The 230686-nt window shown below is 46.8% G+C and carries 188 protein-coding genes, 1 tRNA gene, 1 other RNA gene and 3 riboswitches (1 of these 193 running past the window's edge); of the genes, 107 read left to right on the top strand and 83 right to left on the bottom strand.

Annotated features, from left to right (window positions below; genetic code table 11):
• Positions 1–15: 15 nt before the first annotated feature.
• The 6 genes from UNH61_RS02805 to UNH61_RS02830 form a co-directional block, all read right to left on the bottom strand.
• The gene (locus tag UNH61_RS02805; RefSeq protein ID WP_326990589.1) at positions 16–792 is read right to left on the bottom strand and encodes an endonuclease/exonuclease/phosphatase family protein; all 777 of its coding nucleotides are present in this window, start codon (positions 790–792) and stop codon (positions 16–18) included.
• A 50-nt stretch (positions 793–842) separates the two neighbouring features.
• Complete coding sequence (locus UNH61_RS02810) at positions 843–1034, bottom strand: hypothetical protein (RefSeq protein ID WP_326990590.1); 192 nt, start codon at positions 1032–1034, stop codon at positions 843–845.
• A gap of 88 nt (positions 1035–1122) precedes the next feature.
• Positions 1123–1875 carry a copper homeostasis protein CutC gene (locus UNH61_RS02815; protein ID WP_326990591.1) on the bottom strand — a complete coding sequence of 251 codons (753 nt, stop codon included), beginning with the start codon at positions 1873–1875 and terminating at the stop codon, positions 1123–1125.
• 51 nt (positions 1876–1926) lie between these two features.
• Positions 1927–2985 (bottom strand): N(4)-(beta-N-acetylglucosaminyl)-L-asparaginase, encoded by a 1059-nt coding sequence (locus tag UNH61_RS02820; protein ID WP_326990592.1) that lies wholly within the window; start codon positions 2983–2985, stop codon positions 1927–1929.
• 36 nt (positions 2986–3021) lie between these two features.
• Positions 3022–3987 (bottom strand): ROK family protein, encoded by a 966-nt coding sequence (locus UNH61_RS02825; RefSeq protein ID WP_326990593.1) that lies wholly within the window; start codon positions 3985–3987, stop codon positions 3022–3024.
• Positions 3959–5878, bottom strand: a complete 1920-nt coding sequence (locus tag UNH61_RS02830) for an MFS transporter (protein WP_326990594.1) — start codon at positions 5876–5878, stop codon at positions 3959–3961. The genes UNH61_RS02825 and UNH61_RS02830 overlap by 29 nt, the downstream gene beginning before the upstream one ends.
• Before the next feature lie 195 nt (positions 5879–6073).
• Here UNH61_RS02830 and UNH61_RS02835 point away from each other — a divergent pair, with 195 nt between their 5' ends.
• Positions 6074–7396 carry a sugar MFS transporter gene (locus UNH61_RS02835; RefSeq protein WP_326990595.1) on the top strand — a complete coding sequence of 441 codons (1323 nt, stop codon included), beginning with the start codon at positions 6074–6076 and terminating at the stop codon, positions 7394–7396.
• Positions 7397–7564: 168 nt separating this feature from the next.
• Positions 7565–8710, top strand: a complete 1146-nt coding sequence (galK, locus tag UNH61_RS02840; protein WP_326990596.1) for a galactokinase — start codon at positions 7565–7567, stop codon at positions 8708–8710.
• A 69-nt stretch (positions 8711–8779) separates the two neighbouring features.
• On the opposite strand, the gene UNH61_RS02845 is transcribed toward galK, so the two are convergent.
• Positions 8780–10174: a Gfo/Idh/MocA family oxidoreductase gene (locus UNH61_RS02845; protein ID WP_326990597.1), complete on the bottom strand. Its 1395-nt coding sequence runs from the start codon at positions 10172–10174 to the stop codon at positions 8780–8782.
• 269 nt (positions 10175–10443) lie between these two features.
• On the opposite strand from UNH61_RS02845, the gene UNH61_RS02850 reads away from it, so the two are divergent.
• The 10 genes from UNH61_RS02850 (at position 10444) to argH (ending at position 22015) form a co-directional block, all read left to right on the top strand.
• The gene (locus tag UNH61_RS02850) at positions 10444–12516 is read left to right on the top strand and encodes an alpha-L-fucosidase (RefSeq protein WP_326990598.1); all 2073 of its coding nucleotides are present in this window, start codon (positions 10444–10446) and stop codon (positions 12514–12516) included.
• A 494-nt stretch (positions 12517–13010) separates the two neighbouring features.
• On the top strand, positions 13011–13790 hold the full coding sequence (locus tag UNH61_RS02855; RefSeq protein ID WP_326990599.1) for a GNAT family N-acetyltransferase: 780 nt from the start codon (positions 13011–13013) through the stop codon (positions 13788–13790).
• A 49-nt stretch (positions 13791–13839) separates the two neighbouring features.
• Positions 13840–15030: an argininosuccinate synthase gene (gene argG, locus UNH61_RS02860; RefSeq protein ID WP_326990600.1), complete on the top strand. Its 1191-nt coding sequence runs from the start codon at positions 13840–13842 to the stop codon at positions 15028–15030.
• Positions 15031–15041: 11 nt separating this feature from the next.
• Positions 15042–16025, top strand: a complete 984-nt coding sequence (argC, locus tag UNH61_RS02865; RefSeq protein ID WP_326990601.1) for an N-acetyl-gamma-glutamyl-phosphate reductase — start codon at positions 15042–15044, stop codon at positions 16023–16025.
• A 33-nt stretch (positions 16026–16058) separates the two neighbouring features.
• A complete protein-coding gene (locus tag UNH61_RS02870; protein WP_326990602.1) occupies positions 16059–17186 on the top strand; it encodes an aminotransferase class III-fold pyridoxal phosphate-dependent enzyme in 1128 nt (375 codons plus the stop codon).
• Between the two features lie 75 nt (positions 17187–17261).
• The gene (locus tag UNH61_RS02875) at positions 17262–18212 is read left to right on the top strand and encodes an acetylornithine carbamoyltransferase (protein WP_326990603.1); all 951 of its coding nucleotides are present in this window, start codon (positions 17262–17264) and stop codon (positions 18210–18212) included.
• Positions 18213–18214: 2 nt separating this feature from the next.
• The gene (gene argB, locus UNH61_RS02880) at positions 18215–19003 is read left to right on the top strand and encodes an acetylglutamate kinase (protein WP_326990604.1); all 789 of its coding nucleotides are present in this window, start codon (positions 18215–18217) and stop codon (positions 19001–19003) included.
• A 3-nt stretch (positions 19004–19006) separates the two neighbouring features.
• Positions 19007–20071, top strand: coding sequence for a M20 family metallo-hydrolase (locus UNH61_RS02885; protein ID WP_326990605.1), 1065 nt, complete (start codon positions 19007–19009; stop codon positions 20069–20071).
• Between the two features lies 1 nt (position 20072).
• Positions 20073–20654, top strand: coding sequence for a GNAT family protein (locus UNH61_RS02890; RefSeq protein WP_326990606.1), 582 nt, complete (start codon positions 20073–20075; stop codon positions 20652–20654).
• Between the two features lie 29 nt (positions 20655–20683).
• Entirely contained in the window at positions 20684–22015 is a 1332-nt protein-coding gene (argH, locus tag UNH61_RS02895; protein ID WP_326990607.1) for an argininosuccinate lyase, read from the top strand.
• Here argH and UNH61_RS02900 read toward each other — a convergent pair.
• Positions 22012–24387, bottom strand: a complete 2376-nt coding sequence (locus tag UNH61_RS02900; protein WP_326990608.1) for a TonB-dependent receptor — start codon at positions 24385–24387, stop codon at positions 22012–22014. The genes argH and UNH61_RS02900 overlap by 4 nt on opposite strands.
• Before the next feature lie 14 nt (positions 24388–24401).
• Positions 24402–24496: riboswitch (TPP riboswitch) on the bottom strand.
• 131 nt (positions 24497–24627) lie between these two features.
• Between UNH61_RS02900 and ssb the strand changes: the two genes are divergently transcribed.
• The 5 genes from ssb (at position 24628) to UNH61_RS02925 (ending at position 27867) form a co-directional block, all read left to right on the top strand.
• Positions 24628–25035 (top strand): single-stranded DNA-binding protein, encoded by a 408-nt coding sequence (ssb, locus tag UNH61_RS02905; protein WP_326990609.1) that lies wholly within the window; start codon positions 24628–24630, stop codon positions 25033–25035.
• Positions 25036–25144: 109 nt separating this feature from the next.
• A tRNA-Met gene (locus UNH61_RS02910) sits at positions 25145–25216 on the top strand.
• Between the two features lie 100 nt (positions 25217–25316).
• The gene (gene era, locus UNH61_RS02915; protein ID WP_326990610.1) at positions 25317–26186 is read left to right on the top strand and encodes a GTPase Era; all 870 of its coding nucleotides are present in this window, start codon (positions 25317–25319) and stop codon (positions 26184–26186) included.
• Positions 26187–26246: 60 nt separating this feature from the next.
• Positions 26247–27560 carry a ribosome biogenesis GTPase Der gene (gene der / locus UNH61_RS02920; RefSeq protein ID WP_326990611.1) on the top strand — a complete coding sequence of 438 codons (1314 nt, stop codon included), beginning with the start codon at positions 26247–26249 and terminating at the stop codon, positions 27558–27560.
• A gap of 91 nt (positions 27561–27651) precedes the next feature.
• Positions 27652–27867 (top strand): hypothetical protein, encoded by a 216-nt coding sequence (locus tag UNH61_RS02925; RefSeq protein ID WP_326990612.1) that lies wholly within the window; start codon positions 27652–27654, stop codon positions 27865–27867.
• A gap of 96 nt (positions 27868–27963) precedes the next feature.
• Here the strand turns inward: UNH61_RS02925 and UNH61_RS02930 are convergent, their stop codons facing one another.
• Both UNH61_RS02930 and topA read right to left on the bottom strand, forming a co-directional pair.
• Positions 27964–28833, bottom strand: a complete 870-nt coding sequence (locus UNH61_RS02930) for a transglutaminase-like domain-containing protein (RefSeq protein ID WP_326990613.1) — start codon at positions 28831–28833, stop codon at positions 27964–27966.
• Between the two features lie 127 nt (positions 28834–28960).
• On the bottom strand, positions 28961–31309 hold the full coding sequence (topA, locus tag UNH61_RS02935; RefSeq protein ID WP_326990614.1) for a type I DNA topoisomerase: 2349 nt from the start codon (positions 31307–31309) through the stop codon (positions 28961–28963).
• Positions 31310–31769: 460 nt separating this feature from the next.
• Here topA and UNH61_RS02940 point away from each other — a divergent pair, with 460 nt between their 5' ends.
• The 4 genes from UNH61_RS02940 to UNH61_RS02955 are packed head-to-tail and all read left to right on the top strand — an operon-like array spanning position 31770 to position 34638.
• A complete protein-coding gene (locus UNH61_RS02940; protein ID WP_326990615.1) occupies positions 31770–32543 on the top strand; it encodes a DUF2520 domain-containing protein in 774 nt (257 codons plus the stop codon).
• 42 nt (positions 32544–32585) lie between these two features.
• Positions 32586–33107, top strand: coding sequence for a 3-deoxy-D-manno-octulosonate 8-phosphate phosphatase (locus tag UNH61_RS02945; RefSeq protein ID WP_326990616.1), 522 nt, complete (start codon positions 32586–32588; stop codon positions 33105–33107).
• A gap of 14 nt (positions 33108–33121) precedes the next feature.
• Positions 33122–34063, top strand: coding sequence for a geranylgeranylglycerol-phosphate geranylgeranyltransferase (locus UNH61_RS02950; RefSeq protein ID WP_326990617.1), 942 nt, complete (start codon positions 33122–33124; stop codon positions 34061–34063).
• A 2-nt stretch (positions 34064–34065) separates the two neighbouring features.
• Positions 34066–34638, top strand: a complete 573-nt coding sequence (locus tag UNH61_RS02955; protein WP_326990618.1) for a Maf family protein — start codon at positions 34066–34068, stop codon at positions 34636–34638.
• Positions 34639–34705: 67 nt separating this feature from the next.
• On the opposite strand, the gene UNH61_RS02960 is transcribed toward UNH61_RS02955, so the two are convergent.
• Both UNH61_RS02960 and UNH61_RS02965 read right to left on the bottom strand, forming a co-directional pair.
• A complete protein-coding gene (locus UNH61_RS02960) occupies positions 34706–35887 on the bottom strand; it encodes a homoserine dehydrogenase (RefSeq protein WP_326990619.1) in 1182 nt (393 codons plus the stop codon).
• Positions 35888–35929: 42 nt separating this feature from the next.
• Positions 35930–37108: a PLP-dependent aspartate aminotransferase family protein gene (locus tag UNH61_RS02965; RefSeq protein ID WP_326990620.1), complete on the bottom strand. Its 1179-nt coding sequence runs from the start codon at positions 37106–37108 to the stop codon at positions 35930–35932.
• 178 nt (positions 37109–37286) lie between these two features.
• Positions 37287–37405, bottom strand: a riboswitch (SAM riboswitch).
• A 127-nt stretch (positions 37406–37532) separates the two neighbouring features.
• Between UNH61_RS02965 and UNH61_RS02970 the strand changes: the two genes are divergently transcribed.
• Positions 37533–38819 carry a DUF2851 family protein gene (locus UNH61_RS02970; RefSeq protein ID WP_326990621.1) on the top strand — a complete coding sequence of 429 codons (1287 nt, stop codon included), beginning with the start codon at positions 37533–37535 and terminating at the stop codon, positions 38817–38819.
• 89 nt (positions 38820–38908) lie between these two features.
• Here UNH61_RS02970 and UNH61_RS02975 read toward each other — a convergent pair whose 3' ends face one another.
• Positions 38909–39316 (bottom strand): OsmC family protein, encoded by a 408-nt coding sequence (locus tag UNH61_RS02975; RefSeq protein ID WP_326990622.1) that lies wholly within the window; start codon positions 39314–39316, stop codon positions 38909–38911.
• Between the two features lie 166 nt (positions 39317–39482).
• On the opposite strand from UNH61_RS02975, the gene UNH61_RS02980 reads away from it, so the two are divergent.
• The 5 genes from UNH61_RS02980 (at position 39483) to UNH61_RS03000 (ending at position 47379) form a co-directional block, all read left to right on the top strand.
• Positions 39483–40307: a hypothetical protein gene (locus UNH61_RS02980; protein WP_326990623.1), complete on the top strand. Its 825-nt coding sequence runs from the start codon at positions 39483–39485 to the stop codon at positions 40305–40307.
• Between the two features lie 80 nt (positions 40308–40387).
• On the top strand, positions 40388–41287 hold the full coding sequence (lipA, locus tag UNH61_RS02985; RefSeq protein ID WP_326990624.1) for a lipoyl synthase: 900 nt from the start codon (positions 40388–40390) through the stop codon (positions 41285–41287).
• Between the two features lie 390 nt (positions 41288–41677).
• Entirely contained in the window at positions 41678–43012 is a 1335-nt protein-coding gene (locus UNH61_RS02990) for a TolC family protein (RefSeq protein WP_326990625.1), read from the top strand.
• Between the two features lie 18 nt (positions 43013–43030).
• Complete coding sequence (locus tag UNH61_RS02995; protein ID WP_326990626.1) at positions 43031–44164, top strand: efflux RND transporter periplasmic adaptor subunit; 1134 nt, start codon at positions 43031–43033, stop codon at positions 44162–44164.
• Positions 44165–44196: 32 nt separating this feature from the next.
• Positions 44197–47379 (top strand): multidrug efflux RND transporter permease subunit, encoded by a 3183-nt coding sequence (locus UNH61_RS03000; protein WP_326990627.1) that lies wholly within the window; start codon positions 44197–44199, stop codon positions 47377–47379.
• Between the two features lie 65 nt (positions 47380–47444).
• Here UNH61_RS03000 and UNH61_RS03005 read toward each other — a convergent pair whose 3' ends face one another.
• Positions 47445–47825, bottom strand: coding sequence for an SdpI family protein (locus tag UNH61_RS03005; protein WP_326990628.1), 381 nt, complete (start codon positions 47823–47825; stop codon positions 47445–47447).
• A 321-nt stretch (positions 47826–48146) separates the two neighbouring features.
• Here UNH61_RS03005 and UNH61_RS03010 point away from each other — a divergent pair, with 321 nt between their 5' ends.
• Positions 48147–50513: an ABC transporter permease gene (locus tag UNH61_RS03010; RefSeq protein ID WP_326990629.1), complete on the top strand. Its 2367-nt coding sequence runs from the start codon at positions 48147–48149 to the stop codon at positions 50511–50513.
• Between the two features lie 68 nt (positions 50514–50581).
• Here the strand turns inward: UNH61_RS03010 and UNH61_RS03015 are convergent, their stop codons facing one another.
• A complete protein-coding gene (locus tag UNH61_RS03015; protein ID WP_326990630.1) occupies positions 50582–53278 on the bottom strand; it encodes an AsmA-like C-terminal region-containing protein in 2697 nt (898 codons plus the stop codon).
• A 111-nt stretch (positions 53279–53389) separates the two neighbouring features.
• On the opposite strand from UNH61_RS03015, the gene UNH61_RS03020 reads away from it, so the two are divergent.
• A complete protein-coding gene (locus tag UNH61_RS03020) occupies positions 53390–53983 on the top strand; it encodes an RNA methyltransferase (protein WP_326990631.1) in 594 nt (197 codons plus the stop codon).
• Positions 53984–54043: 60 nt separating this feature from the next.
• Here the strand turns inward: UNH61_RS03020 and UNH61_RS03025 are convergent, their stop codons facing one another.
• The 5 genes from UNH61_RS03025 to UNH61_RS03045 all read right to left on the bottom strand — a co-directional run bounded on the left by UNH61_RS03025 (position 54044) and on the right by UNH61_RS03045 (position 59309).
• Entirely contained in the window at positions 54044–54409 is a 366-nt protein-coding gene (locus tag UNH61_RS03025) for a cupin domain-containing protein (RefSeq protein ID WP_326990632.1), read from the bottom strand.
• A 10-nt stretch (positions 54410–54419) separates the two neighbouring features.
• The gene (locus tag UNH61_RS03030; protein WP_326990633.1) at positions 54420–54833 is read right to left on the bottom strand and encodes a DoxX family membrane protein; all 414 of its coding nucleotides are present in this window, start codon (positions 54831–54833) and stop codon (positions 54420–54422) included.
• Between the two features lie 114 nt (positions 54834–54947).
• A complete protein-coding gene (locus UNH61_RS03035) occupies positions 54948–55745 on the bottom strand; it encodes an AraC family transcriptional regulator (protein WP_326990634.1) in 798 nt (265 codons plus the stop codon).
• Positions 55746–55852: 107 nt separating this feature from the next.
• On the bottom strand, positions 55853–58231 hold the full coding sequence (locus UNH61_RS03040; protein WP_326990635.1) for a ribonucleoside-diphosphate reductase subunit alpha: 2379 nt from the start codon (positions 58229–58231) through the stop codon (positions 55853–55855).
• Positions 58232–58334: 103 nt separating this feature from the next.
• Positions 58335–59309, bottom strand: a complete 975-nt coding sequence (locus tag UNH61_RS03045) for a ribonucleoside-diphosphate reductase small subunit (RefSeq protein ID WP_326990636.1) — start codon at positions 59307–59309, stop codon at positions 58335–58337.
• Positions 59310–59794: 485 nt separating this feature from the next.
• Between UNH61_RS03045 and UNH61_RS03050 the strand changes: the two genes are divergently transcribed.
• Together UNH61_RS03050 and UNH61_RS03055 are read left to right on the top strand one after the other, a co-directional pair.
• Positions 59795–60466, top strand: coding sequence for an ABC transporter ATP-binding protein (locus tag UNH61_RS03050; RefSeq protein ID WP_326990637.1), 672 nt, complete (start codon positions 59795–59797; stop codon positions 60464–60466).
• On the top strand, positions 60438–61568 hold the full coding sequence (locus UNH61_RS03055) for a hypothetical protein (protein ID WP_326990638.1): 1131 nt from the start codon (positions 60438–60440) through the stop codon (positions 61566–61568). The genes UNH61_RS03050 and UNH61_RS03055 overlap by 29 nt, the downstream gene beginning before the upstream one ends.
• A gap of 9 nt (positions 61569–61577) precedes the next feature.
• Here the strand turns inward: UNH61_RS03055 and UNH61_RS03060 are convergent, their stop codons facing one another.
• Positions 61578–63131, bottom strand: coding sequence for a hypothetical protein (locus UNH61_RS03060; RefSeq protein ID WP_326990639.1), 1554 nt, complete (start codon positions 63129–63131; stop codon positions 61578–61580).
• Between the two features lie 155 nt (positions 63132–63286).
• Here UNH61_RS03060 and leuC point away from each other — a divergent pair, with 155 nt between their 5' ends.
• From leuC to UNH61_RS03090, 6 genes are all read left to right on the top strand, one after another.
• Complete coding sequence (gene leuC, locus UNH61_RS03065; RefSeq protein ID WP_326990640.1) at positions 63287–64696, top strand: 3-isopropylmalate dehydratase large subunit; 1410 nt, start codon at positions 63287–63289, stop codon at positions 64694–64696.
• 38 nt (positions 64697–64734) lie between these two features.
• Positions 64735–65484, top strand: a complete 750-nt coding sequence (locus UNH61_RS03070) for a methyltransferase domain-containing protein (RefSeq protein WP_326990641.1) — start codon at positions 64735–64737, stop codon at positions 65482–65484.
• 15 nt (positions 65485–65499) lie between these two features.
• Positions 65500–66099: a 3-isopropylmalate dehydratase small subunit gene (gene leuD / locus UNH61_RS03075; protein ID WP_326990642.1), complete on the top strand. Its 600-nt coding sequence runs from the start codon at positions 65500–65502 to the stop codon at positions 66097–66099.
• A 55-nt stretch (positions 66100–66154) separates the two neighbouring features.
• Positions 66155–67234: a 3-isopropylmalate dehydrogenase gene (leuB, locus tag UNH61_RS03080; protein WP_326990643.1), complete on the top strand. Its 1080-nt coding sequence runs from the start codon at positions 66155–66157 to the stop codon at positions 67232–67234.
• A 27-nt stretch (positions 67235–67261) separates the two neighbouring features.
• Entirely contained in the window at positions 67262–68767 is a 1506-nt protein-coding gene (locus UNH61_RS03085) for a 2-isopropylmalate synthase (RefSeq protein WP_326990644.1), read from the top strand.
• Positions 68768–68880: 113 nt separating this feature from the next.
• Entirely contained in the window at positions 68881–69267 is a 387-nt protein-coding gene (locus tag UNH61_RS03090) for a hypothetical protein (RefSeq protein WP_326990645.1), read from the top strand.
• 6 nt (positions 69268–69273) lie between these two features.
• Here the strand turns inward: UNH61_RS03090 and UNH61_RS03095 are convergent, their stop codons facing one another.
• On the bottom strand, positions 69274–69954 hold the full coding sequence (locus UNH61_RS03095; RefSeq protein ID WP_326990646.1) for a M15 family metallopeptidase: 681 nt from the start codon (positions 69952–69954) through the stop codon (positions 69274–69276).
• A 148-nt stretch (positions 69955–70102) separates the two neighbouring features.
• On the opposite strand from UNH61_RS03095, the gene UNH61_RS03100 reads away from it, so the two are divergent.
• From UNH61_RS03100 to UNH61_RS03140, 9 genes are all read left to right on the top strand, one after another.
• On the top strand, positions 70103–70885 hold the full coding sequence (locus tag UNH61_RS03100; protein ID WP_326990647.1) for an SDR family oxidoreductase: 783 nt from the start codon (positions 70103–70105) through the stop codon (positions 70883–70885).
• A gap of 73 nt (positions 70886–70958) precedes the next feature.
• Entirely contained in the window at positions 70959–71705 is a 747-nt protein-coding gene (locus UNH61_RS03105; RefSeq protein WP_326990648.1) for a hypothetical protein, read from the top strand.
• 20 nt (positions 71706–71725) lie between these two features.
• Positions 71726–72577, top strand: coding sequence for a fumarylacetoacetate hydrolase family protein (locus tag UNH61_RS03110; RefSeq protein ID WP_326990649.1), 852 nt, complete (start codon positions 71726–71728; stop codon positions 72575–72577).
• A gap of 6 nt (positions 72578–72583) precedes the next feature.
• The gene (locus UNH61_RS03115) at positions 72584–72913 is read left to right on the top strand and encodes an L-rhamnose mutarotase (RefSeq protein ID WP_326990650.1); all 330 of its coding nucleotides are present in this window, start codon (positions 72584–72586) and stop codon (positions 72911–72913) included.
• A 51-nt stretch (positions 72914–72964) separates the two neighbouring features.
• Positions 72965–73792: an amidohydrolase family protein gene (locus UNH61_RS03120; RefSeq protein ID WP_326990651.1), complete on the top strand. Its 828-nt coding sequence runs from the start codon at positions 72965–72967 to the stop codon at positions 73790–73792.
• Positions 73793–73813: 21 nt separating this feature from the next.
• Entirely contained in the window at positions 73814–74596 is a 783-nt protein-coding gene (locus UNH61_RS03125) for an SDR family oxidoreductase (RefSeq protein ID WP_326990652.1), read from the top strand.
• A gap of 49 nt (positions 74597–74645) precedes the next feature.
• Positions 74646–75950, top strand: coding sequence for an L-fucose:H+ symporter permease (gene fucP / locus UNH61_RS03130; RefSeq protein ID WP_326990653.1), 1305 nt, complete (start codon positions 74646–74648; stop codon positions 75948–75950).
• Between the two features lie 70 nt (positions 75951–76020).
• Entirely contained in the window at positions 76021–76773 is a 753-nt protein-coding gene (locus UNH61_RS03135; protein ID WP_326990654.1) for an MbnP family protein, read from the top strand.
• A gap of 3 nt (positions 76774–76776) precedes the next feature.
• On the top strand, positions 76777–77835 hold the full coding sequence (locus UNH61_RS03140; protein ID WP_326990655.1) for a cytochrome c peroxidase: 1059 nt from the start codon (positions 76777–76779) through the stop codon (positions 77833–77835).
• Positions 77836–77863: 28 nt separating this feature from the next.
• On the opposite strand, the gene UNH61_RS03145 is transcribed toward UNH61_RS03140, so the two are convergent.
• The 4 genes from UNH61_RS03145 to UNH61_RS03160 all read right to left on the bottom strand — a co-directional run bounded on the left by UNH61_RS03145 (position 77864) and on the right by UNH61_RS03160 (position 85226).
• Positions 77864–78427 (bottom strand): DNA-3-methyladenine glycosylase I, encoded by a 564-nt coding sequence (locus tag UNH61_RS03145; RefSeq protein ID WP_326990656.1) that lies wholly within the window; start codon positions 78425–78427, stop codon positions 77864–77866.
• Positions 78406–80610 (bottom strand): DUF4954 family protein, encoded by a 2205-nt coding sequence (locus UNH61_RS03150; RefSeq protein ID WP_326990657.1) that lies wholly within the window; start codon positions 80608–80610, stop codon positions 78406–78408. The genes UNH61_RS03145 and UNH61_RS03150 overlap by 22 nt, the downstream gene beginning before the upstream one ends.
• Before the next feature lie 144 nt (positions 80611–80754).
• Positions 80755–82590, bottom strand: coding sequence for a glutamine--fructose-6-phosphate transaminase (isomerizing) (glmS, locus tag UNH61_RS03155; RefSeq protein WP_326990658.1), 1836 nt, complete (start codon positions 82588–82590; stop codon positions 80755–80757).
• 263 nt (positions 82591–82853) lie between these two features.
• Positions 82854–85226, bottom strand: a complete 2373-nt coding sequence (locus UNH61_RS03160) for a prolyl oligopeptidase family serine peptidase (RefSeq protein ID WP_326990659.1) — start codon at positions 85224–85226, stop codon at positions 82854–82856.
• Positions 85227–85330: 104 nt separating this feature from the next.
• Between UNH61_RS03160 and UNH61_RS03165 the strand changes: the two genes are divergently transcribed.
• Positions 85331–85903, top strand: a complete 573-nt coding sequence (locus UNH61_RS03165; RefSeq protein WP_326990660.1) for a histidine phosphatase family protein — start codon at positions 85331–85333, stop codon at positions 85901–85903.
• Between the two features lie 89 nt (positions 85904–85992).
• Here UNH61_RS03165 and mgtE read toward each other — a convergent pair whose 3' ends face one another.
• Positions 85993–87369, bottom strand: coding sequence for a magnesium transporter (mgtE, locus tag UNH61_RS03170; RefSeq protein WP_326990661.1), 1377 nt, complete (start codon positions 87367–87369; stop codon positions 85993–85995).
• 59 nt (positions 87370–87428) lie between these two features.
• Complete coding sequence (locus tag UNH61_RS03175) at positions 87429–88307, bottom strand: bestrophin family ion channel (protein ID WP_326990662.1); 879 nt, start codon at positions 88305–88307, stop codon at positions 87429–87431.
• A 126-nt stretch (positions 88308–88433) separates the two neighbouring features.
• Here UNH61_RS03175 and UNH61_RS03180 point away from each other — a divergent pair, with 126 nt between their 5' ends.
• The 6 genes from UNH61_RS03180 to hutG all read left to right on the top strand — a co-directional run bounded on the left by UNH61_RS03180 (position 88434) and on the right by hutG (position 95068).
• Positions 88434–88823, top strand: coding sequence for an SET domain-containing protein (locus UNH61_RS03180; RefSeq protein ID WP_326990663.1), 390 nt, complete (start codon positions 88434–88436; stop codon positions 88821–88823).
• A 181-nt stretch (positions 88824–89004) separates the two neighbouring features.
• On the top strand, positions 89005–89481 hold the full coding sequence (locus tag UNH61_RS03185; protein ID WP_326990664.1) for a MarR family transcriptional regulator: 477 nt from the start codon (positions 89005–89007) through the stop codon (positions 89479–89481).
• A gap of 45 nt (positions 89482–89526) precedes the next feature.
• A complete protein-coding gene (hutH, locus tag UNH61_RS03190; RefSeq protein ID WP_326990665.1) occupies positions 89527–91095 on the top strand; it encodes a histidine ammonia-lyase in 1569 nt (522 codons plus the stop codon).
• Complete coding sequence (gene hutU / locus UNH61_RS03195) at positions 91073–92743, top strand: urocanate hydratase (protein ID WP_326990666.1); 1671 nt, start codon at positions 91073–91075, stop codon at positions 92741–92743. The genes hutH and hutU overlap by 23 nt, the downstream gene beginning before the upstream one ends.
• A gap of 100 nt (positions 92744–92843) precedes the next feature.
• Positions 92844–94073, top strand: a complete 1230-nt coding sequence (gene hutI / locus UNH61_RS03200) for an imidazolonepropionase (RefSeq protein ID WP_326990667.1) — start codon at positions 92844–92846, stop codon at positions 94071–94073.
• Positions 94067–95068, top strand: coding sequence for a formimidoylglutamase (hutG, locus tag UNH61_RS03205; protein ID WP_326990668.1), 1002 nt, complete (start codon positions 94067–94069; stop codon positions 95066–95068). The genes hutI and hutG overlap by 7 nt, the downstream gene beginning before the upstream one ends.
• A gap of 11 nt (positions 95069–95079) precedes the next feature.
• Here the strand turns inward: hutG and UNH61_RS03210 are convergent, their stop codons facing one another.
• On the bottom strand, positions 95080–95910 hold the full coding sequence (locus tag UNH61_RS03210) for a CHAD domain-containing protein (RefSeq protein ID WP_326990669.1): 831 nt from the start codon (positions 95908–95910) through the stop codon (positions 95080–95082).
• A gap of 81 nt (positions 95911–95991) precedes the next feature.
• On the opposite strand from UNH61_RS03210, the gene UNH61_RS03215 reads away from it, so the two are divergent.
• On the top strand, positions 95992–96579 hold the full coding sequence (locus tag UNH61_RS03215) for a hypothetical protein (RefSeq protein WP_326990670.1): 588 nt from the start codon (positions 95992–95994) through the stop codon (positions 96577–96579).
• A gap of 91 nt (positions 96580–96670) precedes the next feature.
• On the opposite strand, the gene purU is transcribed toward UNH61_RS03215, so the two are convergent.
• Positions 96671–97540: a formyltetrahydrofolate deformylase gene (purU, locus tag UNH61_RS03220; RefSeq protein ID WP_326990671.1), complete on the bottom strand. Its 870-nt coding sequence runs from the start codon at positions 97538–97540 to the stop codon at positions 96671–96673.
• A gap of 12 nt (positions 97541–97552) precedes the next feature.
• A complete protein-coding gene (locus UNH61_RS03225; RefSeq protein WP_326990672.1) occupies positions 97553–99055 on the bottom strand; it encodes a hypothetical protein in 1503 nt (500 codons plus the stop codon).
• Positions 99056–99362: 307 nt separating this feature from the next.
• On the opposite strand from UNH61_RS03225, the gene UNH61_RS03230 reads away from it, so the two are divergent.
• Together UNH61_RS03230 and UNH61_RS03235 are read left to right on the top strand one after the other, a co-directional pair.
• Positions 99363–99833 carry a metallophosphoesterase family protein gene (locus tag UNH61_RS03230; RefSeq protein ID WP_326990673.1) on the top strand — a complete coding sequence of 157 codons (471 nt, stop codon included), beginning with the start codon at positions 99363–99365 and terminating at the stop codon, positions 99831–99833.
• 31 nt (positions 99834–99864) lie between these two features.
• Positions 99865–100920: a DUF4421 domain-containing protein gene (locus UNH61_RS03235; RefSeq protein ID WP_326990674.1), complete on the top strand. Its 1056-nt coding sequence runs from the start codon at positions 99865–99867 to the stop codon at positions 100918–100920.
• Here UNH61_RS03235 and UNH61_RS03240 read toward each other — a convergent pair.
• The 3 genes from UNH61_RS03240 to UNH61_RS03250 all read right to left on the bottom strand — a co-directional run bounded on the left by UNH61_RS03240 (position 100917) and on the right by UNH61_RS03250 (position 104555).
• Positions 100917–101498, bottom strand: coding sequence for a TIGR00730 family Rossman fold protein (locus tag UNH61_RS03240; RefSeq protein WP_326990675.1), 582 nt, complete (start codon positions 101496–101498; stop codon positions 100917–100919). The two genes, UNH61_RS03235 and UNH61_RS03240, sit on opposite strands and share 4 nt — an antisense overlap.
• 13 nt (positions 101499–101511) lie before the next feature.
• Positions 101512–102141, bottom strand: coding sequence for a hypothetical protein (locus UNH61_RS03245; RefSeq protein ID WP_326990676.1), 630 nt, complete (start codon positions 102139–102141; stop codon positions 101512–101514).
• Positions 102142–102281: 140 nt separating this feature from the next.
• Entirely contained in the window at positions 102282–104555 is a 2274-nt protein-coding gene (locus UNH61_RS03250; RefSeq protein WP_326990677.1) for an aconitate hydratase, read from the bottom strand.
• Positions 104556–104823: 268 nt separating this feature from the next.
• On the opposite strand from UNH61_RS03250, the gene UNH61_RS03255 reads away from it, so the two are divergent.
• A complete protein-coding gene (locus tag UNH61_RS03255) occupies positions 104824–105045 on the top strand; it encodes a PspC domain-containing protein (RefSeq protein ID WP_326990678.1) in 222 nt (73 codons plus the stop codon).
• Positions 105046–105129: 84 nt separating this feature from the next.
• Here UNH61_RS03255 and UNH61_RS03260 read toward each other — a convergent pair whose 3' ends face one another.
• Complete coding sequence (locus UNH61_RS03260) at positions 105130–105531, bottom strand: hypothetical protein (RefSeq protein WP_326990679.1); 402 nt, start codon at positions 105529–105531, stop codon at positions 105130–105132.
• A 46-nt stretch (positions 105532–105577) separates the two neighbouring features.
• Positions 105578–106393: a 3-deoxy-8-phosphooctulonate synthase gene (gene kdsA / locus UNH61_RS03265; RefSeq protein WP_326990680.1), complete on the bottom strand. Its 816-nt coding sequence runs from the start codon at positions 106391–106393 to the stop codon at positions 105578–105580.
• 245 nt (positions 106394–106638) lie between these two features.
• Here kdsA and UNH61_RS03270 point away from each other — a divergent pair, with 245 nt between their 5' ends.
• On the top strand, positions 106639–107577 hold the full coding sequence (locus UNH61_RS03270; RefSeq protein WP_326990681.1) for an NAD-dependent epimerase/dehydratase family protein: 939 nt from the start codon (positions 106639–106641) through the stop codon (positions 107575–107577).
• Between the two features lie 91 nt (positions 107578–107668).
• On the opposite strand, the gene UNH61_RS03275 is transcribed toward UNH61_RS03270, so the two are convergent.
• The 9 genes from UNH61_RS03275 to UNH61_RS03315 all read right to left on the bottom strand — a co-directional run bounded on the left by UNH61_RS03275 (position 107669) and on the right by UNH61_RS03315 (position 115353).
• The gene (locus UNH61_RS03275) at positions 107669–108916 is read right to left on the bottom strand and encodes a GTP-binding protein (RefSeq protein WP_326990682.1); all 1248 of its coding nucleotides are present in this window, start codon (positions 108914–108916) and stop codon (positions 107669–107671) included.
• A gap of 85 nt (positions 108917–109001) precedes the next feature.
• The gene (gene cysD / locus UNH61_RS03280) at positions 109002–109910 is read right to left on the bottom strand and encodes a sulfate adenylyltransferase subunit CysD (protein ID WP_326990683.1); all 909 of its coding nucleotides are present in this window, start codon (positions 109908–109910) and stop codon (positions 109002–109004) included.
• Positions 109911–109948: 38 nt separating this feature from the next.
• Entirely contained in the window at positions 109949–110632 is a 684-nt protein-coding gene (locus tag UNH61_RS03285) for a phosphoadenylyl-sulfate reductase (RefSeq protein WP_326990684.1), read from the bottom strand.
• Between the two features lie 236 nt (positions 110633–110868).
• Positions 110869–111285 carry an Rrf2 family transcriptional regulator gene (locus tag UNH61_RS03290; protein WP_326990685.1) on the bottom strand — a complete coding sequence of 139 codons (417 nt, stop codon included), beginning with the start codon at positions 111283–111285 and terminating at the stop codon, positions 110869–110871.
• A gap of 97 nt (positions 111286–111382) precedes the next feature.
• Positions 111383–112105, bottom strand: a complete 723-nt coding sequence (dapB, locus tag UNH61_RS03295; protein WP_326990686.1) for a 4-hydroxy-tetrahydrodipicolinate reductase — start codon at positions 112103–112105, stop codon at positions 111383–111385.
• Positions 112106–112152: 47 nt separating this feature from the next.
• Positions 112153–112878: a DUF5683 domain-containing protein gene (locus UNH61_RS03300; RefSeq protein WP_326990687.1), complete on the bottom strand. Its 726-nt coding sequence runs from the start codon at positions 112876–112878 to the stop codon at positions 112153–112155.
• Between the two features lie 4 nt (positions 112879–112882).
• Positions 112883–113800, bottom strand: coding sequence for a ParB/RepB/Spo0J family partition protein (locus tag UNH61_RS03305; RefSeq protein ID WP_326990688.1), 918 nt, complete (start codon positions 113798–113800; stop codon positions 112883–112885).
• Positions 113797–114606, bottom strand: coding sequence for an AAA family ATPase (locus UNH61_RS03310; RefSeq protein ID WP_326990689.1), 810 nt, complete (start codon positions 114604–114606; stop codon positions 113797–113799). The genes UNH61_RS03305 and UNH61_RS03310 overlap by 4 nt, the downstream gene beginning before the upstream one ends.
• A gap of 66 nt (positions 114607–114672) precedes the next feature.
• Positions 114673–115353: a metal-dependent hydrolase gene (locus UNH61_RS03315; protein WP_326990690.1), complete on the bottom strand. Its 681-nt coding sequence runs from the start codon at positions 115351–115353 to the stop codon at positions 114673–114675.
• 463 nt (positions 115354–115816) lie between these two features.
• Here UNH61_RS03315 and UNH61_RS03320 point away from each other — a divergent pair, with 463 nt between their 5' ends.
• The 4 genes from UNH61_RS03320 to lon all read left to right on the top strand — a co-directional run bounded on the left by UNH61_RS03320 (position 115817) and on the right by lon (position 121491).
• Positions 115817–117082 carry a metallophosphoesterase gene (locus UNH61_RS03320; RefSeq protein ID WP_326990691.1) on the top strand — a complete coding sequence of 422 codons (1266 nt, stop codon included), beginning with the start codon at positions 115817–115819 and terminating at the stop codon, positions 117080–117082.
• 116 nt (positions 117083–117198) lie between these two features.
• Complete coding sequence (locus UNH61_RS03325; RefSeq protein WP_326990692.1) at positions 117199–118107, top strand: hypothetical protein; 909 nt, start codon at positions 117199–117201, stop codon at positions 118105–118107.
• A gap of 113 nt (positions 118108–118220) precedes the next feature.
• Positions 118221–118838, top strand: a complete 618-nt coding sequence (locus UNH61_RS03330) for a porin family protein (protein ID WP_326990693.1) — start codon at positions 118221–118223, stop codon at positions 118836–118838.
• Between the two features lie 250 nt (positions 118839–119088).
• Positions 119089–121491: an endopeptidase La gene (lon, locus tag UNH61_RS03335; RefSeq protein WP_326990694.1), complete on the top strand. Its 2403-nt coding sequence runs from the start codon at positions 119089–119091 to the stop codon at positions 121489–121491.
• 141 nt (positions 121492–121632) lie between these two features.
• Here the strand turns inward: lon and UNH61_RS03340 are convergent, their stop codons facing one another.
• Both UNH61_RS03340 and ahcY read right to left on the bottom strand, forming a co-directional pair.
• Positions 121633–122364, bottom strand: a complete 732-nt coding sequence (locus UNH61_RS03340) for a pyridoxine 5'-phosphate synthase (RefSeq protein ID WP_326990695.1) — start codon at positions 122362–122364, stop codon at positions 121633–121635.
• Positions 122365–122471: 107 nt separating this feature from the next.
• Entirely contained in the window at positions 122472–123800 is a 1329-nt protein-coding gene (gene ahcY, locus UNH61_RS03345; protein ID WP_326990696.1) for an adenosylhomocysteinase, read from the bottom strand.
• Positions 123801–124303: 503 nt separating this feature from the next.
• Here ahcY and UNH61_RS03350 point away from each other — a divergent pair.
• From UNH61_RS03350 to UNH61_RS03400, 11 genes are all read left to right on the top strand, one after another.
• Entirely contained in the window at positions 124304–133582 is a 9279-nt protein-coding gene (locus UNH61_RS03350; protein WP_326990697.1) for a Calx-beta domain-containing protein, read from the top strand.
• Positions 133583–133613: 31 nt separating this feature from the next.
• A complete protein-coding gene (locus UNH61_RS03355) occupies positions 133614–134528 on the top strand; it encodes a type IX secretion system membrane protein PorP/SprF (protein WP_326990698.1) in 915 nt (304 codons plus the stop codon).
• Positions 134529–134549: 21 nt separating this feature from the next.
• Positions 134550–136604 carry an OmpA family protein gene (locus UNH61_RS03360; protein WP_326990699.1) on the top strand — a complete coding sequence of 685 codons (2055 nt, stop codon included), beginning with the start codon at positions 134550–134552 and terminating at the stop codon, positions 136602–136604.
• A 42-nt stretch (positions 136605–136646) separates the two neighbouring features.
• Positions 136647–139130, top strand: a complete 2484-nt coding sequence (locus tag UNH61_RS03365) for a Calx-beta domain-containing protein (RefSeq protein ID WP_326990700.1) — start codon at positions 136647–136649, stop codon at positions 139128–139130.
• Between the two features lie 204 nt (positions 139131–139334).
• A complete protein-coding gene (locus UNH61_RS03370; RefSeq protein WP_326990701.1) occupies positions 139335–140282 on the top strand; it encodes a TlpA disulfide reductase family protein in 948 nt (315 codons plus the stop codon).
• 36 nt (positions 140283–140318) lie between these two features.
• Complete coding sequence (locus tag UNH61_RS03375) at positions 140319–141068, top strand: hypothetical protein (protein WP_326990702.1); 750 nt, start codon at positions 140319–140321, stop codon at positions 141066–141068.
• 5 nt (positions 141069–141073) lie between these two features.
• Complete coding sequence (locus tag UNH61_RS03380; protein ID WP_326990703.1) at positions 141074–143842, top strand: TonB-dependent receptor; 2769 nt, start codon at positions 141074–141076, stop codon at positions 143840–143842.
• 182 nt (positions 143843–144024) lie between these two features.
• Positions 144025–145275: a hypothetical protein gene (locus tag UNH61_RS03385; protein ID WP_326990704.1), complete on the top strand. Its 1251-nt coding sequence runs from the start codon at positions 144025–144027 to the stop codon at positions 145273–145275.
• A gap of 19 nt (positions 145276–145294) precedes the next feature.
• Positions 145295–145726, top strand: a complete 432-nt coding sequence (locus UNH61_RS03390; protein WP_326990705.1) for a Rieske (2Fe-2S) protein — start codon at positions 145295–145297, stop codon at positions 145724–145726.
• A 10-nt stretch (positions 145727–145736) separates the two neighbouring features.
• A complete protein-coding gene (locus tag UNH61_RS03395; RefSeq protein WP_326990706.1) occupies positions 145737–146825 on the top strand; it encodes an imelysin family protein in 1089 nt (362 codons plus the stop codon).
• Between the two features lie 29 nt (positions 146826–146854).
• Entirely contained in the window at positions 146855–148213 is a 1359-nt protein-coding gene (locus UNH61_RS03400; RefSeq protein ID WP_326990707.1) for a di-heme oxidoredictase family protein, read from the top strand.
• 209 nt (positions 148214–148422) lie between these two features.
• Here the strand turns inward: UNH61_RS03400 and UNH61_RS03405 are convergent, their stop codons facing one another.
• The 7 genes from UNH61_RS03405 to rplU form a co-directional block, all read right to left on the bottom strand.
• On the bottom strand, positions 148423–148920 hold the full coding sequence (locus UNH61_RS03405) for a GNAT family N-acetyltransferase (protein WP_326990708.1): 498 nt from the start codon (positions 148918–148920) through the stop codon (positions 148423–148425).
• Complete coding sequence (locus tag UNH61_RS03410) at positions 148917–149558, bottom strand: DsbA family protein (protein WP_326990709.1); 642 nt, start codon at positions 149556–149558, stop codon at positions 148917–148919. The genes UNH61_RS03405 and UNH61_RS03410 overlap by 4 nt, the downstream gene beginning before the upstream one ends.
• A 70-nt stretch (positions 149559–149628) precedes the next feature.
• On the bottom strand, positions 149629–150339 hold the full coding sequence (locus UNH61_RS03415; protein ID WP_326990710.1) for a PrsW family glutamic-type intramembrane protease: 711 nt from the start codon (positions 150337–150339) through the stop codon (positions 149629–149631).
• Positions 150336–152018 (bottom strand): helix-hairpin-helix domain-containing protein, encoded by a 1683-nt coding sequence (locus UNH61_RS03420; protein ID WP_326990711.1) that lies wholly within the window; start codon positions 152016–152018, stop codon positions 150336–150338. The genes UNH61_RS03415 and UNH61_RS03420 overlap by 4 nt, the downstream gene beginning before the upstream one ends.
• A 182-nt stretch (positions 152019–152200) precedes the next feature.
• Positions 152201–152587 (bottom strand): hypothetical protein, encoded by a 387-nt coding sequence (locus UNH61_RS03425; protein WP_326990712.1) that lies wholly within the window; start codon positions 152585–152587, stop codon positions 152201–152203.
• A gap of 64 nt (positions 152588–152651) precedes the next feature.
• The gene (rpmA, locus tag UNH61_RS03430; RefSeq protein ID WP_326990713.1) at positions 152652–152930 is read right to left on the bottom strand and encodes a 50S ribosomal protein L27; all 279 of its coding nucleotides are present in this window, start codon (positions 152928–152930) and stop codon (positions 152652–152654) included.
• A 47-nt stretch (positions 152931–152977) separates the two neighbouring features.
• A complete protein-coding gene (gene rplU, locus UNH61_RS03435) occupies positions 152978–153334 on the bottom strand; it encodes a 50S ribosomal protein L21 (protein ID WP_326990714.1) in 357 nt (118 codons plus the stop codon).
• Between the two features lie 302 nt (positions 153335–153636).
• Here rplU and UNH61_RS03440 point away from each other — a divergent pair, with 302 nt between their 5' ends.
• From UNH61_RS03440 to ssrA, 4 genes are all read left to right on the top strand, one after another.
• Positions 153637–155136, top strand: coding sequence for a GH3 auxin-responsive promoter family protein (locus tag UNH61_RS03440; protein ID WP_326990715.1), 1500 nt, complete (start codon positions 153637–153639; stop codon positions 155134–155136).
• A gap of 92 nt (positions 155137–155228) precedes the next feature.
• Positions 155229–156395, top strand: a complete 1167-nt coding sequence (locus UNH61_RS03445; protein WP_326990716.1) for a 1-deoxy-D-xylulose-5-phosphate reductoisomerase — start codon at positions 155229–155231, stop codon at positions 156393–156395.
• A gap of 84 nt (positions 156396–156479) precedes the next feature.
• Positions 156480–157814, top strand: coding sequence for an RIP metalloprotease RseP (gene rseP, locus UNH61_RS03450; protein ID WP_326990717.1), 1335 nt, complete (start codon positions 156480–156482; stop codon positions 157812–157814).
• 67 nt (positions 157815–157881) lie between these two features.
• Positions 157882–158256: a transfer-messenger RNA gene (gene ssrA, locus UNH61_RS03455) on the top strand.
• Between the two features lie 71 nt (positions 158257–158327).
• Here ssrA and UNH61_RS03460 read toward each other — a convergent pair.
• The 6 genes from UNH61_RS03460 to UNH61_RS03485 all read right to left on the bottom strand — a co-directional run bounded on the left by UNH61_RS03460 (position 158328) and on the right by UNH61_RS03485 (position 163957).
• Positions 158328–159101: a restriction endonuclease gene (locus UNH61_RS03460; protein ID WP_326990718.1), complete on the bottom strand. Its 774-nt coding sequence runs from the start codon at positions 159099–159101 to the stop codon at positions 158328–158330.
• A 59-nt stretch (positions 159102–159160) separates the two neighbouring features.
• Complete coding sequence (locus UNH61_RS03465; RefSeq protein ID WP_326990719.1) at positions 159161–159640, bottom strand: nucleotidyltransferase; 480 nt, start codon at positions 159638–159640, stop codon at positions 159161–159163.
• Complete coding sequence (locus tag UNH61_RS03470) at positions 159637–160065, bottom strand: hypothetical protein (protein WP_326990720.1); 429 nt, start codon at positions 160063–160065, stop codon at positions 159637–159639. The genes UNH61_RS03465 and UNH61_RS03470 overlap by 4 nt, the downstream gene beginning before the upstream one ends.
• Before the next feature lie 275 nt (positions 160066–160340).
• Complete coding sequence (locus UNH61_RS03475) at positions 160341–161321, bottom strand: hypothetical protein (protein ID WP_326990721.1); 981 nt, start codon at positions 161319–161321, stop codon at positions 160341–160343.
• Between the two features lie 371 nt (positions 161322–161692).
• Positions 161693–163132: an ATP-binding protein gene (locus UNH61_RS03480; protein ID WP_326990722.1), complete on the bottom strand. Its 1440-nt coding sequence runs from the start codon at positions 163130–163132 to the stop codon at positions 161693–161695.
• A 168-nt stretch (positions 163133–163300) separates the two neighbouring features.
• Positions 163301–163957, bottom strand: coding sequence for a Crp/Fnr family transcriptional regulator (locus UNH61_RS03485; RefSeq protein ID WP_326990723.1), 657 nt, complete (start codon positions 163955–163957; stop codon positions 163301–163303).
• A 141-nt stretch (positions 163958–164098) separates the two neighbouring features.
• On the opposite strand from UNH61_RS03485, the gene UNH61_RS03490 reads away from it, so the two are divergent.
• From UNH61_RS03490 to UNH61_RS03500, 3 genes are all read left to right on the top strand, one after another.
• Positions 164099–164503 carry a hypothetical protein gene (locus tag UNH61_RS03490; RefSeq protein ID WP_326990724.1) on the top strand — a complete coding sequence of 135 codons (405 nt, stop codon included), beginning with the start codon at positions 164099–164101 and terminating at the stop codon, positions 164501–164503.
• A 197-nt stretch (positions 164504–164700) separates the two neighbouring features.
• Complete coding sequence (locus UNH61_RS03495) at positions 164701–165015, top strand: DUF983 domain-containing protein (protein WP_339070684.1); 315 nt, start codon at positions 164701–164703, stop codon at positions 165013–165015.
• 55 nt (positions 165016–165070) lie between these two features.
• On the top strand, positions 165071–166750 hold the full coding sequence (locus tag UNH61_RS03500; protein ID WP_326990726.1) for a SulP family inorganic anion transporter: 1680 nt from the start codon (positions 165071–165073) through the stop codon (positions 166748–166750).
• 96 nt (positions 166751–166846) lie between these two features.
• On the opposite strand, the gene UNH61_RS03505 is transcribed toward UNH61_RS03500, so the two are convergent.
• Positions 166847–167458, bottom strand: a complete 612-nt coding sequence (locus UNH61_RS03505; RefSeq protein WP_326990727.1) for a methyltransferase domain-containing protein — start codon at positions 167456–167458, stop codon at positions 166847–166849.
• A gap of 128 nt (positions 167459–167586) precedes the next feature.
• On the opposite strand from UNH61_RS03505, the gene UNH61_RS03510 reads away from it, so the two are divergent.
• Positions 167587–168336, top strand: a complete 750-nt coding sequence (locus UNH61_RS03510; RefSeq protein ID WP_326990728.1) for a Crp/Fnr family transcriptional regulator — start codon at positions 167587–167589, stop codon at positions 168334–168336.
• A 16-nt stretch (positions 168337–168352) separates the two neighbouring features.
• Here UNH61_RS03510 and UNH61_RS03515 read toward each other — a convergent pair whose 3' ends face one another.
• The 3 genes from UNH61_RS03515 to UNH61_RS03525 form a co-directional block, all read right to left on the bottom strand.
• On the bottom strand, positions 168353–169084 hold the full coding sequence (locus UNH61_RS03515) for a YoaK family protein (protein ID WP_326990729.1): 732 nt from the start codon (positions 169082–169084) through the stop codon (positions 168353–168355).
• A 148-nt stretch (positions 169085–169232) separates the two neighbouring features.
• Entirely contained in the window at positions 169233–170825 is a 1593-nt protein-coding gene (locus UNH61_RS03520; protein ID WP_326990730.1) for an ABC-F family ATP-binding cassette domain-containing protein, read from the bottom strand.
• Positions 170826–171050: 225 nt separating this feature from the next.
• A complete protein-coding gene (locus UNH61_RS03525) occupies positions 171051–171431 on the bottom strand; it encodes a winged helix-turn-helix transcriptional regulator (protein WP_326990731.1) in 381 nt (126 codons plus the stop codon).
• A gap of 143 nt (positions 171432–171574) precedes the next feature.
• Between UNH61_RS03525 and UNH61_RS03530 the strand changes: the two genes are divergently transcribed.
• Positions 171575–172456: an NAD(P)-binding domain-containing protein gene (locus tag UNH61_RS03530; protein WP_326990732.1), complete on the top strand. Its 882-nt coding sequence runs from the start codon at positions 171575–171577 to the stop codon at positions 172454–172456.
• 53 nt (positions 172457–172509) lie between these two features.
• Here UNH61_RS03530 and nudK read toward each other — a convergent pair whose 3' ends face one another.
• Positions 172510–173088 carry a GDP-mannose pyrophosphatase NudK gene (gene nudK / locus UNH61_RS03535; RefSeq protein WP_326990733.1) on the bottom strand — a complete coding sequence of 193 codons (579 nt, stop codon included), beginning with the start codon at positions 173086–173088 and terminating at the stop codon, positions 172510–172512.
• A 56-nt stretch (positions 173089–173144) separates the two neighbouring features.
• Here nudK and UNH61_RS03540 point away from each other — a divergent pair, with 56 nt between their 5' ends.
• The 5 genes from UNH61_RS03540 (at position 173145) to UNH61_RS03560 (ending at position 181448) form a co-directional block, all read left to right on the top strand.
• Positions 173145–173909 (top strand): DeoR/GlpR family DNA-binding transcription regulator, encoded by a 765-nt coding sequence (locus UNH61_RS03540; protein WP_326990734.1) that lies wholly within the window; start codon positions 173145–173147, stop codon positions 173907–173909.
• A gap of 121 nt (positions 173910–174030) precedes the next feature.
• Complete coding sequence (locus UNH61_RS03545; protein ID WP_326990735.1) at positions 174031–174606, top strand: RNA polymerase sigma-70 factor; 576 nt, start codon at positions 174031–174033, stop codon at positions 174604–174606.
• 70 nt (positions 174607–174676) lie between these two features.
• Positions 174677–175822 (top strand): FecR family protein, encoded by a 1146-nt coding sequence (locus UNH61_RS03550; RefSeq protein WP_326990736.1) that lies wholly within the window; start codon positions 174677–174679, stop codon positions 175820–175822.
• Between the two features lie 191 nt (positions 175823–176013).
• Positions 176014–179679 carry a SusC/RagA family TonB-linked outer membrane protein gene (locus UNH61_RS03555; RefSeq protein WP_326990737.1) on the top strand — a complete coding sequence of 1222 codons (3666 nt, stop codon included), beginning with the start codon at positions 176014–176016 and terminating at the stop codon, positions 179677–179679.
• 17 nt (positions 179680–179696) lie between these two features.
• Positions 179697–181448: a SusD/RagB family nutrient-binding outer membrane lipoprotein gene (locus UNH61_RS03560; RefSeq protein ID WP_326990738.1), complete on the top strand. Its 1752-nt coding sequence runs from the start codon at positions 179697–179699 to the stop codon at positions 181446–181448.
• A 93-nt stretch (positions 181449–181541) separates the two neighbouring features.
• Here the strand turns inward: UNH61_RS03560 and UNH61_RS03565 are convergent, their stop codons facing one another.
• The 3 genes from UNH61_RS03565 to UNH61_RS03575 form a co-directional block, all read right to left on the bottom strand.
• Positions 181542–182345, bottom strand: coding sequence for an IS3 family transposase (locus tag UNH61_RS03565; RefSeq protein WP_326990739.1), 804 nt, complete (start codon positions 182343–182345; stop codon positions 181542–181544).
• Positions 182346–182359: 14 nt separating this feature from the next.
• The gene (locus UNH61_RS03570; protein ID WP_326990557.1) at positions 182360–182914 is read right to left on the bottom strand and encodes a helix-turn-helix domain-containing protein; all 555 of its coding nucleotides are present in this window, start codon (positions 182912–182914) and stop codon (positions 182360–182362) included.
• Between the two features lie 98 nt (positions 182915–183012).
• Positions 183013–184143: a DUF5074 domain-containing protein gene (locus UNH61_RS03575; RefSeq protein WP_326990740.1), complete on the bottom strand. Its 1131-nt coding sequence runs from the start codon at positions 184141–184143 to the stop codon at positions 183013–183015.
• A gap of 175 nt (positions 184144–184318) precedes the next feature.
• A riboswitch (cobalamin riboswitch) is annotated at positions 184319–184515 on the bottom strand.
• Positions 184516–184736: 221 nt separating this feature from the next.
• On the opposite strand from UNH61_RS03575, the gene UNH61_RS03580 reads away from it, so the two are divergent.
• Positions 184737–185156: a hypothetical protein gene (locus tag UNH61_RS03580; protein WP_326990741.1), complete on the top strand. Its 420-nt coding sequence runs from the start codon at positions 184737–184739 to the stop codon at positions 185154–185156.
• 6 nt (positions 185157–185162) lie between these two features.
• On the opposite strand, the gene UNH61_RS03585 is transcribed toward UNH61_RS03580, so the two are convergent.
• Genes UNH61_RS03585 through UNH61_RS03610 form a run of 6 tightly spaced genes read right to left on the bottom strand, consistent with a single transcriptional unit; the run spans position 185163 to position 191605 of the window.
• The gene (locus tag UNH61_RS03585; RefSeq protein WP_326990742.1) at positions 185163–186527 is read right to left on the bottom strand and encodes an aldehyde dehydrogenase family protein; all 1365 of its coding nucleotides are present in this window, start codon (positions 186525–186527) and stop codon (positions 185163–185165) included.
• Positions 186524–187240, bottom strand: a complete 717-nt coding sequence (locus UNH61_RS03590; protein ID WP_326990743.1) for a gamma-glutamyl-gamma-aminobutyrate hydrolase family protein — start codon at positions 187238–187240, stop codon at positions 186524–186526. Before UNH61_RS03590 ends, UNH61_RS03585 begins: the two co-directional genes overlap by 4 nt.
• 2 nt (positions 187241–187242) lie before the next feature.
• Positions 187243–188379: an iron-containing alcohol dehydrogenase gene (locus tag UNH61_RS03595; RefSeq protein ID WP_326990744.1), complete on the bottom strand. Its 1137-nt coding sequence runs from the start codon at positions 188377–188379 to the stop codon at positions 187243–187245.
• 11 nt (positions 188380–188390) lie between these two features.
• Positions 188391–189749 (bottom strand): glutamine synthetase family protein, encoded by a 1359-nt coding sequence (locus UNH61_RS03600; protein ID WP_326990745.1) that lies wholly within the window; start codon positions 189747–189749, stop codon positions 188391–188393.
• Positions 189746–191062 carry an ethanolamine permease gene (gene eat / locus UNH61_RS03605; protein WP_326990746.1) on the bottom strand — a complete coding sequence of 439 codons (1317 nt, stop codon included), beginning with the start codon at positions 191060–191062 and terminating at the stop codon, positions 189746–189748. The genes UNH61_RS03600 and eat overlap by 4 nt, the downstream gene beginning before the upstream one ends.
• 57 nt (positions 191063–191119) lie before the next feature.
• Positions 191120–191605 (bottom strand): molybdopterin-dependent oxidoreductase, encoded by a 486-nt coding sequence (locus UNH61_RS03610; RefSeq protein WP_326990747.1) that lies wholly within the window; start codon positions 191603–191605, stop codon positions 191120–191122.
• Positions 191606–191777: 172 nt separating this feature from the next.
• Between UNH61_RS03610 and zwf the strand changes: the two genes are divergently transcribed.
• Positions 191778–193283, top strand: a complete 1506-nt coding sequence (gene zwf / locus UNH61_RS03615; RefSeq protein ID WP_326990748.1) for a glucose-6-phosphate dehydrogenase — start codon at positions 191778–191780, stop codon at positions 193281–193283.
• Between the two features lie 116 nt (positions 193284–193399).
• Here the strand turns inward: zwf and UNH61_RS03620 are convergent, their stop codons facing one another.
• The 5 genes from UNH61_RS03620 to UNH61_RS03640 all read right to left on the bottom strand — a co-directional run bounded on the left by UNH61_RS03620 (position 193400) and on the right by UNH61_RS03640 (position 201582).
• On the bottom strand, positions 193400–194353 hold the full coding sequence (locus UNH61_RS03620) for an endo-beta-N-acetylglucosaminidase H (protein ID WP_326990749.1): 954 nt from the start codon (positions 194351–194353) through the stop codon (positions 193400–193402).
• 166 nt (positions 194354–194519) lie between these two features.
• Positions 194520–196166 carry a SusD/RagB family nutrient-binding outer membrane lipoprotein gene (locus UNH61_RS03625; protein WP_326990750.1) on the bottom strand — a complete coding sequence of 549 codons (1647 nt, stop codon included), beginning with the start codon at positions 196164–196166 and terminating at the stop codon, positions 194520–194522.
• Between the two features lie 24 nt (positions 196167–196190).
• The gene (locus UNH61_RS03630) at positions 196191–199475 is read right to left on the bottom strand and encodes a SusC/RagA family TonB-linked outer membrane protein (protein ID WP_326990751.1); all 3285 of its coding nucleotides are present in this window, start codon (positions 199473–199475) and stop codon (positions 196191–196193) included.
• 240 nt (positions 199476–199715) lie between these two features.
• Complete coding sequence (locus tag UNH61_RS03635; RefSeq protein ID WP_326990752.1) at positions 199716–200894, bottom strand: FecR family protein; 1179 nt, start codon at positions 200892–200894, stop codon at positions 199716–199718.
• A gap of 88 nt (positions 200895–200982) precedes the next feature.
• Positions 200983–201582 (bottom strand): sigma-70 family RNA polymerase sigma factor, encoded by a 600-nt coding sequence (locus UNH61_RS03640; protein ID WP_326990753.1) that lies wholly within the window; start codon positions 201580–201582, stop codon positions 200983–200985.
• Positions 201583–201724: 142 nt separating this feature from the next.
• On the opposite strand from UNH61_RS03640, the gene UNH61_RS03645 reads away from it, so the two are divergent.
• From UNH61_RS03645 to UNH61_RS03660, 4 genes are all read left to right on the top strand, one after another.
• Positions 201725–202537 carry an ATP-grasp domain-containing protein gene (locus UNH61_RS03645; protein ID WP_326990754.1) on the top strand — a complete coding sequence of 271 codons (813 nt, stop codon included), beginning with the start codon at positions 201725–201727 and terminating at the stop codon, positions 202535–202537.
• A gap of 78 nt (positions 202538–202615) precedes the next feature.
• The gene (locus tag UNH61_RS03650; protein WP_326990755.1) at positions 202616–203116 is read left to right on the top strand and encodes a DUF4240 domain-containing protein; all 501 of its coding nucleotides are present in this window, start codon (positions 202616–202618) and stop codon (positions 203114–203116) included.
• 7 nt (positions 203117–203123) lie between these two features.
• Positions 203124–203636 carry a hypothetical protein gene (locus UNH61_RS03655; protein ID WP_326990756.1) on the top strand — a complete coding sequence of 171 codons (513 nt, stop codon included), beginning with the start codon at positions 203124–203126 and terminating at the stop codon, positions 203634–203636.
• An 86-nt stretch (positions 203637–203722) separates the two neighbouring features.
• Positions 203723–204427, top strand: a complete 705-nt coding sequence (locus tag UNH61_RS03660) for a hypothetical protein (RefSeq protein ID WP_326990757.1) — start codon at positions 203723–203725, stop codon at positions 204425–204427.
• Between the two features lie 2 nt (positions 204428–204429).
• Here the strand turns inward: UNH61_RS03660 and UNH61_RS03665 are convergent, their stop codons facing one another.
• From UNH61_RS03665 to UNH61_RS03680, 4 genes are all read right to left on the bottom strand, one after another.
• Complete coding sequence (locus tag UNH61_RS03665; protein WP_326990758.1) at positions 204430–206364, bottom strand: gamma-glutamyltransferase; 1935 nt, start codon at positions 206362–206364, stop codon at positions 204430–204432.
• 83 nt (positions 206365–206447) lie between these two features.
• On the bottom strand, positions 206448–206948 hold the full coding sequence (locus tag UNH61_RS03670) for a DinB family protein (RefSeq protein WP_326990759.1): 501 nt from the start codon (positions 206946–206948) through the stop codon (positions 206448–206450).
• A 9-nt stretch (positions 206949–206957) separates the two neighbouring features.
• Complete coding sequence (locus UNH61_RS03675; RefSeq protein ID WP_326990760.1) at positions 206958–207368, bottom strand: Dabb family protein; 411 nt, start codon at positions 207366–207368, stop codon at positions 206958–206960.
• 71 nt (positions 207369–207439) lie between these two features.
• Entirely contained in the window at positions 207440–211399 is a 3960-nt protein-coding gene (locus UNH61_RS03680; RefSeq protein ID WP_326990761.1) for a two-component regulator propeller domain-containing protein, read from the bottom strand.
• 186 nt (positions 211400–211585) lie between these two features.
• Between UNH61_RS03680 and UNH61_RS03685 the strand changes: the two genes are divergently transcribed.
• The 14 genes from UNH61_RS03685 to UNH61_RS03750 all read left to right on the top strand — a co-directional run.
• A complete protein-coding gene (locus UNH61_RS03685; RefSeq protein ID WP_326990762.1) occupies positions 211586–214591 on the top strand; it encodes a TonB-dependent receptor in 3006 nt (1001 codons plus the stop codon).
• A gap of 14 nt (positions 214592–214605) precedes the next feature.
• Positions 214606–216081 (top strand): RagB/SusD family nutrient uptake outer membrane protein, encoded by a 1476-nt coding sequence (locus UNH61_RS03690; protein WP_326990763.1) that lies wholly within the window; start codon positions 214606–214608, stop codon positions 216079–216081.
• An 18-nt stretch (positions 216082–216099) separates the two neighbouring features.
• Positions 216100–217536 carry a SusF/SusE family outer membrane protein gene (locus UNH61_RS03695; protein WP_326990764.1) on the top strand — a complete coding sequence of 479 codons (1437 nt, stop codon included), beginning with the start codon at positions 216100–216102 and terminating at the stop codon, positions 217534–217536.
• A gap of 5 nt (positions 217537–217541) precedes the next feature.
• Positions 217542–219299: a glycoside hydrolase family 66 protein gene (locus tag UNH61_RS03700; RefSeq protein ID WP_326990765.1), complete on the top strand. Its 1758-nt coding sequence runs from the start codon at positions 217542–217544 to the stop codon at positions 219297–219299.
• Between the two features lie 6 nt (positions 219300–219305).
• Positions 219306–221999, top strand: a complete 2694-nt coding sequence (locus UNH61_RS03705) for a hypothetical protein (protein ID WP_326990766.1) — start codon at positions 219306–219308, stop codon at positions 221997–221999.
• A 266-nt stretch (positions 222000–222265) separates the two neighbouring features.
• Positions 222266–223639, top strand: a complete 1374-nt coding sequence (locus tag UNH61_RS03710) for an aldehyde dehydrogenase family protein (RefSeq protein WP_326990767.1) — start codon at positions 222266–222268, stop codon at positions 223637–223639.
• Between the two features lie 36 nt (positions 223640–223675).
• The gene (locus tag UNH61_RS03715) at positions 223676–224344 is read left to right on the top strand and encodes a potassium channel family protein (RefSeq protein WP_326990768.1); all 669 of its coding nucleotides are present in this window, start codon (positions 223676–223678) and stop codon (positions 224342–224344) included.
• Positions 224345–224348: 4 nt separating this feature from the next.
• The gene (locus UNH61_RS03720; protein ID WP_326990769.1) at positions 224349–225365 is read left to right on the top strand and encodes a bestrophin family ion channel; all 1017 of its coding nucleotides are present in this window, start codon (positions 224349–224351) and stop codon (positions 225363–225365) included.
• Positions 225366–225381: 16 nt separating this feature from the next.
• Positions 225382–226122, top strand: a complete 741-nt coding sequence (locus tag UNH61_RS03725; protein ID WP_326990770.1) for a hypothetical protein — start codon at positions 225382–225384, stop codon at positions 226120–226122.
• A 152-nt stretch (positions 226123–226274) separates the two neighbouring features.
• Positions 226275–227786, top strand: coding sequence for a histidine kinase (locus tag UNH61_RS03730; protein ID WP_326990771.1), 1512 nt, complete (start codon positions 226275–226277; stop codon positions 227784–227786).
• Positions 227787–227790: 4 nt separating this feature from the next.
• Complete coding sequence (locus UNH61_RS03735) at positions 227791–228975, top strand: DUF4407 domain-containing protein (protein ID WP_326990772.1); 1185 nt, start codon at positions 227791–227793, stop codon at positions 228973–228975.
• Between the two features lie 32 nt (positions 228976–229007).
• The gene (locus tag UNH61_RS03740) at positions 229008–229721 is read left to right on the top strand and encodes a LytTR family DNA-binding domain-containing protein (protein WP_326990773.1); all 714 of its coding nucleotides are present in this window, start codon (positions 229008–229010) and stop codon (positions 229719–229721) included.
• 48 nt (positions 229722–229769) lie between these two features.
• Positions 229770–230360, top strand: a complete 591-nt coding sequence (locus UNH61_RS03745; protein WP_326990774.1) for a TetR/AcrR family transcriptional regulator — start codon at positions 229770–229772, stop codon at positions 230358–230360.
• Between the two features lie 39 nt (positions 230361–230399).
• Positions 230400–230686 carry the beginning of an alpha/beta hydrolase gene (locus UNH61_RS03750; protein WP_326990775.1) on the top strand. The gene runs 595 nt beyond the window's last position, so 287 of the gene's 882 nt are visible here — the first part of the coding sequence; its start codon is at positions 230400–230402; the stop codon falls past the right edge of the window.

Genomic DNA, 230686 nt, shown 5'->3' on the forward strand with positions numbered 1-230686 from the left:
AAATTATTTTAAGAATTAGTGGCTGGCTCCTACCAGTTCTATTTCGCACAACACGGGCCGGTGATCGGACGCCACGGTTTCTTCGATGATCCGGGCGGCGGTAATGCTCCAGCGGTGTTTGGGTGCTACCATGATGTAATCCAGTTTTACTTTAGGAGAATCGGATGGGAAGGTAGGCCCCATCTGACTGGTTGCATCGGTAAAAACTGTTTTCAGGATGCCTACTTCTTTGGAAGCTGGCAGCGCGTTGAAGTCGCCGGCAAGAATAACAGGTGTGGCGGCTGTGCGGAAATATTCGGCAAGGGCATTAGCCTGGTCGATGCGGTCAGTAGCTTTGTGGCCTGCATCGAGGTGCGTGGTGACAAACTGCAGCGTGTCGCCCGGGAATTGTATGGTAACGATGCCTGCGGCCCTGGGCTCATTGCCTTTGGTAGAAGGCAGTGGCAGGGTAGTAGTGTTGCTGATGGGAAAACGGGAAAGAATGCCGGTACCGTAACCACCACCGTCGAAATCCATGGATTTCACGAAATAGGTGTACATGCCGGTAGATGCTGCCAGTTCTTTGAGCTGGTCAGACTGGCCGGTACGGGAGGTAACGCTGTCTACTTCCTGTAGTGCTACCAGATCCGGATTGGTGGCCAGTATCACGTTGGCAATTCCCTGGAGGTCGAGCACCTGTTTCATGTTTTCCCCATGATGGATGTTGTAAGTAAGGATCTTTACTTTTTGCGCCTGTGCTAAAAGTGAAAAGCCTGTAGTACATACAACAGCAATAAGCAGCATTTTTTTCATAGCATCGTGTATTTAGGGATTTGAATACGGGAATCCCGGTTCAAAATCAGTTAAATGCTTCTTTCACGGGTCTGCCGGTCCAAACCTGCGGGGTTTTCAGACCGAAGATCCATGCGAGCGTGGCGGCGGTGAGCACCGAAACCATCCATGCCGATGAGGATCACGTGCTTCACCCCTTTGACCTGTGCCTGCGCAAAGAAACTGCCAAGCAACAAGCCTGTTGCAATGATCAATTTTTTCATTTCGTTGTTCACTTTAGGCGACGGCCTGCTGCCGTCCGCTTATTATATAATTAATGGGTTTCTTACAGGATATGACTATAGCTGGAGGCTAAGATAATAATGTTTTCTCGGCTATTTCACGGATCAGCGCCACTTCTTTTTTCTGCGAAACGGAAATGCCATATTCCGGAACGCCGGGAATGCCTCCCATGCTTACATTGGGATTGCGGTATATCATTTTGCTTTCTTCGTAAGCTTTAGCAGTGGTATGATATTCCATGATGCCGGTTGCTTTGATCAGCTGGGCAATGTTGCCGGATCGTACGCCGGAACCAGCCATGATGGCAATTCTGTCGTTAGCCCTTTCCAGCAGATCTTTCAGCAGCGGAGCTCCTTCCACGGCAGTATTGCGGGAACCGGAAGTAAGGATACGTTCGCAACCGATACTGATGATATCTTCCAATGCTTCAAAAGGATTATCTGTCATATCAAATGCCCGGTGAAAAGTAACGCCCATGGGCCATGCCAGTTCTGTCAGCAGTTTGCAGCGTTGCTTATCTATCCGGCCGTCAGGTGTCAGTATCCCGATCACCACGCCGTTGCAGCCGAGCTGTTTACATCTTTCGATATCTTTTATCATTACCTCAAACTCCAGATCAGTATAGAGGAAATCTCCGCCGCGGGGGCGAATGATAGGGTAGAGATCTATTTTAACTTTGTCTCTCGCTACAGCAATGGTACCATGGGAAGGCGTGGTACCACCTTCCAGCAGGTTGTCGCATAATTCAATCCGGTTGGCTCCTCCATCTTCCGCAGCTATACAGGAAGCAACAGACGCAGCACATATTTCAAGGGTGAACATAAGAAACAGCTTTATGAGAGCTACCAGCAGCTGGCTGCTAGTAGCTGCCAGCTAAAAATAATGTTTTCCGTCTATCAGCACATTGCTGGTATCGCTGGTGCAGGCGGCATAATTGAAGCCTTTCTGCAGGCAATAAGCACCGTGTTCTCCTTTTTTATTCAGGGCAAGGAAGCCTACCTGTATTTCTTTCGCTTTGGAGGGGCTTCTTTTTACGATCCTTTCCACAGCTTCTTTGCAGGCTTTTTCCGGCGGATATCCCTGGCGCATCAGCTCTACTACGAGGTGACTGCCTACTATTTTGATCACTTCTTCGCCTACACCGGTGCTGGTGGCGGCGCCTACTTCATTGTCGACATACAGGCCGGCGCCGATGATAGGCGAATCACCTACACGGCCATGCATCTTAAACGCCATACCGCTGGTAGTGCAGGCGCCGGACAGGTTACCGTCGGCGTCCATGGCCACCATGCCTATGGTATCGTGGTTGTACACATTCCCGGGGAGCATCAGCGGATTGAATGCGGTAGCGCCGTTGGTGGGTGTGTACGATTTGTTTTCAATGTTGATAATTGGCTTGTATTCGGAAGTTTTGAGCCATTCCTTCCAGGCTTTTTCCGATTCCGGTGTAAGGAGGTTCTCTTTCTGGAATCCGTTGGCGAGTGCAAACTGCAGTGCGCCGTCACCTACCAGCATTACATGCGGTGTTTTCTCCATTACCATGCGTGCAACAGAAATAGCATGTGTTACATGTTCCAGGGCACCTACGGATCCGCAGTTGCCATGTTCATCCATGATGCAGGCATCGAGCGTAACACGGCCGTCGCGGTCCGGAAAACCGGCGAAACCAACGGTATGGTTATTGGGATCGGCTTCCGGCACTCTGACACCCGCTTCCACAGCGTCCAGCGCGCGACCGCCCTTTTTCAGAATTTCCCAGGCCGCAGCGTTGGCAGCGCGTCCGAAATCCCATGTAGATACCACAATCGGCTTACCTTTTACAGGTTTGCCTTTTCCCTGGGAGCGTGCAACCGTTCCCGTTACTCCGTCCAAAGAGAAAACAGCGGCACTAAGGGCCGCTGTTTTCAGGAATCTTCTTCTGTTATTAGTCATAAAATAGCTTTTAAGTTAGCTGCCAGCAGCAAGCTGCTAGTCCTTCATCTCCCAGGCCAATGCGCTTGCTCCAAGGATAGCGGCATCGCTTTCTTTCAGTTCGGAGAACAGCAATTTAACTTTATTCTGGAATATGGGGAGCAGGTTCTTTTCCATGTGTTCCCTTACCGGTTTCATGATGAGGTCGCCGGCTTTGGTAAGACCACCGAAGAGGATAATTGCTTCAGGGCTGGAGAACATCACGAAGTTGGCGAGTGCTTCACCGAGTATCTTACCGGTGAACTCGTATACCTCCATTGCCAGCGGATCGCCTTCCATAGCTGCTTCATAGATCAGTTTGGAGTTGATTTCCTCCTTGCTGTGACTACGCATGCTGCTGAGCGTATCCGGGCGGTTGGCCAGGAATTCCAGTGCGGTGTTGGTAACGCCGGTAGCAGAAGCATATGCTTCCAGTGAGCCATGCGCACCGGTACCAGGATGGTAACGGCCTCCGGGAAGTACGATACAGTGACCGAGCTCGCCTGCAAAACCGTCGTGCCCGTATATGAGCTGACCATTAGCAACGATACCGCTGCCTACGCCGGTGCCGAGGGTGATCACAATGAAATCTTTCATCCCTCTGGCGGCGCCGTAGATCAGTTCACCCAATGCCGCCGCATTAGCGTCGTTGGTTAAAACGGTTGGCAAACCGAATTTCTGTTCCAGCAGGCTGGCCAGTGGCACCACCCCTTTCCAGCGCAGATTCGGAGCATATTCGATGTTACCGGTATAGTAGTTGCCGTTAGGCGCCCCTACCCCAATACCTTTAATCTGTTCAATACCACCTACTTCTTCGATCAGTTTCGACATATGTCCGTGAAGCTCATCCAGAAAGCCATTCACGTCTTCATGCTGGTTGGTCAACATCCGACCATCACATAAAATATTACCTCTTCTGTCTACAATACCGAATTTCGTATTAGTGCCTCCGATATCAATGCCCACCGCTAACTGCTGACTCATAATCAATTCCTTGAGATTTTAAAATGTTTTTAACTCTAAATGCGAAGAATGCGAGATAAGCAAAGCACAACGCCGGGATAATGTAAGAGGCGTGAATACCGATGCTTGGAATATCTGCCAGACCACCCTGAACAGGAGGTATAAGTGAACCACCGAGGATCATCATGATCAGGAATGCGGATCCCTGACCAGTGTATTTACCCAGGCCGGCAATAGATAATGCGAAAATACTAGGCCACATCACGGAGCAGTATAAACCGCCGCTGATGAATGCAAAAGTTGCCAGCTGACCGGAAGATAACAATCCGACAATCACAGAACCAATGCCCAGCAAACCGAATATCATAAGGGTTTTGGCTGGTTTATCCTGACCGGCGAAGAAACCGATGATCTGGATAACGATGCAGATGGCGTATGGATATAATTGACTGATATCGTTGCCTTTGATGCTGTTGGCTCCCAGTACAACGCCATAGGCGACGAACGGAACCACCACGCAAAGGATATTACGTACAGACTTGGAAACATTGAATACGCTGATGGCGCCTGTCCATCGGCCAATCATCATACTTCCCCAGAACAGGGATACATATGGATCCAGTTCTGATTCTGCCAAACCTTTAGTGGTTAAGAATCCCGGATGTTTCAGCAATGCGCCGAGGTTGCTGGCGATGGTTACTTCCACACCCACATAAATGAAAATGGCGAGCATACCCAGGATGAGCTGCGGATACTTCATCGCGCCCCAGCCTTCGGCACTGCCTGAAGAAGACATCCTGGCGTTGAAAAGGATACCGATGATACCAACGATACCAGCAATAAAGAGTGGCAGTTCAAATTTCAGTACCAGTCCTGCGAGGATCAGGATAAACATAAATGTAATACCGAGCAGCGACCGTGTAGCCTTTGGCGAAGATTCGAATACTTCAGATGAATCTGCGCTTTCCGGCATTTTTACAAAAGCAAAAATAGCGGCAGCTACCAGGAAGAGCGCAATCAGGAGGAAGTACAGCGTATTAATCTTGCTAATATCTGTACTTACTTCACCACCTTTAATATTACCGAATAGTAACATACTCACGATAATAGGACCGATGGTAGTACCGAAGGAGTTCACACCACCTGCGAGATTCAGGCGGTGAGCGCCTTTTGCAGGATCACCCAGCAGGATGGCAAACGGATTGGCGGCAGTTTGCTGCAGCGAGAAGCCTAGTGCAACAATAAATAACGCCATGAGAATAAGGGCAAAATAACCAAACGTAACTGTTTGTTTAAAATCAGTGTCCAGCACAGTAACTACTTTCCCGATGTCGGCCTTTTTGAAGTTGCCGGTATATTGATGATGTTCATCATCTTTTGTAAAACCGCCGGAAACCAGAGAAACCAGCTGAGGCTCAGCAATGTACTTCTGGGCCGCATCGTTGTTGGCAATCAGGAGTGCGTAAGTATCTGCTTCTTTCTCGCGGCGTATTTTCACCTGCCTGTCGGAAGTCTGCAGCTGTTGCTCTACCTGGAAATTACTGATGTCTTTTACGGTTTCTTTGATCGGAACGATCTTTTCTTTATTCACACATGGAATCATGATGGCAGAACCCAGCACAGAGATCAGCAGGCCATAGATAATACCTTTCCGGTAGCCGATCTTGTTAAGGATATCTACTTTTCTTGCTGCAGAAGCCAGATACAGGATCAGGGATCCGATGAAATAGGCGCTGTAAAAAGAGAAGTCAATCAGCTGTGACTCCAGTTGGGTAAGGTTGAAGTGTGATTTACAGAAAGGGATAAAAATACTGTTGGACGCAGCCAGAAATCCCCAGAAAAAGAAAACCAGAATAAGCACAAAGAACGAAGGATGTGTACTTTGTGCGCTTTGCTTTGATTGCTGAGTCATAAACGTGTTATGTTACTGTGAAATTTTGCCGGATAAATGTATAATTATTTTTTTAAAATTTTTTAAAAAGTAAAATAATTCTTGCAATTTAATGATCCGGTTAAACGATTTAGCAAAAATATTTGCGAAATATACAAGAAATATAGGAGAAGTTTGATTATGTTCGTGTTTAGCAAAAATAATTCTGACAGTATTATGTCCAACCAAACAGTAACAATGAACGTCCCGACCAAACAGGCCGGATATGCGCAATCAATGGCCATTATTGGCATTTTGTTTTTCGTATTCGGTTTTGTTACCTGGCTTAACGGTACGCTGATCCAGTTTTTTCAGATTGTGTGTCAGCTGAACGTATCGCAGGCATTGCTGGTGACGATGGCCTTTTACATGGCCTACTTTTTCCTCTCCATTCCTTCCTCCTTTATTCTGAGCAAAACAGGTTTCAAGAACGGAATGGCTTTAGGACTCCTGATCATAGCCGTTGGCTCGCTGGTATTTATTCCTGCAGCCAACGCGCGCAGTTTCGCTATGTTCCTCACTGGCCTGTTTATACAGGGTGCGGGTTTATCGCTGCTGCAAACAGCTTCCAATCCTTACGCCAGTATCATTGGTCCTAAGGAAAGTGCAGCTAAACGTATCAGTATCCTGGGTATCTGTAACAAGAGTGCTGGTGCGCTGGCGCCGCTGATCCTTAGCTCTATTGTACTGAAAGGTGCAGAACAGCTGGAAAAGGACATCAATGCGGCAGTGGATGTGGCACAGAAGAATGCGCTGCTCGATAGCCTGGCATCCCGCGTAATTGGTCCGTATGTGGCCATCGCTATTGTGCTGGCTATTCTCGCATTTCTGCTGAAACGTTCCACACTTCCTGAAATTGATACAAATACAGAAGATGAAACCACTTCAAAGGCTACCAATGGTAAAACGAGCGTATTCCAGTTTCCTCAGCTGACACTGGGCGTACTCTGCATCTTCGTTTACGTGGGTGTGGAAGTGATGGCCGGCGATGTAATTGGTCAGTATGGAAAGGCACTGGGTATGAGTGTGGATGATACCAAATACTTCACCACCTTCACCCTGATCGCAATGCTGGTCGGTTATGTGATAGGTATTGCAACCATCCCGAAATTGATCACCGGTAAAAAAGGTTTGCAGATATCAGCGGTGCTGGGGGTATTATTTACCATCGCGGCTTATGCCACCTCCGGTTTCTCTTCTGTTACTTTCATTGCTTTGCTCGGCCTTGCGAACGCACTGATGTGGCCTGCTATCTTCCCGATGGCTATTGATGGCCTGGGCCGTTTTACCAAAATCGGTTCTGCCCTCCTCATCATGGGTATCGCCGGTGGTGGGGTGATTCCGCAGATCTACAGCGGTATGTTCGATAAACACAGCATCTTCAACTTCCTGTACAGCGCTAACATCGACTTCAAACATGCATTCCTGTATTGCATGGTACCATGTTACCTCTACATATTGTTTTATTCTATTGTAGGGGACAGACTCGGGAAGAAATAAAAAATTACGAATTAGGAATTACGAATTACGAAATAAGAGCGAAGACCTAAGCGGATAATGGCAAAAACAACATTATCCGCTTAGGTCTTCGCTCTTATTTCGTAATTCGTAATTCCTAATTCGTAATTTTTTTTCTACTTTAGGTGTAAATTTTACGTTTAATAGTTTATGGTACAAAAAACCAGGGAGAAGTTTATCCACTTATTTGAAAAAGAGCCATTAATGGTTGTTTCCCCGGGAAGGATCAATCTGATCGGTGAACATACTGACTACAATGATGGATTTGTACTGCCGGCGGCAGTTGATAAGAAGATTGTATACGCCATAGCACTTAATGGCACAGACCAGTGCAATGCGCATGCTGTTTTTACCAATGAAACGGTTTCATTCGGGCTGGATGATGTAAAGCCAACACCAGGCTGGATCAATTACCTGATGGGCGTGGTTTACCAGCTGCAGCAGCGGGGATTACCCGTGAAAGGTTTCGACTGCGTGGTAGCCGGAGATATACCCGTGGGCGCGGGCATGTCGTCGTCGGCAGCAGTGGAAGGCGGATTGGTAGCCGGACTGGATAAAATATTCGGTTATGGCCTGAGCCGCATGGAGATGGCGCTGATCGGGCAGAAGGCGGAACATACCTTCCCCGGCGTGAAATGCGGTATCATGGATCAGTTTGCGAATCTGCATGGAAAGAAAGATCAGGTAATGCGACTGGATTGCCGCAGTCTGGAGTTTGAATATTTCCCGTTCCGTTTCCCTGACTACAAGATCGTACTGTGTAACTCCATGGTGCATCATTCCCTCGCATCGTCTGAATACAATGTACGTCGCCAGCAATGCGAGGAAGGCGTGAAAGCCATACAGGCGCTGCATCCGGAAGTGAAATCCCTCAGAGACGCTACCATGGCTATGCTCAACGAGGTGAAGGCCAATCTGCCTGCAAAGGTCTACGACCGCTGCGCATACGTGATTGCTGAGATCCAGCGGGTAAAAGACGCTACAGCACTGCTGAAGGAAGGCAACCTGAAAAAGTTCGGTGAGCTGATGTATGCCACCCATGAAGGATTGAGCACGCTGTATGAAGTAAGTTGCCCGGAACTGGATTTCCTGGTATCTCTTGCCCGGAAACGGGAAGAAGTAGCCGGCGCCAGGGTAATGGGAGGCGGCTTCGGTGGCTGTACAATTAATCTGGTAAAAACTGATAAGGTAGATGAATATGTGGAATTTATCAAAGCATCTTACCAGCAACAATATAATAAGATTCCCGAAGTATATGTGACTGTAATAGAGGAGGGCGTATCTTTTCCGGGATAAAAAAATAAGCGGAAACAACAGATAGCTGCTGTTTCCGCTTTATTTCCCAAAAAACTAAAACGCTAATAATTAGTACTGGTCGTCCAGTGCGAAGATCGGCTTCCTGTTCATCCAGCGACCACGGGTGAAGTCGGGGATAAACTGTACACTGCCGCCTTCAGCAACAGAATGTTCACTCAGCGGAGTGATGGCATACCAGGTAGCCATATCGTATACATCCAGCGGATATGGCGCACCACGTTTGATACATTCAAAGAAAGAGTTCAGTACAAACCAGTCCATTCCACCATGTCCGGCGCCTGCTGCATCGTTGGCATATTTCTTCCACAGCGGGTGGTCGTATTTGCCGAAGTAGCTTTCAGGATCCTTGAAATCACCGGTTTTTTCCCATTCGTCGTACTTGCTTTTCTTTTCTACGTAAACAGATTGCTGGTCATCCATCCAGAGCCCGTTGGTACCCTGTACCCGGAAGTTCAGGGAATAGGGGCGTGGAGAGTTGGTATCATGCGACAACATAATCGTTTCTCCGTTGTTGGTTCTGATCAGTGTAGAAACGATATCGCCCAGTTTGAACTCTACTTTGGCATTTGGATGACTTTCACCACCGTTGTCGACAATATATTTATGCAGACCGCGGGATTTGGTAGCCACAGAAGTCAGGGACAGCAGGCGGTTACCGCGGTTGATATTGATCATGTTGTTAATGGGGCCGAGGCCGTGAGAAGGATACAGATCGCCGTTACGGTGTACAGAGTGATTAGTTCTCCATTTCGCTTCGGAAAGGGCTTTGTCGCCGAATTCCACACCACCGCCGTAATACTGCTTGCCATTGTTGAATTTCACTCCGCGCAGATCGTGCTGGTAACCACCCTGCAGATGGATCAGCTCTCCGAACAATCCCTGGCGCACCATATTCAATACCGCCATCACATCTCTGCGATAGCACACGTTTTCCATACCAAAAACAGGAATACCTGTTTCTTCACTCACGTTTACAAATTCCCAGCACTCCTGGATATCAGAAGCGCCACATACTTCCACCGCTGGTGTTTTGCCCGCTTTCATGCAGGCAATGGCCATAATGGAATGCAGTTCCCAGGGAGTAGCAATGATCACCGCATCAATATCATCACGTTTTAGCATGTTGCGGTAATCTTCCGGGCCGTTGGTATATTCGGCTACTTTCCGCTTGCCGCCATAGGCTTTTTCAATCATGGCCTTGGCTTTGGGAACAGTGTAAGCGGTATCCGGATCCGCAAATGCAATTACTTCCGCATCCTCACGGTGAAGACAAAAGTTGAGATGTCCCAGTCCGCGGGCACCCACGCCGATCAGGCCTACCCGTACTTTAGGTTTTTTTTCGTTTGCAAATAGTTTGGCAGAGGAGCCCAGCATAGAAAGACCTATGCCCGCTGCCGCTGTGTTTTTCAGAAAACTTCTGCGATGCAGTGGTTGTTTGTTCATTGTTCAAAGTTTATTCAGCGTAAACTGTTATACATGTATGAAGGCATTAAATTTATAAAATTTGATCAATCTAAACCAACCCAATGCTTAATAATCTTACATTTTTGTGATAAACGGCAAGGAAGAAGAAATATGAAATGCGCAGGAGATTGAAGCGAATAAATAAGGTGAATATTCAATCAAGAATAGTGAAGATGGAATAGCTCCCGTTCAACAACCTGCTATATCTTCGCTTTAACCCGTAATTCGTAATTACAAAATCAAAAATCTTGAAAAGATATAAACTACTACTAGCCGGTTTACTGGGCTTTCATTTCGCTACCGCTCAGGAGATCAAGCCTTACGGGGCGCTGCCATCTAACGCACAGGTGGCGTGGAACGACATGGAATATTACATGTTCATTCACTTCGGTCCTAACACCTTCACCAACAAGGAATGGGGGCATGGTGATGAAGATCCGAAAGTATTCAATCCCACTCATCTGGATGCCCGCCAATGGGCCCGCACGGCGAAACTGGCAGGGATGAAGGGAATTGTGATCACCGCCAAACACCACGATGGTTTCTGTCTCTGGCCCAGTAAGTACAGTACCCATACCGTGAGGGAAAGCGCGTGGAAAGATGGCAAAGGCGACGTGCTGGCGGAACTCTCCGCTGCCTGTAAGGAGTATGGCCTGAAGTTCGGTGTGTATCTTTCTCCGTGGGACAGGAACCATCCGGAATACGGAAAACCCGGTTATAATCAGGTGTTCGCTAATACACTGAACGAAGTACTCTCTGGCTACGGACCGGTATTCGAACAGTGGTTCGATGGCGCCAATGGAGGTAATATCAAGCAGCCGTACGACTGGAACCTGTTTCACAGCGTAGTATATAAGAATCAGCCCAACGCCGTTATCTTCAGTGACGTAGGCCCGGGCTGCCGCTGGGTAGGTAATGAGAACGGTATTGCCGGTACTACCAACTGGAGCACGCTGAACGTCAAAGGCTTCAGTCCCGGAGCCGGCGGCCCGCCACAGAAATCGCTGAACGAAGGCAACGAAGGCGGTGAAAAATGGATCCCGGCGGAATGTGATGTGTCTATACGCCCGGGATGGTTCTACAGCCCTGAAACAAACGATAAGGTGAAATCATTAACTACGCTGCTGGATATCTATTATGGTTCCGTAGGCCGCAATGGTAACCTGATCCTCAACGTGCCGGTAGATCGCGATGGCCTCATTCATCCCAACGATTCTACGCGTCTGATGGAGCTGCGCCGTGTATTGGATGCTACTTTCAAAGATAATCTGGCGAAGAAAGCCGTAGTAACGGCAACGAATACACGAAAGAATAATGCTGCTGTGAAAGTATCGTATCTGACTGATGGTACTAATACCACCTATTGGGCCACAACAGACGATGCCACCACGGCTGCCATCACCCTCACCTACGCAAAGCCGGTTACCTTTAACCGGGTGGTGCTGCAGGAATACATCGCGCTCGGGCAACGGGTGCAGCGTTTCAGCGTAGAGATAAAAGAGAATGGCAACTGGAAAGAAATAGCGAATGAAACCACCATCGGCCACAAACGCATGCTGCGGCTGCCGGACTATACCACCAATGCCGTACGTATCAACATCCTGGAAGCCAAGGCTGCTCCGGTGATCAGCGAGGTGCAGCTGTATAAGGCGCCGGATGTGGTGGCCACACCACGGATTACCCGTGCTGCCGATGGGAAGGTAACCATCAGCTGCGATGGAGCAGATGTGGAAGTGCATTACACCCTCGATGGAACCGAGCCCGGTTTATCATCTCCCGTATACAAAGGTGAAAAGAATACCAGCATTGCCCTTCCGGATGGAGGCGTGGTAAAAGCCAGGGCCTTCCTGCCTAAGGGGAAAACCTCCGGAGCCGTTGCTACAGCTAAATTCGATGTGGCGCCCGGCAGCTGGACAGTTCTCCATACAGATCCGGCAGAAAAAGGCCACGAGGCCGCCAATGCCATCGACGGAAATAACCAGACCATATATATAAGTAGTCGCAATGAAGCCCGGTACCCACATGAGTTCCAGGTAGACCTGGGCAAAACCCTGACACTGAAAGGGTTTACGTATGTGCCGCCGGTGGGAGAAGCCGGAGGCGTGATTTATGGCTACGAGTTTTATGTGAGCACCGACGGTAAAAACTGGGGCCGCCCGGTGGCCAGCGGACAGTTTGCGAACATCAAAAATAACCCTGTACTGCAACAGATTCCCTTCAATAAAGTGAATGCGCGTTACATCAGGTTGGTGGCTACTGCGCCGGCAGACGAAAAGCAGCCCTGGGCCGGTATTGCCGAACTGGGAGTGGTTACCAGGTAATATACTGTAAATGAATTGATTAGCGGAGATGAGCACCAGATAGAAAGGGCGCTCATCTCCGCTTTTTTTAGGAGATTATATGAAGGGAAATATAATATATAACCGGTGCTGACGGTGCTGGCAGAAATGAATCGTCTGCACATTGTTAAAATTCTCGCGCATTCAAAAAAAAATCGACTTTTTAAAAAGATATTGTTATAACTTTGCGGATAATCTAAACTAAAGACAATATTTATAACAATTTAACGCTGAACTGAAGTTGGAAAAAATCGCAACTCATACCAACATCTCCGCATATCATCCCGCTCTTGAGAAGGGGGTATATTCTGTTGGGTTCAATGTCTTTAGATTCCTTTCCCGACGACCTAGAATTTGATAGCGCTTGTTTACATATTATGACCGCTATCGCACCGTGATTCCCCAATCCTCCGGTGACCCATCCAGTAATGGATTTTCAATGTTAGTTTATTGATTCACAATTTCAATTTAAAAAGTTGGAAAATCAACATATCATCGTTAGGGTAGCCACTCCTGACGATATTCACTATTCAAATACCATCACCGACGAGATGGAAGCGTCTGCAAAAGCGCGTGGAACTGGTATTGCCAAACGTTCACCTGCTTATGTGGAGCTGAAAATGCAGGAAGGCAAAGCAGTTATAGCCGTTACCGATAAGGGAGAATGGGTGGGTTTCTGTTACATAGAAGCCTGGGGCCATGAAGAATTTGTGGCGAACTCCGGTTTGATTGTTAACCCTGCATTCCGTGGCCATGGTGTTGCTAAATCGATCAAGAAGAAGATATTCGAGCTTTCCCGGAAGAAGTATCCGGATGCCAAGATCTTTGGCCTGACTACCGGGCTGGCTGTAATGAAGATCAATTCCGAGCTGGGCTACGAGCCGGTTACCTATTCTCAACTGACCAACGACGAAGAGTTCTGGAAAGGCTGCCGCAGTTGTGTGAACTTCGATATCCTTACCAGCAAGGAGCGTAAGAACTGCCTGTGCACGGCCATGTTATACGACCCTGTTGAAAAGCTGAAGGAAGCAGAGGAAAAGGCGATGGCGGAAAAAGCAGCGCAGGAGGCCGAGAAGCAACAGCCACAGATGTCTGTCAATGCCAGCGGACACATGCAGCACAAGAAGCGGCACCGGAGATTTAAAGGAAATATAAAACTCTACGAGCGCTGGTTAAGATTTAAAAGATTTGTTTTGCTGAATAGCAGAAAAGAAGGTGGTGCCACCGGGTCTAAAAAGAAATTTTTCCTGTTCTGACCACAGGATTGTAAACATACTTATCTGAATTTTTAAAAAAGATGTCATAATGAAAAAAGTAGTACTGGGATTTAGCGGAGGGCTGGATACTTCCTATTGCGTTAAATATCTGACGAACGAAAAAGGATATGAAGTGCATTCAGTGATCGTTAACACTGGTGGTTTTTCTGAAGAGGAACTGCAGGAAATTGAAAGACGCGCTTATAACCTGGGCGTTAAGAGTCACAAAACTGTTAATGCAGTACATTCTTATTATGATGGCGTGATCAGGTATCTCATCTTCGGTAATGTGCTGAAGAACAATACCTACCCGCTGAGCGTAAGTGCAGAGCGTATGAGCCAGGCGCTGGCTATCGCTGAATATGTGAAGGAAGTAGGCGCTGATGCGGTAGCACACGGTAGTACCGGTGCAGGTAACGACCAGGTACGGTTTGATATGGTATTCCATATCATGATCCCCGGTGTAGAGATCATCACACCGATCCGTGACCTGAAACTGAGCCGCGAAGAAGAAATCTCCTACCTGAAATCCAAAGGCGTGGATATGAACTTCGAAAAAGCGGTTTACTCTATCAACAAAGGCCTGTGGGGTACTTCAGTTGGCGGTAAGGAAACACTTAGCTCCAACGGTATGTTGCCCGAATCTGCATGGCCTACCCAGCTGACCAAACAGGGAGAAGAACAGCTGAAATTAACTTTCGAAAAAGGCGAGCTCAAAGCAGTGAATGATCAACAATTTCAACACCCTGCTGAAGCGATTCAATACCTGCAAACTGTTGCCGGTCCGTTTGCGATCGGACGCGATATCCACGTGGGAGATACCATCATTGGTATTAAAGGCCGCGTAGGCTTCGAGGCTGCTGCTCCGATGGTGATCATCAAAGCACACCATGCGCTGGAGAAACATGTACTCACCAAATGGCAACTGACCTGGAAAGACCAGCTGTCGCAGTTCTATGGCAACTACATGCACGAAGGTCAGATCATGGACCCTGTGATGCGCGATATTGAAGCTTTCCTCCAGCATACCCAGGAAAATGTAACCGGCGATGTATTTGTAACACTGATGCCTTACCGCTTCCAGGTTACTGGTATCAGCTCACCGTACGATCTGATGAGCAGCAAATTCGGCAAGTACGGAGAAATGAATAATGGCTGGAGCGGAGACGATGTGAGAGGGTTCAGCAAAATATTCGGTAACCAGACAATGATCTGGCATCAGGTTAAAAATTCTATCTAAACAGGCAGGTAATGGCAGACAATAAAAAAATAAGGGCTGGGATCATAGGCGGAGCGGGCTATACAGGCGGTGAAATGATCCGGCTTTTGTTAAACCATCCGGATGTGACGATCTCATTCGTACACAGCCGGAGTAATGCAGGTAACCCGTTGTACGCTGTGCATGCCGACCTGCTGGGTGAAACGGAGCTGTTGTTCACCAGTGAACTGAGCAACGATATAGATGTTATGTTCCTTTGCCTGGGACATGGCGAATCCAGGAAGTTCCTGGAAGCTACGGATGTAGCGCCGCATGTGAAAGTGATTGACCTGAGCCAGGATTTTCGTTTAGGCGAAACCGTTAAAGAACGCACTTTCGTATATGGCTTACCGGAGCTGCAGCGCGATCTCATCAGCAAGGCGCAGAACATCGCCAATCCCGGTTGTTTTGCTACTGCTATTCAGTTAGGATTGCTTCCTTTGGCGAAAGCAGGATTGCTGAAAGAAGTACATACCACGGGTATTACCGGCTCAACCGGAGCAGGACAGAGCCTGCAGGCTACTTCCCATTTTACCTGGAGAGCCAATAATGTTTCTACCTATAAAGTGCTGACACACCAGCATCTGAAAGAAATACGACGAAGTCTGCAGCTGTTGCAGCCAGGCTTTAACGAAGACGTGAACTTTGTACCGGTAAGAGGCGATTTCCCGAGAGGAATCTGGATCACTTCTTACCTGCAATCTGACTTATCGCTGGAAGAGGCTGTGAAGCTGTATAAAGATTATTATGCCGGTCATCCTTTTACACATGTAAGCGACAAACAGATCGACCTGAAACAGGTGGTGAATACCAATAAAGTGCTGATACAACTGGAAAAAACAGGCAGCAAACTGGTGATCCACTCTATTGAAGATAACCTTGTGAAAGGTGCTTCAGGACAGGCGATACAGAATATGAACATCATGTGCGGACTGGATGAAACGGCCGGACTGAAACTGAAGTCCATCGTGTTCTAAGTATTTTTTTCATTTCAAATTTTTTAGTCAGCAATGAAACTGTTCGACGTATATCCCATCAATGATATTATCATAGAAAAAGCCCAGGGTTCTAATGTTTGGGACGATAAGGGCACGCAATACCTTGATCTGTATGGCGGTCATGCTGTGATCTCCATTGGCCACACGCATCCTCATTATGTGAAACGGCTTACCGATCAGCTGCATAAAGTAGGCTTCTATTCCAATTCCGTGAAGATGCCTTTGCAGGAGCAACTGGCTACTATGCTGGGAAAGGTTTCCGGTAAGGAAGACTATCAGTTGTTCCTTTGCAACTCTGGTGCAGAAGCTAATGAAAACGCACTGAAGCTGGCGTCTTTTTATAACGGAAAGAAAACAATCATCGCTTTCAGGAAATCCTTCCACGGAAGGACTTCCTTGGCAGTAGCTGCTACTGATAATCCCAAGATAGTAGCACCGGTGAACGAAACAGATAATGTAGTGTTTCTTCCCTGGGAAGATGAAGCTGCGCTGGAACAGGCTTTCAGGGACCACGAAGTTTCTTCTGTGATCATTGAAGGTATACAGGGTGTTGGCGGTATTAACGTAGCCAGCGAATCTTTCCTGAAGAAGATCCGGAGCCTTTGCGATGCACATAATGCGGTATTTATTGCAGATAGCGTGCAATGTGGTTACGGCAGAAGCGGTAAATTCTATTCCCACGATTTTGCTGGTGTAAATGCAGATATCTATAGCATGGCGAAAGGCATGGGCAACGGGTTCCCGATAGGGGCCATCAGTATTGCTCCCAAGATTCAGCCGGCTTATGGCATGCTGGGCACCACTTTTGGTGGTAATCACCTGGCCTGCGCGGCAGCACTGGCGGTACTGGAAGTGATACAGGAAGAAAAACTGATTGAAAATGCAGCCAGCATCGGAAACTACCTGATTGAACAACTGCGGACATTCGACAAAGTGAAGGAAGTAAGAGGCCGGGGATTGATGATCGGTATTGAACTGCCTGCTGAACTGGCGCATGTGAGAAAAGAACTGCTGTTTACGCATAAGATCTTCACCGGAGAAGCCAAGCCTAATGTAATCAGGTTACTGCCTTCCCTGGCGCTGCAGAAAGCTCATGCAGATCAGTTCCTGGAAGCATTCAGAAAGGAATTAAACAAGTAGCAAGACCAATAACCATATATGGCAGGCAGTGTGCCTTAGCATCTTTCCACTGCCTGTTTAAAGCTTAATAGCGAAATGAAACAATTTATTTCTACAGCAGATGTTCCCAGTGTCCCGCGGTTGGTGGACATTGCGTTGAACTACAAGAAAGATCCTTTCAGGGACAAGGAATTAGGTAAGAACAAAACAGTAGGAATGATATTCCTGAATCCCAGTTTGCGAACACGCCTGAGTACACAGGTAGCAGCTAAAAACCTGGGCATGGAAGCAGTCGTGTTCAATATTGATAAGGAAGGATGGGCGCTGGAAATGAATGATGGTGCTATCATGAATGGTAACACTACAGAACACGTAAAGGAAGCGGCTGCCGTAATGGGACAGTATTTCGATATCCTTGCCATCCGTACCTTCCCGGGGTTGAAGAATAAAGAAGAAGATTATACAGAGAAATATATCAATCAGTTCATTAAATACGCGGGCGTACCGGTGGTAAGCCTGGAAAGCGCCACCCTGCACCCTTTGCAGAGCCTGACAGATGTTATTACCATTAAGGAAAACTGGCAGCAGACCCGTAAACCTAAAGTGGTGATGACCTGGGCGCCGCATGTGAAAGCGTTGCCACAGGCGGTTCCTAACTCGTTTGCACAGTGGATGAACGCCTGGGGAGAAGTGGATTTTGTGATTACGCACCCACAGGGATATGAACTGGATGAGAAATTTTCAGGAAATGCAACCATCGAATATAACCAGGATAAAGCTCTGCAGGACGCTGATTTCGTGTATGTGAAGAACTGGTCGTCTTACCGCGACTATGGCAAGATCACCTGCACAGATCCTTCCTGGATGTTTACCAATCAAAAACTCAACCTGACCAATGCTGCGAAAGTCATGCATTGCCTGCCGGTAAGACGGAATGTGGTAATTGCAGATGAAGTACTGGACGGGCCTCAATCCATCGTTATTCCTGAAGCGGGTAACCGTGTATGGGCAGCACAAGCGGTGTTGAGCGAAATACTGAAAGGATAATTATGATCGACTTATTTATCATTAAAGTAGGCGGAAACGTAATTGATAATCCGGTATTGCTGCAAAGCTTCCTCGGGAAGTTTGCAGCAATACCCGGTAAAAAGATCCTGATACATGGTGGCGGCAAGATTGCCACCCGTATCGGCGATAAACTGGGTATTGAATCGAAGTACGTGGATGGCCGGCGTATCACGGATGCAGATACCATTGACGTAGTGACCATGGTATATGGCGGTCTTGTGAACAAGCAGCTGGTGGCTCAATTGCAGGCAAATGGCTGTAACGCTATCGGGTTAACCGGTGCGGATGCCAACATCATTCCTGCGGTGAAGAGACCGGTAAAGGAGATCGATTATGGTTTTGTGGGAGATGTATATACAGACAAACTGAATACTGCACCACTGCGGGCGTTGCTGGAAGCCGGTACTACACCTGTGTTTGCGCCGCTTACACACGATGGAAAAGGACAGATCCTCAACACCAATGCGGATACGATTGCATCTTCCCTGGCCATTGCACTGTCGGCCTACTACAGCGTGCGGCTGATTTACTGCTTCGAAAAGAAAGGCGTATTACGCGACCCGGCAGATGATAATGCGGTGATTAACCTGATCAACAAGGAAATATATCAGCAGCTGCTGGCAGAAAAGGTATTAACAGAAGGAATATTGCCGAAATTGCAGAATGCATTCAGCGCTATCGATAATGGTGTAAAAGAGGTGCTGATCGGGCATGCGGATGATGTTTTGAGCAATACCACTGCAACAGTGGCAGGCACTTTAATATGCTAACCTATGTGGAACGAAAAATTATATGATGTGGCAGTGGCCTTGCTGAAGCAAATGATTGCCACCCCGTCAATAAGTCGCGAAGAAGACGGCACAGCGAAACTGATCGGTGATTTCCTGGCAGCCATGGATATTCCGCATGAGCGGCATCTCAACAATATCTGGGCATATAACAAACATTTCGACGCTGCCAAACCCAATATACTGCTGAATTCCCACCATGATACGGTAAAGCCTAATCCACAATACACCCGCGATCCTTTCAGTCCGGATGTGGTGGATGGAAAACTTTACGGCCTGGGCAGCAACGACGCAGGCGGCTGTTTGGTAAGCCTGATCGCTACTTTCCTGCATTTCTATCATCGGACTGATCTGAGCTATAATATCATTCTCACTGCCACTGCTGAAGAAGAAATCAGCGGACCGAACGGAGTAGAGAGCATACTGCCGATGTTACCGGCTATTGAGTTTGCCATCGTGGGTGAGCCCACGCAAACACAACTGGCGGTAGCCGAGAAAGGCCTGATGGTGCTGGATTGCATCAGTCATGGTAAAGCCGGCCACGCCGCCCGCGAAGAAGGAGAGAATGCGTTATACAAAGCATTGCCCGATCTGGCCTGGTTCCGCGATTATCGTTTCCCCAAGGTTTCAGATACATTGGGACCGGTAAAGATGAGCGTTACCGTAATTAATACTTCTAATAAAGCGCATAATGTAGTGCCTGCTGACTGCTCATTTGTAGTAGATGTAAGGGCTACTGATCAATACACACTGGAAGAACTGCTGGAGACTATTCAGGCAAATGTGTCGTGCGAAATCAAGCCACGGTCGATCCGCATGCGGCCATCTTTCATTCCGATGAACCATCCGTTTGTGCAGGCTGGCATCAGCATTGGTAAAACCTGCTATGGCTCGCCAACCACGTCTGACCAGGCATTGATTCCGGCTACTTCCGTTAAGATGGGACCTGGTGATTCCGCCCGTTCTCATACTGCAGATGAATTTATCCATCTACATGAAATTAAAGATGGTATCGATAGTTATATTCGCTTACTTGAAATGATACAGTAATATGGATTATCAGCCAGTACTCGAAAATAAACGCGTTTTGCTGGAACCGCTGCAATTAACGCACCTGGAGGTGCTAGCACCTGTTGCATTAATACCTTCCCTTTGGGAAGTGCAACTACAGCAGATCACAACAGTAGCGGACCTGGAGAAATACATCCGCACTGGTTTGGCCGACCGGGAAGCCGGCGTGTCTATCCCATTTGTCATTACCGATAAAAAGGAAAACAAGGTGGCTGGTTCCACCCGTTACATGAATCTGCTAATACCGCACAAGCGTACGGAAATAGGCTCTACGTGGATTGCACCGGAGTTTCAGGGAACAGGACTGAATAAGGCCATGAAATATGCGATGTTGCAATATGCCTTCGAGGTAATGGACGTGAACAGGGTAGAACTGAAAACAGATGCACTCAATACACAGTCGCGCAACGCTATCCTGAGTATTGGTTGTAAGGAAGAAGGTATATTCCGCCGTCATATGATCACCAATTCAGGCAGAGTGAGAGATACCGTGTACTTCAGTATCCTGAAGGAAGAATGGCCGGAGGTGAAGGAACGCATTTTTGGTAAATACGATTTTTAGTTGCCATTCAGGCAGGAAAATATACTATTATGAAATTGTGGCAAAAAGATAAGGTTGCACTGGAAGCGGTAGAGCAATTTACCGTTGGAAAAGACCGTGAAATGGATGCCTACCTGGCGCCTTTTGATGTACTGGGCTCTATGGCGCACATCACTATGCTGCAGCAAATCGGTTTGCTGGAAGCAGCAGAACTGACTGTTTTAAAGCAGGAACTGAAAAATATATACCAGGAGATCCAGGCAGGTACTTTTAAACTGGAAGATGGAGTAGAAGATATCCACTCCCAGGTAGAACTATTGCTGACCCGCCGTTTGGGGGAAGTAGGTAAAAAGATCCATAGCGGCCGTTCCAGGAACGACCAGGTGCTGGTAGATCTGAAACTGTTCCTGCGCCATGAATTGCAGACGCTCACGGAAGAAGTGCTGACACTCTTCCACCTGCTGCAACATAAAAGTGAAGAATACAAACAACACCTGATCCCGGGCTATACACACCTGCAGATTGCCATGCCCTCTTCCTTCGGATTGTGGTTTGGCGCTTATGCAGAGAGCCTGGTCGACGATCTCACCATGCTGCAGGGTGCTTACAAAGTAGTAAATAAAAACCCGCTCGGCTCTGCTGCCGGTTATGGTTCTTCGTTCCCCCTTAACCGTGAGTTAACCACCTCACTGCTGGGATTCGAAACACTGAATTACAATGTTGTATACGCCCAGATGGGCCGCGGTAAAACGGAAAAAATCGTAGCCTTCGCTTTGGCCGGCATTGCTGCCACCATCGCTAAAATGGCCATGGATGCCTGTTTGTTCATGAATCAGAACTTCGGCTTCATCAGCTTCCCTGATGAGTTGACTACCGGCTCCAGCATTATGCCGCATAAAAAGAACCCGGATGTTTGGGAACTGATCCGTTCGCACGGAAACAAACTGCAGGCACTGCCTAACGAAATAGCTATGATGATCACCAACCTGCCATCCGGCTACCATCGTGATCTGCAGCTGCTGAAGGAGAACCTGTTCCCCGCCTTCCAAACACTCAAAGACTGTATTCGGATGAGCCGCCTGATGCTGGAAAATATCCGCATCAAAGAGAATATCCTGGACGACGAAAAATACCAATACCTGTTCAGCGTGGAAGTAGTAAACAACCTCGTATTACAGGGTATGCCTTTCCGTGAGGCCTACAAAAAAGTTGGAATGGATATCGAAAATGGCACCTTCTCACCTGAAAAAGAAGTAAAGCATACGCACGCCGGAAGTATAGGCAACCTCTGCACCTCCCAGATCGCAGAACAGATGGAGCAGGTAGTGAAAGGATTTCCGTTCGAGGCTGTGGATAAGGCGATAGCACAGCTGTTGGATTAAAATCCTACCGTCACTCCTGCAAAGAAATTAATCCCTGCCATAGGATAGTAGTAGCTATCATACGCCACCCGGTTGGATTGGAGATCGTAACTACTGTAAGTGCTTCCGTTGGGAGTATATTTTGCATTGAAAATATTGTTCAGCATAAACTGAATACCCAGTTCGCGGAATAACGTTTGCGGCACTACGTAGTTAATGCGCAGGTTACTCACAAAATAAGGATCCAGACTGGCTTCGGTATTGGAGGTATTATCCATATACTGGCGGCTTACGTATTTGCCGAGCAGATCGATGTTGAGGTTCTTTATTGGTTTCGCAGATAACGTTAACCCACCTACGAAAGAAGGCGAGAAGGAGATATCTGTTTTTTTGAAGGTTTGTGTATGCGCTGTATTGCTGGAATCATATGTAACTGCGCGATAGTCAAGTACTTTGTTGCTGCTCAGGGCCGCGTTGGCAGCAATGCTGAATACGGGCGACAGCTTCACATTACCATTCACCTCGATACCCGCACGATAGCTTTTCGGAATATTGGTGCGCATGTAGGCACCAACATCGTTGAGCATGCCGGTTTGCACGAGCTGATTCTTGTAGTTCATGTAATAAACGTTCGCATCAATAGCTGCGATATTGTTATGCCATGAGTAGCCTGCTTCCACGTCGCGGAGTATCTCCGGCTTAGGCATCGCTGCCCCATAGTTGCTTTCAAAGTCAACGCGGTTGGGCTCTTTATGCGCGATGGCAACAGAGGCAAACACCCGGCTGGATGGATTGATGCTATAGGAAATACCTGCTTTGGGATTGAAGAAATTGTAGTTCACATGCGCGATATAAGCAGGAACAGATTCGAAGCCATCCATGTTGTACATGATGTTGCGGTACTGCATATCTGCAAAGAGGCTGAATGCAGGAGTGAGCTTGTATTCTCCTTTCCAGTAGATATTGAAGTCATTCTTTGCTGCGGGATAAGTGTAGTACTTATAATCTTTATCGATGCCGGTTTGCGCCCAGATGACTTTTCCATAATGATCACCGGTGTAGCGGTTCCAGCCTCCGCCCAGGCTCCAGTTGAATTTGTTGCCGGTACGGTTTACGGAAAAGACCGAGCCGTAGAAGTAATTGTCCAGCCAAAGCTGACGAATCAGGTCGGTACTATCTACCGGCAGCCCGTTGATAATAGGTTTGCTCAACCCATATTGACCGAATTGCTGGGCTGCTTTGTATTGTTCATAGTAGCCGCGGCCGCGGGTGAAATGCAACGCCACGTTGAAGTTCAGATGAGCGTTGACTTCCTGGTTAAGAAACAGCTGGTAGTGATCCTGCTGGTAATTGTCGGTTTCGTTGTTGTATGGCGTGCCGGGTTTTTCTGTGCCGGCTGAGTTGTAAGTGCGGTCAGTTTCCAGGAGTGCTTTAGGCACGCCGTTCCAGGCCTGGTAGGTTTTTTCCTTTCCAGAGAAAACATTCAGCCGTATAGCCGTTTTTGCGGAGATATACGCGGCGGAAGTATAGAAGGAGCGGAGATCGGACGTGGCCCTGTCGATATAGCCGTCGGAGCTGATCTTAGAGAGGCGTGCATCGATGGTAAAGTGATCGCCGATCAGTCCGGAGCCTGCTTTAACCGTATTCTTCCAGCTGTTGAAGGAGCCGTAACTGCTGCTGATCTCGCCGTAGGCCTTTTCCCTGAATTCATTGGTACTGAGATTGAGGGTGGCACCAAATGCGCCGGCGCCATTGGTGGAGGTACCTACGCCGCGTTGCAGCTGTATACTGCTGACAGATGAGGCAAAGTCGGGCATATTCACGAAGAAAGTACCTTGGGATTCAGCATCGTTCACAGGAATACCGTTTACTGTAACATTGATACGGGTGATGTCGGAGCCCCGCACACGTATGCCCGTATAGCCGATACCGGTACCTGCGTCGGAATTGGTTACCACAGCGGGTTGCTGATCCAGCAGTATAGGCAGATCCTGGCCCAGGTTCTCTTTTTTAATATCGGCTGCCGACAGGGTAGTATGCACAAAAGGCGAGTTCTTACCAGCTCGCAGGCTGCTGATCTCCACCGGTTTTACGAAGAGACTGGCTGATTCCAGCACAATATCCTGCAATTGATGGCTGTTAGTAGTCGTTATCGTAACCTCAAAGGATTTGTAGCCGATAAAACTGGCAGTTAAGGTATGGCTTCCTTTTTTAGGGAGATGGATACTGTAATGGCCTTTACCGTCTGTTACGGCCCCTGTCTGATTAATCGTAATGGTAACACCCTCCAGTGGCTGGCCGTCGGTTTTGCTGGTAACAGTACCGGTCAGCAGCGATTGTGCATGTAAAGTGCCTGCTACGGATAGCAGCACTAATAACATTAGCTGTTTCATTTCTACGTATGTATCTTTTGCGTTTTGCTCGTTTCCTAACCAGCATTACCTGGTCCAGGTTCATTGGGTGTGATCTCAGCCTGAAAGTAAGGCACCCCATGTTTGTGTTAACGCAAAGTTAGGACGGTATTTAATAAAAATGCGAATTTATTTTTCAGAGGCCGGAAATTTGCTTAATTTTCATGGATACTTCTCTCAATCATCTGATATAAGTTTTTAACCATTAAATCTTTATTTCTGATGATGAAAATTCAATTCATCGGGCATCTCGGCCGCGATGTTGTTAAGAAAGAAGTCAACGGAGCATCCGTGTTCAACTTTCCGGTAGCTGTTAATGAGCGTTTTAAAAATGCACAGGGAGTGCTGGAAGAAAGAACCACCTGGATGGATTGTTCACTATGGGAAAGAGGCGGTGTAGCGCCTTATCTGGTACAGGGCACCATGGTATATGTAGAGGGCAGTCTGAAAGCGGAAGCCTATGTAAATACCAATACCGGCGTGTTAGCATGTGCCATGAGGGTAAGGGTGTTTGCTTTGCAGTTGCTCAGCCGCAGGGATGACGACAAAAGAAAAGCCACGCTTGCCGAGGTCGCTGTTCCGGAGGCTGAACCCGTACAGGAACAACCTGCTGACGATCTTCCATTTTAAAGTGTATGAAGCATTCCAATATGAAAGCCAACCAGTTATGGTTGGCTTTTTGCTATTTTTTAAAAAAGTTTTGGCGCTAAGTAAAATAGTTATATCTTTGCACCCTCATTGCGAGGTAGAGCAGAGGTAGCTCGTCGGGCTCATAACCCGAAGGTCAGTGGTTCGAATCCGCTCCTCGCTACAAAAAGACGTTGCAAAGGCGTCAGAAAAAAATTAAAGAGCCGAAGAAATTCGGCTTTTTTTATTTCTGTAAGTTTGAGAGAACTGTTTAAAGATCATTCATGCACAAAGCTGGTTTTGTAAATATTTTCGGTAAGCCCAACGCGGGAAAAAGCACGCTGCTCAACGCACTGATCGGTGAGAAGCTGGCCATTATTTCTCCTAAGGTGCAAACCACACGTCATCGCATCACCGGCGTGCTGACTGAGCCCGGATACCAGATCGTTTTCTCCGATACTCCGGGTATCATCGATCCGAAATATAAGCTGCATGAGAAAATGATGGGTGCGGTAAAATCGGCCCTGGAAGATGCTGACGTAGCGTTGCTGATCATGGACGCCAAAGATTCCCTGGAAGAAAACCTGGAATTGTTTGACTCCCTGAAGCTGAAAGTGCCGGTGATCCTTATCTTGAATAAAATGGATAATGTGCAGAAGGATGACATGGCTGCGCTGGTGGAAAAAGTGAAGGCCTGGGGTAAAGCCAAAGCCATTGTTCCGATATCTGCTATGCAGAAAAAAGGAATAAAAGAACTGCTGGCAGAGATTGTAGCCCTATTACCCGAAGCCAATCCCTTCTACCCGGAAGATACACTAACGGATAAGTCTACACGTTTTTTTGTGGCAGAAATGATCCGTGAGAAAATATTCAAATTATACGAGGAAGAGATTCCCTACCACACTACGGTAATTGTTACACAATTCCAGGAAAAGGAAACACTCACCAAAATAAGTGCTGAAATCATCGTAACACGCGATACCCAGAAAGGTATCATACTGGGTGAAAGAGGACAGTCGATCCGCGAACTGGGAACCCAGGCGCGTAAAGAAATAGAGCAATTCATTGAACGTAAAGTATTCCTCGAACTATTCGTTAAGGTGCGCAACAAATGGCGCGATAATGATACGTTCCTGAAGGAATACGGATATTGATTATAGAAATTCCTGGGTGCATTATCCAGGTTAGTACGAAACTATATAATATAATAAGCAATGGCAGGATTTACAGTTGCGATAGTTGGGCGTCCGAACGTTGGCAAGTCGACCTTGTTCAACCGTTTACTGGAACAGCGCAAAGCCATCGTAGACGACCAGAGCGGTGTTACCCGCGACCGCCAGTACGGCATCGCCGACTGGAACGGAAAAACATTCAACGTGATCGATACCGGTGGATTTGTAACCAACAGCGATGATGTGTTTGAACGTGAGATCCGTAAACAGGTGAAAATAGCTGTACAAGAGGCGAACCTGATTATTTTCATGTGTGATGTGACTACCGGGATTACAGACCTGGATGCAGATGTGGCCGATATTCTCCGCCGCACCTCCAAACCCGTTTACCTCGTGGTAAATAAAGTAGATAACGCCCAGCGCCAGCTGGAAGCTACGGAATTTTACAGTCTTGGTTTTGAACATATATATTTCCTCAGCTCCATGACCGGTAGTGGCACAGGGGAGTTGCTGGATGAGATGGTAACGCACATTACTCCGGATATGGGAGACGCCAATGAAGAAAGCGATCTTCCTAAAATAGCCATCATAGGCCAGCCTAATGTGGGAAAATCTTCGCTGCTGAATGCACTGATCGGAGAAGAACGCAATATCGTTTCCGATATTGCAGGAACTACCCGCGATACCATTCACACGCGTTATAATATGTTCCAGAAAGATTTCATGCTCATTGATACTGCCGGTGTCAGGCGTAAAACCAAAGTGCATGAAGACCTGGAATTTTATTCTGTCATCCGTGCCATCAAAGCGCTGGATGAAGCAGATGTAGTGATGTTGCTGCTCGACGCCGAAAAAGGCATCACTGCACAGGATCTCAGCATCTTCAGTCTTGCTGCCCGTAAGGGAAAAGGCGTGGTGATACTGGTCAATAAATGGGACCTGGTGGAAAAAGCCACTAACACAGCAAGAGATTACGAGAAAGAACTGAAACAGCGTCTTGCTCCTTTCTCTGATGTGCCGGTGATCTTTACATCTGTAACGGAAAAGCAGCGTATCTTCAAAGCGGTAGAAACTGCGCTGGAAGTATATGAGAACCGTTTGCGCCGCATTCAGACGTCTACCCTGAATGAGGTGATGCTGAAAGCAATTGAAGCATATCATCCACCGGTAGTGAGAGGTATTCCTATCCGCATCAAGTATGTAACGCAGTTACCAACGCATACACCGGCATTTGCCTTTTTCTGTAATCTGCCGGATGATGTGAAGGCGCCATACCGTAACTACCTGGAGAATCAGCTGCGCACGAAGTTCAATTTCACGGGAGTTCCGATTAAGATCTTCTTCCGTAAAAAGTAAGGGTGGGTGAAATAAGTAGGTAAGATTTTGTATTTAATATATTTTGCATAACTTTGCGCCGGTTTTTAAAAACAAAAAAAACGAACTAAAAATGAAAAAATTATTTGTATTCGCAGTTGCTGCTGGTATGTTCTTCGTTGCTTGTAACGGTGGTAGCAAACCTGCTGCTGACTCTGCTGCAGCTCCTGCTGCTGACACCATGAACGCTGCTCCAGTTGCACCTGCTGCTGATTCTGCTGCTCATGTAGACACTACTGCTGCTGCTGCACCTGCTGCTGATTCAGCTGCTGCAACTAAGGCTAAGTAAGATATTATTTGTATAATATATCTTTCTTGCAAGAAATTAAAAGTCCCATTGCATGTATATGCGATGGGACTTTTGATTTATATCTTCCTATACTTCTTATTCTATAATACTGGCAAGGTTCATCAGTTCATCCTGTTTGTAGGCTTCTTTATCGTCACGGAAACATTTAGCCAGTTCTTCCAACAGGAACTGTATAATGCGTTTGTTAGACTGAGGCCTGAAATAGGAGGGAACGGGCGGCACGGAAACACGTTTAAGATAGGTATCTACATCCTGTTGTGTATAGATCTGCCCCTGAATGGGATCTATGAAAAACAGGATATGATGGTTGCCAGTGTCGGCAGGAGCGTTGAAATCAATAAAGCTGTCGAAATACGCGAGGATAAACTGCCGGGGGATATTCACAGCATACACCGGAAGATCCAGCATGGCACAGAGGCTTTGATAGATGATCCCGTTGGTGATAGGATTTCCTTTCCTTGATTCAATTACCTGGTTAATGAAAAACTGATTCTTACGCTGGTAAGAAACTTCTTCTCCCTTGAGGCCGAAATAATTATACACCATGCTGTTCAGTACATTGATCTGCTCCAGCGGGGTGAGATAATTATTTAATTCGAGCCAGATATTGCGTTTAATACGATCTACTTCAGTGATGATCTGGGATTCAGCCAGGTCGGGGAACTGATATCTGGCTGTCAGGATAGCGCCCTGTAACAGGTGAGGTATATCAGCCTGGGCCCATGTGCGAACAGCAGCCTGCAGGTCCTGGTAATGCACCCTGTGTATCAGCAACTCAATCCTTTCCTGTATGGATTCGTCAATTGTATTCTCCCACAAATTCTCCAGATTGGGGATTATGTCTTTGCCATATAACAGTATCTTACTGGCAACAGTATCAAATACCTCCAGATCCGGATCATCCAACAGGTGGAACAAAGCGTGTATTTCTCTGTTTTCATTCATACCATTATCATGATCATGTGGTAATCTTCAAATGATGTGATCCTGCTGGCAAATTAAATAATCGGCGTATCACTCACACTGCAGTTATTGTCATTGCCCCGATTTTTCATCAGATGTTACCACTGCGTTATTCAGTTTTCTTCTTCCGCGGCGGTGCCTTTTTCTTCGGAGGATTGGCCTTGGCATCTTCTATAATGGCTTTGGCTTCTTCTACCGTGATCTCGGCAGCTGCATCTATTCTTTCTTTTGGTATCTTATAATTCTTCAGTCCTTGTTTAATATAAGGTCCGTATGGGCCTCTTAATACCTGGATCTTTTCCTTTTCAAATATCTTGATCGTACGTTCGTCTTTCGCAGCGCGCTTTTCAGCGATCAGCGGCGCTACTTCGTCCAGCTCCACGGTGTACGGATCCATTTCCTTTTTCAGGGAATAGAACTTTTTGTCGTGTTGCGCATACGGACCAAAACGGCCGATATTCACAATCACATCCTGGTCTTCAAACTGGCCCAGGTTACGGGGCAGTTTAAACAACTCCATCGCTTCTTCCAGCGAGATGGTTTCAATACTTTGTGTAGCTTTCAGCTTGGCGAAGCGTGGTTTTTCTTCATCTTCCACGCTGCCTATCTGGATCATCGGGCCGTAACGTCCCATGCGGGCCACGATAGGTTTGCCGGTGGCGGCATCTGTTCCAAGCGGGCGTTCCCCTTTCACACGTTCCGCATTTTCGAGGGTGTTTTCCACATCTTTATGGAACGGTGAGTAGAACTCTTTCAGCATTTTGGCCCATTGCTTCTTACCATTTGCGATTTCATCGAATTCTTCTTCGATCTTCGCGGTGAAGCCATAGTCCATTACATTATTGAAATACTGGTTCAGAAAATCAGTCACGATCATGCCGAGGTCTGTTGGGAACAGTTTGGCTTTTTCAGCGCCTGTATTTTCAGCGTCCGTTACTTTGTTGATTTGATCTGCCTTGAGCACCAGGATGCGGAACTCTCTTTTCACCCCTTCTTTATCCCTCTTTTCCACATAGTTACGCTTCTGTATGGTGGTGATGGTAGGCGCATAGGTAGATGGGCGGCCGATGCCCAGTTCTTCCAGTTTCTTTACCAGGCTGGCTTCCGTATAACGGGGAGCCGGGCGGGAGAATCTTTCAGTGGCTTTCATTTCCTTCAGGTCCAGTGATTGTTTCACGGCCAGTGGTGGTAATGAGCCTTCCTGTTCTTCTGTTTCGTCTTCCTCGTCGTGGCTTTCCATGTATACTTTCAGGAAGCCATCGAATTTCAGCACTTCTCCGCTGGCAGTCAGCTCTTCGTGGTTGGTGGAAATATCGATTTTAGCGGTGGTTTTCTCCAGTTCCGCATCAGCCATCTGGCTGGCGATGGTACGTTTCCAGATAAGCTCATAGAGTTTACGGGTATCGCTGTCGTCTACCGTGGCATTTTCCATGTAGGTAGGACGGATAGCCTCGTGCGCTTCCTGAGCCGATTCGTTTTTATTCTTGAATTTGCGATGCTGGTAGTATTTGTCACCGAAACTATTGCGGATAGATTTTTCGATGTCTGTGATGGCAGTATCCGACAGGTTTACGGAGTCCGTACGCATGTAGGTGATAAACCCGCTTTCATACAGTTTCTGAGCCAGCAACATGGTTTTGGAAACGCTGTAGCCGAGTTTGCGGCTGGCTTCCTGTTGCAGGGTGGAAGTGGTGAATGGTGCAGCCGGCGATTTCTTGCCCGGCTTAACCTGTATATCCTTTACGGTATAGCCGGCGCCAATACACTGCTGCAGGAATTTTTCAGCATCTTCCGCTGTTTTCAGCTTAGACGGGCCTTCCGCTTTGAATGAAATGTTTTTGCCATTGATATCCTTCCCGGTGAACCAGGCTTCTACCTTAAAGGTGCTGACAGTCTGGAAGGCATTGATTTCTCTTTCACGTTCTACGATCAGGCGTACGGCCACTGACTGCACACGGCCGGCAGACAGGGAATTACGCATGCTCATTTTACGCCAGAGCACCGGCGAAATCTCAAAACCCACAATACGGTCCAGGATACGACGTGCCTGCTGGGCGTTTACCCGGTCCATATCCAGGTACCGCGGATGTTTTATCGCATTCTCAATAGCCGGTTTGGTGATTTCATGGAAAACGATACGCTTGGTAGTTGACGGATCCAGGCGTAATACCTCACATAAATGCCATGAAATGGCTTCCCCTTCACGGTCCTCATCCGTTGCTAACCATACCTCATCGGTATCCTTCGCCAGCTTCTTGAGTTCCTTGACCACCTTCTCCTTGTCGTCCGGAATCACATACTTAGGCTTAAAGTTATTTTCAATGTCTATCCCCATGTCGTCCTTCTCCAGGTCACGGATGTGACCGAAACAGGACTTGACCTCGAAGTCTTTGCCGAGTATTTTTTCTATGGTCTTGGCTTTCGCCGGGGACTCAACTATAACTAAATTTTTTGCCATGTATGCTTCTTTAATATCCTGCTAAATACGCAAAATTCTGTAAAATAATTACTTCAATGAATTCCGCAATAATATAAAATTATAATGATATTGGTCAGACCCCCCAAAATTATGTTGCTATTTACCTTCTTTCCAATCACTATACCTTATTATATATATTACGTACCAGTGCACCGTTTGCAGGCTTCCGGAGACAGATCCCGGACCCGCAGATATTAATCTTTAATTTATATTTAATTCCGGAAATACGTCATACTTCATAGCGGCCTCATGCTAACCCGGTTAAAGATAGTAAATCCCGGCATCCTGTTATATTAACAAAAATATCTATCAGACATGATAAGATAAGGATGGATTGCTTTGTAATAAATGAACACAATGAAATAAAACATTGACCCGTTAAAACACGTATATTAGAAATCGCCGGTTACCGCGGTCTATAATCTTAAAAAAAAATGTAATGGATGTAGTTATCATTGGCACAGGTAATGTTGCTCATTGCTTCGGGCATCTTCTGAAAATTCATGGTCATCAGATTAAACAGGTCATCAGCCGGCAGAAAGAGCACGCCAGGGAGATGGGAGAGATGCTGAATGCGGATTATACGGACGATTTGCAGGATATTCAGATGGACGCAGATATTTACCTGCTGGCAGTAAGCGATGCCGCCATTCCGGATCTGAACGACCAGCTCCGGCTGGGTAAGCGCATTGTGGCGCATACGGCAGGCGCAGTACCGCTGCAGTCTATCTCCCGGATATCTTCCAATACGGGCGTGCTGTATCCGCTGCAATCGATCCGGAAGGAGATGAAAAGCTATCCGCCCATCCCGGTAATGCTGGAAGCCAGCAACGATGAAGTGCTGAGGCGTTTACAGGCACTGGCCCAGAGTATATCCGGCAGCGTAACGATTACCAATTCTGAACAGCGGCTGAAATATCATCTCACCGCCGTGCTTTGTAATAATTTCACGAATCACCTGATCGCCCAGGCTAAAGCCTTCTGCGAAAAGGAGCAATTGGATTTCAGCCTCTTACAACCCATTATAAAAGAAACCTTCGAACGCCTGGAGAAATATCCGCCCGAATCCGTCCAGACCGGCCCCGCCCTGCGCCAGGACGAGACTACGATGAGCCTTCACCGCGCGCTGCTTGCAGATAACGAATATTTGCAGCTGGTGTATCGGGTGGTGTCGGATGCGATTTATCAATTTCATAAAGGAATTGCGAATTAAGAATTACGGACTGCGTAATTCTTAATTCTTTACTTTTGGCCTATGAACATATTGGCCTTATTCAAACCCATCACCACTTTTGTATTAGACGTAGACGGGGTGCTTACAGACGGTACTTTGCAATTATTACCCGGAGGAGAAATGTCGAGGAAGATGAATATCAAAGACGGCTATGCTATGCAACTGGCTGTTAAGAAAGGATACCGGGTGGTGATCATTTCAGGCGGAAAATCAGAAAGCGTGGTGAGCAGGTTACAGGGACTTGGCATAAAAGATATCTACACTGGCGTGCAGGAAAAGCAGGAGAAGCTACAGGATTACGTATTTGAAAACGATCTGCGCTGGGAGGAGATATTGTACATGGGCGACGATATTCCCGATTACAGGCCGATGCAGCTGGTGGGGCTGGCTACCTGCCCTGCAGATGCGGCACCAGAGATAAAAAGCATTTCCCGGTATATTTCGCCATTGGGCGGTGGACAGGGATGCGTAAGGGAAGTAATGGAAAAAGTCTTGAAACTGAACGGACATTGGTTAATAGATGAAGGAATTGCATCGAAATAATAAACGAACGATTTATGAAGCTCTGGGCTGCATTTTTTAAGTTGATCCGGTACCCTAACCTGATATATATAAGTCTTACCCAGTTTTTACTGCAGTATTGTGTTGTTGCACCGGTATTGCGCAGTTCAGGTGACGAGCCTTCGCTGACAATACAACAGTTCATCCTCCTGAACCTGAGTACGGTATTGGTGGCAGCTGCAGGGTATATCATCAATGACTATTTCGATATCAACATCGATATCATCAACAAGCCGGATAAAATGGTGCTCGACAAGATCATCAGCCGTCGCTGGGCGATGGCCTGGCATACCATGCTTAACCTGACTGGTGTTTCGCTGGGATTCATGGTGGCCTGGCAAACCGGCCAGTTCTATCTTGGATTTACGCAGGTGATCTGTTCCCTGTTGTTATGGTTTTATTCTACTTCTTTCAAGCGCCAGGTGCTGATTGGTAACATCGTTATTTCATTGCTGACAGCATTAGCCGTGGTAGTAGTTGGATTTTACGAAAAGCAGATCTATCACAGCTTTGAAGCGATTATGTCGGCTGTTGGAAGAAAGCTGATACAAATTATCGGGGTATATGCATTGTTTGCGTTTGTCATTTCCATGATCAGGGAAGTTGTGAAAGACCTGGAAGATATGATAGGCGACAGCAAAGACGGATGCCGTACGCTGCCCATTGCCTGGGGCGTGCTGGCCGCCAAACGCCTATGTAATGCACTGTTACTGGCACTGGTAGTAATTATTTTATTGGTAGAAATAAGGGTATGGATCCTGGGTTGGTATTTCGCGGTTGTTTACCTGCTATTGTTTGTACAACTGCCAGCCATATACGTTTATTTGTTACTGAAGAAGGCCAGTCTGCCGCCGCACTATCACAAAGTGAGTTCCCTGGTGAAGCTGTTAATGCTCACAGGTATTTTATCCATGATATTTTTTAAAATTTATTTATAGAGATGTATTCGCAAACAGTTATCCTCGCTTCACAGTCGCCGCGAAGAAAGCAGCTGCTGGAGCAGGTGGGTATCCCATTTGAAGTAAAGGTGGTGGAAACGGCTGAAACCTGGCCGGAATCAATGGCTGTGCCGGATATACCCGTGCATATTGCTCGTCAGAAGGCGGTGGCTGTACAGCAGCTGTGTGTTCCGGAGAACATTATCATTGCTGCGGATACCGTAGTGGTATTGGATGATGATATTATAGGCAAACCTAAGGACCGTGAGGATGCTATCCGGATTTTATCGAGGCTTAGCGGTCGTACCCACCAGGTCATAACAGGGGTGGTGATCCGGCAGAATGGAAAGGAGAAGGCATTTTCGAAAACCACCGCTGTGCATTTCAAATCCCTGACGCAGGAACAGATCATGTATTATGTAGATCAGTACAAGCCATTTGATAAGGCGGGTGCATATGCTATACAGGAGTGGATCGGAGCGGTAGGCATTGATGCTATCAACGGATGCTTCTATAACGTAATGGGGCTGCCGGTAAGCATGGTAGTGGAAGCACTGTCGGCTTTCGGAGCGTAGCTTAAAAACGAAACGGTGCAGGGAACTGCACCGTTTCGTTTGTTTGGTTTTTGCTTTATATAATGAGTTATTCCAGTACCAGTACGTTCACGTCTTTATTTTTCAGCCATCCTGCTTCTTTCAGTTTCTGCAGATTGATAACTCCCACCACATAGCGCCATTCAGCTGATTCATATTTTTCGGAGATATTGAAGAACTCGGCCAGATCTACCTGATCGGGTGTTTTGTAGCGCAGGTAAACTTTCAGTTTTACGTCGTTGGTAAAGCTCGGCTGATTATTTTGTTTGATCTTTTTATACTCGTAGCGATAGTTGTATAACAGGGCAGAAATATCAGACAGTACAGCACTACCGGTAGCGGTACCACCGGCGCCTTTACCTACGAAGAACTGCTTGTCGGTGAATGCGCTCTCCAGCAGGATACCGTTGTATTCATTGTATACATCGTAAAGGAGATTGTGTTCCTTCACCAGGTGCGGCAGTACATAAGAGAATACATGACCATTCTGGCGGCGGCATTGCGCAATCAGTTTGATGGTACAGCTCCGTTGTCTGGCAAACTGAATATCGAAATCATTCAGGTGATGAATCCCGAAGTTGAATACTTCTTCCGGTTTTACGAAGGTACCGAATGCGTGGAGGAGGAGGATCACGATCTTGAATTTCGGATCATAGCCTTCTATATCCAGTGAGGGATCAGTTTCGGCGAAGCCCAGGTGTTGTGCCTGTTGCAGGGCAGTTTCGAAGCTGAGGTTTTCTTCGAATATTTTAGTGAGAATATAATTCGTAGAGCCGTTACAGATACCTTCCACAGCGTTGAGCAGATCGTTATCGTAGTATTCCTCCAGGTTGCGGATGATGGGAATACTGGCGCAGCTGGATGCTTCGTAGAGGAATGGCACTTTGTTCTCGGCCTGAAGCTGGTAAAGGGCAGGCAGGTTTTCAGCAATCATACGTTTGCTGGCACTTACTACTGCTTTACCATTGCGCAGCGCCGTGCTTACTATTTCAAAGGCGGCCTCTGTGTCGTTAATCAGCTCCACCACTACATCAATGGTGGGATCTTCAAGAATTTCATTTTTATCAGTAGTGAAATAGCTGCTGTCGATGGGTCTTGACTTGTTAGGATCTTTAATACAGATCTTTTTGATACGTGCATTGATACCTTTGGTTCTGTTCAATACTTCGTACAGTCCTTGTCCTACGACGCCGAATCCGAAAATGCCTAAGTTGATGATCTTATTTTCCATAATTCTTATTTGAGCAGCTATTCCCTTTTGAAAGAAGCTGCTTTATTGTAAAACCGTAATTTGTTTTCCTGCCGGAAGATTAAGTTTATCCAGCGCTTGTTTCAGGTCGTTGATGAGGTCCTCTGCATCTTCGATGCCTATGGATAACCGTATGCAGGAGTCCTGTAGTCCTGTTTTCCGCCGGAATTCTTCCGGTATGTTTTTATGTGTCATAGTGGCCGGATGGGCCAGCATACTTTTCACACCGCCGAAGCTTTCTGCCAGTTTAAACAGTTTGGTAGCGTTGACGATGCGGATGGCATTTTTGATGTTGTCGCTTTTCAGGGAAAAGCTCACCAGTGCGCCGTAGTTCTTTTGTTGTTTACGGGCGATATGATGATTCTTATGTGTGGCGAGGCCCGGGTAGAATACTTTATCTACAGCGGGATGTGCCGCCAGCCAGTTGGCAATTGCACTGGCGTTGCTGCATTGTTTCTCCAGCCGCAGGTAGAGGGTTTCTATACCGCGGATAGTGAGCCAGGCTTCGAACGGACTGAGAATACTACCGGAAATATTCTGGTTATACCTGATCTGATCGGCGAGGCTTTTGCTGTTTACCACTACCAGGCCGGCGATCACATCACAGTGACCGGCGAGGTATTTGGAAGCGCTGTGGATAACAATATCGGCGCCCAGCGGAATAGGTTGTTGCAGCAACGGGGTGCTGAAGGTATTGTCGACCACCAGCAGAATGTTATGTTGTTTGGCAATTTTGCTGATAGATTTTATATCAGAAATACGCAATGTTGGATTAGTAGGGGATTCCAGCCAGATGATCCGGGTATTGGGCGTAATCGAAGTCAATACCTTATCGATGTTACTGGTATCTACAAAGTTCACTTTGATACCGAAGCGTTCGAACATGTGGTTGAATATCTGGAAGATGCCGCCATAGGTATCTTCCACCGCCATGATCTCATCGCCGGTTTTTAACAGCTTCAGTACAGCATCAATGGCGGACATGCCGCTGGCAAACGCAAATCCGGCGAACCCTTCTTCCAGGGTGCAGATCAGGTCTTCCAGCACTTTCCTCGTGGGGTTGTTTGCCCTGGAGAACTCAAAGCCCTTATTGATGCCCGGTGATTCCTGCACAAAGGTGGACGTTTGATAGATAGGCACTGAAATGGCGCCTGTCAGTTCATCTACCGGAATGCTATGAATCAGTTGTGTAGCTGTTTTCATGTATAAATTATTTTTAATGATATGCAATGTCACTAGTTATCTACTGCAACTTTATCATTAAAGATTAACTTAAACAACAACAAATCCATAAAGGGGGTGGAAGAGCAAAAAAAAAGCTCTTCCCGGGTTGGAAGAGCTCTTTCAAAAAATTATATATCAGTGAAGTATTATCTCTGCCAACTTATCTTTCCCTGGTTCGCACCAGGGCAGGAATTAGCACCTTTTTCCGGATCATCTGATCAGGAAAGGTTGCTAAGGCATCGCAGGGCCAAGTCCCTCCGCCTTTCTGGATAAGTGATGTGTAAGAACTGGCGCAAAGTTAATATCAGTTTCAGCAGATTTCCAAATTGTACAGGAAATTTATTTTATCAGGTGATGTTTTATTACCTTTAGATGATATTATTTTTATACCCAACCATATCTTATGTTTGTTAACCCGTTGCTCACGGAAGAGCTGTTCCAGCACATCTGGGCGTGCCGGCTATTCAGGCAGGATCATCTTTTTACGACTTGTGGCCTGCCGGTACGGATCATATATCCCGGATTACATAATCATCATAGTGGTCCTGATTTTTCGGCTGCGAGGATTAGGATAGGCGACGTGCTTTGGTCGGGGCAGGTGGAGTTGCATTTGCGCAGTTCCGACTGGGCCCGGCACCGGCATCAGTACAACCCGCAGTACGGGCGGATTATCCTGCATGTGGTATTTGAGCACGATTGCGACGATGCCCGCGGGCCTGCGGCGCCCTGCCTGGAATTACAGCAGCATATTCCCAAGCTGTTGCTGGATCGTTATCAGCAATTGAAGCGTACAACGCCTTTTGTGCCCTGTGGGTCGCAGGCGGCAACGGTACCGCAACTTACGTGGCTGAGTTGGAAGGAACGTTTGCTGGCGGAGCGCTGGGAGCGGAAGACGGGCATTTTGCGGGCCTGGCTGCAAAGCAGCCGTTATAACTGGGAGGAAGTTTGTTACTGGGCCGTGGCACAGAGCTATGGCACGCCGGTAAACAGCCTTACCTTTCTGCAGCTGGCACAGTCGTTGTCGTTCCGTGCCCTGATGCGCTACCGCTCCGGCATGCTGCAGCTGGAAGCCCTGTTGTTCGGGCAGGCGGGGATGCTGGAAGAAGATTTCAGCGATCCGTATGCACTGCACCTGCGGGAGATCTACCAGCATCTGCGGCATAAACACCGGCTTCGGCCTTTACAGCCCCATCAGTGGCACTGGCTAAGAATGCGGCCTTCTGCATTCCCTACCATCCGTATAGCGGCTTTTGCAGCCTTGTTACAGCAACAGGTACGGTTATTTTCCCGGGTACTGGAAGCTGCAGATGTTGCCGGGCTGGAATCGCTGTTTTTCGTACGCCCGTCGGCGTACTGGCTGCAACATTACCGGTTCGGGCATCTGGTGGAGGCCACGCAGCTTCCGGGGAAACAGGCGGTACACGGTATCCTGATCAATACTATATTGCCTTTACTCTTTTTGTACGGGCAGGAAAGAAATCATCGTTACTACCAGGAGAAGGCGCTGCATCTCCTGCAGCAACTCCCGCCGGAACAAAACAAAATCACCCGGAGCTGGCATCAGCTGGGCGTAGAACAGGAAAGTGCCCTGGAGTCACAGGCGCTGTTACAATTGAAAGAGTACTACTGCGATGAGCGAAAGTGCCTGCAATGCGCGATAGGAGCGAAGATTCTGCAGGCCTGCAGGTAAGCATTAGTAATGAAGAAATAGCAGGAAGAGTTTAGCGATGAGTATTATTGGCTAAGGTCATCTTGCTATTTCTTCATTCTTAATACGGGTTACCAGTTGAAAACCACATCCTGCTTAATCTCAGTATTCAGGCTCTTAGCTACCGGACAGGCAAGGGCAGCTCTTTCCAGGATGGTCCTTTCTTTTTCACCCAGCTGATGGCCGGCAGGAAAGTCGAAAACTACATTTACGCCTGTGATCCTGCGGGGTTCTGTGCCCATAATCTTCTGGATACTTACTTTAGTACCATCAATATTCCAGTTGTTATCTCTTGCCTTAATGCCCATAATGGTGAGCATGCAGGAACCCAGTGCAGTAGCTACCAGATCGGTAGGGGAAAAGCGTTCGCCTTTACCATTGTTATCAACAGGAGCGTCAGTTTCAATCACAGTACCTGACTGGAGATGGGCGGCAGTTGTACGAAGCTCGCCTGTATAGATGATAGATGCTGTTTGCATGATATTATTTTTAATAGTCAAACCGTAAAATTAAATGTATTTTTATAATAACTGATGAATGAGCAACCCCGGTCCTGGCAAACTAAAAAAAAATTAACTACGTTTGTAATATATACATAACAATACCTTTGTTCAAGCGTTTATTTATATATAATAATTGCCCACTGTGAAAAAAATATACTTAATCCTGTTTTTAACAACATTATCCGGTGCCTTGTTTGCGCAGAATACCAGCAACAGTAAGCAGAAAAAGAAAAGTGAAAAGGAACAGCGCAAACTGAAAAGGATTGCTATCTTCCGTGAACAGGAGGAAGGGGAAAATTTGTTCCAGCGCGATTTCTCAGCAGGCGCCCGTCTGAATACGGATGGATGGTCAGGTTTTGTGGAGATGGGTTATAGAAACAGCAGGAAGAAGGTGACCTATTACCAGTTCGAGGTTTCCGAAAAGAAAGACCATAAAGAATATAAGCAGACGAACGGATACGCTTTTGCCCGCCCCTTTATATACGGTAAGCAGAACAATTTCTACCCTGTTAAACTGGGTATAGGCCAGCGTTACCTGATAGGAGGGAAAGCGAATAAAAACGGCGTGGAAGTAGATGCTATTTATTACGGTGGTGTTTCCCTGGGGCTGCTGAAACCGTACTACCTGAATGTGCAGCAGACAGGTAACACTAGTACGGATATAAAATATGATCCTGCTAATCCTGATATCTTTCTTAACAGGGGAAATATCAACAGCGCAGCCGGCTTTGGTAAAGGCTGGGACAACCTGACAGTAGTGCCCGGATTGCATGGTAAGCTGGGAATGCGCTTCGACTGGGCCCATTTCAATGAAGTGGTGAGTGCCCTGGAGGTGGGTATAAACGGAGAATATTATACCAAGAAGATACCTATTATGGTACCGCTTAACGGCTACGACCCCAATAAACAGTTCTTTTTCAATGCTTATGTGAGCATCCAGTTCGGAAAACGCTGGAACAGGAAGTAAAGGCGAACTGGTAGCTTTTAGGAAAGCGCCGGAATAACAGATAAGTATTAACTTTGCTTTTCTAAAGAAAGGAATGAGCGATGCAAGAACTACCCGTAATAGCCGCTGAACCGGCTACCACAAGAGTAAAAAAGCCTGACTGGCTGCGCGTTAAGTTACCTATAGGCGAAAACTACAAACAGGTCAGGAACCTGGTAGATACCCATAAATTACATACGATCTGCGAAAGTGGCAATTGCCCCAACATGGGTGAGTGCTGGGGAGCCGGTACCGCTACTTTCATGATCCTGGGAAATATCTGTACCCGTAGCTGCGGTTTTTGTGCCGTGGCCACCGGTCGGCCGGAAGCGGTGGATTTCGATGAGCCACAGCGTGTAGCTGAAGCTATTTACCTGATGAAGGTAAAGCATGCGGTGATCACTTCTGTAGACAGGGATGAGCTGAAAGATGGCGGTTCCATCATCTGGGCCAATACCATCAAGGCCGTAAGAGCACTGAACCCGGAAACCACCATGGAAACCCTGATCCCGGATTTCCGTGGTATCTGGGAAAACCTGCAACGGATCATTGATGTGGCGCCTGAAATAGTTTCTCATAACCTGGAAACAGTAGAGCGCCTTACCAAACAGGTAAGGATACAGGCCAAATACCATAGAAGCCTCGAAGTAATCCGCCGGCTTAAAGATGGAGGCATGCGTACTAAGAGTGGTATTATGCTGGGCCTCGGTGAAACCAGGGAAGAAGTAGTACAGGCCATGCAGGACCTGTACGATAACGGTTGTGATGTAGTGACCCTGGGTCAGTACCTGCAGCCTACTCCGAAGCATCTCCCCGTGGCACGCTTCGTACATCCCGATGAATTTGCAGAGCTGCGTGAAATAGGATACAACATTGGCCTCGACTACGTAGAGTCGGGTCCGTTAGTAAGATCTTCCTATCACGCCGAAAAACATATTTTCAGCGGTCGAAATAAAGGATGACCGGAAACGATTTTCATCTAAATGTTAAAATCCACCTGAAAGGGTGGATTTTTGTTTTCATAACATTATCTTAGCGCCCGAATTTGTTTTACCTAAACAACATATGTATTGTTGTATACCTACTTCACTGTTCGCTGCTGAATTCAGATGCCTGAAACAATAATCATGGAAACCGTGCGCCAACGTTTCAGCACTCTTCTGAATGGCAACTCTCTACCGACCTACCTGTCTTTGGCCTGCTAACACAGCCTTGACCTGTTTTTGTGGCAATGAACAATGTTATATAGCTATGCCTGTATAACCTATAAAGAATGATAATGACCTGTTGTTTTATGCGCATTATTCTTCTTACGATTGGTATAATGATGAACTGAATGTCAAAAGCCTTTTATGAAAAGAGCATTTTATTTTGTAGCTGTGGTATGCGGGGTAATGAATGCCCCGGGAGTATCTGCACAGCAATCTGTGGATTCCCTTTTAAACAGCGCTTCGTTGCAGGATTGTATCCGGTATGCAATGACACACCAGCCGGTGATCAGGCAATCGCTGATTGATGAAGCCGTTACCGACAGAACAGTGAAAAGTAAGCTGGCCGACTGGTATCCGCAGATCAACCTGGATTATAACCTCCAGCATTACATGGAATTACCTACTTCTATATTTGGTGGCAACCCTACCAAAGTAGGCGTATCTAACACTTCTGCAGCGCAGTTCGGGCTTAACCAGAACATCTTCACCCGCGATTTGCTGCTGGCTTCCAATACGGCAAAGGAAGTACGAAAACAAAGTAAGCAAACCACGCAGAGTAATCAGATCGATCTGGTAGCCAATGTGAGTAAAGCGTACTACGATGTATTGCTGACTACTGAGCAGATTAAAGTATTGAATGAAGATATTGTACGACTGGAGCGTAGCCTGAAAGATGCTAATGCCCAGTATAACAGCGGAGTGGTAGATAAAATAGATGCCAAGCGCGCCGCTATTTCTCTGAACAATGCACGTGCCCAGCAGAAATCAGCGCGGGAGTTGCTCACGGCTAAACAGGCTTATCTGAAGCAATTGATGGGATACCCCACCAGCAGCGGAGATGTACCGCTGGTGCAGGATTCCGCCAGTGTTGCGGCCCAGGTAACCGGGGAAGATACACTGATGACAGCTGATTATAAAAACCGTATTGAATACCAGTTGCTCGAAACTCAGCAACAGCTGCTGCGTGCCAATCTGCAATACAATAAGTGGAGCTTCCTGCCCATTGTATCTGCATTTGTCAACTACTCATTTGCATGGCAGAACGAACAGTTCAGCAAATTGTACAGCACCGATTATCCGAACTCATTGCTGGGTATAAAACTGTCGCTGCCCATTTTCCAGGGAGGTAAGCGTATTCACAACATCAGGATAGCAGAAATGCAGCTGCAGCGCTCACAATGGGATTTCGCTGCCCTGAGAAGCCGGATTAATACACAGTACGTGCAGGCGTTGGCCACCTATAAAAGTAACTTCAACGACTATCTGACGCTAAAGGATAACCTGCAGATGGCAAAGGATGTATATGATATGTTGCAATTACAGTATAAAGAAGGCATCAAAACATACCTGGATGTGCTGATCTCCGAAACAGATCTGCGTGCAGCACAGCTCAACTTCTACAATTCAATGTACCAGGTACTCTCCAGCAAGATAGACCTGCAAAAAGCATTAGGAACCTTAACAGTTAATTATTAAATGGTAACCGGAACGGATATGAAAAAAATGAACAACATTGTCTTAATCAGCGCTGCCAGCATACTGGGCTTCACTGCCTGTAAGGGTCCGGGTAAACAAGGTCCGCCTGTTATGCCCCCTACACCGGTAAACATTACGGAGGCAGGCGTAGCACCGGCCGTTTATTATGATAAATATCCTGCAACGGTAGTGGCGTTGAACCAGGTGGAACTGCGTTCCCAGGTGTCTGGTTTTATCACCGGAATTTTCTTTAAAGAAGGTGAAGTGGTGCAGAAAGGCAAACCCCTGTACGAGATAGACCGTCGTAAATATGAAGCGGCCTATCTGCAGGCGCAGGCAAATGTAGCCAGCGCGAAAGCTTCCTATGAAAGAGCAAAGAAAGACGACGACCGTTACCAGCGTCTGGCCGAGCAGGATGCGGTGGCGCGCCAGATACTGGACAATGCTAAAGCTACCCTCGAAACATCCCGTGGACAGCTGGCTGCAGCGGAAGCCAGTCTCGCTTCTGTACGCACCGATCTGGATTACTCCCTTATCAAAGCGCCGTTTACAGGCCGCATCGGTATCTCCCAGGTAAAACTGGGTGCACAGGTAAGCCCCGGAACCACCCTGCTGAATACCATCTCCAGCGAAGATCCGATAGGAGTGGATTTTGTGATCAATGAAAATGAAATATCCCGCTATGCCGACATGCAGGGGAAAACTAACGGAAACGACCCTACGTTCCGGCTTCAGTTGTCGGATGGTACGGAGTATGTACATACCGGAAAGATCCTGGCGATAGACCGTGGTGTGGATAACCAGACAGCTACCATCCGCGTGCGTATTGAATTCAGCAATCCGAACGATAAACTGAAAGCGGGGATGAGCTGCGTATTACGTGTACTCAATGCACAATCAGGCGAGCGCCTTATTATTCCTTACAAAGCAGTATCTGAGCAGATGGGCGAATACTTCGTATTTGTAGCGAAAGACTCCGTAGCAGCTCAGCAGAAAGTACATCTCGGCCCTAAACTGGGCGATAAGATAGTGATCATGGACGGCATACAGGCCGGCGACAAGGTGATTACTGAAGGCTTCCAGCGCCTGCGCGACGGAGGCAAGATAAAGATAGGAATACCAGCCGCTCCTCAGGGCGCGCCTGCGAAGTAATAGTTTATCAGTAGAATCAACAGCACAAGATCATGATTGCAGATACTTTTATAAAACGACCCGTAACAGCGATAGTAATTTCTATCGTGCTGGTACTGGTGGGAATACTGGCGATGATGAACCTGGCAGTAGGCCAGTATCCGGAGATCTCGCCCCCCACCGTACAGGTAACCGGTACTTATATTGGTGCAGATGCACAAACGGTAGAGCAAACAGTAGCTACGCCGGTGGAAGTGCAGGTGAATGGTACGCCCGGTATGACATATATCAATACCAACAATACCAGCAGCGGTCAGATGAGTATGACGGTGAACTTTGAAGTAGGTACCGACATCAACATCGCTGCGCTGGACGTACAGAACCGCGTAGGTATTGCACAACCTACATTGCCGCAGGAAGTACAGCGTTTAGGCCTTACCGTTAGAAAGCGTAACCCCAGTATCCTCATGCTGGTGGCACTGTACTCACCCAAAGGCACACACGACATTACCTTTCTCGATAACTACACCAACGTATTCGTAAAAGATGCCTTGTTACGTGCGAAAGGTGTGGGAGATATATTCACCCGTGCGGATGATTTCAGTATGCGTATCTGGCTCAAACCGGATAAACTTGCTGAAATGGGCGTAACTGCCGACGATATACGCGCCGCGCTTGCAGAGCAGAATGCCCAGATCACAGCGGGTACCGTGGGTGCGCCCCCTCAGCAAACCGGACAAACTTTTGAATACAACATCTTCACCAAAGGCCGTTTATCCACACCCGAAGAATTCGGCAATGTAGTGGTGAAAACCCGTCCATCTGATGGATCATTGGTATATCTGAAGGATGTAGCCCGCGTGCAGCTTGGCAAATTCAACTACGCCGGTAACAACTATGTAGATGGTAAACGTGCTGCTTACCTGCTGGTGTACCAGGCTCCGGGTAGTAATGCACTGGAAACAGCTGCCAATGTAACAGCTGCCATGGAGGAGCTGAAAAAGCAGTTCCCGAAAGATGTGGAATACGTTGTACCATTCGAATCTGTATCAGTAGTAAAGGTATCGATCGAAGAAGTGGTACACACGCTGGTGGAAGCCCTGATCCTGGTGGTGATAGTGGTGTTCCTCTTCCTGCAAAGCTGGAGGGCCACCCTGATTCCGGTACTGGCTATTCCTGTATCGATCATCGCCACATTCATTTTCTTCATTCCACTTGGGTTCACCATCAATACCCTGACCCTGTTCGGTTTCGTACTGGCCATTGGTATAGTAGTGGATGATGCCATTGTGGTGGTGGAAGCGGTGCAGCATAACATCGACCACGAGAAGATGACACCACGGGATGCCACCGCACAGGCGATGAAAGAAATATCCGGTCCGGTAATTGCCATCGCGCTGATTCTGGCAGCGGTATTTGTGCCGGTAGGTTTTATCCCCGGTATCGTAGGACGCTTGTATCAGCAGTTTGCGATCACCATTGCCATCTCCGTGATGATCTCCGCTTTCGTGGCACTGTCGCTGACGCCGGCCCTGTGTATACTGCTGCTGCGTCCGATGCACCTCGATAAAGACTCCAAAGGACTGAATAAATTCTTCTATAAATTCAACCGTTGGTTCGGACATACCACTTCCCGTTATTCCGTAGGCGTAAAGAAGAGTATCCGCTTTTCACGTTTCGTGATCGTGCTGCTGCTCTGCGTTTTCGTAGGTACCATCATGTTGTTCAAGGGGAAGCCAACAGGCTTCATCCCTACAGAAGATGAAGGCCGTTTGATCATTACGTTCGACCTGCCGGAATCTTCTTCCACTGAGCGTACGGTGGAGGTGATGTCCAGGATGATGAAGGATCTCGACAGTATGCCGGGTATCAATCACTATGCTGCACTTGGCGGATTGAATGCAGTGAACTTTGCCACCAAATCCAACAGTGCCACCATCTTCTGTTCACTGAAGCCCTGGGATGAGCGTAAGCCCGATTCCCTTCAGATCTTTGGTATGGTAGCGGCGGTAACGAAAAAGCTGAGTAAGTACAAAGAAGCAAATGTGGTGGTAATTCCGCCTCCGGCCATTCCGGGTCTGGGGCAAACAGCCGGTTTCTCTTTTGTACTGCAACAGAAAGGTGCAGGCGAGATCAAAGCATTCGAAGGCGTGTTGCAGAACTTCCTCGCAGCCGCCAACAAACGCCCTGAAATCGCAAAGGCATTCTCCTTCTTCACAGCCCGTACGCCTGGCTACCAGCTGGATATAGACCGTGAGAAAGCGAAGAAGATGGGCGTGAAGATCTCTGATATTGCCTCTGCCCTGCAAACTTACATGGGTAGTGCTTATATCAACGACTTCACCATCTACGGCCGTAACTTCCGTGTGGTAACCCAGGCGGATTCTACTTACCGTGGCGATATCAGGAACCTGAACCAGTTGTTTGTTCGTAACAGCACCGGTTCTATGGTGCCATTGAGCGCACTTACTTCGCACCATGTGATAGAAACGGCACCGGTAATTGCACACTATAACCTGTTCCGCTCTGCGGAGGTGAACGGAAACCCGGCGCCGGGTTACAGTAGCGGTGATGCTATCAAAGCATTGCGCGAAGTAGCCGCACAAACGCTGCCGGAAGGCTATGGTTATGAATTTTCCGGCCTGAGCCGTGAGGAAATATTATCAGGTTCCAAGACGGTATACATCTTCGCGCTATCTATCATCTTTGTATTCCTGTTCCTCGCCGCATTATACGAAAGCTGGTCAGTGCCATTCTCCGTGCTGCTGGCAGTACCCATCGGCGCTTTCGGCGCTATCACGGTATTGACCTTCCTGCCTAAGCTGAGCAATAACGTATATGCACAGATTGGTCTGATTACGCTGATCGGTTTGTCGGCCAAGAATGCGATCCTGATCGTAGAATTCGCCAAAGAGCGTGTCGACAGGGGAATGGATCTCATTACTGCTGCCGTGGAAGCCGCTAAGCTGCGTTTACGCCCGATTATCATGACATCCATGGCCTTCCTGCTGGGGATCCTGCCGCTGGTATTTTCTTCCGGCGCTGGTGCAGAGGCGCGTAAAACCATGGGCTGGACTGTATTAGGTGGTATGTTTACCGCTACCTTCCTGGCAATATTCATTGTGCCGGTATTGTACGTGGTAATCACCAGGCTGGCTTATGGTAAAGAGAAACTGCGCAGAATGAAAGAACAATATCAATCCGTACCTGAGCACGATGTGCAGGGACGAGTATAGAAGCAGCCTTTAGTCATAGCGGAGATCACATAACATGCTGGTGTTGTGATCTCCGTTGTATTTTACTAAAGGCTGTTTCTATTTCCCTCTTCATCAAAATGTTTATTCAACTCCCATTCAGTATCTCCCACCAGGTACATGGCTCCGGCTACCACAGCCCCAACGGTGATATACCAGAACCAATCGGTTTGTGCCGGAAAAAGCAGCGCACATGCCGCCCCAACTGCCAGCAATACTATGCCCACCCGTTTGGAAATATGAGCAGCATATTCATTGGCGGCCTTCCACATTTCTATATTTTTGGTAGACAGGAATGTGCGGTAGCCATACCATGATTTCATGCTTTTGGGAGGAAAGCGATGAATGAAGAAGCCCATGATGCAGAATAAAAGACCCACGAATATCGATGCATTACAGTAGGTGGAGTGGAGAAAACGTAATAACATGATTCGGGGATTTGGTTGCTATAAGTTAAAGAAAAAATTACGAATTAGGAATCTATGGTGTCCGGATAAAATAGAGCCCGGATGATCAAAAAAGGAGCCTGAAAGCTCCTTTTTGAGTAAGTTAGCGTTTACCACAATGCTACTTACTTATGAGCAATGTACAGCTATTTCAGGATGAGACAAAGCGCTCCGAAATCGAACACAATTTGTACCAATAACGAACAATTTTAACTTTATACAATTTCTTAATTAATTGGTTATCAAACACAAATAACAGTGGCATTGTGTTAGCTCAAAAAATAGACAATAAATTCGCGGGTCATGTTCAAAAATCATTTCAAAGTTGCGATTCGCAACCTTTTGAAAAACAAAGGGCTTTTTCTGATCAATATCTCAGGACTTGCCCTGGGCATTGCTTGCAGCCTGTTGATCCTGCTGTGGGTACAGAACGAACGCAGTTATGACCGTTTTCACGAACATGCCTCCGAAATTTACAGGGTGATCGCAGATGACCGTGGCCAGAAATATCCTCTTTCCGGCGCACGCCTGGCAGCTGCAATGGAGGCGCAGATTCCTTCCATCCAAACGACTGTCCGATTAAAGCCTAATTCGTCTGCCCTGTTCGAAGCGGGGAACCGGAAATTCGAAGAAAGGGCGGCATATTTTGCTGACCCAACCTTTTTCCGGGTATTTTCTTTTCCTCTTCTTGCGGGCGATACAGCAACGGCGCTCAACCGGCCGGACGGATTACTTTTGACCGAGCGAACGGCAAGGAAATATTTCGGTTCGGTGGATGTGCTTGGGAAGACTCTGCGGATGAACGACAAACAAAATTTCACCGTCTCGGGAGTGTTGCAGGACATACCTGCCAACTCCCATTTGCAATTCGATGTCCTTATGCCAATGCCGGGCCGGGATTCGAACATGATCAAAGGAGAATGGCAGAGTCTCGGTTTTTACACTTATGTGCTGCTGAAAAAAGATGTGCGGCGAACTGCTGCATCGATCGGAAAGATCGACGGATTTATCAACGATATTTATAAGAAGGCTGCACCGGACTTCCTTGCAACGTTTCGTCTCCAGCCATTACTGGATGTGCATTTGCATTCTTCCGACCTTATCCTTGATATGGAGGGCCATGGAAACATGCAATATGTGAATATTTTTACGGTGATCGCAATTTTCATCTTACTGGTGGCCTGTATCAATTTCATAAATCTTGCTACCGCCCGCTCAACCCGAAGAGCGAAGGAAATAGGCCTCCGGAAAGTGATCGGAGCGCTGCGGATGCAATTAGTCTGGCAATTCCTCACGGAATCCATCCTCATTACTTTTTTTGCCATTCTCCTGGCCATTGGGATCGTACTGCTTGTCCTGCCGGTTTCCGACAGTCTTTTCGGAAAGCATCTGAACATTGGATTTGGGTACGGCAGGCTCCTGACCGGACTCGTATGCCTGTTCCTTCTTACAAGCCTGGTTTCGGGCTCCTATCCCGCTCTTTTCCTTTCTTCCTTCAAGCCTGTTAAGGTATTGAAGGGAGGGCCGGTGAAACAAGGGAAGAACAGCATTTTGTTACGCAATATGCTGGTTGTCGTGCAGTTTACAGTTTCCGTTCTACTGATCGTTGCAACGACTATTATTTATAATCAGTTGCATTACATGCGGCACAGGGATCTTGGTTATGACAAGGAAAACCTGGTATATATGCCGCTGAAGGGAGTGTTGAGTCAAAAGATTCCATCCTTGCGCGCTGTGGTGAAGGATAATGGTCAACCCGGTAATTCCACGTTCGTTTCGGAATTACCGATTGAACCTCTTTCGGGCACCGTTGGTGTAGTATGGGACGGCAAGTCGTCAGATGCCTGGCCCATGTTCTCCGCAATAGGAGTGGATGAGAACTTTCTTAATGTTTTTAAGGTTCATCTGCTTTCCGGAAGATGGTTCTCTTCAACATATGGTACCGATTCACTCAATTATGTCATCAATGAAAAGGCCCTGCATCTGATGGGGTTTGATGCAGGGACGGCAATCGGGCAGCCCTTATCGGTATGGGGACATAAGGGGACCATCATCGGTATAGTGAAAGATTTTAACTTCAAGCCCTTGCAACAGCCTATCGAGCCTTTAGTGATGCTCGGCTCGAATACGCGTATAGGCTATTTGGTGACGAGGGCGAAGCCCGGTGCGATTGCGGGAGTCATCGACAACATGAAAAGGTTATGGATGCAATACAATGCCTCCTACGATTTTGAATATGGATTTATTGATCAGGATCTTGCTAAACGATATGATGCCGAACAACGTCTGGAAATGATCTTCAATTTTTCGGCGCTCCTGGCTATTTTCATCTCCTGTCTTGGCCTTATCGGACTCGCCGCTTTCATTGCGGAACAGCGTACAAAGGAAGTGGGTATCCGAAAAGTACTGGGGGCGTCTGTTAGCGGTATCCTTTTCCTGGTGAGTAAGAACTTTTTGTGGTTGGTATTACTTGCTGCTGTCATTGCTACTCCTCTGGCATGGTATGGTATGAATAAATGGTTGGATTCCTATGCTTTCCGGATCAATATTTCCTGGTGGATATTTCCGGCAGCCGGCCTGATCGTTTTATTGATCACGCTTTGTACGATCAGTTTCCACTCGATCAGGACGGCGATGGTCAATCCGGTGAAGAGTCTACGAACGGAATAAAGTCATTTTTGTAAGATGAAATCATTTCTTTCTGGCCATACTTGCCGGGAAAGTAGTGGCTTTTAACTTTAATGTTTCGTAGAATCCACTGCCTTCTTCTTCCCGAACAAACTATTCAGTGTATTCTTCATCGTTTCTCCGGCTTGTTTGCCAACATTCTCCAGTGGTTTACCAGTAGCCGCGGAGTCTTTTTTACCGGCGAGCTGGTTTTTCAGTTCGTTTGTCAGTTGGTTAACGGCGTTGTTTTTAAGTTGGTTCAGACTGTCTTTTACAGTGTGTTTTACCGTATCTATTTTGTTTTTCACCAGCTCTGTGGCTTGTGTTTTCAGGTTATTGGCGCTTTCACGCAGATCTGTTTTCAGGTTAGGTTTCAGGATGTTTCCACCCAGTAATACCTGCAGATGCACACTGTCGCCGATGTTGACCGGGATGCCTTTGGCCTGCGCCTGAGAGGCGAGGTTATTGACGAGGTTGTTACCTGCGCTGCCCATCATGCTGCGGGGCAGGGCCAGTTGCAGCGTGTAATCGAGCGATTGATCGAAGCCGTGAGAGCCTGCAATATCCATGCGTACACCGTTTACGGTTACCTTGAATGGATTTACTTTTACGCGTCCGTTTTCAAAGGCGAAATAGTTCTTGATATCGCGCAGGGATATATCTTTCAACTGAGCGATATTAAGTGAGTTGGCCAGTTGATCTACCGGCGCGAACTCCTTCAGGAAGCCCTGGATGAGGAGGAGATTCCCTTCACCGGTCAGGGTATTCAGTTCGGGCGACATATCCTTACCCAGCTTGCCATGCATGCTCAACTGCGAGGTGATTTTTCCGGAAAGGAATTTACCGATCGGCATCAGCTTTTGTACTGTGTTGAATGTATTGAATGTTTGTTGTACATCCAGGTTCTGCACATTGTAAGTCAGGTTGATGTCGGGATTTATTTTGCTGGCTTTGGTGCTGTAGCTGCCGTTAATTTCCATGGTACCCTGCAGCGCGTTGGCTTTCAGCTGTTGCATGGTAACAGTTTCATCTTTGATGGCCAGGTTACCGGAAACATTGGTAAGATCAGCTTTGGCATAGTGTACCTTGTCTACATTCGCCTGCAGGCCAAGATTCAGGTTAGCAGGTACTGCAAACGGTATGGCGGCAGCCGAGTCTGTCTTCGCTTTTTCAGGTGTTGTACCGGTGTTGCTGGTATTGGTGCCCATCCACTTGTCGAGGTCGATGTTATCAGCTTTAACAGTCATGTGCCCATCCAGCGGCGCATTTTTAAACGTATAGGCGAGCAGGTTATTCACCTCTCCGTTAGCCTGGAAGTTGGTACCGAGATACTGGCCGTTAAGATCTTTTACGGTTACATTCTTTGGATTGAACTGCAGAGCGAGATTATTCACTTTTACGCCGTCGGGATAGTCTTTGCTTTTATAAAGCATGTTGCTCAGCTGTAATGTACCTGCTGCGTAGAATTTATCGTACTGTTGCTTTTCGATGGCACTCATATTACCCTTCGCGCTGATATCGGCATCCAGCAAGCCTGTCAGGTTGGTACCGGATGTCAGTTTCACGAACTGGGTGATCTTCGACAAATCGAGTTTTCCTTTTGCAGCACCATCGAGGTACATATCAGAAACAGGCGTCTTTATCAGCAGTCGCAAATCCAGCGGAGTATTATCCATTTCGAGATGACCGGTGGGGATATCCACCACTGTATGATCGGGTACGCCATCGGGGTTACTGATTTTCATTGCAATCTGGATATTTTTAACTGGTTTCGGCAGATCGGGGTATTGGAAGAAACCATCTTTTACAGAAAGATCCAATCCGAACGAAGGCATCTGTTTGGGAGAGTAATTGCCTTTGACGAATCCGCTGAAAGCAGCGGTGCCACTGGTTTTTATTTTATCGAAATCAGTTTTATACACAGTTGGAACCAGTGAAAGCAGATCCTTGAAATTAGTAGACGGAGCTTTGAAGCCCAGGTCCATTCCGTAGGTAGAATCGTTGATCAGTTTGAAAGATCCCTGTAATGCCAGTTGCAGGTTGTTAAGTACAGCTTTGGCGTCTTTTATCGTATAGGTTTTACTGTTATTATCGATTTGTATGCCGGCATCGAGTTTGGCTTTTACCTGTGAGAGGTAGGGGACCAGGCCATAGCGGAAAGTAATGCCTTCCGCGTTGGTGCTGGTTTGTAACAGGAACTGATCCTGTGTGAAATCACCTTTTCCTTCATGATCCAGGCCGCTGATCTGCAATGCCATATTACCCTGACGATCGTCGTAGCTGATCCAGGCATCCTCAATTTTATATTGTTGCAGGCTGAGTGCAAAGGTGGTTTTACTGGTATCTGCAGGCTTAGCTGCTGCAGTATCCGGTTTCATGATATTCCAGTTAGCTGCGCCATCTTTATTCACTATGGCGTGTATCCGTGGATGTGATAGCGCTATGTTGTAGATGTCTATCTTACCTCCCTTTATAACACTCATCAGGTTAAGGGCCACATCAATCTGTTTTACAGCAATCAGGGTATCAGCTTCAAATGCACCGGTACCAGTTACCTGCAGGTCTTCCAGGCCCACTGCAAGGCGAGGAAAGTGACGAAACAGGCTGATATCCACATCTTTAAAATCAACTTTAGCCAGTAAACGGTTGTTCAGTTCCGTTTTAACCTTTGCCATTATTTTGTCTTTGAAGAAATAGGGTATAGCAAATGCTGCCAGTATCAGTACTAACAAAGCAATGCCCACAAATTTCAGGAGCTTTTTGAGCATACGTTATTATTAATTTTAAAGTGAAGATAAGCATATTGTTTATTACAAGCTAGCGATCCCCCTCAGAACCAACTCTGGACTATTTTGTACTTTTGCCGCAATATTCAGATTATGACACCAGAAAGAAGGGAAAGGCTACTCGCTGTACTGAGCAAGAGACAGGCCAATTTAACGGTTGTGATGGAAGATGTGCAGGATCCCCATAACGTAGCAGCTGTCATGCGTACCTGCGATGCAGTGGGTATACAGGATATTTATATTATTACCACCAAGGCGCCCCGGAAGAAAAAATGGGGTCATCGTAGCAGTAGCAGTGCGGAACGCTGGCTAACGGTACATCAATTCGATAATGTGGCCGAATGTGTAGCGGTGCTGCGTAAGCAATACAACAAGATCCTGACTACACATCTGTCGTCCGATGCCAGAGCTTTATATGATATAGATTTCAGTGGTTCTGTGGCACTTGTGTTTGGTAATGAGCAGGAGGGGGTGAGTGAAGAGATCCGGAACCTGGCAGATGGCAACTTTATTATTCCCCAGATGGGAATTATCCGTTCCCTGAATATTTCTGTGGCCTGTGCTGTGAGTATCTACGAAGCTATGCGGCAGAAAATGAATGCCGGGCATTACGAAAAAACCGGTTTGCCGGAAGCGCAATACAACAGCTTGTTGGAAGAATGGGGATTCCGGGAGGAGGATTTATAACAATTATTTTATCTGCGGGATAATGAGTACCGCAGATAAAATAATCTGTTTCTACATCTTTTATACGTTTAATATTTCTACTTCTTCCGGAATTATAAAAAATAAAGTACAACCCGTTTTTGTTGTAACCGAATGTTTAAAACCTGGCGGCGTGTATAAATAATCACCTGCAGACAAGCTGGCTCCTTCTACTATCACATCTCCACTCAATACATAAATTTGTTCTCCGGCAGGATGATTGTGATAAGGATAAGCCGCCCCAGGTTCAAACCTGAGTAAAATAGTAGTGGACCTGCCCTTTTCGTTGTCATACAAAAGTGAAATCACAGATATACCTTCGTAGTGAATACCTTTTTCAATCAAGGGTTGCCATTGTTTTTCTCCATTTCGAACAATATAATCGTTGATGTTGGTGGATGGTTGCATATATATAATTTTAGTGGTTAAGAATTAAATCGATGCTCCATTTGGAAGCAGGCAGGGTGGCTAGTAAGAAAGCGGCTGCACTAACAGCAAATACCGAATAATCCAGCGGTTCCTTTATTCCAAAAGAATAGCTCATGGCTATAGCAAACAGCAGGGTCAGCACACCAGTACCTGATGCTGCATATTTTGTTTTAAATCCGATGAGCAAAAGAATAGCCAGTGTAATTTCCAGGAGGGTGCTTGCAACGGCAAGTGTGGGGATGATACTTTTAGGTGCGAACGAATTTACCTGCGCCGTATAGTCTAAGAAACTGTTCCATCCGGATGATTTTTTGCCCCACAAGCCCAGGCGGCTGGCCACAGCCGATAAAAAGCCACCCGCCAGTGATAGTCTTAAAAACAGAGATGCGATTTCCTGATTCATTGCCTTGTTTTTTATACTACAAAGATCAGTTTACAGGCTCGCTCAGGGAATAGACAATGTCCGGAAAAGCATGTAATATTTACCTGGCAGTATTCCCGCCTGGTTTATAATACATCAATCGTTGGGTGTGTGCAGCATCTCTTTATACTGCTTGGGAGAAACGTTTGCCTGCTTTTTGAAGAAATTGGAAAAGTAAAACGGATCGTTAAAGCCCAGCCTGTATGCCACTTCTTTTACGGAAAGGTTTTCATACGTAAGCAGCCGCTTGGCCTCGGATGCCACAAGCCCGTATATGACGTTCTGTGCAGTTTTACCGGCATGCAGTTTTGCCAGCTCGTTCAGCTTAGCCTCCGTAGTGCCCAATATACCGGCAAATTGCACCACGGTATAATTTTTTTCAAAGTTGTTGCGTACCGCTTCTAAAAATTTCAGAAACAAAGCATCCGGCTTCCAGATTTCATCGCCCCTTTCCACTTTTGCCCGGTTAATGGCCACCAAAATTAATTCAACACGGCTATGCAGGGATATCAGATACTGATAAGGCTTGTGTATTAATTCTTCGCCAATTAAATGAAGTTGTTCTTCGATAATATTTTTATTAACAGGGATTACTTCATTCATGGCAAAATGACAAAAAAGCCCGTTGTGAAATATCAGCTCAATATCCTTGTCATCTTTACAAAAGAAACTCAGGGTAAACTCCAGCACATCACCTGCTGCTTTGCTGTTTTCAACAATATGGTGTATTTGCCCCGAAGTAATGGTAACCACATCTCCGCTGTTTAGCACGAAAGGCCGGTTATCAATATCCATTGTCAGGCTCCCTGTCTTGCAATATACCAGGACATATTTCATCACACGGCGGGGTTGCAATAATTCGGGCGCATTGCTTATCTTCTTTACCGTGATCATAAATGTAGTGTTATGTTATACCATATAAAGGTACTTATCTCATTATTACAAATAAAAAATCCCTGGCGGTTCCGCCAGGGATTTTTAGTATTATACTTACATAGCCCTTATGCACTGCAGGTAACGCAACCTTCTTCCATTGTACATACCGCGCCCACCACAATTTCTTCTTCCACAACACTATTGCCGCTTTGGCCAACCACTGGCTGGATCTGATGACCGGCTTGTTTTTCCACGGTGAACTGTACCGCCTGGGTAGCAGCCTGCGTACGCAGATAGTACATGCCTGTTTTCAGACCTTTCTTCCAGGCGTAGAAATGCATGGAGGTCAGCTTACCGGTAGTAGGCGTATCTACAAACAGGTTGAGTGATTGTGACTGGCAGATAAATGCACCGCGGTCGGCAGCCATATCTATCAGGTTACGTTGTTTGATCTCCCATACTGTTTTATACAATTCTTTGATATTAGCAGGGATTTCGTTAATGTTCTGGATAGAACCATTATGAGAAATGATCTTTGTTTTCATATCATTATCCCACAGGCCTAGTTCCACCAGATCTTTCAGGAGGTGTTTGTTCACTACCACAAATTCACCACTCAGCACACGGCGGGTGTAGATGTTGGAAGTATATGGTTCAAAGCACTCGTTATTACCGAGGATCTGAGAGGTAGAAGCAGTAGGCATTGGCGCCAGCAGCAGTGAGTTGCGGAGGCCGCCTTCGATGATGGATTGCTTCAGTGTATCCCAATCCCAGCGGGAAGAAGGTGTTACATCCCACATATCGAACTGAAGGATACCTTTGGAAGCAGGAGAGCCCGGGAATGTTTCGTAGGCGCCCTCAGCTTTTGCCAAAGCGTTGGAAGCAGAAAGGCCTGCGAAATAAATGGTTTCAAATATTTCCTTGTTCAGCTGTTTAGCCTCATCGCTTTCGAAAGGGTAACGCATAAGGATAAACGCATCTGCAAGGCCCTGAACGCCCAGTCCAACAGGACGGTGGCGCATATTGCTGCGTCTTGCTTCTTCTACCGGATAGTAGTTATTATCAATGATCTTGTTCAGATTCAGTGTCACCTGGTAGGTGACATCAAATAATTTCTGGTGGTCGAATTTACCATCAATTACAAACCTGGGCAGCGCGAGGGAAGCAAGGTTACATACCGCTACTTCATTTGAATCGGTATACTCGATGATTTCTGTGCAGAGGTTGGAGCTCTTGATAGTACCGAGGTTCTGCTGATTAGATTTGCGGTTGGCAGAATCTTTATACAGCAGGTAAGGGTTACCGGTTTCGATCTGTGCATCGAGGATGGCGAACCAAAGATCCTGCGCCTTCACGGTTTTGCGGGCACGGCCTTCCTGTTCGTACTGGATGAACTTTTGCTCGAACTCTTCACCCCAGCATTCGTGCAGTCCGGGTGCTTCATGCGGACAGAACAGCGACCAGTCGCCGTTTGATTCCACGCGTTTCATGAACAGATCCGGTACCCAGAGTGCATAAAACAGATCGCGTGCGCGCATTTCCTCTTTACCGTGGTTCTTGCGCAGATCCAGGAATTCGAAGATATCGGCATGCCATGGTTCGAGGTAGATGGCAAAAGCGCCTTTGCGTTTGCCACCGCCCTGATCCACATAGCGGGCAGTATCGTTAAATACGCGCAGCATCGGGATGATACCATTGGAAGTACCGTTGGTGCCGCTGATATAAGAACCCGTAGCGCGGATATTGTGGATGCTCAAACCAATACCACCTGCGCTCTGGGAAATTTTCGCTGTTTGTTTCAGGGTATCGTAAATACCTTCGATGCTATCGTCCTGCATGGTGAGCAGGAAGCAGGATGACATCTGCGGTTTAGGTGTACCTGCATTGAACAGCGTTGGTGTAGCGTGTGTAAACCAGCGCTCGCTCATGAGGTTATATGTTTTGATCGCAGATTCAATATCTTCTTTATGGATACCTACAGATACGCGCATGAGCATATGCTGAGGGCGTTCCTGTACTTTACCGTCTGTTTTCAGCAGGTAAGAACGTTCCAGTGTTTTGAAACCGAAATAGTCGAATGCAAAGTCGCGGTCGTAGATAATGCTGGAATCCAGGATCTCAGCATTCTTACGGATGATCTCATACACGTCGTCAGACAGCAGTGCTGCTGACTTACCGGTTTTAGGATCGATATATTCATACAGTTTCTTCATCGTTTTGGAAAACGACTTGATTGTATTTTTATGCAGATTGCTCACTGCGATGCGGGACGCCAGCAGGGCATAATCCGGATGTTTAGTCGTAAGGGAGGCAGCTGTTTCAGCAGCCAGGTTGTCGAGCTCACTGGTAGTTACCCCGTCATATAAGCCCAGGATCACTTTCTTCGCTACATCAATGGCGTCAACATATTCAGTATTGAAGCCGTAGCACAGCTTCTCAATACGGGCAGTGATCTTGTCGAATTTCACTGCTTCTTTTCTTCCATCTCTTTTAATTACGAACATGGATTGGAAAGTTTAATGTTTAGCAGGCGGAACGTTAGCCCCGCCGGCCAAAAGAGGTTAGTAAATAGTATTTGTTCGTCTTTGCAGGTTTAAACCGCTGCGATTAAAAATCTTCTTCCAGGCTGAAAGTCTGGGCTTCTTTTGTGCCGCCCATTACACCCGATTTCTGGTAATCACCCACACGTTTCTCAAAGAAGTTAGTCTTACCCTGGAGTGAGATCATTTCCATGAAGTCAAAGGGATTCGACGCGTTGAATATCTTGCGATAGCCTAATTCGCTGATCCATCTGTCGGCAACAAATTCGATGTATTGCGACATCAGCTCAGCATTCATACCGATCAGGGCAACCGGCAGGGCTTCAGTAATGAATTCTTTTTCATAAGACACGGCATCACGGATGATGGTGTGTACCTGTTCTTCACTCAGTTTGTTTTCCAGCATGCTGTAAAGCAGGCAGGCAAATTCGCAGTGGAGTCCTTCATCGCGACTGATAAGCTCGTTGGAGAAGGTCAGTCCGGGCATGAGGCCTCTTTTCTTCAGCCAGAATATAGAGCAGAAACTGCCACTGAAGAAAATACCTTCTACGGCGGCGAAGGCTACAAGGCGCTCCGCGAAGGTGCCGTTCTCGATCCAGCGCAGGGCCCATTCCGCTTTTTTCTTAACAGCAGGAACTGTATCAATAGCATGGAACAGCCGGTCTTTTTCTACCGGATCTTTAACATAAGTATCAATCAGTAAGGCGTATGTTTCAGAGTGGATATTTTCCATCATGATCTGGAAACCATAAAAACAACGGGCTTCCGGGATCTGAACTTCGCTCATGAAGTTCACGGCCAGATTTTCATTCACAATACCATCGCTGGCCGCAAAGAAGGCGAGTACATGAGAAATAAAATGACGTTCCCCATCATTCAGATTTGCCCAGTCCTTCATATCGCTACTTAAATCTATTTCTTCTGCTGTCCAGAAACTTGCTTCATGCTTCTTGTATTGCTCCCAGATCTTAGGGAATTTGATCGGCAATAACACAAAACGCTCCTTGTTCTCTTTTAAAAGAATTTCATTCTCATTACTCATCGTTAATTATTTTATGGGTACTGTCGAAGGTTTTTGGTTTTTCTGTCCGGGGTTAGCTACTAACCTGTCCTCAACTCTCTCCCCTCAGGTAATAGTATTTCAAAATCTCTTCTGCTTTTTCCAAACGCCCAGGAATACAAACGCTCAGGAATACAAATGTAAGCATCCGGTTAAGCCATACACCTAATAGTTTTCAACAGATGTGGAAAAAGATATCGAACATTATCAGGTTGCAGTGGCGCCGCATGTTTCACGGATTTCCCACTTCAAAGGGAAGGGGAATTATACACGGTAGTACCACCGCCGTATATAAGATGATGTATATATGAAAAACAGGGTTTTTATATGATGATTTTTTCACTACTACGGATAAACAAATGACCCTCAGCAAAAAAATATCTCCCTAAAAAATTTTTGTTAAAAAGAAGGTATTTTGCACATATATATGCGTTAACTTTTTCATATTTACAGCCTTAAATTTTCTTATGCCCGAACCGGTTATTACACTTCAAGCTGTCAGGAAAAATTACCAGGATGTGCCCATCCTGGAGATCGCCCATCTCGAATTACCGGAAGGGATCTACTGGCTGCAGGGCGAGAACGGGGCTGGCAAAACCACCTGTATGAAGGTGATGGCGGGCCTCATCCCGTTTAAAGGAGAAATTATCATACGTGGAAATGTGAACAGCCGACAGGATCCGGTGGCCTTCCGGCGACTGATCAACTACGCGGAAGCTGAACCACTGTTTCCTTCTTTCCTTACCGGACGCGATCTGCTGGAGCTTTATATCAATACAAAAGGAGGAAACCGGGAGGAGATCCTCGATATCTGTGATCAAATGGGTGTGGATATCTATGTGAATAACCCGGTAAGCAGCTACTCCAGCGGCATGCTCAAGAAGCTTTCGCTGATCCTGGCATTCACCGGCAACCCGGCCCTCATTCTGCTCGATGAGCCACTGATCACGATCGACACCCGCGCGCTGACTGTACTGTACAACCTGATCCGCCAGTTCAGCGCCAAAGGCGTGTCTTTCTGCATTACCTCCCACCAGCCGCTGGATGAAGGAGAAATAACAGTAACGGGTACACTCAGGGTGGATCATAAAAATATTACGCTTACTTCTTATGCGTTCAACAACAGCGATACTCAATAAGATATTCACAAGAAGGTTCTATATACAGAATACCGGATTTTTCCTGGTATTGTTCTACCTGCTATTCGGCGTCGTGAACGGGTCTAACCTCATCAGTTACCACCGCTCGCTTATCATGGGGTTCCTGGAAAGCTACAGTTTTCTTTTCCTCGTGTTATTACTGTGGACTTCCTACGCCCTGAAATGTGCAGGCTTTATGTTGAAAACTTTTCAACTGCAGGGCTTTGAGTTTTTATTTTCCACTATGGGCAGCATTCCGAAACGGGAACGGAGAGTGATCTGGTTCCGGCTGCATACCGGTATTTATATGCCGGTACTGGTGTATGCCGCCGTTGCCCTACTGATGGCCATCCTGCATCATTATTATATCCCGGCGGTATTGATTGTACTGGTGAATATCGCTAATTGCATATGGCCGTTGGCGTTATACGAACGGAAGCTGGAACAACCGGATATCATCTTCTTCACAGGCCACCTGCAACGCTGGCTCAACAGGCGCTTCACCAAACCCCCGGTGCTGTATTTCCTGTATGAGCTGTTTACGAATTTCCCCCGCCGGATCGTGAGCATCAAGCTGCTTTCCGCGGCAGTGCTGTGGCTGACTTTCACCATCATGGCGCAGGGCGGTTATTTCGATCTGAGAGGATTGCAGCTGGGCGTGCTCGTATGTGTATTAACGCACCTGCAGCTGATGATACACCACCGCGCTTTTGATGATACCTATCTCAATTTCATGGAAAACCTCCCCATATCCCTGCCGGTACATTATCTGCGGCAATTTGGGGTATACCTGATCCTGTTCCTGCCGGAAATGGTTATCATCACCGTAAATGCCTATACGAAAACATCTTTCCCCGGCCTGATCACCGTTTTCTGCATTGCTTTGTCGCTGTTGCTGCTGTTCCGCTGCCTGCTGTATTTCCCACGGATGAATCCGGAGGTGCATGTGCGTTATACCATGCTTACTTCCTTCATCGTGTTGTTCATGATCCTCGGGCATTACGAATGGCTGGCTATCCTGCTGCTACAGATAGCGGCCGCGGTTATTTTCTTCAGAAAGTACCGCAGCTATGAGCCTTATATAGAAGAAGCAGGCCAGTAAAGACAATAACTAAATACGTTTTTCCTTGTTGATAAACTTCCGGTGAATCACTTCCTGTACCGGGATGCCTTCTATTTTGCTTTCCAGCCAGGATATGATATCGAGATAGAGGAAAGACCTGCGCTCATAAGGATCCTGGGAGATCTGTTCCAGCCTGTCTTTCAGGTCAATGAAGGCGCTGCGGAGTGCCTTGGGGTTGGCATAAATGTACCTGCGCAGAAATTTCATGATCTCTTCCATCACCAATCCAAGATCCTTGTGTTTGGAGATAAAGTGGTAAACCGATTTGATCAGATATTCCACGAGGCTGTAGTTTTCCAGCTCATAATGTGCTATGAGGTGCAGGATCCGGGCGAAACACTGTATATCTGCCCGCAGATTGCCTATTTTCAGGTTAATGATTTTATTGAGATAGGTAATGGCTTTGGAGTTATCCCCACTACCAAAATAAAGACAGGCAATCTTATAATAGAATACCAGCACCCGGTGCTGGTCGATTTTCAGGGTATGCCTGCTGATCTCCGTTTCCAGCTCCGGCACCATTGCCAGCCCTTCTGTAAAGGTTCCTTCCAGGAAGTAGCTGTTAATCTTGGCCGTATACAGGTATACAAATGCAGACGTACGGGTATTTTCATGGAAATTCTCCTGGTTCTCCCTGATGAAATCTTCCAGATCCAGCAACGCTGCTTTGAACTTCTCGAAATTGGAAGTATAAAAATGCGCGGTCAGCAGGTTGTGCTGCGCCTTGATGTACAGATCCATATCCGTCTGCTGCAACGACGGATACATCCGGAACAGGTCCACCCATTTCTGGGTATAGCGATAATACATGACAAAGTCCTGCAGTATATAGTAATACCAGCTGGATGCCTGGTACATATACACCTTCTCATAAAAGCTCATATGTACGTGCTGCAGCGGAGGCAGCTGGCTTTCAAAGAAAGATTTTACCATTTCGGCGTCCCGTTCGTTGCGCGCATGGCCCAGTTTCAGGTAGAGACCATACATACGGAGCGACAGGGTAGAGAGCCTGCTGATATTGGTCAGCTGCTGCTCTATTTCCCTCGATTCACAGCTAAGCACCTCTGCGCGGTTTTCCAGGCTACGGGTGATATGGCGGGACTCGATCAGCTTTTCGAACTCCACAATTTCGTAGGTCAGCATCACCTCTTCCTGCTCCATGGCCGCCACTTTGGCTTTGGCCAGTATTTTCAGGCTCTGGTTGTACAGTCCCTTATTATAAAGTACCCGGGCATGATCCAGTTGCTCCCGGAGGTCGATCAGCGGATCTTTTTGCTTGTATAATTGACGTAAACTCGATAACAGGTGCTTGTACAGGTGTGCTTTTACGTTGGAAAGCTGCTGTTTCTTGATATCCGTGATTTTTTTCAGGATCAGCTCCTCATCATACTCCTTCATTTTGTCGAGTGTGTTGAAAAGCTGGATGAACAGTACATCTTCTTTCGTATTGTTTTTGTTGAACGCCAGCTGAAAATTGCGTTTTTCTGCTTTTGTTAAAGTTTTTATTAATATGAATAAAGCATCACTTTGACTGTTGGGCATCGTTATTAAAATCTTGTAAGTAATTGATAAACAATAACTTGATGTATGTCGAGGGCGTTTAAAGGTCGTAATTAAAGCAAATTTAGCAATATGATGATTAATTAATGACCATTAGATTTGAAGGTATAAAAACAAATTTAAAAGGAAGATACAGGATGGGAAAAACGTTATTTGATAAAATCTGGGACAGTCATGTCGTGGCAAACAAACCGGGTCATCCGGATGCGGTGTATATCAACACCCATTTTATTCACGAAGTGACGAGTCCGCAGGCATTTGACGGTTTGCGCAAGCGTGGCATTCCGGTATTCCGCCCGGGCAAAACCAGGGCAACAGCGGATCACAACGTACCTACCCTACATCAGGATCAGCCCATTAAAGAAGCATTGAGCCGCCACCAGGTGGAAATGCTGACAAAAAACACCAGTGAGTTTGGAGTGGAGTTATATGGACTCGGACACCGTTATCAGGGGATTGTGCACGTGATAGGTCCGGAGTTGGGAATTACCCTGCCGGGAATGACGATTGTATGCGGCGACAGCCACACCAGCACCCATGGTGCTTTTGGGGCGGTAGCCTTTGGCATAGGTACTTCAGAAGTGGAACAGGTGCTGGCCACCCAGTGTATCCTGCAGTATAAGCCTAAAAGAATGAAGATCGAAGTGAATGGCAGGCTGGGCGGAGGTGTATTGTCGAAAGACATTATTCTTTATATCATCTCCAAAATATCCGCCTCCGGGGCTACCGGCTATTTTGTGGAATATACCGGCGATGCTATCCGGAACCTCAGTATGGAAGCGCGTATGACCATTTGTAATATGAGTATTGAGATGGGAGCGCGTGGAGGACTGATTGCACCGGACGAAACCACGTTCGATTATATTAAAGGAAGGGAGTTCGCCCCTCAGGGCGCCGACTGGGACAAAGCCCTCGCTTACTGGCAGACGCTCTACAGCGATGCCGATGCGGCGTTTGATAAAGTGCTCAGCTTTGATGCAGCAGATATAGAACCGCAGATCACCTATGGTACCAACCCTGGTATGGGCATGGGTATCACCGGCCATATTCCGGCATTGGAGCAGCTGGAGGAAAAAGAAAGACCTTCTTTCTCCAAGTCGCTCGAATATATGGATCTGAAACCAGGCGCCGGGCTGCTGGGCAAAAAAGTAGACTACGTATTCATCGGCAGCTGCACTAACTCCCGTATAGAAGACCTGCGTCTGGTGGCTGATTTTGTAAAAGGGAAGCATAAGGCAGATGATGTAGTGGTATGGATTGTTCCGGGGTCCAAGCAGGTGGAAGCCCAGGCGAAAGAAGAAGGTATCGATCAAATATTTGCTGCAGCAGGTTTCCAGCTGCGCGAACCGGGATGTTCAGCATGCCTGGGTATGAACGAAGATAAAGTGCCGGCTGGCATGTATTGCATCTCTACCTCCAACCGCAATTTCGAGGGCCGTCAGGGTCCCAATGCGCGTACTTTCCTGGCAAGCCCGCTGACAGCAGCTGCTGCAGCGATCACCGGAAAAGTAACCGATGTACGGGAATTGTTAGCCGTTGGCCGGTAGTTGGATATAATAAAAGGACATAAAAAATAGTTAGGGTGATGGATCAATGGAATGCAGATTTATATAAAGAAAAGCATGCGTTTGTTTTTGAGTACGGCAACAGTCTTATCGACTGGCTACAGCCCAAAGCCGGTGAAAATATACTGGACCTGGGTTGTGGCACCGGCGAGCTCACCGCACAACTGGCGGAGAGCGGAGCTCAGATCACCGGGATCGATGCCTCTGCAGCCATGATCGAAAGCGCACGCAAACATTTTCCGGGCATTGAATTTGAAATAGCCGATGCCACCACGTTTTCTTTGCCACAACAGTTTGATGGCATCTTCTCCAATGCCACCCTGCACTGGGTAAGAGAAAAGGAAAAGGCCATCGGCCGGATGTACGCACAACTGAAAACAGGCGGAAGGCTGACTATTGAAATGGGAGGGAAAGGCAATGTGCAGCATATTCTTGCCGGTCTGGAAAAAGCCATGGCACAGTATGGATATAGTTATGAGCCATTCTGGTATTTCCCTTCTCCCGCAGAATATTGTACATTATTGGAAAGCGCAGGATTCAGAATAGACAGGGTACATTTCTTTGACCGTCCTTCCAAACTGGCCGACCCGGAAAACGGGATCATCGACTGGCTGGAAATGTTTGGTCCACATTTTTTCAGTACAGTGCCGGCGGCAGATAAAGATGCCATCATCCGCCAGGTGCAGCAGGAGGTGGGGCCTCAGCTTACAAAAAACGGCGTGCTGTATGCAGATTATGTTCGCCTGAGAGTAGCAGCCACCAAAATTTAAACTGTAAAGTTCAACATGAGTAAAATATTTAAACATCTCGTTTCTTCTGCGGTACCTGTACCCATTGAGAACATAGATACAGATCAGATCATTCCGGCGCGCTTCCTGAAAGCAACTACACGGGAAGGCTTCGGGGAAAACCTGTTCCGCGACTGGCGCTTTAATGCAGATAATACACTTAAGGCGGAATTCATTCTGAATAATCCGATTTACGGTGGAGAGGTGCTCGTTGCAGGCAAGAACTTTGGTTGCGGTTCGTCCCGTGAACATGCCGCCTGGGCTATTGCCGACGCCGGGTTTAAAGTAGTAGTCAGCAGTTTTTTTGCAGATATCTTCAAGAACAATGCCCTCAACAACTTTATCCTGCCTGTTCAGGTAAGTGATGCCTTCCTCGATAAGATTTTCAAAGCCATAGAAGCCGATCCGAAAGCCACACTGGAAGTGGATCTGGAAAACCAGTTTATCAGGATCGCCGCCACCGGCGAAAAGGAACATTTCGATATCAATGAGTATAAGAAAACCTGTCTGATGAACGGTTACGATGATATCGACTATTTACTCAGTCTCCGTAAGGATATCGAGCAATACGAAACCACACGTCCATTTAATTTCTGATAAATACTTTCTACTAACTATTAAATAATCAGCAGCTAGCAGCTAAAAGCAAACTATGGGTATCGAGAAGAAAATACTGGTAATTCCCGGCGATGGAATCGGGCAGGAAGTGACGGCATGGGGACAAAAGGTGCTGACATGCATTGCGAAGAACTACCATCATACCTTCACGTTTGAGGAGGGTATTATGGGGCATACCGCAATCGAAGCAACCGGAAACCCGCTGCCGGACGAAACATTGCAGAAGGCAAAAGAATCGGATGCTATCCTGTTCGGTGCAATCGGACACGCGAAGTACGACAATGATCCGACGTTGAAAGTAAGACCGGAGCAAGGTCTCCTGAAGATCAGGAAAGAACTCGGATTGTATGCAAATCTCAGACCCATCAAGCTGTTTGATGAATTACTGGAAGCGTCCAGTATCAAGCCGGAAATCCTGCGTGGCGCGGATATCCTCTTTTTCCGTGAGCTCACCGGGGATGTATATTTCGGCGAAAAGATCAGGACTGCCGACCGTAATACCGCTTCCGACCTGATGATTTATCATCGTTATGAAGTGGAGCGCATTGCGCGCAAGGCTTATGAAGCAGCGCGGACCCGCCGCAAAAGGCTTTGCTCTGTAGACAAAGCCAACGTGCTGGAAGCCAGCCGTCTTTGGAGGGAAGTAGTGCAGGAAGTGGCCAAGGAATACCCGGATGTGGAAACAGAGCATATGTTCATTGACAATGCAGCCATGCAGCTGATCAAGGATCCCAAGCGTTTCGATGTAGTATTGACGGGTAACCTGTTTGGGGATATCCTGACGGATGAAGCTTCCCAGATCGCAGGATCTATGGGCATGCTGGCTTCCGCTTCTGTAGGCGACAGCACTGGTTTCTACGAACCAATACATGGGTCGGCGCATGATATTGCCGGTAAAGGCATCGCCAACCCGCTGGCATCGATCCTCTCAGCGGCGCTGATGCTCGATATCTCCTTCGGCCTGAAAACAGAATCGCAACGGGTGATCAAAGCTGTAGAAGCTACGCTCAGACAGGGGTTCAGAACAATGGATATTGCCAACAAACATACCGTTAACGATTTTATTATGGGCACCGACGCAATGGGCGCCAAAGTATTAGAGAATCTGAATTAATCATTCTATAAAATTATTTACTTTATCATGGATAAAAATCGTGTATACGTCTTTGATACCACCTTACGTGACGGGGAACAGGTTCCCGGCTGTCAGCTGACTACTGTAGAAAAAATTGAAATCGCCAGAAAGCTCGAAGCACTGGGCGTAGATATTATTGAAGCAGGTTTCCCTATCTCCAGTCCGGGCGACTTCCAAAGCGTGGTGGAAATCTCCAAAGCCATCACCGAACCGGTGATTTGTGCCCTGACCCGTGCAAACAACAAAGACATTGATGCTGCGGCGGAAGCGCTGCGTTTTGCGAAGCGCAAGCGTATCCACACCGGCATCGGATCTTCCGATATACATATCAAACATAAGTTCAACAGCACCCGTGAAGAAATATTGGAGCGTGCAGTAGCAGCAGTGAAATACGCCCGCAAATTCGTGGATGATATAGAATTCTACGCAGAAGATGCCGGCCGTGCCGACAATGAATACCTGGCCCGCCTGATAGAAGCTGTGATTGGCGCCGGTGCTACCACTGTGAATATCCCGGATACCAATGGTTATTGCCTGCCCGATCAGTACGGTGCGAAGATCAAATACCTGGTAGACCATGTTTCCAATATCGATAAAGCCATTATCTCTGTTCACTGCCACAACGACCTCGGACTGGCTACTGCCAATACCATTGCTGGTGTTATGAATGGTGCCCGTCAGGTAGAATGTACGATCAATGGTATCGGAGAGCGTGCCGGTAATACATCACTGGAAGAAGTGGCTATGATCCTCAAAACGCATCATGCACTGGGTTATCATACCAATATCAACTCGAAAGGAATTTATGAGCTGAGCAACCTCGTGGAAACCATGATGCATATGCCGGTACAGCCTAACAAGGCGATTGTGGGCCGCAATGCATTTGCACATAGTTCCGGTATCCACCAGGACGGAGTGTTGAAACACAGGGAAAATTACGAGATCCTGAATCCGGAAGATGTGGGTATCAACTCCAATGCTATTATCCTCACCGCCCGCAGCGGTCGTCATGCACTGAAGCACCACCTGCAGCGTCTGGGCTACAACCTGGAAAGGATCAATATCGACGAAGTTTACCAGCGCTTCCTGGTGATGGCCGACAGCAAAAAAGAAATCAACGACGCCGATCTGCTGGAGCTGATGGGCGATGGTGATGCCAAAACTTACGACGATAACGCTATCAAGGTAACCCTGTTACAGGTAGTTTGCGGCGACCCGCTGCGCCCGATGGCGACTGTGAAACTGCGTGTTAACGGCGAAGAGAAAGAAGCCAGTGCAGCCGGCAATGGTCCGGTAAATGCCACCATCAATGCTATCCACGATATTATCAAGGATGATATCCAGCTGGATGAATTCAATATTCAATCCATGCGCGGTGGTAGCGATGATGTGAGCAAGGTAAATATGCGCGTAAAGCATAATGGACAATCCTACTACGGTTTCGGTATTTCCACTGATATCGTGAACGCATCTGTACATGCTTATGTGGATGCGTTGAATAAAATATATTAAAATAGCTGCTGGCCACTGGCTTTTAGCTGCTAACCACCAGTAGCTAAAAGCTGGTTGCTGCCAGTAACTTTTTCCTGCTGATTTGCGTTCTACAGGGGACAAATATATCCCTGATGCGAATCTTTTTACTTCTGCCATTTTTATTCTTAATTGCTGCCTGCCATAAAAGCGATGACTGTAGCAGCTTTAGTGCAGCAGATATTTCGAATGTACGGTTCCTCGGCTCCACTAACGGGCCGGACCGGTCGCAAAACGCCGTATATTTTGATGTGAGTTGTAATTTCCCTACTACTGCCTTCCTGATCAATCAATTTATGATAGCTGTAAATAACGATACCGTTTTTGTCAGGGCCCAGGCAATTATAACCCCCTGTCAGTCTAATTCCAGCGCCATTACTCCACAAAGCAAAACATTTGCGTTCAAGGCACAAACCCCTGGTATTTATTACTTCAAATGGGGAGGTCTTCCGAACAGGACTGATACGGTGTATGTGCCATAATGCTTCTTAGAAATTGTCTATATCCATGAGGGGGTATCTTTTATATTGAGGTAAATAGTAATGCCACCATTCTGTGGAGCTGCCCTTGAAGCCGAATTGCTTCATGGTATCGCGTAGTAGTTTGCGGTTAGCAGCTATCGCAGGGTCGGCGGGTTGATAGTTTTCATGTGCTTTAAAGGTAAAGTCGTCGAAGTCGGTGGGCATGGGCACCGGTTTGTTTGTTTTCAGATCCACCATACTCAGGTCTACTGCTACGCCGCGGTTATGGCCGGATCCTTTCCGGGGATCGGCGGCATACAGGTCGTTCGGCACTATTTTGAACATTGCTTCTGTAATGTGGTAAGGGCGATAGGCATCGTAAATGAGGAGGCCATATCCTTTTTTGCGAAGGGCTTCCTGCACGGCTTTCAGGGCTTTGGCAGCCGGTAGCCGCAGGTAAATGTCCGTTCGTTTATAGAGGCGCTGTTTGGTGAAGTTATTGGTGGTCGCGTATCGTATATCTTTCTTTATACCCGGTATGTAATGTTCCAGGTTTACAAGCAGCTGGCTGCTGTCTTTTTTCACGAGTTGCTGATATTGCCCGGGGTTGGTAATAACTGCCAGTCCATATTGGTTAACCGGTATTTGCTGGGCGGAAACGCCATAGGAAACGGCCCACAGTACAGCTGATAAAATAAAGCGTCTCATATGTCTAAAGTTGCGCAAAATGCCCCGGATTTGTGCGTAATTATTGAATTTTTCCAAAATTAGTCAAGAAAGTATAGAATACAGTCAAAATACAATAGCAATCGCCTTATATTAATAGGTATTTTAGAACCCTTAAATTTTTTAATGTATGGAACTGTTCAGATTAGACAATAAGGTGGCAGTTATCACCGGAGGTGGTAGCGGAATAGGACAGGCAATAGCGAAAACATTTGGCGACCGTGGCGCTCAGGTACATATCCTGGAACTGAACGAAGACGGTGGTAAAGCAACGGTGGAAGAGATCAAGGCTGCGGGTGGGCAGGCAACCGTGCATGCGTGTAATGTGGCCGACCAGGCAGCAGTGATCAAAGTGATGGATGGTATTGTAAAAACAGCCGGTAAACTGGATATCCTGGTGAACTGTGCTGGCATTGCCCATGTGGGTAACCTGGAAAATACTACTGAGCAGGATTTCGACAGGATCTACCAGGTAAATGTAAAAGGCAGCTATAACTGCATGTATGCAGTGATCAAACAAATGAAGGCGCAGGGAGGAGGCGTGATCCTGAACGTAGCATCCATAGCGGCCACGGTAGGTATTCCTGACCGTCTTGCTTACTCTATGAGCAAGGGAGCGGTACTGACCATGACATTATCCGTGGCGAAGGATTACCTCGGCGCCAATATCCGCTGCAACTGTATATCTCCTGCAAGGGTGCATACACCGTTCGTAGATGGATTCCTGGCTAAGAATTATCCCGGCAAAGAAGCAGAAATGTTCGAGAAACTTAGTAAAACACAGCCGATCGGCCGCATGGCTAAGCCGGTGGAAATAGGTAACCTGGCCCTGTATCTCTGCTCTGATGAAGCAGGTTTTATTACGGGTACGGATTATCCTATTGATGGTGGTTTTATCAGGTTGAATAATTAATGACATGAGGGCACGAAGTGCGGGCGATTACCCGTATCTTTCGGATATTCACTCATTAATCTTTAATTATCCCATGCAACATTTTCGAATAGGGCTCATCGTTGCCCTGACCGTTCTGGCCGCCTGTGGTTCAGGGAGCCAGCAGCAGCAGAACGGCAAAGACTCCCTGGTGGCCGTAAAACCTGCCACACCAGCAGGGTCCATCGGAGTAGCGGTATCAGGTCGCGAAAAAGATACCGGAAAAGTGACCATCACTTTCCAGTTAAAAGACCAGAAAAAAGAAAAAACGTTTGAGCAGTCGTTGTTGAAAGATGTGCCTGAATCTGATCTCTACAAGGTGTTGTGGAATGCGCCCAACAGTTGTTATATCGGGATCATGAAAGCCAATCACCAGCCACGTTATTACCACGCTTCGGTGAATGAAAAAAATGATCTGCAAATATTATGGGCTTCCACACCGCCTGCGACTATCTGGCAATATATGGAAAACACCATGGGCCTGGGCCGGGTGTCTGCTGCCGGAAATATTGTAGGGAAATATAAGAAGAACATCCAGTCAGGTAAGATCATTGCCGATTTCATCGCAGAGATACGCCCGCTGACGTCGGCCGACAGCCTCGAATTGTATGTGGAGTTTGGAGGATTGAGGAAAAGTATGTTCATGGCGTTGCCGAAAGATACCAGGGCAACGATCCAGCCCACCGGCAAGGATGATCATGTGTATTTCTCCTTTATAAAAGATAACAAGGCAGAACCCATGATAGATCTTGAAGTAGAAAACGGAAGGCTGCAGATCAAAACATTAAAACAAATTCAATAAAGAACACAAAAAATATTGATATGAAACTGATAAGGTTCGGATTACCGGGCGAAGAAAAACCGGGCGTTGTAACAGATGCAGGGATGTTTGACGTAAGTGCATTCGGAGAAGATTTTGGAGAGAAATTTTTTGAGACAGATGGCCTCGCACGTTTATCTGCCTGGTACACAGCCAATGCTGCTTCCTGTCCGCAGGTACCTGCCGGAACCCGCCTGGGATCTCCTATTCAGCGTCCTTCTAAAATTATCTGCATCGGTCTTAACTATGCCGATCACGCCCGTGAAACCAATGCAGCAATTCCGGTAGAACCTATCGTGTTTTTCAAAAGCACCTCTGCACTCGTTGGTCCGAACGACGATTTAGTGATTCCGCGTAACAGTCAGAAAACAGACTGGGAAGTGGAACTGGTGGTTGTAATCGGCAAGAAAACAACTTATGTGGAAGAAAAAGACGCGCTGGATTATGTAGCCGGTTACTGTTTGCACAACGACTACAGCGAGCGGGCATTCCAGATCGAAAGGGGCGGACAGTGGGTGAAAGGAAAGAGCTGTGACACATTTGCACCGCTGGGTCCCTGGCTGGCTACCAAAGATGAAATCGCCGATGTGAATAATCTTCGTTTATGGCTCACCGTTAATGGCCAGAAAATGCAGGATGGAAATACTTCCAACTTCATTTTCAACGTACCGTTTGTGGTGTCTTACCTGAGCCAGTTCATGACATTGCTCCCGGGCGATGTGATCTCCACTGGTACACCAGCCGGAGTAGGACTGGGCATGAACCCGCAGGTATTCCTGAAACCGGGCGATGTAATTGAACTGGGCATCGATGGCCTGGGTACTTCTAAACAAAAAGCTGTAGCCAGCAAATAAAGGATTATGAAAAGATATTGTCTGGCGCTCGATCTGGTGGATGATCCGCAACTGATCAGCGAATACGAAGCACATCATCGCACCGTATCTGCTGAGATAAAGAAAAGCATTACCGATAGTGGCATTACGGTAATGGATATTTACCGTGCCGGTAACCGCTTGTTTATGATCATGGAAGTAGACGATACTTTTTCATTTGAACGTAAAGCGGCTATGGATGCAGCTAACCCGGCCGTACAGGTTTGGGAAGGGCTGATGTGGAAATACCAGCAGGCATTGCCGGTAGCCAAAGAAGGGGAGAAGTGGATCATGATGGATCAGATCTTCGGATTATAAGATAATGGGATACCGTTGCTGCGGCAGCGGTATCCTTTTTAAAAAATACACATGGTTATTGACGCACACCAACATTTCTGGCAGTATCAGCCGGTACGCGATGCATGGATAGATGAATCCATGCAGGTGATCCGGCGCGACTTTTACCCGGAAGATCTTGCGCCCGTACTGGAGGCAAATGGTGTACATGGCTGCGTGGCAGTGCAGGCAGATCAATCAGCAGAAGAAACAGCTTTCCTGCTGTCGCTCGCTGAGCAGCATAGCTTCATCAGGGGAGTGGTAGGATGGATCGATTTCCGGGCTGATGATATCAGCCGGCAACTGGAGCAGTATGTGGGGCATCCGAAACTGAAAGGATTCCGGCATATTGTACAGGCAGAACCGGATAACCGGTTCCTGTTGGGAAGCAACTTTTGCAGAGGTATTGGGGAGTTGTCGAAACATGGATTTACTTATGATATTCTCGTATATCCGAAACAGTTAGCAGCTGTAGAGGAGTTTGTACAAAAGTTTCCCGATCAGGCACTGATCATTGATCACCTGGCCAAACCACTGATCAAAGCAGGGGAGCTGAACGAATGGGCAGCGCATATGCGTCGTATTGCCCAGGCGCCGCATGTGTATTGCAAGCTGAGTGGCCTGGTAACGGAAGCCGACTGGCAACAATGGGAGCCGGCATATTTTCAGCCTTACCTGGAAGTAGCGCTGGAGGCCTTTGGCCCTGGCCGCCTCGTATACGGATCCGACTGGCCGGTATGCCTGCTGGCCGCTGAATACAACGAAGTCAAAGGATTGATAACAGATTTTATCAGCCATTTATCGATAACAGAACAGGAACAAATAATGGGAGGGAATGCCCGCTCATTCTATCATCTATAAAAAATCAACATCATACAAACTATGGATTTAGGATTACAGGAGAAAGTGATTATTGTTACCGGAGGAGCCAAGGGCATCGGTGAAGCCATTTCAAAACTGGTGGCAGCCGAAGGTGGCATTGCAGTGATTGCAGGCAGAAGTACAGCCGACAACGAAAAAACAGTAAACGAAATTATTGCGGCTGGTGGAAAAGCAATGGCTATAACCGCTGAACTGGGACACGTAGAGGATTGCAGGAAAGTAATTACCGAAACCGTAGCAAAATATGGTAAAATAGACGGATTGGTGAACAATGCCGGCGCCAACGATGGCGTTGGACTGGAAAATGGCAGCCCCGAAAGGTTTATGCAATCACTGCAGCATAACCTGTCGCACTACTACAACCTGGCTCATTTTGCCCTGCCTTACCTGAAAACAACGAAAGGAAATATTGTGAATATCGGCTCCAAAGTGGCTACTACCGGTCAGGGAAACACCAGTGGCTATGCAGCGTCGAAAGGCGCTATCAATGCGCTCACCCGTGAATGGGCTGTGGAAATGCTGCCTTACTCCATCCGTGTGAATACTGTAATTCCCGCTGAAGTATGGACACCACTGTACGAAACATGGATCAATTCACTGCCTAACCCACAGGAGAAACTGGCTTCCATCACTTCGAAAATTCCTTTTGAAAAAAGGATGACCACTTCAGCAGAAATCGCCAATACAACGGTGTTCCTGCTGTCGGCCCGTTCCTCACATACTACAGGGCAAATCCTGTACGTAGACGGTGGTTATACACATCTGGACAGATCCATCAGCTAAGCACTAGTTACTTAATATTCATTTTACCTGAAACATTAATTTCATCGTTATGGCTGGAGGCGCAATAAGCAGTTCTACCTATACCAGTAGTAAGGATACAGGGGCCAAACCAGGTAGCTACCTGTTCCCGTTTATCCTGGTGACCAGTTTGTTTTTTCTCTGGGCACTTATCCACAATCTGAGTCCTGTATTGATTCCGCACCTGAAAAAGGCCTGCCAGCTTACGGATTTGCAATCTTCATTGATTGATTCGGCGGTATTTGCCGCCTATTTCCTGATGGCATTGCCTGCCGGCGCCGTGATGCGCAAGTTTGGGTATAAGACGGGTATCATCTTCGGGTTGTGCCTTTATGCAATAGGGGCTTTCCTGTTTATACCGGCAGCCAACAGCCGGGAATATATTGCGTTCCTCGGAGCGCTGTTTGTGATAGCGAGTGGATTAACATTTTTGGAGACAGCGGCCAACCCGTATGTGACTATACTTGGGGCGCCGGAAACAGCTACCACGCGTCTTAACCTGGCTCAATCATTTAACGGGATCGGAGCCGTGCTGGGCCCCGTACTTGGTGCGAAGTTCATCCTTTCCGGTACTGAGCTCACCAAAGCCCAGATGGACGCGATGTCGCCCGCACAGATGCAGCAATACCTTTCTGCTGAAGCGGGAACCGTGAAAGTGCCTTATATCATCATTGGGTTAGTGGTGTTGTTCATTGCCCTGCTGTTTGTATTCACCAGGATGCCGGATGTGCAGGAAGTGGAAGATAAATCCATCGATACCAGTAAAAGCAACGGTAGTATTTTCAGGCATAAACACCTGATCGCGGCGGTAGTGGCCCAGTTCTTTTACATCGGTGCGCAGGTGGGGGTAAACGCCTTCTTTATCCGGTTCGCCAGGTTTTCAGCAGGTATTCCTGAGAAAGAGGCAGCTAATCTTTTGGGAGCAGTTGCCGGATTAGGCTTTATGATAGGCCGCTTCTTCGGTACCTTCCTGATGAGCAGGGTAAAACCGCAGGTATTGCTGACTATCTACGGCATTATCAATGTGGCATTGATACTGATTGCTATGGTAACGAAAGGCTATGTGGCTATCGGCGCAGTATTGCTGGTGCCCTTCTTTATGTCGATCATGTTCCCGACTATCTTCTCACTCGGTATACGCGGGCTTGGAAAAGATACTAAGTTTGGTTCTTCCCTGCTGATCATGTCTATCGTAGGAGGGGCTGTTTGCCCGCCTTTAATGGGCCTGATCTCCGACGCTTCCAATATTCAGATGGCGTATGTTATTCCGCTGATATGCTTTGCCGTAGTGGTTTGGTTCGGCGCGAAGGGATATAAGCTGGATGCGGCTTCCTGAGGCTGAACACGTTCTTTTAATACTTTTATCCGCAAAATCATTGTAACTTCCTTACACAAATGAGGATACCATGATTTTGCGGATTTTTATTTCCTGTGCCTGCTGGTTCCTGGTTATCAACACCCTCTCTGCCCAGGAGTATGCCGGTAAACCCTTTTCCTCCCTGTTGTTGTCCGTAAAGCACCAGGTTGGGCATCAGCCGTTGGTAAGGAACCAGTTGACCTATACGAATCCTTCGGGAGAAGAGTTTACGATTAGCCGTTTCCGTTATTTCCTCAGCAATTTTTCACTGGAAACTGTCAACGGAACGAGTGTTGCGCTGCCAGCAGCTTATTTTCTGGTAGATGAGGCGGTGCCTGATTCAAAGCGGATCAGGCTCGACAGCATTCCGGAGGGGCAGTACCGGAGTATCCGTTTTCTGCTGGGGGTAGATAGTGCAAGGAACACGAGTGGTGTTCAATCCGGGGCGCTTGCGGTGGAATCAGGCATGTTCTGGACCTGGAACAGTGGTTATATCATGGCGCAGCTGGAGGGACATGCAGCAGCCGCTAAATCGCTGCTGAAAGAGTTTGTATTTCATGTGGGCGGATACCGTCAGAAAGATCAGGTACTCAGATATATCACACTGCAGTTTTCACAGCCGCTGACGATAAGCGCCGGAAAGCAGCCACAGATAAACATGGCAGCAGATGTGGAAAAGTGGTTCCTGCCGGATACCATTAGTTTTAAAGAGGTATCGGTGATCATGGCTCCGGGCATTTATGCAAAAAAGGTTGCCGCAAATTATCAGCATATGTTTTCTATCACCGGTATTGATCATTAATACATGCAATACAAGGCCATATATATTGTAGGTACTTTCTGCCTGTTGCTGTTGCTGGTACAGGCCGGCGCCAGCAAGATAGTGGAGAGAGGCCCTGAGCCGCTTGCGTTACAGCTGCCGCCGCATTTTCCCAAACCAGTGTATGATTTCTCGAAAAATCCGCTTACTAAACAGGGAGTGGAACTGGGGCGGTTTATGTTCTATGATTACCGGTTGTCGAAAGACAGCACCGTATCCTGTGGATTTTGCCATCAGCAGTTTGCTGCATTCGGGCATTTCGATCATCCGCTGGCGCATGGCGTGGAAGGGAACCAGGGCAACCGTTCGGTGCCTGTACTGTTCAACATGATTTGGCAAAGGAGCTTCATGTGGGATGGAGGAGTGAATCACCTGGAGATACAACCACTTACACCATTAACAGATCCCCGTGAAATGGGAATGGACCTGAAAACACTGCTCCGGAATATGCAGGCGGATGCCCGCTACCAGCGCATGTTTAAAGCTGCTTTCGGAACACCCGAAGTCACCAGCGAGCGTATGTTCAAGGCTTTTGCGCAGTTTATAGCCACCATGATATCGGCCGGATCAAAATATGATAGTGTGATGCTGAAGCTGCCGGGGGCCGCTTTTACAGCCGAAGAGGAAGCTGGCTATGCTATATTCAGGGAAAAATGTGCTGCCTGTCATAAAGAACCTTTGTTCACAGACCTGAGTTACAGAAGTAACGGATTACCTTATCTGTCTGCTTTAAATGATATAGGAAGAATGAAAATCACCGGCAATACCGATGATAATTTGCGGTTTAAAGTACCGTCGCTCCGCAATATCCTGAAGAGCTCTCCGTATATGCACGACGGCCGTTTCTTTGATATTTTTCAGGTATTTGATTTCTATGATCACGGCATACAGGTAACTCCTACCACTGATCCGCTGGTGCGAAATGGCATTCGTTTATCAGAAACAGAAAAAAGGAGATTATATTTTTTCCTGAACACTTTAACGGATTATTCTTTTCTGGGCAACAAACAACTTAGTGAGGTGAGAATAGCTGCCAGCTACTAGCGGTTAGCCGCCAGCAGCTATTCTCAGGCTACTTCTTCCAGCATCCTTCCATATGATCATCCACCATGCCGGTAGCCTGCATATAAGCGTAACAGATAGTGGAGCCAACGAACTTAAACCCGCGTTTGAGCAGGTCTTTGCTCATGGCATCGGAGATCGCTGTTTTGGCAGGAACCTGCTTCATATCTTTGTAATGATTAATAATGGGCCTATGCTGTACGAACGACCAGATGTATTGGTCGAACGAACCGAACTCTTTCTGCACAGCGAGAAATGCTTTGGCATTACCTATCGTCGCATTTATCTTCAGGCGATTACGGATAATGCCTTCATTCTGCATTAATGCTTCTATTTTTTTCTCGTCGTACTTCGCAATTTTTTTTGCATCCCAGTTATCGAATGCTTTGCGGTAGTTCTCCCGTTTGGTGAGCACGGTATACCAGCTAAGGCCGGCCTGTGCGCCTTCCAGGCACAGCATTTCAAAGAGATGTTTATCGTCATGATTGGGAGTACCCCATTCATGGTCGTGATAATCCTGATAGAGTTTATCTTTCTCTGACCAGCTACATCTTACTTTTTCTTTAGTTCCCATTCTCTGATAATTTTGTTCACTTTAGTCTTGTAGGCCTCCAGCTCGGTGGCAGTCTGATTGATAAAGCTATTGTTTTCCAGGCTGCCTACCACGATATTCATTTCATTTTCATTCTGGTAGGTCATGCGCCGGAAAGGATTTTTATAATCTTTCTCGCGACTGCGCCTGATCTGGCCGGTGATCCATTCCTGTGTGGCAACGGATTCCTTCATCCAGGCTGCCAGCTGCCCCGCACTCAGACTGCCTGCCTCTTTGATTTCCAGCAAAGCAGCTACAGCGTGTCCCAGCTTATCAGCAGCATAGTTACGGCCTGTTTCTTCATAGGCGGCATGCAGTTGAGGCCATCCATTGATCTTGTTCTTTTTGATCCTGGATTTGAGTTGCTCTACTGTTGCTGCTTTCATCAATTGTCCGCCGATATTATGCCAGGCCTCCCGCTTCGCCGTTTTAACAGCTGTTTGTAATGCGGCGAAAGAGGGCATATCCACTGCCATGATATTTTTAATACCATAAAGTACGATCATTTCCCGGAACAATGGATAGGCCCGGTGAACTTTTAACAATTGCACTTCCCGGGAGCTGTTCTCGAAGCCTTTAACGAGAATGGTCAGCTTAGCTACTTCTTCCGGATGATGCAGTAATAATTCTTTCCCTTTCTTTCGTATATCCTTCTCAGTTAGTTCTTTTTTAACAGTGTTTTCGGGGAGGGCATACCATGCTTTACCAGTAGCTGTTTCCATGATTTCCAGGGTATCGAATAGTTCTTCCACGGAATCAGGCGCCAGGTAATCGTATTCGATCAGCTGTACTTTGTCGGTCCGTTTATCGCGGTCCACATACTTCCAGGAGTTGCGCGCAATAGCATACATGTTATACAGGAACCAGTATCCGGGCATTATTTTCAGGCGGTTGTCGTGTTCATCATTCACAACAAGGCTGAAAGGGATGGGGATATTCAGTTCCGACATATAGTTACCTTTCGAGATCAGCGTGAAGCAGGCGAAACGGGAATTGTGTTTAAGGCTAACGCATAGCCCTGGCCAGAAGCCCCTGCCGGCAATGATCTCCCCATCGGCGCCCCGGGAGTTATGATTGGAGCCAATGGTGGCGCCTGCCGCCATATTGCTTTGCCCCATGATCAGTGCGGCACAAAGGAAGGAGTTGTTATGGTGCTGTTCATGTGCCGGAAATATCAATGAGTTCAATACTTCGCAGCAGGAAATAGTAGCGTTATTGCCAAGATAGGAGTTGATCAGCCGGGCACCGTATTTCAGCTGAGAGTGCGAAGCCATTACAAAGCGTACGGCTTTAACACCGTAGAACACGCGGCAGCCGTAGCCTACAACACCATTCACCAGTTCGCAGCCTTCTCCAATCTGGGAGGAAGCATCTGCACTGCTGTTAATAGTCAGGTTCTTTAGTTTATTTGCCCCTTTCAGGTAGGCATCCGTACCAATGGTTACATCTTTGATCATCTTACAGTTCTTGATCACGGTACGATCACCCACCATGCCATAATAACCACGTCGTTTGTCGAATTGCTTTTCAGTGAAGGATTTAAACTGTTGCTGCAGTTGCTCATCATCCCGGTAGCGGGTCCACAGGTAAGCATCTCCGGGAAGCATGCCATCGAAAGGCATCACGCTTCTGCCACCGTTTTCGTTACACAGCTCCATCCATATGCGGCCACTTTCGTTTTCTCCATCTTTCAAAATCCCATTACCAAATTTGGCATAATCGGTAGTAGCCATCTCATTTACGTTGGCTACCATTACTTCATTGCCGAGTATATAGTGGGAAAGATAATTCACGTTGTGTACTACTACGTTGTCGCCGAAATCGCACGCGCAGATGGTGCTGTTGTACAAGCCTACGGGCATCCGCAGATTATGGAACTCGAGGTAATATGGCTCCAGCTTACCAATGCGCACCATGCCAAAGAAGTGGCAGTGCTGTACCAGTTGCGGATTAAATTCGTTGGATACAAATATGATATTCCAGTCGTCGGAGGTATTGTCGTTACGTACCAGGGCTTCTATCTCATACGCAGTAAGCCTTCTGTACTGATCCTGCCGGCTCCATTGCTCATTCCGCAGATAGTATTCGTCCTTGCCTTTCGGTAACGTGGTTTCAATGAAGTTATACCCCAGTTCGGAGAGGGGGCGTTTTTGGATTTTGTTCATAAGAAGAATTCGTTTTAAGGAATTACGAATTAGGAATTACGAATTACGAATTACGGCATAGCGGGGAGATAGTAAACGCGAATATTATTTTCGCTATTATCTCCGCTTATTTCGTAATTCGTAATTCCTGATTCGTAATTCTTTTTATTCAACGGTTACAGACTTCGCCAGATTCCTGGGTTTATCTACATCCAGACCTTTCAGAACGCCGATATGGTATGCGAGCAGCTGAAGAGGGATCACCGAAATGATAGGAGCAACCAGCTCGTCGGCAGCGGGTACGAATATCACATCGTCTGCCATGGGTGGGATGGTGGTATCTCCTTCGGTGACTACAGCGATCACTTTACCCTTGCGGGCTTTGATCTCCTGTATGTTTGATACAACTTTTTCGTAGTAACTGTCTTTGGTGGCTACTATCACCACTGGCAGGTGCTCATCTACCAGGGCTATAGGACCGTGTTTCATTTCCGCAGCAGGGTATCCTTCTGCATGGATATACGAAATTTCTTTCAGTTTAAGTGCGCCTTCCAGTGCAACCGGGAAGTTATACCCACGGCCGAGGTACAGGAAGTCGCGTGCATCTTTATATTTATCAGCCACCTGTTTGATTTGCTCGTCAAGTTTCAGGGCTATGGCTACTTTTTCCGGTATCTGATCCAGTTCGTCCAGCAGGTGCTGAAAGCGCTGAGGTGCGATAGTGCCTTTATCGGCCGCCAGTTTGAGACCTACGAGGCAAAGTACCGCCAGCTGCGCAGTGAATGCTTTGGTGCTGGCAACGCCGATTTCCGGCCCTGCGTGGGTATAAGCACCTGCATGTGATAAACGTGCAATAGAAGAACCTACCACGTTACAAACGCCGAGTATGATCGCGCCTTTTTCTTTGGCGCTTTCAATGGCTACCAGCGTATCTGCTGTTTCTCCGGATTGAGATACGGCAATGATAACATCGCCTTCACCCACTACCGGGTTGCGATAACGGAATTCCGAAGCATATTCCACTTCTACCGGTATGCGGCATAATTCCTCTATCATGTATTCTGCTACCAGCCCGGCATGCCAGGAGGTACCGCAGGCTACGATGATGATACGTTTGGCATTGCTCAATATATCTGCATACTCGCGCATGCCTCCCATGGTGAGGGTACCTTTCTTCGCATCCAGGCGGCCACGCAAACTATCGAAGATGGTTTGAGGCTGTTCAAATATTTCCTTCAGCATGAAATGGTCATACCCGCCTTTTTCAATGGCAGCCAGCTCCATATCCAGCTTCTGGATGTAAGGTGTTTGCCTTTCGTTGGAGATGTTTTTCAGAATCAGTTCATCTGCCTTGATGATGGCAATTTCATAGTCGTTCACATATACGACCTCTTTTGTATACTCAATAATAGGCGACGCATCAGAAGCAAGGAAATGCTCTCCCTTACCAACGCCAATTACCAGCGGACTTCCCTTGCGGGCGGCGATAAGTGTATCCGGATTGTCTTCGTCTATCAATACAATCACATACGCGCCTACTACCCTTTTTAAAGCAATACGCAGTGCTTCTTCGAGGGAGCACTGGTTTTGTTTTTTAATTTCTTCAATGAAGTGAAGCAACACTTCCGTATCGGTATCACTATGAAAAACGTGTCCCTGATTAATCAGTTCCTGCTTTAACTGTACGTAGTTTTCGATGATGCCATTATGAATCATGGCCAGTTTGCCATCACCGGATAAGTGAGGGTGGGCATTCCGGTCGCATGGCTCCCCATGAGTGGCCCAGCGGGTATGACCAATGGAGATATGACTGTGCATATCCTTCCCGGCCACGAATTCCTCCAAAGCGGCAACTTTGTCTTTTCGCTTGTATACTTTTAAACCACCGTTAATAATGGCTACGCCCGCGCTGTCATATCCGCGGTATTCCAGTCTTTTGAGGCCCTTTAATACTACCGGGTAGGCTTCTCTCTGCCCGATATAAGCAACTATTCCACACATAAGGTTTTTGGATTTGAACTAGGTTTTATCATTGCAATATCGCGTAAAATGTTAAAATCACATCAGGAAATGTGAATATTGTTTAAGTTAAGATATGGTTCGCATGCATGTTATAAGAGTTTAAAGTAAAATGAAAAAGGGAACACGGGGAAGGATTTTGGTAAAAGGTTAAGATTCCTTAACATTTACCCACATCATTCACCGTGTTCCCTTTTGATACTTTTTTATTTAGATCTACTAAATAAAAAAATTTAAAATCATGCTTATTTCTTCAGGAGCGTCCGCTCAAACAGCAAAAGTATTCTTTTATATTCATCCGTCCAGCTACCGGGGGTAGTAAATCCATGATCTTCTACAGGATATACTGCCAGCTCCCAGTTATTCTTTCCTAATTCTATCAGTCGTTGCGACAGTCTTACTATATCCTGGAAATGTACGTTGGTATCCACCATGCCATGGCACATCAGGAGATGTCCTTTCAATCCGTCTGCAAACCAGATGGGCGACGACCGGCGGTAAGCGATACTGTCTGTAAAAGGTTCGTTCAGTATATTGCTCGTATAACCATGATTATAATGCGCCCAGTCAGTCACAGAGCGCAATGCAGCTCCCGATGCAAACACGCCTGGTTTGGTGAACATCGCCATCAGTGTCATAAAGCCACCGTAGCTGCCACCGTAAATTCCGATACGTCCGGCGTCCACCTGCAATTTTTCTGCCAGATATCTTGCAGCGTCCACTTCATCGTCCAGATCTTTGCCTCCCATGTAGCGATAGATGCCTGTACGCCAGTTACGGCCATAGCCTGCGCTGCCACGGTAATCGATATCCATAACGGTAAAGCCTTTATCGGTGAGAAGATTGTGGAACATATACTCCCGGAAATAGCTGCTCCACCATTTATGTGCATTCTGCAGGTAGCCGGCGCCGTGCACAAAGATAACCGCTGCCCCGTTATTTTTTGCAGGATCTGGTGTATAGAGACGGGCATATACCGGCTGCTGGTCCCGGGCCTGGAAAGTGATCACCCTGGGATCACGCCAGGGATATGCCCTGAACTCGTCCGATTGCGCCTGGCTTGTTACCTGAACCGCTTTGGCTCCCGGCGTATTGGGCTGCAGGTACAGCTCCCAGGGTTTATTGGAATAAGAATACCGGAATGCGATCCACTTGCCATCGGGAGATACGCTCACATCATTGGCGCCTTCCATAGTGGTGATCCTTTCGGCCTTGCCACCTTTAACGCCTATACGATAAAATTGCTTTTCTCCGGGATGTACTTCGTTGGTAGTGATGTAGAAATGCTGCTTGTCGGGCGATAGCTGGGCTGTTTGCACTTCATAGTTGCCGCTGGTAAGCTGCTGAACGTTGCCATTATCGGCATGTGCGGTGTATAAGTGGGAATAGCCACTGGCTTCCGATTGGAACCAGCAGGTGTTTTCATCAATCCAGCCGAGGTTGCCACCGCCTTCTGTCCAGCCTATGCCGGGGCCGGCTACCCAGGCTTCATCGCGTTGCCGGTTCAGGGGTTTGAGGGTACCGGTAGCCGCATCCAGGAGCGCGATCCAGCGGTCTTTGTTATCGAGCGACCGGATATCCACGATGGCACGTGTGCCCTGGTCTGTCCAGTACGGACCGTTCACTATCACATCTCTGATATGCGGTGTATCTTTTTTCGTATAATCTTTGACGTAGTCAGGGAGGTCTTTTATACCAGGCAGGTCTGTCGTTTTTATGCGTAGCAGGGTATCCTGTTGGCGGTCGTAGACAAAGCTTTCATAGCTGCCCTGTGGCGCGCCCACTTTATCTCTCGAAACGATATCGGTAGTATATCCGGCAGCCGTAACAAATTCCGGAACAACAGTATTACGTGTATCCGTTGGCGTGGTAAAGAGGGTATAAGTAACAAAGCGGCCATCCGGGCTGATCTGCAGCTCGCGGAGTTGTTTTCCCTGTAGATAAAGAGGGCGGAGCTTTTTCGGGGCATAGGCCTTATTGAAGGCCGTGGCGGCATCTTTACGGTTTTTTTTGTCGCGGATAATATCCAGCAGCTCCAGTTGCTGATTTTTCAGGTATTTCTCTTCCGCATTACCATCCTGGTTGTCTTTCTTTTCTGCAGGCTGAGCGCCGTCTGTGAAGGCTGTCAGCTGGCTGATAAGGCCGGAGGCCCTGTCCCAGGCATAAAGGTCGTTATGTTGACGAAACACCACCTGCCTGCCGTTAAAGCTGAATACAGGCTGCACAGCTGCTGTAGCAGTATTGGTAACCCGGATGGTTTTCCCGGTTTTTATCTCCAGTATATACACATCACCCTGATAGCTATACGTCAGCAGGGATCTGTCGGTATTGTACGTACCATTGGCTCTGGCGCTGATCAGTGCACGGTCTGCCGCAGCAGTTTTCCCCGGAGAGGTATTTTTTACCTGGATGAAGTACAGGGAATCAGACAGCTGTTTATCCGGATTCCAACTGAAGTAGACGGTTTGGTTATCAGTACCCCAGAATACATTATCAGGAGAAGTTCCTATCCATTTGGGGTCGCGCATGATCTTTTCTACCGTCAGCGATCCGCCCTGCTGGGCACTTACACGGATCGCGGAGATAATTATCATAACGGGGAGTACCCATTTTCTCATAGTGGTTCATTATTTTGTTGGGAAATAAATGTAACGGTTTAATCATAAATTGCCGTAACTTTTGGATGGACGTACTGCGGTCATCATTTCACTAAACCCGCTTTATGCGTATACTGCCAATATTATTTTCCCTCCTGGTATTCGCTGCCTGCAAGCAAAGGCGATCTGCCCGGCCTACTACACCGGTAGCGGAAGATACCACGTTTCTGACCGGTACCTTCTATATAGCCTGCCATGGCGAAAGCTATCCCGGGGAAGATTCTTCCCTCACACCTGAAGGGCATAAGCGGGCCGGGGCCCTTTACCGCCTCCTGAAAGACTCCGGTATCAGCAAAATTTACACTACTCCGTATATCCGTTCCATTGAAACGGCCGACAGCTTCCGGATCTATCGTCATCTCGATACCTGCATTTACCAGGCCGATACTGTTGGAGAATCCTTTATTTACCAGCTGTCACGCCGGGAAGACTGGGGCAAACGAATATTCGTGGTAGCACACCGATATACCATTCTTCCCATACTACATAGCCTCCGTGCTGAAATACGAATGACGAATGATGATTTACTCGGCAGCGTAAAAACTGCAAAAGACAGTATCGGGAATATGCTGTTTATTGTGCGGAAAACAAGCGCAGGAACGGAGTTGAAGGAATTAAGAATAGGGAATGTGGAATGAAGAATGAAAGCGGAGATAGTAGCGAATTTGATATTCGCGTTTACTATCTCCGCTTTCATTCTTCATTCCACATTCCCTATTCTTAATTCTTAAAGCAGTATTCCTTTCATGAACGTATACGCCACCGTAAAGTAAATGAGCAAGCCGGTTACGTCTACGAGGGTGGCTACAAAGGGGGCAGAGGAGGTAGCAGGGTCAGCACCGCATTTTTTCAGGACAAGCGGCAGCATAGAACCGGAGAGGGTACCCCATAGTACCACGCCGATGAGGGAAACACCCACTGTAGAGCCAATCAGTACGGTATGTTCGCCGTAGGTATGGAACAGGGTGTTCCACAGGAGAATACGTATGAACCCGATGGAGCCCAGCACACTGCCGAGGAGCAGCCCTGAAAGGATTTCCCGGCGCATTACTCTCCACCAGTCAGTTACTGTGATTTCTCCGAGGGCCATGGCCTGGATGATCAGGGTGGAAGCCTGGGAACCGCTGTTTCCCCCGCTGGATATGATCAATGGTACAAAGAGCGCCAGCACAACCGCTTTGGCAATTTCATCTTCAAAAAATCCCATCGCAGTTGCTGTCAACATTTCCCCGATAAATAAAACAACAAGCCAGCCTACCCTTTTCTTTACCAGTTTGAGGAGCGGCATATCAAGGTAAGGCTCATCGAGGGCTTCGGTACCACCTATTTTCTGGATATCTTCCGTATGTTCTTCATTGGCGATCCACAACATATCGTCGATGGTCACAATGCCAAGCAATACGCCCTGATCGTCTACAACCGGAAGCGCCACCCTGTTTTCCATCCGGAACACCTGTATGGCTTCTTCCTGATCGTCGTTGGCATGGAGCGATACAAAGCGGTCATCCATCAGGGTATGCACCACTGTATCCGGCGATACCAGCAGGAATTCACGGATACGGAAGTCGTCGAGCAAATGTCCTTTTTCGTCAATCACATAGATCACGTCAATGGTTTCACTGTCCTTTCCATGTTCCCGGATATAATTGAGTACTTCCCTTACCGTCCACTCTTCCCGCACTGCGATATAGTCGGGAGTCATGATACGGCCAACGCTGTTCTCTTTATAGCCAAGCAGGGAAAGGGTAATGCGCCTTTCTTCCGGATCAAGCAACTTGATCAGCTCCTTAACGGCTTCGCTGGGAAGCTCTTCCAGGAAGGCCGTACGGTCATCTGCAGGGAGCTCGTTCATCAGCTCAGCGATCTTCGCAGCCGACAGGTTGCGGATCACATCTTCCTGCAAAGGAAAGTCCAGGATACGGAAAGCCGCCGCCGCTCTGCTGATCGACAGGTTATTGAAGATCATACCTGTCTGTTCAGGGTCTTCGTGTATCAACTCCGCGATGTCGGTAATCAGCTGGTCGTCCAGATAAACCGACAGTTCACGGTAATTTCTTTCATCTGTCAGTGTCTGGAATTTTTCCAGTAAAGCTTCGTTTTCCATGTACAATTTGACTCTGTCTGCGAAATTAAGTTAAAATAGCCATGCTGCCGGAACAGCGGTTATAATAATTCTGATACATGCAGGCGGATATTGCTGCAGATATTGTCGAGGGGAAGGTCGTTGGCATCATGGCCGAACGGATCCTCTATTTCCTCTGCAATCAGCTCCAAACTTGCCAGCACAAAGAATATGAATACGATCATCGGGATGATAAGATAACCCAGACTGAACACATATCCAAATGGCATGGACATCACATAAAAGAATATAAATTTTTTAATAAATACACTGTAGGAGAAAGGGATGGGAGTATTGCGGATACGCTCGCAGGCCCCGCACACATCCGTTAACGATTGTAATTCGGTATTGAGAACAATCAGCTGGTCGCCACTGATCTGGCCATTCCTGTACAACTCCATAATTCTGCCGGTTAGCAGGGCGGCTACCTGGTTCGGTACATGCCGGGCCGGATCTACCTGCAGATCATGATGCCCCGGCAAATGCGCCATCTCCTCAGGCAGGAAAGTCTTACGCAGATGACTTTTCAGACCAAACGCAAAATTGGGGATCATCGTTTTGAAAAAATCCCGGCTGGCACTATCTGCTGCCGGCAATATGGCCTGCAGCTTGATGGCCAGGTTACGGCTGCAATTCACCAGGGCGCCCCATTGCCGCCGGCCTTCCCACCAACGGTCGTACGCCGTGTTGGTACGAAATACCAGCAACAGGGATATTACAAAGCCCAGCAGGCCATGCATCAGGGATATCTTACTGATCTCACTCTTCTCCGACAGCTTCCATACCTCCAGCTCCAACCAGGCCACTATCGCTGAATAGATGGAGAGGGCTATAAACATCGGAAATAGCTTTCTTACCGTATCTGCCTTATGGATACGGAAAATGAACGTAAACCAGTCTTTCGGGTTATAATTGATCATACCTGTTGCTTGATGAAAGGCAAAAAAAATATTTTCCGGGCCGCAAACCTAAATTTTTTACGCATGATTTTGATAACTTCTCGGTTTAACTTTACTTTACGTCTTGTTTTATTTTGAATTAGCGCTATGATTAAGTCGTACTTGTATATTGATAAGTCGAAAGGAAGAGGCAGGGGAGTATTCACCAGGGAAAAGATTCCGGCTGGAACTATGATTGAAATATCGCCTGTACTGGTGCTTTCCTACGATGACACTGAGGTCGTTGACAAAACCAAACTCCATAACTATATCTTTCTCTGGGGCGCTAGAGAAACCCGGTCCTGCCTGGCACTGGGCTATTGCTCCATCTATAACCACGATTATGCTCCCAATTGTGTGTATGAGATGGATTTCGACGCCGATACCATGAGCATCATTACCATCCGGGATATTAAGAAAGGAGAAGAACTCTTTATTAACTATAACGGTGAAGTAACTGATACCTCTCCACTTTGGTTTGATATCAGGAAAAAATAACTAAAAATTAATACGCAGCCGCAAAGATAATTTTGCCTGGTCTGCACGTATTTCAGTTTTCTTTCGTAATATTGTATAAGTGCTTATATAATTAGCATAAATGATAATATCAGACTGAACAAGAACAACCGCCACGGCGCTATAATTCTTAATTCTTCCATCCTAATTCTTCATTCTTTCTATGTTCTATCCATCACTCGGCTATCTCATCTTCGGCACCCGCCTGCGCAGACTCAGTGAATATTTCCTGATGGAAGTAAACAAGGTATACGAGCAGGCAGGCATCACTTTCGACGCCAGCTGGTTTCCGGTATTTTACCTGTTATCGAAACACGAGTCCATGCCCATGATCGATATCGCCGGGCAACTGGAGATCTCGCATTCGGCCGTAAGCCAGATGGTAACGAACCTGAAAAAGAAAGGATTGCTGAAAACAGCTCCCTGTAAAGAAGACGGACGCCGTCAGCTGGTAACATTTTCCAAAAAAGGAGAAGAACTGCTGCAACAGGTGCAGCCGGTATGGAAAGCTATTACAACAGCTATGGAACAGCTGGTAGATGAGAATAAACAAAGCCAGCAGATACTGACTGCCATCGCCCAGATTGAACAGTCTGTAGAACAACAGCCGCTGTCAGAAAGGATCAAACGACAATTATAAATCATACACCAAAACTACTAGCCGCTAGTAGCTAAAAGCTAAATCATGAGTGATATTTTTAAGTACGGTATCGACCAGCTCACGGTAGCCACCGCCATCAATATTGCTGCCGGCAGGGTAAAGGGCGTACTCGTGCCCGACGTCGTTACCCGCGTGCAAACAAGCGCCGGATATGTACAGGCCATCGTATCGCATCATACTACTGTTTATGGCGTCAATACAGGGTTTGGACCACTTTGCGATACCAAGATCTCAGAAGCAGATACCCGCGCATTGCAGTATAATATCCTGCAGAGCCATAGTGTAGGAGTAGGAGAGAGTATACCGGAAGAAATTGCCCGCATCATGCTCATCACCAAAGTGCATGCGCTTGCCCAGGGTTATTCCGGAGCCGCATTAGCCACGCTGGAGCGGATTATCTGGCATATCGATCACCGCGTTACGCCACTGGTACCTGAAAAAGGCTCTGTTGGCGCTTCGGGCGACCTCGCTCCTTTATCGCACCTGTTCCTGCCGCTGATAGGGCTGGGCAAGGTATGGTACAAAGGACAGGTAACGGATACCGCTTCCATGATGCAGCAGGAAAGTATACAACCGGTGGTGCTGGGCCCCAAAGAAGGCCTGGCGCTGATCAATGGTACACAGTTCATCCTCGCTTTTGCGGTGAAAGCAGTACAACGATTACACAACGCGCTGGAAGCGGCAGATGTTATCGGAGCGCTATCGCTCGAAGGACTGATGGGTACTTCCAAACCTTTCGATCCGCGCCTGCACGTGATCCGGCCTTTCCCCGGCAATCAGCTGGTAGCACACCGGTTGAAGACGATGCTGGACGATTCCGAAATCATGGCATCGCATGTAGATTGCGGCCGTGTGCAGGATCCCTACTCCCTGCGTTGTATGCCACAGGTACATGGCGCCAGTCGTACAGCCTGGCAGCACCTGCAGGAGCTTACCACCATTGAACTGAATGCAGTAACTGATAACCCTGTTATTTTTAGTTCGGAAGATACCATCAGCGGTGGTAATTTCCACGGCCAGCCCATGGCCCTGCCCCTGGATTACGCCACAGTAGCCGCTGCCGAACTGGGTAACATATCCGACAGACGCTGTTATATGATGATTGAAGGAAGATATGGACTGCCTAAATTACTTATACAGGACGCCGGACTGAATTCTGGTTTCATGATACCTCAATATACTACCGCCGCCCTGGTAACGGAGAATAAAACACTGTGTTTCCCCGCCAGCGCGGATAGTGTGCCCACTTCACTCGGACAGGAAGATCACGTTTCCATGGGATCTATCAGCGGCCGCAAACTGAACCAGGTGATCGGCAACCTGGAATATATTCTCGCTATCGAACTGCTGTATGCTGCGCAGGCAGTGGATTTCAGACGACCGCTGAAATCAGGTCCTGTACTCGAAGCGGTACATCAGTATACCCGGAAGCAGGTGGCCTTTGCAGATAAGGACCGCATCTTTTCGAACGACATTGCCGCCCTGCATAAAATCATCACCGATCAATCACTCGTGCGTGTTGCCAACGAAGCAGCCGCTCAACATCAACTTAACTTAAACGGAATTTACAATGACCAGTTTGGACTTTATTAAAACATTTGCAGCTCACCCGCACTATAAAGCACCTCATGGATCACAGCTGCACGCCAGATCATGGCAAACAGAAGCGCCCCTGCGCATGTTGCTCAACAATCTTGATGCTGCCGTCGCAGAGAACCCGGAAGAGCTGGTGGTATATGGTGGCATCGGACAGGCAGCCCGCAACCGCGAAGCATTGCAGAAGATTATTGAAATATTGCTGACACTGGATGAAGAACATTCTCTGTTGGTACAATCAGGAAAACCGGTAGGTATCGTACGTACGCATCCACAGGCTCCCCGCGTGATGCTGGCCAACAGCAACCTCGTGCCGAAATGGGCTACCTGGGAGCATTTCAATGAACTGCGTTCAAAAGGTCTGATGATGTTCGGACAGATGACTGCCGGCAGCTGGATCTATATCGGTACACAGGGCATCCTGCAGGGAACCTATGAAACCTTTATGGAATGCGGCCGTCAGCATTTCAATGGTAACCTCGCAGGGAAACTGCTGGTGACAGCCGGTATCGGCGGTATGGGCGGAGCCCAGCCACTGGCCGCCACTATGTCCGGCGCCGTGTTCATCGGCGCAGATGTAGATCCGTCACGTATTCAGAAACGACTGGATACCCGGTACATCGACCGTATGACACATTCTTATGAAGAAGCCATACAATGGGCACAAGAAGCGCAGGCTAAAGGGCAGGCCCTGTCTATCGGCCTGGTGAGTGATGCTGGTGATATGTTGGAAAGAATGTTGCAAGACAACATCATCCCCGATATCCTGACCGATCAGACCTCTGCCCATGATCCGCTGAATGGTTATGTGCCCAATGGCCTGACCCTTGCTGCTGCCCTGGATTTGCGCAGGAACAATCCGGAGCAATACCGGGAGCTGTCTCTCAAAAGTATGGCCCGCCATGTTGGCTTTATGTTGCAGATGCAGCAGAAAGGCGCCGTTACTTTCGACTATGGCAATAATCTCCGTGAATTCGCCAAACAGGGCGGAGAGGCCAATGCCTTCAATTTCCCCGGATTCACTCCTGCTTATATACGCCCGCTTTTCTGCGAAGGGAAAGGCCCATTCCGTTGGGTAGCTCTTTCTGGCGACCCGGAAGATATTTATACGACAGATCGTGCGCTGATGGAAGCATTCCCGGAAAACACCCATTTGATTAACTGGCTGAAGCAGGCACAGGAAAGAGTGGCATTCCAGGGCTTACCAGCACGTATTTGCTGGCTGGGACTGGGCGAGCGCGAGAAAGCCGGACTTATTTTCAACGAGCTGGTAAGAACCGGAAAAGTGAAAGCACCAATTGTGATTGGCCGCGATCACCTGGATTGTGGTTCCGTGGCATCTCCGAACCGGGAAACTGAAGCCATGAAAGATGGCTCCGATGCGGTGAGCGACTGGACCCTCCTTAACCTGATGGCTAACACCGGTGGCGGCGCTACCTGGGTATCATTTCATCACGGCGGCGGAGTGGGCATGGGTTACTCGCAACATGCCGGTATGGTAGTACTGGCCGATGGTACTGATCGCGCTGCTGCATGCCTTAGCCGCGTTCTCTTCAACGATCCTGCCCTGGGCATTTTCCGTCATGCCGATGCCGGCTACGAAAAAGCGCAGGAATGGGGCCGGAAGTTTGATATAAGCATCTAATCTTTAGCTTTTAGTCTTTGGCCTTTAGTGACCGAAGCGGATAACCCAAGGCCAAAGACTAAAAACTAACACCTTTTCTCAACTTCTATTCAACCGCATTATGAAAACTTTACATGGTCCTTTTGCACAAATATTGCCGATGACAGATCTGCCCCTGAAGGGCGCCCTGCATGATGAGCAGCTTACTGTGATAGAGAAGGCGGGCGTTGTAGTGGAGAACGGGGAAATTGTGTCGATGGGCGATTACCGCACTTTGCTGCAGCAGTATCCCGATTGTGAGATCGCTTTCCAGGATACGCCACTGGTGCTGCTGCCGGGGTTTATCGATTGTCATACACATATCTGCTATGGAGGTACCCGCAACCGGGATTATGCTATGCGCATTGCGGGCAAAACATACCTGGAAATAGCGCGTGCCGGTGGCGGGATATGGGACTCTGTTACTAAAACACGCGAAGCCGACCTGGTAACGCTTACAGAAAATACGGTTGCGCGGGCTAACCGTCATCTGTTGGAAGGAGTTACCACCATAGAGGTGAAAAGTGGTTACGGGCTTAATCTGGAAGATGAATTGAAAATGCTGCGGGCTATTCAACAAGCAGGTTTGCATACCAGGGCTTCACTGATACCTACCTGTCTGGCAGCGCATATGAAACCGCGCGACTATACCGGTACAGAAGAGGCTTACCTGCAATGGATCTTAGATACGCTGTTACCTGCATTGCAGGAAGAGCAGCTCGGCAACCGGGTGGATATTTTCATTGAGGAAACAGCTTTCTCTGTCCCGGCAGCTACCAGGTTCCTGGAAGCAGCCATGAGACAGGGTTTTGCAGCTACGGTGCATGCCGATCAGTTTACTGCCGGTGGGGCAGAAGTGGCCGTGAAAACAGGCGCTGTTTCCGCGGATCATCTGGAAGCCAGTTCTGATAAGGAGATCGCCTTACTGGCGGAATCTGCTACCGTTGCCGTAGTTTTGCCAGGAGCCTCCCTGGGCCTGGGCATGCAATACGCCCCGGCGCGGAAGTTACTGAATGCGGGGGCTTGCGTTGCCATAGCGAGCGACTGGAACCCGGGATCGGCACCTATGGGTGACCTGCTGATGCAGGCAGCAGTAATGAGTGCTGCAGAGAAGTTATCCACCGCGGAAGTGCTGGCTGCGTTGACAATCAGGGCTGCACCAGCGCTGCAACTGAAAGGTACCGGCAGGCTCACACTAGGATATGCAGCCGACATGCAAGCCTATCCTACCGCCGATTACAGGGATATACTCTACTATCAGGGGAAAATGAAACCTGTTATGGTCTGGAAAAAAGGAGAACCAGTATGCTGAACATGATTACAAAGGAATATTACCGTCAGGCAGATAAACAGGCATGGGGTGGCCGTACAGATGGCACTGAGCCGGATTTGCTCCGATGGCACCAGGTAGTGATGCTAACCGATTTGTTGCAAGGCCCACTGCCTGCACTGCATCCCGGGCAAAAAGGAATTGTGCTGCTCGGATTTGCTTCCGATGAAGGAGTGCGCCGTAATAAAGGCAGAACCGGAGCGGCAGCCGGACCAGCCGCCTTGCGTAAAGCAATGGCCGGTTTTCCTGTTCATTTTGAAGAACAGCTGCTGTTGCTGGATGCAGGCGATATCGTTTGCATGAACGGTCAGCTCGAAAACGCACAGCAACAACTCAGCGAAGCAGTGAAAGTTATACTGGCAGCAGGTTACCTGCCATTACTCCTGGGCGGTGGACACGAAATTACGTATGGGCATGCCCGTGGTATCCGTGAATTTGCACCACAGGCACGTACGGGCTTTGTGAATTTCGATGCGCATTTCGATATACGCATACCCGGAGAAGAAGGTCCCAGCTCAGGCACCGGCTTCTGGCAACTGGCGCAGGATTGCAAGCAATCAGGGCAGCCATTTCATTACCTGGCATTAGGTATCCAGCAAAATGGGAACACCCGGCAGCTCTTTAACATCGCCGGCGAAGAAGGGGCTACCTATGTAAGCGCCGATGCCTTTCATCTGCACGACAAAGACACGCTGTTTGCGGCTGTACAGCATTTCCTCAGCCAGGCTGATCAGATTTATCTGACTACCTGCCTCGATGTATTTGCGGCTGCTTACGCTCCCGGTGTAAGTGCCACGGCATTTAACGGCATTGTGCCATCAGGCCTCTTTCTGCAATGCTACCGTAAAATACTGCAAAGTGGAAAGGTGGCCGGTGTGGATGTGGCAGAGCTCAACCCTTCGCTGGATATAGACAATCGCACTGCCAAACTGGGGGCTGCATTGGTTTTTGAAACGGTGATGGCATATGCCGAATGATTGCTGCTGTATTAAAGAAAAATGTTCTGCAGCTTTCTGACCTGGTCTGCACAAAGCGCCAGCTCTTCTTTCATGTCCTTCTGTAAAAGCGATATCATCTGTTTTACATTGACAGGCAGAGACATTTTGGCTTTTCTTACCTGCGTGGCGGTATTCCTCACAAACAGCAACAACTCGCTGGTGTCGTGCCACTGGCCCAGCAACTCTCCGGCTTTCCTGGCATGATCTGCAAGATGATCGGTATATACGGCCGGCAGCAGTTGATCTAACATGGAAACCTGGTAATACAGGCTTTTTACTTCTTTTCGTACCCCATGCCATACAGTATGGTGGGCTTTACTGGCGGGTAACTGTATGTGCTGATGTTGTTGTTGAAGGTAATCCGATAATGCAGTTGTGGCAGCATCAGGATCAATGTCTTCAATGGCTTTCCTGAATTTTTCAGGTAGGTTTCCTAACTTTTTAAGTGAGCAGTGTTTTAATGTTATCTCCAGCATGTCTTTCGCGGTATCCCTTCTGCTGTGTAATAACAGATGCGCTGCGGAAAAGCGCCAGTCCACTTTTTTCTCATACTGCTGTAGCCGTTTTTCCTGGAGATAAGCATCTCTGGAAGCTCCGCTGATACCCTGTATCAATCGAACTTCATGCAGATGCTTTCCTGCACCGAAAGCGTAGCCGGGAAGTTGTTGAGCCAGCGAAAAAAATGCCCGGAGTTTTTTAACACCTACGCGCAACACATGAACGGCATCTGCATCTGCAGGCGATTGCTGTAGCCTATCATAAGCATCCGCAACAGTGTCGCACTCCTTTCGGAGATAGTGGTATAAAGCCGTTTGCAACATGGTACTTAAAGTTAAAATAAAATTCCCTGGGAATCGCCTTATCAGGATAATTTTGATACATTTGCTTCAAATTGTTATGTTATGCAGATAATCCCCAAAATGGCAACAGCCTTGTTGCTAACGCTATGCAGTATGCCTGCTGTTGCTCAAAAAATCAAACTTGTAGAAGGCGATTTGTCGCCATTGAAAGATCAGAAGGAAATCAATGCTGAATTTACCTACGATCACCTGACGGTGGGAAAAGATAGCGAAGAAGACTACATCCGCAAGAAAACGGCCGAATACAACAACAAAGAAGCCGGTAAAGGCGATACCTGGGCCAAAGCCTGGAAAGCAGACCGGACTGATCGTTACGAGCCAAAATTCGATGAGCTCTTCAACGACAACGGTGATATGAAGGTGGGCAAATATCCCAACGCCAAATACACCCTCATCTTCCACACCACCTACATTGAGCCCGGCTTCAACGTGGGCGTTGCCCGTAAGAACTCCTACATCGATGCGGAAGTTCAGATCGTAGAAACAGCAGACCACAATAAAACCATCGCAAAAGTATCCATCGACAACGCCCCCGGACGTATGATGGGCTTCGATTTCGATACCGGTATGCGCATAATGGAATCGTATGCGGTAGCAGGAAAGAAGCTGGCGAGATTTATAGCGAGATAAGAATTACGAATTACGAAATAACGGGGAGATAGTAAACGCGAAGATCCACTTCGCTACTATCTCCCCGTTATTTCATAATTCATAATTCTCTCTAAAACACAATCGTCTTATTCCCATGCAAAATGACCCTGTTCTCCACATGCGCTTTCACTGCACGGGTAAGCACCTGGCGCTCTATGTCGCGGCCCAGCATTACCAGGTCTTCTACCGTATGACGATGGCTGACCCTGGTTACATCCTGTTCGATGATAGGGCCTTCATCTAGTTCATTGGTAACGTAATGCGCGGTGGCTCCTATCAGTTTTACGCCTCTTGTATAGGCATTCAGATAAGGGCGTGCACCCGCAAAAGCCGGCAGGAATGAGTGGTGTATGTTGATGATACGTTGCGGATAACGTCCTACAAACTGAGGGGAGAGAATTTGCATGTAACGCGCCAGCACGGTGAAATCTATGGCATGTTCTTCCAATAAGTCAATAGCGGCGCGTTCCTGCTGCTCCTTGGTGCCGCTGGTCACAGGCAGATAATGGAATGGTATATCCATAGCGGTACATTCCTTTTCCAGCAGCGGGTGGTTGGATATCACCAATGGAATGTCTACAGGCAATTCCCCGCTTTTCCATCTCCATAACAGTTCCAGTAAACAATGATCATAGGCAGATACCAGAATCGCCATACGTTTACGCTGATCCCCGTACTCAATTTTCCATTCCATCTTCAGCGGTTGTGCTACTTCCCGCTGAAAGTCGGCTTCCAGAGCGGATTTGTTAAGATGATCGAGCTGGAATTCCATACGCATGAAGAATAAACCTTCCCTGGGATCAGTACTGTGCTGGCTGGCATCCAATATATTAGCGCCCAGCCGGTATAGGAATTGGGATACGCCGGCTACAATTCCAGGCCGGTCCGGACAACAAATGAGTAAACAGGCTGTTGTCTGCTGAGTGGTTTGTTTCGACATAGTGATGGTAAATTAAGAAATTATCTTCTCTATTTTCCTTTCCAGCATCCCGAAATACTCCAGCGCATTTTTGAATTTCTCAGTATTGGTGACGGAAACATTATATGTTTCACTCTCATAGCCATCTTCGTCCTGTGCCCTTAACCTGACCATCTGGCCACCATCCGCAGCGGGTTTTATATCAAAATGGTAGAAATCATATTGTTCCTCTTCTTCCTTATAAGGATAGCTTTTAATGATGGTAACTCTGCCGGCCCTGCCATCTTCCGGTTGCCTGAAACTGCACATCAGAGAGCCGATGTATAGCGGATCGCTATCGTCGTCGTAATAGTCGCTGTATTTTTCTTTTACGAGCGGGAGCGACAACATAGCAGTTACTTTTTCAACCGTGATCTTTTCCCGGAACTGCTGCTGATAGTATTCCATCGCAGAAAACTCTTGCTGAAGACTGATCCAGCCTTCCTCTATCAATGTCTTGTAATATTCCGGTGTTTGCTGTACATCAAGTGTATGCCATTCCTTATCCTCACCGGTAAGGGATTTGCAGACTATAGAGCGATGGCGTTTGGATTGATAATCGAAATAAAAGATCATCGCCGCATACTCCTCAAGATGTTGGAAATATACATTGGTGGAAAATGCCTGCTGCTGTGTTACCATTACCCTGGTATACCGCGAACCACGCCAGAACTTAAGCTGCTTCGCTTCTTCCGGCGAACTTCCGAACAGTGCGAAGAGCGGGGAAGTCCGGAATCGTTCCATGTTATTATCAGTCAGGTATTCGCTCTCAAAAATAAAAGGGATCTGCTCCCCGGCAATGGGCGCCGCTTCATCTTTCAGTAGGGGAGCACCTTCTTCAAGCCGCTTCGATATCTCCATGGTGCTCAGCCAGTCTTTGAAACTGTATATTTCTCCGTCTGTTTCTGCTTCATTCAATAAACAAGCGTCGTCAAATATGCTGGCAAGCACTTCCCTTGGATAATCGTCATACTCCTCATCAACGATGAGGAAAGGTATATCTGTTCTTTCCTTGTTAAAAAAACGCTGGTAGTCGAAATGATATTGATCAGTAGCCAGGAATACCTTTATTGTAATATGGCCCCGGACTTTTAAATCACCGTGATTGTAATCGCCCCAAAAGAGGCCATGAACAAGGAGATTACCGGCAACGTAGATTTCCTGCCCACCAGCCATGATGTTATCGGCTTCGAGGTCACCCAGCACAGTAAGACCAATAGCGCCATCAGTTTCATCGTTCATGATATGCTGCGCTTTCAGATTTCCTGTGATCAGTATCATGAAAATATTATCCCGGTGAGTTTCATCGCTAAGCCGGATATGGGTGTTGATGAAGTCGAGCCGGAGATTACCCGTGGCTGTATTGCCCTCATAAAAAGCGACGATATCGTCATTAATTTCTCCCGGCTTGTATTTATCTCTTTGTATTGCCCATGAATCTTCCGGCAACAGGTGTTTGATTTCCGAAAATTTTTTCGTCTGAAAAACTGGTTCCATCATCTATGGTTAATATTAAAAAGAAGAAAATGGATCAATGGGGAGGATCACAAACAATATGCAAATGATGTTTTCCATCATTAACCGGCGGCAAAGTATATAAAAAACAGATGCTGGCAAAGAAAAGAAGGAACGCCCTTGTGAATGCAGCAGAATTTCAGGAAATTCGCAGGAATGTTACGAAACTAAAGGCCTGTTTGGGTGGAGACACAACATTTTACCCTGCCATTGGCGGATACCATGACGATTGTTAAACACAGTAACTGTAAAATTCTAATATAATTTTCGGGTGAAAAAGATAGGATTAATGTCAGATACCCATAGCTATCTGCATCCACAGGTTTTCAGGTATTTTGAGGAAGTGGATGAGGTCTGGCACGCGGGAGATATCGGAAACAGGGAGCTGGCCGATAAAATAGAGGCATTCAAACCCTTCAGGGCAGTTTACGGAAACATCGATGGAGCGGATATCCGTATCCGTTATCCGGAAACGCTCCGTTTCAACCTCGAAGGGGTGGAGGTAATGATGACGCATATTGGCGGGTATCCGGGCAGGTACGCACCCGGGGTGAAAGAGCAACTGAAGCAGTACCGCCCTAAACTCTTTATTTGCGGTCACTCGCATATTCTCAAAGTAATGCCGGATCCGGCATTGCAGCTATTACACATGAACCCGGGAGCCTGCGGGCAACAGGGATGGCATAAAGTTAAAACGCTGTTGCGCTTTCAGCTGGAAAGTGGCAACATTCAGCAACTGGAAGTAATTGAGCTGCCGTAACCATCCCGGGAGCTTATAACCTGCAACGATTATGAACCTGCGAATATTAGTTTGGCTGTGTATCCTGAGTGGAGTAACAATACAAGGGCTGGCTCAGGGCCGGTTCCTGAAGTGGTTGAAGACGGAGAATGATACCAATTATATTGATGAACATACGGAAGATATTACCGCCCGGCTGTATGGCTCCCGTAAATTCACCCGGTACGACATTACCGACAGGAAGCAAAATACGCATATCCTGTATCGGCCTAATACTCCTTTTAATATTGGATTTGGCGCGAATTACCGGTTTATAGGCCTGAATATCGGTTTTAATCTGCCGATGATTAATCAGAAAAATGATAAATACGGTAAAACCAAATACATCGATCTGCAATCGCATGTGTATCTGCGTAAAATAGTGGTTGATTTTTACGGTCAGTATTACAAAGGTTATTACATCGCCAATCCTGCCGGGGTGTTTGGCAAGGAGTACGCTGCTCAAAATCCTTATCCACAGCGGCCGGACCTCCGGAACATCGATTTCGGACTGAATGTGCAGTATATTTTCAACGATAAAAGGTTTTCCTACAGGGCACCTAACCTGCAGAACGAATACCAGAAGAAAAGCGCCGGTTCACTGATTGTTGGCGGCGAAATGTTCCTCGGCAGAATCAAAGGCGACTCTTCACTGATCCCGTACAATATGGCCGACACGCTGTTCCTGCACGATCAGCATTATTACAAAACAGGCATATCTTCCCTGGCGGCTAATATCGGTTACGCTTATACGTTTGTACTGAAGCAACACTTCTTTCTTTCCCTGTCACTGACCGGGGGACTGGGAGGGAACGTGACCAGCCTGTTCATGGAAAACGGAGATATTACCCGTCGGGTGGGATTAACATTCAGCAGTACCATCAGGGCTTCGCTGGGATATAACTCCAGCAGGTATTTTGCAGGCGTGCATTACGTAGGAATGAACACCCGCAGCGGCATGTCGATCCCCCATACTTACCAGACGTTTGGTACCGGCAACCTGCGGGTAAGTGTGGTAAGGAGGTTTGCATTGAAAAAGCCGGTATGGCATTCCAGGCATACTATTTAACTCTGCGCAGGTGTAATCCATTTGGATTTAACAGGCGGCTGGTAACTTTCCATTTGCGCCAGCAGGTCCGTGATATTATCGCTGCACAGTAACATATTTTTATTTTCTTCAGAAAGAAAACCTTTGTCAGTCATGTTTTGCGCCAATGCGATCAGGGAATCGTAGAAGCCGTTTGTATTCAGGAGCCCGATAGGTTTCCTGTGCAGTCCCAACTGGCCCCAGGTAAGCATTTCGAAGAGCTCTTCCATCGTACCAAACCCACCCGGCAGTGCGACCACGCCATCACTCAGTTCATTCATTTTAGTTTTGCGCTCGTGCATAGTATCCACAAGGATCAGTTCCGTCAGCCCATGGTGCGCGAGCTCCTTCTTTTGCAGAAAATGAGGCAGCACGCCGATGACCTTTCCTCCTGCCTGCAGCGCGCCGTCGGCAACTGCACCCATCAGGCCAACATGGGCGCCTCCATACACCAGCGTCAGATTACGTTGGGCAAGCGCTGCACCCAGCCCGGTAGCCTGTTGCACATAAATTGGATCAGATCCGCTGCTGGAGCCACAAAAAACAACAATTCGATTCATATCTTTTATCTGTTTATAAGGTGTTTAATTCAGTGATCAGGTTTTCCCGGGCCTGCTGCTCATAACGCTCCAGGAAGGCCTGGGTCCGGAAAATGGCAGGCATGTCCAGGAAGTGTTGCAGTACCTTTTTCCGTCCGGGCCGGTAAACCAGGTCGGGATACAGGCTGAATTCATGCCGGATCTGCTTCGTATAGGCCTGATATGCCTCCGGCGATGCCCCGAGGATCTGCAGATCGAAATCCAGGAAATAGTCCAGGTCTGGATGCTGTAACTCATTGACATGCGTCAGGGTGGCATTGATGAATGTTTCCACCAGCCTGGCCCGTTCAGCCGGATAACCGATAGCATGCAGATGGGTAACCGCTGCTGCTGCGCTTTGGGCTTCGTTATCAGACCCGGGAACGTTGTACACCAGGTCATGAAAAAAGATGGAAAAAAGTACGATGTCGTTATCCGTGATATTGTCCGCATATTCCTGTTGCAGGGAAATAAGGCTGGCAATATGCCGGAGATTATGGTAATGACGTTCCTTGCTGTTGTACGCCTCTTCCAGTGCCATCCAGGCCGGATTGATCAGATTAACATCGGTAGTATACGCCTGGTGGAGAGAAGACCAGATGATGGGTAAATCCTGTGCTGACATACGCCGTATTTTCGGGTTTCAAGTTAAAAATAAAACAGCTACCGGGCTACAAACCAGGGTTGTTGTATGGTTAAATGTGGAAAAATAAAAAGAGGTACCGTTTATAAGCGATACCTCTTTCGTTATACAGGTGTGTATTATTAAGCTTTAGCTTTGGCTGCTTCTGCACGGATCACGTTCAGCGCACCACCTGCCTTAAACCACTCGATCTGTTGTTCGTTATAAGTGTGGTTTACAGGGAACTGGTCTGAGCTGCCGTCTTTATGATGCAGGGCAACAGTCAGTTGTTTACCGGGAGCAAAGGTAGTGAGGCCCAGGATATCGATAGTATCATCTTCCTGGATCTTATCATAGTCTTCCTTGTTAGCGAAAGTCAGACCCAGCATACCCTGCTTTTTCAGGTTGGTTTCGTGGATACGGGCGAAAGATTTCACCAGGATGGCACGAACGCCGAGGTGACGGGGCTCCATGGCAGCGTGCTCACGGCTGGATCCTTCACCATAGTTTTCATCACCCACTACAACCGCACCGAAACCGGCAGCTTTGTAAGCGCGCATGGTGGCAGGAACAGGACCGTATTGGCCGGTTAATTCGTTTTTAACGGTATCAGTTTTATCGTTAAATGCGTTCACCGCACCGATCAGCATGTTATTGGAGATATTATCCAGGTGGCCACGGTATTTCAGCCATGGACCAGCCATAGAAATGTGGTCAGTAGTACATTTGCCTTTCGCTTTGATAAGCAGCTTCAGTCCTTTCAGATCTGTACCTTCCCATGCTGCAAATGGTGCCAGCAGCTGCAGGCGATCGGATGTCGGAGACACGATCACCTGTACACCGCTACCATCTTCAGCAGGAGCCTGGTATCCGGCATCTTCCACAGCAAAACCCTTTACAGGAAGCTCAAAACCTACCGGCTCATCCAGCATTACTTCCTCTCCGTTCTTGTTTTTCAGTTTGTCTTTCAGCGGATTGAAGGTGAGGTCACCGGCAATAGCAAGCGCTGTAACAATTTCAGGAGAAGCTACGAAAGCGTGGGTAGAAGCGTTACCATCGTTCCTTTTCGCGAAGTTACGGTTGAAGGAAGTGATGATAGAGTTCTTACGGTTCGGATCGTCGATATGACGGGCCCACTGACCAATACATGGACCACAGGCGTTAGCCAGTACCACACCGCCTACCTGATTAAAGGTATTCAACAGGCCATCTCTTTCGATGGTGTAGCGAACCAGTTCAGAACCCGGAGTGATAGTATATTCAGATTTCATATCCAGCTGCTTGTCGATAGCCTGCTGGGCCAGGGACGCAGAGCGGGAAATATCTTCATAGGAAGAGTTGGTGCAGGAACCGATCAGGGCTACTTCCAGTTTCTCAGGCCAGTTGTTTTCTTTTACTGCCTGCGCAAATTTGGAGATAGGCCATGCCAGATCCGGTGTAAACGGACCATTCACGTATGGTTCCAACTCGTCGAGGTTAATTTCGATCAGTTGATCGTAGTATTTGGCAGGATCTGCATATACTTCAGCATCCGGACGGAGGTGTTCTCTCACGCCATCAGCCAGGTTAGCCACATCGGTTCTGCCGGTAACTTTCAGGTAGTCGGCCATCTTGGTGTCGTATGCAAAGATGGAGCAGGTAGCACCGATCTCTGCACCCATGTTACAGATAGTGGCTTTACCGGTAGCGCTGAAGCTGTCGGCACCTTCACCAAAGTATTCCACGATAGCGCCTGTACCACCTTTTACAGTGAGGATACCAGCTACTTTCAGGATGATATCTTTAGCAGAAGTCCATCCGCTCATCTTACCGGTCAGTTTCACACCGATCAGTTTCGGCATTTTCAATTCCCAGGGTAAGCCAGCCATTACGTCTACTGCATCGGCGCCGCCCACACCGATAGCTACCATGCCTAAACCGCCGGCATTGGGAGTATGGGAGTCGGTACCGATCAGCATTCCGCCCGGAAACGCATAGTTTTCCAGTACTACCTGGTGGATGATACCAGCACCGGGTTTCCAGAAGCCAATACCATATTTATCAGAAATAGAAGAAAGGAAATCGTAAACTTCTTTGTTGGTGTCAATAGCAGTCGCCAGATCCTGCACTGCGCCTACTTTAGCCTGGATCAGGTGATCGCAGTGAACTGTCGACGGAACCGCTACTTTATCACGGCCACAGGTCATAAACTGGAGCAAAGCCATCTGGGCAGTTGCATCCTGCATAGCTACGCGATCCGGAGCAAATTCAACATAGGAATTGCCTCTTTCAAAGGGCGTGGTAGTCGGTGCAAACAGGTGAGCGTACAAAATCTTCTCAGCAAGTGTCAGCGGGCGACCTAACATTTTACGGGTTGCTTCCACTTTACCCGGGAGTGCCGCATACACTCTTTTAATCATGTCAATATCAAACACCATGGGAAAAAAATAATTTAAGAGCGGTTAAAAATTGCTCGCAAAATTAACTAAAAACAACAAGTTTTTAAATTAAATACCAAAGATAAAAGGATGCCCGGCTAAACTTCCTGTACTTTAACAGTTTTTTAAACGCAGCCATCGAACTGGCATAAAACCGGCTGTCTGCCATCCTGAATGCAGGTACTGCAGCCATTCGGCAGTGACTACAGGCGGCCATTTACAAGGATTTTTACTTGTTTTTCCGGGTGGAATTTGATACATTTGGAATATGAACCGGATAAAAGATTTTGTGGAATGGAAGGCGTTCGGTGTATGTGCTGCTATTGGAGATAAGTTAGGCATAGCCACGTCACGTATACGCATCTTCTTCATCTATGCTACCTTTCTGACTATGGGATCCCCACTCATCGTCTATATGATACTTGCTTTCTGGGTTAACATGAAGCATTATATCCTGAACGCAAGGCGAAACCCACTGAGATATCTATAAAAAAAGGCAGCTGACTACCAGTAGCCAGCCGCCATTAACTTCTCGTTCTTTAGTAGCCACCATCTGCTTTATGGTCGGCGGCTTTTATTCAAGATGAAAATTGGTCATACCATGGTAGTGGTTTTGGAGCTCATTCAGGGTGATAGGCTCAGTCAGACTACGGGTTTCATCGCGATAATGAAGCTGCAATAACGGGTTGTGGCCGTTTTCAAACCAACGCACCGAAAATGGGCCTCTCACATACAATGTACCCCCTGCAGCTGAAGATGCTGCTTCATCTTTGTGGAATTGCAGCTTCAACAGCGTGTCTTCCGTCAGATGGATGGGTACAAGATTGTCCAGGTCGTACCAGAGTTCATTGTCACCAGTAGCCACCAACACTTTTTTATCCTCATGATCTACCTGCAGAATTTTTCCTTCTCTTTCCGTTCCTCCGTAGTTGGTGATAACGGTATCACCTGATTTTAAATCATGGATGTTAATCATAGTGAGCAGAGTTTTTTGTGTAAAATGAATTTACAGAAAAAAATGCTTACTTCACTACTTTCCTGATTTCGACCAGTTTTTCGAGTAGTTCCTCCAGCAACTCAAGGCGAAGCATATTAGCACCGTCGGATTTGGCTTTGGAAGGATCAGGATGAGTTTCTATAAACAAACCATCGGCGCCGGTAGCAATAGCCGCTTTGGCGATAGTGCTGATCATTTGCGGATTACCGCCTGTAACACCACTCGTTTGGTTCGGCTGCTGCAGGGAATGCGTACAATCCATTACTACAGGCTGGCCCAGGTGCTTCATGATGGGAATATTGCGATAATCCACTACCAGATCCTGGTAACCGAAAGTGGTACCTCTTTCAGTAAGCATAATATGTTCATTGCCGGTACCCTTGATCTTTTCCACCGCAAATTTCATGGCTTCCCCACTCAGGAACTGTCCCTTTTTCACATTCACTACTTTTCCGGTTTCTGCAGCTGCCAGCAGGATATCAGTTTGACGGCAAAGGAAGGCCGGAATTTGTAACACGTCCACATAGGCTGCTGCCATGGCCGCTTCCGCTGCAGAATGGATATCGGAAGTAACCGGAACGTTGAAGGTCTGCCCTATTTTTTGCAACAGGTCCAGTCCTTCTACATCCCCGATGCCTGTAAAGGAATGCACACTGGTACGATTGGCTTTCCGGTAGGAGGCTTTGAAGATGTAAGGGATGGCCAGCCTTTTACAGATCTTAGTCACCTTTTCCGCCACCGTCATCAGCAGATCCTCATCTTCTACCACACAAGGGCCAGCGATCAGGAAAAAGTTCTCCGGGTTGTATTGTTCTTTAAACAGAGATTTCAAATGCTTCATATCTTGAATAAATTGGGTCATTGAATTGAAGCTGCAAAGATAGGCAATCCGCCGCAAAGGGCCTTGCTACGTGGGGGCAATTTGCCTAATTGTCATAATATTGTAATTCAAAAACCAGACACAAGACCCGAAGCAGTTTTAATTGTTATAACATTGTCATCCACTGAACCCGGATGAGCGGAAATAGAGGGGAACCCATTAATATTACGGTCAATTTGAACAGCTTATAATTTTATTTTTATTATATGAAGAGAGATAAGATTCTGGTTATTGGCGCCTGTGGACAAATCGGTGTGGAACTGACCCTGGCCCTGAGGAAGATGTACGGGGATGCGAACGTAGTGGCATCCGACCTGCGGGAAGAACATGAGTTACTGAAGGGTACCGGGCCATATGTATCGCTGGATGTAATGAATAAGGAGATGTTGCACGTGCTGGTGATCCGTCATAATATAACCCAGATCTACCTGCTGGCGGCTATTTTATCGGCTACCGGTGAAAAGAATCCGCTGCTGGCCTGGCATATCAATATGCAAAGCCTGCTGAATGTGCTGGACATTGCGAAAGAAGAGCACCTCGATAAGGTATACTGGCCCAGCTCTATCGCCGTATTCGGACCAGATTCCCCCGCCAGTTCAACGCCACAGCATACCATTATCGAACCTACCACCATCTATGGCATCAGTAAATTCGCCGGTGAACGCTGGTGCGAATACTACAATCACCGCTTCGGGGTGGATGTACGCAGCCTCAGATATCCGGGCCTGATCAGCTATAAATCAGCGCCAGGTGGCGGTACTACCGATTATGCAGTAGAAATATTCCATGAAGCTAAGGAGCATAAGCAATATACCAGCTTCCTCTCTGAGGATACCTATCTGCCTATGATGTATATGCCCGATGCCATCAGAGCTACCATAGAGCTGATGGAAGCAGATGCTTCCCGCATCAGCGTTCGTTCGGCCTATAACCTTTCCGCTATGAGCTTCTCTCCAAAAGAGATCGGCGCAGAGATCAAAAAGCATATACCGGATTTTGTAATGTCGTATGAACCGGATTATCGCCAGCAGATTGCAGATGGCTGGCCGGATAGTATAGATGATCAACAGGCGCGCCACGACTGGAACTGGAAGCCTGAATATGATCTGACAACGATGACAACGGACATGTTGAAGAACATATAATGTAATTAGGAATTACAAAATAAAGGGGGAGATAGTAGCGAAGTCAATCTTCGTGTTTACTATCTCCCCTTTTATTTAGTAATTTCTAATTCTACTCTATGAAGCCAACCGCTACGGTTGTATTGTTAAACTCGTCGATGAGAATAAATGCGCCGTTGGCAGGGTTACTTTGATAAGGATCTGCAAATACAGGTGCAGCTGTTTTCAATGTAATTCTTCCTATATCATTTAATCCCATTTCTGTTTTATCAGTAAGCTGTACATGATTCGTTACATCTGTGATGTAGTTGATCTGTTGTACTTTGGCTTTCACCCGGTTTACGCCGTGCTGCAGTAAATAGGTTTTACCGGCAGTGAGTTTTTGTTGATCCATCCAGCATACGCTGGCGCTTATTTCTTTCAGCTGTGCAGGTACTTCTGTGGTTTTTACCAGCATATTACCTCTGCTGCTGTCTATTTCATCTTCCAGTGTGATCACCACACTTTCACGTGCATGCGCTACCGTTAGTTGCTTTTCGAATTGTTCGATGGTTTTTATACGGCTTTTCTGGTTGGAAGGCAATGAAATCACTTCGTCGCCTACACTGAAATGGCCGCTGGCCACTTTGCCCGCAAATCCGCGGAAATCGTGGAACTCAGTGGTTCTCGGACGAATCACGCTCTGGATAGGGAAACGGGAAGGATGATTGTTATCTTCATGATCAAAAGAAATCTGCTCCAGGTATTCCAGTAAGGTCGGACCTTCATACCAGCTGATAGTGCCGGTGCGTGTAGCCACGTTTTCCCCATACAGGGAAGATATCGGAATAAATTTCACTTCCTGCCCCTTGAAGCCGGCGTTGTTCAATACCTGCTGGAAGTCTTCCACTATCTGATTGAACCGCGCTTCATTGTATTCCACCAGGTCCATCTTATTCACGCACACTGCCAGGTAAGGAATACGCAGGAGGTTGGCGATAAAGAAGTGACGATGGGTTTGCTCTACAATTCCTTTGCGCGCATCGATCAGGATGAGTGATACCTGCGCATTGGAAGCGCCGGTCACCATGTTACGGGTATATTCGATATGCCCCGGTGTATCAGCGATAATATATTTGCGGGTAGGAGTGGAGAAGTAGATGTGTGCCACATCAATGGTGATCCCTTGTTCGCGTTCAGCTACCAGCCCATCGGTGAGCAGCGACAGATCCGTGAAATCAAGTCCTTTACGTTTGCTGGCCGAATGGAGTGCTTCCATTTTATCCTGCGGAATTGAATTGGTGTCATATAGTAAACGGCCGATCAAGGTACTTTTACCATCATCCACACTACCGGAAGTGGCTATACGTAAAACTTCCATATATTTTCTTCGTTTAAAGGTCAGCTGTCAGCGATAAGCTTTTAGCCCCTGGTGATCAGTTAATTTATTCCAGTAATGAAGGCGGTTAAAAGTATCCTGCCTGCTTTCTCTTTTCCATGGCGGCTTCAGAGCGTTTGTCGTCTATACGTGCGCCACGTTCAGATATCTTTGCTTCCATGATTTCAGCAATGATATCTTCCAGTTTGTCTGCTTCAGACAGTACGGCAGCGGTACATGTCATGTCGCCAACGGTGCGGAAGCGCACTTTCTGACGGAAAGGTACTTCGTCGGCGGTAGTATTGAGGAAGGAAGAATATGGCCAGTAAAGTCCATCTCTTTCTATGATCTCTCTTTCGTGTGAGAAGTAAATAGACGGAATTTCCAGTTTTTCGCGTACGATGTAATTCCATACATCCAGCTCTGTCCAGTTGGAAATAGGAAACACCCTAACGTTTTCGCCTATATTAATTTTACCATTGAGGATATCAAATAGCTCAGGACGTTGCATTTTGGCGTTCCATTGGCCGAATTCGTCGCGTACGGAGAAGATTCTTTCCTTGGCACGTGCCTTTTCTTCGTCGCGGCGCGCGCCGCCGATGCAGGCATCAAATTTACCTTCTTCGATGGCATCGAGCAGGGTCACTGTTTGCAGTGCATTCCTGCTGGCGTATTTGCCGGTTTCTTCCTGTACCTTACCCTGATCGATACTGTCCTGTACATTTCTTACAATGATATCCAGTCCCAGGGTATTCACCAGCCAGTCGCGGAACTGAATGGTTTCAGGGAAATTGTGTCCGGTATCCACATGTAATAATGAGAATGGTATTTTACCCGGGTAAAACGCTTTCTGGGCGAGCCTTACCAGGGTGATAGAATCTTTACCGCCGGAGAAAAGCAGCACTGGCTTTTCGAACTGTGCTACTGTTTCACGAAGTATATATATCGCCTCATCTTCCAGGGCCTGTGGGAATTCCCAATTTATTTTGCTGGTCATGAATCCTGTTATTATCTGTAATCAAAAACTAAAAGCAGTTATCCGTGCAATCCGCACTCTTTCTTCGACTGTTCCCACCACCAGCGGCCTGCGCGGGGATGTTCTCCAGCCTCGATGGCGCGTGTACAAGGCGCACAGCCTATGCTCACAAAGCCTTTGTCGTGCAGTTTGTTGTACGGAACGTTATACTTTTCCAGGTAGGCCACTACTTCGTCATAGCCCCAGTGGATAAGTGGGTTATATTTATAGAGATGTCGTTGGGAATCCCATTCCAGGGTTTCCATATTCTGGCGGTTCTCGGACTGTTCTGCCCTAAGCCCCGTGATCCATACTTTCACGCCCTCCAGTGCCCGGTTGAGGGGAATTATTTTACGGATACCACAACACTCTTTGCGGTTCTCCACAGATTCATAAAAGCTATTAGGACCTTTAGTGGTAACAAGCTTCTCTACGGCTGCTGTATCGGGGTAATAAACTTCAACAGGCTGTTTGTAACGGGCCATGGTAAGATCCATTACATCGTAGGTTTCCTGGAAAAGACGACCTGTATCCAGGGTGAAAACTCTAACCGGCAATTGGTTACGCCAGATAATATCTGATATTACCTGGTCTTCCTGGCCAAACGAAGTGGAGAATGCCACGGCTCCGGGATACTGATCCAGCAGAAACTGTATGGCCTCCTCTACTGATTTGTTAACCAGCTGGGTGGTAATGTCTGTCATGTAGATCTTCCTTATTGATTGATATGTCTAGTGCCAGCGAGTGATTACGGTCACTCTATGTACAAAAATACATAAAACCTATAAAAAAGATAGACTATTTGTGCGAAAATTATTTTATTGTTCTAAGTTGCTTAAAAAGAAAGAATTACGAATTACGAAATAGCTCGAAGACCTTAGCGATTGATAATACTATTATCCGCTAAGGTCTTCGAGCTATTTCGTAATTCGTAATTATCCTATCCTCGTGTCAGAATATCTTTCAGCGTCTTATTCTCCAGAATTTTCAGCGCAGAATCTCTCACTTTGCTCATTACCTCATTCAGGCCGCAAGTGGCCTCATCCCTGCAATTTTCACAGCGCTCATAGTAATTGAGGCTAACACAAGGCAACAAGGCAATAGGACCATCCAGCAGACGGATAATCTTTGCCAGGGCTATCTCTTTCGGGGGGCGCATCAGGTAATAACCGCCTCCCTTTCCTTTCTTGCTACCCAAAATACCAGCGTTCTTCAACTCCAGTAAGATGTTTTCCAGGAACTTGATAGAGATATTTTTCTCCTGGGCAATTTCTGATATAAGGATGGGGCCCTTATCTACATTCTCAGCCAGGTGAACTAATGCGTGAAAAGCGTATTGTGTTTTTTTCGATAACATACTCACTGATTTGCATCCCTCCCGGATGAACTTTTAGTACGTGTGCACTTTTTATTCCTGCAAAGATAAGATTTTAATAGCAACCAGCTGCTGGCAGCTAGTCTCCGATGCCAAGCACTTCTTTCATGGAAAAAACGCCGGTTTTACCTTTCAGCCATTCTGCGGCTACTACTGCGCCTGCAGCAAAGCCTTCCCGGGAATGGGCGGTATGGGTAATGGAGATATCATCGATGGCGGAAGTGTAAGTGATCGTGTGGGTACCCGGCGCCGGGTCTATCCTTTTGGAGATGATAGCCAGATTTTCCGGTTTGGAAGTTTCTTCATTCACCCAGCCGGTTTTACGGGTTACGCTGGCCAGCACCTGTTCTGCCAGGGTAATAGCAGTACCACTGGGAGCGTCTTTCTTCTGGGTATGATGGATTTCTTCCATCTGCACATTATACTGAGGCTGTCCGGCCATCAGTGAAGCAAGCCGTTTGTTAACCTCAAAGAAAATATTTACACCGATACTGAAATTGGTGGCGTGGAGAAAGCCCTGGTTTTTTTCCACGGCAAGTGCTTTGATCTCAGGCAGTTTTTCCAGCCAGCCAGTGGTACCACTTACAACCGGTACATTGGCCTCAAAGCATTTCAGAATATTGTGATAGGCTGTTTCAGGGGTGGTAAACTCAATCGCCACATCTGCCTTTGACAAGTGTTCCTTTTCCAGCAGATGCTGACTGTTCATGTCTATCCGGAGCACCACTTCGTGACCTTTGGCAGTGGCAATGGCATCTATTGCCTGTCCCATTTTACCATAACCGATAAGCGCAATTTTCATGACCCTTAGATTAGATATATTTAGTATTGATTGATAAAAGCAGTGGATCAACGGCCGGCGAAGTACCCGGCGCCCCTGGCTTTTTTGCCTCCCAGGGAGATATTGATACCAATGCCCAGTGTACGGTTGTTAATTAGTGTCGGAGATATACGCATACTCAGATCGTCCGACATGTCGAAGTTTCGCAGGTGCGCAAATACAGTAGCATCAATGATGTTCAGTCCGTACGACAGAATAAAGAACAGTACCGAATAATCCACATATTGCCTGTATTGATCCCTGTTATACTTTACGGACTGGTTGTCCAGGTGTTTGGTTAAGTTATCGTTGTCGACCAGATCAGGATTGCCACTCATCCTTATGCGGTAGGAATTTCTTAGCCGCTTGTAAGTGTCCATATTGGTGACGAAGAAATAGGTACAGGTGCCTATGGCAGCGTACACCAGTGGTATTTTCCAGTATTCACGATTGTAGGCCTGTCCGAGACCGGGTAATACGGCTGAATACAGGGCCGCTTTACGCGGACTGTGAGGCAGCCTGGAATTCGGAATATAGGAAGTGTCCCGGGCTGTACTTTTATGGGCGAGCGTTGTGTCGGTACCTGCAGCCAGTATAGCTTTACCTGCTTTGGAGGTATCCTGCAGGTGCCGGGCTGCGGTATCTGCAGCTCTGACCCCGGTACGTACGGTATCCTGTGCCCTGAGCGGCCGACAGACAGCTGCCAGTAGTATGATCAGTAAAAAATATCGAAGTGATCGGAATGTATATCCCATCTTTTTAGCCACCGTATAAATCTATTTTTTCCAGGATACTATCCAGCTCGTCATCCGAATAGAATTCAATTAAAATACTGCCCTTTCCGTTTCTGGTTCTGTCCAGTTTCACTTTGGTAGAGAAATGAGAAGCCAGTTTATCCTCGATTTTCTGAAAAGCAGGAGGTAATTTCAATTTAGCCGCTTTCTGCGGATTGGTTTTGTTGTCCTGATTAATTCTGCGGGCCAGGTCTTCGGTTTGCCTTACAGACAAACCATTTTTCAGTATTTCATTATACAGGAACAATTGATTTTCCACATTTTCCACGCCGGTAAGTACGCGGGCATGTCCCATACTAAGCTGGCCGTTGCGGACTGCAACCTGGATATCAGGGGGTAGTTTCAGCAGGCGGATATAGTTAGTGACGGTACTTCTTTCTTTGCCCATGCGATCGGCCACCTGTTCCTGGGTAAGACTACATTCTTCCATCAGTCGTTTGTAACTCAGACCAACCTCAATGGCATTGAGGTTTTCGCGTTGCAGGTTTTCGAGCAGGGCCAGCTCCAGCAGCTCCTGGTCGTTTACCTGGCGGATATAGGCTGGCACGTCTTTCAAACCGGCCAGTTTACTGGCTCTCAGGCGTCGTTCGCCGGCAATCAGCTGGTATTTTTTCACGCTGATCCTGGCTACGGTGATGGGTTGAATGATATCGTGCAACTTGATCGACTGGCTTAATTCCTGTAAGGCCACCTCATCAAAGTCACGGCGCGGCTGTTTCGGGTTAGTTACAATCTGGTCTACCGGTATGCGTTCAATGCCGGTAGCAGCGGCTACCACCTTATCGCCCAGGGTACTGGCAGTATGCTTCAGATCTGTATCTATGTTTTGAAGCAGTGAGCGGATGCCTTTACCCAACGCCTCTTTCTTACTTGGATTAGTCATCGTTTTGTAGCTAGGATTTTATCTTTGGATTTAATTTTCGTGAAATCGTGTTTCTGCAATATTTCTTTGGCCAGGTTCAGATAGTTGATAGCACCTGTGCTGGCTGCATCGTACATAATTACAGATTTACCAAAGCTGGGAGCTTCACCCAGTTTGGTATTACGGTGAATGATGGTATTGAAAACACTTTCTTCGAAATGTTGTTTCACTTCATCCACAACCTGGTTGCTCAGGCGCAGACGACCATCGTACATGGTCATCAGGATGCCTTCAATTTCCAGGTCAGTATTCAGCCTGCTCTGTACGATCTTAATGGTATTTAATAATTTTCCCAGGCCTTCGAGGGCAAAGAATTCACATTGTACGGGGATGATCACGGAGTTGGATGCCACCAGTGCATTTACAGTGATCAGGCCTAGTGAGGGGGAACAATCAACGATCACAAAATCATAGTCGCCCTCTACAGAATCAATCACCTGCTTCATCACCCGCTCGCGGTTAGGGTGGTTGATCAGCTCCAGTTCAGCACCAACGAGGTCGATATGGGAGGGAAGTACTTTCAGATTGGGGGTATCAGATTCAAGCACCACATCTTTGGCCTGCACATCGTTCACCATACAATCATATAAGCTCTGCTGCACATTGCGCAGGTCGAACCCTAAACCTGTAGTGCTATTCGCCTGCGGGTCAGCATCTACCAGCAGTGTCTTGTATTCCAGCACAGCCAGACTGCTTGCCAGGTTTATTGCACTTGTAGTTTTTCCTACGCCACCTTTCTGGTTAGCGATTGCGATTATTCTAGCCATTGTTAAATTTAAAATTCTAAGGTTATTTATAGGATAAAGGATAAATCAGTACTGATCGCTTCTTCCTCAAACCTCAATGGTACTGCCTATTTCAGGGAGTATCAGTTCCAGCCCCGCATCGATGAACTGTACGATGGCTTCTTCCGTATCTATCTTAACGTAACCAAAGGTGTTATAGTGTACACCTATGATCCGGTCGCATTCAATCATATCTGCAGCGGCGATCGCATCTTCCACACCCATGGTAAAGTTATCTCCTATGGGTAATATGGCAAAGTCGAGGGACGCAATAGCAGGAATCAGCTCCATATCCAGGGTGAGTGCCGTATCTCCTGAGTAGTAGAAGTTACCTTCGTCTGTCATGAACACAAAGCCCATCGGATTACCGGCGTAGGTGCCATCCGGCAGGCTGCTCGAATGGTGGGCTACCACACATTTCACGGTGCCGAAATCGAATTTCCACTTTCCCCCCGTATTCATCGGGTGAAGCTTTTCAATACCCTGCCTGCCTGCCCAGGTCACAATCTCAAAATTCGATACCACCGTGGCATTGGTGCGTTTTGCCAGATCTACCAGGTCTGCTATATGATCTTCATGACCATGAGATACAAAAATATAGTCAGCTGCAATTAACTGGATATCAACCTTCTTTGCCAGTTCATTATGACTGATAAACGGATCAAACAATATTTTTTTGCCATTTACCTCCACTGCAAAACACGAATGACCATAGCAGGTGTACTTCATAAATTGGGCTGTTTTCTATGAAATTACGAATTAGGAATTAAGAATTAAGAAACGGAGCGGAGATAAATCAGGAGAAAATAATTCGCTATTGTCTCCGCTCTGTTTCTTAATTCTTAATTCCTGATTCTTAATTGTTTCTTCTTGTATTCGGACAAAAATACAACGATTACCCAAAATTCAGGTGCGGCGGTATATTTATTTATACACAAACTGTCCGCAAAACAGGCCTGTTACGAGATTAACCCATTAATTCCTAGCCGGTTTCAATAGCCGGGAGTATAATATATTATTAAAATATTAAAATTATTGCCGGTTGTCAGCAGATGACTGTTGATAACTAAAATACAATTTCCGCCCGGTTAATTCGTCCGTATATTTGTTGGCGATAGTTTGTTTTAACTTTTCTGACCAGATAAGTTACAGTAAATTGCCCCCTTATTATTTTTTATATTAAATATTTGTAATGCGACCGGGGATCAATTCCGTTATTCTTATTGTTTTTCTGCTGATACTGGATATTTATGTTTTTCAGGCGGTCAGGGCCATGTTTTATATGTCGGCCCCACGACTGAGGAACATCAGTTATAGTATTTACTGGGCGATCTCTTTTATCTGTATAATGATGGTGGCATTGCTGCCTTATATAAACTGGCAGAACTGGCCTGCACCGGTGAAATCGTACCTGATGGCCATTTTCCTGACACTCGTGATAGCCAAACTATTCGTGACCTTATTCCTGTTGATCGATGACGTGCGCAGAGGGGTTGTATGGGTAATCAGGAAATTTGCGGGGAATCCGAGTCCGTCGGTGGAATCAGTTACCAGTGGCATTTCCCGCTCTCAGTTCCTGAACAGGCTTGGATTGCTGACCGGAGGCGCCTTCTTCGCCACCATGATGTACGGCTTCTCTAACAAATACAACTACCGGGTACATAAGCTGAAGCTGGCATTCAAAAATCTGCCGGCATCTTTTAAAGGGATGCGCATCGTGCAGATCTCCGATATCCATTCCGGAAGCTTTGTTAACAGGGAGGCGGTGCTGAAAGGTATCAAAATGATTAATGATCAGAAAGCAGACCTGATACTGTTCACCGGGGATCTGGTGAACGACCGTGCCGTGGAGATGGCCCAGTGGATGGATGTCTTCAGTCAGATAAAAGCACCTATGGGCGTATATTCTACCCTTGGGAACCACGACTATGGCGATTACTATGCCTGGCCGGACAAAACGCCTAACGGGTATAGTGCGCTGCAGCACGAGAACCTGGAACGGCTCAAGGCGTTGCACGGAGAGCTGGGCTGGAAGTTGCTGATGAACGAAAATAAAGTACTGGAGCGTAATGGAGAGCAGATTGCCCTGCTGGGAGTAGAGAACTGGAGCGCTATTAAACGTTTCCCTCGTTATGGCGATCTCAAGCGGGCCAGCGAAGGAGTAGAGCATATACCTTTCAAGATCCTTTTATCGCACGACCCCACTCACTGGAATGCACAGGTAAGGCCGGAATACCCGGATATTTCCCTGATGCTGGCGGGGCATACCCACGGAATGCAGTTTGGTGTGGAGATTCCCGGTCTGAAATGGAGCCCGGCCCAGTATTTCTATAAAGAGTGGGCTGGGTTGTATAAGAAAGGGGAGCAATTTCTGTATGTGAACCGGGGATTTGGTTTCCTCGGATATCCGGGAAGGGTAGGGATATTACCAGAGATCACCGTGATTGATCTGGTATAATTTACCTGGCTACCGACAGAAAAGCTTTGTTTAACTCCTCATTCGCCCGATTCACGGGATATTTGACGTTAAATGATGAATTACACTTATCTTGCGGCTATGTACTAAGTAAACACATGCGCCTATACTTCTTAACTTTTCTGTTATTATGTAGCCGTATAGCAGCGGGACAAACTTTAGCAGAGCTGGAAAAGCAGCTGGACTCGTTGTTGCAGAAACAGCAAAAGAGCGAAGTTGTGATTGGCGTGGGGTATGGAAATAATCCTGCTTACGGCAGTAAAGTGACCAACTTCGAATTGCCCATTGTTCTGAAAACCTTTGTTGCACCGTCTCTCAGCTACTATCATAAAAGCGGCTTCTATGGAGGAGTTAGCGCTTATTACCTGTTTAACTCAGACCGGCAGCCCTGGTTTGAGTGGGACCTGACTGCAGGTTATGATTTTACAAAGAATAAAAATTTCATCACGGGTATATCTTATACACGTTATGTTTTTGCAGATTCTACTGATGTGCCGAAAACACCTATCAAGAACGAGCTGTTTGCTTATTTCTATTACCGCAAATGGTGGCTGGAACCGGGGATCAGCCTGGATTACGGCTGGGGGAAAGATATTTCTGAAGGAGAGCACTCCAGGGAAACGCTGCGGGGTAACGATTTCAACTCCATCGTTGCAGTAAGGCATCCCTTTGTTTTTTCCGGGTTACTGGGCAGGTTCGATATCCTGATGTTAACACCTTCTGTTAATCTCACAATGGGAACCGCAAACTATTACAGCAATCTGAAAGCATTCCAGTATATCACCCGTTCACCCAAGCTGAAGCAGGTAAAAGTACATCCCGGAAAAGAGCTGAATTTTCAGGATCATACTAATTTCCAACCCCGCGCATTGGATCTGACCCTCAATCTTTCCTATTTCATAGGCAGGGTCAACCTTGCTCCCACCTATACCGTATTCAAGCCATTAACCGGTGACGATCAAGGTATTATGAGTTACTTCACTGCTCGCGTTCTCTACAGTTTTTAGGATTCATTAACAAATAGCACGGAATTTGTGATTACCGCAATCGTAATTACAAATAGGGGTAACGTTTACTTCGGACGTCTATATTTTAACCATTATTAACTACAATTGATTTTATGAAAAAACTGTTTTTCGCCGTAGCAGTACTGACGATGGCTGCTGTTTCAACTGTTAATGCTCAGTCCACAAAGCTGCTTCGCTTCGGTATCAAAGGAGGTGCAAATCTCGGTAAACTTGACGGAACCGGTTTTCAGGATGGATTCAAATTAGGCTACCATCTTGGTGGTTTTGCACAGCTTAATCTTGTTAAAGGTTTTGGCGTTCAGGGTGAGGTAATATTTTCATCCACTAAAACTGAAACTACCGACAATTTTGATCAGATTTACCAGGGAGTAAGCACTTCAGATAACCGAAAAAAAATCAATTTGAATTATCTGAGTATTCCATTACTGGCCAATATTGACCTGGGAACTCCCCGTCTGAAACTGCAGGTAGGACCTCAGTTTGGCGCGATGGTAAGCGACAGGAAAGTATTAGGTGCTGCTAATCAGGCTTTCAAAGGTGGAGAAATTTCAGGTGTTGCCGGCTTATGGTTGCAGCTACCTATTATTAACGTAAGTGCCCGTTATGTTATCGGATTTAACGACATGAAAGACAAAAGTGTGAGCAGCTATGCAAACACCAGCAACTGGAAAAGCCAGACCATTCAGCTGGGCGTGGGTGTAACCTTTTAATTATTAGCTGCTAACTATAGCTATTTGCCTGCAGTGGGAATACCAATCATCGATTGGTATTCCCGCTGCTTTTTTTATTGAATTTTTTACCGTACTTTTTTCAATAGATCTTAAGCATATTTACCAATCATTAACAACTGCCACTGCGTCACTTGGCATTAAACTTGACTATATCGCCATACACAAAAAACAGCCACTATTAAAGGGATGATGTGACAGAATGTCCCTAACAAGGCGTCAAATATCTCAGATGAATAGATTTTACTTAGGAAATTCGGAAGAAGAAATGGAATTCATGCCTATTATCCCTTTGAATGAAGATGGAGAGGGACAGGAGGAGGAAAAGATCCCCGACGAACTGGCATTATTACCATTACGGAATACGGTATTATTTCCGGGAGTTGTATTGCCGATTACCGTAGGCCGCGATAAATCCATAAAAGCAGTAAACGACGCTTATAAAACTGACAAAGCGATAGGTGTTGTAGCACAGAAAGACAGTACAATAGAAGATCCGGGAGTAGCCGATCTCAGTGATGTAGGAACTGTGGCCCGTATTGTGAAGCTGATCAAGATGCCGGACGGCGGTACCACAATTATTATCCAGGGGCGTAAGCGTTTTAAGATAGAGGAGATTGTTTCAGAAGATCCCTACTTCAAAGCAAGAGTGAACATATTGCAGGACGAAGTGGCGGAGGATGATTCAGAGTTTGAAGCCTATATTTCTTCCATTAAGGACCTGGCAGGACAGATTATTCAGCTGTCGCCGAACCTGCCTTCAGAAGCCAGCATTATCCTCAAGAATATTGAAAATGCGTCGTTCCTCGTGCATTTTGTGTCTTCCAACCTCAATTCAGATGTGAAGGATAAGCAACAATTGCTGGAGATCAACAACCTGCGTACCCGTGCGGAATTGCTGATGAAATTGCTGCAGACAGAATTACAGCTGGCTGAACTGAAGAACAAGATTACCAACAAAACCAAAGCAGATCTCGACAAACAACAGCGCGATTACTTTCTGCAACAGCAGATGAAATCGATCCGTGAAGAACTGGGCGGCGATAGCAACGACAGGGAGCTGAAGGAGATGAAACGTAAGGCAGAAGAGAAGAAATGGCCTGCTGCTGCTGCGGAAGCTTTTTCCAAGGGTATTGAGAAACTGGAGCGCATGCATCCGAGCACACCCGATTACAGCGTTGTGTACAATCACCTGGATCTGCTGCTGGACCTGCCCTGGGGCGATTATACCACCGATAGCTACGACCTGAAAAAGGCAAAGAAAATACTGGACCATGACCACTATGGCATGGACAGGATCAAAGAACGTATACTGGAGTACCTCGCTGTATTGAAGCTGAAAGGAGATATGAAATCGCCGATTCTGTGCTTCGTAGGCCCTCCGGGTATCGGTAAAACTTCATTGGGTCGTTCCATTGCAAATGCGATAGGCCGCAAGTATGTACGTCTGAGCCTGGGAGGACTGCATGATGAAAGTGAGATCAGGGGCCACCGTAAAACCTACATCGGTGCAATGCCGGGAAGAGTGGTGCAGTCGATCCGCAAGATCAAATCATCCAATCCCGTGATGATCCTCGATGAGATAGACAAGATAGGTAACGATCTGAGAGGCGATCCGAGCTCCGCGTTGCTGGAAGTGCTGGATCCGGAGCAGAACGGCACCTTTTACGATAACTACCTGGAGCTGGAATATGACCTGAGCAAGGTATTGTTCATTGCCACAGCCAATAATATCAATGCGATTCATCCGGCGTTACGCGACAGGCTGGAGATCATTGACCTGAGCGGATATTCTATAGAAGAGAAAGTGGAGATCGCCAAAAGGCACCTGCTGCCCAAGCAAAAGGATGCGCATGGTTTGAAGGATACGAAAGTGCGCATGCCCAATGCAGTGATCGAGCAATTGATTTCGGATTATACCCGTGAGAGTGGCGTACGTGAGCTCGACAGGCAGTTTGCTGCAATTATGCGTAACCTGGCCAAGCATGTGGCAATGGAGGAAAAATTACCGGATTCACTGACAGGTGACGATTTGCAGCGCATATTAGGCAAGCCCCGTTATTCCAATGAGATCTATAAAGTGGGGAATCCTCCGGGAGTGGCTGTAGGTCTGGCGTGGACGTATGTAGGAGGCGATATCCTGTTTATTGAAGCCAGTTTGAGCGAAGGAAAAGGAGAGATGAAGCTGACTGGTAACCTGGGTAATGTGATGAAGGAATCCGCTGTTACTGCGCTTACTTATTTGCAGTCGCACGCTGTTGAGCTGAAACTTGATCCTAAGTTATTCACACAGAAAAGTGTGCATGTACATATTCCTGAAGGAGCCGTACCGAAAGACGGTCCCAGTGCAGGTATCACCATGCTCACCGCGCTTACTTCCATCTTTACCGGGCGAAAGGTAAGATCCTATCTGGCCATGACGGGAGAAATTACTTTACGTGGACAGGTATTACCGGTGGGAGGTATTAAGGAAAAAATCCTGGCCGCCAAAAGGGCAGGCATCAAGGAAATCATCCTTTGCTGGCAAAATGAGAAAGATATCAAGGATATCAATCCGTCTTACATCAAAGGCATGAAATTTCATTATGTGCGTGAAATGAACCAAGTATTGGAAATAGCGTTATTAAAGAAGTAAACACGCGTAATATTGCTGTCAGTCCTGGCGGCAATTTATATACGTTCGTACCGGTTTAGTTGTGACTCCGGTGTGAACCATGTTGATTGTTTTAAGGGTTGATAAAGCCGTTCTGCGAAACAGGCAGAACGGCTTTTTATTTTAATCTATAAGCTGGCGCTTATAGAGCTGTATTGTGTTTTCGAGGCCGTAATACAGGGCATCGGCGATGAGGGCATGACCAATGGATACTTCTTTTAACTGTGGAATGTGAAGTTTGAAGAAGCGGAGATTATCGAGGTTGAGATCATGACCGGCGTTGATATCAAGGCCGATGGCAGTGGCTTCGCGGGCAGTGTTTTTGTAGTCGTTGAACAACTGCAGGTTTTGCGGCTGCGTACGGGCCTTCATATATTCTTCTGCGTAAGGACCGGTATACAATTCGATGCGGTCGGCGCCGGCTGTTTTAGCGCCAGCCACTTTACTTACTTCGGGATTGAGGAAGATAGAAACACGGATGCCTGCGTTTTTCAGGGTAGAGATCACGTCTTTCAGCTGTGACTGGTATTTCTCAGTATCCCAACCTGTATTGGACGTAATAGCATCTGGCGGATCAGGAACAAGGGTACATTGATGAGGTTTTACTTCAAGTACCAGGTCCATGAATTCTTTTGAAGGATAGCCTTCGATATTGAATTCAGTTTTCACCAATGGTTTCAGATCTCTAACGTCCTGGTAGCGGATATGGCGTTCATCGGGGCGGGGGTGAACAGTGATACCTTCTGCACCGAAGCGTTCACAATCCTGTGCCACCTTTAAAATATCCGGCAGGTTGCCACCACGTGCATTCCGCAGTGTGGCAATCTTGTTGATGTTTACACTCAGCTTTGTCATGTGGCAAAAATACAAGAATTAGCTTTAGCTATTAACATTTAGCCTTTAGTAAACCATTAAAACAGTTCACTAAAGGCTAAATATAAAAAGCTAAGAGACTTAAAAGATTAGTACCGGTAATAATCTGGTTTGAAAGGACCTTCTACTGGAATACCGAGGTATTCAGACTGTGTATGGGTCAGTACATCCAGCTCAACACCGATTTTTTTCAGGTGTAAGCGGGCTACTTTTTCATCCAGGTGTTTAGGCAGCACATATACTTTGTTTTCGTATTTATCTGAATGCAGCCACAGTTCGAGCTGAGCAAGCACCTGATTGGTGAAGGAGTTACTCATTACGAAAGAAGGGTGACCGGTTGCACAACCCAGGTTTACGAGGCGGCCTTCAGCCAGCAGGATGATATCCTTACCATCGATGGTGTATTTATCTACCTGAGGTTTGATTTCCACTTTGGTATTACCATAGTTTTTGTTTAACCAGGCAACATCGATTTCAATATCAAAGTGACCGATATTGGAAACGATACATTTATCTTTCATCAGCTTGAAGTGTTCGCCAGCGATGATATCGCGGCAACCGGTGGTGGTAACAATGATATCAGCTTCTTTCACAGCGTCGTTCATCTTCTTCACTTCATAACCTTCCATAGCAGCCTGCAGCGCGCAGATAGGATCAATTTCGGTAACGATTACGCGGGCACCGGCACCTCTCAGTGATTCGGCAGAACCTTTACCCACATCGCCAAAACCTGCAACCACAGCTACTTTACCGGCAATCATTACGTCGGTTGCGCGGCGGATCGCATCTACGCAGGATTCGCGGCAGCCATATTTATTGTCGAATTTAGACTTGGTAACGGAATCATTGATGTTGATAGCAGGAAGGGGTAAAGTACCATTTTTCATGCGTTCGTATAAACGGTGAACGCCGGTAGTGGTTTCTTCACTCAATCCTTTTACATGCTGGATCAGTTCAGGATATTTATCCAGTACCATGTTGGTGAGGTCGCCACCATCGTCGAGGATCATATTCAGCGGACGGTCAGGGCTACCAAAGAACAGGGTCTGTTCAATGCACCAGTCGAATTCCTGCTCATTCAGGCCCTTCCAGGCAAAAACAGGTACGCCGGCAGCAGCAATAGCAGCAGCAGCATGGTCCTGAGTAGAAAATATATTGCAAGAGCTCCAACGAACCTCAGCTCCAAGATGAACCAGGGTTTCAATCAGTACAGCAGTCTGAATAGTCATATGTAAACAACCGGCAATGCGTGCACCCTGTAGTGGCTTGCTGTTACCATATTCTTCTCTCAATGACATCAGGCCTGGCATCTCTGCTTCTGCCAGTTCTATCTCCTTGCGGCCCCAGGCAGCAAGAGACATCTCTTTTACCTTGTATTCGAGGCTAAAGTCAATGTTTGATTTTGCTATAGTTGACATTCTTTTTCGTTTTGTGCAAATCTAGGGTTATTTTAACTTTTAACATAATGATACTGTTTGTCCTTCGCAGCAGATCCCCTAAATTTTTTGTCAAGGAAAGTCCGCCCTGGTATCCCATCTCCCTTTTTATAAATTAATTTGATTTAATATAAATATTATTATAAATTTGCTAATTAATATATATTTTATATTAATAAATTGTTTGCTGGTCTGCAACAGGTGTAAGGGTATGAAATAATTATACGAATCATAAAAATACCATTAATATATCTTATACCTCAACACCTCAAAATGACATTTTTGATTGCGGCGGCTGGTTTTTCAGTTTCATCAGAAGAGTAGAAGAAACAATTTACGCCGGGAGAGCCAACACAGAGATTTGCGCATATAGGGTTTTACAAAGGACTGTTTTTCATGTTTGATTAAAAATCTATATGTATAAATAGAAATTTACTGCTTATATGTTACTCCGTTCCTATCCTATGAAATTAAGAGAGCAAGGTATGTCCGTATCCGTCCGCAGATTATTGCGTGGCGTCTGTCTGGCTGTGGGGCTCATCCTCTTCACTATGGGAGTAAACGCACAGTTTCCCCGTATCATTAATCCTGCCGGAGGAGGAACTACACCGAATACAGGGCTGAAATTACAGGTTAATGCAGATGCCTCTGTACAGGTATTCCGGAATGGAAAAACAGAAACAGCGAAAGACTACTACAGCCCAAACTTAACGGGAGTACAAACTTACATCGACTTTAAGGTAGAAGATCCTACGCGTGTTTTTTCTGTTGACACCAGGCAATTGGTAACTTATTCGGCCATCTCTCAGGTGATGGGCACGGGAACCACTGCAGATCCTTACCAGGTGTGTTTTATAGGCAAAGTGATCAACACGGAAACAGAGAACGGATCTACCTCCACTTATCCTACAACGGTGATCATGACACTCTCTTATGTAGTGCCCAATGATTATTACACGCTTGACTATACCGTTTATAACACCAACTATGGTAACGTTCCGCATATATATGTAGATGAATACACTACTATACAGGACGATCCGATTACCCCCAATCCTGAGAATAACAAACAGCAGTATAATTACAGGTTGCAGGATGCTACAGGGAAGGCCACCATACTGGGGTTTCTCAGGGATGCCAATGCCACCACCGGAGGGGTAACCACCGGTACTTACTATCATACCTACCATGCCTATGATAAATTTAATTCCTATGCGCTGGCTTCTGCCCCTAACCGGCGGGATGGGAATCCACAGGATAGTTATAATCTTTATAATACCATCAGCCTGGCTGCGGTATATAGTCCAAGCCGGAAGGCGGCCGCTATCGACATTTCACTGGGATCGAAAGATTATCTGAACCGCGCGGTGGGGAGCAGGGTGGGGATTGCCTATGGTAATACTACAATGCCTCCCGCTTCGTTGCCGCTGACCACGAATCCGGTCAGCACCAACAGTGAACCAATCGTTCTGTCGTTTGAAAGAACGGATCCTTCAGGCCTGGAGGGCGCGCTTGGGAACATACATGGCGCATATGGATTCAACCTCAAAGTAGAGAAGGCGGCGAATGTAACGGCTCCGTTGTATGTGAAGATCAAGCAGGTACCCGCTGCCCCCGGAGAGCAACATGTAGCGGTACAGGGCGTGGATTACAATTTCCAGGAAGGGTATATGATTCCGCCAAAGAACTACCAGGTGGGAGATCTTATCCCACTTCAGAAAGTGCAGGTTATAGGGAATAATACACTGGAGTATAACCGACATATGAGCTTTGCGCTGGAGCAGGTGACCGACGATCAGATGGTGACTATTGGCAGCATCTCCAATTGTACATATACCATCATTGATGATGAGCCACGGAATCTTACGGTAACAGGGCCGGTTAGCGTAAAGGAAGGAAAAATAGATTCGATCCGGGTAGCATTACCGCCCGGTGTACTGATCAATGAAAGAACGCAGGTACAGCTCTCCCTGCAACCAGGTACAGAAGCGGTGAGCCCTACTGATTTTACCTATGATCAGTCGGCCTGGATAGAGATAGGCGCCAATGGGGTGAGCATCCCTGTGCGTGGTGTAATGGACAGCATCATCGAAAAGGACAAGCTCGTGAATTTCAAAGCAGATGCTGTGGTGCTTGGTCAACCGCAGACCGCTTCTTTTTCGCTGAAGATCGCGGACTCTACTCATCTTGATCCTACATTGACCCGGCTATCGGTTAAAACGGAAGATCCGGCTTTGCTGAAAGAACCTTATACAGGGCCGGTCACTGTCACATTGCCTAAAAATGTTACTACCGAGCTACCCATTGATATAACAATAACGAAGCAACCCAGCTCCACCGCCACCGAAGGGGTGGATTATGTTTTACCGGGAACCGCGCAGATTCCGCAGGGAGCCGGCAGCGTCGTGGTGACCCTGGATATTAAGACAGATCATCGTATTGAAGGAACGGAAACAATTGATCTGGCGCTGGCCGGAACGGATCATGTTACCGGTACCGCCTATACGTATACGCCGGCAACTATCAATATTATTGATGCAGACCTCCCGATGACGGCGCCGATAATACTTCATCTTTCCACTAATTCAATCAGCGAGGGAACATTGCCGGCTCCGGGGATATGGGCAGAGTTACCTGCCGGCCTTTCCACTCAAATACCTATTCACCTGAAATTTGTGCCTGGCGCTTCTTCTACCGCGCTTCCGGCAACTTATGGCTTTCCGGTAACAACGGTAACGATTCAGCCGGACCATGTATTGTCGGATACTATCAATGTAAACACTACCGCTAACCTGGTATTTGATGATACGAGAAACCTGGTACTGGTGGGCGGTACGCCCGATCCTGGCATACTGGTGAAAGACAGTCTGCAGTTGACGATCAATGATAATACCGATCCTACGAAGAAGGTGCTGACACTGGCGCCGGTTACCTATCATCTGAAAGAGGGCGACAGTACGCAGTTTAGTATAGCATTACCGGCGGGATACACTTCCGCGAAAGCTATCAGTGTAAGGTTATCGAAGAAGGTGGCAGGTACGGAAGCCAGCGACACGGATTTCGGATATATCAGTCAGGATGTGGTATTGCCAGCCAACACTACATCGCCTTTTACCACTCCCGGTAATATTATTTACGCCGTCGGAGATCAGATCATCGAGAAAGATGAGCGGTTAAATCTTTCGGGTACTGTTAGTACACTTACCGGATACAAGGTGACAGATACTGCCATTATCATTGATGATGCCAACCGCCGCAATCCGCTGAATACAAAGCTGACGTTCGCTGCGCCGTCAACGCCGATGCCAGAGAACAGTACGCAGCAGATCACCTTCAGTTTACCCGCGGGTATTACCACTCAAATACCGATCAAAGTATCGCTGCCCTCAACGGGGACGGCTACACGTGGAGCTGATTACTACCTGCCGACCGACACGTCTTTTACCGGCGCATCAGGTATAGCAACACTGAATGTATTAGCGGATATACTGGTGGAAGATGTGGAAGCAATCCATATCCAGCCTGCTGTGAGCGATGATTACGGTACCGCCTATACGTATACACCTGCAACGCTGGATATGACAATCAAGGATGCGCAATATCCTTTCCCGGCAGGTGATTCTGTATTACTGACAAGCACTCCCGATCCTGTAACAGAAGGAGCTACCGCCCGTGTAACCGCCACCTTTCCGCATGGCTGGCTGGCGGGTAAAGACTGGCCTGTTACGCTGGTAAAAGATGCGTCGTCGACCATAGCAGACGCCCGGCATAGTGCAATACCCGGCACCATTACGATAACAAATGGCAACGGAAATGCCTATACGGATATTACCACCCAGATTAATAATGTATTTGATGACGGAGGATATATAAAGATAAACGCCAATGCCGGTAATACGAATATGCCAGCTACCAGCGGGATTGTAAATGTGACAGACGGAACAGATCCTACGAAAAGGAAACTGACCCTGACACCGGTGACCACACCGCTGGCAGAAGGAAGCAGTACTGCATTTACGATTTCCCTGCCTGCGGGATATTCCTCAGCAAAGAATATTTCAATTGCGCTGTCGCGTAACCCGGTGGGCTCAGTAGCTGTGGACGGCGATGTTCAGTTGCAGTCGCCCGTATTATTCCCCGCCAACACAGTAGGCAGCTTCACCACTGCAGGCACCACACTGACAGCTGTTCCTGACAATGTCATAGAAAAAGATAAGCAGCTGGTGATATCCGGCACAGCAGCAGGATACCAGGTGAGCGATGCCACATTGATGATCAATGATGCTACCCGCCGGAATCCGCTGAATACAAAACTGACATTCATTGCGCCGTCAACACCAATGCCGGAGAATAGTACACAGCAGCTCAAATTTAGTTTGCCCGCTGGCGTTACTACGGAGATCCCGATCAAAGTATCGCTGCCCTCAACGGGAACGGCTACACGTGGAGCTGATTACTACCTGCCGACCGACACGTCTTTTATCGGTGCATCAGGTATTGCTACGCTGAATGTACTGGCGGATATACTGGTGGAAGATGTGGAAACCATTCAGGTCAATCCTGCTGTAAGCGATGAACTGGGAACTGCTTATACTTTTACCCCCGCGGCCATTAATCTGAATATCAAGGATGCGCAGTATCCTTTCCCGGCAGGCGATTCTGTATTACTGACAAGCACTCCTGATCCGGTAACAGAAGGAGCTACCGCCCGTGTAACCGCCACCTTTCCGCATGGCTGGCTGGCGGGTAAAGACTGGCCTGTTACGCTGGTAAAAGATGCGTCGTCGACCATAGCGGACGCCCGGCATAGTGCAATACCCGGCACCATTACGATAACAAATGGCAACGGAAATGCCTATACGGATATTACCACCCAGACTAATAATGTATTTGATGACGGAGGATATATAAAGATAAACGCCAATGCCGGTAATACGAATATGCCGGCTACCAGCGGAATTGTAAATGTGGCAGACGGAACAGATCCTACGAAAAGGAAACTGACCCTGACACCGGTGACCACACCGCTGGCAGAAGGAAACAGTACTGCATTTACGATTTCCCTGCCTGCGGGATATTCCTCAGCAAAGAATATTTCAATTGCGCTGTCGCGTAACCCGGTGGGCTCAGTAGCTGTGGACGGCGATGTTCAGTTGCAGTCGCCCGTAGTATTCCCCGCCAACACAGTAGGCAGCTTCACCACTGCAGGCACCACACTGACAGCTGTTCCTGACAATGTCATAGAAAAAGATAAGCAGCTGGTGATATCCGGCACAGCAGCAGGATACCAGGTGAGCGATGCCACATTGATGATCAATGATGCTACCCGCCGGAATCCGCTGAATACAAAGCTGACATTCATTGCGCCGTCAACACCAATGCCGGAGAATAGTACACAGCAGCTCAAATTTAGTTTGCCCACTGGCGTTACTACGGAGATCCCGATCAAAGTATCGCTGCCCTCAACGGGAACGGCTACACGTGGAGCTGATTACTACCTGCCGACCGACACGTCTTTTACCGGTGCATCAGGTATTGCTACGCTGAATGTACTGGCAGATATACTGGTGGAAGATGTGGAAACCATTCAGGTCAATCCTGCTGTAAGCGATGAACTGGGAACTGCTTATACTTTTACCCCCGCGGCCATTAATCTGAATATCAAGGATGCGCAGTATCCTTTCCCGGCAGGCGATTCCGTAGGATTAACGTTTTCGGCTGATACGCTCTATGAAGGCGGAGCCGGAGCTATGATAAAGGCTACTTTCCCTCATGGCTGGAAAGCCGGCAAAGATTGGGTGATCAGCCTGACCAAAGATGTGGCAGTTTCTGTAGATAACAGCCGGCATACCGCGTTGCCAGTCAGCGTTACCATTCCGAACAATGCAGCGAGCGGTACTACAGCTCCGGTAGCGGCCACTACTAACAACATGCTCGATGACGACGGCATACTGGTGGTGAAAGGCAACCAGGGAAATACTGCCATGCCGGCCAGCAATGGTGTGGTATATATCAAAGATAATACGCAAACATTGCCCGGGGCCAGGAAGATAACACTAACTCCTGATGCCACGCTGATACCAGAGGGGAACAAAGTGATGGTGACTGTAAGCACACCTTTTGCTTCCACTAAAGATGTGACCATCAAATTTGTAGTAGATCCGGCGGGCACTACAGCTACTAACCCCGACGATTATACGCTCTCGGCAACATCTTTTGTACTGCCACACGGACAAACTTCCGGCACGTTTGAGTTGTTGCAAACAAAAACAGACCTCGTACTGGAAACAGATGAAACCATTAAAGTAAATGCTACCGTTAACGGATATACGGTGAATAACCTGTCGCTCGCTATACAGGATATGACACGTACAAATCCTGCTAATCTGAAATTAACGACCAGCCTGTTCAAATCGCCATTGACGGAAGGGGATAGCGGCCCGCTGACGGTTAGTCTGCCCGCAGGCGTGACCACCGCTGTTCCCATCACCGTTCAGCTGCCGCAAACAGGCGGCTCGGCAGAAGCTACGCTGGATTATATTTTAGCGCCGTCTGTTACAATTGCCAGTGGTGGAAATGCTGCTACAGTGTTAACAATCAACCACGACAATCTCACGGAAGGGCCGGAGAACTTTGTGCTCACACCGTCTGCTACTGATGGGATCAGCACCTTCAGTATTGCACCGCTGGATGTTACCATCCTGGATGATCCTTCCCAATATCCGCTTCCTGGTCCGGTTGCCATTAACAGTACATTAGCGGCGATCGACGAAGGAGGGGCCGGTACATCGCTCAGCGTGCAGTTACCGAAAGGTCTGCAGGCGGGAAGGGATATAGTAGTGCATATCAGCAAGGATGCCACATTGAGCACAGCAATAGCATCGGACCATAACGTGTTGCCATCTCCCTACGACATTGTAATCAAAAAGAACGATAATATTGGTCTGCATCCGTTTGTTCTGCTGGCGCTGAAAGACCTGATACTGGAAGATGATGAAACAGTGGTGTTTAAAGGAAATATTACAGATCCGGTATTCGCCGCGTCGGTAGTAAAAGATACTACCATTATCATCAAAGACAGAACACATGATGACCCGGCCACCGGCTTCATTCATCTGACAGCGCCAGGTGGCGCAACGCATGTGCTGGAAGGGAATAGCTATACCATGCATGTAAGCCTGGCGCCGGGTGTAACATCGTCGAAGCCGATAGTGGTAACTCTTGGCATTGGTGCGGGATCAATAGCAGATTCTACTGATATCGATAACCTGCCGGCAAATGTCACCATTCCGGTTGGAGCTACAGGCGTTGATTTCAGCTTTATGGCAAAGAATGATTTCATACTGGAAAAACCAGAGCTGCTGTGGATTACGGCAACACCTGATTATCCGGGAATGAAGGGCGACAAGCTGTCTGTTACTATAGATGATGCCACCCGCCTGAATCCTGAAAACCTGAAACTGGAAGTACGTATAGACTCTACCGTTATTCACGAGGGTAGTAGCAGTAAAGTGACAGTAGGATTTGTGAACAGCCAGATCACCTCATCGGAGGATGTGCAGATCAATATAGCATTGAATGCAGCATCCACAGCAGATGCGACGGATTATAGCGGTATGCCGTTACAGACAACGCTGGCTGCCAATACCCATAGTATGGCGTACCAGCTGAAGATTACCGACGATCAGATTCTGGAAGGAGATGAGCAACTGCAGTTTACTGCAACGTTAGGTACTCCCGGATATACACTGGTACAGCCAGCCGCCGTGTTGATACCGGAGACAGGCGACATGCGTGTGCTGTTAATAAAAGCAGCAGATGCAGCAGAGCCGGCAACGAATGGGGCCTACACCATCAAATTTCCGGGCAATGCCACAGCAGCAGCAGATGTTAAGGTAGTTTTCTATGTAAGCAGCATTGCAGGAACTACAAATATTGCTCCGATACCAACATCTGCAGTGATACCTGCAGGCGCCAACAGTGCATCCGTTCCGGTAACAGTGATCGATAACAAGGTAATTGAAGGAGATGAAACAGTGAGGATGGCGTTGATGCTGGCACAGATGAAACGCTTTAACAGGAATATCGCTTTTGATGTTAATGATAAGGATACGGTAACATTGACTGTACACGATGATGAAGCTACTGATCCGGGGCGGGCGATGGCAATAGAAAAAACAGCCGATGCATCAGAACCTGCTACCCCGGGGTATTTTCATGTACACTTTGCAAACACGCAGATGTCGGCTGTAAAGGATGTGAATATTTACTATGCTGTATCTGGTAACGCAGTTGCTGATAGCCGCTATAAAAAGCTGAGTGGTATTGTAACGATACCAGCGGGCAGTAGTAGTGCTGATATAAAGGTAGACCCGATTGACAACAATATTGCAGAGGGAGACGAGCAGGTGAAAATACAACTGGAAACTGTTACCAGCAGCATGACTGGTATTACCTGGCCATTAGCTGCCAATGCTGCAGCCAGTTTGACGATACATGATAACGACACACTGGTAGTACAGATAAGCACTAACGTTACCACTGCCGAAGAAGGTAAACCGGTGCAGTTTACATTGAAGTCAGATGTTATGGCTGCACATGATGCGCCCATCAGGATACAGCTAACACAGGATGCAGCACGGACTTTCACGGCAGGAGAAGGCACCGTGAGTGGCAATATACTTACACTGAATATGCCGGCTATGGTGAAGGAACATACGTTTACCATCACAGTAACGGATAATGAAATTAATGACGATAACGGATTCCTGAAAGTGGCGCTGCTGCCTTATACAGCAGGAAACGGTACACTTGTTTACAGGCCTGGTACGCCGGATACAGCAAGGGTGGATATCACAGACAATGATCCGCTGGTGCTCACGTTTGCGGCCGATAGGGTGAAGGTAAAAGAAGGTAATAAGGGAGAGAACACGCCGATGAAATTCAGTATACAGATGAACAGGCCAAGCTCCCGCAGGATAACTGTGAACTACGACTTCGAAGAAACGAAAGAGCCCAGAATTTATCCGTTCATGGATTATAAGGCCACACCAGGGGTGGATTTTGACACTACCATCAGGCAAACAGTGATAGCGCCTATGCAAACGACCGGAGAGCTGACAGTGAATATCATCGGTGACGACCTGTTCGAACTGAACGAGCTCTTTGTAGTGAATATGATCAATGCTACAGTGCCGTCGGGTCAGAACCCGCCGGTGATGGGTGATCCGCACAAGGCTACCGGCGTGATTCTGAACGATGATCCGATGTGCAATAGTTGTGATACAGACGGTGACGGGCTGACCGACCAGCAGGAAGATATCAACGGAAACGGTGATCCGTTTGATGATGATACCGATGGCGATGGTATACCGAACTTCCTGGATCTGGATTCAGATGGTGACGGAGTGCCTGATTCTGTTGAAAAATTCACTACCGATAAACGTTATATCGATAATAACAGTGGCAAGCTCAGGGTGCATCCGGCTATTTCGCCGAACAACGACGGGTTGGGTAATGATCAGATGTACGTAGAGAATATTGACAAGTATCCGAATAACGAGGTGATCATATTTAACCGCTGGGGTGGCACTGTGTTCAGGCTGCAACACTATAATAATAGGATGAATACCTTCCGTGGTAAGGCCAATACCGGCAGCAGTGCGGGTAACGATGTGCCGGATGGGTCTTATTTCTATAGTATTGAAGCTATGATCGATGGCAGGAAGGAACGCTATACCGGCTTTATTGTCATCAAACGTTAACGTGTATACGAACCTATTTAAGCTGATACCTATGAAAGAGCGACTTATGAAAGCTTTAGGGATCTCCGTTTTGTGCTGGTGCTTTTGTCTGCGGGCGATGGCGCAGCAGGAACCGCTGTACTCGCAGTATATGTTCAATGGTATGGTGATCAACCCTGCTTATCCCTCAATGGACGAATCGTCCAGCCTGACTGCGGTTGGCCGTAACCAATGGGTGGGCGTGGATGGTGCTCCCAAAACGGCTACAGCATCCTTTTACACGCCTGTGAAGGCAACCAACACCAGTTTGGGTTTTTCTTTGATGAATGAAAAGATCACAGTGAATTCGCATACAGCGGTGAGTTTTAACGTGTCACAGCGTGTGAAACTGAATGAGAAAGTATACCTGGCGCTGGGAATAAAGGGAGGTATGTCGCAATACCGGGAAGATAATGCCTCATTGGGTACCACCGATCCTGTATTTGCACATAACCAGAGTTATTGGAAAACGGATGTAGGTTTCGGCTTCATGCTTTTTACGGATCATTTCTCTATAGGGTTATCATCGCCCACATTTAAAAGTTTTGATTTGGGCAATAGTGCCAATAAGGTGGCGGTAGAGTCGCACTACTACCTGCAAACCGGCTACCTGATCAGTCTTAATGACGATGTGAAGATGAAACCCAACATATTGTTACGGCAGGTAAAAGGGGCAGGATTTCAATATGATCTGAATGCCAATATTCTGTTGAAGAATGTAGTGTGGCTGGGGGCTTCCTGGCGATCGGAGAAGACGATGACAGGTTTGATACAGGTGCAGGTTACCAAGAATCTGCAGATTGGTTATTCGTATGATACGCCGATGCAATCAAACCTCAAAGGGGCACAAACAGTATCTCACGAGCTGATGATCAATTACCGGTTCTCCTGGTCGAAGTGGAAAGTGGTGGCACCCCGTTATTTCTAAAAATGAAAAAACAAGAATAGTATGCGAAAATACAGATCCTCTTCACTCATACTTTTCCTATACATTGTTCCCCTGTTTGTTTCCTGCAGTTTTACCAAAGACCATTTGCAGGCAGGTAGTATGGCTAAAGTAAGACGTGCGGAGCGGCTTTACAAGCGACAGGACTATGGCGGTGCCATCTCCCTATGTAATAGTGTCATCAACAATGGTGGCAATGAAGAAAGCGTCAGAAAGGCCAAGATACAGCTGGCCAGGGTTTATTTTGAAACCAGACAGTTTGAAAAAACAATCAGTCTTTATGACGAGTTGTTGTACAAACCGGGAACCGATATACAGGTAACAGACGTTACCAATTATATAGACCTGCTTAAACGTACAGGCAGAGTAGCCAGAGCACAGGAAGTAAGCGCGGTGTATGCCAGTAATTATAAGAATAATGCCCGTTTCAGCAATCTGCAGGAGTCGCTGGCAGATTACTATCACTTTTTTAACCGCGATTCTATGGTGAATGTGAGGGTAGACAGCCTGCGGCTAAACCTGCCCGGTTATCAGTACGGACTGGCATTGTATAAGAATAATATAGTGTTTCTATCGAATGATATCAGGAAAAATGAGCAACAATCATTCTATACAAACTCCCGTCTTTACCAGATTTCGGAAGATGGGATAGAGCCGTTCAGCAACAGCTTGAGAGGCGTATTGCAGGTGGGACCGGCCTCATTTTATGACGATGGAAAGAAAGTGATCTATACTTCTAACAGGTTTGGCAACGTCCGGAACGACAAGAATTCCTACATCAATTATAACAATGGTACACAGTTGTTATCGGCTGTTTATCAGGCGGATCATGATACGTGGAGCAAGCCGGTACCGGTAAAGCTGGGGAAAAACACGGAAAACTATTCTTTCCTGCATCCCTGTGTTGCACCGAATGGGAAACGGTTGTACTTTGCGTCCGATATGCCGGGGGGAATGGGTGGAACTGACATCTATTACGCCGACTGGGATAAAGAGGCAAAGCGGTGGAAAGCGCCGGTAAATATGGGTCCTCAGGTAAATACCAATGGGAATGAGTTATATCCTTTTGTTGTTGGCGACAAATTGTTCTTTGCTTCCAATGGACTGCGTGGATTCGGAGGGCTGGATATTTTTGTCATCAATATAAAAAAACCAGAAGAAGGAACCGTACATTTGCCCTATCCTGTGAATACGCAGTTTGATGATCTGAACCCTGTGCTGGACGAGAACAAGCTTTTGCTGTATTTTACATCAGATCGTTCAGGAGTGCATGATAATGATCATATCTATGTGCTGAACCTGAAGAAAAATCCTTTGAAACAACTGGATCTGCCTTATCCCGGCAGGCCAGTGAAAGAAGACGACACTGTGCCTTATACCATGAATCAGACGGATAGCCGTCGACAGCTGACTTTAGTAGGAGATAAACAATATGATAACCTGCCATCTGGAAAGAAGGTACCCGGAAATCCTGTTGCAAAACCCGATCCTATAGCCGTTAACGTTACAGACGAACGAGCAGCCACTGATTATACAAATGATATAAGAGACAGTTCACCAGAGATGATCCCCTGGCAGGGAACTCAACCGGCGCTATTGCCGGATGCCAATACTATATCCCCATTGGCATCGGTAAATAACGGGGTGGGCTACACGCTAAAGAAAGACAGCGCCGTGAGGGTACTGGAATCATTATGGAGAGTGCCCGGAGTGATCTATTATGATCTGAATTCCTATGTACCGCAGGATCAGGAATGGCGTAAGCTGGATTCGATATTCCGGATATGGAAGGCCTATCCGCGGAGGATCATTATAGTGAACGGGCATACGGATATCATTGGTACGGAGCGCTATAACCTTTCGCTGTCGAAGAATCGTGCTGCCTACATACGGGAATGCCTGTTGAGCAGGGGAGTGGAGCCTGGTAAAGTGCAGATCTATTACTTCGGCTCTACACGCCCGGTTTGGGTAGCCAAACAGTATAATCTGCAAACAGACAGGGATATTTTTATCCGGCTGCAGGGCGTGAACAGGCGATGCGAGATCAGCATCCAATAATTTGTTATCGGTTATTTTTTAGCGTATATCAAACTAACACAAATGAAAAAAATTTCTTCATTCATGCTTTTACTGACGATAGGCGCGCAAGCCTTCGCACAGGAAATGCCGGTTGTGTTTAACAAGAGTTTCAGCGGCCCCAAGAACCAGTATAAGAAACTGGCCATTGCGGACAATAACTCTATTGTTGCTATCGGAGGAGGATCAGATAATGGTTGCATTACCAAGTTATCTGCTACGGGAAATCTTATTTACAATGCAAAACTGAACAAAGGAGGACTGGTAGCGTACCAGGACTTACTCTTACTGCCTAAGAATGAGCTGGTGGCAGTAGGAGGCGGTACTATTGCCTACGGTAACGCACGTATTACCAGGTTAACAGCATCTGGTGAGGTAGTGTTCGACAAAAGTATTGGTAATGGCCAGGGAGGCTACTTTACCCGTATCATCACCGACCGTCATGGTAACTATATCACGGTGGGTGTAGATGGTAGTAAACCTGCACAGGCACGTATTACTAAAATGACACCCGATGGAAAGATAGAATTTGATAAAGGATTCGGAGCGCATAATGTATTTACCAATGTGCTGATTGATGAAGATGAGAATATTATAGCTGTGGGAGGAGATGTAGGTGATGGACAGGGTAAAGCGTATATGGTGAAGGTAAATGGAAAAGGTGATAAACAGTTTGAGCTGTCGTTCGGCAAACCGGGCGCCATTTTCGAGAAGATGTTGTTGCTGGAAGACGGATCTGTACTGGCTATGGGCGGTGGCGCTTATGGCACGGGTAACGCGAGCCGTATATCTAAAGTAAATGCTGAAGGACAGGTGGTGTTCGATAAAGAGTATAGCACTGCTGATGGAAAATTCAATGCGATGAAGGTAAATGATCTGGGACAGATCTTTGCCTGTGCAGAAGAAAAAGACAAAGGCCGTATTGTGAAATTGCGCCCCGATGGTACCGAGCTTTTTAACAAAGAGGTAGATGCAGCATTGTATTCACTGGAAGTGGGTAAGAATGGAAAAGTAGTAGCGGCCGGTGGTAATGTAGGCAGCAATACCGGTAAAATTGTAAAGTTACAGCCGGATGGAACAGCTGTGATTAATAAAACAGTGGGATCGGTATTCCAGCACCTGTTGCTGACAGAAGATGATGAGATCTGTGTGGTGGCAAAAGATGGTTACCGCCTGATTAAACTGAGCCCGGACGGAGAAATGATGTTCGATAAAGAGCTGGGCAAATACGATGCTAAAACATCGCTGGTTTCGTTGCTGATGAGCCCTTCCGGAGAAATTCTTGCAGCAGGCGGTGGTGATGAGGATGGTAACCGCATCATCAAAATCAGCCACGGGGTTTCTATCAATGATATCGCTGTTTCTGAGCCGCTGAACGGATTATCGAATGCAAGTCTTACGATCACATTATCAGGCTTTTTAAGAAGTAATGGTGTTCGTACGCCCGTTAACGTTCATTACAAAACTATTCCGCATAAAGGAGGAGCAGGGGCTGCAGACTTTGACGTAACAGAAGGAACCATTTCTTTTGTGCCATCTGAATTTGCTGCCGGTGCTATTATTTCCAAGACGATCCAGATCCCAATTAAAAGCGACAATCTGCTGGAAGGAAAAGAAACGTTTCATGTAGAGATCCTGGATGCTTCCGATCTGCATCTTACAAAATCTAAAGGGGAAGTGACCATCCTGGATCAGCCGGCGATTGTGAAATTTGTAGGTGGCAGCAATGGTGCGGAGCCTAATACCGATGTGGTGTTTTCAGCAGGCTTATTTAAGCGCGATAATACGCCGCTTGTTAATGCTACCTCCAAACCCGTGCGTTTGACCTATAAGTTCGGTAATGGTACGGCATTGCCGGGAGCCGATTTTGTGAACAGTATTAAAGCGCCTTTTGCTATCGACAGTGGCGCTACTACAGCCAGCCTGAATGTAAAGGTGAAAGATGATAACCGTTTCGAACTGGCAGAAACAGTAGTATTAGTGTTAAGTGAAATCAAGGCGGAGAATGAAGCTGTAGTAGGATACAACGGAGATGTTACTTCTATATCATCCTCTCAGTATATACAAGATCAGCCGGCTTACATTACGCTGGTAAAACTGACAGATGCAAACGAATCCGCTACAGCACCGGTAAGCATGTTTAAATGTATTCTTGTAAAAGCAGCAGATCAATCGGTACAAACCAACTGTACCGGCAGTGATATCAATATCTACTTTGGCGTAGATTCTTCCAGTACGGCAACGTATGGTAAAGATTACGTGATCATGAATGGTGATATGGTGAAGATCACCGGCGATTGTGCTTTCAGTGAAACCGATATACAGGTGGCATTGGTGAACGATCGTATTAAAGAACCAGATGCTTTGGTAGTGGTGAAACTCCGTGATGCAACAGCTGCAGCTAATGCAGGGATGTTGAAGATCTCTCCTGAATTGAAGCTGCACAAGGCTGTGGCCATTATTCATGACGATGATAATGATGAAGGCACTGTGCTGACCGCCAAATAATCTGGCCTGGATCAATAACCGATATACGCGCTTCGGGCACATTTGTTGAAGAGGGCGTCTCAATTATTTTGAGACGCCCTCTTACGTTTTATATATCACCGCTTATTGAGATTCCCCTTCTCAAAATATTCCAGCGCTGTCTTCACCCTTTTTGACGGGATTATTGCCTATATAGATCAACCACCATCATATATAGCTATTGACATGAAAAGAATAATGTTCTGGATGATGCTGCTGATTCCGGCAGTGGGAATTTGTCAGCAACCGGAAACGGAAGGTATGTTTGATCTGAAGATGGATGCCGTAATGGCCTTCTTCTCAAAGGATAGTATAAAGCAAGCCGATGTATTGGAGGACTTTAATGCTCTGAATGCCATACTGAGAAAAGATATTGGAGAAGCGGCTTTGATGAAAGAATTAGGCGCATTGGATAGGATAAAGGATAGTATTGCCTTCTATAATTTAGTTACAACAAAGCCTGCTGCTCTTTATAAAAAGAAGTTATTAATTAAAAAGCAATTTACCGGGGAACATCCGGATTCCTATTTAAGTCTGTATGAGCTGGAGGAGAACTGTGATATGTATACGGCTGACAGTTATGCCCTGGCTTATGAAAAACTTTCCGAACGGCTTAAACAGACACATGCTGCCGGGAAAATCCGCAACAGGATTGCAGAATGGAAGAAACTCGCTCTCACAGGCATACAGGCGCCCAACTTTACCCGGAAAAACCAGTATGGTAAGACTATCAAACTGAGTGATTACAGAGGTAAATTGGTCATCCTGGACTTCTGGGGTAGCTGGTGTGGGGCCTGCCGGCAGAGTCATCCTCATTTAAAAGAGGTCTATGAGGAGTATAAAGACAAGGGGCTGGAAATTATTGCTATAGCAAATGAAAATGTACATGGGGAGAAGACGCCGTTAGACAAAAGTAAAGCCGCCTGGCTGGCAGCCATTAAAAAAGACGATGTGAACTGGGTACATGTATTGAACGACGAAGGTACAGGGGCAATGGATATTGTAAAGGCCTACCATATCAGCAGATACCCGACAAAAATCCTTCTTGACAGGGATGGTAAAATATTGATACGCAGCGTCGCGATACTGAATGCTGAAATTGATCAGATGGTTAAATCAATATTGGAAAAATAAAAACGCGGATAACCTTTTAACACCTGACTGAACATCATGAGAATGATATTTGACACATTGCTGTATAGAGGTCTTTGTGTTTTATTGTGCAGCTTCCCGCTTATTCTTTCAGCGCAGAAACCGGGACCTGAAAATGTAATCGTTGACGGTAATCTGTCCGAGTGGGGAGATTCGTTGCGTTACTACGATAAAGCTGCGCTGCTCTGTTACGATGTGTATAATGATCATGATTTTTTATACATCGCTTTAAAACGGCCCAAACATGCATGGAATATAATGCTTTCAGGGCGTATCTCCTTTGAGATCAGTGCAGGAAAGGAGGATAAAGATGGAATGAAGATTTTCTATCCCGGCCATTTCAGTTTAAATAAAGACGAAATGTGGAACTTCCTGGAAGTGAAGAAAGCAGGAAGTCGTGTAGTCGATACCGTTACTGTCTATAACGATTATGGAATCCAGGCTGCCGGTAAATTCTGGAGGAAGAAACTGCCGGGCAGGAGACTGGCGGACGATAACACTGGCGGGGCGCCTGTTGGAGTAGATGGTACACCTGGTATCATCAACATTGACGGTGCTGATTGCGAGTTGGCTATTCCTATGAAATTGTTACCGGTTACAACAGGAACCTGTTATATCAGGATCAATATATCGGGCGAGAAAGACCTCGTAGACGCCCTGAATGCTGTAGGATATCTGGGAGGCTTTGACATGTCGGGTGGTACGGAGGATGATGTTCATGCGCTCTCCATCGGTTCAAAATTATCCATTACCTATCTCCTAAAATAAATCACTTGCATAAGATTTTATCACTTGCCATATTCCTGCTGTTAGCAACTGGCGCCAGGCTTCTGGCGCAGATACCAGCAAAGCCTGTATCCAAAGCCTTGCCGGCAAGACGGGTAAACGGAGTAGTCAGGGACAGCCTGGGGAAAAGCATTCCCTCCGCCGCTGTGCGGTTGGTTTCTCCAAAGGATACGCTGCAGGTGGTTACATCTGAATATGGAGTATTTAATTTCCCGGTAGTGCATAGTGAAAACTTTATTATCGAGGTGCAGGTCATGAGTTACCGGCCTTACTATAAAAAATATTTCCTGAACGACACCAAGTCTATACTGGTATTGCCGCCGGTGGTGATGAAATCGGGCCTGGTACAGCTGAAAGGCGTAGAAGTAAAAACTGTCCGGGGGCCGCAGGAAAGAGGAGATACCACGGAGTTCTGGGCAGGCGATTATATTGTCAGGGATTTTGCCCGGCTGGAGGATATGTTGAAGCGGATGGAGGGTTTTAGCTCAGATGCTGATGGCAGGCTGAGTTATAAAGGAAAACCAATTAACAAAGCACTTTTTAACGGCACTAAATATTTTGGGGGAGACGTAGCAGCTGCCATTAAGGAATTACCCGCAGATATTGTGGAGCGTATCCAGATTATACAGGATAATGAAGCAGGAACCGGACCCAGATTAACTGCATCCGAACCATCTTCCCAAACCCTGAATATTGTTACCAAACCGGATAAATCGGCCGGCCGGATGTACCAGGTAAATGCTGAAGGAGGAACGCAGGACCGTTACAAAGGGTCTGCATCTGCCCGCACAATTGATGGCAGTAACCAAAGAAGTATTACAGTTGCCAGTAATCAGGAGCCACTGGGCGTGATGTTTAGTGAACCTATTGGTACAATTAGTAATATGGCTGTGCGAGGCCTGGGAGCAGGCTCCGGGGGCGGTTCCGGAGGGATGTCAAAAAGTTCGCTGGCAGAGGCATTCTATGGCAACAAGATTGGCAAGCTGAGTTTTGGAGTAAATTATCTTTTCAGGCGAACGCATAGTTTAAGCGAAATGGAAGATGTTTCAGAAGAGTTTTTTAAAGAAGGCAGTTTGAAGAAAAATTCCAGGAGAACAGCAGATAATACCAGCTCAGAACACATTGCATCGCTGAATGCTGACTTAATTAAGAATAATTTTTCAATGAGGCTCCTGGCCGGTGCAGCCATAGTGCATCGGGAGAGTGAAAATTATAGTGAAATCCGTCAGTCGGGTTTATTGGAAAATGTGCAAAGGGCATCAATCGGGCAGCGCTCAGATGTCCCCTCATTTAACCTGAGTGTGATGACAACATTTTTCGGCAACCGTAAAGTACAATTGAACCTGAGCCTCAGTAGCAACAGCGGCAGCACAAAAAGCCGGGGGCATGATAATACTGATATTTTTGGCGCCGATGCTACAAAACCCGATAGTTCCCTGTATCTGTTACAGCAACAGAAAACTATCAGCTCTTTTCATAACATAGATGTGGCCCTGAGGTATTCGTGGCGAACTAAGCTTTCATTTGTACTGAGAACAACTCCCGCGCTTAATAAAAATACCGATCTTAATTACAGGGATCAGGTAACGTCTGGGCAAACAATACGTTTGAATGACCTTAGCAATGATAATTTGCTGATGAATTACAAGCTGCCTGCCAGTTTAACAATGACCTACAATTATAACGAAAGATGGTCAGTAGATCTAAAGGGTAGTTATGAGATCAACTGGCAGCATACCCGCTTAAATTTAAAGGAGCTGGACCTGTCTACCCGCACAAGTGTATTTTTACCAGAGGTGATGATTAAATACATGGGCAAAGGGTTTGAAAATTTCAATGCAAGCTACAATAGGGATATCAACCTGCCGTCTCTATTGCAGTTAAATATGAAACCCTACTATCTTACTCCATTTGATGTGGTGATTGGTAATAAAGATTTGGGGAATGGCCTGGTAGACAGGTGGCGTTTGGATGGCAGCTATTTAATTCCGGGAATCAGGATACAAACAATAGCCGGCTTTAGTTATAGTACTACACATAACGACATTGCCGCAAACAGGTTAGTCAGGGTAGATACGGCCACCAACACAATACGTACCGAAACTCACTACCTGAATGTAAGTGGAGGAAATAAAACAGATATCAATTACTCGCTATCGAGAAATTTCCGCCACATGAATGTTACCCTAAAGCTGGACAGCAGGATAGCGTGGGGCAAACAGCTTTATTTTGCTGATGGCAACCTGGAAACCACCGTGGCACGGAATGCGAATCATTCCCTGTATGCTTCGTTCACGCCTTTAAAATGGCTGGACATTGCACCGGGTCTGGCATACAGCACGAATGATAACAGGAACTCGCTGCAACCGGGTCGCCCTTTATATAATAACGAATTTAATGCGCAGATAAAAGGAGGGGTATTTTTGCCGGCAGATATTAAAGTTAACTTCAGTGCAAGACAAAACATTACCCGGGCCAGCAGCTTACAGATCAGTCAACATCCTTTTGTGCTCAATGCCAACATTGAAAAGCGCTTCCTGAAGAAAAAGGATGCTATCATCAGCTTTGTAGTGATGGATGCATTTCAACAGAATAACAACAACATCATTACCCAAACTGTCACCGGCTATTCCAACGCTTTGACGGGCACTAAAAGCCGGTATTTTTTATGTCAGCTGTCGTGGTTCCCACAGCGGTTTACGCGTAGCAAATCGGCGACGGGAACGCGCAGGGGAGATGGTAGCTTTGTGCAGTAAATGATAAAAATTTCCGTTTTGGATCAGCATTTCCAAATTAATTGTCTTATAATAAAGTGATAAAATATCAATATGTTGATTTTTAGTTAGTTAACCTTATGAAGATGCCATACTAGATAGTTCTATCGAAAAATTCCGTTTATGATACAGCTTTATCATACGTAAAGAGCAAAATTTGCGTGATGAAAAAGCGCATATCAGCACTCCTGGGATGTTTGTTAACAGTGTGTTTTGCTAATGCCCAGCAAATAACAGCAGCCCAGAGATTAGTGTTATCAACCAACGAAGACTCGCTTAACGCGGGGGTAGCCAAAAACAAAACAGTTATTTCCGGTTACGGATCGGCGTACTATCAAAGGAACTTCAACGAGCAGATGTCGTTTGCCACACTTGAGAGAGCCGTATTATTTGTGGGGCATCAGTTCAACGAAAAGATCGCGTTTTTCAGTGAGATGGAATTAGAGAATGCGAAAGCAGGAATAGGACAGGAGAACAATGGATTTACCGGAGAACTGGCATTTGAGCAGGCTTATCTTCGCTTTAACCTGAATCCACGCCAGTACCTGGTAGCAGGGTTATTTACACCGAGGATAGGATTGCTGAACGAGAATCACCTGCCCGTAAATTTCAACGGCGTTGAACGTCCGTTGGTAGAACAGGTAGTGATACCGGCCACCTGGCGCGAGCTGGGAGTAGGCTTTTACGGGCGACTGAAAAATCTGCCGCTGAATTATAGCATTGCTGTGGTAAACGGATTGGATGCTTCGAAGTTTGCACATGGTACGGGTATTAAGGAAGGCAGGGCAGAAGGCCAGGGGGCATTTGCCAACAACCTTGCTATTACTGCTTCCTTACAGTATTTCTGGAAAGATTTCAAATTCCAGGTATCCGGTTATGCAGGAGGAACAAACGGTTTGAACAAGCGGAAATCCGACAGCCTTTCACTGAACTATGGCATGGCTGCATTGCCGCTATACCTCGGAGAAGCAGATGTGCAATATGCACGGAATGGATTCGCCTTTAAACTGCTGGCTACTTCAATTTCTTTCCCGGATGCTAAGGATGTTAATAATGCTTACGCCAGCAATACCGCCAAAGGAATGTATGGCGCTTACCTGGAAGGAGCGTATAACCTGTTTGAAAAAAGCCACAGGCTGCAGAGACAGCAACTGAACCTCTTTGCCCGCTATGAGATGTTTGACCTTAACAATGCTACACCTGCCAATGCTATCTACGACGGAACCCAGCAACAACAGCATCTCATTGCCGGATTCAGTTATCTGCCAATTCCAAATGTGGTGATCAAAGCAGATGTACGACTTATGCATACCGGCGATGAAAACCCTGATCTGGTCATCAATCCAAGCCCCACCCGCGTTCCATATAAGAACAACAACACGTTTTTCAACATCGGAATAGGGTATTCTTTTTAAACAATTAAAGCTTAATACCATGAGCCATCTTAACCGGAGGAATTTCCTCAAAGACACCTGTAAGGCCTGTCTTGTTGGCGCCATGAGCCTTTCAGTAGTTGATTTACTGGAATCGTGCAGCACTATAAAAAGCTACAAAGCCACTATGGCTGGCAACCAGGTGGAGGTACCACTCACATTGTTCGATAAGGCCACGCTACAGGTGATAAGTCCGCGTAACTACGCGTATGAGATTGCCGTGAAAAAGCAGCCCGACAATAATTATGAGGCATTGCTGTTGCGTTGTACACACCAGCATAACCCACTTACGCCCACTGGTAACGGTTACGTATGTACGGTGCACGGCAGTCAGTTCGACAAAGATGGAAAGGTAAAGAAAGGCCCTGCGGCCACCCGTTTGCCACAATTAAGAACAGAAGTGCGGGACGCGAATCTTATCATTCATGTTTAATAACTAAGCGATGAAATTAATACAATATGCGCTGGCAGGCGCTTTCATGACCTGCCTGATTTCCTGCTCAAAAAGCGATAAGCCCAACACCGGCAATACAACAGATTTCAATACACTGAAAACAGGCTTTATCACTGATTTTACAGGCAAAACAGCTATTCCGGGATATAACGACCTGGCACAGAGGGCATCAGCCTTCAATGATAAAGTAACAATCCTGAAAGGAGCACCCACTGAAACCAATCTTGCTACAGCGAAGCAGGCATGGCGGGATATGCGTGCCACCTGGGAACAATGTGAAGGATTCTTATTCGGCCCCGTGGAAGATGATAACCTGGATCCCAGTATGGATACCTGGCCGGTGGATAAAGGAGAACTGGATGCTGTCATCAACAGCAGTAATGCCCTGGAGGTAAGTGATATTCAGAAACTGCCTTACTCGTTGCGGGGATATCACCCGATTGAATATATATTATGGGGCGCAGATGGAAGCCGCAAAGCGGCCGGCATCAACGCCCGGGAAATGAAATACATCAGCAGCCTGACTACAGATCTTAAACAGATCTGCGATCAGCTGGCCAATAGCTGGATCGCTTCCGGTGGTAATTACAGCAACAAATTACTCACTGCCGGGAACAGTGGAAACACCCTGTATCCCAAACGCCAGGATGTATTTATAGCAGTAGTAAGCGGAATGGCCGGTATCTGCGAAGAAGTAGGTAATAACAAGATGAAACAACCATTTGATCAGAAAGATGGCACTAAGGTGGAATCTCCTTTCAGTGGAAACTCTGTAACTGATTTTCGCAATAACATTGCCGGTGCTTATGCTGTCTACACAGGCACCTTCCTCGGTAGTCAAAGTACAGGGCTCAGTCAGGTGGTAGCCGCCAGAAATGCTGCCCTGAATAAAACAATCCAGGAAAAATTCCAGGCTGCTATCGCTTCCTTCGATGCTATCACGCTGCCGTATGAAAAAGCGATACTCGACAACGGACAACGTGTGCAATGCCAGAATACCATGAATGCTATCAATGCGCTGCAGGACGTACTGAGTAAAGATCTGAAAACATTTGTGATAAATAATATCACCGACTAGTAACAGCCATGCAGATAAGAAGAATTTATATGGCCGCACTGCTGCTGGCATCACCCGTGTTGCTGATGATGTGCAAAAAGCCGGATGCATTCAGGGAAGCAGACTATGACCCTCGCCTTACCGGTGGAGAGTCAACAGTATTCGATGTTACAAGTAAAGCGTTCGGACACAGTATTCCCGGTTTAAATAGCCTGGATCAGCATGTACACGATTTGGGCGACGAACAATCCGATCAGACTTTCGTTACCGCACCAGCTCCTGTGAACGCAGGACTGGGGCCTATCTACAACAATGTGAGCTGCAAGAGCTGTCATCATAACGATGGTAAAGGCAACCCAACTACCGGTCTGAATACTTCTTCGATGCTGGTAAGACTGAGCCTTCCCGGCGCCGATGAACATGGCGGTCCGCTGCCGGTGCCGGGTTTCGGACTGCAGCTGCAGGATCTGGCCATATTTGGCAAGCAACCGGAAGCCAAAGTATCGATCACCTATACCGATCAGCATTTTATCTATCCGGATGGTACTATAACGGTGATGCATAAACCTGGTTATCAGTTAATCAATGCTTATATCCCGTTGCCGGCTAACGTACAGACTTCCCCCAGGATGGCGCCGCCTTTTTTTGGACTGGGATTACTGGATCTTATTCCTGAATCCACCATCACTGGTTTTGCTGCCCGACAGGCCAGCGAAAACCAGGGCATCAGCGGCAGGCCCAACTATGTATACGATCCTGTTACCGGCCGGATGATGCTGGGACGTTACGGTATGAAAGCCAATACCGCTACATTGCTTACCCAGGTAGCAGCCGCATATCAGCAGGATATGGGCATTACCAACCGGGTGTTTCCGGTGGAAAGTGCCTTCGGACAACCCCAGAATGAAGGCCGGCCTACCGACCCGTTGCTGCAGGATACCATACTGGATGCAACGGTGTTCTATATCAAAACGCTCGCTGTACCTGCACGCCGGAATGTAATCGATCCGGCGGTACAACAGGGAGAAGTATTGTTCGCTCAGATAGGTTGCGCCAGCTGTCATATCCCCACCGTACAAACGGGAACGGATGTACGATTTAAGGCGCTCAGTAATCAGCGTATACATCCTTACACGGATTTGTTGCTGCACGATATGGGCGTTGGGCTGGCTGATGGTCGCCCCGACTTCCTCGCCAACGGAAGCGAATGGAAAACACCGGCACTTTGGGGCATTGGCCTGTTTGAAAAAACAAATGGGATCCCCTACTACCTTCACGATGGCAGGGCCAGAAGTTTGCCGGAGGCCATCCTTTGGCACGATGGGGAAGCTGCCTCCAGCCGGGAACAATATGTGAAACTGTCGGCTTTTCAAAGGGAACATCTGATACAATTTCTTAAATCGTTATAAGGCTGCTTATAATCAGCGGCTTGTGCATAAAAAAAATACGAATTACCAGATAGGAATTCCTAATTGGTAATTCGTATTTTTTTTCCGGGATAAATCCGCGTTTCAGCTCTTCTCGTACATTACTTTAATAAAGATATTGAATGTAAAAAGAGTTGTGTCTTTTAATGGTTAACTTGGGAATAGCCTGGTATGTCCTTACCGGGCTTTTTTTATAAAGGTTTTCGCATCACATAATCTTCCATGAGGTAGCCGTTACCGATGTCTGTATTTTTTTCTTTATAAACGCTGAATCCCTGCTTTTCGTAGAACAGTCGGGCTTTATTGAAGCGGTTGACATCCAGCTCCAGGATATCGGCGCCCCGGTTTTTGACCTGTTCTGCCACCTGCAAGAGCAGGAATTTCCCTACGCCTTTGCCCTGATAGGAAAGATCGAGATAGATCTTATGCAGCTTGAAAATATTGCTGGCATCGGTAGTGCTGTAAGAAGCAAAGCCGATGGGCTTTTCGTTGTCCAGCAGGATGAGGAACTGGTGTTTCAGCTCGCTGATCTGGCGTTGTAGCGCCTCGGTACTGTACATCATATCGATCATATACTCGATTTGTTCCGGAGTCAGAATCGACTGGTACGTAGGGCGCCATATTTTTTCGGTAAGGTCCTGTATGACGGGAATATCGCTTACGGTAGCTGCTTTGATCTGGTATGTCATGATGATAAGCTATTGTTTTCGCGAAGAATATTTTCTATAGTTTGTTCGAGGCGGTCGATCGGTGTATAGCCCCTGGCGCAGAGGTAAAGCTGTTTGCCGGTATCGAGGATAGCTGCCGGGAACCCGGTAATACCCCAGTTCTGGATCAACTGGAACTCCTGGTGCGTTTCGTAGCGGTAATGTTCGTCATGCAAACGACTGATGAACTCGTCTTCCGGCAAACTAAATTTCCTTATCAGCGAGCGGTAAGTGGTATCGTGATTGAGGCTATGGCCGTGGAAGTTGAGTGCTACCTGCATATCGTGCGCAAAACTGATGGCGTGCTGGGGTTGGTACTCTTTAAACACTGTCAGCGCAATGGAGGGCTTTTCCGAATCCATGATCTCTTCCGAAGGTAATAGTTTCTCCAGGAAACCCGCGCCGAATTTGGCGCCGGTCAGGTTTTCCACATTCACATGTTCGCGTTGAATGTAAGTATTCATGGCAGAGAACGGATGCCGGTTATCCCCGATAATCATCCCTCCTGAGAGGATATTGAATTCCATATCGCCATTACTGCGTTCCTGCAGTTGTTGAACAACAGGTGTAAAGCCGTAGCACCAGCCACACAACGGGTCGTATATATAGATGAAGCGCATGGGTTTTGACCCAAAGGTAAATAAAACCCGGGTGAGAACCGTTGGTGGTTCCCAGCCCGGTTAGCAGCGTTTATTCCTGTTCCTGGTTGCTGTCGAAATAATGTTCTTCATACAGCTTCTTCGACAGAGCAGTATCTTTTCGTATAGCCTTTATGGATAGGCGGATCGCGAAGATAAGTGTGATGATAGAAGCGCCCATCAAAAGGATATTATTGCCCAGGAAAAGGAAAAAATCGAATGTTCCGTGAAAGAAAACGGCAATGAAGAGTCCTTTATAGAGCAGGCTGGTAGCTTTTTGCGGAATGAATTTGGCGAGGCCGGTATAATATCCCATCAGAATGGCGAAGGTGGCATGTGCCGGTACTGAAAGGAACATACGGGCTACCCCTGTACCGAAGCCATATTTGGCCACGTAGGAGATATTTTCCAGGGTGGCAAATCCCATCCCGATCATAACGGCGTACACGATTCCATCCAGTGGTTCATTGAAGGCCTTTTTGGGGTAGGCGAACAGCACCAGCACGAGGAATTTGGCCAATTCTTCCGAAATGCCCACAATTCCGTATGCGAAAGCAGCGGTGCCGATAATGGTACCATTGTTTTCCCGCATACCGGCAGCCACTGCGAAGGCTTGTATGGCAAGAGGAAGCACCACGCAGGCCATTCCCAGCAGGAAGCTTTTTACCAACAGGCCGGTTGGTTCCCGGTCGTATTTGTCGAGCAGGTAGATAAAAAGACATATCGCGAATCCGGGGGCAACGGCCAGAGCCAGTAGCATCATGGGAGGATATTTTTAGCTTGTTTACGTTGCAGGAGATAGTTATCCAGCATATCAGCGCTATAGCTGCTGAGGTTATTGTTTTTGGTGACACCGCCTTTTTGTGCAGCGAGGGTCCCATAGTACACATCACCGAATCCTTTTATACTGTGGGCATCCGGGTCGATGGAGATCATCACGTTTTTTTCCAGTGCGTACGGAAGCCAGGTCCAGTCGATGTCCAGGCGGCGGGGATGAGCATTGAGCTCAATTACTACATGGCTGGCAGCGCAGGCATCTATGATGGCCTTGTGGTTCACCGGGTAGCCGTTCCGGCTTAGCAGGAGCCGGCCCGTCATGTGGCCAAGTATCGTAGTATGTGGGTTTTGGATGGCTTTCAGGAGCCGGTCCATCGCTTTTTCTTCTGTCATTTTAAGATTGGAATGCACAGATGCGATTACCAGGTCGAATTTAGCCAGTATTTCATCCGGATAATCCAATGAGCCATCGTTGAGAATATCGGCTTCTATGCTCTTGAAAATGCGGAAAGGAGCCAGTTTTTTATTGAGTTCATCGATGACAGCATGTTGTTCCAATACCCGTTCGATCTGCAGGCCGTTTGCATAGAATGCAGAGCGGGAGTGGTCGCTGATAACGAGGTATTCCAGGCCTTTGGCTTTTGCAGCGAGGGCCATTTCTTCGAGGGAAGATTCACCGTCGCTCCAATTGCTATGGGAGTGGATAATGCCTTTGATGTCTTCCGGAACAATCACAACAGGCAATTTATGCTGAGCTGCCAGTGCTATTTCGTTTACGCCTTCTCTCAGGAAGGGCGGGATATAGTCCAGACCGGCAGCGCTGAAGATAGCTTCTTCAGAGGCGGCATCATGAGGGATGGCATGACTGCTATGAAACTTATCTATAAAAGCGCTGGAACCGGTAGTGGTGAATAGTTTGCTATAGAAAGCAGCCGGTTCGCAACTATGGGTAACGATTTTCAGCTTTTCATTGAGCAACCATACCAGGTTATCGGCATTGCTTTCAGAGAGCGTAAAGTCTGGCAGCAGGGAGAGTTGTTCCTGAATAGTATTGGCCGGTGCCGCAATGAGGAGCTCTATTTCATCGATGATAGGGCTATGGCGGCGGAAGGCGCCGGTGAGTGCCACCTGTGCTGGTGCCAATAGTTCCAGCAGCTGTTTTTCCAGGTTTTGCCCGGTTGCAGCCACTTCAGCATACAGGAACCGGTGGCGGTTCGACAGGTAGAATTCTATATTCTGCCGTACGCTTTCCTGGGTTTTCGCCCCGAAGCCCTTCAGGAGTGTGAGCCTGTTTTCGTTACAGGCATACAGCAGTTCTCCCATGGATTCGATTTCGAGTTCTTTCCAGATAGTGGCAATTTTTTTAGGGCCCAGGCCTTTGATTTTCATGATCTCGAGTATGCCGGGCGGGGTGATTTCCACATAGTGGTTGAGGAGCGTAAACTGGCGTGTATCCAGCATTTCCAGGATACTTTTGCCTGTAGATTCCCCGATCCCTTTGATCCGGAAGATCTCTTCCCTGGGTGTATCTTTCAGTTGATTGGGTAGTTTATCTATCGTAAATGCCGCGCTGGCAAAAGATTTAGCCTTAAAGCTATTTTCCCCGTGGATGTCCATAAGTTTAGACAGCAGGGAGAGGTTGTCGGAGATTAAGCTGTTATCCATGAAATAAAATTAAGGATTAGGAATGAAGAATTAAGAAACGGCGGGAAGACATTGATGCATTGTATTGTCGACCGTCAATTTCTTCCCGCCGTTTCTTAATTCTTCATTTCTGATCCTTAATTAAAAAAAAGATCCCGGCGTATAAGCCAGGATCTTTATAACTACATTTTGTAATTCCGATCTTAATTAGCCGGAGCTGGAGGAGTTGAAGGAGCAGCAGCTGCTTTCTTAGCAGGAGCTTTCTTCTTAGGAGCAGCTTTCTTAGCAGCGGCTTTTTTAGGAGCAGCTTTCTTAGCAGCAGCTTTCTTCGGAGCAGCTTTTTTCTTCGGAGCGGCTTTCTTAGCAGCAGCTTTTTTAGGAGCAGCTTTCTTAGCAGCAGCTTTCTTCGGAGCGGCTTTCTTAGCAGCAGCTTTTTTAGGAGCAGCTTTTTTCTTAGCAGCAGCTTTTTTAGGAGCAGCTTTCTTAGCAGCAGCTTTTTTAGGAGCAGCTTTCTTAGCGGCGGCTTTTTTAGGAGCAGCTTTCTTTTTAGGAGCAGCTTTCTTAGCAGCCGCTTTTTTAATTGTTGCCATTGTTTTTTGAATTTGGGTTAGTAAAATAATTGGGTATAAAAAAAAACTTTATGGCTAACACTGATTAGGCTTCCGCCTGAGCAGTGGTATCAAATGCTCTAACAGAAATGTAAGTTTTGTTTTCGCGACCTTTTCTGAATTCAACCACGCCATCTGCAACTGCGAAAATGGTAAAATCTCTACCAATACCTACATTTTTACCAGGATGGTAAACAGTACCTCTTTGACGAACAATAATGTTACCAGAGATAGCTGACTGACCACCGAAGATTTTCACTCCCAGTCTTTTACTTTGGGAGTCGCGGCCGTTCTTTACACTACCTTCACCTTTTTTATGTGCCATTGTATGATTACTTTAAACTTTGTCTAAAAAATACAGCTCAATATAAATTAAGCTATTTCATTGATTTTGATTCTTGTAAAGTGGGTACGGTGACCAACTTTCTTCCTGAAGCCTTTTCTTCTCTTCATTTTGAAAGCGATAACTTTATCACCCTGAACATGAGCCAGAATCTCTGCTTTTACTACTGATTTTACATCAGTGCCTACTGACAGCTTACCACCGTTATCAGTTAACAGTACTTCGGAGAATTCAACTTTATCTCCAATATTTCCCTGTAACTGCTGTACAAAAATTTCCTGGTCTTTTTGTACTTTGAACTGCTGTCCTGCTATTTTTACAACTGCAAACATAATTATCCAAAATATAATTTCCGCAAAAGTAACCTTTTGTTTTCTAATAGACAAAGTTTTTCGGTCTTTTTTAATCCACAATGTATAAACACATGTGGGAGACCGGGTAAAGCTTAATCTTTTCAAAGATACATACTTTCCTGAAATTTAAATAATTTTAACAAATTCCCTATGTAGCTGCGGGCTGCAACATCCACATCTTCATGTTATTTCTCCGTCTGTCAAAATCCCCTATTTTGCGGTGCAAACCAAAGCAAATTTGTATACTTTTGTCGTTTACGGAACTAAAAACAGATAGGATGGGAGTTAATAAAAATAATCCCCATCTTTAATCTATCAATCATAAAATAACAGGCATGAAGTTTAAATCACTGCTGGCCAAACCATTTGCTTCCATTGTCCATAATAAGATAAAGAAGGAAATGACCAGGGCGGTAGAAGATCAGGAGGCTATCCTGCAGGAGCTGATAAAGACAGGCAGAAAGACGGAATTCGGGGCAGATCATAAGTTTAACGGTGTGCAGAACTATGAAGAGTTCAGGCAGGCTGTGCCATTAAGAGACTATGAACAGTTTAAGCCTTATATAGAAAGGATTAAAGAGGGCAAGCAGAACGTACTGTGGAAAGGGCAGCCTATTTATCTGGCTAAGACCTCCGGCACCACCAGTGGCATTAAATATATACCCATTTCGAAGGATTCTGTCAGTAATCACATAGATACTGCCCGTAATGCACTGTTGAATTACATGGGAGAAACCGGCAATACTGCTTTTGCAGACGGGAAGATGATCTTTCTTTCCGGTTCCCCTGAACTGGAGCGGGTGGGCGGAATCCCTACCGGCAGGCTTAGTGGAATTGTGAATCATCATATTCCGCGGTATTTGCGTACGAATCAGCTGCCATCTTATGAAACCAATTGTATTGATGACTGGGAAACGAAGCTGGACAAGATAGTAGACGAAACGCTCAATCAGGATATGACCTTGATCAGCGGGATACCACCATGGGTACAGATGTATTTCGACCGGCTGATGGAGCGTACGGACGGGAAGCGGATCAAAGAGATATTCAAGAATTTTGATGTGCTGGTATATGGCGGTGTGAACTTTGAGCCCTACCGGGCTAAGCTGATGGCGTCGATCGGTGCACCGATACATACCATTGAAACCTTTCCGGCATCAGAAGGTTTCTTTGCTTTCCAGGATACCCAGGATCAGGAAGGACTGCTGCTGAACACTAATTCCGGGATCTTTTATGAATTTATTCCGGCCAATGAGATTTTTAACGAAAATCCTACCCGACTGTCGCTAAAAGACGTGCAAACAGGCGTAAATTACGCTATGATCATCAACAGCAATGCAGGATTGTGGGGCTATAACCTGGGGGATACGGTGAAATTTGTATCCGTAAACCCTTACCGGTTGCTGGTGACAGGCCGTATTAAGCATTTTATATCTGCTTTCGGCGAACATGTGATCGGCGAGGAAGTTGAGTACAGCCTGATGAAGGCGGCTGCTGAGGAAAATGTGCAGATCACAGAGTTTACAGTAGCACCAATGGTACAAACCAATGGCGAACTGCCTTACCACGAATGGTTTGTGGAATTTGAAAACATGCCGGGGAACCTGGCTGCTTTTGCCGAAAAGGTGGATAAGCTGATGAGGGAAAAGAACATTTACTATAATGATTTGCTGACAGGAAATATTTTACAACCCCTAAAAATACGACCGGTAAGAAAACAGGGCTTTATTGACTATATGAAAGCTATTGGAAAACTCGGCGGGCAAAACAAAGTGCCTCGTTTAAGCAATGACAGAAAGCTGGCCGACGAGCTGGCAGCCTATCTGCTGAAATAACCATCAGCCCTTGATTTTATACACAGTTGTACCGATGGTTTCAGACAACTGATTCTTCCTTTTTTGTTAACTTTTAAAAGTAAATCATTGTGATGAACAAACGAAAGATTGCTATCTTCGGATCTACCGGATCCATTGGAATACAGGCGCTGGACGTGATTGCCGCCCATCCTGATTTATTCAGTGTGGAAGTACTGACTGCACAGCAGAATGCGGACCTGCTGATAGAACAGGCCCTGAAGTTCAAGCCGAATGCGGTAGTGATTGGAAATGAAGAGAAGTATAAGGAGGTAAAAGACATCTTATTTGATAAAGGCATCAAGGTTTTTGCGGGCCCTAAAGCGATGGTGGAAGTGGCTACCTGGAGCTCCATTGATATGATGCTGGCTGCCATCATGGGATTTGCCGGCCTGGCGCCCACCTTGGCAGCAATAGAACAGGGAACCCCAGTGGCCCTGGCTAACAAAGAAACGCTGGTAGTAGCGGGAGATATTGTAATGGCTACCGCCCGCAGGAAAAATGTGTCCGTTGTGCCGGTGGATTCTGAGCATTCGGCCATTTTTCAATGCCTGCAGGGAGAGCCTTTCAGCAAGGTGGAAAAAGTGATCCTCACCGCTTCAGGCGGGCCGTTCCTCGGTAAAAAGCCCAATTTCCTCATTAACGTAAAGAAAGATCATGCCCTGCAGCATCCTAACTGGAGCATGGGTGCTAAAATAACGATCGATTCTGCCACCCTGATGAACAAAGGGCTGGAGATGATCGAAGCCCGGTGGTTGTTTGGCCTGGCTCCGGAAAGTATAGAAGTGGTGGTGCATCCGCAATCCGTCATTCATTCCATGGTGCAGTTTGTGGATGGCTCCCTGAAAGCGCAGATGGGCCTGCCCGATATGAAGCTGCCCATACAATATGCTTTGGGATATCCCGATCGTATTCAGAACGATTTTCCGAGATTATCGTTCCGTAATTATCCGACCCTAACCTTCGAGCAGCCCGATACCAAAACATTCCGGAACCTGGCTATTGCGATGGAGTCGATGCACAAAGGAGGAAACGCCGCCTGTGTGATGAATGCCGCCAATGAAGAAGTGGTGAACGCATTCCTGAAAAACAGGATTGGCTTCCTGCAAATGACTGAGGTGATAGAAGAAACGCTGGTAAAAGTGCCGTTTATAGCTGCCCCGACATTGCATGATTATTACGAGTGCGATAATGCTGCACGTGAACATGCTGCATCCCTTATCAATGCGATAGTTATATAAATTGCCATTAAAAATTAACAAAGAGTTTTGCCGGAATATGTATTAAAACAGATATATTGGGCAGATTAAAGCAGAAACAATTAAATGACAACAGAGGTTATATTGGTGAAAGCCGCGCAGTTAATACTGTCTCTTTCTATTTTGGTAGTGTTGCATGAGTTAGGCCACTTTATCCCGGCCAAGCTGTTTAAGACCAGGGTGGAGAAATTTTATTTATTCTTTGATCCATGGTTTTCCCTCTTCAAATTCAAAAAAGGCGAAACGGAGTATGGAGTTGGCTGGTTGCCATTAGGCGGCTATGTGAAGATATCCGGCATGATAGATGAAAGCATGGACCGGGAACAGATGGCCAAGCCTCCCCAGCCCTGGGAGTTCCGGTCTAAACCCACCTGGCAGCGACTGATCATTATGATTGGGGGCGTAACGGTGAATATTCTGCTGGCATTTTTTATTTACGCCATGACATTGTGGGTTTGGGGAGATACCTACCTTCCCAATGCTTCCGTGAAATACGGTGTGGTAACAGATTCGCTGGCCCGCAGTATTGGTATGCAGGATGGAGATAAGATTGTGGCGATTGATCACCGTCCGGTTGAGAAGTTTGAATCTATAGCAAAGAATATACTGTTGCATGAGGCAAAGAGTATACAGGTGAACCGTGAAGGAAAAGAGCTGAACCTGACGGTGCCAGAAGGTTTTGGTAACGCCCTGCTGAAGCAGAGAGGCGCATTTGTGATGCCGCGTATGCCTTATATCGCCGACAGCACCCGTGCTGGCAGTGCCGCTGCTAAAGTAGGCGTGCAGTCCGGCGACCGGCTGATTGCTATCAATGGGATGGACGTACCTTTTTACGACCAGTTTGCCAAAGAAATCAAGAAACATAAGAGTGAAGATGTAATTGTGAGTGTAGTCAGGGGAAAAGATACCCTTAACCTGGCCGCTAAGCTCAGTGAAAAAGGCGAGTTTGGCGTATATCCGCGCCTGATGCTGAATCTGGATACTACGAAGTATACCTTTTTACAGGCACTTCCGGCCGGGGTAAGTGAAAGCGTTGACAAGCTGGTATCCTACGTGCAACAGCTGCGCCTGATCTTTGTTTCCAAAGAAGTTAAAGTAACTGAATCTGTTGGCGGCTTTATGACTATAGGCAACCTGTTCCCCGAAATGTGGGACTGGCGGGTGTTCTGGGAGATGACCGCATTTTTATCGATCGTACTGGCATTTATGAATATACTCCCCATTCCGGGGCTTGATGGCGGGCACGTATTGTTCCTGCTGTACGAGATCGTTACCGGCCGTAAGCCTAACGAAAAGTTCATGGAATATGCCCAGATTGCCGGGATGCTGATCCTGCTCAGTTTGTTGCTGTTTGCCAATGGCCTGGATCTATGGCGAAACCTGCTCAAGAAATTCTTCTAAAACGTTCACTGGCATTTGATTATCAAATGCCAGTTTTTTTTCCTATCTTTGTAAGCTAACAGTTACCGGGGTTGCCTGGTTTTGACAGCATAGATCTTTGAAAGTGTAAGCATGCCGTGCGTTGGATAATTAGCACGTTAATCTGAATATTCAAACTTCAAATGGCGAATCTAACTACGCCATGGCTGCCTAATCAGAGATTAGACATCCATTATAGCCGCCCGGAGTTGTCGCCTTATGCGACTCCCGCCGCTGAATCATCAAACCCATAGGGATAGGTAATCATGGTTTCTGTGAGTGATTATTGAAACGCAAACGGATAAGAACGAGGTTGGTTTGTTGCGCCCCTGCTGAGTTCCGACATTTCAATGCGTAAATAAGCATGTAGAAAGCTTTCGGCGATTATGTTTGGACGCGGGTTCGATTCCCGCCAGCTCCACGAGAGAAAGCCTCAACGAATGTTGAGGCTTTGTTATTTTTAGCTAGAACTTGCGCCCAGAGTTCGGATCAAGTCTATGTTATATAATAGTACTCTTCTCTTAACACATCGGGTGATATCTCCATACACATATAATTCGCATTAGCATCTGCCGGAATAATAATTACCCCAAAATTGGCGTGTTGACGATTAGCCATCAATATCACATATTCAAATGATTCTTGTTTTAGAGCACGGGGCTGCAAATCTTTTATATTTTTACGCCTAATGTACTCATCTGCATGCTTTCTTGAAATAAACAAGAAGATAATATTTCTATTATTATGATTATTTATCTCATAACTTCCGGTTAATTCACCATGTAAATTAACTTCCATAAGAATATAAAATGGCTCTCCTCTTTGTTTAGAGTCAGGTAAAAACGTTTTCTTTAATTGCAAAGCTATCAGCTGAAAAAAATTTGGTAGCTCATCAATGTGCAGAGTAATTATTCCACTTTCCTTTGCTAATGCAGCGGCTCCTTTTTGAAAACCTGACACGGAAACAATCACTCCGATAAGATTGTTCACCTTTCTTATTTTTGATTCAAACTCATGCACTCTACCTTTATCAACCGGAGCATTTGTATTTTTGCATTCAATAGCAACCCTATGCCGAACTCCAGCTTTTGTAAACTCGTAATAGATATCAAATTCATTCGTATAACTACCTACCCGAATTTTAGCATTCTTTGTAACTACAATTTCATCCGTATAGGCAATATCCATGTTAAGCATCATATCGTAGATACGATGAACATAATCTTCGAAATCCCTCCCCTTATTATTTGTATTTTTCTGAAAAAACATTTTCTTTTTTGTTTCTCTATTTAGCTCTACTCTACAAGCTACACTCCTTTATTACTCCACTACTTCTTGTTTTTCGCAGATTTTGTTGAATGTAACTTTTTAATCTCTTTAATGTCAGCCAAATCCTGTTTTCTGCCAGACGCTTTCTTATTCTTCAAAAAATCGGATAGCCCTATATAACAGATCACTAAATCATCTTCTGCCTGAAGGCTTTGCATATGAATAGCAGCTTCATCAAATGTCACTCCATCAATACTATTCAAGATATCTATTCGCAGAGGAGGATAACCTATTTGAGTGATATAACCAGCTTCCAGAAAATCACCCTTTTGCAAGCCTAATGATGACAAACCGAATTCCCTGATAACTATCAAAAGCCGCTCGGCATTTTCTTCTGAAACTTTAATCCAGATATCAAGATCTCCAGTATGACGTGGCTTACCATGCAGGGCAAGTGCATACCCCCCCACCACCATATATTTCACTTCATGCTTATTCAACAATTTTATAAAATCTTCAAAATCCTTCTCTAATATCATGCCTTTAGTTTTTTTCTAACCATTTTGGTTTTATCCAACACCCTTCCTTTACCCAGCGATTGCCTTACTATGAAAGCGGCAGCAGATAATCTCTCAAAAGGAGTTTTGGACAACCAATAATTTACATCATGAACATAATCTTCTGCTTCTTTAAGAGCAACCCTACGTACAACTGGTATTATTTTTCTTGCAGATGCCATATCTGCCTTAGGCCTTAAATACACCTCTTTTCTTTCTACCCGCACTATTGCATTTTCATAAGCAATTTTGTCCTTGCTTAGGTAATTACTAAGAGTATTGTAATTGTACTCACTGTAACTGATACAAAAGTTTTTAAGGCTGGAAAAAACTTCAAATGGATTTTCAGGCCTGTTTTTCCAGTAAACTATAACTACACGCTTATTAAGGGAATCTGATGTTTTCATAATTCGAATTTAACAAATATAAACCACATATTAGTCACGGTATTAAAACTAATAAAGCGATTTTTGTCTTAAAAAGACAGATCTATCCATTGACAAGAACATTCAATGAATGGCAGATTGCCTCAAAATCCTCCAAAAAGTTCGATATTTTCCCGCTTCCCTCCACCCAACAGGACAAATTGAAATCATCTTCAGTTTGTCCTGTTTTATTTTGGCTGAAAGCCTCGGCCAGCGTATATAGTGTATGGATATAGAATAGTTACCAGGGAAAAGGGCTATTTGCCATACTCTGGTTCCGGATAACCGCTGGGTATGTAGCGTATCGTACCACTTTTCTGGTACCAATTACCCAAACCAGATAGCATCTGCTTCATATGGAAAATATATTGGTGTGCCACATCATTGTGAATACCAAATTCCGGAAGATTGGCCTCTATTGCCACAACTTCTGCTACATATGCATCATGCATGCGCAGCACTTCCGCACAGGATTCTTCCAGGGATATCTTATTGTAATGCCGTAATACTAATATGGCATTAATGACTTCAATTCCCCTACTCAGCTCTCTTTCTAATGATACCAGATCATTCTGAAGTCCAAACGCACGATAGATATTTCTGCGGATGTTCTGGATCATCGGATGTCTGAAAATATCTACCGGGACGCTGATCCTGAAAGCCGGTTCTATCATGCAAAAATAAGGACCCATGCCAATGGCATACTCACGCAGGGACAACACATGCTGCAGGGGAGGGAAAATTTTGCCACCGGCCAGTTTATAGGGCGTTTCTTCTATCAGCCCATAGGTTGTATAGTCATAAAATTCCTGGGCCATCCGCTCAAACCAGAAAGCAGGCATTCCTGTATCTCTGACCTCACTCATGCTTTTGGCCGCCTGGTGAAACAAGCCGATATCATCAGGATTGGGTTGTTTGCCCAATACGATCTCTACCAAATGATCTCTATAGGCTTTGGCCTTGTCTACAGGGCAAAGTTCAAAGTAATCATCGAACACAGTATGGTAATTCAGATACCGGCTAACCATTAGAAGACTCTTTCGATCACTGAGAGCAGGCACCATCCAGGCTGAGCACTTTGCCAGTATGTGTCCTTTATATTTTTCTCTTGTCTCCTTCGATAAAAATGTATACTCTGAATCATACCACTCTTTCTCTTCGGGGAAATCGCTTTCTGCAAACGGAGAAGTAAGCGTTGGCCATGGGTACTGCGGAACGGGAACTTCAGATTGTTTCATATTGGGTCATTTATTTATTATAGATAAACAGAATCAAGCGGAAATACCTCCTTCAACAAGTCTGTATTGGGATTTTAGTACCAGGAAGAGGTATACCCGAAAATACTGCATCAAACTGCAATACCAGTACAGTAGTGTTTTTAATAAAATTTAAATCGAAAGAAAATGACAAAAAAGCATATTATTTATATCAACAGATTAACTCAGAAAGAAATTTCAAATCTTCCAAAAATTGGTTCGAAAAGTTTCCTGTCTGATGCACGGGTGTATTATCTTAAAGCCGCTGTAATAGCGGCTTTTTTGTTGATAGCAAAGAGGTTTTCATTGCCTTATTATTGCAAATTGAGCTTCAATGAAATCCGGCAAAGGCTTCAAAATATCGCTACAGGAAATGTCCGTTTAAACAAATCTTCCATCGTCACTTCCTGCTGAACTAATGCCGTCTTATACTGATTATCCTTTACTCCATAGGTCGTTACCATGGTTAAAAATAAGGTTTTGGAGGTGTTGGTTTTATCCCGAAAATTGGTGAGTTTACGCTGTAGTTCTGCAGCATAAGATTTATCGACCGTAAATGTCGTGTTTGAAAATTTCATTTCACAGATGTTAATACAACCGTCCTGCCGGTCGAGTAACAAATCTATCTGCGCAGTATTGGATCGCCAGGCGGATGCTTCCGTATAGATGCCGGAAATGCCCAGCGCCTGTTTGATTTGCAGAGAGTGTTTCTGGCAAATGCCTTCAAACGCCATCCCACTCCAGCTCCTCCAGGATGGAGAAGAAGATCGCCTGATCCAGGTGCCCGGGCCGGTTGCCCTCGAATGTTCAATGAACCTAAGGTAGAACAGGCTGTATTCGTCAACCAGTTTATAGATGAGATCTTTTGAATTTTTTCCAAACGGCAGATAAGTTCCCACGAAGCCTGACTGGACAAGCTCTTCTAATAGTCTGGTAGTGGTGCCGCCACTTTGCAGACCAGCTTCTTGTATAATCTCATTGCGTGTAAGGCCGGCTGCCTTCGTCGCCAATGCCTTTACAACCGAAACGTGGCGTTCTGCCATTTCGAATAAGGAATTATACAGGTTCATAAATTCAGTAGTAAGCAGACCATCTTTGGTAAAGCACAGCCGGTCAATGACCTGGGTGGCGCTTTCTCCTTTTCTGATTTCCTTTAAATAATGGGGGATGCCGCCCAGTGCCATGTAGATCTGGAGCATCTGGTAATGGTCCAGATTCACGAAAAGGCTTTTCAGGTAGGAAGATGTCTCCTGCAGGTTGAAGGGCAGAAGGCGTATTCTCCTGGTGATTCGGTTATGAAGCCCTCCCTTATTGTTTACTACGCGCTGGATCATCCAGGAAGCTGCTGAGCCACAAATGACTATTACCAAACCTGCCTGCCTGGATCCCCAGGAATTCCAGAAGTATTCAAATGCAGGCAGGAAGCCAGACTTGGGGGAACTCAGCCAGGGAAATTCATCAAAGAAGATGGCTGTTTTTTGTTTTTTGAGCCTGGGAGCAACTAACTGAGTCAGTAATAGAAACGCTTCAGTCCAGTTTTTGGGTATCGCTGGCAGTATTGGCGTATTTAACGTAATGGCAATCGCATTTCGAAAATTTTCGAGTTGTTCTTTGACTGAAGCATTATGCACGCCAGAGAATTCATAGAGTATCCGATCCTGGTAAACCTGGCGAACCAGAAAGGTTTTGCCAACTCTTCTCCGCCCGTATATGGCTATCAACTCGGCTCCGGAAGAGGAAAGTGCTTCCTGTAATATTTTTTTTTCATCTTCTCTGCCAATTAGTTTTTCCATAGTCGTATGTTTTTCGAAGATAGTTTTGGCTGGCTATCAAAATCGATACGCAGCCAAAACTACTCAAAAATACATAGTTTTGGCTGGCTATCAAAATCGATATGCAGCCAAAACTATCTCCGAAAAACACAATAACAACAACTTTATAAGATCACCGGAAGGGTTATATTACTTCTCATTACCACTGCCAGACATCCTGACAAGTTCCCTGATATCACTAATGCAAATCTTTCTCCCGGAAGTAGTTAAAATACCGGCAGCCTTAAATTCCGTTAAAAGCCTGACAATGTTCTCGTTACCAGTTCCCACCATATTGGCCAGATCTCCCCGGGATACATTGATGATAATATCTTCTTCAGGCAGGGTTTCGGCTTTAAACCGCTCCCGCAATACAATCAGGGCAATCGCCAGTCGTTCCCTGACCGACCGCCGGGCAAAAACAGAAATGCTATTGGTCAGCACTGTAAATTCATGACTTAGTGTTTTAAGTAACCTGTAGGACAGGACCTTCGATGTTTCCAGTGCAGTTAGAAAATCCTCTTTAGGAATAAATGCGATAACACTTTCCTCTAAAGTCGCAGCGGAGTCGGGGTAGCGCTCTTCTGCGAGAATGGCATGATAGCCGATTAGGCCTGAATTGGCCACGTATATTATATGCTCTTTCCCGAGTTTGTCAACTTTATACTTTTTTATCTTTCCCTTTTTTATCAGGAAAACACCGGTGGCTGCTCCTCCTTCTCTGAAGATAACCTCCCCTTTACTGTACCGTTGTTCCAGCATGTTGGAACAAAGAGAGGCATACTCATCTCCTGGAAGATTGTTCAAAATGGACTCTGATTTGAAATTCCATTTGTCGATGGGAAACAGACCAGCCAGACTCATAAAGCTATCAAAAAGTGATTTTTTGCAGTTTTTAAATTGAAAAGTATCAGTTAAACCAAATCGCTTCAAAGGTACCTTTGCGGTATGAAACTATCAACTATTTCTCGCCCGAGAATCAATTTCACCCAAAGTCACGAATGGATTGCATGGAATGGAAGTGTTGGATTTGTCGGGGTTTCTGCATACAGGCTTAAAGAGGTTAAAAAGATTACAGATATAAAATACTTTCCCTCAAAAAGTACTGTTGAAAGGGGAACATTAATAGCTGAAATTCATACGGCTGAAGAAATTATCCCGGTACTTGCTCCTGTTGCCTGCAAGTTTTTGGGACAAAATCAGCAGCTTAAACAAAATCCCAACCTCATTATAGAAAGCCCGCAGGATAATGGGTGGGTGTTTTTTGTATCTCCAGTGAAGTTTGGAACCCAGGAGTTGCTGCTTTCACCGGAAGCATATAAGAAATTCACGCAAACGATAGTAACCGTCTGACCATTCAGCGCGGAAGCTACGGTATCTGTTGGTTTGTCGCGATTTTTCCCCTATATCAACATGCCGGACAGTTGAAAAGTACTTTAATGAAACAGTCTAATTTTATTACCAGCATTTTAAAGAATAAGTGCCCCCGGTGCAGAAAAGGAAAATTATTCAAAAACGATAATCCCTATCAGCTCACAAAAATCCTGGATATGCACGACCATTGTCCTGCGTGTAATCAGAAGACTGAACTGGAAATTGGTTTCTGGTATGGAACAGGGTATGTAAGTTATGTGCTGGCAGTACTTATATCGTTGTTTAACCTGACCTGGTACTGGCTGATCTTTGGTATCACCTGGAAAGATAATAGTATTTATCATTGGCTTATTGTAAACGGTATTTTACTCACCGTGGGCATGCCCATTTTGATGCGTTTATCCCGGACCGTATACCTGAATTTTTACGTTTATCATGATCCCGAAGCTTTGAGTGCGCCTGAAAACCTGAACAAGCAACTGACATCATGATATAAGGTATACGCTGTTTATGAAGGCCGCTGCAATCAGTATTTAAACACCTTGTATGTTTATTCCTAAATTAATAGAGACGTTAAAGGGGTATACCCGCGTACAATTTGTAAGGGATTTGCTGGCTGGTTTGATTGTTGGCGTTGTAGCACTGCCACTGGCCATTGCGTTTGCTATCGCCTCCGGTGTATCTCCGGAAAAAGGTCTTTATACAGCAGTTATAGCTGGTTTCATCATTTCCGCGCTGGGAGGTAGTAAGGTGCAAATTGGAGGGCCTACAGGTGCCTTCATTGTAATCGTATATGGAATTGTTCAGCAGCACGGTGTTAATGGTCTTATTATAGCTACGTTTATTGCAGGAGGAATTCTCATTATCATGGGAATAGCACGCCTGGGGTCTGTCATACAATTTATCCCTTATCCTTTGATCGTTGGCTTTACCAGTGGCATCGCGCTGGTTATTTTTTCCTCGCAGATCAAAGACTTTCTCGGACTAAGGATAGGGGCTATTCCTGCTGATTTTATTGAGAAATGGGTTATATATGGCAGAAATATTTCGTCGCTGAATTACTATGCATTGGCGATTGCTGTTTTTACTGTATTGGTGACTTTTCTCTGGCCAAAAGTTACGCACAAAATTCCGGGCTCACTAGTGGCCATTATACTTTCAACCCTGGCAACAACACTACTACAACTCCCTGTGGAAACAATTGGCAGCAGATTTGGCAGTATTCCTACCTCCCTGCCAGTTCCTGTTTTCCCTCATCTTGATTTCAGCACTATCAAGCAATTAATACAGCCTGCATTTACCATTGCATTATTGGGAGGAATCGAGTCGTTGCTTTCCGCTGTCGTAGCTGATGGTATGATTGGCGGTAAACACAAGAGTAATATGGAACTGGTTGCTCAGGGAGTTGCTAATATCAGCTCGGCTGTTTTTGGCGGTATACCGGCCACCGGCGCTATTGCAAGAACAGCCACTAATATTAAGAACGGCGGCCGCACACCTGTTGCCGGGATTGTTCATGCTTTAACATTGTTGCTGATCATACTTTTTGTTGGCAAATGGGCAGCGCTGATCCCCATGGCTACATTAGCCGGTATTCTCGTAGTAGTGACCTACAATATGAGTGAATGGGAAAATTTCGTTGCCATTGCAAAAGGCCCGAGAGGTGATGCAGTTGTATTAGTGGTCACTTTTCTGCTCACGGTGATTGTAGACCTCACCGTAGCCATTGAAATTGGAATGATACTATCTGTATTCCTGTTTATGAGAAAAATGGCACAACTTAGTAATGTCAATATTCTAACGAAACAGGCCAATGGAGGTAAAAGGAATGGAGACCCATTGTCCATCAAAAATTTTTCCGTACCTGCCGGAGTAGAGGTATTTGAAATCACCGGCCCGCTGTTTTTTGGTGCTGCCTATAAATTTAAAGATGCCAGTAAGTTTATTGAGAGCAGGCCACAGGTATTGATTATCAGGATGAGACAGGTGCCTATCATAGATGCAACGGGCATTCAAACGCTCAAAGATGTCAATAATGATATGAAACACCGGGGAACAAAACTGATCTTATCGGAGGTACAGGAAGGAAATGTATACGACGAATTGAAAAATTCACGCTTGCTTTTTAGTATTGGAAAAGCTAATGTGGTCAGCACTTTTATCCGGGCAATTGAGAGGAGCGAAAAAATACTGGCAGATAAGAATGTAAAAGCAGATTTGAAATAATATAATCGCATCGGCACAAAATCGTAATTTTCCTGGCATTTAGCGCTTTATTGAATAATGGCCGATTGGATAATATCTACATAAAATAATTATCCGCTACACCTTAATCCAGAATTTCAGGAGTTGATTAACATCGGCACCTACCAGGTAATATCCGTTTGGCATCTCATCGTCTGAACAATGAAAAGTAGCTATCCTGGTACCAACAGGCATCTTCTCCAGCTGCCCGTATACATACCAGCTATATTTATTGTACAGGTATTTTGAATAGGTTAGTTTGTCGTCTATTTTATAGGTGCCGGGAAGGTTCTCATAGAAGGAGTTGAAGAGATAAAAGTGATCATACTGTGTGAAATCAATGTAGACGATATTGTTGTGGATGAAATTGACATTGCCAAAACCCAGTATTTCTTTCGCAACTGTTGCATACCGTACCAGGTCGTAGCGTTGTTCAATGCCATAATAAGCGCATTCCGGCTTATAATAAGCAGCCCCCAGGCAGAATTTACCAGGTCCGCTGCCAATATCCAGAATCTTTGCACCCGGTGTGATGGCCAGAAAGTCCGCCGCTTTTTTAATCACTTCGAGCGGCGTCCAGTGCTTTTGCGCCAGAATCTGTATATAAAGAGGGTAAAGATGATGGAAATCAGTATCTGAATCAAACCATTTGTTCAGATGACCCGATAAAGAGGATGTTTCTGCTGACATGTATACTTGTTTAACCCACAAAAAGCTTTGCTGCACAAGATACTCCTGCTTCAGCTATGCTGCTTCATTCGTTCTGCAAAGATATTTCTGAATTAATCTACCGGAGGTGAACTTTAGCAACTCAGGAAGTGACTTTTTTCAATTTTAAAAAAAAGTTAATTTTGGTAACTATGAGTATCAAGGGGATTTTCCCAATAGATAAGTGGGATTTTAAAAGCGAATCTATTTTTGCGGACCTGCCTCCCGCAGATTATGAACTATTGACTATACACAAAAGCGAGCAGATATATAAAAAGAATGAAATGATTTTCCGGGAGGGTGCCTATCCTTCCGGAATTTTCTATATTAGCAAGGGAAAAGTTAAAAAATATAAAGCCGACCGCGACGGCAAAGAGCAGATTGTCTACATTGCCAATACAGGCCAGCTGCTTGGGTATCACGCTATTCTTTCGGGAGATCCATACCCGGATTCGGCCGCAGCTATGGAGGAAAGCACGATAGCTTTTATTCCGAAGGAAGATTTTTTAAATGCCATAGAACATTCCGCTGTATTGAACGGCAGATTACTGAAAGCGTTAAGTCATGAATTTGCTGTGTTAGTTAACAGCGTGACAATGTTTGCTCAAAAAACAGTGAGAGAGCGGCTGGCTCTCCAGTTGATTATTGTCCGGGAAAAATACAAGGCCAATTTCGCTGATGGAATGCCGATAGAAATAAATGTCAGCCGGGAAGATCTTGCCAGCCTGGTAGGCACGGCCAGGGAAAACGTAGTGAGGGTGCTTGCCGAATTTAAAGAGGCGGGAATTTTGACCACAAAGGGGAGGAAAATTATTATCCGGGATGTAAAGAAATTAATTGAGATAGCGAATTATCAATAGGGATTTACACCTCATTTTAATTCTCACGCGCCCTGATGCGATGCACCATCTTAGTGAATCTTATGCGAAACGCATCATAGAACAACGCAATTACCAATATAGCTGCAGGAAGATAAAATGTATAATACTTCATTTGCAGATAGGCATAACCCCCTATTATTCCACCAATCAGGAAAAATATAATAATCACCAGTCTCAGTATAATTTTTCTTTTTACTGCCACTGTGTTTTTGCTGGTACCCGATATTAAGGTATGCAAATCGATACCCAGGTCGGTAAACATTCCGGTTAAATGGGTTGTTCTGACAACTGATCCTGAAATGGTGGATACCAGTGCATTCTGCATGCCCATAGCGAAAAGCAGGCTGCCGGCGAAATATTCCGTTTTGACAATGGAATGATCGAAAGTATAGCCAAAGCTTCCTATCAATACCAGTATTATTATTTCAATTACGATTGGAATTGTGTATACCAGTCTTTTATGTTCCCCTACTTTCCCAATACAATAGCTGGAAAAGTAGGCCCCGGCGAGAAAAAGTAACAGCCATAAACCAACCATCCTGGTGGAGCGAAGATCGCCTGTTGCCAGTTTATGTGCTAACAATGCTGCGTGGCCGGTGACGTTGGTGGTTAATACTGAAAAGGCAAAAAGCCCGGCTGCGTTTACCATTCCGGCTGTTGAGCATAATAAGACTGCCAGCCGTAAATTCTGCTTATAGTTTCTTTTACTTCCTGTATGACGTAGCATTTGCTATCTTCATTGAACAATCCCTCAGTAGCATCAAAGGTAACAGCAGATTGATTCCCCGATAATTGACCGTTTGCAATGGAAAAATTGCAGAAGATCACTTTTGGAAGAGTGGGCTGTATCAGTCAACCCACTCTCTGCCTTCCTCCTACAAATATACTTCTTTCTTTATTCCAATATCTTCCAGAAAAACATTGTCATGCGAAATAACCACCAGCGTTCCCTTGTATCCTGCAAATATCTTTGCCAGCATACGGATATTCGCCAGATCGAGGTTATTCACCGGTTCATCAAGGAAAATAATATCCGGTGTCTGGTTTTGCAGTATCATACAACATAATGTCAGGCGCAGCATTTCGCCGCCACTTAACACTGCACATGATTTATCCCAGCTCTCTGGTTTGAACAGGAAATTAGCCAGCAGTGTATGTACTTTAGCCGGCTCCAGTCCGGTTGCATTGAAATCCAGCGCTTGTTCCAGTACTGTTTTTTGCCGGTTAACCAGGCTATAATCCTGATCCAGCAACAAACTTGTACAGGGAGCCATTCTGATGTTTCCGGAAGTGGGATGTAATTGGCCGAGTAATAGTTTCAGCAAGGTGCTTTTCCCACTGCCATTTGCGCCGGAAACAGACAGCCTGTCGCCACTGCGTATAATGAAGTCCAACGGCGCAGGCCAGAGTGATTGCCCGCTTTCATACGCATAATTGAGGCCATTTACTTCTATGAGTATTTTGCCGGGTGGTAATACCGGATTATCGAAATAGCCTTTCATGATCTGTTCTATTTGTACCATGGAGGCTGCTTCCTGCAGATCGTTCCGAAGTTCGGTTACCTTATTGCTGTGTACATCCTTCAGTCGTGCTGTGCTTCCTTCAGCAGCATTTCTCCTGGCATTCAGGAGGCCCTTAGGCTCGCTGCTATGCATCGTCTTTTTCCTGGACACCGCATCAGCATGCTGTTTCCTTTCCAGGGTTTGCTGCTGTTTCAGCTTTGCCTCTTTCAATGCTTTTTCGTGCCATGCCAGCTTGTGGGCAGATGCTGCTGTTTCGATTGCCTTCTGTTCGGCATAGAAATCATAGTTACCTCCATAGGTTTTGATATTGCCTGATTGTAACTCCAGTATGGGCGTGCATTTGCGAAGCAGTTCCCGGTCATGGCTGGTAAGCATCACTCCCGCGTTGGTGTTATCCATCCATTCGTATAGCCGTTTACGTGCCACACGATCGAGGTGGTTGGTAGGCTCATCCAGCAGCACAATATCCGGTTCGAAGATGTCGATACCGGAGAGAAACAATTTGGTGCGCATGCCTCCGCTTAGCTGGCGGAGTGGTTGATCCAGCGCAATGCCGCTGATATGCCATGCCGCAAATGCAGCTTCACATCGGGCAGTAATATCCCAGTGATGCTCGAGCAGATCGTAGTAGTGCTGATCTGTAGAACCCTGTTCTATGGCCTGCAATGCAGCCAGGAGTGGCGCTATTCCCAGCGCTTCAGCAACGGTCAGCTGATCGAACTGACCATAATGCTGTGGCACATAGTGCAGGCGTCCGTTGACGTGCAGCTCGCCGGTATAATTTTTCAAATGACCGGCGATCATTTTTAGCAGCGTACTTTTACCTGCTCCGTTATTACCTACAATAGCTGTTTTCTCATTTTTTCTGAGCGTGAAACTAATGTCGTTGAAGAGCAACTGGTGATTGGATGTATGAAAATTGATATGTTGTGCGATGATATACATGTGATAGCTGTTGTTGATGGGAAATAGAATGAAGTAGCCTGTGGGAAGGATGTAAGTTTCATGTCAGTAAAATTTAAATGATTGAATCGGGTGATGTATTAACAGCAATACCGTTTGGTTTGCTCAGATAGCAGCGGGAGCTGCGGATATGTGGATGTTATATTTTCATGATGGGGCAAAGGTAAGTATTTATTTCATTTATCGAAACATTTTCCGCCCGAGGGCTTACCTGGCTTCGACGCCGGCGAACCATTCTTCTTTCTGTTCCATTAATTGCCTGAACGTGTCCAGGTAACCATAGCCCCAGTTTTCCATGACTGAAATTACCGGCAGAACGGTTTCTCCAAACGGTGTCAGGTAGTATTCCACTTTTGGGGGAAGCTGGGGATAGATCTCTCTTCTGATGATGCCGTGGAATTCCAGTTCTCTCAGTTGAAGATTCAGTACCCGCCGGCTGGCCGTTGGTATTGCCCGCTGCAGATCGCTTGGCCTGCGCGTGCCCTGGTTGATGAGGTATACCAGGTAAGCTTTCCATTTACCACCTAAAATTTCCATGAGAACAGCCAGCCCGCAGTTAAAGTCCTTGATCATCTTTTTCTCGTACATCGTTTTTTGTTTTGGTGGTACAAAAATAGCCATATGTACGTTTTCAGGGGCATAGGGAAAAAATTTTCCCTATAGGAACATAATTTCCCTTATTGTCAGCTTTCCCGGATATCCTTCACTTTGTGCCAGAAAAAAGTAATAAAATGACAGCTATTCAAACAACGAAAGAAAAAGTAACGCTGATTGGACTGGGGGCCATGGGATCCGTACTGGGAAATCTGTTGCTCGATAACAATTTCGGGCTCACCGTCTGGAATCGCAGCGAGGAAAAAGCAACACCATTCACCGCAAGGGGGGCGGCCTGGCACAGCGATGTGGCCAAAGCAGTGGACGCCAGCAGGATAGTGATAGTATGTATTACTAACTACGTTGCAACGAGGGAGTTGCTCGATGGGGTATCGTTGAATAACAAAGTACTGGTGCAGCTGAGTTCAGGCACCCCTCAGGATGCAAAAGAAACCGAAATATGGGCGAAGGAAAAAGGAGCCATTTACCTGGATGGAGCCATCATGGCTACTCCCCGGCAGATGGGCCAGCCGGATAGTCCTATTTTCTTTTCAGGATCTGAAGCCGGCTTTAAAGAGAGTGGGCCGGCGCTGAAAGCATTGGCCGGAACCCTGCTGTACCTGGGAGAAGGAGCAGGTAAAGCATCTGCATGGGATCTGGCAACATTATCTACGATATTTGGTATGCTGACAGGCTTCCTGCATGGGGCGCTGATGATGGAAGCAGAAGGACTGAGAGTGGATGAACTGGGCACTGTCATTGGCCAGATAGCACCGGTACTGGGGCAGATGGTGAAGAGCACCGGCGATGATATACAGATTGGGCATTACAGCGATCCGGAAAGCTCCCTGGCAATTTGTGCGCATGTATTTGAATTGCTGATCAGGCATGCGAAAGAAGCAGGGATCAGCCACGATATACCATCGTTTGAGCTGGCGCTTTATAACCGGGGTGTGGCCGGTGGCTGGGGTAACAGTCGCCTCGCAGCGCTGATGAACATTCTCCGGCAGAAACCGTGAGATGAGCCAGCCTGCTGTTGATATCGCAGCAGGCTGTTTTTTTGCAGCAGTGATTACAGGATACCTTCCAGCCGCAGATGTTGCAGCAGCATGATGGTTTTTCCATCCCTGATTGTGCCCTGTTTCATCATGCGCCATGCATCTTCAAATGTTATCTCCATCACTTCAATATCTTCCTGCTCTGCTTCCAGCCCGCCTCCGTCGTGCACCTGCATGTCTTTCGTATATTCGGCGATAAAGAAATAAAGGATCTCCGTTACTGATCCGGGCGACATATACGCCTCATATACCTTCCGCACTTCTTTCACCTGGTATCCGGTTTCTTCTTCCGCTTCTCTGCGGATAGCGTCTTCCGGATGATCATTATCCAACAGGCCGGCACATACTTCAATCAGCATCCCGCTGGTATTGCCATTCACGTAAGTGGGGAGCCGGAACTGCCGGGTGAGGATCACAGTTCGCCGGATGCTATCGTATAGCAGAATGGCGGCGCCATTACCTCTGTCGTACACTTCCCGGGTTTGTATTTTCGGTTGGCCGGAAGAACGCTGGTAATGATAGGTGATCTTCCTTAAAAGATACCAGTTATCTGAAAGCAGTTTTTCTTCCTTTATCTGAATGGATGGATTCATAAAAATGATTGTATTTGATCGAAATTGATTATTTTTGATCAAATATAGTATTTGTTATGGGATTTCCGGAAAGAAAGAAAAAGATCCTGCAGGCATTGGAAGATGCAGGAGATATGGAGGTGCAGGCTTTATCAGGGCAGCTGGGAATATCTGCAGTTACCATTCGCCGGGATCTGCAGCAGCTTGCGGAGGAAGGATTGCTGGTGAGAACTCACGGAGGGGCCATGAAAATGGAGAGCGGGCCGGCGTTTCCTGGTTTTGTGGAGAAGGCAGGAGCAGCATCGGCAGAAAAGCAGTATATCGGTGAACTGGCAGCATCGCTGGTGAAACCCGGCGACACTATTTTTATGGACTGCGGGAGCACTGTGTTTTGTATGTGTGCACACCTGAAGCAGGTGCCCGGGCTGCGGATCATCACCAACTCATTGCCGGTATTGGCAGCATTGATGGAAGTAGCAGGCGTAGAGGTGAATCTTGTGGGAGGGGAGGTAGACCGTGAACGGAAAGCCATGCATGGCTTAAAGGCCATACAACATATTGAAAGTTATCATGCAGATAAGGCGTTTATAGGGGTTGATGGTCTTTCCGTCAACAAGGGACTTACAGCTTACAGTGAGAAGGAAGCCAGTATCAGCAGGGCTATGAGCAGCAATGCCAACAGGGTGTACCTGCTTTGCGATGCCTCCAAAATAGGGAAGGACAGCTACCTGAAGTTTGCGCCATTATCGATGTTTGACCATCTGATTACGGATAAGGGAATTTCAAAACAGCAGAAACGGGCACTGGAAAAAGCAGGAGTTAGCCTGATCAATGCTATCTAATCAAAGTGCCTGAAAATTAAATAATGCCTTTTTTTATCAACAAAGGAATCACTACCTTTATATCATATCAACCAAAAGCTTTTCACAAGCATCTTTACTTGTTATTTTATTTTTGTGTACCGTGCTAAGAAGTAATGAACATGATTTACTTTTAAGGACATCTCAGGGCGACGAAGCCGCCTTTGCGGAGCTATTTCACACTTATTATAATAGATTAGGGGCCTTCGTAATACAGCTGACAGGGTCTCTTCCACTGGCGGAAGAAATTGTGCAGGAAGTGTTTATCCGGGTCTGGGAAAAACGGGATAAACTGGATCATGTGGAGCATTTTCATTCTTATCTGTATACCATTGCCAAGAACTATACCTTTTCATTTCTGAAAAAAATGGGCCGTGAGCTGGCACAGAAAAAGGAATGGGAGCGAAGGGTATTGACGGAAGAAGAAGAGCAGGTGAATGCCTACCGTCAGATCATAGAACAGGCTGTTTCGGCACTTCCTGAACAGCGGCAGCGGGTTTACCTGCTCAGTCGGGATGAAGGGCTCAGACAGGCGGAAATCGCTGAGCGGCTGGCCATCTCTCTGGAAACTGTTAAGAAACATATGGTACTGGCATTGCGTTCTATCCGTACTTACGCCATGGCACATCCTGAAATTCATATGCTTATCATTTTATTAAGTACCCGCAGTCGCTTCTGAAAAAAAATTTTCCCGCATTACCTCTTTTCATACCTCCTGGCTGTCTTATTATACAGAACGCTTTACGCTGATGGACAACAACAGGTTACGTTATCTTTTAAGCCGGCATTTTGATAAAACGCTGATACCTGAAGAACAGGCTGAGTTGAGTCATTTTCTGAACGATCCGGAACAGGATGCCCATCTGGAGTTATTAATAGAAGAAGCCTGGATACGTTCCAGTGAAAGCGACGATGCTGTATTCGGTGAATCTGGTCTGCAACCACCGGTGCCGGGGGAGGTACATAAAGGGCCGGTAAGGCGGATGTATTTTCTCCGTTGGGCAGCTGCCGTATTATTGCTGATAGCTGCAGGCACCACATGGATGCTGATAAACAGGCAACAGCTGCACGACGACAAGAACAAAATGAATGACCCGGAGCCGGGAAGCAATAAAGCAGTGCTCACTCTGGGAGACGGTGCGAGCATAACGCTTGACAGCAGCCTGAAAGGCAGGCTGGCAATGCAGGGGAATGTACAATTGAGTGCCCGTCCGGGAGTGTTGAGCTATAGCAATAATACAGCTGGTGCAGCTGGCACTGTTATCTACAACACGCTCACCACCCCCAAAGGAGGGCAGTATCAACTACAGCTTCCGGATGGTTCGAAAGTATGGCTGAATGCAGCCTCCTCGTTGAAATACCCTACCGCATTTACCGGCAAAGAAAGACGTGTTGTACTAACCGGTGAAGCTTATTTTGAAATAGCAGCAAACAGTGCGCAGCCCTTTTTTGTGACGGTCAATAACGCAGATATAGCTGTATTAGGCACCAGCTTTAACGTCATGGCCTACAGGAACGAAATAACTATGGCCACCACCTTGCTGGAAGGTGCTGTGAAAGTAAGCCGGGATAACGAATCCGGCATATTGAAGCCCGGAGAACAATTATTAATGAAAGAAGGAGAAAAGATCCGGATAAATCATCATGCCGATACAGAGCAGGCCATCGCCTGGAAAAATGGATTCACGTCTTTTAAAGGCGCGGATATCCGCACCATCATGAGGCAGGTAGAAAGGTGGTATGATGTAGAGGTGGTATATAGTGGAGATGTACCGGCACGCAGCTTCACGGGCGACATTCCGCGGGATGCGCATCTCTCTGAATTACTGAAAATACTCGAAGTAAGCCGGATAAAATTCAAACTGGAAGGACGTCGTCTTACTGTAATGCCCTGATGACTATATGAGCTTATGAGATTAACAATTTATTAGGTCAATCAAATTCACTTGTTTATGAATAACAGCCCATGACCAGGAGATATCACCGGTAAATAAAACCAGAGGTGATCTCACCCACCCCTGGTTGATGTCCGGATCTGATTTCTGGCGCTAACCAAGATTTATCCACATCCAAACATTGCAAATGTATGCAATCCAATTGTCATGCAGGTACTTTTCGCATGCGTAAAAAAGTACCGCAACTCTTCAGCCGGCTGCTGGCTTTCAAGAAAACCGTAGCATTTAAAAAACAACTGATCATGCAGCTAAAAATAACAACTGTTCTGATGACAGTGCTATGTATGCAGATCAGCGCAAAAACTCTCTCGCAGCAAATAACACTGAATCAAAGGAATGCACCGATTCAAAAGGTGTTTGAAGAAATAAAGAAACAATCGGGTTACAGATTCTGGTATGAAGACGCCGTACTGCAGAAGAGTAAACCTGTAGACATCTCTGTGAGGAATGCTTCCCTGGAAGAAGTATTGACGCTGCTCTTCAGAAATCAGCCGTTTAGCTACGAAATTATCGGGAAGATAATCGCCGTAAAGGACAAAGATGTAACGCTGGAAAATGCGCCACCACTCATGGTGGTGGCGACGGTAGTTAACCGTCGTATCACCGGTATTGTGAAAGACAGCAGCGGAGCACCCGTTCCTGGCGTTTCATATGCTATCAAAGGTACTAAGACAGGCGGCGCCACCAATGTGGATGGCCGCTTCAGCATCGAAGTGCCGGATGGTCCGGTAGTGCTGGTGTTCAGCTCTATCGGTTTCGAACCCAAAACAGTGACGGTAGCTGCTGGAACCAACAATATCAGCGTGGTGATGAACCCCGCTTCCAGCGGTTTGAATGAGATGGTGGTGACAGCACTCGGTATTAAACGCCCCAGGGGTACACTCGGCTATGCCATCAGTACCATCAAGGGAGATGAACTTACAAAGGCCGGCACCACTATGAACCCCTTCCTGGCCTTGTATGGAAAGGCAGCAGGAGTAGGGGTGAATGTGGGCGCCGCCGGCCCGGCCGGAGGTATCAGGATCAATATCCGTGGCGCCGCCAGCATGAACGCCCAACAGAATGTGAGACCGCTTTTTGTGGTGGATGGAGTGATACTGAACGACCGAAAAACGCAGATAGGTGGCGATATTGGCCAGGGGTTTGACTATGGCGCCGGTATCAATGACATCAACCCGGATGATATAGAAAGCATGGACATCCTGAAGGGCGCTAAAGCTACTGTATTGTACGGTAGTGACGCTGCAAACGGCGTGGTACTGATTACTACAAAAACTGGTAAAAATGCAAGCGGCTTCGGTATGACGGCCAATCTGCAGCACACCTGGGAACAACCTGTTTCTTACCTGAAGCTGCAGGACAAATACGGCCTTGGAGACAATCTTTATGATACTTCTTATGCTACTATCAATGGTGTACGAACAAGGTTGCTGCCTAATAAGCGTTTCAGCTTCGGGCCTGCATTCGACGGCGCTAACGTAATGTTCTACGACAGCTCTGTAGTGAAAAATTCCCCGCATCCCGGTAATTTTATGTCGATGTTCCAAACCGGTCAATCTACTTCCGCTAACGTAGCCATCGCCGGCAGCAACGAAAAAGGCAGCATCAGGGCATCTTATACCAATTACAACTATACCGATATTACTACCAATAACGCCTGGCAGCGCAGAAATACCTTTAGCTTCAACGGAAACATCAGGGCATCCAAATTGGCTTCATTCGAACTGGTTTCAAACATCTACAATATCACCACACAAAATCGCCGGGGAAGAAATGACGGTCCGGTTGCCTGGGGATACCCGGTTGATTTCGACTATGGCAAGATATTCCCGTATTATACAGATGCCACCGGATATAAACGGGATCTTACCAATGCAGGCGTATCCGAGGCTTTCTCGCAGCTGGGCAGCTACCTATGGGACAGGAGTAAGAATGCATATAAGGACGATAAGATCCACATGATCACATCTGCAAAAGTAACCCTGAATTTCACGGATAATATCTCGCTGGTAGGGCAGGCAGGCCTGGATTACGATAACACAAATTATGATACCAGGATTTCCGTTACGAGGGTATTGCCTACCGTAAACGGAGGAAGCTTCGGCGTAGCCAAAGAAAATGCCACTACACAAACTTATCAGGCGTTATTGCATTATAACAAGTCGTTCCTCAACAACGATCTGCGTTTGTATGCGTTTGCGGGCGGGTCCTACCGGCTCCGCACAGTGGACTATCTCGGAACAGCAACAGTAGGCGGGCTCAACTTCCCTAACTGGTATTCCTTTTCCAATCAGCTCGGAACACCCAACGCCGATAACGCTTATCTGCTCCGGAACTACAGCCGCGGCAATGATGTGCTATACAGTATGCTGGCATCTGCAGCCCTGTCGTGGAAAAATGAGTTGACATTGGAACTGCAGGGACGGCAGGACTGGAACTCCACACTGCCTCCGGAAAACAACAAATATTTTTATCCGGGAACGGCCCTGACCTGGAACTATACAGAACGCTTTCCGATCCCCGGAGTGAACAGCGGACAGTTAAGATTATCCTGGGCCGATGTAGGAAACGGGACCGTCCGTTATTATGCCAATAACCTGTACGACTATACGCACTTGCCCAATACCAATGCCAGCACCGTATCTCCGCCGGATAAGCTGTTGCCTGGCGCGTTGAAGCCTGAGCGTAAAAGGGAGTTTGAGGTAGGTATCAATAATAGCTTTCTGCCACAGGACAGGATCACGCTCGATTTTTCTTTCTATACCAATCATCGGTATAACCAGATCATAGGATTGCCTATTTCTTCTGCTTCCAGCTCCACAGGTCTTACTATCAACGTGGGGGATGTGAAAGCCTGGGGCTTTGAGCTGGCATTAACCGGAAGCCCGGTAGTGACAAAGAATTTCCGCTGGACACTGACCTGGAATGCTGCCAGTCAGGGTTCAAGGGTAGAAAAGCTTTATCCGGGTGTTAAACTGAATAAAGTAAGTGATCTGATAAATGGTTCAGCCGCGGCTATTCATTCAGATGAAGGCCGTCCGTATGGTGAAATCGTAATGCAGGATTTTCAGCGCGATCCGTCTGGTAACAAGGTGGTTAACGGCGATGGCCTTTATGTATTGGACGACAAAAAAACAGTAGTGGCCGGTAATGTTATGCCTAAGGTGTATGGTGGATTTATTTCTGACTTCCGTTATAAGGATCTGAGTTTCCGCATTGGCTTCGACTATAAATTTGGCGGTACTATTTTCTCTTACACTAATAACCGACTGACAGGAACCGGACAACTGGCAAGCACGCTCAAATATCGTGATGAAGCTAACGGGGGGCTGGCTTATTATATAGATGCCAGTGGAAATAAAGTGCCCTGGCAACATTCACAGCCGGCACCTGCACAATCGAGAGATGGAAAGGTATATCACGACGGTTTGATACTGCCGGGTGTTAAAGCAGATGGCAGTGCTTATAAACAGAATGATATCATCACCAGTGCCACTGCTTATTATGAAAGTTATGTCAACGACCTGGCTACCTCTTTCCCGCCGGATAGAGTAGAGAAGAACAACTATATCAAGTTGAGAGAGCTGGCGCTGGGTTATACGCTGCCGGCGAGAATTACAAAGATGTTGCGCCTGCAGCGGGCCACCATCACAGCTGCTGCGCGGAATCTTTTCTATATCTATAAATCCATTCCGAACATAGATCCGGAAGGAGCGCTGGGAGCCGATGTTTACGTTGAGAACACGATCTATCCTTCACAACGTACTTATTCCCTGGGATTAAATGTGGCTTTCTAACGTATAAATCTAAAAAAATGAAAAAAGCATATTTATATATCATCTTGCTGGCAGTCTGCTCGCTGGGCGCCTGTAAAAAAGACCTGGAGAACAGGTTTTATAACCAGGACAAAATCACCGGAAATGGGGTGGATGTTGTGCCTGGGTTATTTACGGCAATGGTCACCAACAACAAGATCTTTGTACAGGATTATGGAGAATGGTTTTATTTGCTCAACGATGGATTGGGAATCACCGGTTACGCACAACTCGCGCAACGTTATATTTCCTATCGCTATGCCTGGTTTTCGGGGTACAATGATTTGACGAGTGGCAACGGGTTCAACGACTTTGCCATTTCCGGACAATCTTATTTCCAGAACAGCTATACGAAGCTGAAAAATTATGAAATCATTCTTGATACGGTGGCCCTCCGTACGGGACAGTACAAGGCCGATGGAGATTTGTATGTGAAGCTGGCTACTTTTATCAAGGATTATCAATGCGCCAAACTGGTTGATTTTTTCAATTCCATTCCTTTTTCTGATGCCTTTCAGGGAGCAAAAGGAGGAGCGCAATACCTCTTCCCAAAGTATGATGATCCTAAAACGGTTTATCAGTCAATTATCAAAGAGTTAGGCACGCTGATCGATGAATTACCGGGTACATATGCGAATATGTCTATTCAGGCAAAGAGTGCCTTCAATCAGCAGGATCTGGCATTTGCGGGAGATATCAACAAATGGATCAGTTTCATCAATTTTACCCGCCTCAAAATGCTGGTGCGGATTGCCGGAGTGGAGCAGGCTTATGCCAAACCGTTGATACAGGATGCTTTGTCGAAACCCTTGCCTGCAACAGATCTTACCTGGCAGCTCTGGTTTGCTGTGGATGTTTACAGCGGAGGAACCTGGCAGCGTGGGTTGTTCGAAAACAACTATGCTTCCTTTATCCCGAACATCATCATGAAGCGGATGAACTACGGTGACTCTACCTACAACGAAGGCATTGATGATCCCCGTTTACCGGTACTGGCAATGCCTACCAGGTATATGGATTACCGTGGCGTGTCGTCGAATATAGAAGCGCAGGATGCTTTGTATAACAGCGGACAGAAATATTATCCATTTGCAGATAATGTGGTAGCTACTTTTGCACAAACTACCAAATCGACCTACAACAACGCTACGTTCCACCGCAATGCGAATATGCCGGTGTATATGACTACCCTTGCGGAACTGGATCTGCTCCTAGCTGAAATATCTCTCAAGGGCCTGGGTAACACCGGAAAAGCGCCGGAGCAACATATGAAAGATGCGGTGATTCACTCCGTTAACTTTTGGTACTGGGTCAACCAGTTGAGCACCTATGCTAAAACCCAGCTTACACAGGCGCAGGCGGCCCTGGTATATCCTGCAAAGCCTGGTGCAGGAGTGATCAGCGCCTGGGGCGACAAGATAGCCGCGAATTTCGTAGCAGCGCCAACGCTTGATGATAAGATGGAGATACTGATGCAGCAGAAATATATTCACCTGAACCTGCTGCAACCATACGAGCTATGGGCGGAGTTACGCAGGACGCGTCATCCCAAGCTGGAGCCGTTTACATGGCATAGTTCAGTGTGGAAGCCGATGCCGGAAAGAGTGCACTATCCTACCGCAGAGCTAACCGGCAACCCGGATAATTTTGCGAAAGTGGCGGCTGACAATAATGCTACTACCCCTATTTTCTGGGTACCTGCAGATGCAAGAGCAAAGAATCCTTATTGGGATAATTACAATTACCAGTAAAAGAATTACGAAACAGAGCGAAGACTTTAGCGATTGATAATACCTGGAGTGAACCCAAAAGGTTAGACGTTTTTTAAAAATAAAGAGATTAAGTTAAATGGCCTGAGTTCGGTAATTTACAGGGCTCAGGCCATTTAATTTTAGTTTGATTCTATCGTTATTGTAGTAGCCAATATATTCTTCAATCTGCTGTTTTAAGACTGTAATAGAGTCAAATTTTTCAAGATAGAACAACTCTGTTTTTAGGACACTAAAGAAACTCTCCATAGCAGCATTGTCCAAACAATTACCTTTTCCAGACATGCTCTGCTCGATATTGCAGTCAATCAGCATCTTTTGATATTGTTTCATCTGGTATTGCCATCCCTGATCAGAGTGTAATATCAGTTTACTATCGGTAGGCAGCCTGGGGAGGGCATTTTGAAGCATATCAATGATTGGCTGAAAGGTGGAGCGTTCCGATAGACTATAACTCACTATTTCCCCATTGTACAGATCCATTATAGGAGAAAGATAGAGCTTTTGATCTCCTACCACAAACATGGTTACATCTGTAACCCATTTTTGGCAGGGCTTCTCTGCTTTAAAATCCCTCTTTAGCAGATTGGGCGCGATTCTGCCCTGCTGCCCTTTATAAGATCTGTATTTTTTTACCCTGACCAGGCTTTTCAAATTACAGGCCCTCATCATTTTCAGTACTGTCTTGTGATTAATTTCCCTGCCTGATCGCCTCAATGCTGCTGTTATGCGTCTGTAGCCATATCTACCTTTATGCTGATGATAAAGCGCTGTTATTGCTCCTTTTAATATGGCATGTTTATCAGGTACTGACACTTGTTTGAGATAGTAATAATAAGTACTTCGAGCCATCCCTGCCACCTTCAGCAGTAACTCCAATGAATAATGCGGCCTTAATTCTCTGATGGCTCTTGCCGCTTGTTTTGATCCTGAGCGGCTTTCTCTTCCTGAATTAAGGCATCCAACTTTTTTAGGTAGGCATTCTCCGCCCGCAAATACAACAGCTCTGCCTCTAAAGCCGCTAGTTTGGCCTGTGTTGGATCTGTTACTGGTTTTTTACTCTTTTTCGATTTTTTTGTCATCGTCGAACTTTTTCGGCCTCTTGTCTCTTTTAACAACCCGGCAGCTCCCTCTCGTTCATACTTTTTAAGCCATCGACCAACTATATTATCCTGGGTAATACCAAAAATCATGGCTGTTTGCATTAAAGATAACCCCTTTTCAAACATATACTGGAGCACCTGGAATTTAAATGTTCCTGTATAATTACCTGGGCGCTGCTGTAATCCTGCTTGTCCATGAAGCTTATAAAGATTGACCCAACGGTGAATTGTGGTATCGGTGCCTCCGATCTTGCGGGCAGCTGAGCTAAATGTGTCATGACCTGACAGTACGGACTTAACTGCTATTTGCTTTTGCGCTAAACTGTATTTGATTCGCTTATCCATAAAAATGCCCCCATAAAGTGTCTAACTTTTTGGGGGCACTTCAACCATTATCTGCTAAAGTCTTCGCTCTGTTTCGTAATTCCTAATTCGTAATTCTTTTAATTCTGAAATACGGGCATCGCCGGGAAATACCAACCATTATACGTCAGCGTTTCTTTCAGCGTTGCTGTGGGAGCATCGTAAAGGAGTACCCGGTTTACGTCGCCGGAAAAGGCGCCGTTGATGGTAGTGACAACCAGTTCATTCCTGTCTTTGTTATACGCTGCGCCGGCGCCGTAGAAGTACTGGCCGGAGGGCAGGGTAATGTACGGAGAAGAAAGAGAAGCAGGATTACCTATTACGTAGCGATAAAGCTGCGTACCTCCTGCGAAACCATTGTTACGCACAATGTAAATGGCATTTTCCTGGGTGGAGGCAGTAATGCATGCATGACGCCAGGCTCCCCAGGGAGAGGATACTGTGAACGGCAGTTTAATGGCTGTACGGGCCAATGAAACCGGATCTATGCGGATCAGGGAGTCGGCAGTGGTGGCGTAAATACCTCCGTCTTTACCCGCAGCAAAAGCAAGGTAGGCGGCGCCGAAATTTTTAGCAACCGCATAGTTACTGCTGTTTAGGGCTACGATACCGTCTGTGGCGGAGAGCACGAATACGTAACTTCCGGCAAGGATCATATCGCCGGTATAACCGTTAACTCCATTGACTTTTGAGCCTACTGTCAGGGAAGGCAGGGATACCGGGTATACGCCGTCGCTGGCGCTAAGCAGGCCTCTGCTGGCATCCACTCCAATGAAGGCATGACCATCGTTGCCCGGCAGTGTGCTGATACGGCCGGTTTCTACCAGGCTACCGGCATCCGTTACTACCATTGGGCCACCAGCTTTTATTACGATATACAGTTTGCCATTGAATACCGTAGCATATTGCAGTGTGTTGGATGGCCCGCCCAGGGTGCCCCCCGGGTTGGCCTGGGAATAAACGTTGTACACCAGGCTATCGCCGCTATAGGAATAGAAGTGAAGGTCGCCGGTACCATGACCGAACCAGCCTTCATTGGCAATGAAGAAGCCATTGGCATAGGTGCCACTGACAAGCGCAGTACTGGCATTAACGGCACTTAGGCTGCTTTTTTCTTTCAGGCTGGCAGGTTGCACCAGGTCCTGTTTCTGACAGGAAGCTACAAACAGCGCTACGGCTGCAAATAGGGAAAAAACTAGGTTTTTTTTCATATACTATTATTTGGGTTAAAAAAACAGGCCTGTTATTCCCGGCCAGGCAGCGGCATAAGGAAAGAGTCAGTATACCAGGGATGGCCCGGCATATCACGCCCAGGGGTAAATGATTGAAATAAAACAGAATATAATGCCGACAGGCTTACATTCTCCGCCTTTCACCCGAAAGCACTGAATGATAATTACAGCTGGCAGGTCTTCTGGCTCTCCTGCTTTTCCGGGAACCTTCCCATCCGCCGGAGGCGGACAGTGGTATGGAGTATATCCGGAAAAACAATTGCAGGATTACAGCTACGGGGATAGCTCCGGTTTTGCACCGGATTCCCTTTTAATCCACCCGGAGGTGGAACCAATTGTGGGTGCAAACGTACGCCAAGTATTATTAAAATCCAAAATGCTATATTTCTGCTAACAATAGGGGCAGCAGGTTAAAATATCAACGGGATTTTATACATTCGGGTCAATTTATCACCTTTATGCGTTATTGGGGCCTAATTCTCCTTCTTTTTTGTACCGCTTGCCGGCGGGATGGGTCTGATGCCCAGGCGCTCAGATGTAATGCGGAAATTGGCATTGCAAACTTTGATCAGGTGAAAAAATCTCTTACTTATGAAAATGTGAGAAGCATTTTTAAACAGGAGGGAGAACTCTTCAGCGACAATGGTGTAACAAAGATCTACAAGTGGTACTATGTATGCAGCGGTTTGAAGAGATATGTGCAATGCCAGTTTCAGAACGGCCAGGTAACCCTGGTTGCCATGACGCTTACGCGAGACATTTGTGCTTATAACCTGTCGGTGAACTACCCGAAAGTGCAGCACGGAATGACCTATGCCCAGGTGAAACATGTATTTGGCGCCGATGGCGATAACTTCCGTAACGACTATCAATACCGGCCCGGCGGACATGATACCCGATACTACCGCTGGTATAACTGCGATGCACCTGCGAAATATGCCGAGGTATGGTTTTCTGCTGATACGGTGGTACTTACCAGGAAATTGCTCTGATATCCGTCAGGGTTTCATTTGCCATGATTTTGTTTTAGTAAATGCTCTTAATCCCTGATGGGATAAAGTTGTTCCAAAGCCGGAATGCTTTCTGCCACTCCAAGGAACACCCGCAGAAACGCGATCGCAACAATTCCAATAACCGGTTCCGGAATTAATCGCTGCCAGGATCTTTTGTGCCCTGTCGCCATCGCTGGAGTATACAGATGCAGTGAGGCCGTATTCCGTATCATTCATCAGTTTAATAGCTTCCCCATCGTTTTGTACTTTCATGATGCCGATGACAGGGCCAAAGCTTTCTTCCCGCATTATTTTCATGTTGTTATCCACATCGGTCAGGATAGTGGGTTCAAAATAGTTTCCTTCGTGTTTGATGCGTTTTCCGCCCAGCAACAGTGTTGCGCCCTTTGCCCTGGCCTCATTCACATGTAGCTCCAGCACTGCGAGCTGGTCGGCCCGGGTAATTGCACCGAAGTATACGCCTTCGTCTGTAGGGAAACCCAGTTTCCACGACCTGACTGTTTTTACAAAAGCATCTATATACGCATCATACACTTTTTCATGTACATAAATCCGTTCTACAGCGCAGCAACTCTGGCCATTGTTATAAAAGGCGCCATCGGCGGTGGCGGCAGCTACAGCAGCAATATCCGTGATATCGTCTGCCACGTACAGCGGATCTTTACCACCCAGTTCCAGCTGGCAGGGAACCATTTTTGACGCCACCTTTTCGTAGATGTGTTTACCTGTTTTGTAAGAGCCGGTAAAGAAATAACCATCGTAATCCTGTGTCAGCAGATATTCACCTACCGCTTTATCCCCCACGGCTACTTTGAATGCAAGTTCATTCACGCCCGCCTGATACAGCAGTTTTTCTATCTCAAAACCTGTGAGAATAGCGTATTCCGAAGGTTTGTACATCACAGCATTACCCGCCAGCAATGCCGGTACAAAAACATTTACGCCAACCAGATAAGGATAATTCCAGGCAGAGATGTTGCAGATGATACCGAGCGGTTCATATGATATTTTTTCACGGAGTGCAGGCGTATCCGTTACCCATTCGTCCGACAGATACCTGAGGGCGTTATCTGTCATCCATTGTACACGTGCACAGGCGCCTTTGATCTCATTGCGCGACTGTTGCATAGGTTTTCCGACTTCCTTGGTCAACAGGCCTGCAAGTCTTTCGGTATGCCGTTCCAGGAGCATGTTGAATCGCTCCAGCTTTTTTATTCTCTCTTCAAGTGGTACAGCGGACCATTGTGCCCGGCCATACCTGAGAAGATGCATTTTATCGATGAGTATTGGAGAAGTATCTTCCCGCAGATAGCTGAGCACAGCTCCGGTAGATGGATTAATCATTTTCATTTGTGATAATTTCTAACAGCCTGAATAAATTGTTTTTTGATAGCGGAAGACAGGGGATTACTTTCTTTTTCCGGCATTCTTTCGGGATGCCACTGCACGCCTATCATAAAGCCTTTCCCTGTTTTATCCCTGAACTCTATTCCTTCAATGATAGCATCGCCGGTGGCCGAAGTGGCGCTGATCATCAGGTTATGCCCCAGGTGTTCCGGATCAATACCCTGATGATGTGCGCTGTTGACCTGTCCGTTTTCAACGCCTGTGATAGCGTATAGCAGGGAATCTTTCCGGATGTTCACATCGTGTATCTTATCGGCCTTGTCTTTTTTGTGGATAAGATTCGCTGTTGCGCCAATATCTTCATACACCTTACCACCTTCCAGGATATTAATATATTGCAGGCCACGGCAAATACCCAATACAGGTATCTGTTGTTCCTGGGCGTATTCATATATCCTTTTTTCGAAAGCATCGCGTTCGGGTAAAAATCTTTCTGGTTTGTACGGGTATTGTTCTGCACCTCCATACAGTGATGGCAATACATCTATGCCTCCGGTCAATACAAACCCATCGCAGGTATAGATATCCTGCTCATTACGCTCAACAAAAGAAAGCGTAACAATTTCCACATCTTCTCCCAAATCTTCCGGTTGAAACCAATGTGGATAATTATGGAAGTTCGTTTCCGTAAAACTGATACCTATCCGTTTCTTCATCACTAAAATGCATTTTGGTATAATTGCCTGAAATCATTTCTGCTCACGGGTTTAGGGTTATTAGGATGAGCAAAGTCGGCAATGGCAAGGTCGGCGAGCGTTTCAATATGTTCTTGTTTAACACCGATATCCCGCAGGTGATGTGGAATATTCACCCTGCTGTTCAGGTCGAACAGGTATTTTACCACTGCCTCTCCGGTTTCTTCCTTCAGCTCCAGTGTTCTGGCGATACGCCGGAATTTATCTTCAAATCCTGCGATATTGAATTGCATACCATAAGGAATGTTCACCGCATTGGCGAGGCCATGATGTGTATCCAGTAAGGACGACAGGGGATGAGCCAGGGAATGTACCACTCCCAGTCCTTTCTGAAAAGCGATAGCGCCCATCATGGAAGCCATGAGCATATTGCTTCTGCTTTCCATGTCGGGGTTGTTCACCGCTTTATCGAGGGAGAGGTGGATGAGCCGCATACCTTCGAGGGCAATGCCATCGCAGAGTGGATGATAATTTTTCGCGAGGAATGCTTCCATGTTGTGCGTAAGTGCATCCATGCCGGTGGCGGCGGTGACAGCGGGGGGCAGTTCCATTGTGAGCGCAGGATCTGCAAATACGATCCGGGCCATCAGTTTCGGCGAAAACAGGATCTTCTTCTGATGTGTTTCATCGTCGGCAATGATAGCACTGCGGCCTACTTCGCTGCCGGTGCCGGCAGTAGTAGGTATAGTGATAAAGGGAGGCACATCGTTGGTGACATATATATCGCCGCCGATCAGGTCGTCGTATTTGAAAAGATCTTCCCGGTGATGTACACGCAGCGCGATCGCCCTCGCCACATCCAGTGCTGCGCCACCACCAACGCCGATGATACAGTCCCGTTGTGTTTGATCCCAATGTTCCGTGCCTTTATACACATCGCTCTTCACCGGATTTTTATGAATATCGCTGAATACTTCAGCTGCAATATGATGTGCCTGCAAATCGGCAATAATAGCTTTGAAAAAAGACAATCCGGCTACGACAGGATCGGTCACCACCAGTGGTTTTGATAATCCGTTTTTCTGCAACCAGGCGGGCAGTTCCCGAACGACGCCTGCGCCGAAGCGGATAGTAGTAGGAAAATTGAACTGAGCGGTCATAATGCTGAAGCTTAGATGATTTCAAAATATCTTTTAAGTTCCCAGTCGGTAACGGCTTTGGCATATTGTCGCCATTCCCATTCCCTCGTGAGTGTAAAATGTTCCACAAACTGCTCGCCGAACAATTCTTTTGCCAGCGCTGAATGTTTCATCTGCTGCGTGGCAATATGAAGGTTCTGTGGTAATACACCATTTGAAGTGTCGAGGTACCCATTACCCGTGGTAATTTTTTTCTCAAGAGGCATTTTATTTTTCACGCCGTATAATCCTGCAGCCAAACAGGCGGCCAGTGCGAGGTAAGGATTGGTGTCGGAGCCAACTACCCTGGTTTCGAGGCGGGAAGCCTTTGCAGAGCCGGGTAGCGCCCGTAATGCCACGGTGCGGTTATCGATACCCCAGGTAAGCGTAGTGGGCGCCCAGGCGCCTTCCACGAGGCGTTTATAACTGTTGATGGTAGGAGCCAGCATGGGCAGTATATGTGGCAGGCAATACAGTTGTCCGGCTATATAGCTTTTCATGATGCCGCTCATTTTGTGAGGATCTTTTTCATCGTGAAAAAGATTATGCTGACGGTCGGGTTCCCACAGGCTCTGGTGAACATGCCCGCTGCATCCCGGAAGGTTTTCATTGATCTTGGCCATGAATGTAGCCATGATACCGTGCTGGTAGGCGATTTCTTTCACCGCTGTTTTGAATAATACTGCCTGATCCGCTGCTTCAAGTGCAGCTGCGTAGCGGATGGCCGCTTCGTACACACCGGGCCCTGTTTCCGTATGCAGCCCTTCCATGGGAATGTCGAATTTTACGAGCAACTCAAACAGGCGGCTCATGTATTCGTTTTTCAAAGTGCTGCGCAGAATGGAGTAGCCAAACATACCTGGACTGAGTGGCGTGAGATCACGGAAATGTTTCTGGTTGGCGGTATCGGGAGTTTCCGTGAAATTGAACCATTCAAACTCCTGCGAGAAGTAAGGGAAAAAGCCCTGCTGCCCGGCATGCGCTATTACTTTTCGCAGTAGCTGCCGGGGGCATGTATATACAGGAGCATCATCCGGGGTTACCAATTCTCCCAAAAAAAAGGGCAGATCGTTCTCCCAGGGAATCCGCCGGAAAGTGTTAAGATCTATTTTCACAAGTGCATCCGGGTATCCCGTATGCCATCCGGTGTATTTCACGTTATCATACACCACATCTCCCATATCCCAGCCGAAAGTAACGTCGCAGAAACCGAGTTTGCTTTCAGTAACAGAGATGAATTTATCTGCAGATATATACTTGCCTCTCAATACGCCATCGATATCCGATATAGCGATCTTTACTTTACCGGAAGGATGCTGCTTTACATATGCTAATACTTCTGAAGTGGTCATGTGTGCGCAGGTTTAAAGAGTTTGTAGAACAGGAACGTAATAGCGAGGAGGGAAAAATAGATCAGACCAAGTGTTACATTGAAAATAAACATGGCAATGATAGAGACGGTGGAAATGAGCAGGGCTATCAATGGCAGGAAAGGATAGCAGGCTACCCTGAAAGGCCGTGCCAGTGTAGGCTCCTTGTTCCTGAGGATGATGATAGACACCATGGATATGATATACAATGTAAGCGCGCCGAATACAGAAACAATAATGATCTCGGCAGTTTTACCGGATATCAGGGCCAGTATACCGATTAGCATATTACCGATCAATGCATTGGCGGGGGTATGGAAGCGGGAGGAAATTTTCCCGAGGAAAGGGGGCAGGTTATGTACCCGGCCCATTTCGTATGTAGAGCGTCCGGCAGCGAGGATAAGGCCGTGAAAAGAAGCCACGAGCCCGAATAAACCGACGGTGATGAGCAGATGGTACATCAGGTGGTTGCTGCCTGTAATCTGTGCCAGCGCCAGCGGGAGCGGGGAGTCGGACGTTTCGCCATGGCTACCGTTCCTATACACGATCGCCTCCCAGCCGGCGATACCGGTAGCGGAAATAAATATCAGCACACATAACAACGCCAGTGTTAGTATGGCCCAGCCGAAGCCTCTGCTGATATCCCGTTGTGGATTCTTTGTTTCTTCTGCTACATTGGCAATACCTTCGATACCCAGGAAAAACCAGATGGCAAAAGGAATCGCTGCAAAACTGCCACTCCATCCGTTGGGCAATGCGTTATGGGTGAGATTGGTGAGTTGAAATTTAGGTAGGGAGATGCCGGCAAACAACAGCAGTTCGCCTACCGCGAATACGGTGATAATTACTTCAAATGATGCAGCAGCTTTTACACCATAGACGTTCAGGGCGGTAAAGATAAAATAGATAGCGATAGCGCTGCTGAGGATGGGAACCTGTGGAAAGAAGGCATTGAAATAAGCGCCGATGGCGAATGCAATGGCTGGTGGCGCCAGAATAAATTCTATAACCTGGGCAATGCCGGCAATGAAGCCGATATCTTTTCCCAATGCCCTGTTGGCATAGTCAAATACTCCTCCTGCTTTAGGGATTGCACAAGCCAGTTCTGCGTAACTGAAGGAAAACGTTATATACATCACCATGATAACGAGGGTAGCCAATGCCATGCCCCAGGTGCCCCCTTTTTCGAGGCCAAGATTCCAGCCAAAATACATACCTGAAATAACGTAACCTACTCCAAGTCCCCACAGCATAAAGGGTGTTAATGTTTTCTTTAAACCCTTATTTTGCGTCATGTTGAAAGATCTGTGTTGGATGTATCCCTAATATAACATAAAAACGGGATATTATTTTTATTCCTTCGCGGAGCGTACATACATGGCCGTTACTTCCCTTATCCACCGGGCGGGTTTCTTTTCGCCGGGTACGATAATCCGGAAAGGGCCTTTACCGGCGGGCAGGGGCTTACCATCGGCCTGATCGGCCAGGATGATGATCCGGCTGGCAAATACCGTATCCAGTTCGGGGAGGGCAAACACCACCTGGTAGCCATCGCTGGCTTTTACCAACAGGTACTTTGATAAATTTTTGCCCCTCAGCTGCGGGCCCAGCGGAACACCTGCCCGTGCCAGGATATCGGCAACGGGTACGCCGGAATAGCGATAGGTTTTGCCATCGTGGTCGGTAGCGGATACGTCTGTTCTTTTCATGCTACTGAGATCAGCTGCGCTGAGTTTCAATGGCTGCGTGACGTCTCCTTCAACGGTAAACGATTGGCCGTTTGCCAGCGAAATAGCGAAAATGAAGCTGATGAATAATGCCGGAAATTTGTACGTCATGATGGATAGGATTAGTAATATAACGCTTGCAAACCGGGTGTTCTGTGTGTATGGTCGGATCAGGATACAATGATAACATTAAATTAAAGAAAATCAATGCCCGGGTCACTGAGAAAATATCGCATATTTCGCGAATTGATGCTTAAATTACACCGAATAAACCGATGCTTAGATGAAACCTGGAAAAAATCACCCCTCTGCCATCACTATCTTCGGCGCCAAAGGGGATCTGACTAAAAGAAAGCTCATTCCGGCACTTTACAACCTGTATATTGATAACCAGCTGCCGCCTGTATTCACCATTCAGTGTGTGGATTTCCTGGCAGAAGATGAAGCCGCATTCAAGGCAGATCTGCTGGAAGGCATCAATGAATTCAGCCGGAACGGGAAGGCCAATGAAACAGAATGGAATGAATTTGCCGGGCACATCGGCTACCTGCAGGGTGATTTCCTGAAAACGGAAACATATGATGCACTCGGAAAAAAACTGAATGCATTCGACAAGGAGAATAAAAAAGAGTGTGTACGTATTTTCTATTTTGCAGTAGCGCCACGTTTTATTGAGATCATTGCAGACGCATTATATAAGCATACCATTTGCGGCCGGGAAGGGCTGGACCGCATTGTGGTAGAGAAACCTTTTGGTACGGACCTCGACAGTGCCAAAAAACTCAACCGGTTTTTAACGAAGCGATTTGCGGAGCGCCAGATCTATCGTATTGATCATTACCTGGGAAAAGAGGCCGTGCAGAATATCATGGCATTCCGTTTTGCCAATTATGTATTTGAGCCAATATGGAACCGTCAGTATATTGATCATATCCAGATTAGTGTTGCGGAAGAAGTAGGAGTGGGTAAGCGTGGCGGATACTACGATGGCAGTGGCGCGCTGCGCGATATGGTGCAGAACCATCTGCTGCAGCTGTTGTGTATCATCGCGATGGAGCGGCCGAAATTTTATGAATCGGAACTGATACGCGATGCGAAGGTGAAAGTGCTCAAGCATATACGTCAGTATACACCGAAGGAAGTATTCAAAAATGTGATTCGCGGGCAATATACCGCCGGCAATGTGCATGGTACGCCCCGTGTGGCTTACCGCAAAGAAGAGCATGTACAATCTGCCTCCAGTACAGAAACCTTTGTAGCTGCCCGGTTATTCATCGATAACGAGCGGTGGAAAGGCGTTCCTTTCTTCCTGCGTACGGGCAAATCCATGCCGGTACAATCGTCCGTAATTACAATACAATTCAAAGACTCACCGCATAAGATCTTCAAAGACGATCTGAGCCCGAACCGACTCGTTATCAGTATACAGCCGGAACTGGAGATCAGTTTGCTGTTCGAAAGTAAAGTGCCTGGTCTGAAGATGAAACTGAAGCCTGTGGAAATGGACTTCACTTACCAGGAATCTTATACAGAAACAATCCCTGAGGCATATGAAGCTTTATTGCTTGATGTGCTGGATGGTAACCCTACGCTGTTTATGCGTGCGGATCAGGTAGAGAATGCATGGAAAGCAGTGATGCCTATCCTCGATACCTGGCAGAAATACCCTGCCAAAGAACTTCACCTCTATAAGGCCGGTACCTGGGGCCCTTCAGCTGCTACTGAACTGTTGAAGCCCTATGCAAGGGATTGGTTCAGACTTTCTGCGAGAGAAGAGAGTTTGAAGTAAAGAATTAAGAATATAGAAAGAAGAATGAAGAATGCCAGCGGAGATAGTAAACGCGAATATCAATTTCGCTATTATCTCCGCTGGCATTCTTCATTCTTCTTTCTATATTCTTAATTCTATGGTGTGTAAGTCACCTTGCTTCCATACAGTATACTCGAAACTCCGGAGAAGTAAACGTGGCTATCTGTACTGGTGAGGTTGTACCAGAGGTAAACGCCATAGCCATTGTTTTTGGTTTGAGTGGCTAGCGAATTAGCGGTACTCTGACTGGTAGCCGTTATATCAACAGCAGCCGGGCCAAGGTTACTCTTGGGCAGCCCGGGTACGTTAGGTACAGAATAGGTGCCATAGTAAGCGTTCCAGCTGTAATTCACGAGGCCTCCGACAGTTTTACCGCCGTAGGAGAGATTTGAAGTAGCCGGACCGATATAATAGAAGGAAATAATCTTAGTAGGCATCAGTTTCCTAAGTTCATCCACGAGCATAACGAAGGAGCTGTCGTTGGGTTGTGGCGTGTTGTTAGTGCCATAGTCTGCATACTCATCATCAAAATCAATTCCGTCTAATCCATAAGTGGTAACAGCGTCGCTCAACTGTTGTGCAAAAGCGTGGGCGGCAGCTCTGCTGGTGAAATTACTGATACCTGCTCCCTGGTGGTTGCCGAGGATAGACAGCAGTACTTTCATGCCTTTATTTTGTAATGGTACGATCTGAGTGGCCTTATTGGTCAGCACATTGGTGACTTGTGAGTTGTTGGAAAGATAAGCCTGCTGCGTGGTGGTATTGTAATTGATGTTGCCAGCAAAGATGATAGCAATATCAAAGAGCTGCTGGCCACCGGTAGTAAGCGTGTATTTGCCGGTGTTGAGGAGGCTGTTGCTGTTTACCTCCACGTAGCAGACAGAGATGCCGCCGGTTTTGGTAACCGTTTGGGCCCCTGCGGGCGTAACTTCTGTGGGTTTACCTCCATTTAGCGGGTTGAGTTTTGTGGCGTTGTCCTTATTACAGGCAACAAAGAAAAACGTTACCCCTGTGGCCAGTAGCCACAGGCGATGTAATTGTTTTTTCATGGTGAAATGTTTAATTGAATGGGTAAATCGGGTTCAGTTTTTGGTTGAATTGGGTCCGGGCTAATGTATCTAAATAACAGATTGCTGTATAAATGCTCAGGCTAACATGAAATTGTTAAAATCCCGGCAACCGGCTACAGAGGCCGGTCACCGGGGTTATATGATTTTATTGACGGGTATCCCACCAAACGGGGGTATTACCCAAATCTACTTGTGGGTTCAGCAGTTTGATTGCATCGTTAACAGTTTGCGGTGTAGTGCTGTACTCATTTAACGGGAATGGTAATCTCCTTACACCCAAAGTGGTACTGATCTGTTGGGAACCGCTGTTGTTATTAACAACAGTGAACATTTTCGGGTAACCGGTTCTACGGAATTCAGTCCAGGCTTCCTGACCTTCCGGGAACATGGCGATCCATTTCTGGGTGGAAATGCGCTCCTGTTTCTCAGCAGGGCTGGCGCCTTCATCCCATTTGATCTTAATGCTGCTTGGGCTGTTGGCGTTATTAGCACTGTTTTTTGGATCCGTATATCCATCCGGTACACTGGTAGCGTCGGTGATATAATTAGGCGCACTTACGTTCCATTGTACCATAGAAGTATTGATTCCCTGTTCGTATAGCTGTTGAGCGCTGCCCCCGGCATTATTCCAGCCTATCATGGCTGCTTCTGCCCGCAGGAAGTATACTTCAGCGGCCGTCATTACCTGCACGGGTGTGGTGAAGCTGAATGCCGGAGATGATCCATCGTTTACATTCAGGGAAGAATAGGTTTTGTATTTGTCTTTATCTACGATACTGCCGATGCGGATTCCCTGGTATTTGGCAGGGAAGGTGCCGTCGGTTGATTTATCCATATAGCGGGTGATCCTGGGATCTTTATAACCGGAGAGGTAACATTGGATAGATGCACCGATACGGATATCAGCCCAGTTAACAGCAATAGCTACCAGCGGGTTTTTGAATGCACCGAGTACCTTCACATTCATGTTATCGGCATTATCAGTGATCAGACCTCCGTTGGCCGGGTCCATGGCTTTTTCTGCTTCAGATTTCGCGAGGGCTGCAGCTGACGACACAAACCTGATGTGCATGGCCAGGCGCAGGCGGAGTGAATTGGCAAAGCGTAACCATTGAGTGAAGTTACCGCCATATACCACATCAAATCCGGAGAAGTCGAACGGCAGCGGTTTCCCACCCTGGATCTGGGCACGCAGGGTTTGTGTGGCAGCATCCAGTTGCTGGAAGAATTGTTTATATACATCTTCCTGGCTGTCGTACGGAACATTAACCAAACCCTGACCTACTTTGCTATAAGGAATAGGCCCGTAAATGTCGGTTACCCGGCTCATTGCAGCTACCTGTACCACCTGTGCTACGGCCCAAACCTGCGGATAGGTTTTGTCGATGCCGCTTTTCTGCATGGTAACCATGCCTGCCATTATATTGAGATAACCTACTTTGAATGCTTCTCCATTCCAGCCAGTAACCAGCCCGTAGTTGGAGTTATTGGAAGCACTGAAGGGATTAGGTGTCATGAAATAACCGGAAAAGATATCCGCATTCAGGTTTTGTTGAACCTGGTAGGAGTTAGGGTCGCCACCGCCGGAAAAGTTAAGGATAGACATTTCCGCAGTTTTGAGGAATAACCCCACAGAATTGAAGTCAGGCCCCAGCTGTCCGTTCGACACACCAGTGTTATCGGTGTTGTAGCTTTCAAAGTTCTTGGTACAGGCACTCATCCCGGTAAGTAGACCAAAGGCAGCTGCCACTATTCCTAATCTGTAACCTGTTGATTTATTATGACGTTGCATTGTTTTCGTTTTTTCGTAAGAGAATTAGAAAGTAGCATTCAGGGTTAAACCATAACTGCGCGCAGCGGGTAACATGAATGCATCAATTCCACCCAGACCATTGGCGGTAGACATTGTTTGCTCAGGGTCGAACGGTGCTTTCTTTGAGAAGTAGATCAGGTTGCGGCCCGAAAAAGTTGCCCTCAATGCTTTAACTACCTGGCTTTTTAGCGGAATATTGTAACCAAGGGAAAGTTCTCTCAGACGTACAGTAGTAGCGCTATACATGTACTGAGCGGAGGCGCCGGTTCTGCCGCCTACTACTTCGTACCATTTTCTTGCATCCGCTGTAGTTACCGCATTACCATTTTCATCTACCCCATTTACTTTCACACCACCTGCATCCCTGGCCTGGCCGCTGGCAGCAGAAACGCCATAAGCATCCATCATGGATTGGGTAATAGACATGGCCTGTCCACCGAATTTTCCATCGATCAGGAAAGAGAGATTGAAATTATCAAACGAAAGATTATTGTTCCATCCTAATTGCCATTTGGTATTGGCATTGCCGAGGTAGGTCATCTGTCCGCTTTCCAGCAGTGGTGCACCGTCTTTGAACATTACTCTGCCCTGGGCATCATGTTTTAAATCAAAGCCATAAATATCACCAAATGAGCCTCCCACTTTGAATTGTGACGCATAGTTAGCACCGGTGCCGTTACCTGTAAGGCTAAAGAATGATACCTGTGGCGACAGAGAAATGATCCTGTTATCATTCACTGCATAATTCAAACCAGTAGTCCATTTTAGTTTACTGTCCCTCAGCACGTCGTAACGAATCATCGCTTCTACCCCCTGGTTCTGAATATTTCCTGCGTTGATGAAATAGCTGTCGTACAGTGCTGCCCATGATGCCATGATCTGCATCGTTTGGTTGATGGTGTTGGTTTTATAGTAGGTAAGATCAACACTCAGCCTGCTGTCGAAGAAACGCCATTCTGTACCTAATTCCAGTGATTTGGTTTTTTCAGGTTTTAAAGTACGGAACGGTGCTATAGCATTCCTTTTTATGGCGCCGTTTGTACCCAGGTAGTTGTCTGGTGCAAGGCTTTGATAGGCCAGCGGGGAATTTCCCACTTCCGCGTATGATCCTCTTACCTTAGCAAATGTAATGGCAGAAGGCATTTTGAGCAGCTGCGTCAGTATCACGTTCAAACCAACAGATGGATAGAAATAAGAGAGCTGATTGGTGAATGCCAGGTTGGAAGACCAGTCGTTACGCCCGGTCAGATCCAGGTAAAGCCAATCTTTATAGGAGATATTCACACTCCCGAAAACAGACTGTGTTTGGGCGTGCTTTTCCTGTGTAGAACCAGAGGCGGAGGCATTCAGCGATTTGAAGTTCTGAAGCGTGAAGATGTTTGGCAAATACAGTCCGTCTTGTCCGGAAACCAGATAAATACCTTTTGTTTTTGCATCATTGATACTGGTACCAACAAGACCGGTGAAGCGGAAATCCTTTGCCGGTATATTGAAATTGACTGTCAGGTCGCCGTATTGTTGTGTAGTAGTATTGTTAGTGTTATTATAACCACCGTTAGGAGATGCTAACGTAGACTGTGTACCAGCATAGATCTTCTGATCATAAATGTCGTTCATACGATCAATGCTTCCTCTTGCCAGTACGTTCAGCCATTTGGTCAGATCGTATTTAAGGCTGGCATTAGCGAGTATTCTGTTTCTGGAAAGAGAGTTGGTATTGCGGTTGATAATCCACCAGGGATTTTGTTGTACATCGTCCAGGAATGGCCAGTTCTGCACCATCAGGAAGTTCCTGGATGGATCAGGTACTTCAAATTGATTCTTGTAAGGAGTGATATCCAGACCACGGGGGAAGAGATATAATCCAGTCAGTGGATTGAAATAGAACCCAGCCATTGGCGTGTTGTCAATTTTCTGCGTCATATAGTTCACATCCGCGGAGGCAGTGAGTTTATCATTCAGAAAATGGCCGGTTTCCTTGAAACTCAGGTTATGACGTCCCAGTTTATTTCCCGGCTCAAGCCCTCTTGCAGAGGTATTGGCATATGAAAAATAAGTCTGCGCTTTTTCGTTACCAGCAGAAAGGCTGACAGCATTAGTAAAATTCGTACCATTCTGGAAGAATTTGGAGAGGTTGTCAGTACCACCGGCGCCATTGATTTTATTGCCCCAGCTTCTGCTCTTGGTATCATCTGACTGGCCGTAATTACTCTGAAAAGAGGGTTTGTATGCCGCCTGACTTAAAGTAAAGCCAGAAGATAAGTTAACGGTTGTGTTACCCGCTTTACCACTTTTGGTGGTAACGATGATCACGCCGTTTGCCCCCTGGCTACCGTATAAAGCTGCTGCAGAAGCTCCTTTCAGCACAGAAATACTTTCGATGTCTTCCGGGTTCAGGTTGGAGATCGGGTCGCCTCCATCGTAAGAGTTACTACCTCCGAAGATGCTCCCGGGTTGGTTGGTAATAGCGTTATTCATGGGAACTCCGTCAATTACATACAGGGCCTGGTTGCTACCGGCGCCGGACTTGCTACCACGAAGTATTACTTTAGCAGAACCACCTACACCGGAGCTGCTGGAGGAAATCGTTAACCCTGCCACCTTACCGTTCAATGAATTGATCAGGTTTGGATCTTTGGCTTTAGTCAGTTCCAGGCCATCCAGTTGCTGAGTAGAGTAAGTAATAGATTTCTCACTACGCTTCACACCGAGTGCGGTTACTACTACCGGCCCCAGTTGAGCATCCTGTGTAGCAAGGGTGATGTGGAGGTTCGTGTCACTACCGATTGTAATGCTTTTGGTTTCATAGCCGATGAAGCTGATGATGAGTATTTCGCCGGGATTGGCGGTGATACTGAATCCGCCGTTGGCATTGGTAACCGCACCCCGGGTAGTTCCCTTCACCTGGATGGAAACGCCGATGAGTGGCTGACCGTTGGCATCGGTCACCTTTCCCTGAATGGGAGCGGCCTGCGCTGCTGCTGGCGTGGTTTCCGTCTTTGGGCTGATGACGATCGTTTTATCAACGATGTTGTAGGCAAAGAGTTTATTATTCAGGCAGGCATTCAATACCTCCGCAAGGGAAGCCTGATTCATGTTCAGGTTTACCGGTGGCGCCTTTGCCAGGAGTTTTTCGTCATAGACGAATTCATAGCCGGTTTGCCTGCTGATGCTGCTGAATACATCGTACAGAGGCAGGTGTTTTCCCCTGATCGTGACAGATTGGGAAAACGATTTAGCGCTTAGGTTAAGAGTAAAGACAAGTGTCAGCAATCCAGTTAATTTCATAATTAACAGCATTTTTCTGCGCATACGCCCCCGGTTACCGGGGACTTTGCAGGTACCAAGTAGTTCCATACTTTTGTGTTGTTGGCTTAATAATTCAATTTTCTAAACGATTCAGGGAATTGAGTTGCCTTCTATAGCCGGGAGCATTGCAGTGCTTCCGGTTTTTTTTGCAACCGGTAGTGGAATCACGTCTTCATAACAAAAAATTTTAATAATTAATTCATAAGTGGACAAATAGTCTTACTGCTGCGGATCATATGGTTTTACCAATATCCGGTTGTCGTTAACATCAAAGTGAACCCGTTTTGTTGTTGATAAAATTCTTAATAACGCTGTTGCATTCTCTCTACGGGAAATGATCCCCGTTAAACGTATATCTGACAGATCACCCTCATAGGTAACGTCTATATTATACCATCTGGCCATCTGGCGCATGATAGTTTGAATATTGGTATTGCGAAACCGGAACTTCCCTTCTTTCCAGGCCAGGGCCTGTTCCAGGTCGGCCTGCCCAATGGTAAATTCATCTGCTCCGGCTTCCAGGCTGCCCCCATAGCCGGGTTTCAACAGGCTGTGAGATTGGCCGTGTACCAGTTGTACAGCGCCTTCTTCCAGGGTAGTGGTAATGGCCTGTTCATCGGGATACGCCATGATATTAAAGCTGGTACCAAGTACATCCACTTCCATTTCTGACCTGCCTTTTACTTTTACTTTGAAAGGCTGGCCTGCATTGGCTGCTACCTGGAAATAGGCTTCCCCGGAGATCTCTACCTGCCGGTCTTTCCCCGTGAATGCCGTTGGGAACCGGATACTGCTCGCAGCATTTAACCACACCTTACTGCCGTCTGCCAGCGTCAGCTGATACTGACCGCCTTTGGGAGTGGACACCGTATTATATACCGCTTCCGCAGCAGCTCCTCCTGCTTTATATTTGAGCCCATCCTGGGTATTCACAATACTGGTATTGCCCTGTTGAGCAAGTGCACCCATGTTGGCACTGTCCAACGGAATCGCTTTCCCGTCAGCCAGTATCAGCATCGCCTTGTTACTACCGGGCGCCAATGGTACCTGGGTCTGAACCACTACCACCTGTTTCCTGGGCTGATGAAAAAAATACCATCCACCGCCGGTGAGCACTGCTCCCAGTAAAACCGCTGCAGCAGCATACCAGATCCTCCGGCCGGTTATAAATCGCGTTGAGCCGGGCGTAGAAAGGATTTGCTGCAGTATTGCTGCTTCGTCTGCCTGCTGCCAGCCCTGATCGGGCGTTTGGTTGTGCAGGGCAGCAAGAATATCCGCCTTGATTTCAGGCTCGTAATCGTTCCCGGTCACCAGCCTTTTCAGGCGCAATAACTCATCCTGACTGATATCGTCATTCCTATATTTTTCCAGCAATACCCGTATTTCAGTCATGGACATAGTTAAAATTTTGGACTTGTTGACTATAGGTAAAGACGAACAACTGACGTTGAGGGAGTATTCTCTTTAAAAAAAAATTCAGGAAAAATTATTTTCGGAAAGTAATGATTAACAATAAGATAGGAATAATGTCGTTCTGAAGCCGGGCTTTTACAAAAGCTCTTACTGTGTGTAGGGCCAGGCTCATTTGCTTTTTTACGGTGTTAACAGAGATATTCAGTTGCAGGGAAATTTCCTCATTGCTCCAGCCTTGTTTCCGGGCCAGGTAAACTTTTTTGCGTTCAGGCGGAAGGCAGGCTACTGCCTTATCAAGAATAGCATCGTATTCCCGTTCCAGCAGTTTGTGATCGGTATCGTCCTGAATGGCGGGCTGGCTTTGAATATGCAGGTCATAGACTTTCAGCCTCACCATTTGCTTTCTGAAACCATCATAAATATGATTCCTTGTGAGAATAAAGAGATAGTCTTTGAAATGCTTTACCTGCAACATATCAGCCCTCTTAACCCATATCTTCATAAACACTTCCTGTACAATTTCTTTTGCGAGGCCTTTGTCTTTCAGGTAAAGCATGGCCACATCGAAGATCTGCCGGCTGTAGTGCCTGAACAGGATGGTGTACGCATACTCGTCACCAGCGGCAAGCTGGAGGAGCAATTCACGTTCGTCTGGTAAGGAAGTGTTCGACAATGGCGCTGTTTTATGGGCCCTTACAATTCAATCTACAAAGTAAATTTAGGTGACATGGAATTAATAATAAAATAATTTATGCTGTGGAAAAAAGGATACGGTTACATCTTCCTGTAAGAAAATTATTACGTAAATTCATTATATGCAGAGTAGGTATTCCGGTATACAGTGGGTTGTTCAGCGGAACGTTACCCATTCCACTGATTTGGAAAAATTGAAACAATCCTGTGAAACAAGGGGAATTTATTTTCAGGGAATAGAGGTTATTCCATTTTCGACAACCCTGCCTGATTTTGATGTTAGCAGGAAAAGTATTTTTTATGGTTCAACTACGTTTAACAAACTGATAGCTGAAGAGGAAAAATTGAGATCCGGTCTGTTTTTTGATTCAGAGAAGTTTTCGATAAGTAACTACTTCAGGCATTGGGGCAGGCATATGCTTAATTACGGTGCTGAGGTGACTACATTCAAAGAGTTGATGAGCAGGGATGAGGACCCGAAGAAGCTTTTGTTTGTCAGGCCCGATGACGACAGTAAATCATTTTCCGGTGAAACCAGATCTTTCGGGGAGATTGCGGAATGGTATGAACAACTGAAGACAATCGAAAACAGCGGCCTTTCGCTGGATAGCCCTATCGTGGTTTCCTCCCCGTGGCAGATCAGATACGAATGGCGGCTATGGATGGTAGCCGGCAGGGTGGTGACAGCATCTAAGTATCGCACAGATTTCAGATTGACGAAGGAACGGGGATGTCCGGCGGAAGTAGCAGCATTTGCAGAAGCCCGTTGCAGGGAATACCAGCCACATGAAGTATTTGTGATGGATGTTTGTCTTTGTGGTGATGAATTATTCATCGTAGAATGTGGTTGTATGAATGCCGCAGGATTTTACCAAGCGGATATTGATGTGATCGTATTATCAGTTTCAGACTGGTATGCAGATAACTTTTCCTGAAGAAGATTTGTTTTCACTACGCATGTCCATTGCGTATGTATAAAATAAATTACAGTCTCATTTCTAATAGTAACCATTATGAATGAAGTTAGATTCTGGCAGATCATTGAGGATGCCTGGGCCGCTTCCCCGTCATTACTCGAAATGCGGAATACAGTATTGAAAACCAATGATGCTATTCTGATTGAAGACCTTACAGGTGAGATATATGGTACCATCACCAATAATATCCGGGATATTTTGCTGGGGCTTGATAAGGAGGAGCTGACAGGATTCAATCACAGGATGGAGGAAATCCTGTTCCGGATCGACAGGAAGGATGTGCATGTTTACACAGAAGGTTCTGATGATGGTTTTCTCTATTGCAGATGTTTTATTGTGGGGATGGGAAAGGAATATTATAAAATGATCGATGAAAATCCATCCAGGGCTACCTGTGATGCGGAAGCGGAAATAGTTGGATTTATTGGTTATATGGTTTACAAAGAACTATTTGGCGAAGAATTTGAAAGGAATAGCGTGCACTGTATTGAATCCTGTTCCAATGCTGCTGGCTGGAGCGAAGAAATAATCAAATAAACACGAAATGAACCACGATATATATGGAATAGATAAGGAGCATGCCCACCCCAGGGCGCTTGCGCTGTTGCCGGAAGAGTTCTTTTGGGACTGTATGGATGAATTGGCTCCTTTCGGATCCGAAGCAGGAGAAACAGCACTGGTTGGATTCAGAGACTGGAGAAATACACATGGGAATGCGCCGATGATGCAGCGCATGAAGGAAGTGATTGAATCCGTTGGAAAAATAGAGTTGTCGGAGTATACAGAAGCGTTGACAGACCGCGACCTCCTCATTCGCCAGAAAGAAGATCCTGCATTTGATGATGAGCAATGCATTTTTACGCTGGATACTTCTATTATCGCCACGGCATTTGGCCAACTGGTAGATGAAGGTACAATCGATGCGGATATCAAACCGCTGGTGCTGATTGCTATTGAACGGCAGATTGCCTGGGCACAACTTTCCGAAAGCTGGTCTTATGCCGAACAGCATATTGGATATCTGAATATATTAAGCGGGGTGCTGGAACAAGCCTGAAGATTCCCGTGGCGGCAAAGGCAGGACTGGCAAGGCTTGAAGAAACCATCTAAATTTATTATCTTTTGATGCTAAAACGCTGCGTTATGAAAATACTATCCATGTTCCTCGCATTGTTGTGTTCATTCACCGGGATACTCTCTGCACAAACTGCGCCGCTGGGCGCCTGGAAATCAGTATCAGGCGATGTTACCAGTGTGCTGCTGGTTACTCCTTCCTGGTTTACCATCACTGATTACGGAGAAAAGAATTTTATCAGCAGCTATGGTGGCACCTGGAAATCTGCCAGTCAGGGTCAGGTCGATATCTTCATTCAATTCAATACGGAAAATAAATCGCAGGTTGGACAAAATGCAACAGTACCTGTTGGAATGGAAAACGGCCGGCTGATTACCAGTAGCCCGGGCGGCGGAAAACAGGAGTGGACGCAGATTGATGACGGTGCCGGCCCTCTTGCAGGTAACTGGCGTATTACAGCTCGTGAAACTGATGGAAAAATGAACCCGATTCAGCCTGGTCCCGGACAAACCTGGAAGATCCTTACCGGTACCCGCTTTCAATGGATAGCCATCAATACAGAGTCCGGTGAATTCTTCGGCTCAGGCGGCGGAACCTATACATTTGAAAATGGAACTTATACAGAGAAGATTGAATTCTTTTCAAGAGACAGCTCACGCGTAGGAGCAGTGCTTAACTTCAAAGGAAAAGTGACCGGCGACGATTGGGATCACAGCGGACTTAGCTCAAAAGGAGCGCCTATACACGAAACCTGGAGCCGGAATACAAACTGACCTTACCATCCAATGCCATAGTCTTCTCCATGATTGCTGCTGCCACCCCACAGGGTGCCGTGAACACGATCTATGAAAATGGCATTTATAGGACCGCTGGTGCGCTCTCCGAAGCTAAGATGATAACCCATCTGTTCCAATGTTTGCCGGTTTTTTTCAGAGGTATTTTTATTGATCAGGATACTTCCCGGGCGGGGAGCTCTGTCTTTGATTGCAGTGCCGCCCAGCGACAGCCACAACTGATTGGTATTGATATTGGCGGCTTCAGTCGCTTCCTGCACGGTCATACCAAATTCGGTGATGTTCAGGAAGAATTGTAACAGATTCTGATCCTGCGTATCGCCACCCTGTACGCCAAAGCAAAGGAACGGCAGGCCATCCTTCAATGCCAGGGAAGGTGTAAGCGTTACCCGGGGCCTTTTGCCGGGGGCAATTACATTAAAAGGACAGAGCACCGAGTCGAGTACAAAACTCTGCGCGCGCTGACTCATACCCACTCCCGTTTTCCCTGCGATACAGGCGGGCAACCAACCTCCGCTGGGAGTAACAGATACTACCCAGCCGTCTTTATCCGCTGCTTCCACACTGGTAGTACCCCTCCATAAACGGTCGAGATAGGCGCTGTCGGGGATGTTTGAGGCGTAAAGCTGCTGAACACCTGCACCCGGTGTAACCAACGCAGCATCATGCTTTGGCACAAACCCTCCCGGCCTGTGCTCCCTGCTGGTGTCGGCAAGCAGCCGCCGCTCCGGCAGAAAATGAAGGTAGGGATTTGTTTTCCCGATGTAGGGATATGGATCCCCAGGCCCGGCAGCAGCATCATTCTTCGCAGGATTGATCTGCCCCGCTCTTGCTTTCGCATATTCCTTGCTGAGCAATCCCTTAATAGCAGGATTAGTATTGAACCCGGGATCGCCATAATAAAAATCACGGTCCGCAAAAGCCAGGTTCATCGTCTGATAAATGGTGTGAATATATGCCGGGGAATTGTACCCCATTGCCTTGAGATCAAAGTTCTCGAGGATATTCAGGCTTTGCAATAACACAGGTCCCTGTGTCCATTCCTGCAGCTTGTATACTTCAATACCTTTGTAATTGATATGTAGCGGTTCTTCTTCTACCGGTTTCCATTTTGCCAGGTCTTCCATCGTAATCAACCCTCCCTGTTCCTGGCATCCTCTTACAAACTCCGTTGCTATATCCCCTTTGTAAAAACGGTCGTATGCCGCCATGATAGCCTCTTTCCGCGTCTTGTGCTTCCGCAGTGCTTCCTGCTCTGCTTCCACCATTTTGGAGAGCGTAGCCAGCAGATCCCGCTGAATAAAAATTTCGCCTGCTTCAGGTGCTTCCCTTTTTTCGCCCGGATGCGTCAGAAAAACGGCTTTACTGTAAGGCCATTGTTTAATATACTTCTTCCCACGCTCAATACTGTTGGCCGTTTGCGCCTCTATCGGGTACCCTGCTGCCATCTCCATAGCCGGAGCCAGTACCTGTTTTAAACTCATGGTTCCATATTCCGCCAGCATATAACAGAGGCCGCCGGGAGTACCTGGTGTCACCGCTGCCAATGGACCATACTCAGGAGGAAAATCGTATCCCTTGCTTTTATAAAACGCAGCAGTGGCGCCCGTAGGCGCAACACCCAACGCGTTGATGGCAATAACTTTTTTTGTTTTGGGGTTATAGATCAGTGCCTGTGTTTCTCCGCCCCAGCTCAACACATCCCACATGGTGCACGTGGCTGCCAGCATTGCGCAGGCTGCATCTACTGCATTGCCATGTTGCTGAAAAATCATGGCACCTGCGGTAGCTGCGAGCGGCTTGCCGGTTACCGCCATCCAGTTTTTTCCATGCAATGGTGGCTTTTGTGTTTGCTGCGCCTGTACATTAGCCGTGAATCCAGCTAACAGCGAGAGGGAGAGTAATATGCGGAACATAAAACGGGTTTTAGTTGTTTGCTGCCGGCAGAAAATAATATTTTCCACCTGCTCACAGGAACTGTCAGGATGTTAATCAGGAGCTATTGCTTCTCAGCCTGTAGCTGCCGTATGGTGACCAGTAGTTGTCCGGTATGCCGCATGGTGTGTTCTGCTGCGTGAAACAATAACCCCATTACGGTCGATGGCAGCTGTTTCCTGCCTACGCCCCTGAATTCGGTCAATGTATCTTCCCTGGTGGCCGACAGCTGTACCAGTGCCTTGTGAACCTGTTCGTCGAAATGATCCAGTAATTCCTGCAGCCCGCCTGTTGGCGTTCCTTCGGCTTTCAACGCTGCAAATTGAGCCTCACTCAGTTGCTCAGCCCGCGCATACGTGAAAAGCCGGTCTATCACGCCACTGACGTGTTGCAGATGAAACCCCGGAGAGGCCACTCCCGCAGGTTTCTCCCACAGCTGCTGCACGGGAAAGTTACGCATCATTTCATGTATTTCTGCATTTGCCTGCAACAGGGTATGTGCTACAGGCTGCAGCAGCGCCGGGATGTTTTCTACCGGCCCGCTCATCCAGTATTCCGTTGCCATATTGTTGGTTTATACTTCCATTGCATCGTACACCACCACTTTTTCCCAGAGGTGACTGCAGTTTTTTACAAATTCCAGGTGTATCGGGTGGGTCTGATAAGTAGCCTGCCCCGCAAGATCACTGAAGAAGATCAGTTCAGAAACAGCCCAGCTGTTGTCTACTACGTCCCTTTTTTCAGTACTGGCTACCACGCCTACACGAAGTTCCCGCACGGTTTCAATTTTTGACAGGTTTTTTACACCGGCAATCAGCTTGTCGCGGTCTTCTTTAGACTCAGGATGCTTCAACCAGAAGAATACATGGTGCACAACAGGATATTTCTTTTCCATATGTTGAGAGGGGATTGCGGCAGCAGCGGCTGTGCCAGCGGCCAGCGCTGCTGCGGTTCCTAAAAATTTACGTCTGTCGGATTGGCTCATATGAGGCTGTTTGAGTGGATGAAAATAAGAAAGATCGCTGATTTATTATAACCACTTTGTCTGTCTGACACTTATTTACTCTTTTCCAGCCCACCCACATACGCCGATGGTGTCACCCCAAACTGTTTATGGAAATCCCTGGAAAAATTAGTCTGTACGCTATATCCTACCATTAGCGCCACCTCATTTATTTTGTACTTTCCCTCCGCCAGCAGCTCGGCGGCTTTCTTTAACCGCGACAAATTAATCAGCTCATTCGGTGTCAGGTTCGATAACGCATTGATTTTTCTGTATAACGTAGGCCGGCTCAGGTTCATCAGCTTCGATAGCTGATCCACATCCAGATCCATGTCTGCAATCCGATCACTGATGACAGCATTAAGCTGTTCCAGAAATTGTTTGTCTGCATTGGAACAGGCTATCCCTTTGATATGTGTCAGTGGCGACCTTGCAAAGTATTCTTTGATAATGGTCCGGTTACTGATCAGATTGGCAATCTGCGCCATCAGATGCTCAAAGGCAAAAGGTTTTTCTATATAGGCATCTGCTCCTACTTCCAACCCCTCTATCTTCGAATGCAGGGTGTTTTTAGCAGTTAGCAATATAATCGGGATATGGCTATACTGCAGGTCTGTTTTGATACGCCGGCATAACTCAATTCCATCCATCACCGGCATCATGATATCGCTGACTACAACCTGCACATTCTCCTGTTGCAATATTTCCAGCGCTTCCTGCCCATTGCCGGCCCTCAGTACCTGGTAGGATGCACTCAGCTCTTTTTGAATAAAAACCGATATCTCCTTGTTGTCTTCTACTAATAATAATAGCGGCTTGCTGGGATCGGCCACTTCGTTTGTTTCCAGAGAGGGCGTGGCCTCTGCCGTCGTATCAGAGGGAAGACTCATTTCCTGCTCCTGGTGAATGGGAAGCGTTAGTTGAAAAATATTTAACGCTTCGGCCGAAGGCTTCAGTTCCAGTATCCCCTTGTGCAGTTCTGCCAATGTCCGGGAAAGCGATAGCCCTATTCCCGTGCCCGGTTGCTTCTCCGTTTCTTTCATCCGGTAGAAGGGCTCAAATATTTTATCTTTCTGATCATACGGAACAACAAAACCATCGTTCCGTACTTCAATGTGAAACATATTGTCTTCACTGCCGAATGGCAGTAGCTTCACCAGTACCGATTGTTCCGAATATTTGATGGCATTGCTGATCAGGTTGGAGCACATTTTCTTCAACGCCTCTGCATCTACCCAGGCATGCAGTGTCAGCCGGGGTAGTGCAAGTTTATAGGAAATATTTTTTTGTTCTGCTGCCGGCCGGAAACTGTTATATAGTTCCTGCAGAAATTCGTTGATATCTGTTTTAATGAAAGTAAGACTAAAATTATTGGCCTCGGCTTTGCGAAAATCAAGTAGCTGATTAGTGAGGTCAATGAGCCGGTTGGTGTTCTTTTTCATCATGTTCAGACTTTCGTTTATGTCAGCACTAAGCGGTATCTGTTTCGATAGCTTGTCCAGCGGCATTTTGATCAGTGTCAATGGTGTTCTGATCTCATGCGCCACGTTAGTAAAAAACTCTATTTTAGCGTTGTATATTTCTCTTTCCTTTTCTTTTTCCAATGTCTCCATCTTTCGTTTGTTTTTTTCATCCTGCGCAATATGATAATATCGGAAGATGACAAACACGATAGCTGCTCCCAGTAAAACGTACAACAGCCAGGCCCATGTGCTTGCCCAGTAAGGCGGAAGTATTTCTATGGCCAATGTAGTTTCCTGATTGTTCCATATGTCCTCGCCGCTGGAACCTTTTACTTTGAAAACATATTTTCCAGGTGGCAGCTTGGTGTAATATATCCGGCGGTTGCTTTTCAGATGAGTCCAATCTTTATCCAACCCTTCCATTTTGTATTGGTACCCGTTCATTTCCGGGATAGTGTAAGAAAGTGCCGCCACATCAATAGCCACGTTGGAGTGATCATATGTAAGTGTGAGCTGTTTCGTATAGGTGATAGATTTCCCGGAATAACCTTTCGTATGGCCTGGTGTAAGGGGCTGATTGTTCACTTGCAGCCCGGTAATGTATACCGGCGGAATAAACGGATGTGCTACAAACAACGCCGGGTTGAAGCTGATCATACCTTTTACGGAACCGAAGTAAAGCGTGCCATCGCTCCCCTTGAATGCCGAATTGTAGTTAAACTGTTCGGTCAGCAGGCCATTGGCGGCAGTAAAAATTTCTTTCCTGCCGTTGGAGGGATTAAAACGCATCAGGCCTTTAGAAGTGGATACCCACAGTTGTCCTGCATTGTCTTCCAACACCCGGAACACCTGGTTGTCAGGTAATCCGTCGTTCATAGTATAACTGGTGAACCTGCCGGTAGCAGGCACATAACAACATAATCCACCTTCTGTACAAAACCACATCTGGTGATGACTATCTTCATACAAGTTGTTTACGTAATTGTTGATCAATGTATTGCTCTCGCCACTCCTGGCCTTAAGTGTACCGCCTTTCCCGGTTTGCGGGTTCCAGTAATATACGCCATTGCCGTAGGTACTGGCCCATATGGTGCCTTGTTCATCTTCGTGAATAGCCTGTATTTGGGTATGGAAGAAAGACAACGGCGTAAAATTATTCTCCGCCCGGTTATACCGGAACAGCCCACTCCAGGTGCCCACAAGAATGTCGTTGGTACGTGTCCGGTAGAGTGCTACAATGAAATTGCTGCCGAAAGAAGCGGCATCCTTATGTGCATCGTAGTGACGGATAATTTTACCGCTGCGTATATCCATGACATCCAGTCCATGTTCGTAGGTGCCTATCCACAATTCGTTCCCGACAGCGGTAAGTCCGTGTATATTGCTGTAGGAAATACTGCCGGCGCCTTGTCCCGGCATGAAATGCGTTACTGTATTAGTTGTAAGATCCAGCTTATTCAGTCCGGCATCTTCCGTACCTATCCACAAATGACGATACTGATCCGCACAAATTTCATGTATGAGGTTGCCGCTTAAACTGTTTGGGCCTGACTGGGGGAAGTATTTATGAAACCTGTTGTAGGAAGATGAGTAATAATTGATACCTCCGAAAAAAGTGCCTATCCAGGTGCTTCCTTCGCGATCCTTATAGAAGGAGTAAATCACGTTATCGGAAACAGCATAGGGATCGTTGTAACTTTTTTGCTGTACAGAAATGCGGCCGCTTTGTTGATCATAGATATACAATCCGGTTTCTGTACCGAACCAGAATTCCGTTGCTGATTGCCGTAGTATTTTATGAATCTGGACATCGCGGTGCTCACGGAATATATCGTAGCTGCTGCTGTTGTGCAGATTATACCAGAGTGCCTGGTTCATGGTGCCAATTATCACAATGCTGTCGTTCACCGGGTAGAGATCCTGCACCACTGTGTTGGTACTTTTTGAAATGTCGTATGCTGTAAAATGGTCCGTTGCCGGATCATATTTTTTGATACTGCCGTTGTTGGTAGCTGCCCAAACAGCGCCGGTTTCTGTAACATGCAGGCAAATGGCCTGCGTCTTCTCAAAAGGATAACTGGTCAATTTCCCATCGGGCTGATGGTATTTGTACAAAACAAAATCCGCTATCATCCATATGTTGTGCTGATGATCACCACCGAGGTATCTGATTTCTCCGGGAACAATTTTCCGGAAAGGACGGAAAATCTCCATTACAGGGTCGTAAAGGTAAATACCTTTATAAGTGCCTACCCACAGCTGTTCCTGTTCGTCCTCAAACAGGCTGAGAATGGAATTGCTGCCTATGCTCAACGAGTCTGCGGTGTTGTTGCGGAAGATGTTGAAGGCGTTGCCATCGAATCTGTTCAAACCATTGCGGGTGCCAAACCACATAAACCCCTTTTTATCCTGTGTGATACTGGTAATAGTATTACTGGAAATACCATTATTCACCTGGTAATTACGAAAGTACCAGGTTTGCGCGGTAATGGTGCCTGTGGCGAGCAGCAGTATTAAGGTAAGGTATAATATGAAGAACGAACATCGCACGCGACCAAGATACGGAATTACAGCTGTTGCACCAATATACAGCGGGAGAGCGGCGCTTCTCCGATATTTTGAAACAATTTGATCATAAATTGAAACGCTCCGATCAGTGTATGCGCTAAAAAAATTCTTCCTTCGCAACAAACTGGTACCGTCAATCAAATCTATTATAACTAAACGATTCCACTTATGCCTGGTAGTAATTGCCGCTTTTTAATGTATTTCCCTTTACTGTTGCTACTCCCTGGCGCCTTGCGGGCTCAGAATGGTGGCGTTTCCGGCAGGGTATTGTCGGAGAATGACAATAAACCGCTTCCGGGTGTCACTATACAGGTCAAAGGAAAGCCTGTAGGTACTGTTTCTAATGCCGATGGCAGCTTTTCTATTCAAGCCGCGCTGCAGGATACTTTGTTGTGCTCTTATATCGGTTACCAGCAGGAACGGTATGCTGTTAAAACCATGTCTGGCAACCTGCTTCATCTGAAGCCCGACAGCCGCTCGCTCAGCGATGTGGTGGTAGTGGGCTATGGTACCCAGCGAAAGCGTGATCTGACAGGTGCTGTCAGTTCAGTGAAAAGCAGGGATATTTCCTCCCTGCCGGTACCCAACGTAGGTGAAGCTTTACAGGGACGGGCTTCGGGGGTGCAGATTGTATCTTCTGGTGCTCCCGGAAGCAACGTCACCATCCGTGTCAGGGGAGTAGGTACGATCAACAACGCCGATCCGCTGCTGGTGGTGGACGGGGTACCCACCGATATTCCGCTGAATGCTATCAGTCCGGACGACATCGCCGCTATCGAGGTATTGAAAGATGCTTCTGCCGCCGCCATTTACGGTTCACGGGGCGCTAATGGCATAGTGCTGATCACCACCAAAAGAGGCACCGGCCAGAACAGGCTGGAAGCCAAATTCTACACCGGCATGCAAGACGCTGCCCACATGGTGAAAATGCTGAATGCCCGCCAGTTTGCCTCCCTGCACAATGAAATGATGGCTAACAACGGGCAAGCCCAAAATCCTGATTATGCTGATCCACTCGCACTCGGCAAAGGAACCGACTGGCTGAATGCACTCTTCCGTACGGCCCCCATGCAGAATTACTCCCTGGCTTATTCCGGTGGAAATGGAGCTACCAACTATTACGTTTCCGGTAGTGTGTTCAATCAGAAAGGTATCGTGATCAATACCGATTACAGGCGCTACAACATGCAATTTAATCTCGATACAAAAGTATTCGACTGGCTGAAATTCGGAAACAATCTTACCCTCAGCGCTGATGTAAAAAACAGTGGCGGCTATAATATCCAGGCTGCCATGGCTGCTTTACCCACCCAGCCCATTTACAATGAAGACGGCTCCTGGTCTGGTCCGGCAGGCCGCCCCGCCTGGGTAGGCGATATTCGCAACCCTATCGGTACCGCTACCATTAATACTGGCGCCACCAAAGGATACAATGTACTCGGCAATATCTACGGGGAAATAACATTGTTCAAAGACCTGAAATTCAGATCCACAGGGGGGATACAGTATATGTCGTGGGACAGCAGGAACTGGTCGCCTAAATACGACTGGAAACCCATTGCTGTGCCTAATTCTTCATTATCCCGCAGCTTCAATAAAAGCATCACCCTTTTATGGGATAACTACTTTACCTATGATCACTTTTTTGGCCACGATCATCACCTGACGATAATGGCCGGCAGCAGCGCGCAGAATAACAGCTACGAATATATGAGTGGCTCTATCCAGGGATTTGCAGACGACCGCACCAATCAGCTGGATAATGGGCTTACACTACCTGCTATAGGAGGCAACGGCAGCGATTGGGCATTGTTATCGTTCATTGGCCGCGCTAACTATGCATATAAAGATAAATATCTCTTTACCGCTACCATAAGGCGCGATGGCTCTTCCAGGTTCGGACCTTCACATAAATATGGAACTTTCCCTTCTGCTTCGGTAGCATGGAGAATCTCCAATGAAGACTTCTTCAAAAACATCACTTTTATCAACGACCTGAAACTACGTGCAGGCTATGGTGTAACCGGTAATCAGAATATAGGCAACTATTCTTTCGCTTCCGTATATCAGACTGTCCAATATAATTTCAACGGCACACCGGTAACAGCCGTGGTGCCACAAAGTATCCCGAATCCGGCTGTACGTTGGGAAGAAGTGGAACAAACCAATATCGGCCTGGATGCAACCCTGCTGAATAACCGTATTAACGTAACTGTGGACGCTTACCTGAAAAATACCAACGGTATGCTGGTGCCAATGTCAGTGCCCATTTCAACCGGTTATTCCGATATCGTGGTGCCAAGTATCAATGCGGGTAAGATGCAGAACAAAGGTATAGAGCTCAATATCAATACTCAGAATATCAGGGGCGTATTTGAATGGAATACCAATTTCAATGTATCGTTTAATAAGAATAAAATCGTTAGGCTGAATGACAGTGTGCCTATGTATACCGGTGGTATCGGATTAAATCAGAACCTCGCCATTCATGCGCAGGGACATCCGCTCAACTCCTTCTACGGTTTCGTGACCAATGGTATTTTCCAGGATCAGAAAGAAGTGGATGCTTACGCTGTGCAGGTACCCGGCGCAGATCCGTTTAACCGCACTTCACCGGGAGATATCAGGTTCAGGGATCTCAACAACGATGGAAAAATAGATGATGCCGACCGTACGTTTCTGGGGAATCCCAATCCTACGGTAATATTTGCGATGAATAACACCTTTGCCTACAAAGGTATCGACCTGAGCATCTTCCTGCAGGGTGTTTCAGGGAACAGCATCTTCAACGCCAACCGTATTAACCAGGAAGGCATGGCCGTAGCACAGAACCAGACTATTGCCGTATTAGATCGCTGGACAGGGCCGGGAACGAGCAACACCATGCCCCGCGCCGTTTTCAACGATCCGAATAAAAATACCCGTGTGTCCGATCGCTACGTGGAAGACGGATCTTACTTGAGAATAAAGAATATAACGCTGGGATATACCCTGCCGAAACCGCTGACAGCAAAAGCAAAACTTGCAGCTGCAAGGATCTATGTATCCTGTCAGAACCTGGCCACCTTTACTAAATACACCGGCTTCGATCCGGAAGTAACGGCCAACGGTATCGACCTGAACGTTTACCCGGTTACCAGAACGCTGAGCGCCGGTGTTAATCTTACTTTCTAAAAATCCAATAACAGATGATGAAGTACTCCTTATATTTTCGTTTGTTCCTGGCAGTAGCAGTGATGAGTGGTTGTTCCAAATACCTCGATAAAACACCGCCGGACAAAATCAATTCTGAAAATTACTGGCAAACCGCCAACGATGCCGTAGCTGGTATCAACGGCGCTTATCAGCCGCTGCAATGGCCCAAGTTGTATAATCTTCGTATGTGGACTACCGATATATGGGCTGGCAACAGCATTACTGGTGCAGGTGGTGGAACAGACGGTATTGAAACACAGGATATCTCCAATTTTGTAACGGCTACTGATAATGCAGCAGCATTGGATATCTGGCGGGGGCCCGCTCCGGGCATTCTGAGATGCAATATGGTACTACAGAAGGTACCGGCTATACAAATGGATGAAAACCTGAAGAACAGGGTCTTGGGAGAAGCCCATTTTCTGAGGGCCAATTATTACTTCATCCTGGTGAGATTATTTGGTGATGTGCCACTGCTCACACAGCCGCAGACTCCGCAGGATGACCTGCGTCCGGTACGTACTTCCAAAGACAAAGTATATGAACTTATCGTACAGGATCTGACCAGTGCCATTGCGCTTTTGCCTGCCCGCGAAAGTTACACCGGCGCCGATATTGGCCGGGCTTCAAAAGGCGCTGCGGCCGGCCTTCTGGCGAAAGTATACCTGACAATGGGTAACTATCAGAAAACAGCGGAACTATGCCAGCAGGTAACAACCCTGGGATATACGCTGAATAAAAACTACAGCGATAATTTCAATCCGCAGACCAAGAACTCCCTGGAATCCCTGTTCGAAGTACAATACTATGGTAAAACCAATTACAGCTTCTGGGATAATGAAAACCAGGCCTCCTGGGTCAGTACCTTTATGGGGCCACGCAACTCAAACATGGTAGCAGGCGCCTATGGCTGGAATCAGCCAACACAGGAGTTTGTGAGTGCCTATGAACCGGACGATAAACGTAAGAATCAAACAGTATTATACAACGGATGTCCTGATTTCGACGGTATGAAATACAATGCCACCTGGTCGGTTACAGGATATAACGTGCGGAAATTCCTCGTATCGAAATCTGTCTCTGTTGATTATAATACCAATCCTGCTAATTGGGTGGTGTTGCGTTATGCAGATGTATTACTGATGCAGGCGGAAGCGCTCAACGAGCTGGGGCAGACGGCTGCTGCAGAAACACCGCTGAATGCTGTAAGGGCCCGGGCAGGCTTACCGGAAGTACATGGTTTGCCAAAAGATGCTTTCCGTGAAAAAGTATTGCATGAAAGACGTATGGAGCTGGCCTTTGAAGGAGAACGCTGGTTCGATCTGGTGAGGGTGAAGCAGGGGCAGTATGGCCTCGATTTCCTCCATGCCATCGGCAAAGTAAATGCCACTTCCAAACATCTGCTGCTACCTATTCCCCAGAAGGAAAGGGATGCCAATCCGAACCTGACACAAAATCCCGGTTACTGATCAGTTTAAAACTACGTTATGAAATTTATCCTACAAGGATTGCTGCTGGTAATATTGTTCAGCGCCTGTAAAAAATATAATGAAACAGAGCTGAATAAAGGAGATAGCCCGCTGCAACTCACTGCTACTAAAAGCAAGGTAACACTGCAACAAAAAAACGATGGGGCAGAAGCTATCGTTTTCAACTGGACCGCAGGTTCCAATAAAGGCACCAATGCAGCGATTGCCTATACATTACTGCTCGATAAACAGGGGAATCATTTCAGCAAAGCAGTAACCCAGGATATGGGCAAAGCTGCTTATTCACGCAAATACACAGTAGCGGAGTTGAATAACCTGCTGCTGCAGCAATTGGGTTTCACAGCCGATTCCACCGGCACCCTGGAAGCTAAAATCATAGCTACGGTATCCGGCAGTAACCATGCGACCGATACTACGCAGGTGTTGAGTATCCAGCTAATACCCTACAAAGCAGTATCTACTACATTGTATCTGATCGGCGATGCTGCACCCAATGGCTGGAGCGCCGATAAAGCAACTCCGCTTATCGCCGACCCAAACGAAGCCGGACGCTTTACCTGGAAAGGCAATCTTACCGCAGGCGAATTGAAATTCATCACCACGCCGGGTAAATTCGCACCTTCTTATAACAAGGGTAGTGATGATGCACACCTGTTTTACAGAACTGCCGACAACCAGCCGGACGATAAATTCAAAATAACAGCATCAGGTGTATATACTATCTCGCTGAGTTTACTGGATATGACTATCAGTATCTCCATTACCGATGCTCCGCCTTACGCCCGTCTATGGATGCTGGGTGATGCGGTACCCACTGGCTGGGATATAGGGGCGCCTTCGCCAATGAGGGTCGATTCCTCAAATCTGTGGGTGTTCTCCTATAATGAAGTGCTGAAAGCCGGCGAATTTAAGATACCAGTGGCTACCGGCAACTTTGCAACAGATTATTACATGCCGCTCACCAATCATCCGGCACTGACTTCCACCAGCGTGCAGCTGGTGAAAAATGGCACGCCGGATAACAAGTGGCAGATCACCAATCCGGGACCTTATAAGATCAAACTCGATATACAGAACAATACTATCAGCGTCAGGCCCTTTACTCCGTACAAAAAGATCTGGATGGTTGGGGATGCTACACCGGTAGGCTGGAATATCAACAGCCCGCAGGAAATGACACCGGATGCATCCAATCCGTATGTGTTTTCCTACAGCGGACCAATGAACACCGGCGAATTCAAATTCCCGCTGTCGACCGGCGATTGGGGCTGCGATTACTTTATGCCAGTACTGAATGGGGCCGGCCCCGGCAGTACACAAATGAAATTTGTACCATCCGGCAGCCCGGATTTCAAATGGAAAATCACTCAGGCAGGTAACTACAAGATCGTCATCAACCAGCTGTACGAAACCATCTCCATTCAAAAGTTGTAACGAAAATGAAAAGAATTAAAATGACAAGTATATTCCTGTGTGCATTCCTGGCATTTTCTTCCTGTGAGAAAAGCAATCCGGTAAATGATCCCGTAACATACGGCGCATCTTATGTACTCACTATTCATACTGATAAAGCAGTATATAAGCCTGGCGATGAAATAAATTTCACACTGAGCCAACCACTCGCCGGTAATATCAAAATCCGCTACAGGCACGGCGCTGAAACCATTAAGGAGGAAACCCTCAATGGAACTACATGGCGTTGGACAGCCCCCGCTGCGGATTTTAAAGGATATATGATCGATTTATATGAGATCACGGACGGCAGGGAAAAGATCCACACCAGTGTTGCTGTGGATGTATCGTCCGATTGGTCCCGCTTTCCACGTTATGGCTTTGTTGCTTCTTTCGGTAAAATGAGCACTGCCGATATAGGCAAAGTCATCAAAAACCTGAACAGGCATCATATCAACGGTGTACAATTCCAGGACTGGCATTACAAGCATCACATGCCACTGGCCGGAACACCGGAAGCACCGTTGAGCCTGTACAAGGACATTGCGAACAGGGACACGTATGCATCTACCATTAAAAATTATATAGACGCTATTCATGGATATAACATGAAAGCTATCTTCTATAACCTGGCCTATGGAGCCCTGAGCGATGGCGGCTCCGATGGGGTAGGAGAAGAATGGTATGCTTTCAAAGACAAAAATCATACAACGAAGGACGTACTGAATCTTCCCAGGCCCATGTTCAAAAGTGATATTTATATCCTCAATCCGGCCAACACCCAATGGCAGCAATACATTGCGAAACGTAATAAGGATGTATACGCTGCCTACGCTTTTGATGGCTACCAGATAGACCAGCTGGGCAATCGCGGTACACTGTACGATTACAGTGGTAACAATCTTGATATGGCTGGTACCTTCAAACCATTTATCGACGCTATGAAAATAGCCGCGCCGGACAAACGGCTCGTGATGAACGCTGTAACACAATACGGCGGGCAGCCGATTGCACAATCGCCCGTAGATTTCCTGTACTCCGAAGTATGGACACCGAATGAAAGTTTTAAGGATCTGGCAGGAATTATACAGGATAATGACCGCTGGAGTAATAATACTAAGAAGACGGTACTGGCAGCGTATATGAACTATAATGTGGCCGATGGTAAAGGCTTCTTCAACACACCCGGCGTATTGTTGATGGATGCAGTGACGTTTGCATTTGGCGCTTCACACCTCGAACTGGGAGAACATATGCTTGGAAAGGAGTACTTCCCCAACGATAACCTGGAAATGAAAGATGATCTAAAACAGGCTATGGTAAGGTATTACGACTTCCTGGTTGCCTACGAGAATCTCCTCCGGGACGGTGGTGCCTTCAATAATCCTGTGGTAAGCTGCACCAATGGTAAACTGGCCGTTAACGCCTGGCCTCCGGCTTCCGGTCAGGTGGCGGTGATAGGCAGGGAGGTCAGCAACAGTCAGGTACTGCACCTGGTGAATTTCACCAATGCGAATTCTCTTAACTGGAGAGATGCTGATGGAACACAACCTGCGCCTGCTGTCATCAGCAACGCAGATCTGGATGTGACAGTGAATAAACCTGTGGCAAAAGTATGGATTGCTTCTCCTGACAATGGTTTCGGAGTAGCCACATCACTCCCGTTCAGGCAAACCGGTAACACCGTTTCGTTTACACTACCCTCTCTGCAATACTGGGATATGGTGGTGGTCACTTATAAATAATTATCAATGAAAGGAATTTGTAAAGCTACGCTGGCAGCCTTGTTGCTGCCAGCAATAACGGTTTGTGCCCAATCGCCGGTATGGAGGTCTGCCGCTTACACCGTTTATGCCGATAGTATCGTACAAGGAAACAGGTATGTGGCAAAGGCAATATCTGACCATGAATTAACATCAGACTATCAGAGCCCCGCCAATCTTTTTCAATCGGCTTTGTTATCGTTCAAATTCAGCATCAATGGAAAGGACAATGAAATGCCTTCCGGCATGGATCATCATTTCAACTGTATTACGGAAAACGGAAAAGCAATAACGCCGCTGATCAAATTCGGTACGCTCCTTTCAGCTAAAGAAACCCCTGGTGCATTTCTGGCGCCCAATACAGAGCTCCTCATCCGGGTGGATATGCGCGAAGTGCTAAAAGCATTCAAAGATCAGGGATATTACACCGCCTTTAATGGCACGAAAATTTATAAGGATGATTTCAAAGGCCTCTTTGTAGCTGGCGGAGCTGCGCCACTGATATGGGATTTCGATAACCTGGTCAATCATCCTGAACTGGAGTTGAAAGATCCCGACGGCGATGGGATCTATGAAACCACGCTTATCATGAATCGCTTTGATCCCGGTAAACATACTGCCTCTCACTGGAAGCTGACTAAAGATATCAGCGCTTTTCCGCAATACCATTCCGGCTTTCCGGTAAGTAATGCACTGTATAACCTGTCGCTCGAGGAAATGCTTAACGCCGTAGAAAAAGACAGTACTTTCCGTACCGGCAGGGAATGGGCGGGCGTATGGACGCGCGACATCAGTTACAGCATTATCCTGTCAATGGCCTATCTGCAGCCGCAGGTAGCACGTTACAGTCTTATGAAAAAAGTAAACGCCCGCCGGCGAATCATACAGGATACCGGTACAGGCGGCGCATGGCCGGTATCTACGGACCGTATCGTATGGGCCCTGGCAGCCTGGGAAGTGTACAAGGTAACGGGCGACAGGCAATGGTTGAGTGATGCCTATACAATTATTCGTAACACATTGGAAGATGATTACCAGACTGCATATGACCCGGCTACCGGGCTGGTGAGAGGTGAATCATCGTTCCTCGATTGGCGCGAACAAACCTATCCACGCTGGATGCAACCCGCCGATATTTACGGCTCTCTGAACCTCGGCACTAATGCGGTGCATGCTGAAGCCAACAGCGTACTGAGCCGCATGGCGGCATTATTGGGCAAACCGGAGGGCGCCGCCAGGTATCAGGCAGTGGCGGAACAGATCCGTAAAGCCATCAACCGGCATTTTTGGTTGCCGGAAAAGAAATATTATGCACAATATCTTTATGGGAGATATCAAAAAATGATATCTCCCCGTTCAGAAGCGCTGGGAGAGGCACTCTGTGTGTTATTTGATATTGCAGATAATCAAAGACAGCAGGAAGTAGTGGATAATATCCCTGTAATGGATTTCGGTATTCCGTGTATATATCCGCAGATCCCGAATATTCCACCCTATCATAACGATGCCGTGTGGCCTTTTGTAGCTTCTTTCTGTACCTGGGCCGGCGCTAAAACCGGTAATGAGGCAGCGGTAATGGAAGGCATCAGCGCTATTTACCGGCCCGCCGCAATGTTCCTCACCAATAAAGAAAATTTTGTCGCATCCGATGGAGATTTTACCGGTACGCAAATCAATTCCAGTAATATGTTATGGAGCCTTGCAGGCAATATTAGCCTGGTGCATAAAGTACTGTTCGGTATTCATTTTGGCGAACAGCAACTGGAGTTCCATCCATTTGTACCTGCAGCCTATAGCGGTAATCGGCAATTGACAGGTTTCAGATACCGCCAGGCTGTGCTGGATATTGAAATGAACGGGTATGGAAATGTTGTAAAGGAATTTTATGTAGATGGAAAACAAACGGCCTCCCATCATATCCCTGCAGTGATGCAGGGCGCTCATCACGTGAGGATAGTATTGGGAAATACCTTTACCGGCAACGCTGCTGTTAATAAAGTACCGGAACTCATTGCTCCGGCTACACCACAGGCCGGCTACCAGGACGGATGGCTGAAATGGCCGCGTGTAAAAGATGTTGATACCTATCAGGTGTGGAAAAATGGAAAGCTCCTGGCACAAACGAAAGACACCGGGCTGGCCGTAGCTGCTAAAGGTTTCGCGGAATACTGCATTGTAGCGAAAAATGCAGCCGGTGTACCATCGTTCGCATCACAGCCGGTATTAGTGGCAGACAGTGCGAGGGTGCTGCTCGCAGAAGCGGAAACAATGGCCGGTTGTTCCCTGCTTTCGTACAAGGGATTTTCCGGTAGCGGTTTTGTTGAAATCAGCACAGACCTGAACCGGATCCTGAAAATACCGGTAATGGTGCCTGCCACAGGAAAGTACCTGCTCGACCTGCGCTATGCCAACGGAAACGGCCCGGTTAATACAGAAAATAAATGCGCCATACGCACCCTGATGGAAGGCAGCAAGGTACTGGGGAAAATTGTAATGCCACAGCGGGGAAAAGGAGAGTGGTCTGACTGGGGATTTAGCAACTCACAGGAAATATACCTGACTGAAGGAAAACATATCATCACCCTGGCATTGCAGGAAGCGGACATGAATATGAACGGAGAAACGAACCAGGCAATGGTGGATTATGTAAGGCTAATCAGGATAAACGACTGGCAATTTTAACGAAATATATAAGTTCCGAAAAGTTCACCATAGAAAGAAAGACCCATTTATGATCTTTGTAACCTGATTTCTGAGCACTATACACACAGGTATCTGGGTAGGATAACATATGTGGGCTGTAATGATGCAGAAGTCCTTAAGATGATTGATTAATGGATAATTGTGATTTTGTATAAAATTCAATTATCCATTTTTCTGTCTTGTAAGCATTAAAGATACACCTGCTGTTGATACACACATAAACAGTTATTCTAAACTTTAATGATATGAATCCATTCCAACCCGTTTTCGATAAACAAAAAGAGTTTTTCTATACAGATACCACCAAAGGATATGAGTGGCGGATGCAGCAGTTGAATAACATGGAAGCATTGCTGAAGGAAAACCAGGATGCATTTTGTGAGGCCCTGAAAACAGATTTTGGTAAGCCGCCCTTCGAACAGTTATTTGAAATCACGGTGCCTTTGGGCGTGATAAAATACTATAAAGAAAATCTGGAAAAGCTGATGGCGCCGGAACCGGTGGAGATCCCGAAAGGGTTGGAAGAAACCGGAAACAGGGGCGTTATCTATAAAGAACCTTACGGTGTTACGCTGGTGATTGGTCCTTTCAATGCACCGGTGCTGCTGTTGCTGGATCCTGCCATTGCAGCACTGGCAGCGGGGAATACGGTGATCCTGAAACCGGCCAATACAACCCCCGCTGTAGCCGGTCTTTTTGAAAAACTGATCCCGCAGTATTTCCAGCCCGAGGCCGTCAGCGCGGTAGTAGGAGGGCGTGAGCAGATCACCGCCCTGCTGGAATTGCCGTTCGATTTCATCTTCTTTACCGGCAGCTCCGGTGTAGGCAAAGTGGTGATGCGGGCAGCTGCGGAAAACCTGACACCGGTGGTGCTGGAACTGGGCGGCCAGAATCCTACGGTGGTCGACGAAACAGCCAACCTCGATATTGCTGTTGACCGTATCGCCTGGGGCCACAACGCCATTTCAGGGCAATGGTGCATAGCGCCCGGCTATGTGTATGTACACGAAAGCATCGCCGCTGAATTCATCGAAAAGCTAAAGGCCTCTATCCGGAAAATGTATGGCGACGATCCGCAGCAAAGCCCCGATCTGGCCCGAATGATCAGTGAACACGATGCAGAACGCGTTGCCTCTTACATCATCCCCGGGAAAGTAGTGATCGGCGGCCGTTACGATGTAAAAGCCCGGTATGTGGAGCCTACTGTATTGTATCCAAGCTCCTGGGACGATCCGGCATTACAGCAGGAAATTTTCGGCCCCGTACTGCCGGTGATGGTGTACACCGATCTGAAGGAAATTGCCACCATCATCAAACGTAAACCTAAATCACTCGCAGCTTATATCTTCAGCAAGAAAAAGGAAAACATCGACTACTTCCTCAACGCAGTTTCCTTCGGCGGCGGCTGCGTCAACCAAACCAACCTGCATTGCTGGATCGATAGCCTCCCTTTCGGCGGTGTCGGCTATTCCGGCATGGGCAAGTACTACGGAAAAGCCGGCTTCGATGCCCTCAGCAATACCAAAGCGATGCTCATAGGAAACCCCGACCTGGAGCTGGATGTATTTCCGCCATATGCAGGTAAGGATATTGCCAAAAACCTCAGTATATTCGGGTAGTTACTCTTCCCAACAATTAAACTAAAAAAACTAACCTTGAGAAACGGAATCCTGAAAAAATTCGAGCAAAGAAAATATGAGCTATTACTGTTTGCCCTGATACAGCACTTATTCATCAGTATCTTCCTGACAGACCTGGATTTTTATACCCGTGTGATCTGGCCACTGAATATGTTGCTGCTGGGACTGGGCAGCGTTTTTGCTTTTTCCGATGGCCTGAAATGGAAACACTGGTTACGGAATGCTTTGTTTGTGATGGTGCTGGCATTACCGATCGGGATTCCTTTTTTTGGAAAGAATCCTAACTATTTTCAACTCCTGAATATTGCATATGTGGTGTATTTTTCCTTCATTTTTATGGAGGTGCTCCGGTTTCTCGTGAAACCTGGCTATATCAACACAGATATTATTTCAGCCGCCGCCTGCGGATACTTTTTGCTGATAGAGATCTCCGTGTTTCTGTTGCAGTGCTTCGAGTACCAGCACCGGGATGCCTTCAAAGGCATGGATGCGTCTTCTCCGGCGGCGATCTTTACCGACCTGGTCTATTTTTGTTCCATTACTTTCACCAGTATCGGCTTTGGAGATATTACCCCGGCTACGCACGTCACCAAACTCATCACCTCTTTTATCGGCATCGCTGGCCAGTTTTACACCGTTATCCTGGTGGGTATCCTGATCAGTAAATTTTCATCAAAAGATTGATCATATGAATATCTCTACGCATTATAAGCTGAATCATTTTATTCCGTGGACGAGAACGAAGATCTATAAAATGTTGCTGCTGAGCGTAGTGCCTACCTTGCTGTACAGCTTCTTCGGATGGAAATGGCTGGCCATCCCCTGGGTGCCTGTGGCGCTCCTCGGCACTGCAGCTGCTTTCATCTCCGGGTTTAAAAATACGCAAACGTACAACCGCCTGTGGGAAGCGCGACAGGTATACGGTGCTATTATCAATAGCAGCCGGAGTTTTGGCGTGATGGTCCGGGATTTTATCAGGAGCAACGACAAATACTACGAAACAGCCGTACACCAACAAATCATCTATCGTCACTTTGCCTGGCTTACCGCCCTGCGTTTTCAGCTGAGGGAAATTAAAAGCTGGGAAAACGTAAAAACAAAGAGCTATAACAGGGAATACCAGGTTTACTACAAAGTACCGGAATGGGAAAGCTCCCTCGATGAAGAGCTGCTACCATTTCTGCCCGAAGCGGAACGGACGTATATCTTATCCACAAAAAACAGGGCCACCCAGATCCTGGCAGCGCAATCGGCTCAGCTGAAGCAGCTGAATCAGGAAGGGGCGATAGCAGATTTCAATTATGTGGCACTGGAAAATCAGCTGAAAGACCTGTACGATCAACAGGGAAAGTGCGAGCGGCTTAAAAATTTTCCGTACCCGCGGCAGTTTTCCAGCATCAACCTCTATTTTACAAATGCCCTTTGCTTTTTGCTGCCGCTCGGCTTCATCGGCGAGTTTTCTAAACTGACCGACAAATTCGGGGAATATATTGTATGGCTGACCATTCCGTTCAGTGTGCTGCTGGGATGGGTTTTCCTGGTACTGGAGCAGATAGGGGAATCCACGGAAAATCCTTTTGAAGGCGGAGCCAACGACATACCCGTCACACAGATCAGCAGGAATATAGAAATAGACCTGCGGGAGATGTTGGGTGAAAAAGACCTGCCTGAGGCTATCAAACCCGTCCATGATATTGTAATGTAGCAAAAAAATAAACTTTATGACTACGCACCTGGAAGCCGTAAGAAAATGGTATCCCAAGGCACTGACATCAGTGGAAACCATTGACCGGTTGTTGGATACCATCGAAAAATACCTGGGGCTGAAGCCAGCCCGGCTGATGCATGCCGACAGCATGTGTTGCGACGATGTAAACGCGATCCAGTACCCCCCACGGGCATACGAAATGCTTGGCCCGTTTAAAATGGGCGGACTGGATGGCTACCCTTTCGCTGGCCTGACAGGGATGAGCGCCTTTGCACATCATGTTCCGGAAGACGGGGCCGTAATGGCTTTCTATGCCCCGCATATCGGCATCACCCGGGAAGGGGTGATCGGAGAAATCAGCCGGATAGGGCAGCATCATAACTCCGCCTGTTGCGGCGCACTGAAAGGCGCCCTGGGGAAACTGCTCAGCAACCAGATCGTGGAAAGTAACATTACTCCGCTCGATTATCAGATGAATATCATCGAACAGATACTGTTGCATAATAAGGAACGGATAATGAAAGCCCCAAATACAGTGTATGAAGCCACTGAAGTGATGTATGAAGCCATCGACGAAAGGATGGAAGTATTGGTCAGCCAAACCAGTTATCCCTGTAAATACGTTATCCTGGTGGGCGCCGTTTTTGTAAATGGCGATAGAGATATGGGCTCCTTCTGCGAATACAGGAAGTTCGATTATATTAACCTCGAAACAAACGAGCGGAAAAGCCTGATGAAAGAATATTATCTCTAAAAATTACCCGTTACAGCCGGGGAATTAAGTCCCCGGCTGTAACCTCCTGTGCCCCTGTTTGCCCTTTTTACCCCAAATTCCCCCACTTTCATCCCATTTTGCCCCCCTGGCTCCGCTACAATCCCTATTATTGCCCTAAATACATCGCTCGTATGAATCAATTCAGGAAAATTGAGTTTGGCATCGTCACTGGTATTTACCTGTTACTGATGTTTTCCCTGGTGTACCCCAGTATCGCTTACAACGTTTTTGATCTGCAACGCATCTATGGGCATAAGTTCGCGGAATATAACCAGGTGTTCGATTACTATCTGCATTTTCTATTGCCCTATACTGGCAGCGTTACACTGGTGTACATTTCTTTTCTGCTGGTGAATTTTGTAATCGTGCCCGTTTTCCTGGAGAAAGATAAATGGGTAGTGGGCGTATTACTACTATGTCCGATACTGCTCTTTTATTTCCTGATGATGATGGTAGCCGCCTCTTATTACAACGGATACCTGTTCGGGGTATACAGTACTGTTAGAGGGGCACATATGCATTTTGTCAAATCAGCTTTTTTTACCACCATTTTTTCATCCCTGTTGTACGTGGTCTATTACTATGTCAGGAAAGCGATGATCAGCTCGATATTCCCCCGCTTTAACCGCGATATGGCATTCCGGGAAATGATGACAGAGATCTTCTGGGCTTCAGGGGTATTTGTAGCATTGTTTTGCCTGTCCTTTAGTGATTCCAGAGACCTCGGATTAATGGTGTTCTTTTTCGGCCCAACCATGATTGGGGTGTTTTTCATACTCCGGTATCGTGTTTTCCCTGATTTTTTCAATACACATCATAATAAAACAATATTAATCCGGGATATTGCGTTTACTATCCTGGGTTGCAATATCCTGTTGGCTTTAATTTGCCGGGCGATAGCGCACAGGGATGGCGGATGGATAACAGCGCTCGGTATGGTCGGGATCGTGGTTTCAACAGGGATAGTATTACCGGTTTCCTGGTTTTTATACAAATCCCGCCAGAAACAAACTGCTACGGTAGTTACCCTGAAAAAGGCATTAGGCCATTCAGCCGCTAACCTCGATTTTTTACGCTCACAGATCAACCCGCATTTTTTATTCAATGCGCTTAATACGCTGTATGGTACTGCTTTACAGGAAGAGGCAGCCCGGACCAGCGAAGGTATTCAGAAGCTGGGCGACATGATGAGGTTCATGCTGCATGATAATCATCTCGAAAAAATACCACTGGATAAGGAAGTAGCATACCTGCAAAATTATATCGCCCTGCAACGTTTAAGAGTATTATCTTCACCGGACATACTGATAGAAATAAATATAGACGAAAGCCAGTGCCAGCATGAAATAGCGCCGATGTTGCTTATCCCTTTTGTTGAAAATGCATTTAAGCATGGTATTAGTTTAAGGCAACGTTCCCGTATCGTGATTTCATTAAGCTGCACGCCGGATCAGATCTTTTTCGATGTATACAACAGCGTACATCCCCGCCCGGAGAACGATCCCGAGCGGGAAGGCATGGGAATCGGTTTGAGCAATGTAAAAGAACGCCTTGCCCTCCTGTATCCCAACCGTCATGAGCTCAGTATCAGGCAAACCGCTACCGAGTTTTTTGTGCACCTGACAATTGATGTTAATAAATAGTAAGATGAAAAAGGAAGAAGTACCCGTTGCCGCACCCGATGGAATGACCCGCTTTCTATGGTGGCTGGCTGCCGCTGATACAGATATTCTGAAAGAATGCCGCACCGAAAAGGAACGATACCGCATTATCGGTATTTCCGTGATGGTTACCTGGATGTTTGCTACCCTCGCCTGGGGATATTTTTTCTCTACTATTATCAACGACGATATGATAGTAGTGGGCCTGGCACTCTTTTTTGGTTTTGCCATCCTCTCGATCGACAGAACCCTCATCGCTGCCATGTCCAGGAACAACGGTAACATGAAAGTGATGCCCGTGATTTTTCGCCTTGTATTGGCCATTACAATAGGCTTGTTTATTTCTCAGCCTGTAGTATTAATGTTGTTTAAGAAAGACATCGATGCCCAGCTGGAACTTAGCAAACAAACAAAGCTGGATAACTATCGTGCCCAGCTGGTGAAGCTGAACGCCGGACAGGTGAATGGTTTGCAGCAATCGCTCAATGAAGGAAAACTAAAGATCGCCCGTAAGGAAGCGGATCTCAAAGTGTATAAAGACAACTACATCAAAGAAACCGATGGTACCGGCGGTTCAGGAAGGATCGGCGAATCGGCCATCGCCCGCGTGAAGAAAGCTGAATACCTCAAAACCGATGAGGAGCTGCAGGCAATGAAAAGGGAATGGGATCCCAAAGCACAGGAGCTGGAAGCCAAGCTGGCGCAGATGCATACCGCCGACAGCCTGAAGGAAACGGTGTATGTAGGCACACTCACCAATGGATTCCTCGCCCAGATAGAAGCATTGAATGAACTGACAGAAACCCATCCGCCGGTAAAACAACGTTACCGGCTCATCGTTTTTATCATCACGCTGATAGAAGTAATGCCCCTGCTCAGTAAAATACTGATGCCCAAAGGTGAGTACGATGAAAAGCTGGCTGCCGCTACTGCACAGGGAGTGGCTGCTGCAAAACTTGAAACCGAAACAGGGAAAGAACTGCTGGAGCATTATCAGTCGGCAGGCTTGAAGGCAGACAAGGAAATGGTGGATCATATCTTTGAAACCACCGCCGATATACGCCGTGAACAAGCCGATGCACTTGTAAAAGACTGGCGCAGCCGCGAAGATGGACAGTTTCAGCATCTCTGGCAACAGGCCCGGAAATTGTTGCTGGGAAAAATAAGTTAATCCCTATCTTGCTGATAGCTAAAAATAGCCAAATGAAGATGACTGCTATTGCGATTGATGATGAACCGGTGGCCCTGGCTGTTATTAAAAATCATGCTGCCAAGGTACCTTTTCTTGAAATGAAAGGCTTTTTTACCAACGCTTTTGATGCGATCGATTTTTTAAGCAAAGAAAAAGTAGACCTGCTTTTCCTCGATATAAAAATGCCCGATATTTCCGGCCTCGATTTCCTGTCGAGCCTGCCGCATCCGCCCATGACCGTTTTTACCACCGCCTATTCCGAACATGCCGTTAAAAGCTTCGAGCTGGATGCGATCGATTATCTGCTGAAACCTTTTTCGCTGATCCGTTTCATGAAAGCATGTAATAAGGCTAACAACCTGCTGCAATTGAAACAGCAGAACAATGCAGGAGCCGGTGTAGTGGTGAAAGAACAGCCGGAATATATATTCGTGAAAAGTGGCTATGAGCAATTCCGCGTGGTACTGGAGGAAATTCTCTACCTGGAAAGCGCGGGTAACTATGTGAACTTCATTCTGGCCGATCGTAAACTGATCTCACGCCTTTCCATGCAGGAAGCAGTTGACCTGCTGCCAACCGGCGCGTTTACCAGGGTACACCGCTCTTATATTGTAGCAAATAATAAAATTGAACGGGCCGATCGTAACTCCCTTTACATCAGAAATATTCCTATTCCTATCGGAGCTGCCTATGCGCCGGCAATAGAACGGATCTTTAATTTGTAAGCATAATTTTTTTGTAAAATCGACCAATTGGTTTAATTTTCCTTTTGCATGGGAAAAGCTGAAAAAACACGACAGTTTATCATCGAAAAAGCCGCACCTATTTTCAACCGGCAGGGAGTGGCGGGTACCTCCATCAACGATATATTAGAGGCTACCAAACTGGCTAAGGGTGGGGTGTACGGGAATTTTTCCTCCAAAGAGGAGATCGTAATGGAGGTGTTCGATTATATCGCTGAACAGGAAAAACAACGCCTGAGGATGGTGACGGCAACCGCTAATACTTCCGCAGGCAAATTTGAAGCGTTGTTTGATTTCTATGCTGCCTATCCTTCGCAGAAAGTGGTGCCCGGCGGCTGCCCAATGCTGAACTTCGGCGTAGAGGCGGATGATACGAATCCCGGTCTGAAGAAGAAAGTAGGAGAGCTGGTACTGTACTTCGAATCGCGTATTGCAGCAATGGTACAATACGGAAAGGATAAAGGCGAATTCAGGCTGGATTGGGACGAGAAGAAGTTTGCCGTGAAGATGTTCACCATGCTGGAAGGCGCTATTTTGGTGAGCGGCGTACTGGGGCATAACAGGCAGATGCTGGTGGTAGTGGATGCCCTGAGAGAAGAAATGAGACAAAATATGCGCTGAATTTTTATTTGCTAAAAAATAAACCAATCGGTCTAAAATATGCAACATAAAGTTTTGCCGTTGTCGCTGCGGATGACGGGTATGTTACTTTCCGCCATGAGCCGGCCTTTCCCCGGCGTTACCGCCCGTTTGTTCTACCGGCTTTACTGCACGCCGCCGGCACTGAAGCTGAAACTACCCCATGAAGAACTGCGCAGGGAAGCATTGCAGGATGCCTGGCAGGTAAGCAGTTATCCTTTCGATGATACGCCGCTGAAGGTGTCTGTGTACCGCTGGGGAGCTGCCGGCCCTAAGATCCTGTTGCTGCATGGCTGGGGCGGAAGTCC

The sequence above is a fragment of the Chitinophaga sp. 180180018-3 genome (assembly GCF_037893185.1).
GTDB lineage: Bacteria > Bacteroidota > Bacteroidia > Chitinophagales > Chitinophagaceae > Chitinophaga.

Coding starts and splice junctions, on each gene's coding strand:
- UNH61_RS03095 (WP_326990646.1), bottom strand. CDS start 69,954: ATGAGACGCTTTATTTTATCAGCTGTACTGTGGGCCGTTTCCTATGGC.
- UNH61_RS02830 (WP_326990594.1), bottom strand. CDS start 5,878: ATGACTCAGCAATCAAAGCAAAGCGCACAAAGTACACATCCTTCGTTC.
- UNH61_RS03395 (WP_326990706.1), top strand. CDS start 145,737: ATGAAATTAATACAATATGCGCTGGCAGGCGCTTTCATGACCTGCCTG.
- UNH61_RS03645 (WP_326990754.1), top strand. CDS start 201,725: ATGCAGAGTAGGTATTCCGGTATACAGTGGGTTGTTCAGCGGAACGTT.
- era (WP_326990610.1), top strand. CDS start 25,317: ATGCACAAAGCTGGTTTTGTAAATATTTTCGGTAAGCCCAACGCGGGA.
- UNH61_RS03505 (WP_326990727.1), bottom strand. CDS start 167,458: ATGTCAGCAGAAACATCCTCTTTATCGGGTCATCTGAACAAATGGTTT.
- UNH61_RS03370 (WP_326990701.1), top strand. CDS start 139,335: ATGAAAAGAATAATGTTCTGGATGATGCTGCTGATTCCGGCAGTGGGA.
- UNH61_RS02870 (WP_326990602.1), top strand. CDS start 16,059: ATGAAACTGTTCGACGTATATCCCATCAATGATATTATCATAGAAAAA.
- UNH61_RS03740 (WP_326990773.1), top strand. CDS start 229,008: ATGAAGATGACTGCTATTGCGATTGATGATGAACCGGTGGCCCTGGCT.
- glmS (WP_326990658.1), bottom strand. CDS start 82,590: ATGTGTGGAATAGTTGCTTATATCGGGCAGAGAGAAGCCTACCCGGTA.
- UNH61_RS03610 (WP_326990747.1), bottom strand. CDS start 191,605: ATGACGTACAAATTTCCGGCATTATTCATCAGCTTCATTTTCGCTATT.
- UNH61_RS03360 (WP_326990699.1), top strand. CDS start 134,550: ATGCGAAAATACAGATCCTCTTCACTCATACTTTTCCTATACATTGTT.
- UNH61_RS02890 (WP_326990606.1), top strand. CDS start 20,073: ATGGATTATCAGCCAGTACTCGAAAATAAACGCGTTTTGCTGGAACCG.
- topA (WP_326990614.1), bottom strand. CDS start 31,309: ATGGCAAAAAATTTAGTTATAGTTGAGTCCCCGGCGAAAGCCAAGACC.
- fucP (WP_326990653.1), top strand. CDS start 74,646: ATGGCTGGAGGCGCAATAAGCAGTTCTACCTATACCAGTAGTAAGGAT.
- UNH61_RS03400 (WP_326990707.1), top strand. CDS start 146,855: ATGGCCGCACTGCTGCTGGCATCACCCGTGTTGCTGATGATGTGCAAA.
- hutI (WP_326990667.1), top strand. CDS start 92,844: ATGAAAACTTTACATGGTCCTTTTGCACAAATATTGCCGATGACAGAT.
- UNH61_RS03625 (WP_326990750.1), bottom strand. CDS start 196,166: ATGCAACGTCATAATAAATCAACAGGTTACAGATTAGGAATAGTGGCA.
- UNH61_RS03270 (WP_326990681.1), top strand. CDS start 106,639: ATGAAGAGAGATAAGATTCTGGTTATTGGCGCCTGTGGACAAATCGGT.
- argB (WP_326990604.1), top strand. CDS start 18,215: ATGATCGACTTATTTATCATTAAAGTAGGCGGAAACGTAATTGATAAT.
- UNH61_RS03525 (WP_326990731.1), bottom strand. CDS start 171,431: ATGTACGAGAAAAAGATGATCAAGGACTTTAACTGCGGGCTGGCTGTT.
- argG (WP_326990600.1), top strand. CDS start 13,840: ATGAAAAAAGTAGTACTGGGATTTAGCGGAGGGCTGGATACTTCCTAT.
- lon (WP_326990694.1), top strand. CDS start 119,089: ATGAATAGATTTTACTTAGGAAATTCGGAAGAAGAAATGGAATTCATG.
- UNH61_RS03690 (WP_326990763.1), top strand. CDS start 214,606: ATGATGAAGTACTCCTTATATTTTCGTTTGTTCCTGGCAGTAGCAGTG.
- UNH61_RS02825 (WP_326990593.1), bottom strand. CDS start 3,987: ATGAGTCAGCAGTTAGCGGTGGGCATTGATATCGGAGGCACTAATACG.
- UNH61_RS03040 (WP_326990635.1), bottom strand. CDS start 58,231: ATGTTCGTAATTAAAAGAGATGGAAGAAAAGAAGCAGTGAAATTCGAC.
- mgtE (WP_326990661.1), bottom strand. CDS start 87,369: ATGGAAAACGAAGCTTTACTGGAAAAATTCCAGACACTGACAGATGAA.
- UNH61_RS03015 (WP_326990630.1), bottom strand. CDS start 53,278: ATGCTCAAAAAGCTCCTGAAATTTGTGGGCATTGCTTTGTTAGTACTG.
- UNH61_RS02970 (WP_326990621.1), top strand. CDS start 37,533: ATGTTTGTTAACCCGTTGCTCACGGAAGAGCTGTTCCAGCACATCTGG.
- cysD (WP_326990683.1), bottom strand. CDS start 109,910: ATGACCAGCAAAATAAATTGGGAATTCCCACAGGCCCTGGAAGATGAG.
- UNH61_RS03285 (WP_326990684.1), bottom strand. CDS start 110,632: ATGACAGACATTACCACCCAGCTGGTTAACAAATCAGTAGAGGAGGCC.
- UNH61_RS03420 (WP_326990711.1), bottom strand. CDS start 152,018: ATGGATAACAGCTTAATCTCCGACAACCTCTCCCTGCTGTCTAAACTT.
- UNH61_RS03600 (WP_326990745.1), bottom strand. CDS start 189,749: ATGACCACTTCAGAAGTATTAGCATATGTAAAGCAGCATCCTTCCGGT.
- UNH61_RS03410 (WP_326990709.1), bottom strand. CDS start 149,558: ATGCGCTTCATCTATATATACGACCCGTTGTGTGGCTGGTGCTACGGC.
- UNH61_RS02835 (WP_326990595.1), top strand. CDS start 6,074: ATGTCCAACCAAACAGTAACAATGAACGTCCCGACCAAACAGGCCGGA.
- UNH61_RS03235 (WP_326990674.1), top strand. CDS start 99,865: ATGAACCTGCGAATATTAGTTTGGCTGTGTATCCTGAGTGGAGTAACA.
- UNH61_RS03005 (WP_326990628.1), bottom strand. CDS start 47,825: ATGTTATTACGTTTTCTCCACTCCACCTACTGTAATGCATCGATATTC.
- zwf (WP_326990748.1), top strand. CDS start 191,778: ATGAAACCTGGAAAAAATCACCCCTCTGCCATCACTATCTTCGGCGCC.
- UNH61_RS03350 (WP_326990697.1), top strand. CDS start 124,304: ATGTCCGTATCCGTCCGCAGATTATTGCGTGGCGTCTGTCTGGCTGTG.
- UNH61_RS03050 (WP_326990637.1), top strand. CDS start 59,795: ATGCCCGAACCGGTTATTACACTTCAAGCTGTCAGGAAAAATTACCAG.
- UNH61_RS03735 (WP_326990772.1), top strand. CDS start 227,791: ATGAAAAAGGAAGAAGTACCCGTTGCCGCACCCGATGGAATGACCCGC.
- dapB (WP_326990686.1), bottom strand. CDS start 112,105: ATGAAAATTGCGCTTATCGGTTATGGTAAAATGGGACAGGCAATAGAT.
- UNH61_RS03555 (WP_326990737.1), top strand. CDS start 176,014: ATGCAATCCAATTGTCATGCAGGTACTTTTCGCATGCGTAAAAAAGTA.
- UNH61_RS03655 (WP_326990756.1), top strand. CDS start 203,124: ATGAACCACGATATATATGGAATAGATAAGGAGCATGCCCACCCCAGG.
- UNH61_RS02820 (WP_326990592.1), bottom strand. CDS start 2,985: ATGACTAATAACAGAAGAAGATTCCTGAAAACAGCGGCCCTTAGTGCC.
- UNH61_RS02965 (WP_326990620.1), bottom strand. CDS start 37,108: ATGAAAACAGCTACACAACTGATTCATAGCATTCCGGTAGATGAACTG.
- ahcY (WP_326990696.1), bottom strand. CDS start 123,800: ATGTCAACTATAGCAAAATCAAACATTGACTTTAGCCTCGAATACAAG.
- UNH61_RS03365 (WP_326990700.1), top strand. CDS start 136,647: ATGAAAAAAATTTCTTCATTCATGCTTTTACTGACGATAGGCGCGCAA.
- UNH61_RS03160 (WP_326990659.1), bottom strand. CDS start 85,226: ATGAGAAAATGGGTACTCCCCGTTATGATAATTATCTCCGCGATCCGT.
- UNH61_RS03650 (WP_326990755.1), top strand. CDS start 202,616: ATGAATGAAGTTAGATTCTGGCAGATCATTGAGGATGCCTGGGCCGCT.
- UNH61_RS03030 (WP_326990633.1), bottom strand. CDS start 54,833: ATGAATCAGGAAATCGCATCTCTGTTTTTAAGACTATCACTGGCGGGT.
- galK (WP_326990596.1), top strand. CDS start 7,565: ATGGTACAAAAAACCAGGGAGAAGTTTATCCACTTATTTGAAAAAGAG.
- UNH61_RS03055 (WP_326990638.1), top strand. CDS start 60,438: ATGCGTTCAACAACAGCGATACTCAATAAGATATTCACAAGAAGGTTC.
- UNH61_RS03490 (WP_326990724.1), top strand. CDS start 164,099: ATGAAACTATCAACTATTTCTCGCCCGAGAATCAATTTCACCCAAAGT.
- der (WP_326990611.1), top strand. CDS start 26,247: ATGGCAGGATTTACAGTTGCGATAGTTGGGCGTCCGAACGTTGGCAAG.
- UNH61_RS03530 (WP_326990732.1), top strand. CDS start 171,575: ATGACAGCTATTCAAACAACGAAAGAAAAAGTAACGCTGATTGGACTG.
- UNH61_RS03060 (WP_326990639.1), bottom strand. CDS start 63,131: ATGCCCAACAGTCAAAGTGATGCTTTATTCATATTAATAAAAACTTTA.
- UNH61_RS03550 (WP_326990736.1), top strand. CDS start 174,677: ATGGACAACAACAGGTTACGTTATCTTTTAAGCCGGCATTTTGATAAA.
- UNH61_RS03415 (WP_326990710.1), bottom strand. CDS start 150,339: ATGATGCTACTGGCTCTGGCCGTTGCCCCCGGATTCGCGATATGTCTT.
- UNH61_RS03675 (WP_326990760.1), bottom strand. CDS start 207,368: ATGAGCCAATCCGACAGACGTAAATTTTTAGGAACCGCAGCAGCGCTG.
- nudK (WP_326990733.1), bottom strand. CDS start 173,088: ATGAATCCATCCATTCAGATAAAGGAAGAAAAACTGCTTTCAGATAAC.
- UNH61_RS02885 (WP_326990605.1), top strand. CDS start 19,007: ATGTGGAACGAAAAATTATATGATGTGGCAGTGGCCTTGCTGAAGCAA.
- UNH61_RS03230 (WP_326990673.1), top strand. CDS start 99,363: ATGTCAGATACCCATAGCTATCTGCATCCACAGGTTTTCAGGTATTTT.
- UNH61_RS03035 (WP_326990634.1), bottom strand. CDS start 55,745: ATGATCACGGTAAAGAAGATAAGCAATGCGCCCGAATTATTGCAACCC.
- UNH61_RS02945 (WP_326990616.1), top strand. CDS start 32,586: ATGAACATATTGGCCTTATTCAAACCCATCACCACTTTTGTATTAGAC.
- UNH61_RS03355 (WP_326990698.1), top strand. CDS start 133,614: ATGAAAGAGCGACTTATGAAAGCTTTAGGGATCTCCGTTTTGTGCTGG.
- hutG (WP_326990668.1), top strand. CDS start 94,067: ATGCTGAACATGATTACAAAGGAATATTACCGTCAGGCAGATAAACAG.
- UNH61_RS03045 (WP_326990636.1), bottom strand. CDS start 59,309: ATGAGTAATGAGAATGAAATTCTTTTAAAAGAGAACAAGGAGCGTTTT.
- UNH61_RS02955 (WP_326990618.1), top strand. CDS start 34,066: ATGTATTCGCAAACAGTTATCCTCGCTTCACAGTCGCCGCGAAGAAAG.
- UNH61_RS03165 (WP_326990660.1), top strand. CDS start 85,331: ATGCGTATACTGCCAATATTATTTTCCCTCCTGGTATTCGCTGCCTGC.
- UNH61_RS03685 (WP_326990762.1), top strand. CDS start 211,586: ATGCCTGGTAGTAATTGCCGCTTTTTAATGTATTTCCCTTTACTGTTG.
- UNH61_RS03305 (WP_326990688.1), bottom strand. CDS start 113,800: ATGACTAATCCAAGTAAGAAAGAGGCGTTGGGTAAAGGCATCCGCTCA.
- eat (WP_326990746.1), bottom strand. CDS start 191,062: ATGACGCAAAATAAGGGTTTAAAGAAAACATTAACACCCTTTATGCTG.
- UNH61_RS02875 (WP_326990603.1), top strand. CDS start 17,262: ATGAAACAATTTATTTCTACAGCAGATGTTCCCAGTGTCCCGCGGTTG.
- UNH61_RS03710 (WP_326990767.1), top strand. CDS start 222,266: ATGAATCCATTCCAACCCGTTTTCGATAAACAAAAAGAGTTTTTCTAT.
- UNH61_RS03290 (WP_326990685.1), bottom strand. CDS start 111,285: ATGTTATCGAAAAAAACACAATACGCTTTTCACGCATTAGTTCACCTG.
- UNH61_RS03695 (WP_326990764.1), top strand. CDS start 216,100: ATGAAATTTATCCTACAAGGATTGCTGCTGGTAATATTGTTCAGCGCC.
- UNH61_RS03465 (WP_326990719.1), bottom strand. CDS start 159,640: ATGATATTAGAGAAGGATTTTGAAGATTTTATAAAATTGTTGAATAAG.
- UNH61_RS03330 (WP_326990693.1), top strand. CDS start 118,221: ATGAAAAAACTGTTTTTCGCCGTAGCAGTACTGACGATGGCTGCTGTT.
- UNH61_RS03260 (WP_326990679.1), bottom strand. CDS start 105,531: ATGATTAACATCCATGATTTAAAATCAGGTGATACCGTTATCACCAAC.
- UNH61_RS03025 (WP_326990632.1), bottom strand. CDS start 54,409: ATGCAACCATCCACCAACATCAACGATTATATTGTTCGAAATGGAGAA.
- UNH61_RS03225 (WP_326990672.1), bottom strand. CDS start 99,055: ATGGAACCAGTTTTTCAGACGAAAAAATTTTCGGAAATCAAACACCTG.
- UNH61_RS03725 (WP_326990770.1), top strand. CDS start 225,382: ATGACTACGCACCTGGAAGCCGTAAGAAAATGGTATCCCAAGGCACTG.
- UNH61_RS02940 (WP_326990615.1), top strand. CDS start 31,770: ATGGATGTAGTTATCATTGGCACAGGTAATGTTGCTCATTGCTTCGGG.
- UNH61_RS03085 (WP_326990644.1), top strand. CDS start 67,262: ATGGATAAAAATCGTGTATACGTCTTTGATACCACCTTACGTGACGGG.
- UNH61_RS03100 (WP_326990647.1), top strand. CDS start 70,103: ATGGAACTGTTCAGATTAGACAATAAGGTGGCAGTTATCACCGGAGGT.
- lipA (WP_326990624.1), top strand. CDS start 40,388: ATGCAAGAACTACCCGTAATAGCCGCTGAACCGGCTACCACAAGAGTA.
- purU (WP_326990671.1), bottom strand. CDS start 97,540: ATGTCGAAACAAACCACTCAGCAGACAACAGCCTGTTTACTCATTTGT.
- UNH61_RS03705 (WP_326990766.1), top strand. CDS start 219,306: ATGAAAGGAATTTGTAAAGCTACGCTGGCAGCCTTGTTGCTGCCAGCA.
- UNH61_RS03325 (WP_326990692.1), top strand. CDS start 117,199: ATGCGCCTATACTTCTTAACTTTTCTGTTATTATGTAGCCGTATAGCA.
- UNH61_RS03125 (WP_326990652.1), top strand. CDS start 73,814: ATGGATTTAGGATTACAGGAGAAAGTGATTATTGTTACCGGAGGAGCC.
- UNH61_RS03585 (WP_326990742.1), bottom strand. CDS start 186,527: ATGAAAATGATTAATCCATCTACCGGAGCTGTGCTCAGCTATCTGCGG.
- leuD (WP_326990642.1), top strand. CDS start 65,500: ATGAGTAAAATATTTAAACATCTCGTTTCTTCTGCGGTACCTGTACCC.
- UNH61_RS02810 (WP_326990590.1), bottom strand. CDS start 1,034: ATGAAAAAATTGATCATTGCAACAGGCTTGTTGCTTGGCAGTTTCTTT.
- UNH61_RS03090 (WP_326990645.1), top strand. CDS start 68,881: ATGCGAATCTTTTTACTTCTGCCATTTTTATTCTTAATTGCTGCCTGC.
- UNH61_RS02960 (WP_326990619.1), bottom strand. CDS start 35,887: ATGGAAAATAAGATCATCAACTTAGGCATTTTCGGATTCGGCGTCGTA.
- UNH61_RS03145 (WP_326990656.1), bottom strand. CDS start 78,427: ATGGGAACTAAAGAAAAAGTAAGATGTAGCTGGTCAGAGAAAGATAAA.
- UNH61_RS03000 (WP_326990627.1), top strand. CDS start 44,197: ATGATTGCAGATACTTTTATAAAACGACCCGTAACAGCGATAGTAATT.
- UNH61_RS03150 (WP_326990657.1), bottom strand. CDS start 80,610: ATGAACAAAATCCAAAAACGCCCCCTCTCCGAACTGGGGTATAACTTC.
- leuB (WP_326990643.1), top strand. CDS start 66,155: ATGGGTATCGAGAAGAAAATACTGGTAATTCCCGGCGATGGAATCGGG.
- UNH61_RS03520 (WP_326990730.1), bottom strand. CDS start 170,825: ATGTATATCATCGCACAACATATCAATTTTCATACATCCAATCACCAG.
- UNH61_RS02975 (WP_326990622.1), bottom strand. CDS start 39,316: ATGCAAACAGCATCTATCATCTATACAGGCGAGCTTCGTACAACTGCC.
- UNH61_RS02930 (WP_326990613.1), bottom strand. CDS start 28,833: ATGAATGAAAACAGAGAAATACACGCTTTGTTCCACCTGTTGGATGAT.
- UNH61_RS02995 (WP_326990626.1), top strand. CDS start 43,031: ATGAAAAAAATGAACAACATTGTCTTAATCAGCGCTGCCAGCATACTG.
- argC (WP_326990601.1), top strand. CDS start 15,042: ATGGCAGACAATAAAAAAATAAGGGCTGGGATCATAGGCGGAGCGGGC.
- UNH61_RS03480 (WP_326990722.1), bottom strand. CDS start 163,132: ATGGAAAAACTAATTGGCAGAGAAGATGAAAAAAAAATATTACAGGAA.
- UNH61_RS03010 (WP_326990629.1), top strand. CDS start 48,147: ATGTTCAAAAATCATTTCAAAGTTGCGATTCGCAACCTTTTGAAAAAC.
- UNH61_RS03245 (WP_326990676.1), bottom strand. CDS start 102,141: ATGTCAGCACAGGATTTACCCATCATCTGGTCTTCTCTCCACCAGGCG.
- UNH61_RS03635 (WP_326990752.1), bottom strand. CDS start 200,894: ATGTCCATGACTGAAATACGGGTATTGCTGGAAAAATATAGGAATGAC.
- UNH61_RS03310 (WP_326990689.1), bottom strand. CDS start 114,606: ATGGCTAGAATAATCGCAATCGCTAACCAGAAAGGTGGCGTAGGAAAA.
- hutH (WP_326990665.1), top strand. CDS start 89,527: ATGAGTGATATTTTTAAGTACGGTATCGACCAGCTCACGGTAGCCACC.
- hutU (WP_326990666.1), top strand. CDS start 91,073: ATGACCAGTTTGGACTTTATTAAAACATTTGCAGCTCACCCGCACTAT.
- UNH61_RS03515 (WP_326990729.1), bottom strand. CDS start 169,084: ATGCTACGTCATACAGGAAGTAAAAGAAACTATAAGCAGAATTTACGG.
- UNH61_RS03570 (WP_326990557.1), bottom strand. CDS start 182,914: ATGGATAAGCGAATCAAATACAGTTTAGCGCAAAAGCAAATAGCAGTT.
- UNH61_RS03730 (WP_326990771.1), top strand. CDS start 226,275: ATGAATCAATTCAGGAAAATTGAGTTTGGCATCGTCACTGGTATTTAC.
- UNH61_RS02900 (WP_326990608.1), bottom strand. CDS start 24,387: ATGAAACAGCTAATGTTATTAGTGCTGCTATCCGTAGCAGGCACTTTA.
- UNH61_RS03180 (WP_326990663.1), top strand. CDS start 88,434: ATGATTAAGTCGTACTTGTATATTGATAAGTCGAAAGGAAGAGGCAGG.
- argH (WP_326990607.1), top strand. CDS start 20,684: ATGAAATTGTGGCAAAAAGATAAGGTTGCACTGGAAGCGGTAGAGCAA.
- UNH61_RS03540 (WP_326990734.1), top strand. CDS start 173,145: ATGGGATTTCCGGAAAGAAAGAAAAAGATCCTGCAGGCATTGGAAGAT.
- UNH61_RS03385 (WP_326990704.1), top strand. CDS start 144,025: ATGAAAAAGCGCATATCAGCACTCCTGGGATGTTTGTTAACAGTGTGT.
- UNH61_RS03140 (WP_326990655.1), top strand. CDS start 76,777: ATGCAATACAAGGCCATATATATTGTAGGTACTTTCTGCCTGTTGCTG.
- UNH61_RS03210 (WP_326990669.1), bottom strand. CDS start 95,910: ATGTTGCAAACGGCTTTATACCACTATCTCCGAAAGGAGTGCGACACT.
- rpmA (WP_326990713.1), bottom strand. CDS start 152,930: ATGGCACATAAAAAAGGTGAAGGTAGTGTAAAGAACGGCCGCGACTCC.
- UNH61_RS03425 (WP_326990712.1), bottom strand. CDS start 152,587: ATGGCAACAATTAAAAAAGCGGCTGCTAAGAAAGCTGCTCCTAAAAAG.
- UNH61_RS03405 (WP_326990708.1), bottom strand. CDS start 148,920: ATGACATACCAGATCAAAGCAGCTACCGTAAGCGATATTCCCGTCATA.
- UNH61_RS03595 (WP_326990744.1), bottom strand. CDS start 188,379: ATGACCGCTCAGTTCAATTTTCCTACTACTATCCGCTTCGGCGCAGGC.
- UNH61_RS03660 (WP_326990757.1), top strand. CDS start 203,723: ATGAAAATACTATCCATGTTCCTCGCATTGTTGTGTTCATTCACCGGG.
- UNH61_RS02950 (WP_326990617.1), top strand. CDS start 33,122: ATGAAGCTCTGGGCTGCATTTTTTAAGTTGATCCGGTACCCTAACCTG.
- UNH61_RS03105 (WP_326990648.1), top strand. CDS start 70,959: ATGCAACATTTTCGAATAGGGCTCATCGTTGCCCTGACCGTTCTGGCC.
- UNH61_RS03475 (WP_326990721.1), bottom strand. CDS start 161,321: ATGAAACAATCTGAAGTTCCCGTTCCGCAGTACCCATGGCCAACGCTT.
- UNH61_RS03470 (WP_326990720.1), bottom strand. CDS start 160,065: ATGAAAACATCAGATTCCCTTAATAAGCGTGTAGTTATAGTTTACTGG.
- UNH61_RS03375 (WP_326990702.1), top strand. CDS start 140,319: ATGAGAATGATATTTGACACATTGCTGTATAGAGGTCTTTGTGTTTTA.
- UNH61_RS03560 (WP_326990738.1), top strand. CDS start 179,697: ATGAAAAAAGCATATTTATATATCATCTTGCTGGCAGTCTGCTCGCTG.
- UNH61_RS03665 (WP_326990758.1), bottom strand. CDS start 206,364: ATGTTCCGCATATTACTCTCCCTCTCGCTGTTAGCTGGATTCACGGCT.
- UNH61_RS03135 (WP_326990654.1), top strand. CDS start 76,021: ATGATTTTGCGGATTTTTATTTCCTGTGCCTGCTGGTTCCTGGTTATC.
- UNH61_RS02990 (WP_326990625.1), top strand. CDS start 41,678: ATGAAAAGAGCATTTTATTTTGTAGCTGTGGTATGCGGGGTAATGAAT.
- UNH61_RS03670 (WP_326990759.1), bottom strand. CDS start 206,948: ATGGCAACGGAATACTGGATGAGCGGGCCGGTAGAAAACATCCCGGCG.
- UNH61_RS03620 (WP_326990749.1), bottom strand. CDS start 194,353: ATGAAAAAACAATTACATCGCCTGTGGCTACTGGCCACAGGGGTAACG.
- UNH61_RS02925 (WP_326990612.1), top strand. CDS start 27,652: ATGAAAAAATTATTTGTATTCGCAGTTGCTGCTGGTATGTTCTTCGTT.
- UNH61_RS03115 (WP_326990650.1), top strand. CDS start 72,584: ATGAAAAGATATTGTCTGGCGCTCGATCTGGTGGATGATCCGCAACTG.
- UNH61_RS02805 (WP_326990589.1), bottom strand. CDS start 792: ATGAAAAAAATGCTGCTTATTGCTGTTGTATGTACTACAGGCTTTTCA.
- UNH61_RS03255 (WP_326990678.1), top strand. CDS start 104,824: ATGAACCGGATAAAAGATTTTGTGGAATGGAAGGCGTTCGGTGTATGT.
- UNH61_RS03575 (WP_326990740.1), bottom strand. CDS start 184,143: ATGAAAAAAAACCTAGTTTTTTCCCTATTTGCAGCCGTAGCGCTGTTT.
- UNH61_RS02845 (WP_326990597.1), bottom strand. CDS start 10,174: ATGAACAAACAACCACTGCATCGCAGAAGTTTTCTGAAAAACACAGCG.
- UNH61_RS03300 (WP_326990687.1), bottom strand. CDS start 112,878: ATGGGATATACATTCCGATCACTTCGATATTTTTTACTGATCATACTA.
- UNH61_RS03440 (WP_326990715.1), top strand. CDS start 153,637: ATGAAGTTTAAATCACTGCTGGCCAAACCATTTGCTTCCATTGTCCAT.
- UNH61_RS02815 (WP_326990591.1), bottom strand. CDS start 1,875: ATGTTCACCCTTGAAATATGTGCTGCGTCTGTTGCTTCCTGTATAGCT.
- UNH61_RS03215 (WP_326990670.1), top strand. CDS start 95,992: ATGCAGATAATCCCCAAAATGGCAACAGCCTTGTTGCTAACGCTATGC.
- UNH61_RS03320 (WP_326990691.1), top strand. CDS start 115,817: ATGCGACCGGGGATCAATTCCGTTATTCTTATTGTTTTTCTGCTGATA.
- UNH61_RS03720 (WP_326990769.1), top strand. CDS start 224,349: ATGAATATCTCTACGCATTATAAGCTGAATCATTTTATTCCGTGGACG.
- ssb (WP_326990609.1), top strand. CDS start 24,628: ATGATGAAAATTCAATTCATCGGGCATCTCGGCCGCGATGTTGTTAAG.
- rseP (WP_326990717.1), top strand. CDS start 156,480: ATGACAACAGAGGTTATATTGGTGAAAGCCGCGCAGTTAATACTGTCT.
- UNH61_RS03590 (WP_326990743.1), bottom strand. CDS start 187,240: ATGAAGAAACGGATAGGTATCAGTTTTACGGAAACGAACTTCCATAAT.
- UNH61_RS03460 (WP_326990718.1), bottom strand. CDS start 159,101: ATGTTTTTTCAGAAAAATACAAATAATAAGGGGAGGGATTTCGAAGAT.
- UNH61_RS03250 (WP_326990677.1), bottom strand. CDS start 104,555: ATGGTGTTTGATATTGACATGATTAAAAGAGTGTATGCGGCACTCCCG.
- UNH61_RS03120 (WP_326990651.1), top strand. CDS start 72,965: ATGGTTATTGACGCACACCAACATTTCTGGCAGTATCAGCCGGTACGC.
- leuC (WP_326990640.1), top strand. CDS start 63,287: ATGGGAAAAACGTTATTTGATAAAATCTGGGACAGTCATGTCGTGGCA.
- UNH61_RS03745 (WP_326990774.1), top strand. CDS start 229,770: ATGGGAAAAGCTGAAAAAACACGACAGTTTATCATCGAAAAAGCCGCA.
- UNH61_RS03185 (WP_326990664.1), top strand. CDS start 89,005: ATGTTCTATCCATCACTCGGCTATCTCATCTTCGGCACCCGCCTGCGC.
- UNH61_RS03340 (WP_326990695.1), bottom strand. CDS start 122,364: ATGACAAAGCTGAGTGTAAACATCAACAAGATTGCCACACTGCGGAAT.
- UNH61_RS03445 (WP_326990716.1), top strand. CDS start 155,229: ATGAACAAACGAAAGATTGCTATCTTCGGATCTACCGGATCCATTGGA.
- UNH61_RS03495 (WP_339070684.1), top strand. CDS start 164,701: ATGCACGACCATTGTCCTGCGTGTAATCAGAAGACTGAACTGGAAATT.
- UNH61_RS03700 (WP_326990765.1), top strand. CDS start 217,542: ATGAAAAGAATTAAAATGACAAGTATATTCCTGTGTGCATTCCTGGCA.
- UNH61_RS03070 (WP_326990641.1), top strand. CDS start 64,735: ATGGATCAATGGAATGCAGATTTATATAAAGAAAAGCATGCGTTTGTT.
- UNH61_RS03390 (WP_326990705.1), top strand. CDS start 145,295: ATGAGCCATCTTAACCGGAGGAATTTCCTCAAAGACACCTGTAAGGCC.
- UNH61_RS03500 (WP_326990726.1), top strand. CDS start 165,071: ATGTTTATTCCTAAATTAATAGAGACGTTAAAGGGGTATACCCGCGTA.
- UNH61_RS03110 (WP_326990649.1), top strand. CDS start 71,726: ATGAAACTGATAAGGTTCGGATTACCGGGCGAAGAAAAACCGGGCGTT.
- UNH61_RS03275 (WP_326990682.1), bottom strand. CDS start 108,916: ATGGAAGTTTTACGTATAGCCACTTCCGGTAGTGTGGATGATGGTAAA.
- UNH61_RS03020 (WP_326990631.1), top strand. CDS start 53,390: ATGACACCAGAAAGAAGGGAAAGGCTACTCGCTGTACTGAGCAAGAGA.
- UNH61_RS03630 (WP_326990751.1), bottom strand. CDS start 199,475: ATGAAATTAACTGGATTGCTGACACTTGTCTTTACTCTTAACCTAAGC.
- UNH61_RS03315 (WP_326990690.1), bottom strand. CDS start 115,353: ATGAAGTACACCTGCTATGGTCATTCGTGTTTTGCAGTGGAGGTAAAT.
- kdsA (WP_326990680.1), bottom strand. CDS start 106,393: ATGAAGCATTTGAAATCTCTGTTTAAAGAACAATACAACCCGGAGAAC.
- UNH61_RS03240 (WP_326990675.1), bottom strand. CDS start 101,498: ATGAATCGAATTGTTGTTTTTTGTGGCTCCAGCAGCGGATCTGATCCA.
- UNH61_RS03175 (WP_326990662.1), bottom strand. CDS start 88,307: ATGATCAATTATAACCCGAAAGACTGGTTTACGTTCATTTTCCGTATC.